At 54.2% G+C, this 230,686-nt stretch carries 204 protein-coding genes, 3 tRNA genes and 3 pseudogenes (2 of these 210 cut by a window edge); 107 read left to right on the top strand and 103 right to left on the bottom strand.

Annotated features, from left to right (window positions below; genetic code table 11):
• On the top strand, positions 1-647 hold the 3' portion of the coding sequence (locus KGP26_RS03370) for a class II histone deacetylase (protein WP_223665019.1). 466 nt of this gene lie to the left of the window's left edge; the window shows 647 of its 1,113 coding nt (coding positions 467-1,113); its start codon lies off the left edge, out of view; the stop codon is at positions 645-647.
• A 41-nt stretch (positions 648-688) separates the two neighbouring features.
• Here the strand turns inward: KGP26_RS03370 and mngB are convergent, their stop codons facing one another.
• Together mngB and mngA are read right to left on the bottom strand one after the other, a co-directional pair.
• Complete coding sequence (mngB, locus tag KGP26_RS03365) at positions 689-3,325, bottom strand: mannosylglycerate hydrolase (RefSeq protein WP_223665018.1); 2,637 nt, start codon at positions 3,323-3,325, stop codon at positions 689-691.
• A 37-nt stretch (positions 3,326-3,362) separates the two neighbouring features.
• Positions 3,363-5,288 (bottom strand): PTS 2-O-a-mannosyl-D-glycerate transporter subunit IIABC, encoded by a 1,926-nt coding sequence (mngA, locus tag KGP26_RS03360; RefSeq protein WP_223665017.1) that lies wholly within the window; start codon positions 5,286-5,288, stop codon positions 3,363-3,365.
• 234 nt (positions 5,289-5,522) lie between these two features.
• On the opposite strand from mngA, the gene KGP26_RS03355 reads away from it, so the two are divergent.
• The 3 genes from KGP26_RS03355 to nadS all read left to right on the top strand — a co-directional run bounded on the left by KGP26_RS03355 (position 5,523) and on the right by nadS (position 7,114).
• Entirely contained in the window at positions 5,523-6,239 is a 717-nt protein-coding gene (locus KGP26_RS03355; protein ID WP_223665016.1) for a GntR family transcriptional regulator, read from the top strand.
• A gap of 218 nt (positions 6,240-6,457) precedes the next feature.
• Complete coding sequence (locus tag KGP26_RS03350; RefSeq protein ID WP_039995466.1) at positions 6,458-6,781, top strand: type II toxin-antitoxin system RelE/ParE family toxin; 324 nt, start codon at positions 6,458-6,460, stop codon at positions 6,779-6,781.
• Positions 6,782-6,823: 42 nt separating this feature from the next.
• Entirely contained in the window at positions 6,824-7,114 is a 291-nt protein-coding gene (gene nadS, locus KGP26_RS03345) for a NadS family protein (protein WP_223665015.1), read from the top strand.
• A 52-nt stretch (positions 7,115-7,166) separates the two neighbouring features.
• Here nadS and KGP26_RS03340 read toward each other — a convergent pair whose 3' ends face one another.
• Both KGP26_RS03340 and KGP26_RS03335 read right to left on the bottom strand, forming a co-directional pair.
• Positions 7,167-8,087 (bottom strand): L,D-transpeptidase family protein, encoded by a 921-nt coding sequence (locus KGP26_RS03340; RefSeq protein ID WP_223665014.1) that lies wholly within the window; start codon positions 8,085-8,087, stop codon positions 7,167-7,169.
• A gap of 435 nt (positions 8,088-8,522) precedes the next feature.
• A pseudogene (locus tag KGP26_RS03335) lies at positions 8,523-8,880 on the bottom strand (helix-turn-helix domain-containing protein); the annotation flags it as partial.
• A 143-nt stretch (positions 8,881-9,023) separates the two neighbouring features.
• On the opposite strand from KGP26_RS03335, the gene KGP26_RS03330 reads away from it, so the two are divergent.
• From KGP26_RS03330 to KGP26_RS03315, 4 genes are all read left to right on the top strand, one after another.
• Positions 9,024-9,845: a helix-turn-helix domain-containing protein gene (locus KGP26_RS03330; protein WP_223665013.1), complete on the top strand. Its 822-nt coding sequence runs from the start codon at positions 9,024-9,026 to the stop codon at positions 9,843-9,845.
• 125 nt (positions 9,846-9,970) lie between these two features.
• Positions 9,971-10,732 carry a hypothetical protein gene (locus tag KGP26_RS03325; RefSeq protein ID WP_051363780.1) on the top strand — a complete coding sequence of 254 codons (762 nt, stop codon included), beginning with the start codon at positions 9,971-9,973 and terminating at the stop codon, positions 10,730-10,732.
• A complete protein-coding gene (locus KGP26_RS03320) occupies positions 10,713-11,441 on the top strand; it encodes an RES family NAD+ phosphorylase (protein ID WP_223665012.1) in 729 nt (242 codons plus the stop codon). Before KGP26_RS03325 ends, KGP26_RS03320 begins: the two co-directional genes overlap by 20 nt.
• A gap of 305 nt (positions 11,442-11,746) precedes the next feature.
• Positions 11,747-12,748, top strand: a complete 1,002-nt coding sequence (locus KGP26_RS03315; protein WP_371822171.1) for a PQQ-binding-like beta-propeller repeat protein — start codon at positions 11,747-11,749, stop codon at positions 12,746-12,748.
• A 320-nt stretch (positions 12,749-13,068) separates the two neighbouring features.
• Here the strand turns inward: KGP26_RS03315 and KGP26_RS03310 are convergent, their stop codons facing one another.
• Entirely contained in the window at positions 13,069-13,860 is a 792-nt protein-coding gene (locus tag KGP26_RS03310) for a nucleotidyltransferase domain-containing protein (protein WP_223665011.1), read from the bottom strand.
• A 4-nt stretch (positions 13,861-13,864) separates the two neighbouring features.
• Positions 13,865-15,088, bottom strand: coding sequence for an RtcB family protein (locus KGP26_RS03305; protein WP_179248431.1), 1,224 nt, complete (start codon positions 15,086-15,088; stop codon positions 13,865-13,867).
• Positions 15,089-15,277: 189 nt separating this feature from the next.
• Here KGP26_RS03305 and rtcR point away from each other — a divergent pair, with 189 nt between their 5' ends.
• Positions 15,278-16,855: an RNA repair transcriptional activator RtcR gene (gene rtcR / locus KGP26_RS03300; protein WP_223498853.1), complete on the top strand. Its 1,578-nt coding sequence runs from the start codon at positions 15,278-15,280 to the stop codon at positions 16,853-16,855.
• Positions 16,856-16,883: 28 nt separating this feature from the next.
• Here rtcR and KGP26_RS03295 read toward each other — a convergent pair whose 3' ends face one another.
• Complete coding sequence (locus tag KGP26_RS03295; RefSeq protein ID WP_037376596.1) at positions 16,884-17,366, bottom strand: hypothetical protein; 483 nt, start codon at positions 17,364-17,366, stop codon at positions 16,884-16,886.
• Between the two features lie 118 nt (positions 17,367-17,484).
• Here KGP26_RS03295 and idi point away from each other — a divergent pair, with 118 nt between their 5' ends.
• The 7 genes from idi (at position 17,485) to KGP26_RS03260 (ending at position 23,836) form a co-directional block, all read left to right on the top strand.
• A complete protein-coding gene (idi, locus tag KGP26_RS03290) occupies positions 17,485-18,039 on the top strand; it encodes an isopentenyl-diphosphate Delta-isomerase (protein ID WP_223665010.1) in 555 nt (184 codons plus the stop codon).
• Positions 18,040-18,239: 200 nt separating this feature from the next.
• Positions 18,240-20,393 (top strand): carbon starvation CstA family protein, encoded by a 2,154-nt coding sequence (locus tag KGP26_RS03285; protein WP_021807874.1) that lies wholly within the window; start codon positions 18,240-18,242, stop codon positions 20,391-20,393.
• Between the two features lie 69 nt (positions 20,394-20,462).
• Entirely contained in the window at positions 20,463-20,666 is a 204-nt protein-coding gene (locus KGP26_RS03280; protein ID WP_021179159.1) for a YbdD/YjiX family protein, read from the top strand.
• A gap of 23 nt (positions 20,667-20,689) precedes the next feature.
• Positions 20,690-21,646 (top strand): GTPase, encoded by a 957-nt coding sequence (yjiA, locus tag KGP26_RS03275; protein WP_223665009.1) that lies wholly within the window; start codon positions 20,690-20,692, stop codon positions 21,644-21,646.
• Between the two features lie 339 nt (positions 21,647-21,985).
• On the top strand, positions 21,986-22,249 hold the full coding sequence (locus KGP26_RS03270) for a CopG family ribbon-helix-helix protein (RefSeq protein WP_021179157.1): 264 nt from the start codon (positions 21,986-21,988) through the stop codon (positions 22,247-22,249).
• Entirely contained in the window at positions 22,249-22,533 is a 285-nt protein-coding gene (locus KGP26_RS03265; protein WP_039995465.1) for a type II toxin-antitoxin system mRNA interferase toxin, RelE/StbE family, read from the top strand. The genes KGP26_RS03270 and KGP26_RS03265 overlap by 1 nt, the downstream gene beginning before the upstream one ends.
• A gap of 73 nt (positions 22,534-22,606) precedes the next feature.
• On the top strand, positions 22,607-23,836 hold the full coding sequence (locus KGP26_RS03260) for a lysozyme inhibitor LprI family protein (RefSeq protein ID WP_223665008.1): 1,230 nt from the start codon (positions 22,607-22,609) through the stop codon (positions 23,834-23,836).
• A 49-nt stretch (positions 23,837-23,885) separates the two neighbouring features.
• Here the strand turns inward: KGP26_RS03260 and KGP26_RS03255 are convergent, their stop codons facing one another.
• The 3 genes from KGP26_RS03255 to KGP26_RS03245 are packed head-to-tail and all read right to left on the bottom strand — an operon-like array spanning position 23,886 to position 27,534.
• Positions 23,886-25,070: a M20 family metallopeptidase gene (locus KGP26_RS03255; RefSeq protein WP_021807871.1), complete on the bottom strand. Its 1,185-nt coding sequence runs from the start codon at positions 25,068-25,070 to the stop codon at positions 23,886-23,888.
• The gene (locus tag KGP26_RS03250) at positions 25,063-26,310 is read right to left on the bottom strand and encodes a Zn-dependent hydrolase (protein ID WP_059199610.1); all 1,248 of its coding nucleotides are present in this window, start codon (positions 26,308-26,310) and stop codon (positions 25,063-25,065) included. The genes KGP26_RS03255 and KGP26_RS03250 overlap by 8 nt, the downstream gene beginning before the upstream one ends.
• Before the next feature lie 3 nt (positions 26,311-26,313).
• Entirely contained in the window at positions 26,314-27,534 is a 1,221-nt protein-coding gene (locus tag KGP26_RS03245) for a hypothetical protein (protein ID WP_209524032.1), read from the bottom strand.
• 445 nt (positions 27,535-27,979) lie between these two features.
• Here KGP26_RS03245 and KGP26_RS03240 point away from each other — a divergent pair, with 445 nt between their 5' ends.
• Complete coding sequence (locus KGP26_RS03240) at positions 27,980-29,293, top strand: FAD-binding oxidoreductase (RefSeq protein ID WP_059199609.1); 1,314 nt, start codon at positions 27,980-27,982, stop codon at positions 29,291-29,293.
• 27 nt (positions 29,294-29,320) lie between these two features.
• On the opposite strand, the gene KGP26_RS03235 is transcribed toward KGP26_RS03240, so the two are convergent.
• The 6 genes from KGP26_RS03235 to KGP26_RS03210 all read right to left on the bottom strand — a co-directional run bounded on the left by KGP26_RS03235 (position 29,321) and on the right by KGP26_RS03210 (position 36,338).
• Positions 29,321-30,001: a hypothetical protein gene (locus KGP26_RS03235; RefSeq protein WP_021807866.1), complete on the bottom strand. Its 681-nt coding sequence runs from the start codon at positions 29,999-30,001 to the stop codon at positions 29,321-29,323.
• Positions 30,002-30,009: 8 nt separating this feature from the next.
• Complete coding sequence (locus KGP26_RS03230) at positions 30,010-31,599, bottom strand: hypothetical protein (protein ID WP_021807865.1); 1,590 nt, start codon at positions 31,597-31,599, stop codon at positions 30,010-30,012.
• Between the two features lie 14 nt (positions 31,600-31,613).
• On the bottom strand, positions 31,614-34,142 hold the full coding sequence (locus tag KGP26_RS03225) for a CS1-pili formation C-terminal domain-containing protein (protein ID WP_051363766.1): 2,529 nt from the start codon (positions 34,140-34,142) through the stop codon (positions 31,614-31,616).
• A gap of 69 nt (positions 34,143-34,211) precedes the next feature.
• Positions 34,212-34,895 carry a hypothetical protein gene (locus KGP26_RS03220; protein WP_223665621.1) on the bottom strand — a complete coding sequence of 228 codons (684 nt, stop codon included), beginning with the start codon at positions 34,893-34,895 and terminating at the stop codon, positions 34,212-34,214.
• Positions 34,896-34,960: 65 nt separating this feature from the next.
• Complete coding sequence (locus KGP26_RS03215; RefSeq protein ID WP_021807862.1) at positions 34,961-35,557, bottom strand: common pilus major fimbrillin subunit EcpA; 597 nt, start codon at positions 35,555-35,557, stop codon at positions 34,961-34,963.
• Between the two features lie 202 nt (positions 35,558-35,759).
• The gene (locus KGP26_RS03210; RefSeq protein WP_037376594.1) at positions 35,760-36,338 is read right to left on the bottom strand and encodes a LuxR C-terminal-related transcriptional regulator; all 579 of its coding nucleotides are present in this window, start codon (positions 36,336-36,338) and stop codon (positions 35,760-35,762) included.
• Positions 36,339-37,548: 1,210 nt separating this feature from the next.
• Between KGP26_RS03210 and KGP26_RS03205 the strand changes: the two genes are divergently transcribed.
• From KGP26_RS03205 to KGP26_RS03195, 3 genes are all read left to right on the top strand, one after another.
• A complete protein-coding gene (locus tag KGP26_RS03205) occupies positions 37,549-38,292 on the top strand; it encodes a LuxR family transcriptional regulator (RefSeq protein WP_223665007.1) in 744 nt (247 codons plus the stop codon).
• A gap of 138 nt (positions 38,293-38,430) precedes the next feature.
• A complete protein-coding gene (locus KGP26_RS03200) occupies positions 38,431-39,303 on the top strand; it encodes a phosphorothioated DNA-binding restriction endonuclease (protein ID WP_223498847.1) in 873 nt (290 codons plus the stop codon).
• 208 nt (positions 39,304-39,511) lie between these two features.
• Positions 39,512-41,383 carry a 3'-5' exonuclease gene (locus tag KGP26_RS03195; protein WP_223665006.1) on the top strand — a complete coding sequence of 624 codons (1,872 nt, stop codon included), beginning with the start codon at positions 39,512-39,514 and terminating at the stop codon, positions 41,381-41,383.
• A gap of 104 nt (positions 41,384-41,487) precedes the next feature.
• Here the strand turns inward: KGP26_RS03195 and KGP26_RS03190 are convergent, their stop codons facing one another.
• Genes KGP26_RS03190 through KGP26_RS03180 form a run of 3 tightly spaced genes read right to left on the bottom strand, consistent with a single transcriptional unit; the run spans position 41,488 to position 45,048 of the window.
• Positions 41,488-42,171 (bottom strand): response regulator transcription factor, encoded by a 684-nt coding sequence (locus KGP26_RS03190; RefSeq protein WP_021807859.1) that lies wholly within the window; start codon positions 42,169-42,171, stop codon positions 41,488-41,490.
• Positions 42,152-43,705: a sensor histidine kinase KdpD gene (locus KGP26_RS03185; RefSeq protein ID WP_223665005.1), complete on the bottom strand. Its 1,554-nt coding sequence runs from the start codon at positions 43,703-43,705 to the stop codon at positions 42,152-42,154. Before KGP26_RS03185 ends, KGP26_RS03190 begins: the two co-directional genes overlap by 20 nt.
• A gap of 11 nt (positions 43,706-43,716) precedes the next feature.
• Complete coding sequence (locus tag KGP26_RS03180; protein WP_223665004.1) at positions 43,717-45,048, bottom strand: VWA domain-containing protein; 1,332 nt, start codon at positions 45,046-45,048, stop codon at positions 43,717-43,719.
• A gap of 352 nt (positions 45,049-45,400) precedes the next feature.
• Here KGP26_RS03180 and KGP26_RS03175 point away from each other — a divergent pair, with 352 nt between their 5' ends.
• Positions 45,401-46,045 carry an acyl-homoserine-lactone synthase gene (locus KGP26_RS03175; RefSeq protein WP_223665003.1) on the top strand — a complete coding sequence of 215 codons (645 nt, stop codon included), beginning with the start codon at positions 45,401-45,403 and terminating at the stop codon, positions 46,043-46,045.
• On the opposite strand, the gene KGP26_RS03170 is transcribed toward KGP26_RS03175, so the two are convergent.
• Complete coding sequence (locus KGP26_RS03170) at positions 46,046-46,762, bottom strand: LuxR family transcriptional regulator (RefSeq protein ID WP_021179139.1); 717 nt, start codon at positions 46,760-46,762, stop codon at positions 46,046-46,048.
• A gap of 121 nt (positions 46,763-46,883) precedes the next feature.
• Positions 46,884-47,519: a carbonic anhydrase gene (locus KGP26_RS03165; protein WP_223665002.1), complete on the bottom strand. Its 636-nt coding sequence runs from the start codon at positions 47,517-47,519 to the stop codon at positions 46,884-46,886.
• 373 nt (positions 47,520-47,892) lie between these two features.
• Between KGP26_RS03165 and KGP26_RS03160 the strand changes: the two genes are divergently transcribed.
• Both KGP26_RS03160 and KGP26_RS03155 read left to right on the top strand, forming a co-directional pair.
• Complete coding sequence (locus KGP26_RS03160; RefSeq protein WP_021807854.1) at positions 47,893-48,405, top strand: helix-turn-helix domain-containing protein; 513 nt, start codon at positions 47,893-47,895, stop codon at positions 48,403-48,405.
• A gap of 2 nt (positions 48,406-48,407) precedes the next feature.
• Positions 48,408-49,679, top strand: a complete 1,272-nt coding sequence (locus KGP26_RS03155; RefSeq protein WP_059199595.1) for a type II toxin-antitoxin system HipA family toxin — start codon at positions 48,408-48,410, stop codon at positions 49,677-49,679.
• A 248-nt stretch (positions 49,680-49,927) separates the two neighbouring features.
• On the opposite strand, the gene KGP26_RS03150 is transcribed toward KGP26_RS03155, so the two are convergent.
• Positions 49,928-50,012 (bottom strand) — tRNA-Leu (locus KGP26_RS03150).
• Positions 50,013-50,544: 532 nt separating this feature from the next.
• Between KGP26_RS03150 and KGP26_RS03145 the strand changes: the two genes are divergently transcribed.
• From KGP26_RS03145 to KGP26_RS03040, 22 genes are all read left to right on the top strand, one after another.
• Positions 50,545-51,312: a DeoR/GlpR family DNA-binding transcription regulator gene (locus KGP26_RS03145; RefSeq protein WP_021807830.1), complete on the top strand. Its 768-nt coding sequence runs from the start codon at positions 50,545-50,547 to the stop codon at positions 51,310-51,312.
• A gap of 27 nt (positions 51,313-51,339) precedes the next feature.
• Positions 51,340-52,302, top strand: coding sequence for a D-erythronate dehydrogenase (denD, locus tag KGP26_RS03140; RefSeq protein WP_223665001.1), 963 nt, complete (start codon positions 51,340-51,342; stop codon positions 52,300-52,302).
• Positions 52,302-53,690, top strand: a complete 1,389-nt coding sequence (locus tag KGP26_RS03135) for a GntP family permease (RefSeq protein WP_223499601.1) — start codon at positions 52,302-52,304, stop codon at positions 53,688-53,690. The genes denD and KGP26_RS03135 overlap by 1 nt, the downstream gene beginning before the upstream one ends.
• Positions 53,691-53,976: 286 nt before the next feature.
• The gene (locus KGP26_RS03130; RefSeq protein WP_021179131.1) at positions 53,977-54,543 is read left to right on the top strand and encodes a TetR/AcrR family transcriptional regulator; all 567 of its coding nucleotides are present in this window, start codon (positions 53,977-53,979) and stop codon (positions 54,541-54,543) included.
• A 40-nt stretch (positions 54,544-54,583) separates the two neighbouring features.
• On the top strand, positions 54,584-55,378 hold the full coding sequence (locus tag KGP26_RS03125; RefSeq protein ID WP_223665000.1) for a winged helix-turn-helix domain-containing protein: 795 nt from the start codon (positions 54,584-54,586) through the stop codon (positions 55,376-55,378).
• A gap of 3 nt (positions 55,379-55,381) precedes the next feature.
• A complete protein-coding gene (locus KGP26_RS03120) occupies positions 55,382-55,903 on the top strand; it encodes a FidL-like protein (RefSeq protein ID WP_021807826.1) in 522 nt (173 codons plus the stop codon).
• Between the two features lie 577 nt (positions 55,904-56,480).
• Positions 56,481-56,759, top strand: a complete 279-nt coding sequence (locus KGP26_RS03115; RefSeq protein WP_004249182.1) for a BMC domain-containing protein — start codon at positions 56,481-56,483, stop codon at positions 56,757-56,759.
• Positions 56,760-56,783: 24 nt separating this feature from the next.
• Positions 56,784-57,068, top strand: a complete 285-nt coding sequence (locus KGP26_RS03110; RefSeq protein WP_021807825.1) for a BMC domain-containing protein — start codon at positions 56,784-56,786, stop codon at positions 57,066-57,068.
• Positions 57,069-57,082: 14 nt separating this feature from the next.
• Positions 57,083-57,361 (top strand): BMC domain-containing protein, encoded by a 279-nt coding sequence (locus tag KGP26_RS03105; RefSeq protein WP_021179127.1) that lies wholly within the window; start codon positions 57,083-57,085, stop codon positions 57,359-57,361.
• Between the two features lie 88 nt (positions 57,362-57,449).
• Positions 57,450-59,066: an acetaldehyde dehydrogenase (acetylating) gene (locus KGP26_RS03100; protein ID WP_094982212.1), complete on the top strand. Its 1,617-nt coding sequence runs from the start codon at positions 57,450-57,452 to the stop codon at positions 59,064-59,066.
• Between the two features lie 22 nt (positions 59,067-59,088).
• On the top strand, positions 59,089-59,346 hold the full coding sequence (locus KGP26_RS03095; RefSeq protein WP_021179125.1) for a EutN/CcmL family microcompartment protein: 258 nt from the start codon (positions 59,089-59,091) through the stop codon (positions 59,344-59,346).
• Positions 59,347-59,364: 18 nt separating this feature from the next.
• A complete protein-coding gene (locus KGP26_RS03090; RefSeq protein WP_223664999.1) occupies positions 59,365-60,519 on the top strand; it encodes a 1-propanol dehydrogenase PduQ in 1,155 nt (384 codons plus the stop codon).
• A 70-nt stretch (positions 60,520-60,589) separates the two neighbouring features.
• A complete protein-coding gene (gene cutC / locus KGP26_RS03085) occupies positions 60,590-64,009 on the top strand; it encodes a choline trimethylamine-lyase (RefSeq protein WP_223664998.1) in 3,420 nt (1,139 codons plus the stop codon).
• Between the two features lie 64 nt (positions 64,010-64,073).
• Positions 64,074-65,024: a choline TMA-lyase-activating enzyme gene (gene cutD, locus KGP26_RS03080; protein ID WP_021807820.1), complete on the top strand. Its 951-nt coding sequence runs from the start codon at positions 64,074-64,076 to the stop codon at positions 65,022-65,024.
• A gap of 10 nt (positions 65,025-65,034) precedes the next feature.
• Complete coding sequence (locus tag KGP26_RS03075; protein WP_223500809.1) at positions 65,035-65,469, top strand: BMC domain-containing protein; 435 nt, start codon at positions 65,035-65,037, stop codon at positions 65,467-65,469.
• Positions 65,470-65,504: 35 nt separating this feature from the next.
• Positions 65,505-66,140 carry a phosphate propanoyltransferase gene (locus tag KGP26_RS03070; RefSeq protein ID WP_094982215.1) on the top strand — a complete coding sequence of 212 codons (636 nt, stop codon included), beginning with the start codon at positions 65,505-65,507 and terminating at the stop codon, positions 66,138-66,140.
• A gap of 10 nt (positions 66,141-66,150) precedes the next feature.
• On the top strand, positions 66,151-66,819 hold the full coding sequence (locus KGP26_RS03065; RefSeq protein WP_223664997.1) for a hypothetical protein: 669 nt from the start codon (positions 66,151-66,153) through the stop codon (positions 66,817-66,819).
• A 54-nt stretch (positions 66,820-66,873) separates the two neighbouring features.
• Positions 66,874-67,233: a multidrug efflux SMR transporter gene (locus KGP26_RS03060; RefSeq protein ID WP_021179118.1), complete on the top strand. Its 360-nt coding sequence runs from the start codon at positions 66,874-66,876 to the stop codon at positions 67,231-67,233.
• An 11-nt stretch (positions 67,234-67,244) separates the two neighbouring features.
• The gene (locus tag KGP26_RS03055) at positions 67,245-67,574 is read left to right on the top strand and encodes a multidrug efflux SMR transporter (protein ID WP_021179117.1); all 330 of its coding nucleotides are present in this window, start codon (positions 67,245-67,247) and stop codon (positions 67,572-67,574) included.
• Between the two features lie 89 nt (positions 67,575-67,663).
• On the top strand, positions 67,664-67,909 hold the full coding sequence (locus KGP26_RS03050; RefSeq protein WP_218519922.1) for a type II toxin-antitoxin system CcdA family antitoxin: 246 nt from the start codon (positions 67,664-67,666) through the stop codon (positions 67,907-67,909).
• Positions 67,909-68,226 (top strand): CcdB family protein, encoded by a 318-nt coding sequence (locus KGP26_RS03045; protein ID WP_024486364.1) that lies wholly within the window; start codon positions 67,909-67,911, stop codon positions 68,224-68,226. Before KGP26_RS03050 ends, KGP26_RS03045 begins: the two co-directional genes overlap by 1 nt.
• A gap of 240 nt (positions 68,227-68,466) precedes the next feature.
• Positions 68,467-70,263, top strand: a complete 1,797-nt coding sequence (locus tag KGP26_RS03040; RefSeq protein WP_209554795.1) for a glycoside hydrolase family 28 protein — start codon at positions 68,467-68,469, stop codon at positions 70,261-70,263.
• 101 nt (positions 70,264-70,364) lie between these two features.
• Here the strand turns inward: KGP26_RS03040 and lptG are convergent, their stop codons facing one another.
• The gene (lptG, locus tag KGP26_RS03035; protein ID WP_021807815.1) at positions 70,365-71,435 is read right to left on the bottom strand and encodes an LPS export ABC transporter permease LptG; all 1,071 of its coding nucleotides are present in this window, start codon (positions 71,433-71,435) and stop codon (positions 70,365-70,367) included.
• On the bottom strand, positions 71,435-72,529 hold the full coding sequence (gene lptF / locus KGP26_RS03030; protein ID WP_065684324.1) for an LPS export ABC transporter permease LptF: 1,095 nt from the start codon (positions 72,527-72,529) through the stop codon (positions 71,435-71,437). Before lptF ends, lptG begins: the two co-directional genes overlap by 1 nt.
• A 280-nt stretch (positions 72,530-72,809) precedes the next feature.
• On the opposite strand from lptF, the gene pepA reads away from it, so the two are divergent.
• The 4 genes from pepA (at position 72,810) to KGP26_RS03010 (ending at position 78,418) form a co-directional block, all read left to right on the top strand.
• Positions 72,810-74,321: a leucyl aminopeptidase gene (gene pepA, locus KGP26_RS03025; protein WP_021179114.1), complete on the top strand. Its 1,512-nt coding sequence runs from the start codon at positions 72,810-72,812 to the stop codon at positions 74,319-74,321.
• An 81-nt stretch (positions 74,322-74,402) separates the two neighbouring features.
• Positions 74,403-74,852 (top strand): DNA polymerase III subunit chi, encoded by a 450-nt coding sequence (locus KGP26_RS03020; RefSeq protein ID WP_021179113.1) that lies wholly within the window; start codon positions 74,403-74,405, stop codon positions 74,850-74,852.
• 14 nt (positions 74,853-74,866) lie between these two features.
• Entirely contained in the window at positions 74,867-77,743 is a 2,877-nt protein-coding gene (locus KGP26_RS03015; protein WP_223664996.1) for a valine--tRNA ligase, read from the top strand.
• Positions 77,744-77,914: 171 nt separating this feature from the next.
• Complete coding sequence (locus KGP26_RS03010; RefSeq protein ID WP_223664995.1) at positions 77,915-78,418, top strand: GNAT family N-acetyltransferase; 504 nt, start codon at positions 77,915-77,917, stop codon at positions 78,416-78,418.
• Between the two features lie 231 nt (positions 78,419-78,649).
• Here the strand turns inward: KGP26_RS03010 and KGP26_RS03005 are convergent, their stop codons facing one another.
• Positions 78,650-79,804, bottom strand: coding sequence for an IS481 family transposase (locus KGP26_RS03005; protein WP_223664977.1), 1,155 nt, complete (start codon positions 79,802-79,804; stop codon positions 78,650-78,652).
• Positions 79,805-80,118: 314 nt separating this feature from the next.
• Between KGP26_RS03005 and KGP26_RS03000 the strand changes: the two genes are divergently transcribed.
• On the top strand, positions 80,119-81,726 hold the full coding sequence (locus KGP26_RS03000; protein ID WP_223664994.1) for a GMC family oxidoreductase: 1,608 nt from the start codon (positions 80,119-80,121) through the stop codon (positions 81,724-81,726).
• 5 nt (positions 81,727-81,731) lie between these two features.
• On the opposite strand, the gene miaE is transcribed toward KGP26_RS03000, so the two are convergent.
• Together miaE and rraB are read right to left on the bottom strand one after the other, a co-directional pair.
• Positions 81,732-82,493 carry a tRNA isopentenyl-2-thiomethyl-A-37 hydroxylase MiaE gene (gene miaE / locus KGP26_RS02995; RefSeq protein WP_223664993.1) on the bottom strand — a complete coding sequence of 254 codons (762 nt, stop codon included), beginning with the start codon at positions 82,491-82,493 and terminating at the stop codon, positions 81,732-81,734.
• Between the two features lie 44 nt (positions 82,494-82,537).
• Positions 82,538-82,963 (bottom strand): ribonuclease E inhibitor RraB, encoded by a 426-nt coding sequence (gene rraB / locus KGP26_RS02990; protein ID WP_039995461.1) that lies wholly within the window; start codon positions 82,961-82,963, stop codon positions 82,538-82,540.
• Positions 82,964-83,125: 162 nt separating this feature from the next.
• Between rraB and argF the strand changes: the two genes are divergently transcribed.
• From argF to ridA, 10 genes are all read left to right on the top strand, one after another.
• On the top strand, positions 83,126-84,145 hold the full coding sequence (gene argF, locus KGP26_RS02985) for an ornithine carbamoyltransferase (RefSeq protein WP_223664992.1): 1,020 nt from the start codon (positions 83,126-83,128) through the stop codon (positions 84,143-84,145).
• Between the two features lie 219 nt (positions 84,146-84,364).
• Entirely contained in the window at positions 84,365-85,933 is a 1,569-nt protein-coding gene (locus tag KGP26_RS02980; protein ID WP_223664991.1) for an ABC transporter substrate-binding protein, read from the top strand.
• 11 nt (positions 85,934-85,944) lie between these two features.
• Positions 85,945-86,997: an ABC transporter permease gene (locus KGP26_RS02975; RefSeq protein ID WP_223664990.1), complete on the top strand. Its 1,053-nt coding sequence runs from the start codon at positions 85,945-85,947 to the stop codon at positions 86,995-86,997.
• Positions 86,994-87,815: an ABC transporter permease gene (locus tag KGP26_RS02970; protein ID WP_371824932.1), complete on the top strand. Its 822-nt coding sequence runs from the start codon at positions 86,994-86,996 to the stop codon at positions 87,813-87,815. Before KGP26_RS02975 ends, KGP26_RS02970 begins: the two co-directional genes overlap by 4 nt.
• Positions 87,808-88,644, top strand: coding sequence for an ABC transporter ATP-binding protein (locus KGP26_RS02965; RefSeq protein ID WP_021807802.1), 837 nt, complete (start codon positions 87,808-87,810; stop codon positions 88,642-88,644). The genes KGP26_RS02970 and KGP26_RS02965 overlap by 8 nt, the downstream gene beginning before the upstream one ends.
• Complete coding sequence (locus tag KGP26_RS02960; protein ID WP_021807801.1) at positions 88,631-89,347, top strand: ABC transporter ATP-binding protein; 717 nt, start codon at positions 88,631-88,633, stop codon at positions 89,345-89,347. The genes KGP26_RS02965 and KGP26_RS02960 overlap by 14 nt, the downstream gene beginning before the upstream one ends.
• The gene (locus KGP26_RS02955; protein WP_223664989.1) at positions 89,340-89,618 is read left to right on the top strand and encodes a hypothetical protein; all 279 of its coding nucleotides are present in this window, start codon (positions 89,340-89,342) and stop codon (positions 89,616-89,618) included. Before KGP26_RS02960 ends, KGP26_RS02955 begins: the two co-directional genes overlap by 8 nt.
• Before the next feature lie 77 nt (positions 89,619-89,695).
• Entirely contained in the window at positions 89,696-90,631 is a 936-nt protein-coding gene (pyrB, locus tag KGP26_RS02950; RefSeq protein WP_218519928.1) for an aspartate carbamoyltransferase, read from the top strand.
• Positions 90,632-90,643: 12 nt separating this feature from the next.
• Positions 90,644-91,108, top strand: a complete 465-nt coding sequence (pyrI, locus tag KGP26_RS02945; RefSeq protein ID WP_021807800.1) for an aspartate carbamoyltransferase regulatory subunit — start codon at positions 90,644-90,646, stop codon at positions 91,106-91,108.
• 136 nt (positions 91,109-91,244) lie between these two features.
• Entirely contained in the window at positions 91,245-91,631 is a 387-nt protein-coding gene (gene ridA / locus KGP26_RS02940) for a 2-iminobutanoate/2-iminopropanoate deaminase (protein WP_021179099.1), read from the top strand.
• A gap of 405 nt (positions 91,632-92,036) precedes the next feature.
• On the opposite strand, the gene metC is transcribed toward ridA, so the two are convergent.
• The 3 genes from metC to mgtA all read right to left on the bottom strand — a co-directional run bounded on the left by metC (position 92,037) and on the right by mgtA (position 98,616).
• Entirely contained in the window at positions 92,037-93,224 is a 1,188-nt protein-coding gene (metC, locus tag KGP26_RS02935) for a cystathionine beta-lyase (RefSeq protein ID WP_021807798.1), read from the bottom strand.
• Positions 93,225-93,358: 134 nt separating this feature from the next.
• On the bottom strand, positions 93,359-95,752 hold the full coding sequence (locus tag KGP26_RS02930) for a beta-N-acetylhexosaminidase (protein WP_223664988.1): 2,394 nt from the start codon (positions 95,750-95,752) through the stop codon (positions 93,359-93,361).
• Between the two features lie 155 nt (positions 95,753-95,907).
• Positions 95,908-98,616 (bottom strand): magnesium-translocating P-type ATPase, encoded by a 2,709-nt coding sequence (gene mgtA, locus KGP26_RS02925; RefSeq protein ID WP_021807796.1) that lies wholly within the window; start codon positions 98,614-98,616, stop codon positions 95,908-95,910.
• Between the two features lie 412 nt (positions 98,617-99,028).
• Between mgtA and treR the strand changes: the two genes are divergently transcribed.
• The 4 genes from treR (at position 99,029) to KGP26_RS02905 (ending at position 105,790) form a co-directional block, all read left to right on the top strand.
• Complete coding sequence (gene treR, locus KGP26_RS02920; RefSeq protein WP_021807795.1) at positions 99,029-99,976, top strand: trehalose operon repressor TreR; 948 nt, start codon at positions 99,029-99,031, stop codon at positions 99,974-99,976.
• A 190-nt stretch (positions 99,977-100,166) separates the two neighbouring features.
• Positions 100,167-101,582, top strand: a complete 1,416-nt coding sequence (gene treB / locus KGP26_RS02915) for a PTS trehalose transporter subunit IIBC (protein ID WP_021179093.1) — start codon at positions 100,167-100,169, stop codon at positions 101,580-101,582.
• Between the two features lie 18 nt (positions 101,583-101,600).
• Positions 101,601-103,265: an alpha,alpha-phosphotrehalase gene (treC, locus tag KGP26_RS02910; RefSeq protein WP_209554800.1), complete on the top strand. Its 1,665-nt coding sequence runs from the start codon at positions 101,601-101,603 to the stop codon at positions 103,263-103,265.
• Between the two features lie 491 nt (positions 103,266-103,756).
• Positions 103,757-105,790 (top strand): glycoside hydrolase family 3 N-terminal domain-containing protein, encoded by a 2,034-nt coding sequence (locus KGP26_RS02905; protein ID WP_209524221.1) that lies wholly within the window; start codon positions 103,757-103,759, stop codon positions 105,788-105,790.
• 192 nt (positions 105,791-105,982) lie between these two features.
• Here KGP26_RS02905 and KGP26_RS02900 read toward each other — a convergent pair whose 3' ends face one another.
• Positions 105,983-106,507 carry an NAD(P)H-dependent oxidoreductase gene (locus KGP26_RS02900; RefSeq protein ID WP_179252830.1) on the bottom strand — a complete coding sequence of 175 codons (525 nt, stop codon included), beginning with the start codon at positions 106,505-106,507 and terminating at the stop codon, positions 105,983-105,985.
• Positions 106,508-106,611: 104 nt separating this feature from the next.
• On the opposite strand from KGP26_RS02900, the gene KGP26_RS02895 reads away from it, so the two are divergent.
• The 4 genes from KGP26_RS02895 (at position 106,612) to nrdG (ending at position 112,214) form a co-directional block, all read left to right on the top strand.
• Complete coding sequence (locus KGP26_RS02895; RefSeq protein ID WP_218519932.1) at positions 106,612-107,499, top strand: LysR family transcriptional regulator; 888 nt, start codon at positions 106,612-106,614, stop codon at positions 107,497-107,499.
• A gap of 311 nt (positions 107,500-107,810) precedes the next feature.
• Positions 107,811-109,949: an anaerobic ribonucleoside-triphosphate reductase gene (gene nrdD, locus KGP26_RS02890; protein ID WP_094982231.1), complete on the top strand. Its 2,139-nt coding sequence runs from the start codon at positions 107,811-107,813 to the stop codon at positions 109,947-109,949.
• Between the two features lie 296 nt (positions 109,950-110,245).
• Positions 110,246-111,400, top strand: a complete 1,155-nt coding sequence (locus KGP26_RS02885; protein ID WP_166733846.1) for an IS481 family transposase — start codon at positions 110,246-110,248, stop codon at positions 111,398-111,400.
• A 349-nt stretch (positions 111,401-111,749) separates the two neighbouring features.
• The gene (gene nrdG, locus KGP26_RS02880; protein ID WP_021807485.1) at positions 111,750-112,214 is read left to right on the top strand and encodes an anaerobic ribonucleoside-triphosphate reductase-activating protein; all 465 of its coding nucleotides are present in this window, start codon (positions 111,750-111,752) and stop codon (positions 112,212-112,214) included.
• Between the two features lie 5 nt (positions 112,215-112,219).
• On the opposite strand, the pseudogene KGP26_RS02875 reads toward nrdG, so the two are convergent.
• Positions 112,220-112,501, bottom strand: a pseudogene (locus KGP26_RS02875) (resolvase); the annotation flags it as partial.
• Between the two features lie 462 nt (positions 112,502-112,963).
• Here KGP26_RS02875 and KGP26_RS02870 point away from each other — a divergent pair.
• Entirely contained in the window at positions 112,964-113,671 is a 708-nt protein-coding gene (locus tag KGP26_RS02870) for a hypothetical protein (RefSeq protein ID WP_094981867.1), read from the top strand.
• 255 nt (positions 113,672-113,926) lie between these two features.
• Here the strand turns inward: KGP26_RS02870 and KGP26_RS02865 are convergent, their stop codons facing one another.
• From KGP26_RS02865 to KGP26_RS02855, 3 genes are all read right to left on the bottom strand, one after another.
• The gene (locus tag KGP26_RS02865; protein WP_094981869.1) at positions 113,927-114,403 is read right to left on the bottom strand and encodes an Hcp family type VI secretion system effector; all 477 of its coding nucleotides are present in this window, start codon (positions 114,401-114,403) and stop codon (positions 113,927-113,929) included.
• Between the two features lie 136 nt (positions 114,404-114,539).
• Positions 114,540-114,746: a type II toxin-antitoxin system RelE/ParE family toxin gene (locus KGP26_RS02860; protein WP_094981870.1), complete on the bottom strand. Its 207-nt coding sequence runs from the start codon at positions 114,744-114,746 to the stop codon at positions 114,540-114,542.
• 8 nt (positions 114,747-114,754) lie between these two features.
• Complete coding sequence (locus KGP26_RS02855) at positions 114,755-115,042, bottom strand: type II toxin-antitoxin system RelB/DinJ family antitoxin (RefSeq protein ID WP_021179086.1); 288 nt, start codon at positions 115,040-115,042, stop codon at positions 114,755-114,757.
• Positions 115,043-115,331: 289 nt separating this feature from the next.
• Here KGP26_RS02855 and phnF point away from each other — a divergent pair, with 289 nt between their 5' ends.
• From phnF to phnP, 10 genes are read left to right on the top strand one after another with little or no spacing between them, the layout of a single operon-like run.
• On the top strand, positions 115,332-116,060 hold the full coding sequence (phnF, locus tag KGP26_RS02850) for a phosphonate metabolism transcriptional regulator PhnF (RefSeq protein ID WP_021807487.1): 729 nt from the start codon (positions 115,332-115,334) through the stop codon (positions 116,058-116,060).
• A complete protein-coding gene (phnG, locus tag KGP26_RS02845) occupies positions 116,061-116,504 on the top strand; it encodes a phosphonate C-P lyase system protein PhnG (protein ID WP_059199561.1) in 444 nt (147 codons plus the stop codon).
• A 3-nt stretch (positions 116,505-116,507) separates the two neighbouring features.
• Positions 116,508-117,089, top strand: a complete 582-nt coding sequence (gene phnH / locus KGP26_RS02840) for a phosphonate C-P lyase system protein PhnH (RefSeq protein ID WP_223664987.1) — start codon at positions 116,508-116,510, stop codon at positions 117,087-117,089.
• Positions 117,089-118,174, top strand: a complete 1,086-nt coding sequence (locus tag KGP26_RS02835; RefSeq protein WP_094981873.1) for a carbon-phosphorus lyase complex subunit PhnI — start codon at positions 117,089-117,091, stop codon at positions 118,172-118,174. Before phnH ends, KGP26_RS02835 begins: the two co-directional genes overlap by 1 nt.
• On the top strand, positions 118,167-119,018 hold the full coding sequence (locus tag KGP26_RS02830; RefSeq protein WP_021179081.1) for an alpha-D-ribose 1-methylphosphonate 5-phosphate C-P-lyase PhnJ: 852 nt from the start codon (positions 118,167-118,169) through the stop codon (positions 119,016-119,018). Before KGP26_RS02835 ends, KGP26_RS02830 begins: the two co-directional genes overlap by 8 nt.
• Complete coding sequence (gene phnK, locus KGP26_RS02825) at positions 119,018-119,806, top strand: phosphonate C-P lyase system protein PhnK (protein ID WP_024483394.1); 789 nt, start codon at positions 119,018-119,020, stop codon at positions 119,804-119,806. Before KGP26_RS02830 ends, phnK begins: the two co-directional genes overlap by 1 nt.
• 13 nt (positions 119,807-119,819) lie before the next feature.
• On the top strand, positions 119,820-120,524 hold the full coding sequence (gene phnL, locus KGP26_RS02820) for a phosphonate C-P lyase system protein PhnL (RefSeq protein ID WP_223664986.1): 705 nt from the start codon (positions 119,820-119,822) through the stop codon (positions 120,522-120,524).
• Complete coding sequence (gene phnM, locus KGP26_RS02815; RefSeq protein WP_021807494.1) at positions 120,521-121,657, top strand: alpha-D-ribose 1-methylphosphonate 5-triphosphate diphosphatase; 1,137 nt, start codon at positions 120,521-120,523, stop codon at positions 121,655-121,657. The genes phnL and phnM overlap by 4 nt, the downstream gene beginning before the upstream one ends.
• The gene (gene phnN, locus KGP26_RS02810; RefSeq protein ID WP_218519937.1) at positions 121,657-122,211 is read left to right on the top strand and encodes a ribose 1,5-bisphosphokinase; all 555 of its coding nucleotides are present in this window, start codon (positions 121,657-121,659) and stop codon (positions 122,209-122,211) included. The genes phnM and phnN overlap by 1 nt, the downstream gene beginning before the upstream one ends.
• A 17-nt stretch (positions 122,212-122,228) precedes the next feature.
• Positions 122,229-122,978 (top strand): phosphonate metabolism protein PhnP, encoded by a 750-nt coding sequence (gene phnP, locus KGP26_RS02805; protein ID WP_059199557.1) that lies wholly within the window; start codon positions 122,229-122,231, stop codon positions 122,976-122,978.
• Here phnP and KGP26_RS02800 read toward each other — a convergent pair.
• The 3 genes from KGP26_RS02800 to KGP26_RS02790 all read right to left on the bottom strand — a co-directional run bounded on the left by KGP26_RS02800 (position 122,973) and on the right by KGP26_RS02790 (position 125,193).
• Positions 122,973-123,608: an NAD(P)H-binding protein gene (locus KGP26_RS02800; protein WP_223498788.1), complete on the bottom strand. Its 636-nt coding sequence runs from the start codon at positions 123,606-123,608 to the stop codon at positions 122,973-122,975. The genes phnP and KGP26_RS02800 overlap by 6 nt on opposite strands.
• Positions 123,609-123,675: 67 nt before the next feature.
• Positions 123,676-124,731, bottom strand: a complete 1,056-nt coding sequence (locus KGP26_RS02795) for a DUF1176 domain-containing protein (RefSeq protein WP_223664985.1) — start codon at positions 124,729-124,731, stop codon at positions 123,676-123,678.
• A 30-nt stretch (positions 124,732-124,761) separates the two neighbouring features.
• On the bottom strand, positions 124,762-125,193 hold the full coding sequence (locus KGP26_RS02790) for a YhbP family protein (protein ID WP_021807499.1): 432 nt from the start codon (positions 125,191-125,193) through the stop codon (positions 124,762-124,764).
• A gap of 429 nt (positions 125,194-125,622) precedes the next feature.
• Here KGP26_RS02790 and speFL point away from each other — a divergent pair, with 429 nt between their 5' ends.
• The 3 genes from speFL to potE all read left to right on the top strand — a co-directional run bounded on the left by speFL (position 125,623) and on the right by potE (position 129,609).
• Positions 125,623-125,727, top strand: a complete 105-nt coding sequence (gene speFL, locus KGP26_RS02785; RefSeq protein ID WP_112363015.1) for a leader peptide SpeFL — start codon at positions 125,623-125,625, stop codon at positions 125,725-125,727.
• 286 nt (positions 125,728-126,013) lie between these two features.
• A complete protein-coding gene (gene speF / locus KGP26_RS02780) occupies positions 126,014-128,176 on the top strand; it encodes an ornithine decarboxylase SpeF (protein ID WP_209529914.1) in 2,163 nt (720 codons plus the stop codon).
• A 116-nt stretch (positions 128,177-128,292) separates the two neighbouring features.
• Positions 128,293-129,609: a putrescine-ornithine antiporter gene (gene potE, locus KGP26_RS02775; RefSeq protein WP_021807501.1), complete on the top strand. Its 1,317-nt coding sequence runs from the start codon at positions 128,293-128,295 to the stop codon at positions 129,607-129,609.
• Between the two features lie 75 nt (positions 129,610-129,684).
• Here potE and KGP26_RS02770 read toward each other — a convergent pair whose 3' ends face one another.
• On the bottom strand, positions 129,685-131,115 hold the full coding sequence (locus KGP26_RS02770; RefSeq protein ID WP_223664984.1) for a 6-phospho-beta-glucosidase: 1,431 nt from the start codon (positions 131,113-131,115) through the stop codon (positions 129,685-129,687).
• 37 nt (positions 131,116-131,152) lie between these two features.
• Entirely contained in the window at positions 131,153-132,592 is a 1,440-nt protein-coding gene (gene ascF / locus KGP26_RS02765) for a PTS cellobiose/arbutin/salicin transporter subunit IIBC (RefSeq protein ID WP_179249616.1), read from the bottom strand.
• A 198-nt stretch (positions 132,593-132,790) separates the two neighbouring features.
• On the opposite strand from ascF, the gene KGP26_RS02760 reads away from it, so the two are divergent.
• Both KGP26_RS02760 and KGP26_RS02755 read left to right on the top strand, forming a co-directional pair.
• Positions 132,791-133,810: a LacI family DNA-binding transcriptional regulator gene (locus KGP26_RS02760; protein ID WP_037376528.1), complete on the top strand. Its 1,020-nt coding sequence runs from the start codon at positions 132,791-132,793 to the stop codon at positions 133,808-133,810.
• 26 nt (positions 133,811-133,836) lie between these two features.
• Complete coding sequence (locus KGP26_RS02755) at positions 133,837-134,133, top strand: GIY-YIG nuclease family protein (protein ID WP_024529059.1); 297 nt, start codon at positions 133,837-133,839, stop codon at positions 134,131-134,133.
• Here KGP26_RS02755 and KGP26_RS02750 read toward each other — a convergent pair.
• Positions 134,120-134,623, bottom strand: coding sequence for a GNAT family N-acetyltransferase (locus KGP26_RS02750; RefSeq protein ID WP_024483382.1), 504 nt, complete (start codon positions 134,621-134,623; stop codon positions 134,120-134,122). The two genes, KGP26_RS02755 and KGP26_RS02750, sit on opposite strands and share 14 nt — an antisense overlap.
• Entirely contained in the window at positions 134,617-135,138 is a 522-nt protein-coding gene (locus KGP26_RS02745) for an SCP2 domain-containing protein (protein WP_024483381.1), read from the bottom strand. The genes KGP26_RS02750 and KGP26_RS02745 overlap by 7 nt, the downstream gene beginning before the upstream one ends.
• A 288-nt stretch (positions 135,139-135,426) precedes the next feature.
• Between KGP26_RS02745 and KGP26_RS02740 the strand changes: the two genes are divergently transcribed.
• Positions 135,427-136,422: a peptidase U32 family protein gene (locus KGP26_RS02740; RefSeq protein WP_021807507.1), complete on the top strand. Its 996-nt coding sequence runs from the start codon at positions 135,427-135,429 to the stop codon at positions 136,420-136,422.
• A gap of 8 nt (positions 136,423-136,430) precedes the next feature.
• On the top strand, positions 136,431-137,309 hold the full coding sequence (locus tag KGP26_RS02735; protein WP_223664983.1) for a U32 family peptidase: 879 nt from the start codon (positions 136,431-136,433) through the stop codon (positions 137,307-137,309).
• Between the two features lie 35 nt (positions 137,310-137,344).
• Here KGP26_RS02735 and KGP26_RS02730 read toward each other — a convergent pair whose 3' ends face one another.
• The 3 genes from KGP26_RS02730 to KGP26_RS02720 are packed head-to-tail and all read right to left on the bottom strand — an operon-like array spanning position 137,345 to position 140,591.
• Entirely contained in the window at positions 137,345-138,487 is a 1,143-nt protein-coding gene (locus tag KGP26_RS02730) for an ABC transporter permease (RefSeq protein WP_021807509.1), read from the bottom strand.
• Positions 138,484-139,638, bottom strand: coding sequence for an ABC transporter permease (locus KGP26_RS02725; RefSeq protein ID WP_021807510.1), 1,155 nt, complete (start codon positions 139,636-139,638; stop codon positions 138,484-138,486). Before KGP26_RS02725 ends, KGP26_RS02730 begins: the two co-directional genes overlap by 4 nt.
• Positions 139,620-140,591: an HlyD family secretion protein gene (locus KGP26_RS02720; protein WP_021179061.1), complete on the bottom strand. Its 972-nt coding sequence runs from the start codon at positions 140,589-140,591 to the stop codon at positions 139,620-139,622. The genes KGP26_RS02725 and KGP26_RS02720 overlap by 19 nt, the downstream gene beginning before the upstream one ends.
• 203 nt (positions 140,592-140,794) lie before the next feature.
• Here KGP26_RS02720 and KGP26_RS02715 point away from each other — a divergent pair, with 203 nt between their 5' ends.
• Positions 140,795-141,820: an LLM class flavin-dependent oxidoreductase gene (locus KGP26_RS02715; RefSeq protein WP_059199546.1), complete on the top strand. Its 1,026-nt coding sequence runs from the start codon at positions 140,795-140,797 to the stop codon at positions 141,818-141,820.
• A 34-nt stretch (positions 141,821-141,854) separates the two neighbouring features.
• Here the strand turns inward: KGP26_RS02715 and yedF are convergent, their stop codons facing one another.
• The 19 genes from yedF to rlmE all read right to left on the bottom strand — a co-directional run bounded on the left by yedF (position 141,855) and on the right by rlmE (position 161,500).
• Positions 141,855-142,094, bottom strand: a complete 240-nt coding sequence (yedF, locus tag KGP26_RS02710; protein ID WP_021179059.1) for a sulfurtransferase-like selenium metabolism protein YedF — start codon at positions 142,092-142,094, stop codon at positions 141,855-141,857.
• Positions 142,091-143,305, bottom strand: a complete 1,215-nt coding sequence (gene yedE / locus KGP26_RS02705) for a selenium metabolism membrane protein YedE/FdhT (RefSeq protein ID WP_021807513.1) — start codon at positions 143,303-143,305, stop codon at positions 142,091-142,093. The genes yedF and yedE overlap by 4 nt, the downstream gene beginning before the upstream one ends.
• Positions 143,306-143,444: 139 nt before the next feature.
• Complete coding sequence (locus KGP26_RS02700; RefSeq protein ID WP_024483375.1) at positions 143,445-145,403, bottom strand: DEAD/DEAH family ATP-dependent RNA helicase; 1,959 nt, start codon at positions 145,401-145,403, stop codon at positions 143,445-143,447.
• Positions 145,393-145,467: a protein YrbN gene (gene yrbN, locus KGP26_RS30370; RefSeq protein WP_223499600.1), complete on the bottom strand. Its 75-nt coding sequence runs from the start codon at positions 145,465-145,467 to the stop codon at positions 145,393-145,395. Before yrbN ends, KGP26_RS02700 begins: the two co-directional genes overlap by 11 nt.
• A 123-nt stretch (positions 145,468-145,590) precedes the next feature.
• Positions 145,591-146,475 carry a lipoprotein NlpI gene (gene nlpI, locus KGP26_RS02690; RefSeq protein ID WP_021179056.1) on the bottom strand — a complete coding sequence of 295 codons (885 nt, stop codon included), beginning with the start codon at positions 146,473-146,475 and terminating at the stop codon, positions 145,591-145,593.
• A 129-nt stretch (positions 146,476-146,604) separates the two neighbouring features.
• Positions 146,605-148,725, bottom strand: coding sequence for a polyribonucleotide nucleotidyltransferase (gene pnp / locus KGP26_RS02685; RefSeq protein ID WP_021179055.1), 2,121 nt, complete (start codon positions 148,723-148,725; stop codon positions 146,605-146,607).
• Positions 148,726-148,965: 240 nt separating this feature from the next.
• Positions 148,966-149,235 (bottom strand): 30S ribosomal protein S15, encoded by a 270-nt coding sequence (rpsO, locus tag KGP26_RS02680; protein ID WP_010279698.1) that lies wholly within the window; start codon positions 149,233-149,235, stop codon positions 148,966-148,968.
• A gap of 115 nt (positions 149,236-149,350) precedes the next feature.
• Positions 149,351-150,295: a tRNA pseudouridine(55) synthase TruB gene (truB, locus tag KGP26_RS02675; protein WP_021807515.1), complete on the bottom strand. Its 945-nt coding sequence runs from the start codon at positions 150,293-150,295 to the stop codon at positions 149,351-149,353.
• Positions 150,295-150,705 (bottom strand): 30S ribosome-binding factor RbfA, encoded by a 411-nt coding sequence (rbfA, locus tag KGP26_RS02670; protein ID WP_021179053.1) that lies wholly within the window; start codon positions 150,703-150,705, stop codon positions 150,295-150,297. The genes truB and rbfA overlap by 1 nt, the downstream gene beginning before the upstream one ends.
• A gap of 70 nt (positions 150,706-150,775) precedes the next feature.
• Positions 150,776-153,463, bottom strand: a complete 2,688-nt coding sequence (gene infB, locus KGP26_RS02665; protein WP_021807516.1) for a translation initiation factor IF-2 — start codon at positions 153,461-153,463, stop codon at positions 150,776-150,778.
• 23 nt (positions 153,464-153,486) lie between these two features.
• The gene (nusA, locus tag KGP26_RS02660) at positions 153,487-154,995 is read right to left on the bottom strand and encodes a transcription termination factor NusA (protein ID WP_021179051.1); all 1,509 of its coding nucleotides are present in this window, start codon (positions 154,993-154,995) and stop codon (positions 153,487-153,489) included.
• A gap of 21 nt (positions 154,996-155,016) precedes the next feature.
• The gene (gene rimP / locus KGP26_RS02655) at positions 155,017-155,469 is read right to left on the bottom strand and encodes a ribosome maturation factor RimP (protein WP_024529072.1); all 453 of its coding nucleotides are present in this window, start codon (positions 155,467-155,469) and stop codon (positions 155,017-155,019) included.
• A 217-nt stretch (positions 155,470-155,686) separates the two neighbouring features.
• Positions 155,687-155,763 (bottom strand) — tRNA-Met (locus KGP26_RS02650).
• Between the two features lie 60 nt (positions 155,764-155,823).
• Positions 155,824-155,910, bottom strand: a tRNA-Leu gene (locus KGP26_RS02645).
• A gap of 69 nt (positions 155,911-155,979) precedes the next feature.
• Entirely contained in the window at positions 155,980-156,315 is a 336-nt protein-coding gene (gene secG / locus KGP26_RS02640) for a preprotein translocase subunit SecG (RefSeq protein WP_024483369.1), read from the bottom strand.
• 249 nt (positions 156,316-156,564) lie between these two features.
• Complete coding sequence (glmM, locus tag KGP26_RS02635) at positions 156,565-157,902, bottom strand: phosphoglucosamine mutase (RefSeq protein ID WP_094981883.1); 1,338 nt, start codon at positions 157,900-157,902, stop codon at positions 156,565-156,567.
• Between the two features lie 7 nt (positions 157,903-157,909).
• On the bottom strand, positions 157,910-158,743 hold the full coding sequence (gene folP / locus KGP26_RS02630; protein ID WP_059199543.1) for a dihydropteroate synthase: 834 nt from the start codon (positions 158,741-158,743) through the stop codon (positions 157,910-157,912).
• A 139-nt stretch (positions 158,744-158,882) separates the two neighbouring features.
• The gene (gene ftsH, locus KGP26_RS02625; RefSeq protein WP_037376529.1) at positions 158,883-160,814 is read right to left on the bottom strand and encodes an ATP-dependent zinc metalloprotease FtsH; all 1,932 of its coding nucleotides are present in this window, start codon (positions 160,812-160,814) and stop codon (positions 158,883-158,885) included.
• 56 nt (positions 160,815-160,870) lie between these two features.
• Positions 160,871-161,500, bottom strand: coding sequence for a 23S rRNA (uridine(2552)-2'-O)-methyltransferase RlmE (gene rlmE / locus KGP26_RS02620; RefSeq protein ID WP_021179046.1), 630 nt, complete (start codon positions 161,498-161,500; stop codon positions 160,871-160,873).
• A gap of 143 nt (positions 161,501-161,643) precedes the next feature.
• Here rlmE and yhbY point away from each other — a divergent pair, with 143 nt between their 5' ends.
• Positions 161,644-161,937 (top strand): ribosome assembly RNA-binding protein YhbY, encoded by a 294-nt coding sequence (gene yhbY / locus KGP26_RS02615; protein WP_021179045.1) that lies wholly within the window; start codon positions 161,644-161,646, stop codon positions 161,935-161,937.
• 115 nt (positions 161,938-162,052) lie between these two features.
• On the opposite strand, the gene greA is transcribed toward yhbY, so the two are convergent.
• The gene (greA, locus tag KGP26_RS02610; RefSeq protein ID WP_021807521.1) at positions 162,053-162,529 is read right to left on the bottom strand and encodes a transcription elongation factor GreA; all 477 of its coding nucleotides are present in this window, start codon (positions 162,527-162,529) and stop codon (positions 162,053-162,055) included.
• Between the two features lie 304 nt (positions 162,530-162,833).
• On the opposite strand from greA, the gene dacB reads away from it, so the two are divergent.
• The 3 genes from dacB to pmrB are packed head-to-tail and all read left to right on the top strand — an operon-like array spanning position 162,834 to position 166,002.
• Positions 162,834-164,267, top strand: coding sequence for a serine-type D-Ala-D-Ala carboxypeptidase (gene dacB / locus KGP26_RS02605; protein WP_021807522.1), 1,434 nt, complete (start codon positions 162,834-162,836; stop codon positions 164,265-164,267).
• An 11-nt stretch (positions 164,268-164,278) separates the two neighbouring features.
• A complete protein-coding gene (gene pmrA, locus KGP26_RS02600; protein WP_021179042.1) occupies positions 164,279-164,941 on the top strand; it encodes a two-component system response regulator PmrA in 663 nt (220 codons plus the stop codon).
• Entirely contained in the window at positions 164,938-166,002 is a 1,065-nt protein-coding gene (pmrB, locus tag KGP26_RS02595; protein ID WP_223498763.1) for a two-component system sensor histidine kinase PmrB, read from the top strand. The genes pmrA and pmrB overlap by 4 nt, the downstream gene beginning before the upstream one ends.
• An 88-nt stretch (positions 166,003-166,090) precedes the next feature.
• Here pmrB and cgtA read toward each other — a convergent pair whose 3' ends face one another.
• The 4 genes from cgtA to rplU all read right to left on the bottom strand — a co-directional run bounded on the left by cgtA (position 166,091) and on the right by rplU (position 168,945).
• Entirely contained in the window at positions 166,091-167,263 is a 1,173-nt protein-coding gene (cgtA, locus tag KGP26_RS02590; RefSeq protein ID WP_021179040.1) for an Obg family GTPase CgtA, read from the bottom strand.
• A gap of 16 nt (positions 167,264-167,279) precedes the next feature.
• Entirely contained in the window at positions 167,280-168,251 is a 972-nt protein-coding gene (locus KGP26_RS02585; protein ID WP_186530502.1) for a DMT family transporter, read from the bottom strand.
• Between the two features lie 107 nt (positions 168,252-168,358).
• Positions 168,359-168,616, bottom strand: a complete 258-nt coding sequence (gene rpmA, locus KGP26_RS02580; protein ID WP_004933559.1) for a 50S ribosomal protein L27 — start codon at positions 168,614-168,616, stop codon at positions 168,359-168,361.
• 17 nt (positions 168,617-168,633) lie between these two features.
• Positions 168,634-168,945, bottom strand: coding sequence for a 50S ribosomal protein L21 (gene rplU, locus KGP26_RS02575; RefSeq protein ID WP_004955927.1), 312 nt, complete (start codon positions 168,943-168,945; stop codon positions 168,634-168,636).
• 269 nt (positions 168,946-169,214) lie between these two features.
• Here rplU and ispB point away from each other — a divergent pair, with 269 nt between their 5' ends.
• A complete protein-coding gene (gene ispB, locus KGP26_RS02570) occupies positions 169,215-170,186 on the top strand; it encodes an octaprenyl diphosphate synthase (RefSeq protein WP_223664982.1) in 972 nt (323 codons plus the stop codon).
• 44 nt (positions 170,187-170,230) lie between these two features.
• On the opposite strand, the gene KGP26_RS02565 is transcribed toward ispB, so the two are convergent.
• On the bottom strand, positions 170,231-170,605 hold the full coding sequence (locus KGP26_RS02565; protein WP_223664981.1) for a DNA-binding protein: 375 nt from the start codon (positions 170,603-170,605) through the stop codon (positions 170,231-170,233).
• A 242-nt stretch (positions 170,606-170,847) separates the two neighbouring features.
• Positions 170,848-171,204 carry a DNA-binding protein gene (locus KGP26_RS02560; protein WP_037376544.1) on the bottom strand — a complete coding sequence of 119 codons (357 nt, stop codon included), beginning with the start codon at positions 171,202-171,204 and terminating at the stop codon, positions 170,848-170,850.
• A 181-nt stretch (positions 171,205-171,385) separates the two neighbouring features.
• Here KGP26_RS02560 and KGP26_RS02555 point away from each other — a divergent pair, with 181 nt between their 5' ends.
• Positions 171,386-171,646: a helix-turn-helix transcriptional regulator gene (locus KGP26_RS02555; protein WP_071783710.1), complete on the top strand. Its 261-nt coding sequence runs from the start codon at positions 171,386-171,388 to the stop codon at positions 171,644-171,646.
• Between the two features lie 62 nt (positions 171,647-171,708).
• On the opposite strand, the gene mdh is transcribed toward KGP26_RS02555, so the two are convergent.
• Positions 171,709-172,647, bottom strand: a complete 939-nt coding sequence (mdh, locus tag KGP26_RS02550; protein ID WP_021179035.1) for a malate dehydrogenase — start codon at positions 172,645-172,647, stop codon at positions 171,709-171,711.
• A 465-nt stretch (positions 172,648-173,112) separates the two neighbouring features.
• Between mdh and argR the strand changes: the two genes are divergently transcribed.
• The 3 genes from argR to yhcN (KGP26_RS02535) all read left to right on the top strand — a co-directional run bounded on the left by argR (position 173,113) and on the right by yhcN (KGP26_RS02535) (position 174,647).
• Positions 173,113-173,583, top strand: coding sequence for a transcriptional regulator ArgR (gene argR / locus KGP26_RS02545; protein WP_021179033.1), 471 nt, complete (start codon positions 173,113-173,115; stop codon positions 173,581-173,583).
• A gap of 403 nt (positions 173,584-173,986) precedes the next feature.
• Positions 173,987-174,250 (top strand): peroxide/acid stress response protein YhcN, encoded by a 264-nt coding sequence (gene yhcN / locus KGP26_RS02540; protein WP_021807531.1) that lies wholly within the window; start codon positions 173,987-173,989, stop codon positions 174,248-174,250.
• A gap of 133 nt (positions 174,251-174,383) precedes the next feature.
• On the top strand, positions 174,384-174,647 hold the full coding sequence (yhcN, locus tag KGP26_RS02535; protein WP_021179031.1) for a peroxide/acid stress response protein YhcN: 264 nt from the start codon (positions 174,384-174,386) through the stop codon (positions 174,645-174,647).
• 212 nt (positions 174,648-174,859) lie between these two features.
• Here yhcN (KGP26_RS02535) and mpl read toward each other — a convergent pair whose 3' ends face one another.
• Positions 174,860-176,239, bottom strand: a complete 1,380-nt coding sequence (gene mpl, locus KGP26_RS02530) for a UDP-N-acetylmuramate:L-alanyl-gamma-D-glutamyl-meso-diaminopimelate ligase (RefSeq protein ID WP_024483358.1) — start codon at positions 176,237-176,239, stop codon at positions 174,860-174,862.
• A gap of 170 nt (positions 176,240-176,409) precedes the next feature.
• On the opposite strand from mpl, the gene fbp reads away from it, so the two are divergent.
• Positions 176,410-177,414, top strand: a complete 1,005-nt coding sequence (fbp, locus tag KGP26_RS02525; RefSeq protein ID WP_021179030.1) for a class 1 fructose-bisphosphatase — start codon at positions 176,410-176,412, stop codon at positions 177,412-177,414.
• A 35-nt stretch (positions 177,415-177,449) separates the two neighbouring features.
• Here fbp and KGP26_RS02520 read toward each other — a convergent pair whose 3' ends face one another.
• Entirely contained in the window at positions 177,450-179,003 is a 1,554-nt protein-coding gene (locus KGP26_RS02520) for a methyl-accepting chemotaxis protein (RefSeq protein ID WP_059199539.1), read from the bottom strand.
• A gap of 258 nt (positions 179,004-179,261) precedes the next feature.
• On the opposite strand from KGP26_RS02520, the gene ppa reads away from it, so the two are divergent.
• On the top strand, positions 179,262-179,789 hold the full coding sequence (gene ppa, locus KGP26_RS02515) for an inorganic diphosphatase (RefSeq protein ID WP_021179028.1): 528 nt from the start codon (positions 179,262-179,264) through the stop codon (positions 179,787-179,789).
• 50 nt (positions 179,790-179,839) lie between these two features.
• Here ppa and KGP26_RS02510 read toward each other — a convergent pair whose 3' ends face one another.
• From KGP26_RS02510 to KGP26_RS02500, 3 genes are read right to left on the bottom strand one after another with little or no spacing between them, the layout of a single operon-like run.
• Positions 179,840-180,190, bottom strand: coding sequence for a gamma-glutamylcyclotransferase (locus tag KGP26_RS02510; protein ID WP_024483355.1), 351 nt, complete (start codon positions 180,188-180,190; stop codon positions 179,840-179,842).
• A gap of 2 nt (positions 180,191-180,192) precedes the next feature.
• A complete protein-coding gene (locus KGP26_RS02505) occupies positions 180,193-184,017 on the bottom strand; it encodes a translocation/assembly module TamB domain-containing protein (protein WP_223664980.1) in 3,825 nt (1,274 codons plus the stop codon).
• Complete coding sequence (locus tag KGP26_RS02500) at positions 184,014-185,750, bottom strand: autotransporter assembly complex family protein (RefSeq protein ID WP_223664979.1); 1,737 nt, start codon at positions 185,748-185,750, stop codon at positions 184,014-184,016. Before KGP26_RS02500 ends, KGP26_RS02505 begins: the two co-directional genes overlap by 4 nt.
• Before the next feature lie 284 nt (positions 185,751-186,034).
• Between KGP26_RS02500 and msrA the strand changes: the two genes are divergently transcribed.
• Complete coding sequence (gene msrA, locus KGP26_RS02495) at positions 186,035-186,673, top strand: peptide-methionine (S)-S-oxide reductase MsrA (protein WP_094981894.1); 639 nt, start codon at positions 186,035-186,037, stop codon at positions 186,671-186,673.
• 175 nt (positions 186,674-186,848) lie between these two features.
• The gene (locus tag KGP26_RS02490) at positions 186,849-188,180 is read left to right on the top strand and encodes a hemolysin family protein (RefSeq protein ID WP_021179023.1); all 1,332 of its coding nucleotides are present in this window, start codon (positions 186,849-186,851) and stop codon (positions 188,178-188,180) included.
• Between the two features lie 65 nt (positions 188,181-188,245).
• Here KGP26_RS02490 and KGP26_RS02485 read toward each other — a convergent pair whose 3' ends face one another.
• Positions 188,246-188,452 (bottom strand): DUF1107 domain-containing protein, encoded by a 207-nt coding sequence (locus KGP26_RS02485; protein ID WP_021179022.1) that lies wholly within the window; start codon positions 188,450-188,452, stop codon positions 188,246-188,248.
• 330 nt (positions 188,453-188,782) lie between these two features.
• On the opposite strand from KGP26_RS02485, the gene KGP26_RS02480 reads away from it, so the two are divergent.
• A complete protein-coding gene (locus KGP26_RS02480) occupies positions 188,783-189,334 on the top strand; it encodes a YtfJ family protein (protein WP_223500777.1) in 552 nt (183 codons plus the stop codon).
• Positions 189,335-189,375: 41 nt separating this feature from the next.
• On the opposite strand, the gene cysQ is transcribed toward KGP26_RS02480, so the two are convergent.
• Complete coding sequence (gene cysQ / locus KGP26_RS02475; RefSeq protein WP_021807539.1) at positions 189,376-190,116, bottom strand: 3'(2'),5'-bisphosphate nucleotidase CysQ; 741 nt, start codon at positions 190,114-190,116, stop codon at positions 189,376-189,378.
• Between the two features lie 254 nt (positions 190,117-190,370).
• Between cysQ and KGP26_RS02470 the strand changes: the two genes are divergently transcribed.
• Together KGP26_RS02470 and KGP26_RS02465 are read left to right on the top strand one after the other, a co-directional pair.
• Positions 190,371-192,323 (top strand): bifunctional 2',3'-cyclic-nucleotide 2'-phosphodiesterase/3'-nucleotidase, encoded by a 1,953-nt coding sequence (locus KGP26_RS02470; RefSeq protein WP_223664978.1) that lies wholly within the window; start codon positions 190,371-190,373, stop codon positions 192,321-192,323.
• Between the two features lie 136 nt (positions 192,324-192,459).
• On the top strand, positions 192,460-193,290 hold the full coding sequence (locus KGP26_RS02465; RefSeq protein ID WP_037376531.1) for a hypothetical protein: 831 nt from the start codon (positions 192,460-192,462) through the stop codon (positions 193,288-193,290).
• A gap of 261 nt (positions 193,291-193,551) precedes the next feature.
• On the opposite strand, the gene KGP26_RS02460 is transcribed toward KGP26_RS02465, so the two are convergent.
• Complete coding sequence (locus KGP26_RS02460) at positions 193,552-194,031, bottom strand: Hcp family type VI secretion system effector (protein WP_071784892.1); 480 nt, start codon at positions 194,029-194,031, stop codon at positions 193,552-193,554.
• A 328-nt stretch (positions 194,032-194,359) separates the two neighbouring features.
• Here KGP26_RS02460 and ytfE point away from each other — a divergent pair, with 328 nt between their 5' ends.
• Positions 194,360-195,025, top strand: a complete 666-nt coding sequence (ytfE, locus tag KGP26_RS02455) for an iron-sulfur cluster repair protein YtfE (RefSeq protein ID WP_209523763.1) — start codon at positions 194,360-194,362, stop codon at positions 195,023-195,025.
• A 76-nt stretch (positions 195,026-195,101) separates the two neighbouring features.
• On the opposite strand, the gene KGP26_RS02450 is transcribed toward ytfE, so the two are convergent.
• Positions 195,102-196,256 (bottom strand): IS481 family transposase, encoded by a 1,155-nt coding sequence (locus KGP26_RS02450; RefSeq protein WP_223664977.1) that lies wholly within the window; start codon positions 196,254-196,256, stop codon positions 195,102-195,104.
• Positions 196,257-196,363: 107 nt separating this feature from the next.
• Positions 196,364-196,984: a peptidylprolyl isomerase gene (locus KGP26_RS02445; protein ID WP_021179017.1), complete on the bottom strand. Its 621-nt coding sequence runs from the start codon at positions 196,982-196,984 to the stop codon at positions 196,364-196,366.
• Positions 196,985-197,324: 340 nt separating this feature from the next.
• On the opposite strand from KGP26_RS02445, the gene KGP26_RS02440 reads away from it, so the two are divergent.
• A complete protein-coding gene (locus tag KGP26_RS02440; protein ID WP_037376533.1) occupies positions 197,325-197,993 on the top strand; it encodes an OapA family protein in 669 nt (222 codons plus the stop codon).
• Here the strand turns inward: KGP26_RS02440 and KGP26_RS02435 are convergent.
• The 5 genes from KGP26_RS02435 to rpsF all read right to left on the bottom strand — a co-directional run bounded on the left by KGP26_RS02435 (position 197,990) and on the right by rpsF (position 199,908).
• Positions 197,990-198,349 (bottom strand): DUF488 domain-containing protein, encoded by a 360-nt coding sequence (locus KGP26_RS02435; RefSeq protein WP_021807544.1) that lies wholly within the window; start codon positions 198,347-198,349, stop codon positions 197,990-197,992. The two genes, KGP26_RS02440 and KGP26_RS02435, sit on opposite strands and share 4 nt — an antisense overlap.
• A gap of 110 nt (positions 198,350-198,459) precedes the next feature.
• On the bottom strand, positions 198,460-198,912 hold the full coding sequence (gene rplI, locus KGP26_RS02430; RefSeq protein ID WP_004933629.1) for a 50S ribosomal protein L9: 453 nt from the start codon (positions 198,910-198,912) through the stop codon (positions 198,460-198,462).
• Between the two features lie 39 nt (positions 198,913-198,951).
• Entirely contained in the window at positions 198,952-199,179 is a 228-nt protein-coding gene (gene rpsR / locus KGP26_RS02425; RefSeq protein WP_000135199.1) for a 30S ribosomal protein S18, read from the bottom strand.
• Between the two features lie 4 nt (positions 199,180-199,183).
• On the bottom strand, positions 199,184-199,501 hold the full coding sequence (gene priB / locus KGP26_RS02420) for a primosomal replication protein N (protein ID WP_065684090.1): 318 nt from the start codon (positions 199,499-199,501) through the stop codon (positions 199,184-199,186).
• Positions 199,502-199,509: 8 nt separating this feature from the next.
• Positions 199,510-199,908, bottom strand: a complete 399-nt coding sequence (gene rpsF, locus KGP26_RS02415; RefSeq protein WP_004933634.1) for a 30S ribosomal protein S6 — start codon at positions 199,906-199,908, stop codon at positions 199,510-199,512.
• Positions 199,909-200,388: 480 nt separating this feature from the next.
• Here rpsF and KGP26_RS02410 point away from each other — a divergent pair, with 480 nt between their 5' ends.
• Entirely contained in the window at positions 200,389-200,733 is a 345-nt protein-coding gene (locus KGP26_RS02410) for a type I toxin-antitoxin system SymE family toxin (protein ID WP_223664976.1), read from the top strand.
• Between the two features lie 37 nt (positions 200,734-200,770).
• On the opposite strand, the gene KGP26_RS02405 is transcribed toward KGP26_RS02410, so the two are convergent.
• The 6 genes and pseudogenes from KGP26_RS02405 to yjfP form a co-directional block, all read right to left on the bottom strand.
• On the bottom strand, positions 200,771-201,166 hold the full coding sequence (locus KGP26_RS02405) for a hypothetical protein (protein ID WP_223664975.1): 396 nt from the start codon (positions 201,164-201,166) through the stop codon (positions 200,771-200,773).
• 38 nt (positions 201,167-201,204) lie between these two features.
• Positions 201,205-202,086: pseudogene (locus KGP26_RS02400) on the bottom strand (DUF6862 domain-containing protein); the annotation flags it as partial.
• Positions 202,087-202,578: 492 nt separating this feature from the next.
• Positions 202,579-203,067: a hypothetical protein gene (locus KGP26_RS02395; protein WP_223664973.1), complete on the bottom strand. Its 489-nt coding sequence runs from the start codon at positions 203,065-203,067 to the stop codon at positions 202,579-202,581.
• Positions 203,064-214,055 (bottom strand): hemagglutinin repeat-containing protein, encoded by a 10,992-nt coding sequence (locus KGP26_RS02390; protein ID WP_223664972.1) that lies wholly within the window; start codon positions 214,053-214,055, stop codon positions 203,064-203,066. The genes KGP26_RS02395 and KGP26_RS02390 overlap by 4 nt, the downstream gene beginning before the upstream one ends.
• Positions 214,056-214,117: 62 nt before the next feature.
• On the bottom strand, positions 214,118-215,758 hold the full coding sequence (locus tag KGP26_RS02385; RefSeq protein WP_223664971.1) for a ShlB/FhaC/HecB family hemolysin secretion/activation protein: 1,641 nt from the start codon (positions 215,756-215,758) through the stop codon (positions 214,118-214,120).
• Positions 215,759-215,971: 213 nt separating this feature from the next.
• Positions 215,972-216,724: an esterase gene (gene yjfP, locus KGP26_RS02380; RefSeq protein ID WP_059199526.1), complete on the bottom strand. Its 753-nt coding sequence runs from the start codon at positions 216,722-216,724 to the stop codon at positions 215,972-215,974.
• Between the two features lie 100 nt (positions 216,725-216,824).
• Here yjfP and bsmA point away from each other — a divergent pair, with 100 nt between their 5' ends.
• Positions 216,825-217,133, top strand: a complete 309-nt coding sequence (gene bsmA, locus KGP26_RS02375; protein WP_179253459.1) for a biofilm peroxide resistance protein BsmA — start codon at positions 216,825-216,827, stop codon at positions 217,131-217,133.
• A 66-nt stretch (positions 217,134-217,199) separates the two neighbouring features.
• On the opposite strand, the gene KGP26_RS02370 is transcribed toward bsmA, so the two are convergent.
• The 10 genes from KGP26_RS02370 to hflX all read right to left on the bottom strand — a co-directional run.
• Positions 217,200-219,731 carry a filamentous hemagglutinin N-terminal domain-containing protein gene (locus KGP26_RS02370; protein WP_223664970.1) on the bottom strand — a complete coding sequence of 844 codons (2,532 nt, stop codon included), beginning with the start codon at positions 219,729-219,731 and terminating at the stop codon, positions 217,200-217,202.
• Positions 219,732-220,124: 393 nt separating this feature from the next.
• Complete coding sequence (locus KGP26_RS02365; RefSeq protein ID WP_021807550.1) at positions 220,125-221,753, bottom strand: isovaleryl-CoA dehydrogenase; 1,629 nt, start codon at positions 221,751-221,753, stop codon at positions 220,125-220,127.
• Between the two features lie 123 nt (positions 221,754-221,876).
• A complete protein-coding gene (gene rlmB, locus KGP26_RS02360; RefSeq protein ID WP_021179009.1) occupies positions 221,877-222,608 on the bottom strand; it encodes a 23S rRNA (guanosine(2251)-2'-O)-methyltransferase RlmB in 732 nt (243 codons plus the stop codon).
• Positions 222,609-222,667: 59 nt separating this feature from the next.
• Entirely contained in the window at positions 222,668-225,187 is a 2,520-nt protein-coding gene (rnr, locus tag KGP26_RS02355) for a ribonuclease R (RefSeq protein ID WP_094982807.1), read from the bottom strand.
• Between the two features lie 59 nt (positions 225,188-225,246).
• On the bottom strand, positions 225,247-225,672 hold the full coding sequence (nsrR, locus tag KGP26_RS02350) for a nitric oxide-sensing transcriptional repressor NsrR (RefSeq protein ID WP_024483339.1): 426 nt from the start codon (positions 225,670-225,672) through the stop codon (positions 225,247-225,249).
• A gap of 219 nt (positions 225,673-225,891) precedes the next feature.
• Positions 225,892-227,190 carry an adenylosuccinate synthase gene (locus KGP26_RS02345; RefSeq protein WP_024483338.1) on the bottom strand — a complete coding sequence of 433 codons (1,299 nt, stop codon included), beginning with the start codon at positions 227,188-227,190 and terminating at the stop codon, positions 225,892-225,894.
• Between the two features lie 97 nt (positions 227,191-227,287).
• Complete coding sequence (locus tag KGP26_RS02340; protein ID WP_021179005.1) at positions 227,288-227,488, bottom strand: DUF2065 domain-containing protein; 201 nt, start codon at positions 227,486-227,488, stop codon at positions 227,288-227,290.
• A 106-nt stretch (positions 227,489-227,594) separates the two neighbouring features.
• Positions 227,595-228,605 carry a protease modulator HflC gene (gene hflC / locus KGP26_RS02335; RefSeq protein ID WP_021807553.1) on the bottom strand — a complete coding sequence of 337 codons (1,011 nt, stop codon included), beginning with the start codon at positions 228,603-228,605 and terminating at the stop codon, positions 227,595-227,597.
• Positions 228,606-228,608: 3 nt separating this feature from the next.
• The gene (gene hflK / locus KGP26_RS02330; protein ID WP_059199522.1) at positions 228,609-229,877 is read right to left on the bottom strand and encodes an FtsH protease activity modulator HflK; all 1,269 of its coding nucleotides are present in this window, start codon (positions 229,875-229,877) and stop codon (positions 228,609-228,611) included.
• 92 nt (positions 229,878-229,969) lie between these two features.
• Positions 229,970-230,686: the 3' portion of a ribosome rescue GTPase HflX gene (gene hflX / locus KGP26_RS02325; protein ID WP_021807555.1), read on the bottom strand. It continues 564 nt past the right edge of the window; 717 of the gene's 1,281 nt are visible here — the last part of the coding sequence; its start codon lies beyond the right edge, outside the window; it ends in the stop codon at positions 229,970-229,972.

Here is a 230,686-nt window from a genome sequence, read left to right as displayed (position 1 = left end):
TGGCTAATATTCCTATTGCCATCGAACGCGCCAAAGACCGTTTCGGGCTAGGCAAGGTGGCGGTGATCGACTGGGACGTGCACCACGGCAACGGCACCCAGCATATTTATTGGCATCGCGACGATGTGCTGACCATCTCGTTGCATCAAGACGGCTGTTTCCCGGCGGGCTACGCTGGCGAACAAGATCGCGGTGAAGGGGCCGGGGCAGGTTACAACATCAATATTCCGCTGCTGGCCGGGGCTGGTGACGACGGTTATCAATATGCCATGCAACAGATCGTCATTCCGGCACTGGAGCAGTTCGAGCCGGAGATGATCATCATCGCCTGCGGTTACGACGCTAACGCCATCGATCCGCTGGCACGGATGCAGTTACACAGCGACAGCTTCCGCGCTATGACCGCCCAGGTGCAAAGCGCTGCGGACAGGCTCTGTGGTGGCAAGCTGGTGATGGTGCATGAAGGGGGTTATGCCGAAGCCTATGTGCCGTTCTGCGGACTGGCGGTAATGGAAGAGTTGAGCGGCATACGCACCGAGGTGCAGGACCCAATGCTGGCATTCATTCAGCAACAGCAACCCCGCGAGGCCTTCAACCAGTTCCAGCGCGCTGCTATTGACCAGCTAGCACGCCAATTCGGTTTATAGTTACATTCAGAGGCGTGGCAATCCACGCCTCTGGCTGTTAGCTAGCGAATAAAGCGGAAGGTTTTCGACTGGCAAGGCGCCAAGGTAGTGAAATCACCTTTAGCCACATCCTGCTGTGGCAGCGGATGCTCGTCCATCCCGGTTTCCAACCATTCCTTGACTGGCTCTGCCAACGTTAACTTTCCGCCGATCGACACCTGTTCCGAAGGGTTATATACGCGGATAATCAAAGCATCGGCATCCTCGGCTTTCTTCAATACACTCAACACCGGGCCTGACTCAGGCATCGAAAGCAGGCTAAAGTGCAACGGCGTGCGGAAGTTTGCCAGATTGAGCTTCATCGCATCAAACGGGATCTTGTTGTAACAGCGCACCGGTGTGACGTACGCCCGCGCCTGCTGCATCACGCCCGCCCGGTGTGGATCTCCTGCAAAACCGAACAGGCTGAACCGGCAATGCAATTTGCCACGCATCTGGGAATCAGGCGTTGGCAGTTTGATGCCGGAAGGGCGACCCGGCCGCAATAGCAATTCCTCTTTACCCAGCACGCCTACCGAGCGGAACAGCGTCAGGGCAAAGGTATCGCGGCGCTCACCCACAATCTCGAACTCGCGCAGCCCCTCGGTAAACAACGCCAACCCATGCAGATCGTCATGCAGGGCGGCAAAATTCATCAGTTGCCACACTGGGATCGGCGCTTCTTTCCAGCCCTCTTGCTGCCAAACGGCCATCGCCGGATCGTCCACCGGACGAGTAATGCAGCCAAACTGGTTATCCGCCAGCACGCTTTCACTGGCGAACGGCGTTGGGATCAACACCCGTACGCGGTGATCGTCGGCCTGGTTATCCAGCCACATCTCAATATCGATCCGGCGGCTGTTGTGGGCTAACGTCACTTGGCACAGCACATCCAGATAACCGTCACTACGGCGCTCCGCCCGCTGTTGCAGGTTGGCTGGCAATGCCATACGCAGTTCCAGTGTGGCGATACTCTGCCAAGCCTCATGTTTGATGGAGGTAGCCACTGCGCTTTGCGTGGAATAGATCAACCACTCTTCACGGGAAGGCGAATAGTCATACTCATCGCCATCGTCGGAGCCATCCTCCAGTTGCAGCACCTGCTGATAGAGATAGCCGCTTTGTTTATCGCTAATATCCAACGTACCGTTGGCATTCAGGGCAATGCGGTAATACTCGTTTTCCAACAGTTCTGCCGGTTGCGAGGCAGCTTGGCGTTGCTGGCCTAACTGGTTGGCATGAATATGCAGGGTGCAATATCCCATCGCGGGCAATGGCTGACAGAGTTGAATGTCGTATTCCATAAAGGGATCGTAGTTGCCGTAATGCACAATCTGGCGATCTACCAGTCCAGGATCGATCTCCCGCGCGGCGCGGATAAAATACTCCACCGGCTGGCCCTGTTCGTCCACCAGCGAGAACTGCTGGGCACGAATACGAATGGTGGTGTTGATCACCTCTTCACGCGGGTAAGGCAGCAGGTTGAAGAACGTCAGTTTGTCGGCATCTGCGTGCTGTACCGGCATATTGTCGACGATCTTGCGCATATAGAAGCGCACCAGGTTTTCCGCCATGTCGTCCGCCAGAATAAAGCGCGTCATGATCTCCTGATGTACCTTGTCGCTACAGCAACAGCCGATGCTGTCATGGGCGTGGTTTTTCAGGATCTCTTTCCACATTTTCTCCAACAGGCCGTGATGGTATTCAAAACCCAGCGACCAGGCGATCGCCGCCAACGGCTCGAGGATATTAACGATTTTGTTCTCGATCTCGGCGTGGGCGATCTTGATGTCCATGCGGGTAGACGAGATGGTGCGGTGCACGCGCATGTATTTGCCGTCGTTAAACTCCCCCTTCAGCGTCGCCAAACGTTCACGACTGGCCTCAATCCGTTCGAAGACCTCTTCAAAGCGGCTCATGACAAACTCGCGCTGCGGGTAAATCTCGCGCAGTTTGGCCATCACCTGGAAGATATTCTGTTGCAGCGGCATCTGATCGTGGCCGTTCGGCAACAGGATATCCTTGGTAACCGAGGCGTTTTCCAGCACGGTGAAATAGCTGTCCAGCCGTTTGCGCAGCCCGGCTTCATCTTCGGGCAGGTATTTACCAATGGCGTAACCCAGCGGCAGCACCTGTGCCGCAACTTCGCTGCCGTCGTTGCTTTGCCACAGGAACTCGGTCTTGTCGGTGCCGTGGCGCTCGGAGCAGCCGCGCCAGAACATGGCGCGCGTGATACCAAACCCGTTGAAAATATGCGGTAACTGCGAAGACATGCTGAAAGAGTCCGGCAGATAGCCGATCTTCATCGGTTCGCCAAAGGACAGGCAGTCGCGCATGCCATACATCAGGTTACGAACGATCGATTCCCCTGACACCACCATGGTATCGGTTTGGGTATACCACGGGCCAACGATCAGCTTGCCAGCCTGCACCAACGCTTTCACCCGCTCGTGGTTTTCTGGTTTGATGGCGAAGTAGTCTTCCAGCACCGCCGTTTGCCCATCCAGTACATAGAAGCGATACTCGGGATCGGTTTCCAGCCGGGTCAGGATCTCTTCCATGTTGTTGATCAGCAGGATGCGTGACTCCTCGGTGGTGAAATACCACTCACGATCCCAATGCATATGCGGTGTAATGTGAACACGTGATACAGCTTTCATAATCAATTCCTAAATAAGACAGCTAATTCGTCTGGAATTACTGCGGCTGAACGAGGGTGTATTTGCCCTGCTTCATCGCCTGACGGCGCCAAAGGATCAGCACCAATGTTGAGATCGCCGTGCCAAGCAGCGCCGCCCCCAGCCAAACGGCTGCCGACAGCAAGCCACCGAGGCCATTATCGTGCAGCAGGAACAGCGAGAAGATCCCCGCGCCCGGCGTCGACAGGCCAATCCCCATCCCACCAACGATCGCACCGGTCACCAGCGATCCCACCAGGAAGGAACCGATCACCCGCACAGGATCTTCAATTGCCATCGGGATTGCCCCTTCGGTAATGCCTGCCAGGCCAAGCAACCAGGTCGATTTACCGGTTTCAATCTCGAACTGTTGGAACAGCCGTGGGGCCAGCAACGTTGAAGCGGTAACCGTAAAGGCCGAGACCATTTTGACCGCGCCAAAGATCGCATAAGGGCCGAACACACCGTTGGCCATCGCACCCAGGCAGAACGCATAGGCTGCCTTGTTCACCGGGCCGCCGAGGTCGAAAGAACACATAAAACCGAGGATCGCTCCCAGCACCAACGCGTTGGTACCAGACAGGCCGTTAAGCCAGGCGGTCAGGCTGTTGTTCAACCAGGCCACCGGCTCGCCGATCACAAACAGCATCAAGCTGCCCGCTACCAGCGTGCCAATCACCGGGTAGAGATAAAACGTCAGGAAACCGTTGAAGTTGGGGCTGAGGCGCACATGGTTTTTCACCCAGCGCATCAGATAGCCGGCGATCAGGCCGCCCACAATACCGCCAAGGAAGCCGGAACCAATCATGTTTGCCGCCAGCCCGGCCGCAAAACCTGGGCCAAGGGCCGGTTTATCCGCCAGCGAATATGCCGTGTAGGCCGCCAATACCGGCACCATCAAGATACCTAGCATGCCACCACCCAGCTTGCGGTACATCCACAGCCAAGAGTTCTCTTGATCGAACAGATGCTGCAGACCAAAGATTTGCGCCAGCAGTACCGAAACGGCCAACACCGTGCCACCCGCCACAATCAGCGGCACTGCAAAAGAGATCCCGCTGAGTAATGCCTGTTTGAGTTCGGTCTTCACGCTATTTTTCTGCACCGGCGCTTCGCTTTGCTGCACCCGCTCAGCACCGTTAGCGGATTGGCCCACAGCCAATGCCTGCTGCAAAATGCGTTCGGCGTGTTTGATTGGCTCGGCGACCGGCGTTTCGATACGGGGGATACCGTTGAAGCGCTCCACTTCTTTAATCGCGACTTCGGCGGCGAACACGCAGGCCGTCGCACTATTTAGCTGTTCCGCCGTCAGGCGGCCCTCGATCCCGTTGGCCCCTTGTTTCTCCACATACACGTTGATGCCGAGCTTACGCCCCGCCTTCTCAAGATATTCCGCCGCCATATAGGTATGGGCGATACCGGCCGGGCAAGCGGTGACGCACACCACCGTAGGCCGCGAATCATCCTGCGGTTTGGGGGCAGATTCCGGCGTCCCTCCTGCCAACAGGGCCAACAACTGTTCCGGAGTGCTGGCCTGTAACACTGCCGCGCGGATATCGTCATCCACCAGCGCCGTTGTCAGGCTGGTCAGTAATTGCATATGCGTGGTACCGGCCTGCGCCTGCGGGATCGCCAGCAGGAAGATCAGGTTGACGCTTTCCGGCCCATCAATCCCTTCCCACTCCAACGGCGTGTTCAGCGTGGCAGCGGCAAATGCGGCTTCCTTTACCGCATCGCTTTTACCATGGGGCACCGCCAGCCCTTCACCCAGCGCGGTAGGGCCTTGCGCTTCCCGGGCAAAGACCTCGCGTAGAAAAGCCGCTTTGTCGTGTAATTTGCCTTGCGCATCTAGTTGGTCGGCAAGCAGATGAATGGCCTGATCGCGCCCCGCAAAGGCTACTTGCAGGTTTATCAGGCTGGGGTGGGTCAGGCTGCTCAGGTCCATCTTAATCCTCACGCTGAAGCCAGGGCGGCTCCGTCAATAAACAGGCGGCGATCATACCAACACAATCCACACCAATTTGTGATCAATTTCAAATCAACGTCATTTTTGTATTAAATTTGTATTAATTCAACTTAAAAACAACTTAACGAGAAATAGCGTTATTGGTTTGTTTATCCCTGGCCTAAGGCTAGAATGCGGGCAGCAGATCCAACAACCAGCCGGGGACACTCAAGCGTGAGCAAAAAGCCTATTTATCGCCAGATTGCGGATACCCTGCGCCAACAGGTTGCGGATGGTGAACTGAAACCCGGCGACGCGTTACCGACCGAGGCTTTACTGCGCGAGGAGTACAACGTCAGCCGGGTAACGGTGCGCCAGGCGTTGAAATTGCTGACCGAAGAGCAGGTGATTGAGAGCATTCAGGGCAGTGGCTGGTACGTCAAAGAGGAAAAGGTCAATTACGATATCTATCAGCTCACCAGCTTTTATGAAAAGTTGGCGGATCGCAACGTGGAAACCCACAGCGACGTGCTGATCTTTGAAGTCGCCAAGGCCAGCCCAACCATCGCCGAAGCATTGCACCTGACCACTGAAGACAAAGTGTATTACGTCAAACGGGTGCGCTATATCAAGCAAAAACCGGTCACGCTGGAAGAGACCTGGATGCCGTTGGCGCTGTTCCCCGACCTCGGTTACGAAGTGATGCAGAAATCCAAATATCACTACATCGAACAGGTTAAAAAGCGGGTGATTGACCGCAGCGAGCAGGAGATCATCCCGGTAATGCCAAGCGAAGAGGTGGTGAAGGCGTTAGGGATCGATCCGCAGAAACCGATCCTGGAGAAGGTCTCCACCGGTTTTCTCAACGACGGCACGGTGTTTGAGTTCAGCCGCAACTTCTTTAAAAGCGAAGATTACAAGTTCACCCTGGTGGCCAAGAGAACACGCTGAGTTTTTCCCATAAAAAAAGACGCCCGCAGGCGTCTTCTGAAACTGCAGACATTCCCCACCAAACTCACAAGGGGGCCCGTACGGCCCCCCTACAAACTCCACAATATTGTCAAACTGAGATTGCCGCAGGCGTCTGTGCAATTTTTCTGTACAATAAACCATCAGAACTTGATTGTCGTACTATGTACGAGTATTGTGAATGATATGGAGGCGTCGTAATGGAATACTTTGAGTTCATCGAAACCCCAGTTTTTAGCAGGCAACGCGAAACCCTATTAGACGATGATAGCTTTCGTGAACTACAAACCCACCTGTTAAAATATCACTCAGACGGCGATACTATAAGTAAAACAGGCGGTTGTAAAAAAATCCGATGGAACCGTCCAGGCATGGGGAAACAAGGTGGTGTAAGAGTTATCTATTACGTTATCACCCGCAGCGGCAAGCTTTACCTACTGATTGTTTATCCTAAAAACGCCAAAGACGACTTAACCGAATCCGAGAAAGCGATACTTAAAGCGTTAACGGATAAACTGAATTAAACGGTGCCGCACAAGGTATAGCACTTGCTTAGAGGTTGCACAGTGGACAAAGAACTTTTTAACGATCTGGTCGAAAGCATGGAACAGATGGTCGCGATTGAAAAAGGCGAAATGCAGCCTGCTCGTGTCCATCGCCATCATATCCCCAACGTGAAATCACTACGCGAAGCCAGCGGCATGAAGCAGGAAGAGTTTGCGCAGGCGGTTGGAGTTAGTCCTTCCCTAGTGCAAAGTTGGGAACAAAATCGCCGAATACCCTCCGGCTCTTCACTCAAAATCTTGCTGATGATTGAGCGCCACCCCACCATTATTAACGATCTACTCGCCCTCTAAATTCCATAAAAAAAGACGCCCGAGAGCGTCTTTTTTATCGCAATAGCAAAAATCAGTTCACTTTAACCGGCATACCGGAACGTGCCTTGATGGCCGCGTCCACGACGCTCTGGTCAACGGCTGGATCCATCAGCACTTTGCCAACCGGCGCGGTGATGGTGATTGGCACTGGCTCTTTCGACTTCAGCTCATCTTCGTTGGCAGACAGCGGGTTGTGCACTTCCAGATAACGTGAACCGTCTGGCTCTACGGAAACCTTCACCGGCTCGTTGATGAACTGCACGCGAGTACCTACCGGTACGCTGTCGAACAGGTATTTGATGTCGTCAGCACGCAGACGCACACAGCCGTGGCTCACGCGCAGGCCGATACCGAAGTTGGCGTTGGTTCCATGGACCGCATACAGACGGCCAACATAAAGGGCGTACAGACCCATAGGGTTATCAGGGCCCGCCGGGAATACCGCTGGCAGGATTTCACCATCGGCGGCGTACTCTTCGCGCATTTTAGCGGTTGGCGTCCAGGTTGGGCCCGCTTTCTTGCGTTGTACGGTGGTGACCCAGTTCAGCGGCGTATCTTTACCCAACTGGCCGATACCAATCGGCAGCACCACGACGGTCTTGGTGCCTTTCGGATAGTAGTACAGACGCATTTCTGCGCTGTTGATGATGATGCCTTCACGCGGGGCGTCTGGCAGGATCAACTGTTGTGGGATGGTCAGCGTGCTACCCGGCAGCGGCAGGAACGGGTCAACACCAGGGTTAGCCTCCAGCATGTTGCTCAAGCCCATCTGGTATTGAGCCGCAAAGCTCTCCAGCGGCAGTTTGCTGTCTGCAGGCACGGTGATCTGAATATTTTCCCCAACCAGACGGCTGTCTTTGGCGGGCAAAGGGTATACAACGGCGAAGGCAGCCTGGCTGAATGCAACCAGAGCGGTAAACAGGGTTAATAACGCGCGAATGCTCATTTTCATCTTCGTAGTAAAGTGGTGGCCGCACTGGCTAAAAATGGTATGTGTTCTGCCCGGCCTGGTTTGACCGGATGCGCATTATATGTGCACTTGCCGCCAAGATGGAAACATTACTCGCGCCGATACCTCACTTTTTTGTAGCCGGATATGGGGAAAAGTGTTCTTTTGGTAAATTCCTGCCTTAGCGTAGCCCATTTCCCCCTCGCCATGGTGGATCGAGATAAGATATTTACAGCCGATTGCCGCCGTTGAAACCTCTGCTGACAATGCCTGATGTCGCCTTTCAGGCTATACGCGGTGACGGATAATCCCTGCTGGAGCAGCGGCTGTTGCGAGTACCCACTTGCCCCAGCGTACAGCTCCCCTGCTGCACGTGCCCCCCTGATTTCATCGGCGGCAGCGCAATCATCTCCACCTCTGGCGTTGGCTCATTGGTCATATGCAACGGCGGTTGCAAACCCTCACCAGGCCAGTCCAGATTGCGGCGATAGGCCGCTGGCGGCACACCAAACTGCTTTTTAAAACTCCGGGTGAAGGTCTGCTGGGAATCGAACTGGTATTTATCTGCGATACAGGCAACCGTGGTGCTGGTCAGGCGCAGTTCACGCGCCGCCGCCGTCAGCCTTCTGCGCCGGACATAGCTCCCCAACATTTCACCGGTGAAGTGTTTAAACATCCGTTGCAGGTGCCATTTGGAATAGCCAGATTTGGCCGCGATGCTACCCACCGTCAAGAGCTGATCCAGGTTTTGCTCAATCCAGGCCAGAAGTTGACTGATGACATTTTCCTGGTGCATAGCCTCTCCTTTTGCGTTATCGGTCATGAGCGCGTTACCACAAAACACGCCAGTGGCGCTTACTCTATCGGCGTTGGCGCTAGACCACATTGCACAATCAAGACATAATATTGCTCAAACACGCCAATGTGATAATTGTTCTCATGAAAGCCACTTGCCAGCATCCCAGACCCGATATCGATAACGTGCCACGCGCCATCTTCGCGGTTCAGGCATCAAGCGTGCAGAAAGACTGGGAATGCATCCATCATCGCCACCGCAAGGCGCAATTGATTTACACGGTGCGCGGCATGATCCGCTGCGAAGTGGAAAATGGCCTGTGGCTGGTGCCGCCACAGTGCGCGCTATGGATGCCCAGTAACGTCAGCCACAACGCGCGGGCCACCAGCCAAAGTGAATGCTATTGCCTGTTCGTTGAGCAGGACGCCATCCCTGATTTGCCGCAAAACTGCTGTACCCTGACAGTGTCCCCTTTGCTGCGAGAGCTGCTGCTGCAGGCCAGCCAGTTCGATATTCTCTACCCGGAAGAGGGCCCGGAAGGCCGCATTGCGCAGGTTTTGTTGGATCAACTGGCCGCCGCGCCGCTGGAGAACCTGCACCTGCCGGTGTCCAATGATGCACGCATCCGCCAACTGACCGAACAACTGCTGGCCAACCCCGCCGATAAATCCACTCTGGGCCAGTGGGCACAACGCATTGGCATGAGCGAGCGTTCACTCAGTCGCACGCTGCAACAGCAGATGGGCATGAGCTTTGGCCACTGGCGGCGGCAATTACATGTGATGCTGGCTCTGCAACGCTTAACCCAAGGTGAAAGCGTCCAGACCGTGGCGTTAGATCTCGGCTACGAGAGTGCCAGTGGCTTTGTCACCATGTTCCGTAAAGCAGTAGGTAAGCCCCCTGCCCGTTATCTGGCCGAAAAAGCTGCTGCAGATCAGGCTGTTGCTGGTGCGATTAGGCTGTGAGTTCGTTCTTCGACTGAACATGTTGCCTGCATCTGTTCTGGTCAATTCTCACACAACCTGCTATAACTGAGGATAGTTTGGTTAGAATGGTTAAAACGGTTAGCTTTAGCTAACGGGAGAAGAGAATGCTGGCCCGAGAAATCGACATCAACAGAGATGGCCTCAGGATCAGGGAAGATGGGCTGCAGATGGTCATCAGTAAAAGGAAAATGAAGGCGCAGAAGCCTTTCTTTCAGCTGAAAGTTGATATAGACAACTCAACGTCTCTCGGCGTGGTCGAAGAGCACCTGAAAATCATGTTGCAAACTCTCCGCCAGGTTAGAGAAGCTGAAAACGATCATGGCGACATATGCCACATCGACGAAACACGTTTTGAAGCCATGTTTCATAGCCTGGAGCAACAGATCAATCCAGATGACACTGCCCGGATAATTCTTCCGCGGGATACGCAAAAGCCCGTCAACCACAGCGGGCTGGTTGATATCTCCAAGGTGGAGCGCGGGCGTGAGCATATCCTGGCGGCCAGTGAATGGCTCACGGCAGAGCAGATTTCCCATCTGGCAGGCTTTGCTACCGAGAACCCCTCGGCCCAGCCAAGCAAATGGAAAAGCCATAACCGCATATTTTCATTGAAGAAAGGGGCAACACAACTCTTTCCCCGTTATGCGCTGGATGATAACTATCGCCCTCTCCCCGTTATGGCAGTGTTACTCGCCAGCTTTAAAAACCTGAAACACGGCTGGGGGCTTGCCCAGTGGTTCGCGACGTCAAACGCCCTGCTGGCTGGCCGCCGTCCCATGGAGATGTTGCAATCATATCCGGCCAATGTGATTGCGGCGGCGGAATATGAAGCGAAAAGGATCGCCGATGGGGCAGAACAAAATTAAACAGAAGGGTGAGCCCAAAAAGGAAGAATTTGGTTCACCCATTTTTCTTGGCCGCAAGATTACTGCCCCTGGTAAGACTCTGCGGGTAAGAATCGAAGTCATCCCCAAAGGCACGGTGTTACATCGCTGCCATGATGCGCAGTACCCCGGTGACAGTTTTAATCCCGGCAGAATATTGCTTCCCCATGAGTATGGAGCCCGCTTCAGCCCTATCTGGGATGCGGCCTTGGATCTGATCCCCACCATGTACCTGGCCAGCAGTTGCGAAGCCGCAATCGCGGAATCGGTTTTTCACGATGTGGTCGCCACCGGCAAAACGGAATTTTTCGACTTACGCCCATTTACCAATATGCACTACATCCAGTTGCAACTAGAGCGGGATCTTAACGTCGTCAGTTGCCGAGCACAGGACTGCATCTATATGGGCATCGATCGTGACGAATTGATCGGCAGTTCCCAGCTCGAATACTCACAAACCCGAGCCTGGTCGCAGGCTATTTATCAACAGCATCATAACGTTGACGGAATGAAGTGGTACTCAAAAAGAGATGACGATCATTTCGCCTTGGTCCTGTTTGGCGGCCAACGGGTCATGGCTAGTGAACTCTCAATAGTCGAACCCTCAAGCCGTCTTCTCAGCCATAAAACCCTTGGCCAAATTATCCAAAAGACCGCCGAGCGTCTGGGCCTGATCCTGACCGAAGAGTAGACACTGGCTGGATATTCTCCTCTCTCTGATTTCCCTAAACGTGACAGTTATCGCCCCAAGCAACAAAAGTGCTCCCCTTCCGTAAGAATAATGATTATCATTCACAAATATAGTGAGCCGCATGCAATGACATGACCGGCCAGATTTTGCTTTCGATTCAATGTTGAGCCCGATTTAGCCGCCGAGCAGCAGCCCGGTGGTGACCTGTATTTTGATGAAATGGAGCTTTTATGAACGCTATGATGACCACCAGCCGTAAGTTTGGCGGACGTGCGGTTTACCCTCTGTTACTGCTCAGCAGCCTGATGTTTTCCACCTCTGTGCTGGCACAGACAGAAACGGAACTGCTGCGTAAGCCGGTAGGTAAAGGCGCTTACGAGATGGTGTACAGCCAGGGCGAGAATGCGCTGTATCTGGCAACTTCACAGAGCCGCAAGCTGGATAAGGGCGGCATCGTCTATCGCCTCGACCCACAAACGCTGGATATCACGCAGATCATTCATAACGATATCAAACCGTTCGGTGCCGCCATCAATACCAAGACCGACACTCTCTATTTTGGTAACACCACCAGTAACTCGCTGACCGCGATCGACGGCAAAACCGGCGAAGTGAAAGGCCGCCTGGTGCTGGATGCGCGTAAACGCTCTGATACCGTGAAACCATTAGCCCCACGTGAGCTGGTGGCAGACGCGACCACGGACACCGTCTATATCACCGGCCTGGGCGAATCCAGCGTGGTTTGGGTTGTGGATGGCAAGGATCTGACCCTGCGCACCACCATCACCGAAACCGGTAAATACGGTACCGGTCTGGCGCTGGATGCAGCGGCAAGCCGCCTGTATGTGACCAATGCCGATGGCGAGTTGGTGACTATCGATACCAAAACCAACAAGGTGCTGTCACGTAAGAAGCTGGATGAGTCTAAGGAACACTTCTTCCTGAATATCAGCCTGGATCCGGCAAACCATCGTGCGTTTATTACCGACTCCAAACAGCCACAGGTGCTGGTTGTTGATACCAACAACGGCAACATTCTGCAGAAGATCGACGTGCCGGAATCTCTGGCCGTGCTGTTTAATCCAGCGCGTAATGAAGTCTACGTCACTCATCGTAAAGAAGGCACCGTGAGCGTGATCGACGCCAAGAGCTACAAGCTGTTGGAAACCATCAAGACGCCAACGCATCCAAACAGCCTGGCACTGTCACCAGATGGTAAGACGCTGTATGTGAGCGTGAAACAGGCTTCAAGCCGTGAAAAAGAAGCGACCGATCCGGATGATGTGATCCGCATTGCGTTGAAATAACAGCGTTATTCTCCCTCACCCTAACCCTCTCCCCAAGGAGAGGGAATCGAACGTGCAACGGTTTACGCCAGCGTTTGAAAGCCACAGCGCTGGGGTGGGAAGAATAGTCTCAACCTGGCTTTTTACCCTTTGGCTCCCGCTTCTCTCCCGCTAATGTCAATCCACGTCAAAATCCGCAGACTCCCGAGACTACAGACATTTATTCATCGGCTCGCCAGCATATTGCTAAACGGACATATCATGCAGCACCCTTACGGTCGAACATGAGCGGTCCCTACTAACATTTGCATAACCGGGGAGCCTTCCTTCTCCCCGGTTGATTACCCCATCACCGTGCGATAAAGCAGTTCATCCAGCGATTGGTCGCTGCGGGCCGGGCTGTCGGGCAAGGCTTCCTGCCGGGCATCCGCCGTCAGTTCCTGAGCGATAAACGCGTGGATCCTTTCTCTACGCGGGCCGTAGTCTGCCTCACCTGCGCGCCGTTTCGCCGCCAGTAATTCATGGATTTCCTCCAACAACAGCGGATCCGCCACCGTGCCAGCCAACAGTTGGTCAAAACGCATCGGTGGCACGCCCTTGCCCGCTTCTATCCAGCGCACCGCCAGCAACGGGCGCAGCACGTAGAAGTATTTCTTCAGCCGTACCTGCTCCCCCTGCAAATAGCCACGGAAGTTTTTCCTGGCCATCGACAGGTAGTGCCAACGCGCCCGCTGCGCGGAGAACCACTCCGGCACCACATCACGTAACGCCGCGACGCTCTCAGGGGCTTCCTGATACACCACCGGTGAATCCAGCCACTCGATCAGCGTCGGGTTAGCCCGTTTCAGCAAGCCAAGCGCCTTGCGCCATTCCCAGCCACAGACATCCAGCTCATGATCGATTGGCAGCTCTATCACATCCCTCTGCGCTTCTACCCGCAGATACCATTCTGGTGGATGAACATACAAAAAGCGCACGTCGTAATCGCTGTCCGGCGAGGCAAAGCCCCAGCCGCGACTCCCAGACTCGCAGGCATAAAGCACCCGCACGTCGTAACGTTTTTCTACCTCACCCAACGCTTGCCGGACTCTTTCCCGCATGGCGCTGTCCACGCCGTTTAATTGCTGTTCCATCACGTTATCCTTTTACACACACCACCTGCCGCAGGGTATGGACGATTTCCACCAGTGAAGACTGTGCCGCCATCACCGCATCGATATCTTTATAAGCCATTGGGATCTCATCGATCACCTCGCTGTCCTTACGGCATTCCACATGTTCGGTGGCCCGGATCTGATCGGCCACGGTGAAGCGTTTTTTCGCCGCCGTACGGCTCATGGTGCGGCCAGCGCCATGGCTGCAAGAGCAGAAGCTCTCTTCGTTCCCCAATCCGCGCACGATGAAGCTTTTCGCCCCCATTGAACCGGGGATGATCCCCATCTGCCCTTTCTGCGCAGACACGGCACCTTTACGCGTCACCAACACCGGCTCACCAAAGTGCGTCTCACGTTGCACATAGTTATGGTGGCAGTTCACGGCCTCTTGCTGAGTGGTGAACGGTTTAGTCACGATACGCGACAGCGCTGCCAGCACGTGTTCCATCATCACTTCCCGGTTATGACGAGCAAAATCCTGCGCCCAACCCACGGCTTCCATATAGTCATCAAAATGCTGGCTGCCTTCCTCGAAATAGGCCAGATTACGATCCGGCAGGTTAGCGATATGCTGTTGCATATCCTGCTGCGCCAACGCAATAAACAATGAGCCGATGGCATTCCCCACGCCACGGGAACCGCTATGCAGCATCACCCACACCTGCTGCGTTTCATCCAGGCAAACCTCGATAAAGTGGTTACCCGTTCCCAACGTTCCCAAATGCTGATAGTTGTTGGTTTTCAGCAACTGCGGATATTTGTCGGTCAAACGCTTGAAGCGCGGCAGCAACGTGGCCCAATGCTGATCGACCGTTTGCGGTGGAGTTTCCCAGGCCCCTTTATCTCTTCTGGAACGGGTCGAGGTGCGGCCATGCGGTACCGCCTGTTCGATGGCGCTACGCAGCCCGGCCAGGCTATCCGGCAGGTCGGACGCCACCAGCGAAGTACGCACCGCAATCATGCCGCAACCAATATCCACGCCAACGGCCGCCGGAATAATTGCGCCACGGGTAGGGATCACGCTACCAATGGTGGAGCCTTTACCCAAATGCACATCCGGCATCACCGCCAGATGTTTAAAAATAAACGGCATTTTGGCCGTATTCAGCAACTGCTCACGCGCTTCTGGCTCTACGGGCACGCCCTGTGTCCACATTTTGATCGGTGCGCTGTTAACCGGTGCCATCAACTCATAATTATTCTTCATTCTTTAGTCATCCTTTTTCTTTTGACGTAGTGGATATAGCGAAAGGCGTGCCAACTCGGTCAAAAACACGCATTAAAATCACAATATATTGATATTTAACCAATAAATAATTAATCAAAGATAACTGGCGATGATGCCAACAAGTCGTTATTTTATCTTGCAGGATAGTAATTTATCGCAAGGGATAATATGAAGCGCAGAGTTGTGATCGGCGTGCTGGGCACCACGCTGGATAAACGTGGCAAACGGGAAAACCGCTGGAACAAGTGGCGGCCAACGGTGGGGCTGTGCCAGCAGCCAGACTTGCCGATCGATCGCCTGGAGCTGCTACATCAGCCACGCGATAAAGGTATGGCGCAGCAGGTGGCGGAAGATATCGTGGCAGTTTCGCCAGCCACTCAGGTGGTATTACAGGAAGTAGCACTCAAAGATCCCTGGGATTTGGAAGAGGTGTACAGCGCCTTTCTGGATTTCGCCAGCCGCTATCCGTTTGATACCGAGAACGAAGACTATCTGGTGCATATCACTACCGGCACCCACGTGGTTCAGATCTGCTGGTTCCTGCTGACCGAGGCACGCTACCTGCCTGCTCAACTGCTGCAAACCGCTCCCGGTGAAAAAGCCGATCGCCCGTCCCCGCAAGGGATCTACTCGGTAATCGATCTGGATCTCAGCCGCTATACCGCCCTCACCAGTCGATTCCTGCATGAGCAACAGCGCTCGGTGTCGTTCCTCAAAGCCGGTATTGAAACGCGCAACGCTACCTTTAACACGCTGATCGACCAGATTGAACGCGTGGCCCTGCGCTCCAATGCGCCCATGTTGCTCACCGGCCCCACCGGAGCCGGGAAGTCCTTTTTGGCCGAGCGTATCTACCAACTGCGGCACTCGCGCCATCTGGTGAAAGGCCGTTTTGTCGCAGTGAACTGTGCCACCCTGCGCGGCGATAACGCCATGTCGACCCTGTTCGGCCATGTGAAAGGGGCGTTCACCGGTGCGTTGCAGGCACGGGCTGGTCTACTGCGTGAAGCCGACGGCGGTGTGCTGTTCCTTGATGAGATCGCCGAGTTGGGATTAGACGAACAGGCGATGTTATTGAAAGCCATCGAGGAAAAAACCTTCTTCCCGTTTGGTGCCGATAAAGAAGCCAGCAGCGACTTTCAACTGATTGCCGGTACTCACCGCGATATGCGCGACTGGATAGCCCAAGGCCGTTTCCGTGAGGATTTATATGCCCGTATCAATATGTGGACCTTCCCACTGCCGGGCCTGGCTGAGCGCCGCGAAGATATCGAGCCGAACATCGATTACGAGTTACAGCGCTTTGCCCGCAGCAACCAGACGCAGGTCCGTTTCGATAAAGACGCCAGACAGCGTTACCTGGCTTTTGCCCGTTCCCCGCAGGCAGCTTGGCGCGGAAACTTCCGCGAACTGGGATCTTCCATCGCCCGCATGGCCACGTTGGCGGAGCAGGGGCGTATCAACCAGCCGTTAGTCGATGAGGAAATCGCCCGGCTAAAATCCCATTGGCAGGGATATAGCACTGCGCAATTACCTGTCGAGCTGGCCGATATCGATTTATTTGAGCAAAGCCAGTTGGAGACAGTGCTTAAAGTGTGCCGAACCTCCCCGTCACTTTCCGAAGCAGGTAGACAGCTGTTTGCCGTCTCGCGCCAGCAGAAAAAGCAGCCCAACGATGCCGACCGGTTGCGTAAGTACCTGGCGCGCTTTGGATTAAGCTGGGACGAGCTGCGAAATAGCGGTTGAAAGAGTGCCGCATGCAGCGCCTGTTTAACTATTTCAGCCCCAGATACGCCTTTGCCACCGCCATATCATTGAAGGTGATATCAACCGCAATAGGCGGTTGCCCTTTGCGATAGAGGAAAGCTCCCCAACCGCCCTCATCTTCCGAGTCCGGCTGTGGTTTTTGGCTATCGAAGATCATCCGTTGGTCTTTACCCAACGTAAAGATCAGATAGCGTTTGTCGGTGCTCACCACCTTCACATGTAGCGCTTCAAAACTTTGGGTGATCTCGCTGGCATAATAAGACCAGTCGTCCATGGCGGTAGAGTAATCCATCGCCTGTTCCGAGTTTTCATCGGCAAACGTTTTAAGCTCAGGCTGGATCAGCACCAGCTCCGTTTGCTGCATTGCAAACGCATCCTGTGCGAGCGTTGGGTCATAGGGGCTATAAAGCGTAACCGGGGCAGCAAATGCCATGGCGCTACTTACCGCCAGCACCAGGGCCGAAAGGATACCGAAATTCCGTTTTCTCACGTTCACTCCTGAATGTTCCATCAACCCTCATCGAAACAGAGAGATTATCCCAATATTTGATAGTCGCCCAGTTTTGCCTATAGTAGCAGTCGTACATCGCGATTAAATTGGAATTTTCATGACCCAGCAGCATGTCGTTTTACTTGATGAACAAGGTCAACCCACCGGCGTGATGGAAAAATATGCGGCCCACCAGCGACAAACGCCCCTGCATCTGGCTTTCTCCTCCTGGATCTTCAACCCGCAGGGCGAGTTGCTGATCACCCGCCGAGCGCTGAGCAAAAAAGCCTGGCCCGGCGTTTGGACTAACTCGGTCTGTGGCCATCCGCAGTGGCAGGAGAGCACCGAACACGCCATCGAGCAACGCTGTTTGTATGAAGTGGGCCTGAGCGTGGAACAGATCACCGCCATCGACCCCGATTTCCGCTACTGCGAGACAGACGCCTCCGGCATTATGGAAAACGAAATCTGCCCGGTTTACGCGGCATTGGCTAAGGATGCTGTTGCAGCCAGAGCAGATGAAGTGATGGACTTCCACTGGGTTGATTTACGCGCTTTGCTCTCTGCGGTAACGGTAACCCCCTGGGCCTTCAGCCCTTGGATGGGTCAGCAGTTGGCGAATGCCAAAACGGAGCAAAACCTGATCGCCTTCGCCACTCGCACTTCCGCCTAAACCACTCACCCCGCCATTCCAACCGTTCACCAGCGTATAAAACCGCTGGCTGAAATTCAGATGTCTTTCCCTATCCAGCCTGGCAATGATGAGCTGTTCCTAAACCTGACCCTTACCAGGGGAAGACGCTACAGCTAAATGTCCGACATCTAAGAATCGGATTTATCACTCAATTTTTGCAGATAGGATAAGGATACCTCATGAAACGCGAGGGGATTTTAAAACACCTCCCATGGATGCTGCTGGGGATACTCGGGGCTTCCTGCCTGGGTGTCATCGCATTGCGCCGTGGTGAAAGCATTAGTGCACTGTGGATCATCGTTGCTTCGGTAGCGGTCTACCTGGTGGCTTATCGTTACTACAGCCTCTACATCGCCACCAAGGTGATGCAGTTGGATCCCACCCGCGCCACACCGGCGGTGGTGAACAATGACGGTCTTAACTACGTCCCGACTAATAAAAACGTGCTGTTCGGCCACCACTTTGCGGCGATCGCCGGTGCGGGCCCGCTGGTTGGCCCAGTGCTGGCGGCACAGGTCGGTTATCTGCCCGGTACGCTGTGGCTGCTAGGCGGCGTGGTGTTGGCAGGGGCGGTACAGGACTTTATGGTGCTGTTTATCTCCTCACGCCGTAACGGCGCCTCATTGGGCGAGATCATCAAAAAGGAAATGGGTCCAATCCCTGGCACCATCGCGCTGTTTGGCTGCTTCCTGATCATGATCATCATCCTGGCGGTGCTGGCGCTGATCGTGGTGAAAGCCTTGGCCGAAAGCCCATGGGGCGTGTTCACCGTCTGCTCCACCGTGCCAATCGCGCTGTTTATGGGCGTGTATATGCGCTTCCTGCGCCCTGGCAAGGTGGGTGAAGTGTCGATCATCGGTATCGTGCTGTTGATCGCCTCCATCTGGTTCGGCGGAGTGATTGCCCACGACCCATACTGGGGCCCGGCGCTGACCTTTAAAGACACCACCATCACCTATACGCTGATTGGTTATGCCTTCGTTTCTGCCCTGCTGCCGGTATGGCTGATCCTGGCTCCTCGTGACTATCTGGCCACCTTCCTGAAAATCGGCGTGATCGTCGGGCTGGCGATCGGTATCGTGATCCTCAACCCAGAGCTGAAAATGCCTGCGGTTACGCAGTTTGTTGACGGTACCGGTCCGGTCTGGAAAGGCACCCTGTTCCCGTTCCTGTTTATTACCATTGCCTGTGGTGCCGTTTCTGGCTTCCACGCGCTGATCGCTTCAGGTACCACACCGAAACTGCTGGCCAATGAAATGGACTCTCGCTTTATCGGTTATGGTGCCATGCTGATGGAATCCTTCGTTGCCATCATGGCGCTGGTTGCGGCTTCTATCATCGAGCCTGGCCTGTATTTCGCCATGAACACCCCACCGGCGGCTCTGGGCATCACCATGCCAGACCTGCACCGTCTGGGTACCGAAGATGCGCCGATGATCATGGCCTCACTGCGTGATGTTTCCGCGCATGCTGCCGCAACCGTCAGCTCCTGGGGCTTTGTGATTACCCCAGAGCAGATCCTGCAAACGGCCAAAGACATCGGCGAACCTTCGGTACTGAACCGTGCCGGTGGCGCGCCAACTCTGGCTGTCGGTATCGCTCACGTGTTCCATCAGGTCATCCCTGGCGCGAACATGGGCTTCTGGTATCACTTCGGTATTCTGTTCGAAGCGCTGTTCATCCTGACCGCTCTGGATGCAGGTACCCGTTCTGGTCGCTTTATGCTGCAAGACCTGTTGGGTAACTTCGTGCCGTTCCTGAAGAAAACCGATTCGCTGGTGGCCGGTATTGCCGGTACCGCAGGCTGCGTTGGCTTGTGGGGTTACCTGCTGTATCAAGGCGTGGTCGATCCGTTGGGCGGCGTCAAGAGCCTGTGGCCGCTGTTCGGTATCTCCAACCAGATGCTGGCTGCCGTAGCGCTGGTCCTGGCCACCGTGGTATTGATCAAGATGAAGCGCACCAAGTACATCTGGGTAACCGTGATCCCAGCCGTTTGGCTGCTGATCTGCACCACCTACGCGATTTGCCTGAAGCTGTTCAGCGACAATCCGCAGCTGGAAGGCTTCTTCTACCAGGCCAGCCTGTACAGAGACAAAATCGCCGAGGGCGGTGCTGAACTGACCGCACAGCAGGTTGCCAACATGAACCATATCGTGGTGAACAACTACACCAACGCCGGTTTGAGCATCCTGTTCCTGCTGGTGGTGTATAGCATCATCTTCTTCGGTATTAAAACCGCCATGGCGGCGCACAAAAACCCGAAACGTACCGATCAGGAAACGCCATACGTGCCGGTTCCTGAGGGTGGCGTCAAAGTTTCGTCGCACCACTGATGGTGATTTGATGGATACCCTGCATAATGATAATACGTTATGTAGGGTATTTTTCTTTGGAGTAAACCCATGTTCGGAAACCTCGGCCAGGCGGGTAAATATCTCGGGCAGGCAGCACGCATGTTAGTGGGCGTGCCTGACTACGATACCTACGTCCAGCATATGAAAGACAACCATCCGGACAAGCCGGTGATGACCTATAAAGAATTTTTCCGCGAACGCCAGGATGCCCGCTACGGTGGCGATGGCAAAGGCGGTATGCGCTGTTGCTAGTTAAGTAAGTACAAGGACCAGGCATGAAACCCATTGCAGTCACCATCCTGACGGGCTTTTTGGGCGCGGGCAAAACCACCCTGCTGCGCCACATTCTGAATGAAAACCACGGTTACAAGATTGCCGTCATCGAGAATGAATTCGGTGAGGTGCCGATCGATAACGCGCTGATTGGTGACCGCGCCAGCCGCATCACTACCCTCAGCAACGGTTGTATCTGTTGCAGTAAATCCAACGAGTTGGCAGACGCGCTGCTGGATCTGTTGGACGGCGTCGAGCAGGGGCAACTGGAATTCGACCGGCTGATTATTGAATGCACCGGCATGGCCGATCCCGGCCCGATCACCCAGACCTTCTTCTCGCACGACGTCATCGGCCAACGCTTCCTGCTGGACGGCATTATCACGCTGGTGGATGCGGTACATGCCGATCAACAGTTGAACCAGTTCACTATCTCGCAGGCCCAGGTGGGCTATGCCGACCGTATTCTGCTGACCAAAACCGATGTGGTACCGGATAACGAAGCGCTGATCCAACGTTTACAGCTGATGAACGCCCGCGCGCCGGTCTATAAGGTGACGCACGGTGATGTCGATCTCGGCGTGCTGTTTGATATCGAAGGCTTTGTGCTTAACGATAAGCTCAACCTGGCAACCCCCGTTTTCCGCCGCATTCCGCAAGCGCAAAATAATATCCAGTCAATCGTGGTGTATCACGACCAGCCGCTGGAGCTGATGCAGATTTCCGAGGTGATGGAAGGCTTATTATTGAAGTTCGCCGATAACCTGCTGCGCTACAAGGGGATTTTGTCGATCAAAGACGAACCGCGCCGCCTGCTGTTTCAGGGTGTGCAACGGCTGTATAACGCCGACTGGGACCGTGAATGGCTGCCAGAAGAAGAGTGCAAAAGCACGATGGTGTTTATCGGCATCGATTTGCCGGAAGACGAAATCCGCGCGAGGTTTGCAGCGCTGGGTTGAACGTTGGGGGCGATGTTGGTTGTTAAAGCTGCCAAGTCGCCTTGCTTCCATAGAGCTATTACATAGATACAATGAAACCACTGCCAATCTATTGTAGATAAGTAATAAAATCGAGTAAGGATAGAGCAGAGACTTTACGCTAGCCCTCATAATCTGCAAGTCTCTGCCGCATTTTGCGATCACAATTCCAACCAATGGAACAACTTCTTGTAAATCCATCCAGTCTGTTTTTTGCGCGGATCTATTGCGGTATTGTCTCCCCAATGAAAGCGCCCTGTCATTTTCTTCAAGGCAATAAAAAGGTATATACTTAGTTAGTACCTTGATGAGGATTTATCTATGAGTAAACAGGCCGTTTTTACCATGAAGCTTGAAGCCGAACTACGCGATACTTTTATGGCTGCCGCCGAGGCGGAGCATCGCCCAGCATCACAAGTTGTTCGTGAGCTTATGCGACAATATATTGAACGCCATGAGTATCGCCATTTTTTGGAAGAAAAAGTCAATGCAGCCCGTCAATCTATAGCGAACGGGGAGAGTGTTGAACATGAAGATGCCAAGGCTATTTTTGCAGCGCGAAGGGCAAAAGTTAAGGGTAACTAGTGAGAGTTCATTGGACGAAACAGGCGCTTGATGACAGCCAACAGATATGGGATTACCTTGTCGAAAAAAATCCCGATGCAGCCATCAAGATGGACGAACTGTTTGAAGCCACAGCCGAACGCCTCGCAGCATTTCCTTTCATGGGGCATGAAGGGGAAGTTGTTGGAACACGTGAAGTTTTTCCACATCAAAATTATCGCTTAGTGTACGAAATTCAGTCAAATACAGTTTGGATAGTCGCTTTGGTTCATACATCTCTGCTTTGGCCTAGAACAACTCCATAGGTGTTAGAAAACACAGGCGATAAGCTAAAAATAGTGACTGGGCGAACCAATAAACAACCAAAAGGAATTCAGCATGATCGCCAGGCTTCAACGCGCTAACTCTCTCCGTGATACAACATTGGCCAGCCATGCTTTATCGCGCTTATTGCTCTGCCTATGCCTGGCGTTCGGGGCCAACACGGCGGTGCAAGCCGCTTCTTTCGATTGTGAGAAAGCCACCAGTGATATCGAACATAGCATCTGCAATAGCCCAGACCTTAGCAGTCTCGACAGCCAACTGACCGAAAATTACCGGTTAGCAATGGCAAGCCTACCAGGGGATCAGGCCGACGCGTTACGCACCGAGCAACGTAGCTGGTTGAAGCAGCGGGATGCCTGCAACGCTCAAGAAAGCTGCCTGAGCGATTTATTTAGCCAACGCGCCGCCCAGTTGCAGAACACCGCCAAGCAGGCCGCTTCGGCGCTAGATAACATCATCGCCAGCATTCCGGCAGACCCGGTTACGGCGGCACAGCAGTTGCAGCTTTATCGCGGCCCGCTGGCCTCCGCCTGGCTGATTTACCTGCATCAGTTTGCGCCCACCAGCAAGGTCACGGATGCCGAGGTAGAAACCAGGCATCAAAGCGCGATCAAGGCGATGAACGATGACACATTCTCCCAGTCAGTGTTACGTGATATCGAGAACGATCCCAAGACCGGCCATGATGTCGCTGTTTTAACGCTCTTACGCATGACCATTGAGCGAGCCGGCTACGAAAACGCCGATGGCCGCCCCTATGCGCACTGTTTTATCTTCAAGCAGCAGGGCGCAGCGGCTTATGAAGCCTTTGGGGCGTTATATGGATCATCTCGTGATTCACAGGCTCCCATTTGCTCGCCGCAGGGCGATCTGTTTGAACGACCGGCCTGGCAGCAACTTACCAAGTCAATAGAACCGATGATTGGCAAGGCCAGTGAGAATTCCGGTACCATCCGCTTTGCCAGCTATGCCGATTGGGCCATGTTCCGCCTGCGCGCCACCGTCTCCCCCGAGGATTTCCTCAAGCCAAGTCAGAACACGCCAGCCACGGGCGATCCTGCACAGATAATCCGCAGTTGGTCAGATGATAAGGTTTGGCCGAAAGAACAACGCGAGCAACTGCTTGTCGCCATTGAACCGGCGCGTCTGGCGACCATGGGCTGGTTGCAAACCGAGAAACATTTCTCGGCCAGCGATGCGGCTAAAGCTGCCGATGCGATAGTGAACACCTGGCTCAGTGACAGAATGGACTTTATCGGCGAGATGAGCGGGCCGGAGGACTGACTGATAAATGCGGTGAGGGGGATCTCACCGCACGCAATTTTGCCCAGGCTTAAAACGCATCCTGCTGCAAGTAGCTCCAAGCATACTGCGCATACAGCTCCGCGCCGGTCGCCATCACGTCTTCGTCGATATTGAAGCAGCCGTGGTGGTGCGCCCAGTCGGTGCCTTTCTCCGGGTTGCCGCAGCCCAACAGGGCAAAGCAGCCGGGGATATTTTCAATAAAGAAGCTGAAATCCTCACCGCCGGTCGTCGGTTTCTCGGCAAACAACACCTCGTCGCCGAAGGCCGAGCGCACTACCGATTGTGCCAGCAACGCGCTGCGTTCCTCGTTGATCACCGGCAAGGTGCCGTAAGTGTATTCCACCTGTGCGGTCGCGCCATAAATGGCCGCGGTATGCTCTGCGTAACGTTCAATCGCCGCCTTGATACGCTCACGTGCCTCGACGTTAAAGCAGCGCACCGTGCCGTCCAGCACCGCATTTTCAGCAATCACGTTAAACCGGGTGCCGACTTCCATTTTGCCGATGGTCACGACTGCCGACTCTAACGGCGAAGTTTCACGGGAAACGATCGCCTGCACGTTCATCACGAAGGCCGAAGCAACGACCGCTGCATCCACACAGGCTTCTGGCATTGAGCCGTGGCCGCCGCGCCCTTTGAACTTCACCTTCAGCAAATCCGCAGAAGCAAAAGTAGAGCCGACATTACAAGACACCTTGCCCGATGGGCTGGTGGTCCAGATATGCATACCAAATGCGTTATCCACGCCCTCGATCGCGCCCTGCTTCACCATTTCACGCGCGCCTTGAGCAATCTCTTCGGCAGGTTGGAAAATCAGCCGCACGTTGCCACGCAGGCTTTCACGGTTTTCATACAAGGCTTTCGCCGCCGTCAGTAGCATGGCGGTGTGGGCATCGTGCCCACAGGCGTGCATTTTCCCGTCGGTTTGCGATTTATAACTTAATGAGTCGTTGAGTTCCTGTACCGGCAACGCATCCATATCTGCGCGTAGGGCCACGGTCTTGCCAGGCTGCCCACCGGTAATCTCGGCAATCACGCCCGTTGGCGTCGTCAGACGATAAGGAATACCAATCTCCTCCAGCGCTTGCGCCACCTTCTGGGTGGTACGCACCTCTTCCCAAGGCAGTTCCGGATGAGCATGCAGATCGCGACGGAACGCAATCATCGCCTCCACGTGGGCTTTAATGGATTGCGCGATAGCTTGATTAGTCATAACTGCTTGCCTCTGTGATCTCTTTTACCGTTTGAAAAATAACGTCGATGCCTTTCTGAATTTGCTCATAGTCGGTCCACTCGTCGGGGTGGTGGCTCAGGCCGTCCTTGCTGGGAACAAACACCAGCCCCACGTCGGTGATACCGGCAAAAATCATCGCATCATGTCCGGCTCCGCTGACCATAGTCCGGTGGCTCAGGCCCAGCGCTTCACTGTGTTTTTGCAGCTGGCTGTGGATACCGCTGTGCAGACGCGTCGGCTCTACCAGCAACGGTTGTTCAATCTGGCAGGCGATCCCCGCCCCGGCCTGCTGTTGGATACAGGCTTTGGTTTGCTCAACCACCTGTTGCAGCTTATCCAAGCGCTTAGAACGGATATCGACGGTGAAAATCACCTTGCTCGGTATCACGTTCGCCCCGTTAGGGAACACCTGAATTTTCCCCGTGGTGGCGACCGTTTCATCACCGGCCTCGCGGGCAAAATCGCCAACGCGAGAGATCACCTGGCTGGCAGCCACTAGCGCATCATGGCGGCGATCCATCGGCGTGGTGCCCGCATGCCCGGCCTTACCGGTGATGGTGACAACCAACTGAGTGATACCGACGATCACGTCTACCAGACCAACGTCTAACCCTTCCTGTTCCAGCACCGGCCCTTGCTCAATATGCAGCTCGATAAACGCCTTGAGGGTTTGCGGCTCCCGCACCACGCTGGCCACCCGATCCGCATCAAAACCGACTTGCGCCATGCACTGTGCCGCCGATTGCCCCTGGCTATCGCGCAGACGATGCAGCTCTTCAGCATCCACCTTACCTGCAATCGCACAGGAAGCCAGCAGGCCACGGCCAAAGCTGGCCCCTTCCTCTTCCACCAGCGCCACCACTTCTAGCGGGTAACGCGGCAATAACCGATGTTCTTGGAACAGCTTGGCCACTTCCAACCCCATCACCACTCCGGCAGGGCCGTCGAAAGCGCCACCGTTGGGCACAGAATCAAAGTGGGAGCCGATCATCACGCTCGGCAATGCCGGGTCCTGCGCCTGGCTCTTACCAAAGATATTGCCGATGGCGTCCTCACGTACGCTGAGGCCCGCTGCCTCCATCTGCGCCTTGATATAAGCCCGCGCCTGTTGGCCTTGTGGGCTGTAACTCATACGCGTCGTGCCTTCGCCCGGCGTAGCCGTAAACTCGGCCAGTTGTTCCAGATGCTGCTGAATACGCAGCTGATTTGCATAGCTCATGACTTATCCTGCGATTGGGGTGATGTAACCGACCATAACGCCTGCCAGCACCACGGAAACCATCGTCACGGAAATAAATCCGCCGACCAGCATCGGTGCCAACATGTGGTGCGTCAGGATCTCACGCTCTTTTTCGTCTTTGGTCAGCGCCGTTATCGCTTCGTTGGTGATGATGTAATCCGCCGGGAAGCCATACATCGCCGTCAGGGAGATCGCGAAAGCCATCTCCATGCTGACGCCAAGGAATTTACCCACGATCCACGAGACGACAAACATGCCCACCACCGCCACGCCGATCAGCACAAGCATCGGGAATACCAGCCGCAGCAGCATTTCCGGGGTTGCTCTGTTCAGGGTGTCAAAGATAAACAGCATCAGCCCCATCACCGCAAACCCGAAGCCGTTGGCCTTCTGCAACGGTTGTTTTTCCAGGAAACCGATCGTGGCGGCCACTACGCCAAACAGCAAACACAGCACGAACGGGCTGATGGTGACCACCGGGGCCAGCAGGTCTGATACCAGATAAGCCAGGTAGCCTACCAGCGCCAGACGCAGAAACTTGAAGTAGCTGGTATTGTAATGAGCCGGGATCAGGCCAAACATACGCGGCATTTTTTCTTCCGCGCTGACCGTGGTTGGCATTTTATCGGCTGGCAGTAGTGCGGCAGATTCGTGCCATTCGCCATTGCGATATTTTTGCAGCACGCGTTTGCCTTCCCGCTGCAGCATGATGGCGGTTAACGGATAACCGGCAAACCCCTGCATTACGTAGATCAGGATAGCGAATACCGAGAGATCAACCAGGCCCGCGCTGGCAGCCCCCTTAGACATGATCAACGCCGAAACGATGCCGCCAACCAATGGGGGAATGGTCACGATGGCGGTGTTCATATCAAACATCAGCATGCAGGTCGCAAACACGGCGGCGATAATGCCAGCAATCCCCGACAGCGAGATCACAATGGTTTTCCATTGCCGCATCAGCTCAGGTACCGAGAGCAGCGTCCCCATGTTAGTGATCAGCAGATACATCAGCATCACCGCTACCGCCGGTGTGATACCGGCCAGGCTGACGATATCCTTCGGGAAAAACGTCCAGTAGCCGAACAGGAACAACACCGCGCAGACAAATACAGAAGGGATCCAGGCTTTAGTACGCACGGATACCGCATCTCCCAGGTATAAAATCACCATTACAATCAAAAGCGCTAACATCTGTGACATAGAATATTTCCGTTCTTATATTTTTTAGAAGTCCGTTTAGGATAGTCAAATCCACTAAGTTACAATAATAATTCAGTTAACAACTCTACCTTGCTGGGCGGAAATGACCGATTTTCAGAAGAAAACCTCAAGAAATGGGGCATTCTCACCAATTCCGATACTAAACAGCTATGGCAGGGGAATAAAGGAAAAAATCAGAAATAAATCTGCTGAGTGATTTTAATTTCTGCCATAGAGGATCCCCAGGCCGCTCTCTCCACCCCATTGGCAAACTACAGCAATCCAATGAGGTGTCTCAATGCTTAACGGTTGCTTATAAATAACTGACCGTCAATAAATTGGGGTGAATCAGCAACGGCTGAATCTGCTGGTTCAGCCTGGCTAAATGTTTTATAACCCTATTTAGTGACCTTGAGTGGCAAACATTTTGAAAAGGACCTTGAGTTTGAAATATGCATCGGTACCGTTAAATCAAAACCAAAATGGTTGGTTAAAACCCGATCTGCGCCCCACCGTTTACCCAACGCTGATCGGCGATACCGAGGCCGACTGGGTGGTCGTGGGCTGCGGCTTTGCCGGGATTTCCTTCGCCAGACGGCTGGCCAATCAAGATCCTAAATTGAAGATCCTCATCGTTGATTCGGCCTGCGCGGCTGAGAGTTCTTCGGCTAGAAATTCAGGGTTTATTATCGGATTACCCCATAATATTGGCAGCTCGACGGCAGAGTTGAAAAAAGCCCAGTCGTATCGCTCTTTATTACAAGAAGGGATCAATCAATTAACCCAGCAAATTGAGCAACAGGGGATCGAATGCGAATGGGAGAATGCCGGAAAATATCACTGCCAGGTTGATGCGACTAATCAGCGGGTGCTCAAAGAATATACCGATAATCTCGATACCATGAACGAACCCTATCAAATAATGGATAAGGAGGCGCTGTATCGAAAATTGGGTACTCGTTTTTACAATAAGGGCATCTATACCCCAAGCTCGATCCTGGTTAATCCTGCCAGCCTGATCGTCGGCCTGGCAAATAATCTGCCGGACAACGTGACGATGTATAACCATACCCCGGTGATGGCGATCCAGCACGGTAGCGTGACGCAGGTGGTTACCCCCTTTGGCACGATTAAAACAGCCAACGTGATGTTAGCCACCAACGCCCTCTCCAGGGAACTGGCTCCGGTTACCAGCCAGCAGGCGGCAATGGCTACTTTCGCCAGCATCACCGCACCATTAACCGCAGAGCAACGCCAAAAGCTGCCAACCATGAACAGTTGGGGGCTGACACCGGTCAACGCGATCGCTGGAGCAACGGTGCGCTATACCCAGGATCATCGTTTCCTGATCCGCCAACATGTGACGCCAGCCTTGAACGGCCGGATCACCGCTGCACAGACCTATCAAGCGACCCTGTTGCATCAGCAGATTTTCAACAAGATATACCCGCAGCTGAGGGATGTGCCGCTGACAAGTACCTGGTCTGGCACCATCAGCGTCACCCGTAATGGCGCGCCGGTTTGGGGCGAGTTGAAGAAAGGCATTTATACCGCCGGGGGCTGTAACGGCGCAGGCGTGTCCAAGCAAACCATTGCCGGGACGTTATTGGCGGACTATGCGCTAGGGATCGACCATCCGCTGATTGGCGCGATGCAGGAACTCGGTAAGGCAAACTACCTGCCGCCTTCGCCAGTGCTGGATATTGCGATTGGCGTTTCTTTGATGAAAGAGCGCTACCTGGGGCGCAAGGAAGTCTAGCTTTGGTGGTGAACTGGGGTGGGGATCCTATCCCTGCCCCTGCTCGAAACACTGCTCCCCAAGACGCTGATACTTGTTGAACCCGATAATAAACTTGCGATTCTGCCCACGCAGATCGGCACCACGATAGCTTTCCCCCGGCAACAGATTGAACACCTTGGCGGTGTCATCCTGCCCGTCGCAGCCCTGATGGATCATCACGCGGAAATAGGTATTGCCGGTGTTTTTCAACACCCCGGCCAGCGGATCATAGTGATAAGTGAAACGCATCTTGCGCGGGCGAATTACCATGATGGTATCTAGCGCCATGGTCGGGGATACCAGCGGTGTCTTGTCTCCCCCCTGCATCTCCATCAAGTTGGCCGGGATCTCCTGGATCACTATGCGATAATAGCGCTCGCGCTCGTCCGCCGGGCCGCGATAGAAGATCTTGAAATATTCCCACGCTCCCGGCTCCAGTATTTTGCGCAGTGGGGTATAGAGCAGTTCGCCCTGTTCTAGGGGCTGAGGTTGTTCATCAACCCCCGGTTTGGCAATCCGATAGGCAGCGATCACATACAGATTGGTCTCTTTGGTGTTGTTAACAAACTGGCGCGAGAAGAAGGTGCGATCGCTCTCCAGAGTAAATACTCCGGACGAGAGGTAAATCGCCTGCGCCGGAAACGCCAACATCAGCCCCGCTAGCCACCACCCTAGTCTTATCGTCATTTTCGATCCTATTGGATATCAGGGCCGGTCCAGACCGCTCTGACCCTTACCTCACCGGTGGCGCTGACAATCCCCATCCAATCCCGCCCATCCAGGGTCCACATTGAATTACCCTCATTCATCGGGAAGCTGAGAGACAACTCGGTGCGATAAAAGCTGCCATCGTTTTGTGAAGGAACCGGCCAGGCGGTTCTTACCCAACGAGCCGCATTCAGGCTGATAGGTGCATCATCACAGCTGGCACGCGTGCGGACAACTTGCCCGACGTTGTCGGTATAAGCCAGATAGGCCGAGAACGGCACCCTAAGCTTACCGTCGGTAGAGGAAAAGACGCAGTACGGGCGCCCATTGACCTGCCCTGCCGGACCGTAAACCTGCGCGGTAATGCTATCAGCCTGTCTTGGGCCAGAGGTAGTCACAATATAGTCGAACACGATCGGCGGTTCTGTGCTGCCGACTTTGCCTTCACGCTTGGGATTAAGCACCAGGTCTTTGGAGATAATGCTAATCCCATAATCGCGCGGGATCAGCAAGATAGTGTTCGAAGGCGAGAATTCGTAATATCCGGACTGCGGTGCCACCGTACTGGTAAACAGGAAAGTGAAGAAATCCTGGCTGTGGCTCAGATCAACACCCCGATCGATCAGGTTCTTCAGGAAGGTCTGCGATAAAAAGACATAAATACCGCCGCTACCGGCTTTGATCAAATTCGCCGCGTTGGTCGTGGCGCTGTAGTTCACCCAACCACTGGCACCATCGGCACTCAGGCGAATGGTATTTGCCGCAGGCGTAAACCCAAGCGCAGCAGTGTTGAGCTTCATGTTCATGCGCATCGGCGAAAGGGTACTCCCCTGCATCTGATAAGACACCAGCTTACAGATCGCGCCACTCAGTGAGCCAATGTAGCCCACAGAGCAGAACTGAGAACCCGTTCCCATCACCGGATTGCCATTGCTGTCGATAAAAATTTCCTGCAGTGCGTTGGTAGATTCCAACTGCAAATTACCCGCTTTGGTGATGGTGAACTCATGGCTGGTCTGTGAACCGCCTACGCTGACGCAGCTTTGCCCTGCTGCAGGGTTGTAGTCCGTGCGGGTAGAGCAGAAACGGTATTTATAAATTTCCGTCGAGCCTACCGACACATTTTTAAAATACTCATAAGCCGAATCAGAGAAAATACCACGCCCATAACGCGCTTCACCGCTGCTGGTGTTAACCGCCACGTGATAAACGCCATTATCACCAATATAGCCCGGCAGATAACCGTTCGAGGGGCAACCGCTACCATTATTCATACAGCGGTTACCGATAAATGGCCGAGCGATGGGAGAATCCTCCAGCCAGATATCGGCGAACGAATTGGTCTGGATCAGCCCGGTATAGCCCATATAGCCCAAACTGCGTTGGTCGCCTGACGCATATTTGGTAAACGCGTTGGCCCCGCTGAAACGGGGATCGGTGCTCTGTGGCGTGATGAAGTACTCTCCATCCACCTGATTTTCGATAAAGAAATAACTGTTGCTCACGTTGGCCGCCTGGCTAGAGAAGGCAGCCAGCATCAGTACCCCAACCAACTGGCAAATATTACGCAGTTTCATGTCACACCCTTTGCTCATCGTTGTGCCAGTATGGTCTGCACGTTGCACACCACATCGCCGACCCACTTCACGCCCTTGGCCTTGGCCAAATCCAGATCGACTTCGCAAATACCATTATCTGGCATGGTCAATGACACGCTCGGGTAGCGTTTATCAACGTCCATCTGGAAGGCGCCCGTCGCATCCGTAATGGTTTTACCGATGTGGTTACGCACAGCGGCATTGGCGATCGCCCGGCCATTTTCCATGGTCATACGGCCGAACACCGTCACTAACTGTTTCACTTCCGGCTCATAAACGGCGACGTTGCCCGGATACAGCGTGACATTGCGAGTGCGCCCCTTAACGATGTCAAAGCTGTCCATCGAGTTTTTATCGTTCATCAGTTCAACCTTGTAGCTCGAGTACGGCGGCAACGGGATAAAGTTATTCTTACCGCTCAGCGGATAGCTGCGGCCATCGATCTGAGCCGACAGCACCGCATCGTCGATGAAGCCGGTTTTTACCAACACCCCAGATTTCTCCTGAATACCGCTGGCGGCGAAGTTCTTATCGCTGTAGGCCACTGCACCGCGCGCAGTCAGGTTGCCATTGAGGCGATTGTTGTCAGGCCGTGAGAGCGACAAGGTCCCCGCGCTGTATTTGGTATCGAAGGCAGCATAGCCAGAGGCCGAATAAGCACTGTCACCGTTGTGCTTATCCTTGACCAGCTTGGCCAGGTTGAAACCGGCAGAGGTAAACGCCGAGTCATCGAAGCTCTTGTTGCCGGCCAGGTTGGCCCGCACGTTGCCATTGTTGGAAGACACACCGGTGCTTAACCAGGCGGCCAGCGGCAAAGAGAAGTCCAACGAGATATAGCGCTGGTTGGTGCTATTGGACTGGAAATCATAGCGATAACGCTGGATACCGGCGCGTAGATTGACCGTGCCATAACGCCCGGAGAATAGTGACGTGGAGTATTCCAGGTTGTTAGAGGTACTACGTTCGCGCTTATCTACCGTGCGGCTAAGCGTAAGCTGCCCACCACGTTCAAAGAACCGGCTCAGGCTAAGGGTTCCGCCATAGGAATAGCTGTCCGACTCATAGACCGGCAACTCCTTACCGATATGGCTCTTCTCCCGGTTGGCCCACACGCTGCCGAAGCCTTTCGGTAGCATAAGGCTGGCGCTTAAAATATTGCGGTAACGCCCGCCCTGCGACAGCAACCCCTGCCAGCCCAAGCTCGCGAACTGGTTCACGTTGAGGTTGATCGAAGTTTCATTCACCACCTTCTTGTCGAAGGTATAGGTCGAGGTTTGCACTGCCAGGCCAAATATCGCCGGGACCGAGGCGATCTTGAGAATTTCCGGGATCGACATGGCCGCCGACGCCCCTGCCAGATAGGTTTCGTTGGTGGTGCTGCCATTGGTGCGGTTATTGCGGCTGTCGTAATTAACATATCCGCCATAGAGCTGCCAGTTAAGTTCTTGCGCCACGCCATTATTGCCAGAGAAGGCTTTGTTGATCGTCTGGCGCATACGCGAATGGGTTTTGCCGTCGATCACCACATCGACATCAACGTCATAAATCCCATACGGCAGACGGCTGGTATCAACCTCAAAGCTGCCCATCGGGAAATTCTGGATGTTCAACAGACGCCCCTGCCGGTAGATATGGACTTCACCCGCGCTAGGTAAGAATACGGTAATTGGCGTTAGCGAATATTGGGTATTCTGGATCTGGGTAGCGGACTTATTGCCATAGGTGACGCCGTACACCTTGCTGGAGTTAAGTGCCGATAGGTTCCCCAACGATTGCAGGTTCCAGGTGTCAACCAAGCCAAATGCCAGACGGCGTCCGCTCATGTCCCGTTCATACATGGCGCGGTAAAGCTGAGAATCCTGCTGGGACTCCCCAATACCGTAAAACGAGCCGTTCACATTGAAATGATGCTCCGCAAAGCCGAAGGTGTTATCCAGGGTCAGATAGTTATTCGAGGTGTTCTCGCCCTTTTTTAACTGCGAGCGGTAAACACCGAGATCGTAATTTAGCACCGAACTGAAATGCGGCACCGAAGAGAGTCCCAGAAGACTCGTCCGTGGGATAATTGCGGTCCCCAAGCTTTTTTCACTCACGTCCAGCGTCAGTACAAATGAACGGATATTCAGGTTCAAATCGGCATCGGACGAAACGGCAATATGGGTATTTTGATCAAAGAAACGATCTTTCAGACCACGGATCAATGTCTGGGTCGTCTCGGCCAACGTTGCCCCTTCAGACTCTTCCGCCAGCGTAATTTCTCTTATCATCAGGCGGTCTTTTTCCAGCACCACCAGCGCATCCGCTACCTTTTGTTTTTCTTGTTGGTTGCCACCTTTGTAACGTAGCAATACAGGAATGGTCATACCTTCGGTCAGCGCCTGACCAAATACCCCCGGGATAAGATAATTTCCTAAACGAACATCCTGTAGGTTTCTGGCGTTAGCCTGCATAGACATCAGAGCCGCAGCAATACACAACGCTACGGCCTTGGTTCTTGTCCTTAAGATGAAATTATTACCCATTTGCTTCCCCAAATAGCCTCCTAACCCACACCTGGAAAACATTTACGATGCAGGTAATGAGTAAAGAGGCTATTTCACGTTGATATAATCTTCGTTGTGCCAAATGCCAACGCTGAGTTTTTGATTATTGATATCAACAAATTTCAAATGCACGCCTAATCCCGGCATAACGTAATAACGCTCACGGCACCCTTTAGTTTTCTCTTCACTGGTCTGTGGCTGCTTACAGGGACCAAATGCCACCACGCGGAAAGAGCTGTTTCCGGTGTTATAAGCAACACCATCTCGGTATTGATAATCGAACTTATCCTTCCGTGGTGTGACGACCATAATGGTGCTTATGGTTGCCGAGGTGGTTGCCGAAGCGGATTTTTTGGTCTTTGACAGCCCCTCTTCGGTAACCGGATTATCATTCCAGATTAAACGGTAATAACGCTCTTTATCGTCCTTAGGCCCGTAATAGAAAACGCGGAAAACATCTTTCCCCTTGCCGGGCAATATCAGGTTGGATGGCGTGGCCATTATTTCCTGCTTGCTCTCCATTGGGATCACTTTGCCACCTTCCATCGGGGAGGAAATACGCTCGACCCTCAGGCTGACCAGACGGGCATCATCCACGGTATTAATCACCTCCTTGGCGATAACGCTCTGCTCAGGGGAAATGATTGATGTAATCGCGCCAACGTTAATTGCACCGGCGTGAGTACAATAAAATAGTGCTGAGCACATCAGCGTAGGAAACCATCTGTTCATCATGTATTCCATAAGGATCGGGGCTATTCACCCCAATCCTGACTACGTTAAGACAACAAAATCACTTACAGGGTGGTGAAAGTACCGTCCCAAGTTGCTGTGAATTCAACGTTTACGTTGCCATCCCAGTAACCATCGGTCAGGTCTTTGAACGCAGTATCAGCACCGGCAACGGTCGCTTTCGCGATATCAAAGGCGAACACGCCCTGAGTGCTGGTACGGTTAGCACCGGCATAAGCACTTTCCATAGCCAGAGCAGACAGGCCAGCGCTGATGCCTGCTGAAGTATCGATCATCACCATATCGCTGCTTTCAGACAGTGCTTTGCCGTTCCACTTAACGCCAACGGTCAGCGCAGAGTCATCGCTTGCGCGGTTCAGGGTGTTGGAGATGATTTTAGAGGTCAGTTTGAAATCACTCGCGCCAGACTGGCCAGCGATGGTGATATCGAACGCGCCGTCTTGAGAGTTAAAACGCTCCAGACCTTCTGCGTAATTAAAGGTCAGTGACTTTATCGGGGTAACAACCAGCATGCTGCTGGTATCTTTAATGGCTTTTGCATCCCAAGACGCTGTCGCGTTCGCAGTACGAGTGTCCGCATTAGCCAGATTAATTGTTCCCAACGCTGAAGCTGCAATCAAAGCCAGAGCTAACTTCTTCATAAAATTTCTTCCTTTATTTATATCAATTAATTTCCCGCCAATATTTACTGGCGTGGCACAATAAATGCGACACAAGGGCGCATTCGAAAACTAAAATTTTCGAAAAGGTCCTACGGCAATTAAACAACGAAATATCTGCGATATAAAATCACCGCATATTTCATTTAATTTTTATAGCCCTATGATAATAGGTAGTTATAGTTTATCTGACAGAGTGATAGGCCTGAGTGAAAATATCATTCATTTTAGTCAACCCCATCTTGCCTAAAATATTATGGCGTAGGGCATAAACCGTTTTAGGACTAAGCCGCAACCTGTTGGCGAGATCGCCCACGGTGACACCATGTATCAGAGTACGTAATAAACATATCTCACGCGAAGACAGCCTGACTTGCGATGTTGAAGAAACCCGCTCCCCGGCAATAACATGATCGATTTTAGCAAAAATGTCACTGGACTCGCCCGTTCTCTGGATCACAGAATCAACCTGCCGAAACATGCTCTTATAATAATTGGCCAAGGGCAACAGGTAACTATCGGTGACCAGCACAATGCGATTACAAGCAGAATACATTAGCCAGTCCTGCTCCAGAAAAAGGCGCAGGTTAGCTAATTGAAAGTCAACAAATACGACTTTGAGTTGCTCCGGGGAAGTATTAACTGAATTACAGTAACCTACGATGCCTTCACGGAAATACTTATTGGTATCTGGCCAGGTTAAAGGTCTTTTTGATGGAGAACCGGCCTGCGGCAGGCACCCAAAATCCAATATATTTAGCATAAGGATCCCTTCCTTTCTTTACTATATTACCAACTCCATTACGCCGTTGGATGAGCAGAATACCATTTAGCAAAACTAAGTTATTTCTTAATTTTCAAAACAATATTAATGGCTAAAAACAATTATTCAAAATCGGTTAAAACGATCGCGAATGGCTTTATTCATCGATAATACCTATCAAGTTGTTATTATTCATTATGAAAACTCCTAGGATTAAGAGTATATATTTTAGTTTAAAAAGTTAATTAGGAAGCTCATAGTCAACTAAGAATATTCTTTATACACCCACACTTTATAAATAAGCTTTTTCTTAAAAAATGCTGGTACAGCAGTAGATAAAGGGTATTAGCGGACGAATAACGCACAAGGATGATCAAGAACATTTCCATAAAAGTAACACTATAACGTGTTGCTTAGCTCGCGAATCAGAATAGTCTCACCCCCTCCCGTTTAACAGACACGACAGTGCAACATAATGGCAACGAAATGAGCATTTAATGAGCGATTTAAGGGTCTTTATTTGTGATTAAAATCACTTTTTTCATTGAAAAAAATCCGTTTTATCTCATGAGAGCCCGTCTGAGAGCGGTTTTAAGGCCGCCAACCCGATGCTGAGACCTCACTTTTTAGCTATCGGTGAAGATCAAGCTTGGATCCCCATGGCAACTATCTATTGATCAACGCAATGATATCAACAGCCCGATTAGCGGCTTATAGCAGTCTGCAAACAGCAATAACGCGGACTCGAGATGCATATATTGAGGTCCTACAAGAGTTTTTCGTTAGAAAAACAGGCTCATAACTGATCAAATAATGATCAAATAATAGTGGATGACCAATGCAGCCCTGAGTAACTACCTCAGATAATGCCAAGAGTGAGGAGCAAGAATATCAATACAGATACCGGGCTGCTGCAATGATCAACGTAAGGCAATACTAATCCTAGACCGAATAATGGTGATAGACAGCCAAAATCCGGCACAGAGCACTTGCCTCAACCAAGAAGATGGCTTTAAGATAATGGCAGTAAAAATTTCCCTGGTGTTGGCCAATGTGGCAACCTGACCCAACGAGGTCAGGTTTTTTTTTGCTATTTTATCGAAAATAACGGGAAAGCCAGTATATTATCTGGCGTTCAACAACGGCTAGATTAAATTATTACCCCACAAGTTATGTTAGTAGCGTTATTATTTCATATTGAGGTAATTTGATGTCTACATTTTTCTGTGCTAGCCAAGATGAAAAAAACGCTTTTAAAAACCATCTGGATAAACAAATAGCGGAATTTGGCGATTTCAAATACGCCCATTTGATACTTAACAAGAAAGACTTTATGGAGACATTGATAACCTCCAGTTATCCAAGCCAATGGATTGATATCTATAAAGAAAGGAACTACCAATGCATCGATCCCGTGGTACTCTCCGCCCTGCAGAGAGTCTCTCCATTTCCTTGGGATGAAAGTACACCAATAAACCCAAGGCTAAAGCCCTCAGATATATTCAGCCATGCAAAGAACTATAATATTACCACTGGCTATACCTTTGTATTGCATGACCACGATCATAATCTGGCGATGCTGACGCTGACGCTGACGCTTAATGACAGTAAATCCATCGATATAGAGGGCCAAATTCACCCTAACAAAGCCCGTTTACAGATGCTGTTGGCTAACGTTCACGAAAGGTTCGCCACCCGCCTCCAGGAAACCGCACGAAATAATCGCGATAACTCCAGCGAAGAGAAAGCCCCCCTGACAACGCGGGAGAACGAAGTGCTCTATTGGGCCAGCATGGGTAAAACCTATCAGGAAATTGCCATTATTTTAGACGTGAAGGTCCGTACGGTAAAATTCCATATTGGCAATATTGTGAAAAAGATGGGCGTGACTAATGCCAAACATGCCATCAGGCTGGGGGCAGAGTGGCAGCTTGTCAAACCGATCACGCGTTGAAATCAAGACTCCCGCTGACCTTGTAAGAAAGCCAGTAAGGTAGGGAGTGAGTGGCTGATGCTTGCCTAGAAGCTATTGAATCCCTTTCGTTTTGCGAGCATGATCGCAATCACTTTCGCCGCCCGCCAGGATGCACCGATGAAAACCAGCCAGGAACTGCAAACCGCCATATCTAATCTGACCTTATGGCGCAAAGGCGATCAACGTGCACCACATAAGCCACTATTGCTGCTGTATGTGCTCTCCCAATATCAGCAAGGGCACGAGCGGCTGTTCAATTACGGCGAAGAAATCCACGGCCCCTTGCTGGCATTACTCAATAGCTTCGGCCCACAACGGCGTGACCATTACCCCACCATGCCGTTTTGGCGTTTACGCGGCGACGGATTCTGGGAATTACAGAATGCAGAGCTTTGCAGCCCGCAGAAAGGCAGCAAAGAGCCACCTAAGCGGGAAATTATCGAACATGGCGTTAGCGGCGGCTTCGACAAAGAAAGTTATCAGCTGCTACGCAGCCAACCCGCTCTGATAGACAAGCTTGCACAGCAAATTCTCTGTGAGCATTTCCCTGACAGCGTTCAGGAGCTGATAGCCAACCGCCTGGACTTTCAGCTTGATGGAATACGTAAAGCACGCGACCCAGCATTCCGGCAAACGATATTGCGTGCCTATAACTACCAATGCGCGGTGTGTGGCTACAACCTGCAACACGACACTACGCCCGTTGGCTTGGAGGCCGCGCATATCAAATGGAAGCAACACGGCGGCCCCTGCACCGTGACCAACGGATTAGCGCTGTGCTCATTGCACCACTCCGCATTCGATATGGGAGCCATCGGGCTTGATGACAGCATGAAACTGCTGGTTTCTGCAGGCGTGAACGGTACCCATATGATCGAGCAATTGTTCTGGGACTTTGCTGGGAAGACGATTCGGTTGCCAAAGATCGCCGACCATTATCCTTTGGATAAGTTTGTGGAGTGGCATCGGGGGCAGGTGTTTAAGGGATGAGACACAAGCCAATGATTTTATATTAAAATCATAAACTTAAAAGCAACACCCTCACTGCAATTGGAAATTGATACTGAAGAAATACTTATGTGTGATAAAGTAATTGCCAACGATATCACAGACATGATGCAAGATTCTTATTAGAATGCTGCTCAATTCGATACCGTTCAAAAAATGGAATGGCAAATTATTAAGGATGAAACGATAAGTGGCGATAATAATACCTACGATTAATAGTTGCAGCGGGAAAATAACTGCAGGGGAAAAGCGCCTGGCTCGCATTTTTGAAAGTAATCTAAGCGATGACGCAATATGTTGGTACGATATCCCAACAGGGGAGGCCCATCGCCACCCAGACTTCATAGTTTTCTCTCCCGAAATTGGTATATTCTTCATTGAGGTGAAGGATTGGTTTGCCAGCAGAATAAAATCCATTTGTAAAAGTCATTTGGTTTATGAAAGCCAAGACGGATCCATAACGCACCAGAACCCGATTGAACAGGTCCGCCGCTATGCGTTTGAAACCACCAATAGTCTAAAAAAAGACCCTCAACTAATACAAGAAAAAGAAAGATACAAGGGTAACTTTTGCTTGCCTTATGGATATGGTGTTTATCTCAGTAATATAACCCGCAAGCAATTTAATCAACTATTTCCTGATGAGACATCAAAAAGCGTTCTGCCTTCAGAGTTGGTCATATGTAAAGATGAACTGACAGAGTTCATGAGTGCAGAGAAAATAACCGCCAGATTAAAAAAATTAATACCTCATTACTTTCCGTTTAGCGTCACCTCAGAGCAAATAAATCGTATTCGCTGGATACTATACCCAGAAATACGCATAGGAAATGCGTCTCAAAATTCAACCGACGAGACTGATACCACATATAAATTATCGACACCGAACATTATGAAAATAATGGATACCCAACAAGAGTTGCTAGCTCGCAGCTTGGGGGAAGGACATCGAGTTATCCATGGTGTTGCAGGCTCTGGGAAAACATTAATTCTACTTTATCGATGCCAACATCTGCTAAAAAATAGTAATGTCTGCCAAAAGCCAATACTTGTCATCTGCTACAACATTACTCTAGCAAGAAAGCTTTCAGCCTTAATTCGTAGCCAATTACCAAATGCCAACGTTAAGGTTATTCACTTCCATTCATGGTGCGTTCGACAGGTAAAATTTCATAATGTCCCGGTTAAAGAAAAGTTCGAGTTCCCAAAAAATTATGAAGTAGCATTAAAAGAAGGATTCCAAAGCGGAAAAATACCTTCTGAGCAGTACAGCGCGGTGCTTATTGATGAAGGACATGACTTCGATTCAGAATGGCTGAAAATTTTATCCAAGATGACAGCCCAAGATACTAACTCACTACTTTTCCTCTATGACGATACGCAGTCTATTTATAAGAAACGGAATGCACTGAGTTTCTCTTTGGCCAGCGTTGGCATTCAAGCTCAAGGTCGTACATCAATATTAAAACTTAATTATCGTAATACTCAACAGATCCTCCATTTCGCTAGCGGCATTGCATTTAACTATCTAAATGCCCATTGCTCTGAAGAATTTTATTATGATAAGCCCGATGCAGGTGGCGACATTGGCCCTTACCCCATTGTCAAAAAGCTTAAAACTCACGAAGATGAAGTAAACTATGTCGCTCAATGGTTAACCAAAGAGCATAAGAATGGTATCGCATGGCATGATATGGCTATCTTGTGCCCTTCAACAAAATGCCTTCCTGACAATATTGTGAAGGTACTAGAAAATAATTCCATACCTTTTAACCTTATCATTAAATCTAATGACAAGAAGAAATACGATCCTCTTGAGAATAAAGTTTGCATTATGCCCTTACCTAGCAGTAAAGGACTAGAATTCCATTCAGTTGCCGTTATTGATAGTTGTAATTCATCTAGTAAAGAAGATGACTTAAGTGATGACATTAAAAAACTTTATGTTGGTTTCACCCGTGCAACACGCCACCTGCTGGTGACTTTCAATAGGGATAATAAGCTCAGTGAACATATTATTTCAACGTATGAAAAGATGACAGACCAGCACTTGGTAAGTTAGCTGGTTCTGAATGGCCGCATTGGTTGGAGGTGCGAGATTAAAAAGAGGCTAAAGGGCAAAAATACCAAGGGCTGGTACAGCCTACTGCTCCCTGTGCCCCATCCTCACCCCAAATACCGATACCCCATCCCATGCACGGTGCGGATCAGCAACGGACTATTCGCATCGAGCTCAATGGTCTTGCGCAGCTTGGAGATATGCTGATCCAGCGTGCGGCTGTTAGGCAGGAAATCATAGCCCCAGGCAGCATCGAACAGCATCTCGCGCGTGACAACCTTATTCTTGTGCTGATAGAGGCACTCCAGGATTTTCACCTCGCGCAGTGAAAGCTCCAACCTCGCCGTCTGGCGCAGAGCGCACAGCTCATTGGGGTACACGGTTAAATCACCAAAGCAAAAGCTGGCATCTGGCTGCGCGGTCTTGCTACGCAGGCAACGCCGGGCGATGGTCTTGATCCTGGCGCGGATCTCGTGAATGCCAAACGGCTTGCTGATGTAATCATCTGCTCCCAGCTCCAACCCGACCACCCGGTCGATCTCTTCATCCTTGGCAGATAGAAAGATAATCGGGATCTGCTCATCCTGTTTGCGGATCTCTCGGCATACCGCGTATCCATCCAGCTCCGGCATCATGATATCGAGGATGATAAAATCCGGTTTTTCCTGCTGATACATCTCCAGCGCCACTTTGCCATTCTCTGCGGCGATCAGGGTGTAGCCCTCGCGGGAAAGCGCTTCGACCAATCCCTGGCGAATGTTCGTATCGTCTTCAACGACCAGTATTTTCATTGTGACTCCCTGTGGTGATTACACTTGCCGTTATTTTACGCGCCAGCCGCAAGGTGAAGCGCACCCCAGGCGACTGCGGAGCAACCAGGATCTCCCCGCCCAGGCTATGCGCCAACTGCTGGGCAATCGTCAGGCCAATGCCGGTGCCTGATACGCCCTCGGTAATACCTGACTTCACCCGGTAAAAGGGCAGGAAAATCATCCTGAGCTCTTTCTCGGCGATACCGTCACCATAATCCCGCACGTGGATATCCACATTGTCCGCACTGCACTCCACCTGCACATCGACCTGTTTCCCGGCCGTGGCATACTTTTCCGCATTGCTCAGCAGGTTATTGATAATCTGCGTCAGGCGATCGATATCACTCTGCACCACCACGCTTTCGCATAATGAGAGGGAAATCGTCATCCCCTTGGCCTGATATGACGGAGTGAAAGTCTGAGTAATCTTCGCCAGCAGCGGGTTGAGGTCAATGGGCTGAATGTGCAGCTTCGGCTCGCGGGTAAAACTCAGAATGTTCTGGATCAGGCGCGATAGGCGCTGGCTCTCACCGATTATCACGTCCAGGTAACGCAGTCCTTCATTGTGCTGTTCATCCAGCTCTTCTTTCAGCAACTCTGCATACAGCGTGATATTAGTCAGCGGCGTTTTCAGCTCGTGGGACACCTGACTGACAAAACCCACCTGCTGGCGCGCCAGCCGTGCCGTCTGGGTGTATTCCCGGTAGAGGCGGAAAATGATCAAGCCCATGATGGCCAGCATTAGCAGGATAAACGCCCCGCCCCACAGGTAGACCGCCGTAGTACTGGCCGCTTTGCCGTAATAGCTCACCTGCCAGCCGGTAAGCGGATAAGGCAGGCTCTGTTCGGCCAACGGCTGCAGGTTTCCCAGTTCGACGTAAGGATTGCTTTGGTACAGCAGGCGTCCGTTCTCTACCAGCACCAGCGTGTCTTTGCCAAAATCGAAGTTAACCGCATTGATCACGTCCGATAGCAGTTTGATATAAGGAACCCGAAATCCGATGGTCTCGCCGCCGATAGTGCGCCAGTAGATCAACAGCGGCTCCTGCACCTCGCCGGTGATATACCAGCCGGATTGTGGGATAGCCATTTCGCTTTTTACGTTGTGGCCATACAGCAAGGAAGGATCGTTCACCAGCGGTGTAATGGCCTGAACCCAGGCGAGTTCTTTTTGGCTCAGCGGGCCGTTTTCGTTGGGGTACAACAACCGATTTTTCTGCAGGACAAACACGCCATCAATGTCGTGATCCTTCTCGACCAGCTCCTTGAGCGCCTGTTCGTTGGGCTGAATGTAGTCGGTGATCGCGTCCAGCCGCGTCGCTTTCTGCCGCAGAATATCCATAACGCTGTCGCTGGCTTGCGTAACGCGCGTTTGTGCCATGGTCTGGGATTGGTAATGGCGTAGCAACACTTCGTGCTCAAGGGTGCGCACTCCCAGATAGGCGATCAGGCTGAAGACCGCCACGGTGATGATGATGAAAACCGTCAAACTTCTGGAAGTACGCTGGCTCATTAGGCTCCCTGCTACTGGTTCTTCTGGGTTTTGATGTTGTAGTTCTGTTCTTTCACGGCCTTACGGGTCGATTCCTTGCTGTCGCTCTCCATTTTACCCATCAGGTCTTTGTTCTTCTGCGCGCTGGCTTCGGCTTTTTGTCTGGCTGGCGCGGCGCTGACAGGCAAACTTTCCAAGGCTGCCACGTTAGCGCTAAATACCTGTTTGGCTTCTTCCATTTTGCCTGCATCCATCAGCTCTACCGCGCGCTCATTTTCAATTGCCGCCTTCTGAATGGCCGAGTCCACCAGCACCTCATCAACCTGAGCGGCACTCACGTCCTTAGCGGATTGGCTATAACGCACCGCCACCTTCTCATTGAAGGTATCCACCTGTTTGGTGCTCAGGTTGGCGTAACGCACATTCACATCGGCCAGCGGTTTGCTCTGGGCGTTGCTGCCCTTGGCCGGGATCACCTCCAGCAGAACATATTTTTCCTGATTGGAATACAGCTGGTTCAGTTTTACGGTGACCGTATTGCCACTGATGCTGCCATCTCGCCCCAACAGACGAACCGGTGTGACGTTGTCGGCAGTTTTGATCACTACCACCACGTCCTGCGCCACCACGGACATCGCATCGTTAAACTCGTGGGCGAAGGTCTTTTCCAGATCGCTGGATTGCTCAACAAAGGCATGGTTGCCATCGCTATAGCCAGCAATGGTGGTCATCAGATCTTCGTTATAACCATCACCAATGCCGATAGTGGTAATAGCAATGCCTTTCTTGGCCGCCAGTTTGGCCAGCTCGGCCAGCTCACTGTTGGAGGTTGGCCCAACGTTAGCCTGCCCGTCGGAAAGCAGAACAATTCGGTTAACCTGCTCTTTATCCAGATGCTTGCTCACCTGATCGATACCCTTGCTCACCCCGGCAAACAGCGCCGTCATCCCACGCGGTTCAATACTTTTGTTAATTTTATTAATCAGTTCTTTGGTATCTTTGACCTTGGTCGCCGGGATCACCACCTCAACCCCGGAGTCATAGGCAACGACCGAAAGCGTGTCATTACCGTTGAGCATGTTAACAGCGGCGATCGCCGCCTTTCTGGCGTTTTCGATACGATCGCCACTCATTGAGGTGGAGCGGTCGATGACCAACGCCAGATTAATCGGGCTGCGTTTTTCCTGCGGCAGCGGATAGCCCACCAACGAGATTTTCAGGTAGTTTTTATCTTGGGTATTTTCCAACACCACTGGCGAGGCAACTTCAGACTTTACGACGACCTTGGGGGCAGCCGGAGCGGCACTGGCACTCCATGGCAACACCGACAGGGTGAATAACGCAAAAATACATTTCAGATCCATGGTGAAGCTCCTTGTCAAAAGAATCGAATCCATTCTTGCCCGTCTCGGCCAGCGAGTTGTCTGTTATCTGTATAAAGTTGTAAAAAATGGGTAAAAGTTACCGTTGCTGCGTTCGCGATGCTTGCCGCTCCCTCGGGTTCGCACGTGGTAAGAAACATATCACTTTTAAGCCCAGAGTGTCGCCTAAAACGCCCCACCCAACACCGGCTAAAAACCCGTTTATTCCTATAATAAGGTTAGCGTAAATCTATTAAAAAGCATTATCATTCCTTTGTACCGGCATGCTCTTAATGAAACTTCACTGATGTTACCGGATGAACTTATCTCTATATATTCATTCACAGGTGACATTATGTTTAATATTTACAGCGTTAACTATGCTTCAATGAGCAATGAGAAATCTGAAGATCTCTTTATGTTAAGAAAAAATACTTTTAAAGACAGACTGCAATGGGCAGTCGACTGTTCTGACGGCAAGGAGGTCGATCAGTTTGATAATGACAAGACCAATTATATTTTCGGCGTGGAGAACGGCATGATTATATGCGGAACCAGGATGATAGACATGAAATACCAAAATATGTTGAACAGTACATTCTCCTCATTCTTTAACAATATCAACATTCCAGAAGGCAACTACATTGAATCCACGCGTTTCTTCGTGGATAAAGAAAGAACCCACTCGCTGTTAGGCCGTAAGTTTCCTGTCACTATGGCTTTGTTTCTCTCACTGATTAACTACGCGCGGCAACATCACTATGATGGCATTCTTGCCGTCGCCAGCCATCCGATGATGCACATCATCAGAACCTCCGGCTGGAATGTCACCGTGTTGGAAACCGGTGTTTCCGAGAAAGATGAGCCGGTCTATCTGTTGCTCGGCCATGTCGACTCTGAGAGCCAGAGGAAGCTAAAAGCCAAGATATTCAGCAAGTACAGCACAGCGGACGAAACCAGGCTGAACGACTGGCCGCTGGCGGCTGAGCCTTCTTTGTAATCAACTAACCGGTTTAATCAGTTGAAGTTCCACACCTAGACGTATTGCATGCCGGGCATTTGCGACTCCAAGCTTTTTGACGATGTTGGACATATGAAACTTGACCGTACGCGTAGTGATCCCCAGGATCATCCCCGTTTCCTGATAGGTTTTGCCCACGCTGGCCCAGTAGAGGATTTCGTTTTCCCGTTCGGTAAATTGGGCGCTTTTTTCCGAGCGAGAGGCGTTTTTTTCTGACAGCGAATTCAGGGTTAGATATATCTCATGCACTGACGCCAGTAAAACAGAGATGTCACCTTTATTCTTGATCAGCGTTTGGGTTAATTCCGCTCTGGTTTCAGGGGCAAGAATAAAAGATAACGTGACCAGGTTATTATTATAATCATGCAATACAAACGTATAGCCGTTATTCAGCCCAAATTTCCTGGCCCGCTCGAAGAGTTCGGAAAAATGAAACCCTCCCCCCGTCATCAAATTTTCATCCCAGGAAAAAGGCGTTAGCCGGTTGAGCGCAGTGATCACCACCGGATCGGTATACTGTAAACCGTTGGCTTTATAATGCTCTACCCACTCACCAGGATAGTTGGTTACCCCAAAGATGCAGGACATATCTTTTTTCGATAACACCACATATGCCCAGATAAATTCCCCGAGATCGTTTAATGTCGCTTCGAGGTGCGTTTTTATAATGTTACTGATATGTTCTTCGTTTTCCATTAACGACCTACCCCCGATTGCTTAAATAATTTCCACCTGGCGAATATAGCAGATAAGGACGCCAGGCAGAAGGCTCCTGGTTTTCTGCCCAGGAGCGGTCCCACTCATAGTCAAGCATCTGTTATTCGAAGTACACCTCGGGGTTATCCGCCAGAGAAATGAAATTCTTGGTATTTTTATCCAGCGTGCGGATCTCGCCACTTTCGATGTCGTACACCCAGCCGTGCAGGCGTAGTGCGTTGTCGCGCAGCCCAACGGCAACGGACGGGTGAGTCTTAATATTATTTAGCTGGGCTATCACGTTCTCTTCAACCATAGCGTTAAGTTTGTCGATTTCGCTATTCCAGGTTTTCTTCTCTACCACCGCTTTGGCCGCGTCCGCATAGTGTAGCCAGTGAGCAACAGCAGGCATCGGGTCAAGGCACTGGCAAGAAGCGATAGCCTTCATGGCGCCGCAGTTCGAGTGGCCGCAAATCACGATATCAGTAACGCCTAGCGCCACAACCGCGTATTCGATGGTCGCCGACACCCCACCCGGCTCCGGGCCAAAGGAAGGGACGATGTTGCCTGCGTTACGGATAACGAAAAGCTGCCCCGGATCTTGCTGGGTTACCAGCTCGGGTACCAGGCGGCTGTCAGAACACGAAATAAAAAGCGCTTTAGGATTCTGGCTGGAGGCAAGGCTGCGAAAGAGCTCCTTACGCTGCGGGAAAATCTCTTTCTGGAAACTGAGGAAACCTTCAATAATATGTTGCATAGCACACTCTCTAGATCTGTAGTCTCGACAGTATGATAATCCTTGCTGGCTAAGCTGGAAAGCGGGCCAAACCTTAAGCTAGACATCCCAGAGGTTCAGCGGGGTGCTTTTAGTACGAGTTGACTATCTGCAAGGAACATAAGAGCCCAGGTAACACAGACGTTGCATAAATGGACGATACAGATACGGGGCAGTGAATACGTACAAATCCCCTTCCCTCCTTCGAAGCAGTTTCAAAAGTGCTAATATTCTGGCGTTTTAAACCATTTTTAGTAAAAATATTAGTATCACACGTCATCCCCTTGCTGCTTCATGTCGAAATTATGCTAATATTATGGCGTAACCTGTACTAAAAAGATAAAATATTGACATTATGGCGAAAAAAACAGCACCATTACTTCCTACAACTAACCAATTGCTGACTGATTTTGGTGAGCGGCTGAAACTTGCGCGTCTTCGGCGCAAACTAACGGCCAAACAGGTGGCAGAACGGGCAGGTATGTCGCCAATGACACTGCGTTCGCTTGAGGCTGGGGGAGCAGGCGTTACTATAGGTGCATATTTATCTGTCATGCAGGTGTTAGGGCTTGAAAACGATCTGAATCAGTTGGCCGCCGAAGATCAACTAGGTCGCCAACTTCAGGATTCCCGGCTGATAAAGAACGACATCGTTTTCACTTCCAAGGCAAAACCAAGTAAAGCCCCGGCAGACAAAAAACCGCGCCCTGAGGTTGCCTACAGGTACGAAAGATCAGACAAACAGGCAGCTGCAACAACAAAAGCTGGCTCCGTAGCAAACAATACGGCCCGCAAAACGACAGGCACAACGTCGGCCGATCTGGTTGCTCTGCTAAAACCATTGAAGAAGTCAATCAAAGGGAGCTAACGATGGCGATGATTGGGGTATATGCAGACTGGGATGGAATGCACGGGCCAAAGCGAGTTGGCTTCCTGCATAGCCGACAAACTCGTACGCGAGAGTTATTTGAATTTCAGTATGACCCTCTAGCATTGGCCGATCCCGACCTCAATCGTTTGCAACTTGATCCAGAAATTCTTTTATTCGAAGGTGCCCAGTACCCCACTCACCCACGGGATAAATTCGGCATATTTGGCGACTCCAGTCCCGATCGCTGGGGCCGAATACTGATGAAGCGTCGCCTTGAACGGGATATTCGTGCCGGCATCCAAACTGAAGGAACCAGGCTATACGAATCAAATTATCTCTTGGGTGTACATGATCTTTATCGAGTAGGGGCCCTACGCTACAAGCTTAATGATGAAGGTGAATTTCTTGATAACCGAGCTGACGAAGCGGCTCCTCCCTTTACCGAAATTCACGCTTTAGAAAGGGCAAGCCGCGCACTAGAAGATGATCCAGACAATACATCCCTACAGGGTCAGGAATGGCTGCGGATGCTCATTGCTCCGGGTGGTTCTCTAGGTGGCGCAAGGCCCAAAGCAAGTGTCGTGGACAAGCATGGCCATCTCTATATCGCAAAATTTCCCAGCACCAAAGATGATTACGATGTTGGCGGCTGGGAGATGGTGGCCAATGCTCTCGCCGTGGGTTGTGGGCTGAACGTCGCAACAGCTGAAGCGCATAAATATGCCAGCGATTACCACTGCTTTATGGTCCGTCGGTTCGACCGTACAGGATCCGGCCAGCGCCTTCATTTTGCTTCTGCCATGACAATGACCAGACATCAAGATGGTGATGATGCCTCTACAGGTGTCAGTTATCTTGAACTTGCAGACGTCCTGATAAGACATGGCGCACAAACAAAAACCGACCTGCAAGAACTCTGGTCAAGGATTGTTTTCAATATTCTTGTCTCTAACACCGATGATCACCTACGCAATCATGGTTTCATTTTGGTCCCTGGTAAAGGCTGGCGGCTTTCTGAAGCCTACGATATGAACCCCGTTCCCTGGTCTGACGGCCTAAAGCTTAATATCACCGAAGCAGATAATGCACTAGATCTCGAACTGGCACGTGAAGTCGCTGAATATTTCCGTTTGAGCTTGACGCAGGCCGATGAAATTATTGAAAACTTTATGGGGATCGTGGCTCAATGGAGGACAATTGCTGATGGTTTGGGACTATCTCTTCGGGAGCAGGAAAGAATGTCTGAAGCATTTAGAGTTGCGAATGGATAACCCTAGCAAACATACGACACCTAGCCTACTGTTCTACTAGAGTACTGAGCACTGGTTAGCAATGAAATCACTGAGTATTTCCGTTCAATCAATCCGGTGGCAAAGCAAATTGCAGACGTTCGTACGTAAACCCCAAGTTGATGTTGATTGAATCAGGTTGTCTGAAAAACCTCAAGAAGCCTTGCGAATACTGAATTTCAGGCACAAAAAAAGCCGCTCGAAGGCGACTTGATTTGCGTACTGACTAATGGTGCCGAAGGCCGGACTCGAACCGGCACGTATCTCTACGGTTGATTTTGAATCAACTGCGTCTACCGATTTCGCCACTTCGGCACTGAAGTAGTATGCGGAAAACGTGGGCATTATACCTTCCCACTTGCCTCGCGCAACACTTATCAAGCATTCAACGAGTTGAATGTTGAAAAAAACGTCACCCGTCGATTTTTTCGGCTTACTCTGCTTATTTATTACCCTGGGCTTACCCAGTCAACGCGGCTAGAAGGTGTTGGAACAGTGGTGCAGGGCTCAAGCTATTAACGGGCGCAGCATGCAGCGCTCCTACGTTTTGCACCCGTTGAAGTTTGTCAGCATGCTGTCCGAGCCCGGCAATCCCCTCACCACCATCCTGCACTTTTTTGTTACACCTCACACTTTTCATCACAACCTTCTGTGACTCCCATTTTCGAGAAATAAAATCACAAAATATTGAATATAAATAATTTTATACCAATAAACGCGACAACTCCCCACCCACCCTTCTGTGACAACCCTCGTTTATTTGTTAAATCCAATGATTGAATATTAATAACATAACAAAAAATAACAGCCACCCAGCGGCACCATCGCTACCGACCAGGAGTTGAGCATGATCCCATCGGAACGCCGCGATTTTATCTATCGCTATGTACATGAGTATCAGTTGGTCACCATCGTGGCCCTGGCCGAGTTGATGAGCGTTTCACATATGACCGTCAGGCGCGACATCCATCAACTGGAAGAAGAAGGCAAGGTGATCAGCGTCAGTGGCGGTGTGCGCCTGAGTGACGCGCTACGCCAGGAGCTGGCCTACAAAGAGAAGGCCCAACTGCATCACCGGCAGAAGCGAGCAATCGGCAAATATGCCGCCGGGTTGGTCGAAGATGGCCAAGTGGTCTATCTGGACGCGGGCACAACCAGCTTCGAGATCGCCCGCCAACTCGCCGAACGCTTCAACCTGACCGTAGTCACCAACGATTTTTCCATTATCCAGCACCTGATGAATCGCCCCCAGCTCAACCTGTTTCACACCGGTGGGCGGGTCGATCAGCGCAACTATTCCTGCGTCGGCAGCTGCGCCGCCATGCTATTGCGCACTTTGAATATCGACGTGGCCTTTATCAGCACCAGTTCCTGGGATCTGGAACATGGTCTATCTACCCCACACGAGGAGAAAGTGCTGGTGAAACAGGCGCTGCTGGACGTGGCCCGGCGCAAGGTACTGGTCTCCGACAGCAGTAAATACGGCAAGTACGGCATGTTTCGCGTCTGCTCGCTGGCGGCGCTCGACGACATCATCTGCGATGCTGCCCTGCCGCCAGAAACGCAGCAACAACTCCAAGAGCGTGGCGTGCGGCTGCACAGCATCAACCTCTGATAACACCCCCTACAAAGGAATATAACCATGAAGGTCATCATTACTGGCGGAGCAGGTTTTTTGGGGCAACGCTTGGCAGCCGCGCTGCTGCAAGACAATACGCTACCTTTTGACGAACTGGTGCTGGCAGATATCCAACAACCTAACGCCCCGCTAGCCGATCCGCGAGTTCGCTGCCTGGCGCTCGATCTCACTCAACACGATGCCGCCGATCGGCTGATCGACAACGATTGCAGCGTGCTCTATCACCTGGCCGCCATCGTCAGCAGCCATGCGGAAAGCGATTTCGATCTCGGGATGCAGGTGAACTTTGACGCCACTCGCAAACTGTTGGAAGCCGCGCGCCGCAATGCCCCGGCAATGAAGTTTATCTTCACCAGCTCGCTGGCGGTGTTTGGCGGCCAGCTTCCGGCCACCGTCACCGATGAGTGCGCCGTGCAGCCACAATCCTCCTACGGTGCACAAAAGGCTCTGTGTGAACTGTTGATCAATGATTACGTCCGCAAAGGATTTGTCGATGCGCGGGTGCTGCGTCTGCCCACCATCAGCGTGCGCCCCGGCAAGCCGAATAAGGCAGCGTCCTCCTTTGCCAGCGGCATCATCCGTGAACCACTGCACGGGGAGACTTCGGTATGCCCGGTCTCCCCAGAGTTGACGCTATGGCTGTCCAGCCCTGGCACCGTGGTACGCAACTTTATCCATGCCGCCACGTTGCCTACCGCGCAGTTCGGCACCTCACGCATCGTCAACCTGCCCGGCATCAGCGTCACAGTAGAGCAGATGCTAGCCGCACTGGAAGAGGTGGCCGGTGAGCAGGCTAGTGCCAAGGTGAACTTTGTGCCGGACGAAGCCATCAATCGCATTGTCGCCAGTTGGCCGGGCAACTTCGATATACAACGTGCATTGGCGTTGGGGTTCCGTGCCGATGAAAACTTCCAGCAGATCATCCGCGCCTTTATGCGTGATGAGATGCCACAGGCCGGGAGCTGATTATGGCACTTTATACTCCCATCATTGGTTTGGCGGTGGCCGTGTTCGTACTGGTGTGGCTGGTATTACGCACGCGGGTTCACGCATTGATCGCCATGCTGGCAGCAGCCTCTATCGCCGGGATCAGCGGCGGGTTGAGCGCCATGCAGACGGTAGATACCATCTCCAAAGGGTTTGGCAGCACGCTCGGCAGTATCGGGATTGTTATTGGCCTGGGGGTGATGATGGGCCGCGTGCTGGAAGTTTCCGGCGCGGCGGAGCAGATCGCCTTCAGCTTTATCAAGTGGCTGGGTAAAAAGCGCGAAGAGTGGGCGTTGGCGATCACCGGCTATATCGTCAGCATCCCGATTTTTGTCGATTCGGCCTTCGTCATCCTTTATCCGTTGGTCAAGGCACTGGCCAAGAAGGGTAAACGCAATCTTCTGACACTCGGCGTAGCCTTGGCGGGTGGCCTGATCATTACCCATCACGCAGTTCCACCAACACCGGGTCCATTAGGGGTGGCGGGGATTTTCGGCGTGGATATCGGCGCTATGATGCTGGCCGGGCTGGTGTTAGCCATTCCCTGCGTGATCGGCATTGTGATCTATGCGCGCTGGCTCGGCACCTATTACCCGGATTTTACACCAGAAGACCAGGAAGATGAGCCGGACGACCTACGGGCCGCCCACCAGCGCTATCTGGCTGAGAAAGAAGCCAAGGTGCTGCCGAGCTTAACGCTATCGCTGCTGCCAATCATCGCCCCCATCGTGCTGATCTTTATCAATGCGGTGAACACTATGCTGGCCAAGGCTGAAGGAATGTCCTGGCTGGGGGAAAGCCTGTGGGGACAAGCCTTTGCCTTCCTCGGCGCACCGGTGATTGCGTTGGCCATCAGCGTCCTGCTGGCGGTTTACACCCTGATGCCCAAGGTCGACAAGCACGAGACGCTGGAGCGGCTGGAGGAAGGCTTGCAGGCCGCCGGGATTATCTTGCTGGTGACCGGTGCCGGTGGCGCGCTAGGGGCGGTATTACGTGAAAGTGGCACCGGCACCTTGCTGGCGCAGCACGTCGCCAATCTGCCGCTGTCCCCGGTATTGATCCCATTCTTTATCGCTACGCTGGTGCGCTTGATACAGGGGTCGGGCACCGTTGCCATGATCACCGCAGCGTCTATCTCAGCTCCTATTGTTAGCCAGTTGCCCGGCGTCAATATGCTCGCTGCCGCGCAGGCCGCCACCATGGGCGCGCTGTTCTTCAGCTACTTTAACGACAGCATGTTCTGGGTCGTCAACCGGATGATGGGGATTAAGGACGTGAAGCAGCAGATGATGGTCTGGTCAGTACCCACCACCCTAGCCTGGGCGATCAGTCTGGTCGGTGTCCTGATACTGGATTGGTTGTTGTAAACGCCCCTCACCCCAACCCTCTCCCACCGTAAGAACCAAGACACTATCAACACTTGTATGGGGGAGAGGGAGCTTGTTCGGAGCAGCCGTCAGTTGCCGCTTTATACCTTTGGGTATCCCGCCATTAAGCCTGACGCCTCGATTAAGCTAGTAAAATCTTTCCTAATTGATTGATAAATAAAATAGTTTGACCTACTTAGCATTATTCAAGATTGGTCTGACCTTTAGGGGAAGCAGATTGACCTCGATCAAAAATGACATACCGGCTGGTCGGTATGATCGCCGCATGAATACCCACGTGCATCGCAAAAAAGACCCGGAACGGCTGCAAGAGCAGCTGCTGGAAGCCGCTAGTATCATCGCAGCCAAAGATGGGATTGCCGCGCTGTCGTTAAACGCCGTCGCCAAACAGGCTGGGGTCAGCAAGGGCGGGCTGCTACACCACTTTCCCGGCAGGCAGGAGCTAATCCACGCGCTGTTTATTCGCCTGCTGGCCGTGATGGATCGCGGCATTATGGCGCTAATGGCCGAGGACGATAACCCACGCGGGCGCTTCTCCCGGGCCTATCTGATGTACCTGGCAGGTATCAGTGAAAGCGACACCAGCCGTCAATTGGCCCTGCTGTCGCTGGCTATGCCGCATGAAATGGTGTTGCGTAAATGCTGGCGGGACTGGGTGCTGCAACATCTGGCCAACGCCGATGAACTGGATCGCAGCTACGTAGGTAACTTGGTGCGCTATGGTGCAGACGGCCTATGGCTTTCTGAACTCACGGAAGGAGTCACTATGACGCCGGAAGAGCGGCTTGCATTGGTGACGAGGCTGGCGGCAATGACCTTCGAGGAGCTTTAACCTCCGCGGTTCGCGGGCAGCCAATCACCCAGGGGCGATAATGAAATACAAAATTAATGCCTTTCTTATTTATGACGCCACCGAAGGCTCGCTAAAGCTGGACGACGGCGGCAAGTCAGATAGCCAGCTCACCATCACTGCCAACGCCCTGCTGTTCTTCATGATCCAGCATCCTGGCGTGATCAGCCGCGATACGGTGATGCAGCGAGTGTGGGACGACAACGGGCTGATGTCCTCCAACAGCAACCTGAATCAGTACCTGAGTATCCTGCGCAAAGCCTTCCGCCGTTATGGCATTGAGAACGTGATCGTCACCGTGGCCCGGGGCCGGCTGGAAATCAACCCAGAGCTGACGATCGAGGTAATCGATGACTCCTTGATGCATCCGGTGATACATGCCAGCGAACATGAATCCTCTGCCGAGATGGCTCCAGAATCAACGCCGGTAGCGGCGGTCATCACCAGCAACGATCGCTACTGGGGTTATGCCGGGGCGATGATATCCCTGCTAGCCATCGCGCTGATCGGCTGGTCGTGGAGTAACAACGGCAGCCTGACCCCTCTCACCTTCACCCCCGTCGCGCAGGACCCCATTGAGGTGTTATCCACCGACACCATGATAAATCCAAGAATGCGCGACAATTACCTGAAAAACTTTATTGCCGTCAAAGAAAAAAAGAACATCAAGTATGATAAAGACGAACGTTTTCTGTTCTTTTATGGTGATAAGCTGCAATCCAACGGTTTAGGTCGGACGTTTCTCGCACACTGTGCCAAACATCAAGATAATACATTCAGCTACTGCGATAGCTATTTTTATTATTCATGGAAATAAATTATGAAAACAATCGGCTGGGGGAGAAGGCTGTTTGCCGTCTCTATCATATTGCTACTGGTCTCACTATTTATCACCGTTAAGCAGAATGTTATCCGGCGCGATGATATTTTAAACTGCTCAACCAAAGCCATTATGCATTTTGAAGACACCGTCACTGAATCCGTTAACGTCAATATTCACTTTAACTTTAATGCCAAAGGTAAAGGCACGATCGTGGTGGAAGGATATTCAGACTCCGAGGCAGGCTGGCTTTATTTGCAACGCTACGTACAGTTTGATTATACCAGCAAGCGCGTTTCCCCCGGTGCCCGCTATTATCAGATCAACCGTTGGGTTTCCAGCAAGTCCTCTATCGATCAATCACCCGATGTGATCTTTGATTACTTTATGCGGGAAATGTCAGACAGCCACGACGGCCTGCAATTGGCAATGGGGAAAATCAATGCCGACACCGTGCTGCTCAGTTCGATCAACTCCCCATTGTTTATCTGCGCGTTAAAACCCGGCAGCCAGTTAGAGTAACGCCCGTTCCCCAGCAAAGCTGTTCCCCCTTGTCATAAGCCTCTGGCCTGCCTCTCATTATCCAAAAAACCGCCCCTGATAGTCATAATGCCTGTCGGTTATTCGACGATCGCTATTTCCCCCACCGCCAATCCTCGCCCCAAAAAGGAGAGGGAGCCAGTACGGTGATATCAGTAACAACGGCGGTCAATATGTAGCACGTGAAGCTACTCAAATAGCCACGGCAAAAACCTGCGCTACTCCACAGTCTGCAAGCCCCTCCGCTACCTAAAAAACCCATTTGAACACCATAGATTTAACATTATTTTCCGCCCTTAAGTGAATGCCAAAACCCGCCATTTCTTGCCAGGGAGCAGAACTATTCTCGGGCTGATTATCAGAGTAAACAGATAAACAGGGGATAAATAGAGGCTTATTATCAGAACAAAAAACTAAATAGATATCGATTAATGAATTTATATTTTGAATAACCGCCGGAGGGGTATAGTGCCCTTAGCCGTCGGAAACCTTGATCCCCTCATGGCCGAACGGCACAGCAGATGACAACTCATAAACCGGCTTTGTGGAGGAAACAACAATGGGTGATGCATTAGGCTTAATCGAAACCAAAGGGTTGGTGGCCTGTATTGAAGCGGCGGATGCCATGTGCAAGGCGGCCAACGTCGAACTGATCGGCTATGAAAACGTCGGTTCCGGCCTGGTCACCGCCATGGTGAAAGGTGACGTCGGTGCGGTAAAAGCCGCCGTCGATTCCGGCGTGGAATCCGCACAACGCGTGGGTGAAGTAGTGACTTCACTGGTTATCGCCCGCCCACACAACGACATCAACAAAATCGTGATTAAGCACAAAGCGTAAACAGCGCATCAAGGAGAACGGATCATGGGTGACGCATTAGGATTGATTGAAACCAAAGGGCTGGTGGCCTGTATTGAAGCCGCCGATGCGATGTGCAAAGCGGCCAACGTGGAGCTGATCGGCTATGAGAACGTCGGTTCCGGCCTGGTTACCGCGATGGTGAAAGGCGACGTGGGCGCGGTCAAGGCGGCGGTGGATTCCGGTATCGAATCGGCCAAACGCGTGGGTGAAGTGGTTACCTCACTGGTCATTGCCCGCCCGCATAACGATATCCAGAAAATCATCTCGCAGTACAAAATCACCGAATAACAAGGAATTCACTGATGAAAGATGCACTCGGATTGATCGAAACCAAAGGGTTGGTGCCTGCCATCGAAGCCGCCGATGCCATGTGTAAGGCCGCCAATATTGAGCTGATTGGCTATGAAAACGTCGGCTCCGGCCTGGTCACCGTGATGGTGAAAGGCGACGTGGGTGCCGTTAACGCAGCGGTGGAATCCGGTATTGAAGCTGCCAGCCGAATTGGCGAAGTGATTTCATCCCGGGTTATTGCACGCCCACATAATGATATTGAGAAAATTGCCTCACAGCATAAGGCGTAATTCAGCCTGATCACCGGCGGTGGCAGATAAGTACTCTACCCGATTGCAGCAAGTAAAAAATTAAACTCCTATTCAGGGGAATAGACTAATGACCACATTAGATCCGGATTTACAATCCATTCAGCAGGCTCGCACGCTGATTAAAAATGCCAAACAGGCACAATTGCTGTTTGCCAAATATTCACAGGAAAAGATCGACGGCATTATTAAACATATTGCCAGCGAAGCGGCCAGGCATGCCGAAGAATTGGCGAAGATGGCCCATGAAGAAACCGGCTTCGGCAATTGGCAAGACAAGGTGTTAAAAAACATTTTCGCCTCTGAAAAAGTTTTTGAGCATATTAAGGATTTAAAAACCGTCGGTATTATTCGTGACGACCAGCAGAATAAAGTGATGGACGTGGGCGTCCCGTTAGGGGTTATTACTGCCCTGGTGCCGTCGACCAACCCAACCTCAACTATTTTCTATAAAACGCTGATCGCGCTGAAGGCCGGGAACGCCATTATTTTCTCCCCGCACCCTAATGCGCGCCAGTGCAGCCAGCGGGCGATTGAAATCGTCAAGCAGGCTGCGCTTCAGGCCGGTGCCCCAGCAGGTATCGTTGACGGCCTGACCCAGCTGACGCTGGAAGCCACCAAAGCTCTGATGCACAGCAAAGACGTCGCGCTGATCCTGGCTACTGGCGGCGAAGGCATGGTTCGTGCGGCCTATAGCTCCGGCACGCCAACCATCAGCGGTGGCCCAGGCAACGGCCCGGCGTTTATCGAACGCAGCGCCAATATCCAGCAGGCGGTGAAAGACATCATCACCAGCAAGACCTTCGATAATGGCGTGATCTGCGCCTCTGAGCAGTCGATCATCGTGGAAAAGTGCATCTATCAGGATGTACACCGCGAGTTGCTGGCTCAGGGCTGCTACTTCATGAACGACGATGAATCTGCCCGCCTGGCCAATATCCTGTTACGCCCGAACGGCATGATTAATCCTGAAGTGGTGGGCAAAACCGCTATCTACCTCAGCGAACGCGCCGGGTTCTGCGTACCTGCGACCACCAGAGTGCTGATTTCATTGCAAAACAGCGTCTCGCGTAAAAACCCTTACGCCCGTGAAAAACTCTGCCCGGTGCTGGGGCTGTACATCGAAGAAGACTGGATGAGCGCCTGTGACCGCGTGGTGGAGTTGCTCACCAACGAAGGCCTGGGGCATACGCTGGTCATCCACACCCAGAACCAGCAGGTGATCCGCGAGTTTGCGCTGCAAAAACCGGTGCACCGCATCCTGATCAATACGCCCGCCGCGCTTGGAGGCATTGGCGCAACCACGAATCTTATACCTGCGTTAACGCTCGGTTGCGGTGCCGTTGGTGGCGGCTCCAGCTCGGACAACGTCGGCCCGATGAACCTGCTGAACGTACGTAAAGTCGGCTATGGCGTTCGTAGCATCGAGGATCTGCGCCAACCACAACCCGCAGCTCAGCCGTGCAGCGCGCCAATCAACCATAGCACCAGCATCTTCGACGATAACCGCTTTGCAGCGCCAACGGCGGCGGTAACCCCGCAGGCCGCACCGGCACCGCTGTATGCCCAGGGCGACGATCGTTTCGGGGCGGTCACCCGCGCAGTGGTTAACGCCGCAGCCAATGACATCACCGAAGAAAGCGTCGAACGGATCATTACTGAAGTGCTTGGACGCCTGTCCCGGTAACACATCAAACAAGGGTGAAAACATGATCCTCGCAAAGGTAACCGGCCATGTGGTGGCCACACAGAAAAGTGACGAACTACGCGGCAGTAACCTGCTGCTGGTCACGGCGCTGGGTGACGACCTGGAAGCCATCAAAGATCGCACCTACGTTGCCGTCGATAGCGTCGGTGCCGGTGAAAACGATCTGGTGTTGGTGGAAGAGTATTTCGCACTGAGTAAAGACCGCTACAAGGCCATGTCGATCGTTGCCATTGTCGAGAAGGTTCACCGGGAGCGTTAAGAGTAAGAGGAAGTAGGCATGAATGAGTTTCTGATTAAGCCAAAAATCCATTTCGGTGAGGATGCGCTGCTCGCGCTGAGCAGCTTGCCTGGACGCTCGGCGTTTTTGGTCACCGATCAGGCGATGGTGAAGTTTGGCTTGGCCGAGCGGGTAACCAGCCTGCTCCAACAGCAACAAATCCGCTGCCGTCAGTATGACGAGGTGGCCTCAGACCCGGATATTTCCGCCATCGTCAGCGGCATGAAGCTGATGGATGACGACTACCCGGATCTGGTGATTGCCTTGGGCGGCGGCTCGGTCATCGATGCCGCCAAGGCGGTGATGTATGCGCTGTGGCATTGCCGTAAAGACAGCGGCCGTAGCAAGCCTTGTTTTGTCGCCATCCCCACCACCAGCGGCACCGGTTCCGAAGTCACCAGCTTCTCGGTGATCAAGTCCCGCAGCCAAAAGCTGGTGTTGGTGGACGAGTTCATGCTGCCCGACATCGCCATCCTCGATCCTCAGCTAGTGAAGTCGGTGCCGGCCAGTATTACCGCCGATACCGGGATGGATGTGCTGTGCCACGCCCTGGAGGCCTATGTCTCCCGCAAGGCCAGCGACTTCAGCGATGCGATGGCCGAAAAAGTGGTGCAGATGGTATTCGGCCACCTGCTGACCTGCTACCAACAGGGCAACAACCTGCCAGCGCGGGAAAAAATGCACAACGCTTCATGCATGGCCGGGATGGCGTTCACCAACGCATCGTTGGGCATTACCCACAGCCTGGCGCACGCCCTCGGCGGCATGTTTGGTATCCCGCATGGCCGAGCCAATGCGCTGCTGATGACCTCGGTGGTCGCCTTCAATGCCGACGTTGACGGCAACTGCGACACCCCGGCCGCGCACAAATATGCCGCTCTGGCGCGCCTGTTGGGGCTGCCAAGCACCTCGGTACGCGATGGCGTCAATAGCCTGCTGGTGGCGATCGAAACGCTGAAACAGGAAATGCAGCTACCGGCCAATCTGCAAGCCGCAGGGGTGGAGGAACACCGCTTCCAGGTTTGCCTTGGCGAACTGGCCACGCAGGCGTTGCACGACAGTTGCACGCCAACCAACCCGCGCGACGTTAACGCGGCAGATTTGGAGAAACTGTACCGCCTCGCCTACAGCGGCGGCCCGGTACAGCTTCAATAACGCACTCATTACAGTCAACGGATTTTGCCAATTTGTGTGAAAGCCGCAGGACATCAGGAGAGATTTGAACATGGCCCATTATTCACTGACGCCACGCGTAAAACTGCTGGCAGAAAGACTCTTATCCCAAAACAGCACCATCAGCACCGAACGTGCCGCCATTCTGGAAACGCTGGGTGGCGATGTGGCCGGCATGCCGCAGTTGGTCAAGAATGCCAAGCTGTTCAATGAGCTGGTCAAGCAACTGCCCGGCTACATCGGCCCCGATGAGCTGATCATCGGCAGCCAATCCTCCACACCGCGCGCCGCCGTGTTCCACAGCGAAAGCGAACTGCGCAGTCCTTCGGCCTTCACCGCCTTTGGCCAGACCTCACCGGACTATCTGGCGGTGATCACCAAAGGGCTGTTCGCCATCGAGGCCGAAATGGAAGACCGTGCCAGAAGCATCGGCAGCGCTGTCAGCCGTTCCGGGCTGGACGAGGTCAACCAATGCCGCGCCATGATCTACGCCTGCAATGCAGCGATGCATCTGGCGCAGAAACTGGCCAGCAAAGCGGAAAACATGGCTGCGGTAGAAAACCATCCGTACCGCAAGGCGGAGCTGCAGGAAGCGGCTGCCATGCTGAAAAAAGTCCCGGCTTACGGGGCCAGCAGCTTTAAAGAGGCTTGCCAGTCGTTCTACTTCTTCCAGTTGGCGCTGCATCTGGAAAACGGCAGCTACGCGGTTTATCCAGGCGGCTTCGACAAGCTGCTGTACAGCTTCTATCAACAAGACATCACCCGTGGCGTACTAACGCCGGAGCAGGCTTATGAAATCGTTGAGTGCCTGTGGCTGAAACTGTGCGAGCTTTCCGAAGTGCGCGCACCACGTGAGCTGGATGGCTATCCGATGTTTGACGCCATGCTGCACGGCGTGCGCCTCGACGACCCGGCATTGGTGATCAACGATCTGTCCGCTATGTTGCTGGCAGCCCGTAGCAACCTGATGACGCTCAACAGCAACCTGCAGGTAAAACTGTTTGCTGGCCAGGCGGGTGATCGCCCGCAGTACAGCGCGCCATCGGCCCCGTTCGTGGCAGCCTCGGCGCAAGACGTGGCAACGCACAAACTGATGGAAGGGCTGACGCCGCGCCTGCAACGCCTGCGTGACAACTACCTCGATGCTCGCCCTAGCGTCTCTATCTATCGCGCCATCACCTTTACCGAGATGGCAAAAAACAACCCGGGTCTGCCAACCATTCTGCTGCGCGCCAAGTCTTTCCGTGCCGCCTGTGAAACCGCGCCGATCCTGATCCAGCAAGATGAGCTGATCGTCGGCCATCCGTGCGGCAAACCGCGTGCCGGGGCGTTCTCACCGGATATCGCCTGGCGCTGGGTGCGTGACGAACTGGACACCATGGGCACCCGTCCGCAGGATCCATTTATTATCTCCGAGGCCGACAAGAAGACGATCCGTGAAGAGATCGTGCCATTCTGGGAAGGCCGTTCGCTCGATGAGATCTGTGAAGCACAGTACCGCGAAGCGGGCGTTTGGGCCTTCAGCGGCGAAACCTTTGTCAGCGATCTTTCCTACCACCAGATTAACGGCGGCGGCGACACCTGCCCAGGCTACGACATCCTGCTGTTCACCAAAGGGATGAACGGCATCAAGGCCGATGCCCAGCAGCACCTCGCGGCGCTGAGCATGGAAAACCCGGCGGATATCGACAAGATCTACTTCTACAAAGCGGCCATTGAAACCTGTGACGGCGTGGTGGCCTACGCCAAGCGCATCGCAGACAAGGCCCGTGAACTGGCAGCCGTTGAGCAAGATCCGACACGCCGTGCGGAACTGCTGACCATCGCAGAAACCAACGAGAACGTCCCTGCCAACCCACCGAAGACCCTGCAAGAAGCGCTGCAAAGCATCTGGACGGTGGAGTCGCTGTTTGAAGTGGAAGAGAACCAGACCGGGCTGTCGCTGGGCCGTCTGGATCAGTATTGCTACCCGATGTATCAGGCCGATATCGAATCTGGCCGCCTGACGCAGGAACAGGCGCTGGAATTACTGGAAGCCTTCATCATCAAGTGTGCCGAACTGATGTGGATGTCCAGCGAACTGGGCGCCAAGTACTTCGCCGGTTACCAGCCGTTTATCAACCTGACCATCGGCGGGCAGAAACGCAGCGGTGGCGATGCCTGTAACGACCTGACCTATCTGATCATGGACGCCGTACGCTTTGTCAAAGTGTACCAGCCGTCGCTGGCCTGCCGTATCCATAACCAGTCACCGCAGAAGTACATGGAGAAGATCGTCGACGTGGTGAAAGCGGGTATGGGCTTCCCGGCCTGCCACTTTGATGATTCGCACATCAAGATGATGCTGCGCAAGGGCTTCGACTTTGAAGACGCGCGCGACTACTGCCTGATGGGTTGTGTAGAGCCGCAAAAATCCGGCCGCATCTATCAGTGGACCTCCACCGGCTATACCCAATGGCCGATTGCCATCGAGTTCGTGCTCAACCGTGGCCGCATGGTGCTGTTCGACAGCTATCAAGGCTTGGATACCGGTGAGCTGAGCACCCTGAAAACCTACGAAGAGTTCGACAATGCGGTGAAGGCGCAGATCGCGCACATCGTCAAACTGTCGGCTATCGGTACCGTCATCAGCCAGCGTGTGCACCGCGACGTGGCGCCCAAACCGCTGATGTCGCTGTTGGTGGAAGGCTGTATGGAACAGGGTAAAGACGTGGCCGCCGGTGGCGCGGTGATCAACCACGGCCCAGGGCTGATCTTCTCCGGTCTGGCGACCTATGTCGACTCCATGGCCGCGATCCGCAAGCTGGTGTATCAGGATGGCAAATACACCCTGGAGCAGATCCGTGACGCGCTGCTGGCCAACTTTGAAGGCTTTGAACAGCTGCGCCGCGACTGTCTGAATGCGCCGAAGTACGGCAATGACGATGACACGGTCGATCAGTACGCGCTGGACATCACCGAGTGGACCGAGCGCGAGTGCCGCAAGTACAAGATGCTCTACTCCACGCTGAGCCACGGCACCCTGTCGATTTCCAACAACACGCCGATCGGTGAACTGACCGCCGCAACGCCAAACGGCCGCTTGGCCTGGATGCCACTCTCCGACGGGATCAGCCCGACGCAGGGCGCGGACAAGCAGGGCCCAACTGCCATCATCAAGTCCGTCAGCAAGATGAACGTGGAAACCATGAACATCGGCATGGTGCACAACTTCAAGTTCCTCAAAGGGCTGCTCGATACCCCGGAAGGCAAGAACGGGCTGATCACCCTGCTGCGTACCGCGTCCATTCTGGGCAACGGCCAGATGCAGTTCAGCTACGTGGATAACGAAGTGCTGAAACAGGCGCAGGTGGAACCAGAAAAATATCGCGACCTGATCGTCCGCGTAGCCGGTTACAGCGCCTACTTCGTCGAGCTATGCAAAGAAGTTCAGGACGAGATCATAAGCCGTACGGTCATTGAGAAGTTCTGACCTTAGCCTTGGATAAGACAGGGACGTCTTATCCCATCAGCCTTCGAAGAAAGGGGAAAATAGTATGGATAACACGCTGGAGAAAAAGGGCCGGATATTCAATATCCAGAAATACTCGATCTATGACGGAGACGGTATTCGCACCCTGATTTTTTTCAAAGGTTGTAACATCCTCTGCGCCTGGTGCGCCAACCCCGAGGGGCTCACCAGCAATTTCCAGGTGATGTATTCACATGATTTGTGCGTTGACTGTGGGCAATGTGTTGATGTCTGCCCGGTGGGGATCCATTCCCAGCGCCAAAACGCACAAGGCGATCTCAAGCACCACCTCGATCGCAACATAGACTGCATCGGTTGCCGCAAATGCGAAGAAGTCTGCATCTCCGGCGCGCTGGACATCATGGGCAAGGACGTCACGGTGCAGGAGTTGATGGATATCATCCTGCAGGACGTCGATTTCTATCATGCCTCTGGCGGTGGCGTCACCCTGGGCGGTGGCGAGCTGAGCCTGCAAACCGACTTTGCAGCCGCGCTGCTGACCGAATGCAAAAAACAGATGATCAACACCGCCATCGAAACCAATGGCACCACCACTTTAGCCAATTATGAAAAGCTGGCGACCTGCACCGATATGTTCCTGTTCGATATCAAGCATATCGATAGCGCACGGCATAAAGCGTTGTTTGGCGTCGGCAACGAGGGCGTAAAAAGAAACCTGGAGCGCCTGGTGGAACTGGGCAGCCATATCGTGGTGCGCATGCCTTTGGTACGCGGCTATAACGATTCTTACGATGCCATCACCGGTGCCATTGACTATGTCATGGCCCTGGCACGCAAAGGCAATATCAGCCGCATCGACGTTTTACCTTATCACCAACTGGGTAAAAACAAATACCAGCGGCTCGACATGATCTATCCGGTCAAAGACGACCCAAGCTACAGCAATGAAGAACTGGACCAACTGGCGGCTTTTTTCCAGCGCTTTGACTTTGATATCCGCCTGGTAAGGCACTAAGGAGATGGAGATGAACTTAAGCCTGGGAGTGATTGAAACCTATGGCCTGACCGCCGCGATCCACGCGGCCGATGCAGCCTGTAAATCCGCTGCGGTAACGGTGCTGGGATACAAGAAGATTGGTTCCGGCCTGGTTAGCGTGTTCTTTGCCGGGGAAATCAGCGCGGTGAAAACCGCCATCGACAACGGTGTGGCAGTGATCAAACAACCGGCGTTTATCAAAGGCCAGTTGGTGATTGCCCGCCCGGAAAAACAGGTTATCGCGCTGCTGACAGGGCTGAAAGGCAAGGAGCTTACGCCGCCAGCGGCCAAAGTACAGCAAGAAACGCCTGCGCCAGTAGCAGAAGTGGCCGCCCCGCAGGCAGAGGCCGCAGCGCCGGTAGTCGAAGCCCCTGTTGCCGACAACAAACCCGCACGCACCGGCGGCAAGAAAGAGTCTAAATAACCGTACAGCTTCTGAGATCGGGTAGGAATAACAGTATGTTTAATGAGTCGTTACTGGAAAGGATCCGCCATAACCTGGCAGAGAACTATGCTTCTCCCACCGGCATCGCCATCCCGGTTGGGGTCTCTAACCGGCATGTCCATCTGTCGCAGCAGGATATTGAAAAGCTGTTTGGTGCGGGCTATCGGCTAACGCCATGCAAAGAGCTACGCCAGCCTGGGCAGTTCGCCGCGAAAGAGTGCGTGATGATCGTCGGCCCAAAAGGCTCGCTCTCCAAGGTGCGGGTGCTGGGGCCTGCGCGCGAATGTACTCAGTTGGAAATCTCCAAGGCGGACTGCTTTACCCTGGGGCTGAAGGCTCCGGTACGCGAATCCGGCAATCTGAACGCCTCCGGTGACGCCATGCTGGCTGGCCCGGCGGGCTACGTTTCGCTGCATTCACAGGTGATTTGTGCCCAGCGCCATATCCATATGAACCCGCAGGATGCCGCCAGGTTGGGCGTGCAGAACGGGCAGAAGGTGCGGGTGAAAGCGGCAGGCGTGCGTGGGCTGATCTTTGACGAAGTCATCGTGCGGATCAAAGCCAGTTTTGCTCTGGAACTGCACATTGATACCGATGAAGCCAACGCCGCCGGGCTGGCTTCCGGTGACAACGTGGTTATCGTTCCCTAAGGCGGCAAATATGATGCAGCGTGAAATCATCGATAAGTTGGTCAGTGAAGTGCTCTCACGGATGCGGCCACGGGCGTTGGTGTTGTTAACCGCAGCGGATGGTTACCACGAAATTATCCGCGCGCGCTTGCAGCACTGCCAGGCGTTCTCGCCGGTGATCCTGTTTAGCGATAATGCCCGGCAGTTTCACGCAGAAACAGATTGGAGCCAACTAGGGCCAATCACTTCGCTGGCGGAAATCAGTCAAACCGGCGCGTTGGATAATATTGCGCGAGTATTAATCCCTTTTCTCGATTTCGCGACGGCGGCAGAAGTGGCCAATGGTTTATTACAGTCTGATGCTGCCCGGTTTATTCATCTGGCTCGAATGAGCGGCAGGCCAATTATGGCGCTGGATTATAACTGCAACCCGAACAGCGAATTAAATCAGCTGAAAGGCCTGAGCCGCGCAGGGGAAAACGCCCCTCAGGCAGATTATCTGCCAAAGCTGGCGGCACAACGCATTGAGCTCTGTACGTTGGATCGGATGCTATCGGCCCAGCCCGCAGCCACGGAGCCTTTGGCAGCGCCGCCACAAGCCTACGTAACGCTTAGCGAACTCAAGCGGCTCAATGGTCGTTCACCACCGGGAGCCAAGCTGACCGATTTGGCATTGGAATATAGCCGAGGGAAAAAATAACCAAGCTTCAAAATTTCACTTTATATCAATAATTATTAATCAGGAGCGAACTCTATGTCTACCAAGGCAAAAGCATGGGTATGGATGTTATTGGTCATCTTCTCCGAGACCTCGGCCACCTCAACCTTAAAAATGTTTGATAACAGCGAAGGTACCACCAAGACGTTATTACTCGGCTTGATCGTCGTGTTGTACTGCGTTTGTTATTACTCGTTATCCAACGCGGTGAAATACATTCCTGTCGGCCTGGCTTACGCCACCTGGTCAGGCACCGGGATTCTACTGGTCTCAAGCCTGGGCATGCTGTTTTACGGCCAGCACCCTGATATGCCAGCCATTATCGGCATGATCGTGATTGCCAGCGGCATCGTGATCATGAACCTCTTTTCCAAAATGGGCTCCTCCGAAGAATAAGGGTATCAACTATGTTTAACATTGGCTTCTTGTGGCTGGCACTGTCGATTGGTTCAGAAATCACCGGGACCTCGATGATCAAAAAAACCAACAACTTTAAAAAGCTGGGGCCTTCGGTGCTGGTGATTAGCGCTTACTGCCTGTGCTATTTTGCCCTGACCAAGGCGATGGGGTTTATCCCGGTGGGCGTCGCCTACTCGTTGTGGTGCGGCTTTGGCATCGTCGGGGTGACCTTCGTTTCCATGCTGCTCTACAAGCAGAAACCGGATCTCCCTGCCATCTTCGCCATGGCGCTGATCATCGGCGGTGGCGTCATTATGAATATCTTCTCGCAGATGTAAGATCTCAGCCTCCTACAGCGCAGCGGCAACGTTGCGCTTTTTTTTTGATGCGCTATAGTTATGCGCATAAATTATGCTCAGGAGGTGCCATGGGAACCGTTTCAGTAATAAAAAAGCGCAATACTAACGTGTACTTAAGTGTCGACCTGATCGAAAAGGCTAAAGCATTAGACCTAAACTTATCGGCTACACTAAACCACGCATTAGAACTCGCAGTGAAGAAGGGGCAACGTGAACGTTGGTTAGCGGAAAATCGTGCTGGTCTTGAAGCATTGAATGGCTTCGTTGAGGAGAACGGCCTTTTTTCTGATGATGCTGACTTTGGTGTCCTGTAATGAAACAATTTTCTGTTTATAAAAATCAATCTAAAAACAAAAAAGCCTATCCTTTCTTTATCGTTGTTCAGTCCGATTTACTCGATCACCTTAGCACTCGTTTGGTCATGCCCTTGGCTTTAAAGCATGCAACAAACTCACAGGTCAAAGCACTGACTCCTGTTTTGTCTGTGGATCAACAAGATTACGTGATCCTTACTAGTTTACTGACGACTACGGATGTCAAAAATCTTAATGCAGATTGCCTAGTTACCAATGCAGCCCATCTGCGTGATGAGCTGGTTGCGGCCATCGACCTGTTAGTTTTGGGCATTTGAAAAACTGCCCCACTGACTATGAACAAATTGGGCCTGTTCAACAAAGAGGTGGAAGCAACCGTTATTTCTGTTTAGCAACAGGCCTGAAAGCAACGCCCCAAGATCGGCGGCATGCTGAATAGAGGTATATGCAGGCTAATGATTTGATACCGCATAATCCTGTCATGTAACAGTTGCGGCAACGTATTTTGCAAGACAATATCTAATTTCGGAACGCTGTTTCATTATTAGGGATAAATCATGCAAAGAAATATCAAGTCATTATCAGCTATGGCGATTTTTCTGCTGGCCCTGACGGGTTGTGATAACTCGGATGGTAGTATCGCCTCTCCTGTTGAGCCAGTTAAACCCGTTGTTCCCCCTGAAACTGAGAAACCTGTCGCTGACCGCAGTGGTGCCTGGCCAGCCTCAGCCCTTAACGATCCCGAATTGGCCGGGAAAGAACCAGTAATACCTGAAGTCTGCCAAACACTCTCAGCCGAACTGAACCAGAATGCCAAAGGGCTACTGGATGAAGCCATTGATGCTGACGTGAATAATTCCCAACCCGATACCCAACGTATTCAAGCCGCGATCGACGCCTGCAACACCGGTGCCGTTAAACTGGTCGCTGGCAGTAACGAAGAGAATGCGTTCTTGAGCGGCCCACTTACGCTAAAAAGTGGCGTCACGCTCTGGGTAGATCAAGGGATCACCCTGTTTGCCTCACGTAGCCCGGTGGATTACCAGATTGCCGGTAAGAATAACTGCGGCGAAACCGCCAGTGCCGATAATGGCTGTAACGCATTGATTACCGCCACCGATGCGATAAACAGCGGCGTGATTGGTGAAGGTATTATCGACGGACGAGGGGGAGCAGTGCTCACCAGCGGAAAATATGCCGATATCCTGACCTGGTGGGATGTAGGCGCATTAACCAAAACCGTTTCCGGCGCCAATCAGAACAACCCGCGGCTAATTCAGGTCACCAACAAGAATTCCGCCAAGCCGACCAGCCAGAACTTCACGCTGTATAAGATCACCTTACAGAATGCACCCAAATTCCACTTTGTCCCCAGTGGGGTCAATGGAGTGGTCGTCTGGGGCGTGAAGGTGTTAACGCCTTCACTGGCCTATACGGTTCCAGGCTATGATTGCCCGAAAGGGACAACCCCTGCGACATCGGGTTCCCCTAACTATACCCGAGCAAGCACCTGCTTTACCCCGGATACGACCAAGAACACCGACGCGATCGATCCTGGCCAATCGCAGAATGTCCTGATTGCCTATAACCACATCAGTACCGGTGATGACGGTATTGCCATCAAAGCCCATAGCAGCAATGCCTGTGTCCCACCGATTGCCGAAAAGTATGCAGGGCAGTTGCCTATTTACACCGTCAGCAACGTCAAAATTCTGCATAACCGCCTCTACTTCACCCATGGCATGTCAATCGGCAGTGAAACCGACTGCGCGGTCAAAGACGTGGAGATTCGGGATATGAGCATTGACGGCCATGATGCTGACTTTGCCGTCGGCGTGCGTATCAAAACCGATATGAGCGTTGGAGGAGAGGTGAGGAACATCAACTATGATGGCATTTGCATCCGCCGCGCTCAGGAAGCGCTGACCATAGATACCTATTACAGCAAAAAAACCGGCCAGGCCTACCCCGATATTCAAGATGTCACCATCAAGAATTACCACTATGTGGATACGCCAGACTCCATTTATAACGGAGATAACGTTCGGGTCACCTTACGCGGCTTCAGCTCTGATGGCCAGGATCTGCCATTAAGAAATATTGTGCTCGATAACACCGTGTTTGACAGCTCACCACAGTTGGCTAGCAAAGCCTCGGCAACAATCCCTGCCGCACCTTCTTATGCCCAGATCCTGATGGGACCTGGCCCGGTATCCCTGGCGGATCTGCTGTTGGAGGCTGCGAACAACGGTGCCGCAGAGTTTGAAGTGCTGGATAACCGTAATGGATCCGAAGAGCCTTACGATTGCCGCGAAGCCTTTGCACTGTTCCCTTCTAGCGCCTCTGCACTCTAAGCGAAAAACGGGCAGGATCTCTCCCCCCCGTCTTTCCTCTGCTCCGGTGACTAACACATCGCGGCTTTGATTTGCATACAGGCCCAGTCTATTGGGCCTGACTATTTCCGCTTCAGCAGCAAAACAAGGCTGATCAACAGGAACAGCAAGCTTGGCAACAGGGCACCCAGAATTGGCGGCATGCTGTACACCATGCTCAGCGGGCCGAAGATCTGATCCAGCACGTAGAACAGGAAGCCGAAGCTGATACCGATCACCACTCGCACGCCCATCGGCACGCTACGCAGTGGGCCAAAGATAAACGACAGCGCCATCAGCATCATCACCGCCACCGACAGCGGCGAGAAGATCTTGCTCCACATATTCAGCTGGTAACGGCTGGCCTCCTGGCCACTCTGCTTGAGGTATTTCACATAGTTGTGCAAGCCGCTGATGGAAAGCGAATCCGGATCCAACGCCACCACGCCCAGCTTGTCCGGGGTCAGGTTGGTTTTCCACACTCCGGTCAGCGTCTGGGTACTGGTGACCTGATTCGGATTGGTCAGATCGGAAGTATCCACCTGCGAAAGCTGCCACGCGCCGTCTTCAAAATCTGCGGTACCGGCATAGCGAACCGTCTCTAACCGGCGCTGATCGTTGAAGTGGTAAATGTTGACGCCAGCCAGCTCTTTTTCACCCGCCACCCGTTCGATGTAGATAAAGTCGTTGCCGTCCTTCGCCCACAGGCCGCTCTTGGTAGAGAGCAGCGAGCCACCGTACATCTGCTGCGCACGGTAGTTACGCGCCATCTGTTCGCCCTGCGGTGCCACCCATTCGCCGATTGCCATCGTCAGCAAGACCAGCGGAATAGCGGTTTTCATCACCGACCCAGCAATCTGCAGCCGAGTGAAGCCAGAAGCTTGCATCACCACCAGTTCGCTACGCGTAGCCAGGGTGCCCAAGCCGAGCAATGCCCCTAGCAGCGCCGCCATCGGGAAGAAGATCTCAATATCCTTTGGCACGCTGAGCAGGGTATAGACCCCCGCGCCCAGCGCCGAGTATTCACCCTGCCCGACTTTACGCAGCTGATCGACAAACTTGATGATGCCGGAAAGCGAAACCAGCATGAACAGCGTCATCATGATGGTGTTGAAAATCGTTTTACCGATATAACGGTCCAGTACACCAAACATCAGGCCGCTCCTCTCAGGCGTGCACGCAGTTTGCGCATCGGCACGGTATCCCACAGGTTAAGTGCCAGAGCAATCGCGAAGTACGCCAGGTTCACCAGCCACATCCACACCAGCGGATCCAGCTTGCCCTTACCGGCATTGGAACGCAGCGAGGTCTGCAGCAGGAAGAAGATCAGATACAGCAGCATCGCTGGCAACATGCTCAGCACACGGCCTTGGCGCGGGTTGACCACGCTAAGCGGCACCACCAGCAGCGCCATCAGCACCACGGAAACCACCAGCGTCAGACGCCAATGGAATTCGGCGCGCGCATCCGGTTCATTCGATTCCCACAGCGTGCGCATCGACATCTGCTCGGACTGGGTATTATCGATAGTGACCGACTGATGGCCGATAACCGCTTTATAGTCGTTGAAGTCGGTAATGCGGAAATCACGCAGCAATGCGGTGCCTTCAAACCGGGTGCCTTTGTCCAGCGTGACAACCTGCGAGCCATCGCGGCCCTGATTGATCATTCCATGCTCGGCCACCACCACCGAAGGGCGTTGGTTACCGTTCGGGCGCAGCTGCGCCAGGAACACGTCGTTGAAGGTGTTGCCCTTTACGCTGCCGACAAACAGCACAGCGTTACCATCCTGTGAGGGCTGGAACTGCCCTTCAGCCAGCCCGGCAATGCTGGGGTTGGCTTTGGCTTCGGCAATCACTTCGTCCTGATGGCTGGCCGCCCATGGCCCGACCCAGAAGACGTTTACCGCAGCCACCGCCGAGGTAAAGATCGCCAACACCATCGCGGCAATGATCAGGGTCCGTTTCCCCAGACCGCAGGCGTGCATAACGGTGATTTCGCTTTCGGTATACAACCGTCCAAGCGTCATCAAGAGGCCAAGAAACAGGCTTAAGGGCAAGATTAGCTGCGCCATCTTCGGCACACCCAATGCAAGCAGGGATAAGACTAAATTTGTCGGGATATTGCCGTCGACCGCATCACCTAACACCCTGACCAGGTTCTGACAAAAGAAGATCAGAAGCAGGATAAACAGGATGGCAATTTGGCTCTTCAGCGTTTCCCGTACCAGATATCTAATGATGATCACGCTTATTACGCCTGTGAAAACTTGTCTTTTTGCAGGAAAATCGATAGTTTCATCGCTAATCCGCCATTTTTTCTCATCATGTGGCAACCTTCACAGCTAAAATAGTATTAGAACATCAAGCTGTTTGGCCTTCCTATAGGAACAGACCTATAGTAGCCAAAACAGAACGTTTACGCCGTTCAGGTTAACCTAGTTAGTTAACTCAATGACGGAAGATCTTGGCGGAGCAGATCATTCTAGCCGTAGCTTTCGTCGTTGTCTTTAAGATTCAGGAGAGTGCATGGAGTTCAGTGTAAAAAGCGGTAGCCCGGAAAAACAGCGCAGCGCCTGTATTGTAGTAGGTGTTTTCGAACCACGCCGCCTGTCACCTATCGCAGAACAGCTCGACAAAATCAGTGATGGTTATATCAGCGCACTACTGCGCCGGGGCGAACTGGAAGGCAAAGTCGGGCAGACGTTACTGCTGCACCATGTGCCGAACATTCTCTCCGAACGCATCCTGCTGATTGGCTGTGGCAAAGAGCGCGAGCTCGATGAACGCCAGTACAAGCAGGTGATCCAGAAAACCATCAATACCCTTAACGACACCGGTTCCATGGAGGCCGTCTGCTTCCTGACCGAGCTGCACGTCAAAGGCCGCAATACTTACTGGAAGGTGCGCCAGGCGGTAGAAACTGCCAAAGAAACGCTCTACACCTTCGATCAGTTGAAGAGCAACAAGGTGGAGCCACGTCGCCCGCTGCGTAAAATGGTGTTCAACGTGCCAACCCGCCGCGAACTGACCAGCGGTGAACGCGCCATCCAGCACGGCCTGGCCGTGGCTTCCGGCATCAAGGCCGCCAAAGATCTCGGCAATATGCCACCAAACATCTGTAATGCCGGTTATCTGGCCTCACAGGCACGTCAGTTGGCCGATGCCTTCAGCACCCACATCACCACCCGCGTCATCGGCGAACAGCAGATGAAAGAGCTGGGGATGAACGCCTATCTGGCGGTCGGTGCCGGTTCGCAAAATGAATCGCTGATGTCGGTGATGGAATATAAGGGAAATCCTAACCCGGACGCTAAGCCGATCGTGCTGGTAGGTAAAGGGTTGACCTTCGATTCCGGCGGCATCTCGATCAAACCGGCCGACGGCATGGACGAGATGAAATACGACATGTGCGGTGCGGCAACCGTATACGGCGTCATGCGTGTGGTGGCAGAGCTCAATCTGCCACTCAACGTGATTGGCGTGCTGGCTGGCTGTGAAAACATGCCGGGCGGACGTGCCTATCGCCCAGGCGATGTGCTGACCACCATGTCGGGCCAGACGGTAGAAGTGCTGAACACCGACGCCGAAGGCCGCCTGGTGCTGTGCGATACCCTCACCTACGTGGAACGTTTCGAGCCAGAGCTGGTGATTGATATCGCCACTCTGACCGGTGCCTGCGTGATCGCACTGGGCCACCACATCACCGGCCTGATGTCGAACCACAACCCGCTGGCTCACGAGCTGATCGGCGCTTCCGAGCAATCGGGTGACCGTGCGTGGCGCTTGCCGATGGCCGACGAGTATTACGAGCAGTTGGATTCCAACTTTGCGGATATGGCCAACATCGGCGGCCGCCCAGGTGGTGCCATCACCGCCGCGTGCTTCCTTTCACGCTTTACCCGCAAGTACAGCTGGGCGCACCTGGACATCGCCGGTACCGCCTGGCGCTCCGGCAAGGCCAAAGGGGCCACTGGCCGCCCGGTAGCCCTGCTGGCGCAGTTCCTGCTCAATCGTGCTGGTCTAAACGGCGACGATTAAATCCGCGCGGTAATTCAGGTATAATCACCGAGGGCACAGCACGCTGTGCCCTTACATTTTTTGGCCACGGTGAATTGAATCATGAAACAGGCAACGTTCTACCTTCTTGAACACGCAGAACCCGCTGGTGCGCTCAGTGCACACGAGGCTGTGGCCTGTGCCGTTGCCGCCGAAAGATGGCGCGCTGGCAAGCGGGTGCTGATCGCCTGTGAAAGCCAGGAGCAGGCCCAGCGGCTGGACGAAGCCCTGTGGCAACGTGAGCCACACCAATTTGTACCGCACAACCTGGCAGGCGAAGGGCCAAACTTTGGCGCCCCGGTCGAGCTGTGCTGGCCAGGTAAACGCGGCAATGCCCCGCGCGATCTGCTGATCGCCCTGCTGCCGCAGTTTGCAGATTTTGCTACTGCTTTCCATGAAGTGGTAGACTTCGTCCCTTACGAAGACACCTTGAAACAGTTGGCGCGCGAACGTTACAAAGCCTATCGCAGCGTCGGCTTCCATTTGACCACGGCCACGCCGCCAACTAACTGAACCTTGAAATAAAAATGGAAAAGACCAACACCGATCTCGATACCGCCTATGACCCAACCCAGATCGAACAGAAGCTGTACGATCACTGGGAAAGCCAGGGCTATTTCAAACCGAATGGCGATACCAGCCAGGAAAGTTTCTGCATCATGATCCCGCCGCCGAACGTTACCGGCAGCCTGCATATGGGCCACGCGTTCCAGCAGACCATCATGGACACCATGACCCGCTACCAGCGCATGCAGGGTAAAAATACCCTGTGGCAAGCCGGTACCGACCATGCCGGTATCGCGACCCAGATGGTGGTTGAGCGCAAGATCGCTGCAGAAGAAAATAAAACTCGCCATGATTATGGCCGCGACGCGTTTATCGACAAAATCTGGCAGTGGAAGGACGAGTCCGGCGGCACCATCACCCGCCAGATGCGCCGTCTGGGCAACTCCGTGGATTGGGAGCGCGAGCGCTTCACCATGGATGAAGGCCTGTCCAACGCGGTGAAAGAAGTGTTTGTCCGCCTGTACAAAGAAGACCTGATCTACCGTGGCAAACGCCTGGTGAACTGGGATCCAAAACTGCGCACCGCCATCTCCGATCTGGAAGTGGAAAACCGCGAGTCCAAAGGTTCCATGTGGCACCTGCGCTATCCGCTGGCCGATGGGGCAAAAACGGCGGAAGGCAAAGACTACCTGGTGGTTGCCACCACCCGTCCGGAAACCGTGCTGGGTGATACCGGCGTAGCGGTAAACCCGGAAGATCCACGCTACAAGGATCTGATTGGCAAAGAGATCATTCTGCCATTGGTGGGCCGCCGCATCCGCATCGTGGGTGACGAGCACGCCGATATGGAGAAAGGCACCGGCTGCGTGAAAATCACCCCGGCGCACGACTTCAACGACTATGAGGTGGGTAAGCGTCACGGCCTGCCGATGATCAACATCCTGAGCTTCGACGGTGACATCCTCGAAGTGGCCGAGGTGTTCGATACCCTGGGCGAAGCCAGCACCGCCTACAGCGGTGAGCTGCCAGAGCAGTTCCGTGGCCTGGAGCGCTTTGCTGCGCGTAAAGCCGTGGTTGCCGCCTTTGACGAACTCGGCATGCTGGAAGAAATCAAACCTCACGATCTGACCGTGCCTTACGGCGACCGTGGCGGCGTGGTTATCGAGCCAATGCTGACCGACCAATGGTACGTGCGTACCGCGCCGCTGGCGAAAGTCGCGGTGGAAGCGGTTGAGCAAGGTGAGATCCAGTTCGTGCCCAAGCAGTACGAAAACATGTACTTCAGCTGGATGCGCGATATCCAGGACTGGTGTATCTCCCGTCAGCTGTGGTGGGGCCACCGCATCCCGGCCTGGTACGACGCCGAAGGCAAAGTGTACGTTGGCCGCACCGAAGAAGAAGTGCGCCGCGAAAACAACCTGGGTGCCGACGTGGCACTGAACCAGGACGAAGACGTGCTGGATACCTGGTTCTCCTCCGGCCTGTGGACCTTCTCGACCCTGGGTTGGCCAGAGCAGACCCCGGATCTGAAGACCTTCCACCCGACCAGCGTGCTGGTCAGCGGCTTCGACATCATCTTCTTCTGGATTGCCCGCATGATCATGCTGACCATGCACTTCGTCAAAGATGAAAACGGCAAACCGCAGGTTCCGTTCAAGACCGTGTACATGACCGGCCTGATCCGCGACGACGAAGGGCAGAAGATGTCCAAGTCGAAGGGTAACGTCATCGATCCGCTGGATATGGTTGACGGTATCTCGCTGGAAGACCTGCTGGAGAAACGTACCGGCAACATGATGCAGCCGCAGCTGGCAGAGAAAATCCGCAAGCGCACCGAGAAGCAGTTCCCGAACGGCATCGAACCGCACGGCACCGACGCCCTGCGCTTCACCCTGGCAGCACTGGCCTCTACTGGCCGTGACATCAACTGGGACATGAAGCGCCTGGAAGGCTACCGCAACTTCTGTAACAAGCTATGGAACGCCAGCCGCTTTGTACTGATGAACACCGAAGCGCACGACTGCGGCTTCAACGGTGGCGAAATGCAGCTCTCCTTGGCCGACCGCTGGATCCTGGCCGAATTCAACCGCACGGTGAAAGCCTACCGTGAGGCGCTGGACACCTATCGCTTCGATATTGCGGCGGGCATCCTGTACGAATTCACCTGGAACCAGTTCTGCGACTGGTATCTGGAATTGACCAAACCGGTCGTGATCAACGGCAGCGAAGCGGAACAGCGTGGCACACGTAATACGCTGATCACCGTGCTGGAAGCGTTGCTGCGCCTGGCGCACCCAATCATTCCATTTATCACCGAAACCATCTGGCAGCGCGTCAAGCCTCTGACCGGTGAAACCGCAGACACCATCATGCTGCAGCCGTTCCCGGCCTTCGACGCCGCGCTGGAAGACCAGCAGGCATTGAACGATCTGGAATGGATCAAGCAGGCGATCATCGCGGTGCGTAACATCCGCGCCGAGATGAACATCGCGCCAAGCAAACAGCTGGAAGTGCTGCTGCGTAACGCCAATGGTGATGCCCAACGCCGCGTACAGGAAAACCAGAGCTTTATCGAACGCCTGGCACGCCTGAGCTCTATCACCCTGCTGCCTGCAGGCGAGAAAGGCCCGGTTTCGGTCACCAAGCTGGTAGACGGTGCCGAACTGCTGATCCCGATGGCTGGCTTTATCGACAAGGATGCGGAAATCGCGCGCCTGTCGAAAGAGATGGGCAAGCTGGATGGTGAGATTGCGTCTATTGAAGGTAAGCTGTCCAACGAAGGCTTTGTGGCTCGCGCACCGGAAGCGGTAGTGGCCAAAGAGCGTGAGCGTCTGGCAGCCTGCAAAGAAGGCAAGCTGAAGCTACAGGAACAGCAGGCGACTATCGCCGCGCTGTAATCTGCGAGCTACCGATCAAAAACAGCGGGTGATTTTTCCCCGCTGTTTTTTTATCGGCATTGCCAAGGGCCAGGCTTAAGTGTTATTACAAAGTATTATTGATGCGGTGCATTCCGTAATAACAACGAAATTCCGGGGCCCTTCAGGTTCCCTTTGATGGTGAGTAAAAACATGACAACAGCTACCCCAGTGCGTCTTCTGGTACGCCCAATCACGGCCGAGGACAACGCCGCGATTGCTCACGTCATTCGCGAAGTCTCCGCCGAGCATGGCCTGACGGCGGATAAGGGTTATACCGTTTCCGATCCCAATCTGGACGCCTTGTTCCAACTCTATAGCCAACCGCGCAGTGCCTACTGGGTGGTGGAGATAGACGGTCAGATTGCCGGTGGGGGTGGCGTTGCGCCGCTGCAGGGCGGTGAGATCGACGTTTGCGAATTACAGAAAATGTATTTCCTGCCGGTGCTGCGTGGCAAAGGTTTGGCAAAACGCCTGGCGCTGCAGGCGCTGGAGTTTGCCCGCCAACAGGGATTCGGCCGTTGTTATCTGGAAACCACCGCCACGTTGCAGCAGGCGATCGGTCTGTATGAGCATCTTGGTTTTGAGCATATCGACTGTGCCATGGGCAATACCGGCCACGGTGACTGCGAAGTCACCATGCTGAAAGCGCTTTAACATTAGCGATCTACATACCCCTCACCCTAACCCTCTCCCACAGGGAGAGGGGACCGAATGTGCCACGATTTGCTCCTTCGCCTGACTGTAACTTCGTATCAACACCCTCTGCTTCCATAGTCACAGTTCTACACTGCCCCTATTCACAACTCCGGGCTAGCTCCCTCTCCTTGGGGAGTGTACAGACCGGGGACATGGTAGACAGGTGTTCAAGGACATGGTGAACACTTTTTAACATCCTTTACCCATGATGATCGACCTATTTCTCAGGTCGATCATCCCCACTTTCGTGCTGTACCACCATACCTCGTAGTAGCCCTCTCTCTCACTTGCCTTCAGCCCGACATATTCACCGATAAAGGCCTTGCCCACTTTCAGGCTCATCCCTTTCAGGCTCAGTTTTCCACTGATATCCACTTTCCTGACCAAGACCCCCTCGTCATACTCGGCTGCCGCCGGATTGCCATTGTACTGTCGCGATGAAGGCTGATAATGGGACGCCGGTACCGCCATTGACAGCGCTTCGTGTGGGCGTTCCAGGTTGTAGGTATCTCGCCAGGCGTCGAACACCTCCTGCAACTGCGCGGCATGGGTAAACCACCGTCCCTGCAGGAGCTCTGCCTTCAGGCTGCGGTGGAAGCGCTCCAGCTTACCCTGAGTCTGAGGATGATAAGGCCGAGAGTGACCCACCCGGATACCCTGACGCATCAGCCACAGTTCCAGCGCGGTCCAACTGCCCGTCGTGTCGCCCCAGGGGGCACCATTATCCATGGTCATTCTCTCCGGCAAGCCATAACGTTCGAACACCGCTATCAACTGAGACTGCACGGTGACTCGTCGTTCGTCTGGGCAGTGCGCCAGACAGAGCGAGAAGCGCGAATGGTCATCCAGCAAGGTCAGCGGATGACAACGCCCTTCGGCGAAGGGGAAGTGGCCTTTAAAGTCCATCTGCCAGAGTCGGTTCGGGGCGTCATGTTCAAAGCGTCCGACGGTGGGCGCTGGTGACGGACCGCCCGGTAGCAGGTCATGGTGGCGCATGAGGTTATGCACGGTGCTGGCGGCCGGTAACGTATGCCCCTGCATCTCGAGCCACCGCTTGAGCTTGCGTGCGCCCCACATCGGATGGGCCTGGTGTGCAGCGCGGAGGTATTGGACAACGATATCGGGTGTTCTGGAAGGAGAATGGTGTGGCACTCGAGAACGTTCGTTCAGACCGGCGCGCCCATCAGAGTGCCAGCGATGTAACCACTTGTATGCGGTAGCAGGCGCTATGCCGAACTGACGGCATAGCGCACGGATATTAGCGCCTTCTTGCGAGGCGAAAAGCACAAACTCGGTACGTAATGACATGGCAGATCTCTCATCCCACGGCATAAGCAACTCCACTCAGAAGTACTCATACCTATGTTGTAAGTGTCTACCATGTCCCCGAACAAGTGTTCATGATGTCCCCGGTCTGTACAGAGAGAGGGTTGGGGTGAGGGAGAGAGCACATCACTCACAAATAAAATTATTAATATCTACATCATTCGAAAAATTACACGGTAATTCTATATTTCAACCAGTTAAATTGATTCTACATGCTTAAATGTAAATTTATTGTGATATTCATTAATAAATTAACGATCGCAAATTGACCTACTATTCTGCTGAGTTACTCTGCCATGACAGTCTCTAACCATCACGCACAGGGAACGGTCATGTCAGAAAATAACTTCGATTACATCATTGTTGGCGCAGGCTCGGCGGGTTGCGTGTTGGCAGCCCAGCTCATCCGCCGTACCCAGGCCCGTATCCTGCTGCTGGAAGCCGGCGGCGACGACAATAATCTGTTTATCAAAATGCCCGCTGGGGTCGCCAAGATCATCGCCAAGAAAAGCTGGCCGTATGAAACCGAACCAGAGCCGCACGCCAATAATCGCCGCATGCAGATCGCCCAGGGCAAGGTGCTGGGCGGCAGCAGCTCGGTAAACGGTATGATCTATCTGCGCGGCCAACCGCAGGATTACGACGACTGGGCGCATCAATATGGCTGTACCGGCTGGAGCTATCAGGACGTGCTGCCCTACTTCAAACGCGCCGAAGCCAATGAAAGCCTGGCGGATGAGTATCACGGCAACGAAGGGCTGCTACCGGTCAGCGAGAACCGCTACCGCCATCCGCTCAGCATGGCGTTTATCCGCGCGGGCCAGGAGTTGGATCTGCCCTACCGCAACGACTTTAATGGTGAAAATCAGCACGGCGTAGGTTTCTACCAGACCACCACCCACAATGGCGAACGCGCCAGCACCTCCCGCACCTATCTGCAAGCCGTGCGCGATAACTCGCGGCTAGTGGTGAAACTCAACGCGCTGGTGCATCGCGTCACCTTCGAAAACAACGTGGCAACTGGAGTGGTCTACAGCCTGAACGGTGGCAATGAGATCGTCGCCCACGCCAGCCAGGAAGTGATCCTCAGCGCCGGGGCGGTTGGCTCACCGAAGATCCTGATGCTGTCCGGCATCGGCCCGCGCGAACATCTGGAGCAGTTAGGCATTACGCCGCTGGCCGATCTGCCGGTGGGCAAAAACTTCCACGATCACCTACATATGTCGATTAACGTCAGTACCCGTGAACCTGTCAGCCTGTTCGGTGCCGATCGGGGCTTGCAGGCGCTGCGCCACGGTGCAGAGTGGTTGGCGTTTCGCAGCGGTGTGTTGACCTCTAACGTACTGGAGGGGGCCGCCTTTGCAGACTCCCTGGGTAATGGCAGGCCAGACGTGCAGGTACATTTCCTGCCGATTCTGGACAGTTGGGACGACGTGCCCGGCGAACCGCTACCGGCGATCCACGGCATGTCGCTCAAGGTCGGTTATCTGCAACCCAAAGCGCGCGGCCAGGTGCAGTTACGCAGCCGTAACCCTGCCGATCCGGTCAAGCTACAGGCCAACTACCTTGGTCATCCAGACGATCTGGCAGGCAGCATTCGCGCGGTGAAATTTGGCCTGCGCTTCCTGGAAACCGCCTCTCTCAAGCCGCTGATTAAAGATCTGCTGATGCCACAACCGGCGTGGGTGAACGATGAGGCGCAGATGGAGGAGTTTGTGCGTAACTTCTGCAAGACGGTCTATCACCCAGTGGGTAGTTGCCGTATGGGGAAAAATACGGATGACTCGGTGACCGACTTGCAGCTACGAGTGCATGGCTTTAAGCACCTGCGGGTGGTCGACTGTTCGGTGATGCCGCAGGTCACCAGCGGCAACACCAATGCCCCAACTATTATGCTGGCCGAAAAGGCAGTGGATTTGATATTAGGGGAAACGCTGTAATTCCCTCACGCCACCGGCACGCCGCTGTGGAAGCGGAACTCGGTGTCCGGTGAGCGGATCAGTTCCGCCTCCAACTGGCCAAAAAACGCTACGCGTTCGCTAATATCGCCGCCGGCAATCTGCTCTGCCAGCGTCAGGTAATCCTGATAATGGCGGGCTTCGGAACGCAGCAGCGAGACGTAAAACCGGTTCAGCTCATCGTCCAGGAACGGGGCCAGCTTGGCGAAGCGTTCGCAGGAGCGGGCCTCGATATACGCGCCGCAAATCAGTTTATCGATCAGGGTAGCCGGATCGTGGGTGCGCACCTCGCGGATCATGCTTTTGGCATAGCGGCTGGCGGTGATCTTTCTATAAGGGATCTTCCGGGCCTGCATGATCTCCAACACCTGCGAGAAGTGATGCAGCTCCTCTTTGATCAGCAGCACCATCTTGTCGACCAGATCCTGGCCATAGGCCGAGCCATTCTTCGGCAGGATCTTCCTGGTAAACGCGCTCTGACGGAACAGCTCTTCTGGTACTTCCTGCGCCTCGTGCACAAACGCCTCATAGGGCCTCAGCAGCGCCAACAGGGCATCGCCACTCTCTTTGTCTGCCACATAGCGGCGGATCAGCCACATGCCGGTCTGCGCCGCTTTCAGCTCGCATACCAGGTGGTCGGTCAGCAACAGTGGCAGGTTTTCCGGGCGACGGGCCGCTTCGATCCAGCCATCCGGGGTTTCGCAGTGCAGGAAGTTTAAAATCGGGGATAACAGTGATTGGTATTTCATCGGGTTCTATCAGGGGCCAGCTTGCACCAGCCCACAGGATTTAATTAATGACGTTTGCCGTCGTCGTCTTCATCGATAAAGTCGCCGTCTTCTTCGTCGTCGCCTTCTTCACCGTTCGGATCTTCATAGTAGGTGCCCCAACCGTCGTAATTGACACCGCATTTTTCTGCCAGTGCCACCAGTTGTTCTACCTGGCTGTCGATCAGCTCGGCATTCAGCGCAACTTCGCTGATCACGTCACAGCACATCACCATGGAGCCATCTTCCACTTCCAGCTCTTCGGCATCGGTCACTTCGTAGCCCAACTTGAAGGCTTCCACGGCGGCCTGCTCCAAAACGTCAAACTTTTCGGCAGAGAAATGGTGCTCGATGGTGTAGAGCGCATCCGGATCGCTGCCGTCTTCCAGCAGTTCTTCGATGATCAGGCGGGTCTCTTCACGTTGTTCTTCCAGCAATTCGCGGTTTGCCATGCCTCTATCCTCAATAAAATGGGCTTCGTTACTTCTATTTTCACACACCGCTGTCACCGCTGCCACGATAAACGTGAAAGATTTCTGCCTTGGGGTTGAAATTGAATATTCATACATATAAAGTGAATTTAAATTCAATCAAAACGATAGGGATTTACGGAGATGAGCCAGATGAACCCGTTCTACAGTCGTCACTTTTTGAGATTAATGGATTTTACCCCCAGTGAGATCCAGTCCTTGTTGCAGTTGGCCGCCAATTTGAAGCAGGCCAAGAAGCAAGGCCAGGAAACCCGCCATCTGCAAGGCAAGAACATTGCGCTCATCTTCGAAAAAGACTCCACCCGTACCCGATGCTCTTTCGAAGTTGCCGCATTCGATCAGGGCGCTCAGGTGACCTACCTTGGCCCAAGCGGCAGCCAGATCGGCCATAAAGAGTCGATGAAAGACACCGCCCGCGTGCTGGGCCGGATGTACGACGGTATTCAATATCGCGGTTTTGGTCAGTGCCTGGTGGAAACCTTGGCAGAACACGCTGGCGTACCAGTCTGGAATGGCCTGACCAATGAGTTCCACCCCACCCAGCTGCTGGCAGATTTGCTCACCGTGCGTGAACACCTGCCGGGGAAAGCGTTGAGCGAGGTGAAATTCGCCTACATTGGCGATGCACGTAACAATATGGGCAATACCCTGTTGGAAGCCGCCGCGCTGGTGGGCATGGATCTGCGGTTGGTCGCGCCAAAAGCCTGTTGGCCGCAAGCCGAGCTAGTTGCTGAATGCCAGGCGCTGGCACAGCAGACCGGTGGCAAAATCACCCTGACGGAAGATATTGCCGAAGGCGTGCAAGGTGCCGATTTCCTGTATACCGACGTTTGGGTCTCGATGGGAGAAGCTAAAGAAGTCTGGCAGGAGCGGATTGCCCTGCTCAGACCGTATCAGGTGAATATGGCAATGGTGAAACTGACCGGCAACCCGCAGGTGAAGTTCCTGCACTGCCTGCCAGCATTCCATGACGATCAAACCACGTTGGGTAGACAGATGGCCGAGCAGTATGACATGCACGGCGGTATGGAAGTGACCAACGAGGTGTTCGAGTCGGAGCACAGCATCGTGTTCGATCAGGCAGAGAACCGCCTGCACACCATTAAGGCCGTGATGGTCGCCACGCTGAGCAAAACCCTGTAAATCGCCCTTCCCAAAAACCCTTCTTAATGAAGGGTTTTTCTGGTTAATCCCCCCTTCTGGCTCTATAGTCTTTTTCGTCATATCAAATAACTTCTTGGCCTTTGCCTGTTTTTTACCAACGTTCTACCGTGGCATTCTGGCGGCGGAAATGCCGTAAAAAACAATGAGAACAACCTCCTCTCCGTTCTGGTTTACCGGTACATTCAAGGGAAAACGTCTATGAAAGCCAAAGTCTTGCCGCTGTTTATTCTTGCCGCCCTCTCCACCACTGCACTGGCCGCCACGCCGCCGAATACGCTGGTGGTGGTGCAATCACTGGATGATATCGTCAGCCTGGATCCGGCGGAGGCCAATGAGCTCTCCAGCATCCAGACCGTGCCCAGCCTCTATCAGCGTCTGGTGCAGGCCGATCGTGATAATCCGGCCAAGGTGATCCCGGTGCTGGCTGAAAGCTGGAAGGATGATGCCGCCGCCAAGACCCTGACGGTCAAGCTGCGCCCACAGGCAGCGTTTTCCTCCGGTAACCCGCTGACCGCCGACGACGTGATTTTCTCTTATACCCGCGCAGTGAAGATGAACAAGTCACCAGCATTTATCCTCAACGTGCTCGGCTGGCAGCCAGACAATATCGAAAAGCAGCTGAAGAAGATTGACGACCATACCGTGCAACTGAGCTGGACGGCAGACGTCAGCCCGGCGGTGGCCCTGAATATCCTCTCGACGCCGATCGCCTCAATCGTCGACAGCAAAGCCGTGCAGCCTAACGTGAAGAGTGACGATTTCGGCAACGCCTGGTTGAAGATGCACTCTGCGGGCAGCGGCCCGTTCAAGATGCGGGTTTACCAGCCGCACCAGGCGATCGTGCTGGATGCCAACCCAACTTCACCGGGCGATAAGCCACTGCTAAGCAACATCATTATCAAAAACGTGCCAGACCCAAGCGCGCGCCGCCTGCTGATCCAGCAAGGGGATGCCGACGTGGCGCGTGAACTCGGCCCGGATCAAACCGCCGCGCTGAAAAGCCAGGCGGGTGTGAAGGTGCTGGAAATCCCTTCCGCCGAGCAGAACTATCTGGTGTTCAACACCGGAAATACCGCCAACCCGCTGCTGAAAAATCCGGCCTTCTGGGAAGCAGCCCGCTATCTGGTAGATTATCAGGGCATCACCAAGGATCTGCTGAAAGGACAATACTTCGTCCATCAAAGCTTCCTGCCGGTCGGCCTACCGGGAGCGCTGGAAGATAACCCGTTCAGCTTCGATCCGGCCAAGGCCAGGGCGATCCTGGAAAAAGCTGGCATCACCAACGCCAGCCTGACGCTGGACGTGGAAAACAAACCGCCGTTCATCACCATCGCCCAGTCGCTACAGGCCAGCTTTGCCCAGGGTGGCGTGAAGCTCGATCTGTTGCCAGCAGCCGGTAGCCAGGTCTATGCCCGCGTACGCGCCAAGCAGCATCAGGCAGCGATCCGCCTGTGGATCCCGGATTACTTCGATGCGCACTCCAACGCCAGCGCCTTCGCCTATAACGATGGCAAAAGCAGCACGGTGGCCGGGCTGAACAGCTGGCAGATCCCTGAGTTGAGCAAACAAACGCTGGCAGCCGTCGCAGAAGCCGAGCCGGCCAAACGCACCGCGCTGTATACCGCCATGCAGCAGGAATTGCAGCGTAGCTCGCCGTATGTGTTTATCGATCAGGCCAAAACGCAGGTGGTGCTGCGCGATAACGTCAAAGGCTATCAACAGGGCCTGAATGCGGATATGGTCTATTACGATCGCGTTAGCAAATAATCAGGATTGCCATGTCGGTAGCAATAAAATCCACGCTGGGAAGCAATGCCCGGCGTCGTCTTTGGGGATTGGCGCAGGGGCTGCTCACGCTGGCGCTGACCCTGTTCGGCCTGTTGTTGATCACCTTCTTACTGTCTGCGCTGTCGCCAGTAGATCGCGTGTTGCAGATCGTCGGCGATCACGCCAGCGCTGCCACCTATGAGCAGGTAAAACAGCAGCTTGGCCTGGATCGCGCTTTGCCGGTGCAGTTCTGGCACTATCTGGAGCGGCTGGCCCATGGCGATCTCGGCACCGCCAGCGCCACCGGCCAGCCAGTGTTGCAGGATCTGCTGCATGCCTTCCCGGCCACGCTGGAACTGGCCACACTCTCGTTGGTGATTGGTGCCCCGCTCGGCGTGCTTGCTGGCATCTTGTGTGCGCGTTTTGCCGGCAGCAAGCTGGATATCGGCGTGCGCTTTATTACCCTGCTCGGCAACTCGGTACCCATCTTCTGGCTGGGGCTGCTGATGCTGTTGCTGTTCTACGCCAAGCTACAGTGGAGCGCCGGGCCGGGGCGGTTGGACGATATCTACCAATACACCGTGGAGGCCAAAACCGGCTTCGCGCTGATTGATACCTGGCTTTCCGGCGATGCGGGGGCCGTGCGCAATGCGTTGGCACATCTGGTGCTGCCGGTCTGCCTGCTGGCCTATTATTCGTTGGCCAGCATTACCCGCCTGACCCGTTCCGCCTGCCTGAGCGAACTAAATAAAGAGTACATCACCCTGGCACGCGCCAAAGGGGCCAGCGAGATGCGCATCATGTTTCGCCACGTGCTGCCCAACATCAGCGGCACCCTGCTGACGGTAATCGCTCTTGCCTATACCAGCATGCTGGAGGGCGCGGTTCTGACCGAAACCGTGTTCTCCTGGCCGGGCATTGGCCGCTATCTGACCACCGCGCTGTTTGCCGGGGACACCACCGCCATCATGGGTGGTACGCTGCTGATCGGCCTGTGCTTTGTGATTATCAACAATTTCACTGACCTGCTGGTGCGCCTGCTTGATCCGAGGGCGCGCCAATGACTATGACGCTACTTAAACGTTCGCCCTCCGCCACCTGCGGAGCCACCATTCTGCTGGTACTGGTGCTGATAGCGCTGTTCGCACCTTGGTTGGCACCGGTCGATCCCAACTGGCAAAACGCCGCCAACCGCCTATTACCGCCGGGAGCGGGCCATTGGCTCGGCACCGACAGCTATGGCCGCGACGTCCTTTCCCGCCTGATCTACGGCACCCGACCAACCCTTGGGCTAGTGCTGTTGGTCACGGCCATCACCCTGCCGCTCGGCCTGCTGATTGGCGTGCTATCCGGCTATTACGGCGGCTGGCTGGAGCGCGTGCTGATGCGTTTTACCGACGTGGTGATGTCGATGCCACGACTGATCCTGGCCTTCGCCTTTGTGGCGATGCTCGGCCCTGGGCTGGTCAACGGTGCGTTGGCGTTGGCGCTCACCACCTGGCCCGCCTATGCTCGCCAGGCCAGAGCCGAGATCCAACTGCTGCGTAAAAGTGACTACCTGGCCGCCGCCGAGATGATGGGTATTCAGGGCCCGCGCCTGCTGTGGGGCCATATTCTGCCCATGTGCCTGCCCTCTGCCGTCGTTCGCCTGGCTTTGGATCTGGCGGGGATTATTCTGGCCGCTGCCGGTCTGGGGTTCCTGGGGCTGGGTGCACGACCGCCGATGGCGGAATGGGGATCGATGGTAGCCGACGGGATGCAAGTGATCTTCGATCAGTGGTGGATCGCCGCGATCCCTGGCTGTGCGATCCTGATCAGCAGCCTGGCGTTTAACCTGCTGGGCGACGGCCTGCGCGACTTACTGGATCCGCATCATGACTGAACCACTGCTGACAGCACAGAACCTGAGTATCGAATTTAACGGCCACAAGGTAGTGGATAACCTTTCTTTCAGCATTGGCCGGGAGAAAGTGGCGCTGGTGGGGGAATCCGGCTCTGGCAAATCCATGACCGCCCGCGCCCTGATGGGGCTGGTGCGTAAACCGGGCATCGTCACCGCCGATAAGCTGCACTATCGTGAGACCGATTTATTGAAGCTTCAGCCACGCCAATGGAACGAGGTACGCGGCGCCAAAATTGCCATGGTGCTGCAAGATCCGCGCTACGCATTGAATCCGGTGCGCAGTATCGGGAAGCAGATCGAAGAATCCCTGGTGCTGCATAACGCACTAACCCGGGCCGATCGCCATGAGCGGGTGCTGAACTCACTGGCCGCCGTCGGCTTACCGGAGAGCCTTTATCACAGCTACCCCGGCCAGCTTTCCGGCGGCATGGGGCAACGTGCCATGTTGGCGATTGCGCTGGTCAACGATCCGCAACTGCTGATTGCCGATGAGCCAACCTCGGCGCTGGATGCCAGATTGCGTAATCAGATCCTCGATCTGATCGTCGAACAAACCACGCGGCGTAACATGGGGCTGTTGCTGATCAGCCACGATCTGCCGCTGGTGGCCGAGCGCTGCGACCGGGTATTGGTGATGTATCAGGGCAAGCTGGTGGATCAGGGGATCGCGGCCAACCTGCCACTAGCCACTCATCCTTACACTCGCACGCTGTGGGCCTGCCGCCCCAATGCCAGCACCTACGGCCAGGATCTGCCGGTGCTGGATCGCAGCATCGATTTTACCCGGAGCGAACATGGCGCTGATTGAAATTGAAAATTTGCAGGTCAGCTTCCCACAGGGCAACGGCCATAAGATCGCTGTGGAGTCGGTCAGTTTTGGCGTTGAGGCGGGGGAAACCTTCAGCCTGATTGGGGCTTCAGGCTGCGGCAAATCTACCGTGCTGCGCGTGCTGGCCGGTTTGCAACGTGAATGGCGCGGAGAAGTTCGCTTGCTCGGCCAGCCTCTGCAACCACAACAACGCTTCACCGGCCAATTACGCCGCGACGTGCAGATGGTGTTTCAAGATCCTTACGCTTCGCTGCACCCGCAGCATCAGATTGCCCGTACGCTGGGTGAACCGTTGAAGATCCATGGTGAGAAACACATTACGGCGCGGATTGACGAAGCCTTGCGGCAGGTAGGGCTGAGCGCGGCCACGGCACAGCGTTATCCCCACCAGCTTTCCGGTGGCCAGCGCCAGCGCGTTGCTATCGCCCGTGCCTTGCTGCTGCGGCCTAAGCTTCTGCTGTTGGATGAGCCCACCTCGGCGCTGGATATGTCAGTACAGGCTGAGATCCTCAACCTGCTCAACCATCTCAAACGCGAGCATGGCATGACCTATCTGCTGGTCAGTCACGACGGCGACGTGATAGCCCATATGTCCGAACGCGCCGCCCTGATGGAAAACGGCCACATCGTGCAGCATTACGACCGGGCTGCCTTACAGGCCGGTGAGCATATGCATGATTAAGCGCTACCGGCAACATGGTCAAACAACCAGACACCAAGTTCTACTCGCAGCGGTAATCATCAAGCCAATCGATTGCGAAATCGCAAAAAGTGGTGTTTTTACCCTTGCAGAGAAAAAAAGCGCGAGTATAATGCGCGACAATTTGCCAGGAGAAAGCATGAAAAACGAGCTTTGTTTTGTTCGCCACACTCGACAAGACCGCCAGCCAATCGGCGGGCAACTGCCGTTATTTCCCCTGTTGCATGAACCATCATTTAAAGCCCCTCGTTGAGGGGCTTTTTTTTGTCCAAAGCATTGCTATTACATTGAAAAGCCCCGCGTCAAGGGCAAGAGTCGAGGAGAGTGAACATGGCCAATCCGCTGTATCGCAAGAACATCATCTCTATTAACGATCTCAGCCGTGAAGATCTGGAGCTGGTGCTCAGCACCGCCGCCAGCCTGAAAGCTTACCCGCAGCCGGAGCTGCTCAAACACCTGGTGATCGCCAGTTGCTTCTTTGAAGCGTCTACGCGTACCCGCCTGTCGTTTGAGACCGCCATCCAGCGCCTGGGGGCTTCGGTGGTCGGCTTCTCCGACAGCAGCAACACCTCCCTCGGCAAAAAGGGCGAAACGCTGGCCGATACCATCTCGGTGATCAGCACCTACGTTGATGCCATTGTGATGCGTCATCCGCAGGAAGGCGCTTCCCGTCTGGCCGCTGAATTCTCTGGCGGGATCCCGGTGTTGAATGCCGGTGACGGCTCGAACCAGCACCCAACCCAAACGCTGCTGGATCTGTTCACCATCCAGGAAACCCAGGGCCGCCTGAGCAATATCAATATCGCCATGGTCGGCGACCTGAAATATGGCCGCACCGTGCATTCACTCACCCAGGCGCTGGCAAAATATGAAGGGAACCACTTCTTCTTCATCGCGCCAGACGCCCTGGCAATGCCGAGCTATATCCTGAAGATGCTGGACGAAAAAGGCATCTCCTACAGCCGCCACAACAGCATTGAAGAAGTGGTGCCGGAACTGGATATTCTGTATATGACCCGCGTGCAGAAAGAGCGCCTGGATCCTTCCGAATACGCCAACGTGAAGGCGCAGTTCATCCTGCGTGCGTCTGACTTGGCCGGAGCCCGGGACAACATGAAGGTGCTGCATCCGCTGCCGCGCATCGACGAGATTGCCATTGAGGTGGACAAGACACCGTATGCCCACTATTTCCAACAGGCAGGCAACGGTATTTACGCCCGTCAGGCGCTGTTGGCACTGGTTTTAAACGCAGAATTGGCTCTTTAAGGGGGAACCGTCATGACTCACGATAACAAACTCCAGGTTGAAGCGATCAAGTGCGGCACGGTAATCGACCATATTCCGGCGCAAATCGGCTTTAAGCTGCTCTCGCTGTTCAAACTGACCGCCACCGATCAGCGCATCACCATCGGCCTGAACCTGCCCTCCAAAGAGCTGGGCCGCAAGGATTTGATCAAGATCGAGAACACCTTCCTGACCGAGCAGCAGGCCAACCAGCTGGCGATGTACGCGCCCAAGGCTACGGTCAACCGTATCGATAACTATGAAGTGGTGCGCAAGCTGACGCTCAGCCTGCCGGATCATATCGACGGCGTACTGACCTGCCCGAACAGCAACTGCATCAGCCGTAGCGAGCCGGTGGCCTCCAGTTTCAGCGTCAAATCCCATGCTGGGGAAGTGCACCTGAAGTGCCGTTACTGCGAGAAAGAGTTCGATCATCAGGTGGTGTTACAGACGGACTAAAATTGGGGGGTGGCGCTGTCAATCTGGCGGGCACCCTTTATAATGGTGCGTCGTAGGGGCGCTGCATGCTGCGTCCATGTGAGTTTACGGCGGGCCGACTCGCCGTTTGAACAACAACAGGATATCAGGAGAAAAAATGTCACGTAATATCAGCACTGAACTCGCGCCAGCCGCCATTGGTCCTTACGTGCAGGGCGTTGACCTGGGCAGCATGATCATCACCTCCGGCCAGATCCCGGTCGATCCGAAAACCGGTGCCGTACCCGATGACGTTGCCGCTCAGGCGCGCCAGTCATTGGCCAACGTGAAGGCGATCGTGGAAGCCGCAGGCCTGAAAGTGGGCGACATCGTTAAAACTACCGTTTTCGTCAAAGACCTCAACGACTTCGCTACCGTTAACGCGGCCTATGAAGCGTTCTTCACCGAGCACAACGCCTCGTTCCCAGCGCGTTCTTGCGTTGAAGTGGCACGTTTGCCAAAAGACGTGAAAATCGAGATCGAAGCCATCGCCGTTCGCCGTTAATCGGCAACCCGGTACGATCGAATGCGGCCAGCCTTTGCTGGCCGTTTGTTTTTTCATCATCATCAATCTGAAACATTCATCCGCAAAATCACTCTCGTTCAAAACCACGGGTTAGATGGGTTCTACAAGCTCGTCAAATGTTCTGGTTTGACCAAGGTGCGTTCTCCCTCACCCCAACCCTCTCCCCAAGGAGAGGGAGCCAGTTCAGTGCTGTTGTCAGGTGTAGGAGTCAATCTGTGACATGTTCCGTCCCCCTTCCTAAAGTTAGGGAGCCAGATCGGTCTTGTAGTCGAGTGCGGGAGTAAAATTGTGGTTCGTTCAGCGCTGTCGCTATCGTCGGGCACAAAGTCCAATCTGTGGCACGTTAGGTCCCCTCTCCCTGTGGGAGAGGGTTAGGGTGAGGGGTCACTTCAGACGCGCAAAGCCCGCTTCCAGATCGGCGATCAGGTCGTCAATATTCTCAAAACCAATATGAACACGCACTAATGTGCCGCTAAAGTCCACCTTGGCTGCCGGGCGGATCTCGTTCAATTCTTCCGGCTGGTTGGCCAGGATCAGCGATTCAAACCCGCCCCACGAATAGGCCATGCTGAAATGCTCAAAATGGTCCAGATAGTGGGCAACCTGCTCATTGGTCAGCCGTGCTTTCAGCACAAAAGAGAATAACCCGCAGCTACCGCTGAAATCCCGCTGGAAGAATTCATGCCCTTTACAAGAAGGCAGCGCCGGATGGTTGACCCGCTCCACCTCTGGCCGCGCCGCCAACCATTCGGCAATGGCGATACTGCTGATCTCATGCTGCTTGAGGCGCACACCCAGCGTTCTCAGGCCACGGCTACCGTTATAGGCGGTATCCGCGTCGGCCATTTGCCCCATCAGGTAGGAGTTTTCACGCAGTTGGTCCCAGCAACGAGCGTTCGACACGGCGGTACCCAACATGGCGTCGGAATGGCCAATGATGTATTTGGTTCCGGCCTGAATAGAGATATCCACGCCAAAATCCAGCGCCTTGAACAGAATGCCCGCCGCCCAGGTGTTATCAATCATGATGACGATATCTGGGTTCACGGCCCGAGCAGCCTTCACCATCGCCGGAACGTCCTGAACTTCCATGGTAATAGAGCTAGGAGATTCAAGGAACAGCACTTTGGTATTGGGCTGGATCAACTCGGCAATCCCGGCACCGATCAGCGGGTCATAATAGGTGGTTGCCACGCCCAGCTTGCTCAGGATCTTGTTGCAGAAATCCTGCGTCGGCTCATAGGCGGCTCCGGTCATCAGGATATGATCGCCACTGGCAACAAACGCCAGGATAGCATTAGTGACAGCCGCCGCCCCACAAGGGTAAAGCGAGCAGCCTACCCCGCCTTCCAGCTCGGCCATCGCGTCCTGGAATGAGAAATGCGTCAGGGTGCCGCGACGCCCGTAGAATAGCTCACCTTTAGCACGGTTGGCGGTGGCAAACTTTTTGGCCTTCACCGTATCAAAGGTTAAGGAAGAGGCGCGTTGGATCACCGGGTTGACCGATCCTTGGGTGAATCGAGGCTTACGGCCAGCGGTGACCAGGGCGGTTTCTATTTTTTTAGCTGTCATAATCTGCCTGCTATTTATCGTCAATCAATAAAGTAGAGCGATATCCTTCACCTTTCAAGCTGAAGCTTGATAACGATAAAGCTCTCACCAAGGAAAGCAACGGGGACGGCAATAGCGGCCATCCCCTGTCAGGATTATTGCACCTTTACGGCGCGCAACAGCGTTTCCAGCGGGTACACCGCCGCAATCACCACTTCATCCCGGATCTGTGCTGCCGCACCCAACTGTTGCTGAGCCTGTTCCGCCTCGTCTTTACTCAAAGGCTTCCCTTGCTGATAGCGTTCCAACAGCATCAAGCCCAGATCGGCCAACGCGCTGACATCCTGTACCACCGGTGCCAAATCCTTCATCACCACGTTACCGGCTATCACCTGCTTCACCGGTGCACCGTTACGTTGCCAGCGTTGCAGACGTTCACGGATCGCCTCCGCCGCTGCCCGATGGTTCTTGTCTTTGAGCAACAACGCCACCTGCTGATCGAGATCGCGTACCGCCGCACTTTCCGGTGGGATGGCATCGGCAAAGCGGTTCAGCGGCTCAAATTGATGGTAATTACCTGCCTTGAACTTCAGGTGCTGACGGGTGTAATACTGCCCCGGCTCCACCGCTTCGGCCAAGACCTGCAATGGGGTGATATCGACGCTGTTAGCTAAGCGGGTAAACTCGCGCGCCGTTTCAGCGTGCTGTTGCAGGCCAACAGACACCACCGACCAGGCATCTATCGCCGCCAGGCGTTGGTACATATTGTCCTCGTTGGTCACATCCTTGGCCGACCACATACGTTCCGCTACGGCAAAGGTTCTTGGCCACAGCTTGAGATCGAGCACCGGTGCGCGGATGTTTTCCGCCCAGAAGGCGGCTTCGCCCCCCAGAATATTGGCCTGATGCTGCTCATCCGGCACCACCGGCATCACGCCCGCCGGGATCGCCGTCAATTTACTGCCGCTGGTTGGGTAGCGCACGTTGCCCACCAGCGTGTAACCGCTCAATTGGTCCTGCTGCAAAGTAAATACCGGACGTGTGTCACCCATCCAGGTATCAATGCGGAAGGTCACCTGTTCTGGCGTACGCCACTCGATATCCCGTACAGCACGGCGCGATTTGTCTTTGAAATCGATAAAGCCACGCCATCCCTGCTTGCCTTCGATCAGCGTGAAGGTGCCTTCCACCGGGCTCCCCTTGAAACGCGGCATGCTGAACTGCCAGCTCTGCGCCTGCTCCCCCGCCTGCACGTTGGTATCTACCCCCAGCGGCTGCGGCAAAATTTCATTGCGATAGTGGTAGGCGGTGCTGTGCGGCTGATCGAGATAGAAACCGGTGGAGAGAATGCCTTGATAGCCATCCTGGGCGCTGGCCCCTAGCGAATCTGGCCCACGCCAGGATTGGATCACGATGGTGCGCGGCAAGGTCGGATGGTAAATCTCATCCCAACCCACCATGCGGCGCTGATGCTTTTCGAGGATCTTTTCCAGCTTCTGGTTGAAGAAAGCCTGCAGCGCATGGGCATCCGCCAGCTGGTTCTGCTGCATAAACGCCTGGATGGTTTTGGACTCTTTCCACTGGGTGGCATCCACCTCATCCCCACCGATATGCAAGTAAGGATCGGGGAAGATCGCCACCAATTCGCCGATGATGCTGTCGACAAACTGATAAACCTGGTCGTTCGAAGGATCGAGCGTGGGCTTGTGGACACCCCAGTGGCGTTCCATCTGATACGGCCCCAGCGCGCTGAGCAGCTCTGGGTAGGCAACGGCAATGGTAGAAGCATGGCCCGGAAGATCGATTTCTGGCACCACCCGGATACCCCGCGCCGTGGCATAGGCGACTACCTGCTGCATCTGTTCACGGGTGTAGAAATGACCGTCACTGGCCAGTTGCTGTAGCTTTGGATAGTGCTCGGAAGCAAAGCGCCAGCCCTGATCGTCGGTTAGATGCCAGTGGAATACGTTGAGTTTAGCGGCCGCCATGCCATCAAGCTGGCGCAGAATATCCTCGACCGGCAGGAAATGGCGCGCCGAATCCAGCAGCACGCCGCGCCAAGGGAAACGCGGGACGTCGGTAATAAACACCTGCGGCATGAAAGTGTTTTCACCGTCGGTCTGCACCAGTTGCAGCAGCGTTTCCATGCCGCGTAGCGCACCGAAGCGAGTGTTGGCCGTCAGCGTCGCGCCCTGCGATGTCACCTTGAGCTGGTAGCTCTCATCGCTATCCGGTAACGGCTGGGCTGCAACCTGGTGTTTGATGATGATGTTGATCGTTGCCGCCTGGTTTTTCTCGCCCTGTGGGGCCAACGTCCAACCGGTTTGCCGTTCCAGGCGATCGCGCCAGCGAGCCTGCGCTTCGCTCAAGTCATCGCCCTGAACGTTGAACGATAAGCGGTAATCCAGCACCAGCTTGCCTTGCGGCTGAGCTAACTCAACCTGCTGCGGCCAGGGCATCAGCGGCAGATCGCCAGCCGGTTTAGCCAGCGCATTAAGGGAAAATAACAGCGAAGAAGCCAGTAGCGTATAACTGAAGGGTTTGTGCATCGGAAATTCCTCAGAGGAAAAATCAATCTAGCCAAGGAAGTAGATAAAGACCGAGCCGGAGGGAGATGTCCAACCGCAGGGGCAAAACGGTGCGATGGATCACAAATTGATTTGGTGGTGAGGAGATTTCCCTCCTCACCTCACCACCAGCAAAATTACTGCCAGCCATACCGGCGGACAAACCAGCCTTTCACGCACTGGGTCAGCACCATGTAACCCGCCAGGATCAGCACCAGCCAAGGGAAATAGCTCAGCGGCAACGCCTGCAGCTGCAGGAAGCCCGCCAGCGGCGAGAAGGTCAGGCCGATACCGACTGCGATCACCGCCAACGTCATCACGCACAGCGGCCAGGATGGGCGGCTCTGGATAAACGGAATTTTGCGCGTACGGATCATATGGACGATCAGCGTCTGCGACAGCAGTCCTTCCACAAACCAGCCGGACTGGAACAGCGTCTGCATTTCCGGCGTATTGGCCTGGAACACGTACCACATCAGGGCAAAGGTCAGCACGTCAAAGATCGAGCTGATCGGCCCAAAGAACACCATAAAGCGCCCCAGATCGCCAGAGTTCCAACGCTGTGGCTTGGTGATCTGATCGTCATCGACGTTATCGAACGGGATGGCAATCTGCGAAATATCGTACAGCAGGTTCTGGATCAACAGATGCAGCGGCAACATCGGCAGGAAGGGTAAAAAGGCGCTGGCGATCAGCACGCTGAAGACGTTACCGAAGTTGGAGCTGGCAGTCATCTTGATGTATTTCAGCATGTTGGCAAAGGTGCGGCGGCCTTCGATCACCCCCTGCTCCAGCACCATCAGGCTTTTTTCCAACAGGATGATATCTGCCGCTTCCTTGGCGATATCCACTGCAGAATCTACCGAAATACCGATATCCGCTGCACGCAGTGCCGGGGCATCGTTGATACCGTCACCCATAAAGCCCACCACGTGGCCCTGCTTACGCAGCAGTTGGACGATGCGCTCTTTGTGCAGCGGCGTCAGCTTGGCAAACACCGTGGTACGCGCCGCCGCGGCGACCAGCGTGGCGTCATCCATCAGTTCGATCTCGCTGCCACGCAGGATATGCTCCGCATCCAGCCCCACGTCCTTACACACCTTGGCGGCGACCAGTTCGTTGTCGCCGGTGAGGATTTTGACGGTTACACCATTCTTTTTCAGCGCAGCCAACGCCGGTGCGGTGCTCTCCTTCGGCGGATCGAGGAAGGCGATATAGCCTTCGAGGATCAGATCCGATTCATCCGCCACGCCATACTCATGATCCGTCGCTGGCAGGATCTTGTTGGCCACCGCCACCACGCGCAGCCCTTGCTGGTTCAGCTCGTCGGTAACACGGCGGATACGCGCCAGCAGCGCTTCACTGAGCGGGATCACTTCATCTCCCTGCCGCACGTGGCTACAGATCGACAGCATCTCTTCCAGTGCGCCCTTACAGATTAGCTCGTGGTATTGCGCCTCTTTGGCAACGACTACCGACATGCGGCGACGTTCGAAATCGAACGGGATCTCGTCCACTTTGCGGTAATGCTGCAACGCGTCCGGCTGCTGGCTTTCGTCGGCACAGGTCAGCACCGCCACATCCAGCAGGTTTTTCAGCCCGGTCTGGTAGAAGCTATTCAGCCAGGCGTAGCGCAGCACCCGCTCGCTGTTAGCACCAAACACGTCGGTATGGCGCTCCAGCACAATTTTGTCCTGAGTCAGCGTGCCGGTTTTATCGGTGCACAGTATATCCATCGCGCCAAAGTTCTGGATCGCGTCCAGACGTTTGACGATCACCTTCTGGCGCGACAGCTTGACCGCCCCTTTCGCCAAAGTAGAGGTGACGATCATCGGCAGCATTTCCGGCGTCAGCCCCACGGCCACCGAGAGCGCAAACAGCGCCGCTTCCCACCAGTCGCCTTTGGTAAAGCCGTTAATCAGCAGCACGATCGGCGTCATCACCAGCATGAAGCGGATCAACAGCCAGCTTACTTTGCTGATACCGGCCTGGAAGGCGTTGGGCTGCTCATCCTGGCTGGTCACCCGCTGTGCCAACTGGCCGAAGTAGGTTTCGCTGCCGGTGCCGATCACCATGGCCAGCGCGGTACCGCTAACGACGTTGGTGCCCATGAAGCACAGGTTTTGGCACTCCAACGGATCGCTCACCTGGCTACGGGGATCTGCCACTTTTTCTACCGGCAGTGACTCACCGGTCAACGCTGCCTGGCTGATAAACAGATCCTTGGCAGACAACAACCGCAGATCCGCCGGGATCATATCCCCAGCCGATAGCTTGATGATATCGCCCGGCACCAACTGTGAGATCGGCAGTTCGCTATGCTCGCTTTTACCGGTATGCGCATCGCTGCGGTACACCGTTGCGGTGTTGCTGACCATAGCCTTCAGCGCGTCCGCCGCCTTGTTGGAGCGGGCTTCCTGGATAAAATGCAGTAACGTGGAGATCAGCACCATCAGCCCAATCACCAGCGCGGCAATCAGATCTTCGGTGGCGTAGGAAATCAGCCCCAGTACGGTCAGCAGCAGATTGAACGGGTTGCTGTAGCAGTGCCACAAATGCTTCCACCAACTTTCAGCAAGCTGGTTTTCGATGGTGTTGCTACCAAACTGGCCGCGGGCGGTTTCTGCTTCCTGCTCGGTGATGCCTTCCGGGTGGCTGTTGAAACGCTCATACAGTTGCATCGCGCTGGCGGCGGCACATTCCAGACGTTGTTGCGCCAAACCGGCAGGCAACTCTTGCGCCGATCCACTGACGCTTTCCAACAGCGCATCACGCCGCACCAGACGGCGTGGCAAATTGCGGCTGAGCAGACCCAGCAGCCGACGGGGGATTTGTTTTAATTTCATCGTTCGCACCTCATTGCCCAGCGCCTCACGGCAGTGGGTGAACGGCGGATCGGCTCGCTGGCTTGATTTTCGGACGCGCCAAAAATCCTCCGCCGGAGCAGATCACTGATTTTCAATCACAACAGAGGCGAACTATCGAACAAGTGCCGCTGCTTACCTAAACCGGTAAAACAGCAACGCAGAGCGGAGAGGTTTTACCGGGGAACCGAATGAGTAGTGTCGGGGCTCGGATCAGGATCCATTCAGGGATTTACCTCAGGTCAAAGAAAAAGTGGGAACGGCAAAGGCGGCCATTCCGTTTTGCAACACTATGGGCTGCGCACCAAGATCCGCGCGTTAAAATGCGCTATGGTAGCGAGCATAAGTGGGATGTTGTAAGTTTAAGCCTCATAACCTAAACGATAAGTAAACCATGCAAAACCGGCTGACAATCAAGGATATCGCCCGCCTGAGCGGGGTAGGCAAGTCTACCGTCTCACGCGTGATGAATAACGAAGGCAGCGTAAGCCCGCAAACCCGTGAACGGGTGGAGGCGGTGATCCGCAGCCAGGGGTTTACCCCATCAAAATCGGCGCGAGCCATGCGCGGCCAGAGCGACAAAGTGGTCGCCATTATCGTTTCCCGTCTGGATTCCCCTTCGGAAAATCAGGCCGTGCGCACCATGCTGCCGCTGCTGTATCAGCAGGGCTTCGATCCGATCGTGATGGAAAGCCAGTTTGAAACCCGGCTGGTAGAGGAGCACCTCAACGTACTGCGCCAGCGCAACGTCGATGGCGTGATCCTGTTCGGCTTTACCGGCCTGACCGCTGACATGCTCAAACCATGGCAGGAAAAGATGGTGGTAGTCGCCCGCGAATATCCGGGGATCTCCTCCGTTTGTTATGACGATGAAGGAGCCGTGAAACTGCTGATGCAGCGCTTACGCAAGCAGGGTCATAGCCATATCAGCTACCTTGGCGTACAGGAGTCCGATGCCACCACCGGGATGCGTCGTCATCAGGCCTATCTGGATACCTGTCGCGAACAGAAGATCTCACCGGTCGTGGCGCTGGGAGAACTGAGCTATCAGAGCGGCTTCCAACAGGCCGCCAACGTGATTGAACCGCAAACCACCGCGCTGGTGTGCGCCTCCGATACCATCGCGCTAGGTGCGATGAAGTACCTGCAACAGCAACAGATTACGCCGATCCAGGTGTGCGCCATCGGTAACACTCCGATGCTCAACTTCTTGTTCCCAGAGACATTTTCCGTTGAATTAGGTTATGGCACCGCTGGGCAGCAGGCGGCCCTTCAACTGCTGGGCCAGTTGAGTGGTGAACTGAGCATCCGCCAAATCATTATCCCCTGCAAACTTGCCTGACAACGGGCGCACCATGCGGCGCCCCCTTCGTATCGTAGCCAGCATTCGTTGTGACGCTACCTGAGGCTTTCTTGTTCGTTTTGTGATCCTTACCGCAAGTTGGGAACGTTCCCATTTAATAACCACGGCCAAGTGACTAAGCTTAAAAACATCAATACCTCTGAGCCTCACTGATAACAAAGGTGCCATAATGAGCAAAGTTCAGCAGCAGGACATCGATCGCCTGATCGTGCTGGTGGGTGGCCGCGAGAATATCGCCACCGTCAGCCACTGCATTACCCGCCTGCGTTTCGTCCTTAACGATCCCGCCAAGGCCAAGCCGAAAGAGATTGAGCAGTTGCGCATGGTCAAAGGCTGCTTCACCAACGCCGGGCAGTTCCAGGTGGTGATCGGCCCCGAAGTCGGTGATTACTATCAGGCGTTAATCGCTGCCACCGGCATCAACGAAGCCGATAAAGAACAGGCCAAGCTGGCCGCCCGCCAGAATATGACCTGGTTTGAACGTGGCATCTCCCACTTCGCCGAGATCTTCTTCCCGCTGCTGCCAGCCCTGATCAGCGGCGGTTTGATCCTGGGTTTCCGCAACGTGATCGGCGATATCCCGATGTCCGGCGGCCAAACGCTGGCCCAGATGCACCCCGCCTGGAAAACCATTTACGACTTCCTGTGGCTATTGGGCGAGGCCATCTTTATGTTCCTGCCGGTGGCCATCTGTTGGTCAACGGTGAAGAAGATGGGCGGTACCCCGGTGCTCGGCATCGTGATGGGGATCACCCTGGTCTCCCCGCAGTTGATGAACTCCTACCTGCTCGGCCAGCAAGTGCCGGAAGTGTGGAACTTTGGCTGGTTCACCATTGAGAAAGTGGGCTATCAGGCGCAGGTGATCCCGTCGATCCTCGCCGGTATGGCGCTGGGCTGGATCGAAACCCGTCTGAAAAAGATCGTGCCGGATTATCTGTATCTGGTGGTGGTGCCGGTGGTTTCTCTGCTGCTGGCCGTGTTCTTGGCACACACGCTGATCGGTCCGTTTGGCCGCATGATCGGTGATGGCGTAGCCTGGGCGGTGAAGTGGGTGATGACCGGTAGTTTTGCCCCAATCGGCGCGGCACTGTTTGGCTTCCTGTATGCACCGTTGGTGATCACCGGGGTGCATCAGACCACGCTGGCCATCGATATGCAGATGATCCAAAGCATGGGCGGCACGCCAGTCTGGCCACTGATTGCCCTGTCCAATATCGCGCAAGCCTCGGCGGTGCTGGGCATCATCATCGTCAGCCGCAAGGCCAACGAACGTGAAATTTCCGTACCGGCCGCCATCTCCGCCTACCTCGGCGTGACCGAGCCGGCTATGTACGGTATCAACCTGAAATATCGCTTCCCTATGCTGTGCGCGATGATCGGCTCCGCCTTCGCAGGCTTGATTTGTGGCCTGACCGGCGTGATGGCCAACGGCATCGGCGTGGGCGGCCTGCCGGGCATCCTGTCTATCCAACCGCAGTTCTGGCTGATCTACTCCGTAGCTATCCTGGTGGCCGTAGTGATCCCGCTGCTGTTGACCATGATGGTTTACAAACGCAAAGCGAGCCGCGGCGAGTTACCGGTTTAAACTGAAAGGTATTTTTTTATGAGCAATATCATCCCTTGGTGGCAGAACGGCGTTATTTATCAAATCTATCCGAAGAGCTTCCAGGACAGCACCGGTAACGGCTATGGCGATCTGGCTGGGGTGACACAACGGCTGGACTACTTGCAGGAACTGGGCGTCGATGCCATTTGGCTGACGCCGGTCTATGTCTCGCCCCAGGTCGATAATGGCTACGACGTCGCCGATTACTGCGCCATCGATCCGGCCTACGGCACCATGGCCGACTTCGAACACCTGGTGGCGCAGGCCCATCAGCGCAAGATCCGCATCGTAATGGATATGGTGTTTAACCACACCTCCACCGAGCATCCGTGGTTTAAGGCCGCGCAGGATCCTGCCAGCCCGCTACGCCAGTTCTACATCTGGCGCGATGGCGAAGGTGATGCCTTGCCCAACAACTGGCGTTCCAAATTTGGTGGTAGCGCCTGGCAATGGCATGCCGACAGCGGCCAATATTACCTGCACCTGTTTGCTACCGAGCAGGCCGACCTGAACTGGGAGCACCCGCCGGTACGCGAAGAGCTGAAAAAGGTGTGCCAGTTCTGGGCAGATAAAGGCGTGGACGGGCTGCGTCTTGACGTAATCAACCTGGTGTCCAAACAGCAGGACTTCCCAAGCGATAGCCAAGGCGATGGCCGCCGTTTCTACACCGACGGCCCGCGCATTCACGAGTTTTTGCAAGAGATGAGCCGCGACGTGTTTCAGCCACGCGGCCTGATGACCGTGGGCGAGATGTCTTCAACCTCGCTGGAGCATTGCCAACAGTATGCGGCGCAAAGCGGTGCCGAGCTGTCGATGACCTTCAACTTCCACCATCTGAAAGTAGACTATGCCAACGGGCAGAAGTGGACGCTGGCCGCGCCGGATTACGTCGAGTTGAAGCAGATTTTCCACCACTGGCAGCAAGGCATGCATAACCGCGCCTGGAACGCGCTGTTCTGGTGTAATCACGACCAGCCGCGCATCGTTTCGCGCTTTGGCGACGAGGGCGAACTGCGAGTCACCGCAGCCAAGATGCTGGCAATGGTGCTGCACGGTATGCAGGGCACGCCGTATATCTATCAGGGTGAAGAGATCGGCATGACCAATCCGGGCTTCCAGCAAATCGAAAGCTATCGCGATGTGGAAAGCCTGAATATGTACGCCGAACTGCTGGCTCAGGGAAGAAACCAAGACGAACTGTTGGCTATTCTGGCCAGCAAATCACGGGACAATGGTCGTACGCCGATGCAGTGGGACGCAACAGCCCACGCTGGCTTCACCACCGGTACACCTTGGATTGCCTGTGCAGAGAACTACCCGCAGATTAATGCCACGGCAGCATTGGCCGATCGGGATTCGGTGTTTTACGCTTATCGCCATCTGATCGCCCTGCGCAAGCAGTATCCGCTGCTGACTCACGGTGACTATCAGGATCTGGCCCCGGCTCACCCGGCATTGTGGTGTTATCAACGGAGTTGGAATGGGCAACGGTTGCTGGTCGTTGCGAACCTGAGCCACGAACCTTTGGCATGGGATGCCGCCGGCGTTGAGTTTTCTGAACTGTGGCGACCGCTGATTAGCAACTATATGGATGCTGCCGAGCAGCCACGGGCCGGAGTTTTGCGGCCTTTCGAAGCAAGTTGGTGGCTGCTGGAGTCCTGATGGGTCACCGGGAGTTGTTTGCTACAACCAATACATAATCTTTTTAAAAATCATGATTTTGTATGGCTTGAACAATGAAATTGGCGCTGAGAACACTTCCTCTGTGACTCAGCGCCAGGCAGAGGCCAAAAGGCAGCGGATCTAACCGCAACGCCCTGCCATTGAATCATATATTAAACACGTAGTACCTGACCTTTATTATTCCCCGTATAAATAAGTCACCCGGCACAATTACACTTAACTCACCTATATTTCTTCCCAAATCATTATTACGCTATTTCAGGCGTAAAAAGATCTGCATCCAAGATTAAAATGTGAAGGATATCCCAAATTGCAAATAGATTTATTTCACGCTGTAAAAAAAACATGCAATAATAGGTTAAAACCAGATTAAAAACATAACTAAATAATAAATATAACTATTTTAATTAAACCACCAGACTGATTTTTCCCATCGGCCTTTTTACCTCTCGTGAAATGGAGCACTCTTTATGACCATCAAAAGGAAGTCGATATTTATAGTCAGTGGTTTATTCGCCGCCGGATTGACCGGCTGTGACAATAATGACACCCAGATTACTCCGAGTAATCAGGCGGAGCTGGAGAGCAGAAATATTCCCACGCTTACCGTCGATGGGCTGAAATTTAAAGATCTGAATAAAAACGGCCAGCTAGACCCTTATGAAGACTGGCGTCTTGATAGCGCCACCCGCGCCCGCGATCTGACCGCCCGCATGAACGTGGAAGAAAAAGCCGGTGCCATGATGCATGGTACCATTGGCCTCGATGGTGCTGGCCGCGTCGATATCAGCGCCGCCGAAGAAGATGTGAACCAACGCTTCGTCAACACCTTCATTACCCGCATGGCGGGCGATCCACAGCATATTTCCGCCGATAACAATGCGCTGCAGGAAATGGCCGAGAAGTCTCGCCTCGGTATTCCAGTGACCATCAGTACCGACCCACGCAACCACTTCGTTAACGATCCGAATGCCACCAGCGTCGCGGCAGGCAGTTTCTCACAATGGCCAGAGCCGCTCGGCCTGGCGGCAATCGATGATACGGCACTGTCCAAAACCTTTGGTGATATCGCCCGTCAGGAGTATCGGGCCGTTGGGATCCATATGGCGTTATCACCGCAGGCCGACCTTGCCACCGAACCGCGCTGGGGCCGCATCAACGGTACCTTCGGCGAGGATAACCAGCTCGCCAAACGCCAGGTGCAAGCCTATATCGAAGGCTTCCAGCATGGTGACAAAGGCCTGACCCAAGACAGCGTCATCACCGTAGTAAAACACTTTGCCGGTGGCGGTCCACAGCTTGGCGGGTTGGATCCGCACAATATCTTTGGCAAAGAGCAGGTCTATCCGGGCGATAATCTGGAATACCACCTTGTACCGTTCGAAGGGGCATTTGCCGCCAATGTGGCCTCGGTGATGCCCTATTACGGCCAACCGATCAACCTGTGGTACAAGGATCAGCTGATTGAAGAAGTAGGCTTTGGCTTTAACAAGCAGGTGTTGACCGAGATGCTGCGTGGCCGCTTTGGCTTTACCGGCGTAGTGCTGAGTGACTGGGGCATCCTGGAAAGCTGCGAAGGTAAATGCGCCACCGGCATCAGCGATGCCGACATCGCCGCCGGAGTCTCGCCTTGGGCTGCCGGGATCGGCATGTCGTGGGGCGTTGAGAATCTCACCCGCCAGGAACGCGTAGTGAAAGCGGTGGAAGCCGGTATCGATCAGTTCGGCGGTACCAGCGATCCTAGCGATCTGATAGAAGCCATCAATCAGCAACAGCTGCCGATCGCCGCCATCGACGCTTCCGTCACACGTATTTTGCAGCAGAAGTTTGAGCTGGGGTTGTTTGAGAAACCTTACGTGGACGAAGCCAAAGCGGTGAAAATCGTCGGTAACGCCGAATTCCAACAGCAAGGGGATGACGCACAGCGCCGTGCGCAGATCCTGTTGCAGAATAATAATTCCCTGCTGCCATTGGCGCTGAGCGGCAAAAAGGTGTTCCTGCATAACGTCAACGCTACCGTGGCGGCACGCTATGGGCTGGAAGTCGTCGCTACGCCGGAAGAGGCGGAGATCGCCATCCTGCGAGTCGATACGCCGCATCAGAACGATCCGCACTACCCGTTTGGCGTTTCGGTCAACTTTGGTCAGCTGGGCTTTGACGATGCCGAAACCGTGGTGCTGGATCAGAAAGCTGGCACTTACAGCGGCAGTGAAGACTATAGACTGATCAAACAGGTGAAGGCGCTCAACCTGCCAACGGTGATTTCCGTTTACCTCGATCGTCCGGCGATCCTGACCAACATCGTGGATAAAACCGACGTACTGCTGGCCAACTTTGGCGCATCCGATGAGGCGGTGCTGGATGTGATCACCGGCAAGAGCAAGGCACAGGGTAAGTTACCGTTTGAGCTGCCATCCAGCTGGCAGGCGGTGCTGGATCAGAAAGAGGACGTGGCGCACGATTCTGTCGATCCTCTGTTCCCAATCGGCGCGGGTATTCTGTAATACGGCCCTCACCCCAACCCTCTCCCAAAGGGAGAGGGAGCTGATAGCCCCTGCTCGTTTGGTAGTAAAGCGATAACCTCAGCAAACACGCTCGATCGGTCCCCTCCCACAGGGAGACGGGTTATCAAACAGTTGCCACACTTAACACCGAGCAGCAAACTTCGGTGTTAAGTGTTCAGGATGTCCCCGAACTCAAAAACTTTTCACCAGCTTCACTACGTCCGCCGCTTCCTCTGCCAGCTTCTCATCGCTCATATCAAATACGCCCTGCACCAGGTGCGGCGGCAAATAATCCATGCCGGTCAGATTGGCGACGGCGTTAAACGGCCGCAGCAGGTCGGCTACCGGATAGCGGTTATAGCCCGCCGGTGAATAGGCCTGCGCGTTGCCCCCGGTGCTGACCACCAGTTGCAAAGGCTTACCCTGCAGTTGGGTGCCTTCGCTGCCATAGGCGAAACCGTGGGTTAATACCGCATCCTGCCATTCGCTGAGGATCGCCGGTGAGCTGTACCAATAAAACGGAAACAGCATCACTACCACATCGTGCGCTTGCAGCAGTTCCTGCTCGCGGGCCACATCAATCTGGTAGTCCGGGTAAACGCGCATCAATTCATGCACGGTGACGTTAGGTAAAGGACGCAGCGCCTCGATCAGCGCCTTATTGATGCGGGATTCGTCGGGGTAACGGTGGGCGGTCAACACTAAAATACGCGACATGGGGAAATCCTTGTTTATCGAAAGTAAGCCATTTTTTCATTTCCTCCGTTTCCGGTGTAGTCTGTAAACAGTCACATTAACTTCAACCTAAAGTATCAACCACTATGTCGCTGCCAATTGACGTGCACCGCCTGTTACCGGCGTTTCTCAGCGCCGCTCAGACAGAGAACTTCTCCGCTGCTGCACGCCAGCTGGGCGTGACGCCAGCGGCGATCAGCAAGAATATCCGCGTGCTGGAAGAGAAGCTGGCGCTGCGGCTGTTCCAACGTAACACCCACAGCGTGGTGCTGACTGACGAAGGCAAAGCCCTGTTGCAACAGGTGGCACCGCTATGGCAAGCGCTGACCGCCACGTTAGAGCTGGCTGGGGGCACACAACTCCCTCCCGCCGGTAGCGTGCGCGTCAGCATGATCCCAGGCTTTGGCCGCCAGGTACTGATGCCGCTGATCCCTGAGTTTTTACAACGCTACCCGATGATCGATCTGGATCTGTCACTGGATGCCCGGGTGGTGAATCTCGTTGGTGAAGGCTTTGATGTGGGCATCGGCAGCCAGGTCGATCCCGATAGCCGGCTGGTAGCACGACCGCTCTACGCGATGCAGATGCTCTTGGTCGCTGCCCCCGGTTACCTTGCCCAACATGGCACACCGCAGGTGCCGGCAGATCTGCTGCAACATAGCTGCCTGCTGCACCGCAATCCGGCCACCGGGCGTAATGTAAAGTGGCCTCTGGCACACAAAACGCTGGATTTGCATGGCCGCCTGACGGCCAGCAGCCCGGAGATGTTGCTAGATTCCGCGCTGGCCGGGCTGGGCATTGCTTGCCTGTCGCGCTGGTATGTGGAACAGCACTTTGCCCAGGGAACATTGCTACCGGTGCTGCCAGATCACTGGCCTAAACCCACGCAAATCTGGCTCTACTACGCCTCTGCAGATTTGCCGCCACGGGTGCGTGTCTGGGTCGATTTTTTACTGGCGCATTTTCGCCGCTAACCGGCATGATGCGATCGCAATCACGCTTTAACGATCTTTCGGATAATCGGCATTTTCCATTCAAGCCGCTGATAGCAAGGGTTACAAATATTCCTGTAACGGGTAGCTGTACAGCGTTCAAACTGCTCCCCCCATTCTTTGACCCACGTCAAAAAAAGCGGCACCACACCCATATATAGTGCCCATAGATATTCAACCACCTATATGTAGTAGTTATCCACAATATCATCCACACCCTCCGCAGCCCTTGCGCCCTGCGGTTTTGCCCTGTGGATAAGCCGACGCTCCCCCATGGGGACAGGAGTTACAACGTGAAACCAGTAGTGATTAAACGGGACGGTTGCCAGGTATCTTTTGACGAGATGCTGATCAAGCAGGCCATCGAGCGGGCCGCTTTGGCCGCTGAAGTTGTCGATGCCGACTACTGTGCTACCGTCGCCCGCGTGGTCGCTCAACAGATGGAAAACCGACCGCGAGTCGATATCCACGAAATCCAGCAGGCGGTAGAAAACCAGCTGATGTCTGGCCCGTATAAGCAACTGGCACGTACCTACATCGAATATCGCCACGATCGTGACGTCTCGCGTGAGCTGCGCGGGCGGCTGAACCAGGAAATTCGTGGTCTGGTGGAACAAAGCAACGTTGCGCTGCTCAATGAGAACGCCAATAAAGACAGCAAGGTGATCCCTACCCAGCGCGATCTGCTGGCCGGTATCGTCGCCAAGCACTACGCCAAACAGCATATCCTACCGCGCGATGTGGTGCTGGCGCATGAGCGCGGCGAAATCCACTATCACGATCTCGACTACTCACCGTTCTTCCCGATGTTCAACTGTATGCTGATCGATCTGAAAGGCATGCTGACCAACGGCTTCAAGATGGGTAACGCCGAGATCGAGCCGCCGAAGTCGATCTCCACCGCCACCGCCGTGACCGCGCAGATCATCGCTCAGGTTGCCAGCCATATTTATGGCGGCACCACCATCAACCGCATCGATGAGATCCTGGCCCCCTTCGTTACCGAGAGCTTCCACAAGCATCAGCAGGTAGCGCTGCAGTGGCAGATCCCAGACGTGGCAGGCTATGCGATGACCCGCACCGAGAAAGAGTGTTACGACGCCTTCCAGTCACTGGAATATGAAGTCAACACTCTACATACCGCCAACGGCCAGACGCCGTTTGTCACCTTCGGTTTCGGTTTGGGCACCAGTTGGGAATCGCGCATGATCCAGCAGTCGATCCTGAAAAATCGTATCGCCGGGCTGGGTAAAAATCGTAAAACCGCCGTGTTCCCGAAACTGGTCTTCGCTATCCGCGACGGCCTGAACCACAAGTTTGGTGACGCCAACTACGACATCAAACAGCTGGCGCTTGAATGTGCCAGCAAACGCATGTATCCGGACATCCTCAATTACGATCAGGTGGTCAAGGTCACCGGTTCGTTTAAAACGCCGATGGGTTGCCGCAGTTTCCTCGGCACCTATGAAGAAAACGGCGAGCAAATTCACGATGGCCGCAACAATATCGGCGTGATCAGCCTGAACCTGCCACGTATTGCTCTGGAAGCCCAGGGTAACGAAGACCGCTTCTGGCAGTTGCTGGATGAGCGCCTGCTGCTGGCCAAGAAAGCCCTGATGACCCGCATTGCCCGCCTGGAAGGCATCAAGGCCCGCGTGGCACCGATCCTGTATATGGAAGGAGCCTGCGGCGTGCGGTTGAAAGCCGACGACAATATCGCGGAGATCTTCAAGAACGGCCGCGCCTCGATTTCGCTGGGCTACATCGGCGTGCATGAAACCATCAACGCGCTGTTTGGCGCAGAAAAACACGTGTACGACGACGAGCAACTGCGCGCCAAAGCCATTGCCATCGTTGAGCGCTTGAAAAACGCCACCGAAAGCTGGAAAGAAGAAACCGGCTACGGCTTCAGCCTGTACAGCACGCCAAGTGAGAACCTGTGCGATCGCTTCTGCCGCCTCGATACCAGCGAGTTTGGCGTGGTCGCCGGGGTGACTGACAAGGGTTATTACACCAACAGTTTCCACCTCGACGTGGAGAAAAAGGTTAATCCGTACGACAAGCTGGACTTCGAGGCGCCATACCCACCTTTGGCCAACGGCGGTTTTATCTGTTACGGCGAATACCCGAACCTGCAGCACAACCTGAAGGCGCTGGAAGACGTGTGGGATTACAGCTACACCCGCGTGCCTTATTACGGCACCAACACGCCGATCGATGAGTGCTACGAGTGTGGCTACACCGGTGAGTTCTCCTGTACCAGCAAGGGCTTCACCTGCCCGAAATGTGGCAACCATGACTCGGCAAAAGTGTCGGTGACCCGCCGCGTATGTGGCTATCTGGGCAGCCCGGATGCCCGGCCGTTCAACGCCGGTAAGCAGGAAGAAGTGAAACGCCGGGTGAAACATCTGGGCAATGGGCAGATCGGCTAATTTCAGCCAGCGGCCCCTCACCCTAACCCTCTCCCACAGGGAGAGGGGACCGAATGTGCCACATCTTAACGACGGCATTCGTCCTCAACATAGCTTCTGGGCACAACATCGGGTCAGCTCCCTCTTACTAAAGGAGAGGCTTGAGATGAGAGGATGGGGCCAAATACGTCACGGGTGACTTCCATACCTGACTGCCGCACCGTACCTGCTCCTTCTCCCTGTACAGACCGGGGACATCATGAACACTTGTTCGGGGACATGGTAGACACTTACAACATAGGTATGAGTACTTCTGAGTGGAGTTGCTTATGCCGTGGGATGAGAGATCTGCCATGTCATTACGTACCGAGTTTGTGCTTTTCGCCTCGCAAGAAGGCGCTAATATCCGCGCGCTATGCCGTCAGTTCGGCATAGCGCCTGCTACCGCATACAAGTGGTTACATCGCTGGCACTCTGATGGGCGCGCCGGTCTGAACGAACGTTCTCGAGTGCCACACCATTCCCCCAGCAGAACCTCTGACACCGTTGTCCAACATCTCCGCGCTGCACACCTGGCCCATCCGATGTGGGGCGCACGCAAGCTCAAGCGGTGGCTCGAGATGCAGGGGCATACGTTACCGGCCGCCAGCACCGTGCATAACCTCATGCGCCGCCATGACCTGCTACCGGGCGGTCCGTCACCGGCGCCCACCGTCGGACGCTTTGAACATGACGCCCCGAACCGACTCTGGCAGATGGACTTTAAAGGCCACTTCCCCTTCGCCGAAGGGCGTTGTCATCCGCTGACCTTGCTGGATGACCATTCGCGCTTCTCGCTCTGTCTGGCGCACTGCCCGGACGAGCGACGTGTCACCGTGCAGTCACAGTTGATAGCGGTGTTCGAACGTTATGGCTTGCCGGAGAGAATGACCATGGATAATGGTGCCCCCTGGGGCGACACGACGGGCAGTTGGACCGCGCTGGAACTGTGGCTGATGCGTCAGGGTATCCGGGTGGGTCACTCTCGGCCTTATCATCCTCAGACTCAGGGTAAGCTGGAGCGCTTCCACCGCAGCCTGAAGGCAGAGCTCCTGCAGGGACGGTGGTTTACCCATGCCGCGCAGTTGCAGGAGGTGTTCGACGCCTGGCGAGATACCTACAACCTGGAACGCCCACACGAAGCCCTGTCAATGGCGGTGCCAGCGTCCCGTTATCAGCCTTCATCGCGACAGTACAATGGCAATCCGGCGGCAGCCGAGTATGACGAGGGGGTCCTGGTCAGGAAAGTGGATGTCAGTGGAAAACTGAGCCTGAAAGGGATGGGTCTGAAAGTGGGCAAGGCCTTTATCGGTGAATATGTCGGGCTGAAGGAAAGTGAGAGAGAGGGCTACTACGAGATATGGTGGTACAGCACGAAAGTGGGGATGATCGACCTGAGAAATAGGTCGATCATCATGGGTAAAGGATGTTAAAAAGTGTTCACCATGTCCTTGAACACCTGTCTACCATGTCCCCGGTCTGTACACTCCCACAGAGAGGGGGACAGAAAGTGCCACAACTTAATTACTGCACTCGCCCTTGGTAACAAGTGAGAGGATGGGGCCATATACGTCACAGGTGACTTCCATACCTGACTGCCGCACCGTACCTGCTCCTTCTCCCACAGAGAGGGGGACAGAAAGTGTCACAACTTAATTACTGCACTCGCCCTTGGTAACAATGTTGCAGAGTAACTTCTGCACCTGAGCACAACGCCGGACCAGCTCCCTCTCCCTATGGGAGAGGGTTGGGGTGAGGGGCCATATAAAAGAACGCAACACTATGAATTTTCACCAGTATTATCCTATCGACGTGGTCAACGGCCCCGGCACCCGCTGCACGCTGTTTGTCGCAGGCTGCGTGCACCAATGCCCCGGTTGCTATAACAAAAGCACCTGGCGGCTGAACTCTGGCCTGCCGTTTACCCAGCAGATGGAAGATCAGGTCATAGCCGATCTCAACGACACGCGTATTCCACGCCAAGGGTTGTCGCTGTCCGGTGGTGATCCGCTGCACCCGGCCAACGTCGCCGCCGTATTGCAGTTGGTCAAGCGAGTGCATGCCGAATGCCCCGGCAAAGATATCTGGCTGTGGACCGGCTATAAGCTGGATGAACTGGATAGCGAGCAGATGCAGATCGTCGATCGGATTAACGTGTTGATAGACGGCAAGTTTGTGCAGGATTTAAAAGACCCGGCGCTGATCTGGCGCGGCAGCGCTAATCAGGTGGTGCATAAGCTGCGTTAGTTTGTCCGTCCGGGTTTCCAACTGGCTTCAATTTGACGCTGTTTCCGTGTCCTAATAGCCACAACCTGCTGCGGGTATTTTCGCGATGGCTCCAGTTCAAAATCCCCTGGTCTTAGTGCAAGTGCTTCATTCAATCTTGCGCCGGTGTTCCATAGAGTATCAAAGAACATGCGCCGAGTTAGATCGTCAAAGTAGCTCAGCAATACGGCCACCTCTGGAGCTAGTAGATATTTCGGTAATCCTGCGCCCAGCTGTGCGGCGTGATCACGCATCGATCGGTCGGTATCAAGCAGCAGGTATCCCAGTCCCTGGGAGGTGTCGCTACATGAATTCTGTAAAAGTTCGCGCAGCGGGCCACCTGCACAAAACGGGAAAGGGAAGAAGACGGCCAGCCCGATACACTACATATTGTGCGCAGGTCAGCTGCGGTCAAAACCAGATATTAATTTTTGGGGATAGTCAGGAACGAAATGATCAACAAAGGATGTGAGCAAGTAAGCCGTACAAGGCGATATTTTGAGGCAGACAAAGAGCCTCAATTTAGAGGGCTAAATTTTGGGTTTGCCAATGACATATAAATTATTGATGAATTCAAACTAAAAAATACATCATGTGAATGAAAATTTCGAACTTACCCATGGATATCAAACTATAACCTCATTTTTTCATAAGGCTAGCTTTGAGGAATGCATTAGAGATATAATGTTTCTCTAGTAGCAAATGCCGTATAAATAAAAGGAGCTTGTTAAATGGACTATAGTTACTTTCTTAGACAACACATGCAGGCTGAAAGAAAAATGGCATTATCTCTTGATAAAGGTGTTGAGGGTGTCTATGAGAAAGCAATTGATACAACCGAGGCAATATATGATGGGTTTGAAAGGATTTCTTGGCGAACATCATGTTTCATAGATAAATATGAAGATGTTTGTCAAGAAATCCAAATAGAAGATGAACGTTATTTTTATGGTATTCTGGAGTTATTTGGAAAGAGAGATATACTTCTGCATATGCTGATTTTATATGTTGAATTTGTTTTAGATGATGAGGATAGAACCCAAAGAGAAGCTAAATCAAGAACAAGAGGGACAAGTAAATTATTTGCTGCGTTTACTTCTGGAGTGCTAACTAAGAAAGCTATTGCTTATACAATAGGTAAGTCTTTATCTGGATCGCCTGAGATTTTAGCCTCAATCAGGAAACAAACATATAAGAAAGGGCCATGGGCTTTAACGGGTGTTGCATTGTATGGGCAAGTTCAAAGGGCTGCTATGGCCGCAAGAAAACTAAGAACGCTTGAACCTCGCTATTATAACATACTATATAATAATAGAATTGAGATGCTATATATATATGTAGATCCAATTATAACGGCGTTAATAATGAAGCTTAAAGGTAAACATAACGCTACGCTTGAAGAAAAAATTGAAATTTTAGAAGGGGTAATTGGCTTATGATTATCGAAATATTAGAAATAATAAAAATCATGATTAGTTTTGTTTTAAAATACGTCAAACTAATTATATTTACTATATTTTTTAATTTCCTTCCAACTGCTGTCGTTGTTTTATTGTATTTGCTGTATTTGGCATTTATACCAGAATATAGTGGGAGGTTATTAATAATATCAATTGTTGTAGTCTTCTATTTATCTTGGAAGTATATCCCAGATAAGTATACATAAAAAGGCCGTTTTAAACGGCCTTCAATAACTAGAATACGCGCTCATCCCATATGCTGTATCCTGACGTGCCAGCCACATGAGTCCAGTCAATACTTTTATATGCTATGGATATGATTTCATAAGGCTGAACATCACTCTGTAATAGTGAGTTTGGACAGTGCTGACTAATGCTAACAATATATGCATCCTTTAACTTTATAGTGTAAAATTTTTCAATCCTTCCAGTTGAATCTATTCGGTGCATATAAATTATAATTTGAAGCCTTTCATTTCCATCTAATGCAACCCCTAAAAGAGGCGATGACTTGTCAATAGGCTTGTTTATTACAATCGGATGATGACAGACGTTTTGATCTCTTGTAAGGTCATGATCAAAAGAATAGATAAAAGCTTGGTCTTCATGCCCTTTTTGACTCCTATTCCCAATGGATGGTACTGATGAACAACCTGCGGAAATATGCCCTTGCTTTTCACCTTGAATATCTGCATAAATAGTTGTGGCCATTTAAATCTCCATTTTAATTAAGCGATTTAAAAAAATCGAAGTTCCAGAGTAACAATCCACTCTGTGTATAATACTAGAAAGCCCAACAGTATACTTAGAGATTTACAAATGGATTTCATGAATGAAAGCTTTTTAATTATATATTTTTATTATTGAATAATTGTGCGCTAACAAAGCTTGCTAAGCTTGTGAGCCTGCCCATTTCTGGGTTTTCTAGCAGAGACTCAACGGCAAGTTCAATCTCATCATCAACTTGTTCCGCGGCCAATGAATTGAGTGGATAAAGAAATTCAAAAATGCGTTCCCGATCTTGCAACGCAACGTCGTCCCATTCGATGCGCATAATAATCCTTATTTGGTTGCGTATTTCGCCCTGACTTTGGCTTTAAAGTCGCTCATTCTCTCCTCAGCTTGCCGCTGGGTAAGATAAACAGCCTCTCCTTCATGCAAACGGGCAAAGGCTGCATCAACCTTATCTTTCAACCAGTTTTCGTGTTCTTCAGCAGCACGTTGATCGTCCGCCATTTGTTGCGCTAAACGCCGACAGGCTTCACTTAAGGTCGTCCCTTTCGCTTCAGCAGCTTTCTGTGCCAACAGTTTAGTTTCATTTTCAATGCGAAACTGGATACGGCTTTCCATCTTCAAAACTCCTACATACTCCGTATTCAACATCCATAAACGTTAGCACGTTTGTGACAACAAAATAAGCCTCATTGGTGTTTTTTCACTCAAGCCAGCATCCACTCTTTACATCAATCTAAGCCATCATCTCCCTGTCCCAAATTGTTCATCAGTTCGCCACCTGCGCGTCACCTGATTGTCATCTGCCCCCGGCAACATTAGCCCAACTTTGTTACCGAGTGCCGATCATGAATGCTATCGCCGCTTTTTCGCTTTCTCCCCCAACCGAAGTGCCGAGGTATTGGCTATGACGCACTTATCTAGACATCCGACCAGTTACCCTACCCGATATCAACAGATTGCCGCCCAACTGGAGCAGGAACTGTGCAGCCAATACCGTTGCGGAGATTATCTACCTTCAGAACAACAGCTTGCCGAACGTTTTGAGGTCAATCGCCACACGCTGCGCCGCGCCGTAGACGAGCTGGTAGAGCGCGGTTGGCTGCAGCGCCGCCACGGCATCGGCATTCTGGTATTGCTACGCCCGTATAACTATCCGCTGCACGCCAACACCCGCTTCAGCCAGAACCTGTTCGAGCAGGGCAGTCACCCCACCAGTGAGCGCTTACTCGCTGTTTTACGCCCGTGTAATGGGCATATCGCCAGCGCGCTCAGCCGTGAAGAGGGGGAAACGATTATCCACTTACGCACCCTGCGCCGGGTGAATGGCGTTCCCCTTAGCGTGATCGACCACTATCTGCCCGATCTGGACTGGTGGCCCGCCTTACAACAGTTCCACAGCGGCTCGCTGCATGAGTTTATCCAACAACAGATCCACCAGCCGCTGACCCGCCGCCAGACCCGCATCAGCGCACGGCGTGCCCAGGCCAAAGAGAGCCGCCTGCTGGAGATAGCAACCCATGCCCCTTTGCTATGCGTGCGCACCCTAAACACCTGTATCGGCAGCGATTTGGTGGCGGAATACTCCGTCAGCCTGGCGCGCGCCGACATGATCGAACTGACGATGGAGCACTGAATGCAATCCTTACAGCAGAGACAACGCTGGATGTCGGTCCTGGCGCATAGCCAACCCGCCCAGTTGCGCAGCCACTGGCAGGCGCTGAACCTCAACCCAAGCTACCAGCGCCTGCGCGCCCCTGAGATTGGCCTGACACAGCTGCTAGGGCGGATGGGAGCGACCGGCCGCCGCTTTGTACTGGGCGACATGACCGTCACCCGTGCCGTGGTGCAGTTGGAAAACGGTGGCCAGGGCTACAGCTACGTTACCGGACGTGACAAGGATCATGCCGAACTCTGTGCGCTGATCGACGCTTTGCTACAACAACCCGCCAACCATGAATTGCTACAGCTTCAGCTGATTGAACCCCTGGCCGCACTGCAGCAGGAGCAGCGCCAACTGCGCGCCCGTGCCGTAGCAGCCAGCCGGGTAGACTTCTTTACGCTGGTACGAGGGGATTAAGCCATGACGTTACTAGCCGGTTTTGACCAGCCGATTGAGCAATCTCAGTCTGCTTTCCGTTTGATTTTAAAGGCGTTGAGTGAGCCTGGCGTGATTGTTGAACTGCCAAATTGTCCGGCATGGGGTGCGCTGAACGCCGCCAGCACTGCCGTGATACTGACGCTGGCAGATCAGGAAACCCCGCTCCAGCTCTGTGCCGACCTTAAAAGTGAGCAAGTGCTAACTAACATCCGTTTTCATACCGGTGCTCCGCTGGCGACCCGGCAGGAAGATATCCATCTGGCGGTATGGGATGACCAATTACGGCCTGCCGAGCTGAGCGCATTACCCCACGGCAATGAAGTCTCACCAGAGTTCGGTGCCACGCTGGTGGTACAGGTTACCGCATTGGCAGGCAGCCACACACTGCGCCTTTCCGGCCCCGGTATTGAAAAACAACGGGAAATTACCCCGCCGTTGCCAGTTGCGCTACGGGCTTATCTACTCGAACGGCCTCAGCGCTTCCCGCTGGGTCTGGACATTATCTTGACCTGCGGTGAGCGGCTGATGGCGCTGCCAAGAACCACCCGCGTGGAGGAGTGCTGATGTACGTTGCGGTGAAAGGGGGCGAAAAGGCCATCGAGGCTGCCCATCAACTACAGGAAAATCTACGCCGGGGTGACGAAGCTGTCCCAGCACTTAGCGCGGAGCAAATCGGTGAACAGCTTGGCTTGGCGGTTGACCGGGTGATGACGGAGGGCGGTATTTACGATCGCCAACTGGCCGCGTTAGCGATAAAACAGGCCAGTGGCGACCTGGTAGAGGCTATTTTCCTGCTGCGTGCCTATCGCACTACTCTGCCGCGCCTGGCCGTCAGCGAACCGCTAGCTAGCGAGAACATGCGGTTGGAGCGGCGTATCTCAGCGGTTTACAAAGACTTGCCCGGTGGCCAGGTGCTTGGCCCGACCTACGACTATACCCACCGCCTGCTGGATTTTGCGCTGTTGGCCAACGGTGAAACACCTCCGGCACCACAGGCCGATGAGCCACTACCAGAGAACTGCGCCCACGTGTTCGACCTTCTCAACCAGCAACGGCTGGCGCTGGCAGAAGAGGATGACGGCAGCACTCCGGACGATATTACCCGCAACCCGCCGGTTTACCCCTGCTCCCGCTCGGCGCGCTTACAGCAGCTAGTGCGTGGCGATGAGGGCTTTCTGCTGGCATTAAGCTATTCCACCCAACGCGGCTATGGCCGTAACCATCCGTTCGCCGGAGAGATCCGCAGCGGTTACGTTACTGTCGAAATCGTGCCGGAAGAGTTGGGTTTCGCCGTCGATATCGGCGAGATCCTGCTGACCGAATGCGAGATGGTGAACGGCTTTGTCGACCCGCAGGACCGGCCACCGCACTTTACCCGTGGCTATGGGCTGGTATTTGGCCGCTCGGAACGTAAAGCCATGGCGATGGCGCTGGTGGATCGCGCCCTGCAAACCGCCGAGTACGGCGAGGACGTGGCAGGCCCGGCGCAGGACGAAGAGTTTGTGCTGGCGCACGCCGATAACGTGGAGGCCGCCGGTTTTGTCTCCCACCTCAAGCTGCCGCACTACGTCGATTTCCAGGCCGAACTGGAGCTGCTCAAACGCCTGCAGCAGGAATTTGCCGCCCTTCAGGAGACCCGCCATGAGTGAAGTATTGACCGGCTATAACCTCGGTTATCTGGATGAACAAACCAAGCGTATGATCCGCCGCGCCATCCTCAAAGCGGTGGCGATCCCCGGCTATCAGGTGCCGTTTGGTGGCCGTGAGATGCCGATGCCTTATGGCTGGGGCACCGGCGGCATTCAGATCACTGCCAGCATCATTGGCCGCGCCGACGTGCTGAAGGTCATCGATCAGGGCGCAGACGACACCACCAACGCGGTCTCCATCCGCCGCTTCTTCCAGCGAGTAGCCGGTGTTGCTACCACTGAGCGCACGCCAGAGGCCACGCTGATCCAGACCCGTCACCGTATTCCGGAAACGCCATTGCAGGCGGATCAAATCCTGATTTATCAGGTGCCCATCCCGGAGCCGCTGCGCTTTATCGAACCGCGCGAGACCGAAACGCGCAAGATGCACGCGCTGGAAGAGTACGGCGTGATGCAGGTGAAGCTGTATGAAGATATCGCCCGCTACGGCCATATCGCCACCACCTATGCCTATCCGGTGAAGGTTAACGATCGCTATGTGATGGACCCATCACCGATCCCTAAATTCGATAATCCGAAGATGCACATGATGCCCGCGTTGCAACTGTTCGGCGCCGGGCGTGAAAAACGCATCTACGCCCTGCCGCCGTTTACCAAGGTGGAAAGCCTGGACTTTGACGACCATCCGTTCAGCGTACAGCAGTGGGAAGAACCTTGCGCCCTGTGCGGCTCGCGCCACAGCTATCTGGATGAGGTGGTGCTCGACGACCAGGGCAACCGGATGTTCGTCTGCTCAGACACCGATTTCTGCCAGCAACAACTCAACCAAGAGGTACCGCACTGATGACTTCCGCTCCATTGAGTGCCACGCCGTTGCTGACGGTCGACAACCTCACCCACCTTTACGCGCCGGGCAAGGGTTTCAGCAACGTGTCATTCGATATCTATCCTGGTGAAGTACTGGGCATCGTCGGCGAATCCGGCTCGGGTAAAACCACGTTGCTCAAGTCGATCTCCGCCCGGCTGGCCCCACAACAGGGGCAGATCCTCTACCGCCCACAACCGGGGCAACAACAGGATCTGTACGCCATGGCAGAAAGCGATCGCCGCCGCCTGCTGCGCACCGACTGGGGCGTGGTCCATCAGCATCCGCTCGACGGTCTGCGGCCACAGGTGTCTGCCGGTGGCAACATCGGTGAGCGCCTGATGGCTATCGGCCAGCGTCATTACGGTGATATTCGCCAGCAGGCTAAACAATGGCTGGAAGACGTGGAGATCCCGGTTTCTCGTCTGGATGACCTGCCCACCACCTTCTCCGGCGGTATGCAGCAGCGTTTGCAGATCGCCCGCAATCTGGTGACCCACCCCAAGCTGGTGTTTATGGATGAGCCGACCGGCGGGCTGGACGTTTCCGTGCAGGCGCGCCTGCTGGATCTGCTGCGCAATCTGGTGGTGGAAATGCAGCTGGCGGCGGTGATCGTCACCCACGATTTGGGAGTAGCACGTCTGCTGGCCCACCGTTTGCTGGTGATGAAGGAAGGTGAAGTGGTGGAAAGCGGTCTGACCGATCGGGTGCTGGACGACCCGCACCATCCGTACACCCAACTGCTGGTCTCTTCGGTTCTGTCGTAACGTAGGTGAGATAATGACAATTAAAATCCGGGTTGAACACCTGAGCAAAACCTTTGTCCTGCACCAACAACACGGCACCCGCCTGCCGGTGTTGCAGGATGCCAACCTGACCGTCAGCAGCGGCGAATGCGTGGTGCTGCACGGCCACTCGGGCAGTGGGAAATCCACCCTGCTGCGCTCGCTGTATGCCAACTATCTGCCAGACAGCGGCAAGATCTGGATCCATCACCAAAACGACTGGCTGGAGCTGGTTCAGGCCGAGGCTCGTCAGATCCTGGCGGTGCGCCGCCACACCATCGGCTGGGTCAGCCAGTTTCTACGGGTGATACCCCGCATCAGCGCGCTGGAAGTGGTGATGCAGCCGTTGCTGGAATCCGGCGTTGAGCGTAGCGAATGCCGTGAACGTGCCGAAGCCCTACTTAACCAGCTCAACGTGCCGCAGCGCCTATGGCAGTTGGCCCCTTCGACCTTTTCCGGTGGTGAGCAACAGCGGGTGAATATCGCCCGTGGCTTTATCAAGGATTACCCCATTCTGCTGCTGGACGAGCCGACCGCCTCCCTCGACAGCCGCAATAGCGCGGCGGTGGTGAACCTGATCGAACAGGCCAAACAGCGTGGCGCAGCCATCGTCGGTATTTTCCACGACGCAGGCACCCGTCAGCAGGTGGCAAACCGTTTACATACCATGCAGGCCCCACAGGTTCTGGAGACGCCATGATTATCAATAACGTCAAGCTGGTGCTGGAACACCAGATCGTTGCAGGTTCACTGGAAATGACCGATGGCGTGATCCGCAGCTTTGCCGATACCCCAAGCCAGTTACCGCAGGCGTTGGATGGCGAAGGCGGCTGGTTATTGCCGGGGCTTATTGAGCTGCATACCGACAATCTGGACAAGTTTTTCACCCCGCGCCCCAACGTGGACTGGCCAGCGCATTCGGCCATGAGCAGCCACGACGCGCTGATGGTCGCCAACGGCATCACCACGGTGCTGGATGCGGTGGCGATCGGTGACGTGCGCGACGGCGGGCACCGGCTGGAAAACCTGCAAAAAATGATCGACGCGGTGATCTACAGCCAGCGAGCCGGAGTGAACCGGGCCGAACACCGGTTGCACCTGCGCTGCGAGTTACCCCATAGCAGTACCCTGCCGCTGTTCGAACAGTTGATGGATAAACCGGGCGTGTCTTTGGTGTCGCTGATGGACCATTCGCCGGGCCAGCGCCAGTTCGCCTCTCGGGAGAAATATCGTGAATACTACCAGGGCAAATATCACCTCAATGACCAGCAGATGAGCGAGTTCGAGATAGAGCAGATGAGCCTGTCCGAACGCTGGGCCACACCGAACCGCGAGGCGATCGCCGCTCACTGCCGGGCGCGTAATATCGCCCTGGCCAGCCACGACGATGCCACCGCCGATCACGTCAGCGAATCCAGTGCGCTGGGCAGCGTGATTGCCGAATTCCCGACCACCGAAGCGGCAGCCCGGGCCTCACATCAGCAAGGTTTGCAGGTGCTGATGGGCGCACCGAATATCGTGCGCGGGGGTTCACACTCCGGCAATGTGGCGGCTCATCATCTGGCGGCCCTTGGCGTGCTCGATATTCTCTCTTCCGATTATTACCCCGCCAGCCTGTTGGATGCGGCGTTTCGTCTGGCAAACGACGATCGCAACGCTTTCAGCCTGCCGCAGGCGGTACAGTTGATCACCCGCAACCCGGCACGGGCGTTAGGTTTGCAGGATCGTGGCCTGATCGCTGAGGGGCTGCGCGCAGATCTGGTATTGGCCAGGCCGCACGGCGAGCATATCTACGTGCAAAACGTCTGGCGTCAGGGCAAACAGGTGTTCTGATGGCTTATCTCATCTATCTGATGGGCCCGTCTGGGGCAGGCAAGGACAGCCTGCTCGAGCGGCTGCGGGCAGCCACCGGTGCCGGGCCGCTGGTGGCGCACCGTTACATCACCCGCCCGGCCAATGCTGGCTGCGAGAACCATATCGCCCTGAGCGAACAGGAGTTTCTGCGCCGCCGTGCCAAGGGGTTATTCGCCCTGGACTGGCAGGCGCATGAGCACCGATACGCCTTTGGTATTGAGGTCGATCTGTGGCTATTGCAAGGGATCGACGTGGTGGTCAACGGATCCCGCGCTCATTTGCCACAGGCGCTGCAACGCTATGGCGCTCAACTGTTGCCGGTCTGTCTGCAGGTTTCCCCGACGGTGCTGCGCCAAAGGTTGGAACAACGCGGGCGGGAGAACGCGATACAGATCGAGCAACGGCTGGCGCGGGCGGCCGACTATCAGCAGACTCTGCCGGTTGGCTGCCACCTGCTGGATAACAACGGCGATCTCGGACATACCCTCGACGCACTGCTGGCCTTAACCACCGGGCAGCCTGCAATGCAGTAAGAAAAGAGGAAACCAACATGCAACTGACATTTCTTGGTACCGGCGGCGCTCAGCAGGTGCCCGCCTTTGGCTGCGAATGCCTAGTGTGCCAACGGGCGCGGCGTGAACCAGCATTTCGGCGGCGAGCGTGCAGCGCGATGATCACATTTCAAGGGGAAACAACGTTACTGGATGCGGGATTGAGCTCATTGGAAAGGCGTTTTGCGGCGGGGGAAATTCAACGTTTTTTACTGACACATTACCACATGGATCACGTTCAGGGGTTATTTCCTTTGCGCTGGGGGTGCGGAAATGCGATCCCCGTCTATGGCCCAGCCGATGAGCAAGGCTGTGACGACCTGTTCAAACACCCCGGTATTCTGGCGTTCCAACCCCCGTTGCCCCCCTTTGAAACGGTTAAACTAGGCGGGCTGCACATCACGCCATTACCGTTGATCCATTCCAAACTCACCCACGGCTATCTGATCCAGGCCGCAGGCAAAGCCCTGGCCTATCTGACCGACACCGTCGGCCTGCCGCCAGAAACCACACGCTACCTGCAACAGGTCACTCTCGATTTACTGGTGTTGGATTGCAGCCTGCCGCCGCAGCCACAGACACCGCGTAATCACAACGATCTGCCCCGCGCGCAGGAGATCCAGCAACGCTTGCAGCCGCGGCGTACGCTGCTGACGCACATCAGCCATCACCTCGATTTGTGGTTGATGACCAACGAACTGCCGCCAGGCATGGAGCTGGCATTCGATAATCTGTGCGTTGAGCTATAAACGGTGCGAGCAGTGCAACTGGTCGGATTCTAAAATCTTGACGCCGCTGCCAGGGCTGAAGGCCTGTGTCAGCAGCGTTTGCGCCACATCTTTGGCAGCAACGCCCTTCCATTTGCCAGGCAGCAGGCCGAACAACGGTTGACTGAGCCGTTCCAGCAAACGCGGTTCAGCACGGGAACCGAACAACATTGAAGGACGTACCAACGTCAGGCGCGGCCAGTTCTGCTCACGCAGCGCCTGCTCCATCTGCCCTTTGGTGCGGTTGTACAGAAATAAGGATTTCGAGTTGGCCCCAATTGCGCTCACCACCAGGCAATGCTGCGCGCCGAGGCGCTGCCCGGTAAGGGCCGTTTCAACCACCAACTGATAGTCGACATGGCGGAATGCCTCTGCGCTCCCGGCCTGACTGCGCGTGGTGCCCAGGCAGCAGAATACCTCATCCACCGGCTGTGCCAGTTGCGTCAACAACTCGTGCAGATCGCCCCCGACCGGATTGTGCAATTTGGCGTGTGGTGGCAACGCCTTACGCGTGGGAGCAATGACCGAAGTGACCTGCCTATCTGCCAACAACAGACGCAGCAGTTCACTTCCCACCAGCCCGCTGGCGCCTGTGATCAGTACCCGTGCCATATGTTTTCCTCCTCACCCTCTGTTTGCCCAAGGCACAGAACCGCCCGTGGAGACTCTCTAGTTCTTTTTACTGCGCCGCTTTCACCTCGGCGACGTACGTCGGTAAATCCCAGGTTCCGCCCGCATGGATTAAACGGCACAGGCCTGTGGTGGCCTCGTTGCTTTGACGGAACGCCGTGCCATCCCATACCCAACTGGCAGTGGCCCAGCAATCACCCAATCCACGCCCCTTTTGCCCCATTGAGATTATCCCTTCATCATAGCCAGAGCCGGAATTGGTCACCAATACCGGGGCCTGCTTCAGGGCACTGTCGATCACCCAATAACCGTAACCTTCGTTATAGGCCGCCCGCCAACACACGGCGGTGATCAGGGCATGCCCATTACCGAGCGGGGTCAGCGTGATGCCATCCTCGCTTGCGCCATCGTTATCCTCTGGGGACTGCATGCGGTCGCAATCATCCGGTTGCAGCGTCGCCAGCAGTTTAGGTGTCAGCGCGGCGATCTCGGGTGCCGTAAGCGGGCGCTCTTCCGCCTTGGGCACCTTCACTGCCTGGATCACCGGGGCAGGAATGGCTGCTGGCACGCTGCTTTCCGGCTTGTCGCCTTTTTTAGTCAAAGCTCCGGGCGTGCCGATACGCCCCTGCACATCATCCATCTTCAATAAGGTGGCCGAAGCCCCCTCGCCTGACAACACGAAAGGTGCGGGGCCGCCTTTAAATTCAGCCGTGCCGCTGCCTTTGATTGCGCCGATCAGTGCCAGAGTCTGGCTTGCTGACAGGTTCCAGTTTCCTTCCTTGGTCGGTTTGAGCCCACCAGCCGACTTGCCGTTGATCCACAGCGTCAGCTTTGCCACCGCGGCTGAATCACCCTCTTCGTAGTCCGCCAAGGTCACTTCCCCCGTTGGGACAGTGCCAGGGCCAGCAATGCGCGTGATCAGCACCGAACCGTTCGAAGCGTTTGGCTCATCTTCATTAGCGTAGCCCGCCGCACGACAGGTATTGGTGTTGTCACAGGCCAATTCCCAGTTCTTATGGCTAAAGGGAACTCCGCTGTCTTGCGCCATCGCCGGGGAAACCAATGCCGCCAATAACGATAAAGCAGCTATCTCGGTGTTTTTCATGCCATCGGTCCTTAATATTCAGCTCGATTATCAACGTGCCCAGTGCAGCTTTTTGCCAAAGCCCAGGGTGTTATCGGTCATCTTCACTTCCTGCAACGCGATCTGCCAAATAGGCGCTTTCATCACCTTGGCCACCGGGAAGCGTTTGCAGTAACGCGTTCGGGCCAGTTCAGCCTCGTCCCCGGCCAACAGCGTGATTTCCCCCGCGTATTGTACCCCTTTGATCAGCGCAACGGTCTTGGGCTGCGGCGCAATAGTGCCCACAATCCGGTTGTTGCGTTGCATCAGTTCGCCATGGCGAGTGTGCGGTTCGGTCATCAGCCATAGCGCCATGCGCTCGGCATCGAATACGTAAAAGCAGTTGGCGCACCACATCGCCGTGCCATCACCGGCACAAAGCGTGAGCACATGCTGCTTACTGAGAAAACGGATAATGTGCAGCCGATCTTCGATCTGATCCAACGTAAGTTCTCCTTATCACCTCCGCCATCTTACCTGCAGATTTGAAGACAGTCACAATTAGCGACAAATTATGCTCAACATAAAACTAGCATATTAATTAGCAATTCATGCATCTTTATGCAAGATAAGCCTGACTACAGTAATAACAAATAAAAAACATCCTAGCTTTATTTCTGCTATTACCCGCTTTTATTGAGGGTGATTTACAGGAGCTTGGTTAGCCTAAACCAAATTTATCCAGTCCGTTGGTTCCATTTGTAGCAATTACTTCACATATACCCTCACGGTAGATTTCATAGCTATTCACTCCGGTGCATAGAAAATGAATAGTTAAGTATAAATCGCATGATTAACGTGATCTGCATCACTTTATTTCCGTATTTAGGGGATAAAATAGCGCCAAGTCCGAAACCCATAGGTAGATGGAAAATGGAAAACAACAACAGAAAGATGGCTCATATCCGACGAACTACACATATTATGATGATGGCTCACCGCAGCTGCTTTAGCTTTGCCTTTTTTAACTTCAGATAAACTCCCTCCTCTGCGTTCTTATTACGTCTTGCAGCCAGACCTATGCCAACGATCATTCCCTGCGCCTGATGGCGATGGTATCGCTTTGTTTTGCTTAAAAACAGAGTGGATCCGGCATAATTGCAACCTCGTTTAAGAACCCAAAAAATTTCGTCAAAATAAACTCGTAACCTAATTATGTTTTATGAACATGATTACGCTCACGCATACCTTTATTTTAACGAAAATATTTTCTGGCAAAGACCTTATTTGCCGGCGGGATATTTTCGCCTGAAGAATGACAAAAATGAACAAACTAAAAATTGCAGCGAACCCAAAAACTCTCTCTTGCTTTGAAACCACGCGTGAAATTAGCGATGTGCACCACAGCGACTTTAATGACGTAGCCGCCATCGTGCTTTCCGTGGAAGACGTACAGCAAGGCCTGGTGGCACAGTTGGAAGAAACCGGTTTACACATTCCGATCTTTGTCGCCGTCTGCTGTGAAGAAGAACTGGATAACGCCGTATTACCGGCGCTGAACGGCGTATTTGAACTCTGTGGCAAAAACACTCAGTTCTACGGCAAGCAACTGGAAGCCGCAGCGGTAAAATATGAAAGCGAGCTGCTACCACCGTTCTTTAATACCCTGACCCAATATGTAGAGATGGGTAACGCCACCTTCGCCTGCCCAGGACATCAGGGCGGTGAGTTCTTCCGCAAACACCCCGCAGGCCGCCAGTTCTTTGATTTCTATGGTGAAACGCTGTTCCGCTCCGATATGTGCAACGCCGACGTTAAGCTGGGCGATCTGCTGATCCACGAAGGCGCGCCTTGCGATGCACAAAAACACGCCGCCAAGGTGTTCAACGCCGATAAAACCTATTTCGTGCTGAACGGGACTTCGGCTTCCAATAAAGTGGTAACCAACGCCCTGCTGAGCCGTGGCGATCTGGTCCTGTTCGACCGTAACAACCATAAGTCCAACCACCATGGCGCGCTGATCCAGGCCGGGGCAACGCCGGTATATCTGGAAACGGCACGTAACCCGTTCGGCTTTATCGGCGGCATCGATGCTCACTGCTTTGAAGAAGGCTATCTGCGCCAGCAAATCCGCGAGACCGCACCGGAACGCGCCAACGACGCGCGGCCATTCCGCCTGGCGATTATCCAACTGGGGACTTACGACGGCACGATCTATAACGCTCGCCAGGTCGTCGACAAAATTGGCCACCTGTGTGATTACATCCTGTTTGACTCTGCCTGGGTCGGCTATGAGCAGTTCATCCCAATGATGAAAGACTGCTCGCCGCTGCTGCTGGAACTGAACGAAAACGATCCGGGGATCATCGTTACCCAGTCGGTACATAAACAGCAGGCCGGTTTCTCACAGACCTCGCAGATCCATAAAAAAGACAGGCACATCAAAGGGCAAGATCGTTACTGCAACCATAAGCGTTTCAATAACGCCTTTATGCTGCACGCGTCCACCAGCCCGTTCTACCCGCTGTTTGCCGCCCTGGATGTGAACGCCAAAATGCACGAAGGCAAGAGCGGCCAGCGCCTGTGGAAAGAGTGTGTACGCATCGGCATTGAATCACGCAAAATGCTGTTGGACACCTGCACCATGATCAAACCTTTTGTCCCAGAGCAAATCGACGGTAAACCTTGGCAGTCCTACAGCACCGAAGCCATGGCCAACGATCTGCGCTTCTTCAACTTTATCCCTGGCGAAAAATGGCATGCCTTCGAGGGTTATGAGGAATCACAATACTTTGTGGATCCCTGCAAGCTGCTGTTGACCACGCCGGGCATCGATACCGCCAGCGGCGAATACAGCAGCTTTGGTATCCCGGCGACCATTCTGGCTAACTACCTGCGTGAAAACGGTATTGTGCCGGAGAAATGTGACCTGAACTCTATCCTGTTCCTGCTCACCCCGGCGGAAGATATCGCCAAAATGCAGCATCTGGTGGCGCTGATTGCCCGCTTCGAAAAACACGTCGAACAAGACTCCTTGCTGAGTGAAGTCCTGCCAACCGTGTACAAGAACAACGAAAAACGTTACCAGAACTACACCCTGCGCCAGCTGTGCCAAGAGATGCACGATCTGTACGTCAGCTACAACGTGAAAGAATTGCAGAAGGAAATGTTCCGTAAAAGCCATTTCCCACGCGTCGCCATGGATCCACAAACCGCCAATACCGAATTCGTACGTGGCAAGGTGGAACTGGTTTCTCTCGCTAAAGCCGAAGGCCGCATTGCCGCAGAAGGTGCGTTGCCTTACCCACCGGGCGTGCTGTGCGTAGTCCCAGGTGAAATCTGGGGGGGATCTGCTCAACGCTATTTCCTGGCGTTGGAAGAAGGGATTAATTTATTACCCGGATTTGCTCCAGAATTACAAGGCGTTTATATCCAGCAGGATGAAGATGGCTGGAACCGGGCTTACGGTTATGTCATGAAAGCATAATTAACTCCAGGGAGGCGGCATATTTTTGCCGCCAGACATACAGAGATATTCCTCGAATTTCAAGCGGAATGGATATGGCTGGAAAAAATTCGAGAAATATAAGAGCGAGAATGATCATGAGCAAATCAAATAATAAGATGGGGGTTGTGCAATTAACGATCCTGACAGCGGTCAATATGATGGGATCCGGCATAATTATGCTGCCAACCAAGCTGGCCGAAGTGGGGACGATTTCTATCGTTTCCTGGCTGGTGACCGCCGTAGGCTCGATGGCCCTGGCCTATGCGTTTGCCAAATGCGGCATGTTCAGCCGTAAATCCGGCGGGATGGGCGGCTATGCCGAGTATGCCTTCGGTAAATCCGGCAACTTTATGGCCAACTACACGTACGGCGTTTCGCTGCTGATCGCCAATATTGCCATCGCCATTTCTGCCGTGGGTTATGGCACCGAACTGTTCGGCGTTGCCCTGACACCATTGGGCATCTGTATAGCCACTATCGCCGTGCTGTGGCTGGCTACGGTTGCCAACTTTGGTGGCGCACGCATCACCGGGCAGATCAGCGGGATCACCGTCTGGGGGGTGATTATCCCGGTGGTCGGCATCTCGATTATCGGTTGGTATTGGTTCAGCGGTACCGCTTATCTAGCCGCCTGGAACCCGCATGCAGTGCCTACCTTTGAAGCCATCGGGTCTTCTATCTCGATGACTCTGTGGGCCTTCCTGGGTCTTGAATCTGCCTGCGCCAATACCGACGTGGTAGAAAACCCGGAACGTAACGTGCCTATCGCCGTACTCGGGGGCACATTGGGTGCCGCAGTGATCTACATTGTTTCCACCAACGTGATCGCCGGTATCGTGCCGAATATGGAACTGGCTAACTCCACCGCTCCGTTTGGCCTGGCGTTCTCACATATGTTCAACCCAACGGTCGGTAAAATCATCATGGCATTGATGATCATGTCCTGCGTGGGTTCGCTGCTGGGCTGGCAGTTCACTATCGCGCAGGTATTCAAATCCTCTGCCGACAGCGGCTTCTTCCCGAAAATTTTCTCTAAAGTCAGTAAATCTGATGCGCCAGTGAAAGGCATGCTGACCATCGTGATTATTCAGAGCGTGATGTCGCTGATGACCATCAGCCCGTCGCTGAATAAGCAGTTTAACGTGCTGGTTAACCTGGCCGTAGTGACCAATATTATTCCGTATATCCTGTCGATGGCCGCGCTGATTATTATCCAGAAAGTAGCCAAAGTACCGGAGAACAAGGCGCGTATTGCCAACGTGATTGCCGTGATTGGGGCGCTGTATAGCTTCTATGCGCTTTATAGTTCCGGTGAAGAGGCGATGATGTGGGGCGCTATTGCTACCTTCTTCGGCTGGACGTTGTATGGGTTGGTTTCACCTCGCTTTGAGATGACTGAGAAGAAGGTATGAGTTTTGATTACAAAGGGCGCTGCATGCAGCGCCCATAAAGTTGATGTCTAAATGGGCACTTCGGTGCCCATTTTGCTAACTCAAATCCGCCCCATTGCTGGCAATCACCTTCTTATACCAGTAAAAGGATTTCTTTCTGGTTCTGGCCAAGGTGCCATTGCCCTGATCATCGCGGTCCACATAGACAAAACCATAGCGCTTACTCATTTCCCCGGTAGAAGCAGAAACCAAATCGATGCAGCCCCAGGAGGTATAACCCATCACCGGAATACCATCCTCGATAGCGTCCGCCATGGCTTTGATATGCTCACGCAAATAACTGATGCGGTATTCGTCGTCGATCTCGCCCTGCGGGTTGATTTCGTCCTTCGCTCCCAGCCCGTTCTCCACCAGGAACAGCGGCTTCTGGTAACGGTCATACATCATGTTCATGGTGATGCGCAGGCCCAACGGATCGATACCCCAGCCCCACTCACTGGCTTGGATATGCGGGTTTTTCAGCGATTTGACGATATTGGCCGCGCTGCTGTTATGCTCGTTCATATCAGCCGAAGCGCAGCGGGAGGCGTAATAGCTAAAGGAGACAAAGTCGACGCTGTTTTTCAGGATCTCACTGTCGCCTGGCTCCATTGTTATAGTGATACCCTTTTCCTTAAATAGGCGCTTGGTGTATGACGGGTAAGCGCCGCGAGCCTGAACGTCGATGAAGAACAGGTTCTCGCGGTCTTTCTCTAACGCAGCCCAAACGTCTTCGGGTTTACAGGACCACGGGTAGAAATTGCCCCCAGCCAGCATGCAGCCAACCTGATTGTGCGGGTTAACCTCATGGGCGATTTTGGTCGCTAACGCGCTGGCCAACAGTTCATGATGCGCAGCCTGATATTTCACCTGCTCCTGATTATCGCCTGGCTCGAACACCAGCCCCGCGCCGGAGAACGGGCTATGCAGCAGGATATTGATTTCATTAAACGTCAGCCAGTATTTCACCAGCCCGTCAAAGACCTCAAAACAGGTACGGGCATAGTGGGTGAAGAACTCCACCATTTTCCGATTGCGCCAAGAACCGTATTCCCGCACCAGATGCATCGGCACATCAAAGTGGCATAGCGTGACCAGCGGTTCGATGCCGTGCTTTTTGCATTCGGTAAACACGTCACGGTAGAAAGCGATCCCTTCCGCGTTCGGCACCCTTTCATCCCCGTTAGGGAAAATGCGGCTCCAGGCGATCGAAGTACGGAATACGCTGAATCCCATCTCTGCCATCAGGGCAATGTCATCTTTATAGCGATGATAAAAATCTATGCCGACATGGCTAGGGTAGAACTCGTCTTCACGCAGCTCAAAGCGTTTTTCCTGGCCCAGCTTTACCGCCAGCCGATCTTTGCCATGAGGGATCATATCCACCGTGGTCAGCCCTTTGCCGCCCTCAAGATAAGCGCCTTCGGCCTGGTTAGCCGCTAGTGCACCACCCCATAAAAAGTCTGCGGGGAAAACAGATGCTGGCATAAGATACCTCTTCTCAAATATGCATTTTTACAACAGGTTATACGGATAACGCGGGCGCCGATTTGGCTTTTTCGCTTTCCACCTCTTCAGTCACCGGGATATCTTCAAAGCCCAGCAACAGCGTGAGGATAAAGGAAAGCACCACCGCCAAAATCATCACGCCAAACACCCAGACAATGGTCATTGGGTTGGCCGGATCAAAGAACTGCACGCTGGTAAATAGACCCGGAGAGGCCATCGAGTGGCTCGCCAACCCGGCAATTCCGGCCACGCCGCCGCAGACAAAACCACTGATCAGCGCTGCGATAAGCGGGCGCTTCAAGCGTATTGCCACCCCGTAGAGCGCGGGTTCGGAAATCCCGGCCACAATCGCCGATGCCGCAGCGGCCAGCGCCGTCTGACGCAGCTCCGGGTTTTTGGTCCGCCAGGCTACCGCCAACGATGAACCGCCCAGCGAGAGGTTGGCACCAATTTCAGAGGGCATCACCATGCCTTCTTTGCCGGTTTCCGCGATGGTTTGAATGATGGTTGGCGTAAATACGCGGTGCATCCCGGTCATCACCAGCAGCGGCCATAGCCCGCCCATAATCGCTACGGATAACCACCCCAGATAGCTGTGAATGGTGTACACCAGCGCGGAAATGCCGCTACCAATCCAGATGCCCAGTGGGCCAATCAATAGGATGGCGATTGGCGCAGAGATCAGCACGATCAGCATCGGTTTGAGGAAGTTTTTCGTCACGGCTGGCGTGATGCGATCTACCCATCTTTCAATGTAGGAGAGCAACCAGGTCATGAACAACGCCGGGATCACCGTGTAGGTGTATTTTACCGCCGTGACCGGTATGCCCATAAATTCAACCTGTTGGCCCTGCGCGGCTTTCGCCATCAGATCGATAAATGCGGGATGAACCAGTACCCCGGCAATGGCGATCGCCAGCGACATATTGGTTTTGAATTTCACCGCTGCGGAAGCGGCAACCATCACCGGCAGGAAGAAGAACGCCCCGTCGCCAATGACGTTGAGGATAATCAGCGTCGAGGAGCCTTTGCCGAACACGCCGGTCATATCGAGGATCATGGCGAGCAGTTTCACCATCGAGCCGCCGATAATGGCCGGGATCAGCGGTGACATGGTGCCAATCAGCGCGTCCAGGATCCCCGCACCAATACGTTTGAGAGTGATCTTGTTCTTTTCCGGCGCAGGTGGCTGGACTACCGACCCTTCGGGCAACAGTTTCAACACCTCGGCATAGGCCTGTGAAACGGTGTTGCCAATGATCACCTGGCACTGATTTTCGCTTCTTACCACGCCCAGTACGCCGCCAATTGCCTTCAGCCTGGCGGCATCAACAAGGGTGTCGTCGTTGAGCACAAAGCGTAAACGCGTCATGCAATGAGTCACCGCCGCGACGTTACTCGCTCCCCCAACTGCATCCACTATCGATCTTGATACTGCCGCATAATTCTTAGACATGAGGACAACTCTCATAGATAGGTAACCGGTTTCACACAAGAGTGTTGATATTTAGATTGCAGATCAACCTATAAATTTTTTTATTGTCTATTTTGTGATTGTGATCGACATGAATGGGTTCGAGAAGCTGCAAGGGCTCTGCTCTAATGCGGCGGAATGTGTAGAATGGGGATAATTGTTAAAAGCCGGGAAAACCCTATGTCTACCATGCAGGAAGTGGCAAAAAAGGCAGGCGTCTCAAAAGCCACTGTTTCACGCGTTCTTTCCGGCAAAGGGTACGTCAGCGAAGCCACCAAAGATCAGGTGTTTAAAGCCATCGAAGAGGCGGGTTATCGTCCTAATCTGCTGGCGAGAAATCTGGCCACCAATAAATCCCAGTGCATTGGTCTGGTGGTCACCAACACCCTCTATAACGGCAGTTATTTCAGTGAAATACTTTCCCAGGCGGCGCAAAAGCTGGAGGACAACGGCCGCCAGTTGATCCTGGTGGACGGTAAACACAGTGCCGCAGAAGAGCAAGAGGCGATCCGATTCCTGCTCGATTTACGCTGCGACGCCATCATCATCTACCCGCGTTTCTTAACCATCGAAGCGATGGACGACATCATCGAGCAACACAAGCAACCTATCATGGTGGTTAACCGCAGGCTGAGAAAACACCAAAGCCACTGCATCTGCTGCGACCACAAAGGGGCCAGTTTTAAGGCAACAAAATACCTGATTGAGCAGGGCCACAGGAATATCGCCTTTATTACCGGTTCACTGGATTCGCCAACGGCGATTGAGCGACTATCCGGCCATAAAGAAGCCTTAAATCAATACGATATCGAACCGGATGATAAGCTCATCATCAAAGGAAAGTGGACGCCAGCCAGCGGTGCGGCGGCGATGGAGTCCTTGCTCAAGGAGAAAATCACCTTTAGCGCGGTACTCTCCAGCAACGATGATATGGCCGTTGGTGCCATCAAGAAATTGAACGAGGCGGGCATTGCCGTGCCCAATGACGTCTCGGTTATCGGCTTCGATAATATTCCAACGGCTCCCTATCTCTCCCCCGCGTTATCCAGCGTTAAAGACCCGGTGAGCGATATGATGAGCGAAGTGATCGACCGGCTGATCGCTATGCTCGACGGCGGCTATCTGTCGAAGGACAACGTTTTTACTTCTGAGCTGCTGGTTAGGGATTCTGTAGCCGTTGGGCCTTTTTGGCATAAGTAACTCTTTGAACCATTACGCAGGCCGTTATGACTGAAACAACCTGGCATCTCTATATGCTGCGAATGCCAAGCGGGATGCTGTACACCGGTATCACGACAGACGTCGCCCGGCGAGCGGCGCAGCATCAGGCCGGTAAAGGAGCCAAAGCCCTACGTGGCAAAGGGGAGCTGGAACTGGTTTTTCACTGCCAGGTGGGGGATCGCTCAATGGCTTTGCGGCTGGAGTATCGGGTGAAACAGTTGAGCAAAAAACAAAAAGAGGAGCTGATAGTGAATCCGCCCCTCTCATTGGAATACCTGCTACCGGTAGTTAAAAGCGACTAAAGGGCGCCGAATACTCCACCAGCCCATTCACACCGCTCAGTGCATCTTCCGCCAACGGATAAACCTGGAATGCGGCTTCCGTTCCTGGCCAGCGGCAATGCAGATCGAACTGGGCAGCCGTTTTAAAGCCGAAGCGCCCGTAGTAAGCCGGTTCGCCCAGCACCACCACGGCGGCATAGCCGAACTCATTCAGCGCATCCAACCCTTCGTAAACCAGCTTTTCGGCCAGCCCTTGACGACGCAGGCTTTCCTCTACCGCCAACGGCGCAAGGCCAACCCATTGGCGATCCTCGCCCGCAACGTCAACTGGGCTGAATGCAGCATAACCTACCACGCCACCCTCTTCGTCGGTGGCAACAATGCCCAGCGTCAACAACCCGTCTTCACGTAGTTGTTGCACCAGTTCGGCTTCGTCATCACGGCCAAAGGCGTTACGCAGCAGCGCATCAATACCTGCGGCATCCACCGGAATTTCAACGCGGATCAGCATGGCTGCGGCACACGGGAAGTTTGCGCCGTGCCCTCCTGCAAACCGGCTTCCACAAAGTCCGCTAACCGCAGCAGCCCAACGCGTAACGGCGTAGGCATCGCATCCAGATCGATAGCGTCCATCAGATTTTTTACATACAGGCCCAATTCGGTATCTCCTTCAATCTGCAACCGACGCTGGAAAAACAGCGTGTCGGGATCTTGCTTACGTGCCGCAATCAAGATCAGATCGTTGGCTTCGCCGCTGAAGCTGACGTCCGCCTCAGCCTGTTGGCTCACCACCAGCCTATCGTTTTCTACCGTCATAAACCATTGCAGTGCCAGATCGCGCACTTCAATCTTCAGCCAGCGCGATTCGAGAAACTCCAGATCCCCCTCAGCCAGCGCCTGACGGAACTGCCAGCTCAGCACCTGTTGCAAAACCTGACGCTGCAGAGCAAACGGCGTGAATTTTAACGGTACGCGCAACAGCGACGGCCCTTGACGCACAATGCGTGCTCGTAGTTTTTCCAACACTGTTATTCACTCCTTTCTACTCAGTCTGAGGTTATTTTGCCACATTGCGGCTACGCGTAACCGGTCTATATCAACAAATGGTGCAATTAACGCTCATCTTTCCCTACAGATTTCAAGTTACCGCTTGAATATCAATACGCCAGAAGCTGCCTCAAATCAAAGCTTGTTAACCTCGGGTTCACTAAAATTGTCTCCCCTTTTACATCATTGCCAGGCGAATCAATGGCCCGGCAACGTTTATCACAGCATATACCTGGCCAGGTATATGGCTGGGATCAGGATAGATCTATGGAGCTGCTTTGCCCCGCTGGCAACCTGCCGGCCTTGAAAGCCGCGGTAGATAATGGCGCAGACGCCGTTTACATCGGCCTGAAAGACGATACCAATGCGCGCCACTTTGCCGGGCTGAACTTTACCGAGAAGAAGCTGCAGGAAGCGGCTGACTATGTGCACCGGCATGGCCGCAAGCTGCATATCGCCATCAACACCTTTGCTCACCCCGATGGCTACGCACGCTGGCAGAGAGCCGTGGATATGGCCGCCCAGTTGGGTGCCGACGCGCTGATCCTGGCTGATTTGGCAATGCTGGAGTACGCAGCGGAACGTTATCCGCAGGTGGAGCGCCATGTTTCGGTGCAAGCCTCTGCGACCAATGAAGAAGCCATCCGTTTTTATCAACGCCACTTTGATGTGGCCCGCGTGGTGCTGCCTCGTGTGCTGTCGATGCACCAAGTGAAGCAATTATCACGCACCAGCCCAGTACCGTTGGAAGTGTTCGCCTTTGGCAGCCTGTGCATCATGGCCGAAGGGCGGTGTTACCTCTCCTCTTATCTGACCGGGGAATCGCCTAACACCGTGGGCGCCTGCTCACCTGCCCGCTTTGTACGCTGGCAACAAACACCGCAGGGGATGGAATCGCGCCTGAATGACGTACTGATCGACCGTTATCAGGACGGCGAAAACGCCGGTTACCCAACGCTGTGCAAAGGCCGCTATCTGGTGGATAACGTGCTCTATCACCCGCTGGAAGAGCCCACCAGCCTGAATACGCTGGAGCTGCTGCCAGAGCTACTGGCCGCCAATATTGCCTCGGTGAAGATTGAAGGCCGCCAACGCAGCCCTGCCTATGTCAGCCAGGTTGCGCGCGTCTGGCGCCAGGCCATAGATCGCTGTATGGCCAACCCGGCTGGCTATACAGCCGACGCAGCCTGGATGGAAACGCTCGGCGCAATGTCCGAAGGCACCCAGACCACGCTTGGCGCGTACCACCGCAAATGGCAGTAGGAGAAACCATGAAATATGCATTAGGCCCGGTGCTCTACTACTGGCCAAACAGCGAGATAGAATCCTTCTATCAGCAGGCGATAAGCAGCAGCGCCGATATTATCTATCTTGGCGAGAGCGTCTGCACCAAACGGCGTGAAATGAAAGTAGGTGACTGGCTGGCGCTGGCGCAGGAGATCGCCAAATCGGGTAAGCAGGTGGTGATCTCTACCTTGGCTTTGCTACAGGCACCCTCAGAGCTGAATGAGCTGAAGCGTTATGTGGAGAACGGCGAATTCCTGATCGAAGCCAACGATCTTGGTACGGTGAATATGGCCGCCGATCGCGGTTTGCCGTTTGTCGCCGGGCATGCCCTCAATTGCTACAACGCCTACACTCTGCGCCTGCTGCACAAGCAGGGCATGATGCGCTGGTGCATGCCGGTAGAGCTTTCACGCGACTGGCTGGTCAATTTATTGCAGCAATGTGATGAGTTAGGGTTCCGCCAGGGGTTTGAAGTGGAAGTGTTAAGTTACGGGCACTTGCCACTGGCCTATTCGGCGCGCTGTTTTACTGCACGCTCGGAAAACCGGGGCAAGGATGAATGCGAAACCTGCTGCATCAAATATCCGCAGGGGCGCATCGTCAATTCTCAAGAGAACCAACAGGTGTTTGTGCTCAACGGTATTCAGACCATGAGTGGCTACTGCTACAACCTGGGCAACGAACTGACCAGCATGCAGGGGTTGGTGGATATTGTACGCCTGTCGCCACAGGGCGTAGAAACACTGGCGATGCTCGACAGCTTCCGAGCTAATGAGCAAGGTCAGCAGCCGCTGACGTTAACCGACCATACCGAATGCAACGGTTACTGGCGGCGCGTAGCCGGGTTGGAGCTGGTGCAGTAATAACTCATGGGGCCAGCATTCTGGCCCCATGGTTATCAGGAAGCCCGACGTTTACGAAATAGATTGCGCAGCCCCACGCGGTTACGCACGGCTCCAACGCCAATACCAATCAGCGTATAAATCGCCCCCAATAGCAGCAGCATGGCCACGTCCCCGCCGACATCACGCAGCGATAGCCCCATCTGATTCACGCCAGCAATGGCTTTGGTCGCCCAGGTTGAAGGGATCATCGATGAAATCGCCCTGACCCACTGCGGCATCGCTTGCAGCGGCCAGATGGTGCCAGAAAGGTAAAACACCGGGGTGGTGATAAACGACAGCGTCAGGTAGATCATTTCCACGCTGCGCAAGCATTCGGTTACCAGCTTGCCTAGCCCAAGCACCGCAAGCAGGAACGGGAAGGTCAGCAGCAAGATCTCGGGGATCGTCGCAGTCTGTCGATAGCCCAAAACCCAGGGCCACAGCACAAATAACACAATCGACAGGAACAGCCAGATCGGCAACAGGGCCGATAGCCCCCCCAGATAAACAGGAAGCGACGGTTTGCCGCCCGGCGTTCCTTTCAACACAATGCTGACGCGCACGCAGGCAATCAACAGCGAGTGCTGCAATAACATCACTAACAACCCTGGGAAGATAATCGCCGCAAAACTGATACCGGGGTTGAATACGTCCAGCGTTTGGCTCTGGATCGGCATCATGATCACCTGAGCCTGCCGTTCGCTGAACCCACTTCGCATCAACAGTGAGGTGTTGTACTGGCCGAGCAACTGCTGGTAAGCCGCCACCACGTCCTGCTGGATCTGGCCGTTTGCCAGCCGGTTGGTGGCATCACCGAACACCGGGATCTCAATGTTTTTGCCATTGAGGATCTTCTTCTCCAGATCCACCGGCATGATGATCACTGCAAACAGTTTGCGCCAACCCAGATCGCGTTTTGCCTCGTCCAGGCTGTCGTAAGTTTGGATGGCGATCTTCGGGGTGGCATCCAACTGGCGGATAAGCTGGCGGCTGGCGGTGCTGTGATCCTGATCGATCACTGCCACCGGTAGATCCCACACCGTGCGGTTGGCATAAACCGTGCTCATGATGCACAACGACAGGATCAACATTAGCCACATCGGCCGTTCCAACATGCTCGTCAATACTTTGCGGAAGGTGAGCCAATAGCTTTTCATCCCACCGTCTCCTCTTTTGCCAGCCGCTTCAGCAGCCGGTTACGCACCAACAGTGCGGTCACCAACGGGTAGACAATCAGCAGCGCACATACGCTGAGGATGGCGCTGGCGGGCACCTGACGCAGGAAGACGTCGAACATGGCGTACAGTGCGTGGGTAAGAGGCTCGATATTGGAGATGATGCGTGCGGGTAGCGGCATGGAAAGCTCGGGTACTGCCATGCCAGAGAAAGTCAGTGCAATACTCACCAACATGCCAATCAGGGTGTAGGCGGTAATGGCGCTGCCGGTAAAGGTGTACAGCAACAGGCCGATGCTTTGTGCCGCCATCACGTAGAAGAAGCCAATCATCAGCATAAACAGCGGGTTGCCGCTGACGCGAGCGTCAAAAATGCCCACCAGCGCAGCAATCTCAACCATCAGCAAAGTGGTAAAGCACAGGGTGTAAGGGGCCAGTTTCCCCAGCAGGGCCAGGCTAAAGGGCTTGGCTTTCAGCAAGGACTTACTGCGCGCCATCACGTAAATCATGCAGGTAACCACAAACAGCTGCAGCATATGAATGGTAGCGGCAAACTGCTGATAATAGATATAGCTGCCACTGGCATTGAACAGGCTGCCGTAGTTGAGGGTGACATCCGCCAGCGGCGGCAGCGACTTGCCCATGGCCCCGGCAATGATCGAGCGGTAATTGGCGTTGGCCTCGGCCATCAGGCCGCTGAAATCTTGAGTAGAATACAGCCCGGCACCGTAAAACAGCGCGTTGTAATACAGCACCACGCTCGGCTGATTGCCCGCCAGCGCGTCCGCCTCAAAATCGGCCGGGATAGACAGCAAAGCATAATCCTGCGCGCTACGCAGACGGCGCAACGACTCATCAAGACCGCCGTCATAGGCTTGCACATGGGCATGAGAACCCGCATCCAGCTTGCGGATCAGATTTTTGGATAGCGGGCTGTGATCGTTATCCACCACCGAGACCGGCAGATCGAGCAAGGTCCCTTCCGAGAAGTTACTGCTGATCAGGCCAAACAGGATCAACGGGAAGATCCATCCCAGCCAGTGCACCACCGGCCGGCGAAAAGCGATGCGGCACTCGTTGCTGAACGCGTGGCTGAAGCAGCGCCAACCTGCCCTTACTCTTTCCATTGCCATAAGGTGCTCATCCCTGGGCGCAGGCCATCTATCGGCTGCGACGGATACAAACGAACTTCAAAGGTTTTCAGATCAAAGTCACCGGTGGCTCGCGTGGCACGCTTGGTAGCGTAATCCCCCAACGGGGCGATATAGCGCACTTCTGCCTCGATCGTTTGGTCTTTCAACGCTGGGACGCGCAACTGGACCTTATCCCCCTTGCGGACATGCGCCAGAATATCTTCCCGCAGGTTAAACACGAAATAGGCATCCGGTACGCGGATCAACGTCATCAACGGGCTGGAGGCGTTGAGCAGCTCACCGACTTCAGCCGGGATCGGCCCCACTTCGCCATCAACCGGAGCTTTAACCAGTAGATCGTCGGTCTGGGCCTGAATTTCTAGCAGGTCTTGCTCGGAGGCCCGCAGGGCTGCTTCATATTTCTGCCGCAGTTCAATGCGATCGCCATTGATGCCTTCGTCCAAATTGGCTTTGGCGGCCTGCACCTGTTGATAGGCGGTATCACGCGCACGGCGTGAGCTGTCCAATTCAGATTTGGATACATAACCTTTGCTGGCAACGCTCAGGTTACGGTCGTAATCGTGTTGGGCATTCTGGTATTGCGCCTCGGCCTGTGCCAGATTGGCCCGCAGGTTACGGATGCTTTCTTCACGGGTGCCATGCAGCGATTGGTCCAACTGCGCTTGGGCCTCATCCCGCGAAGCCTGCGCCGAACGTAGCTGGGCCATCAGTTCCGGGCTTTCCAGCCGCAGCAGCAGTTGCCCGGTTTTCACATCGTCCCCGCGCTCTACCAGGCGCTCGATCACCCGGCCCTTGGCTTTGGAAGCGACGATCACTTCGGGGGCATCCACTTCGCCCTGCAACAACAAATCCTGATTATGCGCGCGGAATAGCACCGCCATGGCGATAGCTATCCCCATCAGCAGCAGGGTAAACAGCGTCTTCTTCTTCATTACTTCAGCCCCTTGAACATCAGCGTGCAAACAAAAACCATCATAGCTGTAAAAAAACCATTATTCTCATAAGGATATTGCGAGCACATATATCCCCTTTTATAACCGTATTTTCGATTATGCTTTTAACACAAAAAGCATAATCGCTTTTTTAGTTGCAGATCCCTGCAATCGCCCTTTAAGCGATCAACCTAATAAGCACAATGGACGATGAAATGACTGAACACACACGGGTACCGCTTTCGGTACTGGATTTATCCCCGATCCCTCAGGGAGCCAAGGCACGCGATGCGTTTCACTGCTCGCTGGATTTGGCGCAACATGCCGAAAAGTGGGGCTATCAGCGCTACTGGCTAGCGGAACACCACAATATGACCGGCATCGGCAGTGCCGCGACGTCGGTATTACTGGGTTATTTAGCCTCCGGTACGCAGAGCATTCGCCTCGGTTCAGGTGGCGTGATGTTGCCAAACCATGCGCCGCTGGTGATCGCCGAACAGTTCGGCACCTTGGAATCTCTCTATCCTGGGCGTATCGATCTGGGGCTTGGCCGGGCACCGGGTACCGACCAACGCACCATGATGGCGCTGCGTCGCCACCTCTCTGGCGAGGTAGATAACTTCCCGCGTGACGTGCAGGAACTGCAACATTACTTTGGCGAAGTACAGCCGGGGCAAGCAGTGCAGGCCGTACCGGGCCAAGGGTTACATGTGCCAATCTGGCTGTTGGGTTCCAGCCTGTACAGTGCGCAGTTGGCGGCACAGCTCGGCTTGCCGTTTGCCTTCGCCTCGCACTTTGCGCCAGATATGCTGTTCCAGGCACTGAATGTGTACCGTGAGAACTTTACGCCGTCTGAGCAATGCCAGCAGCCGCACGCGATGGTGTGTGTCAACGTGGTCGCCGCAGACAGCGATCAAAACGCCCGTTTCCTGTTCACTTCCATGCAGCAGCAGTTTATCAACCTGCGCCGTGGCTCACCAGGCCCACTGCCACCGCCGGTCGATAATATCCACGCGCTGTGGACAGCAGGCGAGCAGTATGGCGTCGATCAGGCACTGCGCATGTCGATCGTCGGTAGCGAAAGCACCATCCGCCATGGCCTGCAAAGCCTGCTGCGTGAAACCGGTGCGGATGAGATCATGGTTAACGGCCAGATTTTCGATCATCAGGCGCGTTTACGGTCGTTTGAGATTGTTGCCGGGGTGAAAGGCGACTTAGTGAAGGGATGAATGATAAGGGCACCGTAATGGTGCCCTTGTTCGATTAACGCTGGATGAGGTAACGAATGGTTGGCCCATCCTGCTGAATATCCAGCACCTTGTAGCCGTGGTTACGGGCATCGAGTGGAATATTATTGATTGACTGCGGGCAGTCGCTGATCACTTCCAGTATTTCGCCCGGTTTCAACTGCGGCATAGCCTCTAACGTAGCCACCGCCGGATAAGGACAAGGCTCTCCCACCATATCCAACCGGTAATCCGGCACGATCTCGGTCTGTTTCATGCTTCACTCCTTAAATTCACCACCTGCGCATCTGGCTTGGCGCGGAAAAAGCGTTTCTCCCACCACAGCATCGCGGCAAAGGCTATGGCCAGCAGCAGATAGGTCACCAGCAGGCCGCCGATCGGCCCGAAGGTATCCAGCAGGTTAATCTTGTCGTAGTTGGTCGCCAGGGCTGGCGCCAGATCGTCCCAGTAGTAGGCTAACAGCGTGGCGCCGATAATGTTGCCCAACCCCACCCACCAGTAATGGACCTGGCCTTCTACCGCACGATACATCCAGCCGGTTTCGCAGCCGCCCGCCAGCACAATACCGAAGCCAAACAGCAGGCCGCCCAGTACCGCATTGGGCCCGGCCCACATGATCTTCGGCGAGACGCCCAATTGCACATAGCTGAAGATGCCGATGGCGCTGACCGCCATGCCGATAATAATCGCTTTGGCCATATGCGTACGGCCAGTGATCCACAGATCGCGGAACGCTGAGGTAAAGCAGATCTGTGCCCGTTCAATCAGCAGACCAAAACCGATACCAAACAGCATGGCAATGCCGAGTTTCGGCGCATCAAATAACGTCCATAATGACCAAGCCACCGTGAGGCAGAAAATCACCATTCCCAAACGGAAACGGCGGCGTGCCTGCTCAGGTTTTTGCGTCAACGGTGAGGCCGCTTTCACTCTTTGCAGCTTGACCGGAATACGGAACATCGGCAGCAAGGTGAATTTGGCACCGAAGTAAGAACCCGCCGCCGTTGCCAGCGCAAAAAACCAGGCATGCAGCGAGAACTGTGGAATACCGGTAAAGAAGGCCGCCAGGTTACACCCCATCGCCAAACGCGCACCAAAACCGGCGATGATGCCGCCAAGCAACGCCTGTGCAATGCGGATGCGGTGCTGTGGCATGCGTAATTTGATGTTGTTGGCCCACAGCGCGGCTGCGATACAACCCGCAAACATACCGATTATCATGCGCCCATCGATACGATCGAGTGGTGTGCCCTGTAGGCCGATCACCTTAAAGTAGCCCCACTGCTCGGGGTGGAAACCCAACCACTGCAAGATATGGCCGCCCCAGCGGGTAAATTCACCGGTGACCGCCCAGAAGGTGCCGGTCATGCCGAAATAATAGGTCGAGAGGATCCCGGCTGCGATCACCGCCGGTAAAGGCGCCCAAAAGCGCACCAGGTATTGAGATTTGAATTGTTGCCAGTTCACGGCAGCTCCTGTGCATCCGTAAGATAAACCTTGCGAATGATACGCCCTTTAGCGGTATTAACTGAGATGCCAGGCAAAAAAAAACCAGTCCGAAGACTGGTTTCTTAATTTGATTAACCGTATACGGTCAAATCAACGGTTATGCATCACCGAAACGGCGACGTGGTGCGGCAGGAGCTGCTGCATCGTCACGGCGTGGTGCTGGCTTGTCACGGTTGAAGTTACCGCCACGGCGTTCGCCACCGGCAGCATTACCGCCTTCACGACGCTCACCGAAAGAACGGCGTGGTGCTGGTGCACCTTCGCGACGCTCGCCGTTGAATGGACGGGCACCGCCACGGCGCTCACCACCGTTACCACCGGCAGGACGCTCACGACGTTCATGCGGCTGTGCATCGCCCAGCAGTTGCATGTTCATCGGCTTGTTCAGAATGCGGGTGCGAGTGAAGTGATTCAGGATCTCGCCCGGCATGCCTTTTGGCAGCTCGATGGTGGAGTGGGAAGCAAACAGCTTGATGTTACCGATGTAACGGCTGCTGATGTCACCTTCGTTAGCGATCGCGCCAACGATATGACGAACTTCCACGCCGTCATCACGGCCAACTTCAATGCGGTACAGCTGCATTTCACCCACGTCACGGCGTTCGCGACGTGGACGCTCAGCGCCACCATCACGGCTGTCTGGACGTGCATCACGACGACGGTCGTTGCTACGCTCGCCACCGCGATCATCACGGTCGTTGAACTCACGACGTTGACGCGGTTTGAACACTGGATCGGGTGGCAGGATCAGAGGGCGCTCGCCCTGTGCCATTTTCAGCAGTGCAGCGGCCAACGTTTCCATATCCAGATCTTCACCCGGTTGCAGCTTAGCCAGCAGCGCACGGTACATATCCAGATCGCTGCTTTCCAGCTGCTGCTGAACTTTAGCGGCAAACTTGGCCAGGCGGCGCTCACCCAGCAGATCTGCGTTTGGCAGCTCGACTTCAGGGATGGTCAGCTTCATGGTGCGTTCGATGTTGCGCAGCAGGCGGCGTTCGCGGTTTTCTACGAACAGCAGCGCGCGGCCAGCACGGCCCGCACGACCGGTACGGCCGATACGGTGAACGTAAGACTCTGAATCCATAGGGATATCATAGTTTACTACCAGGCTGATACGCTCAACGTCCAGACCACGAGCGGCAACGTCGGTGGCGATTAAAATATCCAGACGGCCACTTTTCAGACGCTCCAGGGTCTGCTCACGCAGCGCCTGGTTCATATCACCGTTCAGTGCGGCGCTGTTGTAACCGCTGCGCTCCAGCGCTTCAGCCACTTCCAGGGTCGCATTTTTGGTACGTACGAAGATGATCGCCGCGTCAAAATCTTCCGCTTCCAGGAAACGCACCAGCGCTTCGTTTTTACGCATGCCCTGCACGGTCCAGTAGCTCTGGCTGATGTCTGGACGAGTAGTGATGCTGGACTGAATGCGCACTTCCTGTGGATCTTTCATGAAGCGACGGGTAATACGACGGATCGCTTCCGGCATGGTCGCAGAGAACAGCGCGGTCTGATGTTCAGCCGGGATCTCCGCCATGATGGTTTCTACGTCTTCGATAAAGCCCATGCGCAGCATTTCGTCGGCTTCGTCCAGAACCAGGCCTTTCAGGCCAGAAAGGTTCAGGGTGCCACGTTTCAGGTGATCCAGCAGACGGCCTGGGGTCCCTACTACGATTTGCGGGCCCTGGCGCAGAGCGCGCAGCTGCACGTCATAACGTTGGCCACCGTACAGGGCCACCACGTTAACACCATGCATGTGCTTGGAGAAATCGGTCATGGCTTCAGCTACCTGAACCGCCAGTTCGCGGGTTGGAGCCAGTACCAGGATTTGTGGTGCTTTCAGGGCTGCATCGAGGTTGTGCAGCAGGGGCAGCGAGAACGCCGCAGTTTTACCACTACCGGTCTGCGCCATGCCCAGCACGTCGCGACCGTTCAACAGGTGAGGAATACACTCAGCCTGGATCGGTGATGGTTTTTCGTAGCCCAGATCGGTCAGGGCAGCAATGATCGGAGCAGACAGCCCCAGGTCAGCAAAAGAGGTTTCAAGCTCAGTAGTCATGTACACGTGCCTCATTAATAATGGCAGCCAGTCTACATAACTCGTCGAGAAAATTTTCAGTCATTTTCATTGAAAAGTGTGAACCGGCTCAAATTAGATTATAAAACAGACAAAAAAGCCCTCGCCCGTTAAGGCGATTACTTTGGTCAAAAAACCAATGTAAATCAGGCTGATAAGTGTCCGTCAGCTATTGCTGGTCCGATTCCGATAGGTCGTCTTGTTCTTGGCCCAACAGCGCCAATTCCAACAATGCATAGCGGTGCTCAACAAAGTTATGAACGTTGTTAGCCACCGTCAGTTTGAACAGCGCCGAAGCGGTGTCCTTGTCCCCCAGACTTAGGTAGTGCTTACCTAAATAGAAGTCAGTTTCACTGAGATGCTCAGCGAGCGAAGTGTTATCCGTTGCATCTGCCTTGAGGCGTTCCATCAGCGTTTTTTCGCTGATTTTGCCCAGGTAGAATTCGACAATATTCCATCCCCATTGCCCTCTGTCCGATTTGTCATAACGCTGCTGGAGCGATACGGTAGCCATCTTGGGATCGATTTCTCTCTCCACCAGATAAAGCCACAGCGAACGGAAGGGATCGTTTGGGTCGTCTTGATAAAACGCCTGCAGATCATCCTGCGCCAACGGGAAGCGGCCGCCATAATACAGTGCGATGCCCCGGTTTAAACGCGCGTAATTGTAAGTTGGATCAAGCTCTAGTACAGAATCAAACGCTTCATAGGCAGCATCAAAATTGCCTGCCTGCGTTAAGTAAATGCCCAGGTAGTTGAAAACTTCTGGCATATCAGGACGTATCGCTAGCGCTTGTGAAAAATCATTGCGCGCTAGAGCACGTAAACCAAGGCTATCATACAGCACACCGCGCTCATATAAAAGCTGTGCTCGCTCATCGTCCGTTAATGCCCGGCTGGCAAGGATTTGTTCCATGCGCGCCAGGATCACTTCCTGCTGCAGCGTAGGCTGCAACGGAATAGCCAGAACTTCGTCTTTACGCCAATCATGGTTGCTGCATCCTGCCAGCAATAGTGCTGTCGCAACGTAACACCAGCGCAAGAAAGGCTTCATTTCCCACTCCCGAAGACAAACATTGGATGAACGTCCTGTCCTCCGCTTGCTAATACGCGAGTATCCTACCCACGCGATAAGGACAGCCCCCAACCCTAACGGCAGGGAGCTGTAAAACTGCTGATACAGTTATTCTGCTTCTGGTGCAGGAGCCGCAGCGGATTCTGGCGCTGTAGCTTCTTTGATGCTCAGACGCACACGGCCCTGGCGATCAACTTCCATTACCTTAACCGGGACTTCCTGACCCATCTGCAGATAGTCGGTCACTTTCTCAACGCGCTTGTCAGCGATTTGAGAGATGTGCACCAGGCCTTCTTTACCGCCGCCGATGGCCACGAAGGCACCAAAATCAACGATACGGGTCACTTTACCCTGATACACACGGCCAACTTCGATCTCAGCGGTGATCTCTTCGATGCGGCGGATAGCGAACTTCGCTTTGTCGCCGTCGGTTGCAGCAATCTTCACTGTACCGTCATCTTCAATTTCGATGGTGGTGCCAGTTTCTTCGGTCAACGCACGGATGACTGAGCCACCTTTACCGATCACATCTTTGATCTTGTCTGGATTGATCTTGATGGTGTGAATACGCGGTGCAAACTCAGAGATATCGCCACGCGGCGTGCTGATAGCCTGTTCCATCACGCCCAGAATGTGCAGACGCGCACCCTTGGCCTGGTTCAGAGCCACCTGCATGATTTCGCGGGTGATACCTTCAATTTTAATGTCCATCTGCAGCGCGGTGATACCCTCGCGGCTACCGGCCACTTTGAAGTCCATGTCGCCCAGGTGATCTTCGTCACCCAGAATATCAGACAGTACGACAAAGTTTTCTTCTTCTTTCACCAGGCCCATTGCGATACCCGCAACGGCGGCCTTGATTGGCACACCTGCGTCCATCAGTGCCAGAGAAGCACCACAAACGGAAGCCATTGAAGAAGAACCGTTGGATTCGGTGATTTCAGACACCACACGTACGGTGTACGGGAAATCTTCTGGTTTAGGCATCATAGCTAAAACGCCACGTTTTGCCAGACGACCATGGCCGATTTCACGACGCTTCGGTGAACCTACCATGCCGGTTTCACCAACAGAGTACGGAGGGAAGTTGTAGTGGAACAGGAAGCTGTCGGTTTTCTCGCCCATCAGCTCGTCGATGTTCTGTGCGTCACGCGCGGTACCCAGAGTGGCGGTAACCAGCGCCTGAGTTTCACCACGGGTGAACAGTGCGGAACCGTGGGTACGTGGCAGAACGCCAGTGCGCACGTCCAGACCACGGATCATGTCTTTCTCACGGCCATCGATACGCGGCTCGCCACGCAGCACACGGCTACGTACGACGTTTTTCTCAACGGTGCCGAGGATGTCCTGAATTTCAGACGCGTCCAGAGTTTCGTCTTGCGCCAGCAGAGTTTCCACTACGCTGTCTTTGATCGCATCAACCTGAGCGTAACGCTCTTGTTTTTCGGTGATGTGGTAAGCATCGCCCAGACGGCTTTCAGCCAGCTCAGCTACGCGCGCATGCAGCGCTTCGTTAACTGCAGGTGCCTGCCAATCCCACTTCGGCTTGCCAGCTTCGGCAACCAGAGCGTTAATGTTTTCGATAACGATTTGCTGTTGGTCATGGCCAAACACGACTGCGCCCAGCATCTGATCTTCGCTCAGCACGTCAGCTTCGGATTCCACCATCAGTACTGCACCAGCGGTACCGGCAACCACCAGGTCCAGACGGCTTTCTTTCAGCTCATCGGTAGTTGGGTTCAGTACGTACTGATCGTTGATGTAACCCACGCGTGCAGCACCGATTGGGCCATTGAACGGAATACCGGACAGGCTCAGGGCAGCAGAGGCACCGATCATCGCTACGATGTCTGGGTTCACCTGTGGGTTCACGGAAACCACGGTAGCGATCACTTGCACTTCGTTCAGGAAGCTATCTGGGAACAGTGGGCGGATCGGACGGTCGATCAGACGGGAAGTCAGGGTTTCGCCTTCGCTCGGGCGGCCTTCACGACGGAAGAAGCTACCCGGGATACGGCCAGCAGCGTAGGTACGCTCCTGATAGTTCACGGTCAGAGGGAAGAAGCTCTGGCCTGGTTTGGCTTTCTTCTGGCCTACTACGGTGACGAATACTGCAGTGTCATCCATGCTCACCATCACGGCGGCAGTGGCTTGACGTGCCATCATACCGGTCTCAAGCGTCACGGTGTGTTGGCCATACTGGAATTTGCGAATAATCGGAGTCAGCAAAATTTAATCCTTAATTGGGGGCGCGCAATCGTTCTTCGACTCGACACGCCTGTGGTTCACTGACCTTCTCACTACATCCTCGCGACTAATGACAATCCTTATCTCTCATGAGATAAAGCCTCTCATTAGCCGCGCGAACCTCTGTAACGGAAGATCCTCAGTAATACATTAACCTGATTTGCTTATGCTTCCTAGAAGAAAGGGGCCACATTTGGCCCCTTTCTCCTGAAACTTGCTCGATTAGCGACGCAGACCCAGACGCTCGATCAGGCTGGTGTAACGTGCTACATCTTTACGCTTCAGGTAGTCCAGCAGCTTACGACGCTGAGAAACCATACGCAGCAGACCACGACGGCTGTGGTGATCTTTTTTGTGCTCTGAGAAGTGGCCTTGCAGATGGTTGATCTGCGCAGTCAACAGGGCAACCTGAACTTCGGTAGAACCGCTGTCGTTAGTACCACGACCGAAGTCAGCTACGATTTTAGCTTTAGCTTCAACACTTAGAGACATTGTCATACTCCAGAATTATAGATAATAAATACAGGCGCCGATCTCTAATTCAGCAACCCAATGCATAAGCTGCGCCATTCTACTCTTAGCGCAGGGCGATCGCAAGGCGGGCAGGTCAGTCGAAATATTCGACAACCAGGCGGCGCGGCGCGACTCGGCCATCATCGGCAATCTCACCAATGCCGATAAATTTACGTTCTTCGCCTTCGGTAATGCGCACCAGACCCGAGGCCGGGGCCCCTGCGGCCTGCACCGGCTGCCCCTGTTTGACGTAACCCGCTACCGCTGGCAGCAGGTTCACCTCAGGGAAGTCTTCAGCCGGGCTATCCATCGGCATCAGCAACGGATCGAGCAGTTCGCTCGGCGCGATACTCTGCTCCTGTGCCTGCTCCACTAACGCGTTCAGCTGTTCCAGCGTGACCATACGGGCGATCGGATACTTCGCCACTTGCAGGCGGCGCAGATAAATCACGTGTGCGCCACAGCCCAGCAACTCACCGAGGTCATCCGTGATAGTGCGGATGTAGGTGCCTTTTGAGCAGTGAATTTCCAGCTCAAGCTCATCCCCTTCCCAGCGGATAAACTGCAACTCATACACGGTGATGCTGCGTGCTTCACGCGGAACTTCGATACCCTGGCGAGCATATTCATACAGCTTTTTGCCCTGGTATTTCAGTGCGGAATACATCGAAGGCACCTGCTGGATGTTACCCCTGAAGGTGTCCAGCGCGGTATCGAGCTGCGCTTGGGTGAAGTTTACCGGGCGCTCCTGCACGATCTGACCATCGGCATCCGAGGTGTCCGTGCGCTGGCCCAAACGGGCAATCACGCGGTAACGCTTGTCGGAATCGAGCAGATATTGGGAGAATTTGGTGGCCTCACCCAGACAGATTGGCAGCATACCGGTCGCCAGTGGATCGAGCGCGCCGGTGTGGCCCGCGCGGTTGGCATTGTAGATACGCTTTACTTTTTGCAGGGCATCGTTAGACGACAGGCCCTGCGGTTTGTCCAGCAGCAGTACACCGTGAATGTCACGGCCGCGACGGCGAGGGCGACTCATTAAGCCTCCTCTTCATCGCCTGATGCATTGCGACGTTCGGCATCGTTCTTCACTACGTTGGTCACCAGGTTGGACATACGCATGCCTTCAACCAGTGAGTTGTCGTAGGAGAAGGTCAGTTCCGGCACTACGCGCAGGCGCATCGCTTTGCCCAGCAGCGTACGGATATAGCCAGAGGCATCCTGCAACGCTTTAATGCCGTTGGTCACCAGATCCGGATCGTGGTTTTCGGTCAGCACGTTCAGGAAAGTGACGTAAACTTTGGCGTAAGCCAGATCGCGAGACACTTCAACACCTGAAACGGTAGCCATGCCGACACGCGGATCTTTGACTTCACGCTGCAAGATCATCGCAATCTCTTTTTGCATTTCTTGTGCCACGCGTTGACCGCGGCTGAATTCTTTTGCCATTTGGAAACCCTCCAGACAAATCGGGGGGCACAAGGCCCCCCTAAAAACAGATTTAAGCGTTTTTCGAGGCTTAAGCGATAGTACGCTGGATCTCGATGATTTCGAACACTTCGATCATGTCGCCAACGCGCACGTCGTTGTAGTTCTTAACGCCGATACCACATTCCATACCGTTACGGACTTCGTTAACGTCATCTTTGAAGCGGCGCAGGGATTCCAGCTCGCCTTCATAGATAACCACGTTGTCACGCAGCACGCGGATTGGGTTGTGACGCTTGATGTTGCCTTCGGTCACCATACAGCCGGCAACAGCGCCGAACTTAGGTGATTTGAACACATCACGTACTTCAGCCAGACCGATGATCTGCTGTTTGTACTCAGGCGCCAACATACCGCTCATCGCCTGCTTCACTTCGTCGATCAGGTTATAGATCACGGAGTAGTAACGCAGATCCAGGCTTTCTGACTCAATCACGCGGCGGGCAGAAGCATCCGCACGCACGTTGAAGCCCAGGATGATGGCATTGGATGCCGCAGCCAGGGTCGCGTCGGTTTCGGTGATACCACCTACGCCAGAACCCACAATCTTCACCTTCACTTCGTCGGTGGAGAGTTTCTGCAGTGAATCGGAAATCGCTTCACAGGTACCCTGTACGTCGGTTTTCAGCACGATGTTCAGTTCAGAAACTTCACCTTCGGTCATGTTCGCGAACATGTTCTCCAGTTTAGATTTCTGCTGGCGAGCCAGTTTGACTTCGCGGAACTTGCCTTGACGGTACAGCGCAACTTCACGCGCTTTCTTCTCGTCACGCACTACGGTCGCTTCGTCACCCGCAGCAGGAACGCTGGACAGGCCCAGGATCTCAACTGGGATAGAAGGACCCGCAGAGGTCACTTCACGGCCCAATTCGTCACGCATCGCACGAACACGGCCATACTCGAAGCCACACAGGACGATATCGCCCTTGTTCAGCGTCCCTTCCTGTACCAGTACGGTAGCCACTGGGCCACGGCCTTTATCCAGGAAGGATTCGATTACCACACCGCTCGCCATGCCGCTACGAACCGCTTTCAGTTCGAGAACTTCGGCCTGCAGCAGGATAGCGTTCAACAGTTCGTCGATACCGGTACCGGCTTTCGCAGATACGTGGACGAACTGAGCTTCACCGCCCCACTCTTCTGGCATAACGCCATACTGAGACAGCTCTTGCTTAACGCGATCTGGATCGGCTTCTGGCTTGTCAATTTTGTTAACCGCAACCACCAATGGCACTTTAGCCGCCTGAGCATGCTGAATGGCTTCGATGGTTTGTGGCATCACGCCGTCGTCTGCTGCTACTACCAGAACCACGATATCGGTCGCCTGAGCACCACGAGCACGCATTGAGGTAAACGCTGCGTGACCTGGGGTATCCAGGAAGGTGATCATGCCGTTTTCGGTTTCTACGTGGTAAGCACCGATGTGCTGGGTAATACCACCGGCTTCGCCAACTGCCACCTTGGTGGAGCGGATGTAGTCGAGCAGAGAGGTTTTACCATGGTCAACGTGGCCCATGATGGTCACGACTGGTGCACGAGACTCGGCACCTGCGCCGGTGTCACGGTCGCTCATCAGCGCTTCTTCCAGCTCGTTCTCACGACGCAGGATAACTTTGTGGCCCATCTCTTCGGCAACCAGCTGTGCGGTTTCCTGGTCGATGACCTGGTTGATGGTGGCCATGGCGCCCAGCTTCATCATCGCTTTGATGACCTGAGACCCTTTTACCGCCATCTTGTTAGCCAGTTCGGCAACGGTGATGGTCTCGCCAATCACCACGTCACGGTTCACTACCTGAGCTGGCTTGTTAAAGCCCTGCTGCAGGGTGCTTGGCTTACGCTTGCCTTTACCGCCACGGGTCATGGTGCGAGCTTCTTCGCGGTCTGCTTTAGACTCGGAGAGCTTGTTGCCTTTCTTCTGTTTGGTCGCTTTGCCACCGCGAGTACGGCTACGGCGCTCGCCTTCAACTTTGGCGTCGTTTTCGTCTTCGGCAGCACGAGCGTGCTCGGAGGTGGTTACGTGGTAGTCGGCTGTTTCAACCGCAGCACTTGCTGCTTCGGCTTCGGCCCACTTCTCACCGTTTTCTTCGGCCATACGGCGCGCTTCTTCCGCTACGCGTTTGGCGTCTTCTTCCACCTTGCGGCGTACTTCTTCTTCCGCTTTACGTTTCAGTTCGGCGGCTTCGGCTTCACGGCGTGCTTTTTCTGCCTGAGCTGGCTTGGTCATTTCGTCGGTATGTTGATTGGTCACTTTTTCTTTTTCCGCTGAATTACGCTTAGCAATCTCCGCGGCCTCACGTTTGGCTTGCTCTTCGGCTGCGCGCTTAGCTTCTGCTTCGCGTTTCGCTAGCTCTTCCGCTTCGCGCCTTGCCTGCTCTTCCGCTTCACGCTGTGCCTGCTCAGCCGCTTCAGCCTGTTGGGCTTCCTGCGGATCGCGATTTACATAAGTGCGTTTCTTGCGGACCTCAATTTGCACCGATTTACTCTTACCGCCGGTGCTCGGAATATTCAAGGTGCTGCGCGTTTTGCGCTGCAACGTGAGTTTGCTTGGCGCACTACCGTGTTCACGGTTCAGGTGCGCCAATAAGGTTTCTTTCTCATGCTGTGTCACAGAGTCGGTCTCAGACTTGTTGATCCCTGCATCAGCAAACTGCTGTACCAGGCGATCAACCGGTGTCTGTATCTCTGCTGCCAGCGATTTTACGGTTACATCTGTCGTCATGCTGTTCCTTCCTGCTACAGTTATTACGCGTTGTCGCCAAACCAACAGATATTACGTGCGGCCATAATCAGCTCGCCGGCTTGCTCATCGCTAAGCCCTTCAATATCAGCCAGATCGTCAACACCCTGCTCGGCAAGATCTTCCAGCGTACAAACCCCACGCGCGGCCAGTTTAAAGGCCATGCTGCGCTCAAGACCTGGAAGGTTGAGCAAATCATCAGCAGGTTTTTGGTCGCCCAGGCTTTCTTCCTGTGCCAGGGCCAGCGTGGTCAATGCAGCTTTGGCGCGATCGCGCAACGCTTCAACCATATCTTCATCCAGACCGTCGATTTCCAGCAGCTCTTTGATTGGCACGTAAGCCAGTTCTTCCAGCGTAGAGAAGCCTTCTTCGACCAGAACGGTGGCGAAATCTTCGTCGATATCAAGATACTTGGTGAAGGTATCAATGGCGGCATGAGCCTCGGCCTGATGCTTGGCCTGCAGATCGTCCGCCGTCATCACGTTCAGTTCCCAGCGATCATCATCACGATGCTGTTTCAACAGTTGGGAAGCTAAACGCACGTTTTGGCCATTACGGCCGATCGCCTGTGCCAGGTTGCTGGCTTCAACGGCGATATCCATCGTGCACCGATCTTCATCCACCACGATCGAGGCAACATCTGCCGGGGCCATGGCGTTAATGACGAACTGTGCAGGGTTATCATCCCACAGGATGATATCAATACGTTCCCCGCCAAGCTCGCTCGAAACGGCCTGGACGCGGGCACCGCGCATACCGACACAGGCACCGACCGGGTCGATACGCTTGTCGTTGGTTTTCACGGCAATTTTTGCACGGGAGCCAGGATCGCGGGCTGCCGCTTTAATCTCAATCACTTCTTCGCCAATTTCCGGCACTTCGATGCGGAACAGCTCTTTGAGCATATCCGGGCTGGAACGGCTGACGAACAGTTGCGCACCGCGCGCTTCCGGACGTACTGCGTACAGTACACCGCGGATACGGTCACCTGGGCGGAAGTTTTCCCGTGGTAGCATGTCTTCACGGCCAATGACCGCTTCGGCGTTGCTACCCAGATCCAGCGCAATGCTGTCACGGTTAACTTTTTTCACCACGCCGGTGACGATCTCACCTTCGTGTTGGCGGAAGGCGTCAACCACCATCGCACGCTCGGCTTCACGCACTTTCTGTACGATAACCTGCTTAGCGGTCTGAGTGGTGATACGGTCGAAGGTCACAGATTCGATCTGATCTTCGATATAACCGCCCAGTTCTATGGACGGATCTTCATACTGTGCAGCTTCCAGCGTGATCTCACGCGTTGGCTGGGTCACTTCATCAACGGCAACCCAACGGCGGAAGGTATCGAAATCGCCAGTCTTACGGTCAATGCTGACACGGACCTCGATTTCCTGCTCATATTTTTTCTTGGTGGCGGTGGCTAAAGCGGTTTCCAGGGCTTCGAAAATCTTCTCACGTGGTAGGGATTTTTCATTGGAAACTGCTTCAACAACAGCCAGAATCTCTTTGTTCATCCTAGTTGCCTCATCCAAACTTTAAAAGTGGGGTACCAGGTTCGCTTTCTGAATATTGCTCAGCGCGAACACTTCATCTTTCCCATCCACAGTAACCGTGATCATCTCGCCTTCTACAGACTTGATGATGCCCTGCCATTTGCGGCGGTTTTGTATCGCCATACGCAGAACAACGCTGACTTCTTCACCGAGAAAACGTTGATAGTGTTCCGCGGTGAACATAGGGCGCTCAAGGCCAGGAGAGGAAACTTCCAGGTTGTAAGCGACCGTAATCGGATCTTCGACGTCCAGCACAGCGCTGACCTGGTGGCTGACATCAGCGCAATCATCAACATTGATTCCGTTGTCACTATCAATATAGATGCGTAGTGTCGATTGGCGCGCCCGAATAAATTCGATGCCTACGAGCTCAAAGCCCAACGCCTCTACCGGTGCGGAAAGCATCTCTGTTAATTTTTGCTCTAATGTGGACAAGCCCACCCCCAAGACATAAAAAAAGGGCCTAATAGCCCAGTGATTCTGTTGCCAAATAACAAAAAACCCCGAAAATTCGGGGCTTTATGCAACTGGACCCTGTTTGCCGCAAAGCGGCTTCGGTGCAACTTTCTAGCAAGTGTCATTTTCAAATGTTGATCGAGAAAAGCGGAATTCAATCGAAAAGTGTATTTGAAAATAGACACTTAAAGGAAAGTGGTTGCGGGGGCCGGATTTGAACCGACGACCTTCGGGTTATGAGCCCGACGAGCTACCAGGCTGCTCCACCCCGCGTCCGAAAACGTGGCAAATATTACGCTGATAATTGCAAAAACGCAAGTTATCTCTGGGATTTGGTACCGAGGATGGGACTCGAACCCACAAGCCCGTTAGGGCACTACCACCTCAAGGTAGCGTGTCTACCAATTCCACCACCTCGGTACTGATTTTTACTGCTAACGGCTGTTTCTATTGAGGTCGAAAACAACCGTGTTCAAACTTTTCAGCGGCTTATTGCGGGATATCACTGACCGGTTTAGCGGGTGCTGCCGGAGTGCTGGTCTGCTCAGTTTGCGCTGGCTGACCCAGGTTTTCCCACTCGCTGCCTTTCTTGCCCTGATTGGTGCTCAGGTTGCCCAGGATCAGACTGATGACGAAGAACAGCGTCGCCAGAACAGCCGTCATGCGGGTCATAAAGTTGCCTGAACCGGTCGATCCGAAGAACGTGCCAGAAGCACCTGCTCCGAATGAGGCTCCCATATCAGCGCCTTTACCTTGCTGTAGCATGATCAGAGCGACTAGCCCGATCGATATCAGCAAGAAAATTACCAGAAGAGCTTCGTACATAGTGGTACCTGTATCCTTGCGGGTTCACCGCGTGCCAAATGCATCTCACCCCAGATGCTTCCAAACTAAAGAAGGCGTGGCGTGTCACTAAAACAGCCCACTGAAGCGGGTGTGAATACTAACCAAAGCCATCAAAGCGCGCAAGGGCAATTTGCAACCGCCGATGCGTTTGAGGAAAAAAACAGCAAAAGCAGGGCTAATCGGGAAATTACGCAGGCACTGACAGCGTACCTGCGTAAAAACAGCGTGTTAACCTGCCAGCTTGACCGCATCGGCGATACGGTGCGCCAGCGCGATTACCTGCTGTTCATCTTCACCTTCCACCATCACGCGGATCAGTGGCTCAGTGCCCGATTTACGCAGCAGCACGCGGCCACGGCCGGCCAACTCGGCTTCGACCTGCTCAGCGACCTTCAACACCGCCTCTGACTCCAGCGGGTTATGCTCACCGACAAAGCGCACGTTGACCAGGACCTGTGGCAGTAACTTCATGCCGCTGCACAGGTCGTGCAGGCTCATGTTATTACGCACGATCGCCGTCAACACTTGCAGGCCTGCGACGATACCGTCCCCGGTGGTGGTTTTGTCCAGCAGGATCACGTGGCCGGAGTTTTCCGCCCCAATGCGCCAGCCCAGCTCTTGCAGTTTTTCCAGTACGTAGCGGTCACCCACCTTGGCACGGGCAAACGGGATGCCGAGCTGTTTCAGTGCCAGCTCCAGGCCCATGTTGCTCATCAGGGTGCCCACGGCACCGCCGCGCAGCTGCCCTTGGCGCAGGCCTTCACGAGCGATGATGTAGAGGATCTGATCGCCGTCGACCTTGTTACCCAGGTGATCCACCATCATCACGCGATCGCCATCGCCATCAAAGGCCAGGCCAACGTGTGCCTGTTCTTCCAGCACGCGCGCCTGCAGTTGACGTACATCGGTAGCGCCACACTCTTCGTTGATGTTCATGCCATTCGGCTCACAGCCGATAGCGATCACCGTGGCACCCAACTCACGCAAAACGCTTGGGGCAATGTGATAGGTAGCTCCGTTGGCGCAGTCCACCACGATCTTCAGCCCGTTCAGGCTCAGTTCGCTCGGGAAGGTGCCTTTACAGAATTCGATATAGCGCCCTGCGGCATCGACAATGCGGCTGGCTTTACCCAACTCGGCAGATTCGACGCAGGTCAGTGGTTTTTCCATTTCCGCTTCGATGGCCTCTTCCACATCGTCTGGCAGTTTGGCGCCATCGATGGAGAAGAACTTGATGCCGTTATCGTAAAACGGGTTATGCGAGGCAGAAATTACGATCCCGGCTTCCGCACGGAAAGTTCTGGTCAGATAAGCCACCGCAGGGGTTGGCATCGGGCCGGTAAACGAAGCAGACAGCCCCGCAGCCGCCAGCCCAGCTTCCAGCGCCGACTCCAGCATATAGCCAGAGATCCGGGTGTCTTTGCCGATGATGATCTTACGCGAACCGTGACGCGCCAATACCTTGCCAGCCGCCCAGCCGAGCTTAAGAACGAATTCTGGGGTAATTGGACTGTCGCCGACTTTGCCACGAATACCGTCGGTACCAAAATATTTGCGTTCGCTCATGTTTCTACTATCCCTTAGCTGAAAGTGTTGCCTCGACGACACGCATCGCCTCGACGGTTTCTTTGACATCATGCACTCTGACTATCTGCGCCCCCTGCATCGCGGCAATCACCGCACAGGCCACGCTGCCGATAACCCGCTGTTCGGGTGGGACATTCAATAGCTGCCCAATCATCGATTTACGCGACATCCCCACCAACAGTGGCAAGCCAAAGTGATGAAATTCCGCCAATCGGGCCAGAAGCTGATAATTATGCGTTAGATTCTTACCGAAACCGAAGCCTGGGTCGAGTAACAATTTCTGTTTTGCTATGCCGCCTGCAATACAGCGGTCGATATGCTGCTGGAAAAAGGCGTTGACGTCCGCCATCAGGTCATCGTAATGCGGTGCCTGTTGCATGGTACGCGGCTCGCCTTGCATATGCATCAGGCAGACTGGTAGACCGCTTTCAGCGGCTGCCTGCAGCGCACCAGGCTCCTGCAACGAGCGAACGTCGTTGATCAGATGCGCACCGGCTTTAGCGGATTCGCGGATCACACCGGCTTTTGAGGTATCCACCGAGATAAAAATCTCAAACCGCTGCGCCAAGGCTTCCACTACCGGCACAACGCGCTCAATCTCTTCCTCTTCACTGACCTCGGCAGCACCCGGGCGCGTGGACTCGCCTCCCACATCGATCATCGTTGCACCCGCCGAAATCAGCGCATGCGCATGCAGCAGAGCATCATTCAGCGAATTATGCCGCCCGCCGTCAGAGAAGGAGTCCGGGGTAACGTTGAGGATCCCCATCACCCGAGGATGGTTGAGATCGAGGATTTGGTCGCGCACGGTTAACTGCATGATTAATCTACCTTGGAGTCAATACAACTGTGTAGCCTGGAGTGGATCCCGCCCCTCTCATCCAAGGAGAGGCAGCAATTTTCAGCCAGCAATAAAAAACCCCGGCTGGCCGGGGTTTTATTTTACGCTACAGCCGATGTTACTTGTCGAGCTGTTCAGACATGGTGTTGCCTGGGTTTGGCGTACGCGGCTCATCTACCGGCGTTGGCGCTTGTGGTTTGCCACCGTTGTCAGAGTTGTTGCTTTTCGCCACGTCGTCCCAACCGGCTGGCGGACGCACATCTTTACGGTTCATCAGGTCGTCGATCTGCGGTGCATCGATGGTTTCATATTTCATCAGTGCATCTTTCATCGAATGCAGGATGTCCATGTTTTCCATCAGCAACGAACGAGCGCGAATGTAGTTGCGCTCAATCAGGGATTTGACTTCCTGGTCGATGATACGCGCGGTTTCGTCCGACATGTGTTTCGCCTTGGCCACGGAACGGCCCAGGAACACCTCGCCCTCTTCTTCCGCATACAGCAATGGCCCCAGCTTCTCAGAGAAGCCCCATTGGGTCACCATGTTGCGGGCGATAGAGGTAGCAACTTTAATGTCGTTCGATGCACCTGTAGAGACTTTTTCCGGCCCGTAAATAATTTCTTCTGCCAGACGGCCACCGTACAGGGTAGAGATTTGGCTTTCCAGCTTCTGACGGCTGGCGCTGATCGCATCCCCTTCCGGCAGGAAGAAGGTCACGCCGAGCGCACGGCCACGAGGAATAATCGTGACTTTATGCACCGGGTCATGCTCAGGAACCAGGCGGCCAATGATGGCGTGGCCCGCTTCGTGATAGGCGGTCGATTCTTTCTGTGCTTCCGTCATCACCATGGAGCGACGTTCCGCCCCCATCATGATCTTGTCTTTGGCCTTTTCGAACTCCACCATCGACACCACGCGCTTGTTGCCACGTGCTGCGAACAGAGCCGCTTCGTTGACCAGGTTGGCCAAGTCCGCACCGGAGAAGCCCGGAGTACCACGTGCAAGCACAGAAGCATCAACATCTGGCGCCAACGGCACACGACGTGAGTGCACTTTCAGGATTTGCTCACGACCACGTACGTCTGGCAGCCCAACCACCACTTGGCGGTCAAAACGGCCTGGACGCAGTAACGCAGGGTCCAGTACGTCAGGACGGTTGGTTGCAGCGATGACGATAATGCCTTCGTTGCCTTCAAAGCCGTCCATCTCAACCAGCATCTGGTTCAGCGTTTGCTCACGTTCATCGTGACCGCCGCCCAGACCTGCACCACGTTGGCGACCTACGGCGTCGATTTCATCGATAAAGATGATGCACGGTGCCGCTTTCTTGGCCTGTTCGAACATGTCGCGGACGCGGGATGCACCCACACCGACGAACATTTCGACGAAGTCAGAACCGGAAATGGTGAAGAACGGGACTTTTGCCTCGCCGGCAATCGCTTTCGCCAGCAGGGTTTTACCGGTACCCGGAGGGCCAACCATCAGCACGCCTTTCGGGATCTTACCGCCCAGCTTCTGGAAACGGCTCGGTTCGCGCAGGTAGTCTACCAGCTCACTCACTTCTTCTTTTGCTTCGTCACAGCCTGCAACGTCGGCAAAAGTGGTTTTAATCTGGTCTTCCGTCAGCATACGGGCCTTGCTCTTGCCGAAGGACATCGCGCCCTTTCCGCCGCCGCCCTGCATTTGCCGCATGAAGAAGATCCAGACCCCAATCAACAGCAGCATTGGGAACCAGGAAATAAAGATGGAAGCCAGCAAACTTGGCTCTTCCGGTGGCTCACCAACAACTTTGACGTTTTTGGTTAACAACGTATCCAGTAGCTTCGGATCGTTGACCGGAATGTAAGTGGTGTATTTGTTGCTGTCTTTACGGACAACGTTGATTTCACGCCCATTAATGCGCGCTTCACGGATCTGATCTTGGGTCAGTTCGGTCATGAAGGTAGAGTAATCTACCCTTCGGCCATTAGACTCGCTGGGCCCAAAGCTCTGGAATACCGACATCAAAACGACCGCGATGACTAGCCAGAGAATTAGGTTTTTCGCCATGTCACTCAAGGGATTAACCTCATATTACAACTGTGTTAACAAACAGCGTTAGGGTACTACAGTTTCCGCCCTGTCGCTACAATGTACACTTCACGCGAACGTGCGCGAGAAGCGTCTGGCTTACGAATCTTAACCTTCGTAAACAGGGAGCGAATTTCCCGTAGGTACTCGTCAAAACCATCTCCCTGGAACACCTTCACCAGGAAACTACCGCCTGGTGCGAGAACATCACGACACATTTCCAGTGCTAATTCCACCAGATACATCGATTTTGGGATATCGACCGCCGGGGTGCCGCTCATATTCGGGGCCATGTCAGACATGACTACCTGAACCTTACTATCACCTACACGTTCCAACAGTGCCTTGAGGACCAGTTCATCACGAAAATCGCCCTGAAGGAAATCGACGCCAACGATAGGATCCATTGGCAAAATATCACAGGCAATGATACGCCCGTTACCACCAATCTGGGTTACCACATATTGCGACCAACCGCCCGGCGCAGCCCCCAAATCAACGACCGTCATACCCGGTTTGAACAGTTTGTCACTTTGCTGTATTTCATCAAGTTTAAACCAGGCGCGCGAGCGCAGCCCTTTTTTCTGCGCTTGCAGTACATATTTATCGCTAAAGTGTTCTTGGAGCCAGCGACTGGAACTGGCCGAACGCTTTTTATTTGCCATCGAGTATTCCAACTATCCTAAAAAGAGTCTCATGCCAGGTTCGCTTCTCACGTAAACTCAATTCGGTGCAGACCGATTTGGTGATACACATGAGATGGCGGTAGAATGTACCGTTTTCAATCCCAACTTAAGCAAAAAAGACAATGAATCTGAATAATAAACAAAAACAACACCTGAAAGGCCTGGCACATCCGTTAAAACCGGTGGTCATGCTGGGTAATAACGGTCTCACCGAAGGGGTGTTGGCTGAAATTGAGCTGGCTCTGGAGCATCACGAGCTGATCAAAGTAAAAATTGCAGCTGAAGATCGCGAAACCAAAACCCTGATCGCCGACGCTATTGTGCGTGAAACGGGTGCCAGCAATGTGCAAGTGATCGGCAGTACGCTTATTCTTTACCGCCCGTCGAAAGAGCGCAAGATCACTTTGCCGCGCTAATCCGTAATCTGTTTGCTGAGACGGTGCCATGCGCCGGGCTCAGATAAAAGGCCGCTTGCGGCCTTTTTCCTTTCTTTACAAAACCCTGCTGAACTTTTAACCAACTCGGGCGAAATTAAAGATATTCTACTTTCAGGATTTCGTATTCTACATCACCACCCGGGGTTTTGATGACAACAACATCATCCTGCTCTTTGCCAATCAGGCCACGAGCCATCGGTGAGTTGACAGAAATAAGATTTTTCTTAAAGTCTGCTTCATCATCACCCACGATGCGGTAAGTCACCTGATCTTCGGTATCCAGGTTCATCACCGAGACGGTTGCGCCAAAAATCACGCGGCCAGTCTGAGGCATTTTGGTGATGTCGATCACCTGCGCATTGGACAGTTTGGCCTCGATTTCCTGGATACGCCCTTCACAGAAACCCTGCTGTTCACGAGCGGCATGGTACTCGGCGTTTTCTTTCAGGTCACCGTGTTCGCGTGCGGTGGCGATGTCGGCAATGATTTTCGGGCGACGCACACCTTTCAAATATTCTAGTTCTTCACGCAGCTGTTCTGCGCCAAACAAGGTCATCGGGATCTGTTTCATCGTTAAATACCTCTAAATCTATCCTGTTCAAATATACCCGTGGTGTTGCAAGCTAACCGCAGCTCGACATCCCCAGGGCATTAGCGTCATCCTGACGTGTTCGTATGAAATTACGGCAGACGTTGCGCCTTCCGTCTCCAGGCGATAAACAAAAGAAACCGAGCTCGGAGGTTTGCTCCAAGTCAGCGTCGATTTTGCATTTTGATACGCATTTTAGCCTAGAGTTCCTTAAGGGTCATCGTTTACTTTATCCCTTGATGCACCGTAGTATGACAGCACGTTATCCAGCTGTTACCCCGAGATTATGCGTTTTTCACGAATTGTCAGTGTTTTGGCCTGCGCATTTGCTGTTAATGCCCATGCGGCCCCGGTTGAAGATTACACCCAATATTTGCCTGATGGGGCGAACCTGGCCCTGATAGTTCAGAAGATTGGCGCGACCACGCCAACCATCGACTATCACTCACAGCAAATGGCACTCCCGGCCAGCACCCAGAAGGTGCTTACCGCGCTGGCGGCTTTGTTGCAGCTAGGGCCGGACTATCGCTTCACCACGACACTGGAAAGTCAGGGCAACATCACGGATGGCGTGTTGCGTGGCAACCTTATCGCCCGTTTCAGCGGAGATCCCACCTTCAAGCGGCAGAATCTGCGCAATATGGTGGCGGAACTGAAAAAACAGGGAGTGCGCGAAATCAGCGGCGATGTGCTGGTCGATACCTCGGTATTTGCCAGCCATGACAAAGCGCCCGGCTGGCCCTGGAACGATATGACCCAATGTTTCAGCGCCCCGCCAGCGGCAGCGATTGTCGATCGCAACTGTTTCTCGGTTTCCCTTTATAGCGCCCCTAACCCCGGTGAGATGGCGTTTATTCGCGTAGCCTCATTCTACCCGGTCAATATGTTCAGCCAGGTAAGAACGCTGGCGAAAGGCTCTCCGGATGCCCAATATTGTGAACTGGATGTGGTGCCGGGCGAATTGAACCGCTTTACACTGACCGGATGCCTGACCCAGCGCAGTGAACCGCTGCCGTTGGCATTCGCCATTCAAGACGGAGCCAGCTATGCCGGTGCCATCCTGAAAGATGAGCTGGTCAAGTCAGGGATCCAGATTGGCGGCCATTTGAAACGCCAAACCCAGCCAGGCATGACGGGCACGGTGATTGCCCAGACGCAGTCTGCACCGTTGCATGACTTGCTGAAAATCATGCTGAAGAAGTCGGACAACATGATTGCCGATACCGTGTTTCGCACTATCGGCCATGAACGCTTTGGCGTACCGGGCACCTGGCGCGCGGGGGCAGATGCAGTACGCCAGGTTCTGCGCCAGAAGGCAGGGGTAGATCTGGGTAACAGCATCGTGGTGGACGGCTCTGGCCTGTCGCGCCACAACCTGCTGGCGCCCGCAACCATGATGCAGGCGTTACAATATATTGCTCAGCACGACAGCGAGCTCAACTTTATCTCGATGTTGCCGCTGTCCGGTTATGACGGCACGCTGCGCTATCGCGGTGGCCTGCACGAAGCCGGGGTCGACGGTAAGGTTTCTGCCAAAACCGGGGCGCTGCAAGGGGTCTATAACCTGGCAGGCTTTATCACCACGGCCAGCGGTCAGCGCCTTGCCTTCGTTCAATATCTATCAGGTTACGCAGTACCGCCAGAAGATCAGAAACAGCGCCGAGCGCCGCTGGTGCGGTTCGAAAGCCGGCTGTATCGGGATATCTATCAGAACAATTGAGGCCCAAGGGCATGAAGCTACTGATTGTTGAGGATGATGAGTTATTGCAGCAAGGCGTGGCGTTGGCAATGTCCAACGAAGGCTACGCCTGCGATTGTGCGGCCAGTGCTGCGCAGGCCAATAGCCTGATCGTCACCAGCCAGTACAGTATGGTGATCCTCGACCTCGGCCTGCCAGATATCGACGGTGCCACCCTGCTGCGGCAGTGGCGGCGTCAGCACATCAGCATCCCGGTGTTGATCCTCACCGCACGCGACGCGTTGCAAGACCGTGTCGATGGCCTGGACGCCGGTGCCGATGACTATCTGGTCAAACCCTTTGCGCTAATTGAGCTGCAAGCCCGGGTCCGGGCGTTGATCCGCCGCTATCAGGGCCACAGCGATAACCTGCTGCAACAGGACGATCTGACACTCAACCTGTCCAGCCAGCAGGTGTATCTGCAACAGCAGGCGATAGACGTCACGCCGAAAGAGTTTGCCATTCTGTCGCGTCTGATGATGCGGGCCGGGCAAACCGTCAACCGTGAGCTGTTGCAACAGGATCTCTATACCTGGAACGACGATCTGGGCTCGAATACCCTCGAAGTCCATATGCACAACTTGCGCCGTAAACTGGGCAAAGATCGTATCCGTACCGTTCGTGGCATCGGTTACCGACTGGAGCCAGCATCTTGATCAGCATGCGCCGTCGTTTGCTGCTGATGTTGGCCCTGATCCTGCTGGTCACCCAGCTCATCAGCGCGTTTTGGTTATGGCACGAAAGCCAGGAGCAAATCAGTTTCCTGGTAGATGAAACCCTGTCGGCCAAAGTCCGCAACGAACGGGTCGATACCGAGATTGCCGAGGCGATCGCTTCCCTGCTAGCCCCTTCGCTGATCATGATGGTGGTGACCCTGCTGGCCTCCTTCTGGGCCATCAGCTGGATTATCCGGCCGCTGAATCAACTGCAGGAAAAGCTGGAGAAACGTTCGGCAGATAATCTTACGCCGTTGCCGATAACCAGCGACAGTCTGGAGATGGTGGCGGTCACCAAGGCATTGAATCAGCTATTTTCGCGCCTTGATCATACCATCCAGCAAGAGCGGCTGTTCACTGCCGATGCTGCCCACGAATTACGCACGCCGCTGGCGGGGATCCGGCTGCATCTGGAACTGATGGAGCAACAGGGGGTTGCGGGCAGTAAACAGTTGATCGCCCGCATTGACCAACTGATGCACGTGGTTGAGCAATTGCTGATGCTATCGCGCGCCGGGCAGGATTTCGCCAGCGGCCATTACCAGCAGTTTGACTGGGTGGCCAACGTTATCAAGCCGCTGCAGGGTGAGCTGGAGGAGCTTGCCGCTCTACGCGGGCAAAATATTGTCTGGCGACTGCCAGCCAGTGCCCCGACCCATGGCGATCCGGTGCTGCTACGCCTGATGCTGCGTAATCTGGTTGAAAATGCGCACCGCTATGGCCCCGAGAAGAGTGTCATTCGTGTTCAGCTCACCCCCGAGAATAATGGGCAACGTTTACAGGTGCTCGACGAGGGACCGGGTATCAAGCAAGAAATGGCGGGAGAGTTGACTCAGGCCTTCCGCCGGATGGATCAGCGTTATGGCGGCAGCGGGCTAGGATTGAATATCGTGATCCGTATCGTACAACTGCACCGCGGCTGTCTACGTCTGGAAAACCGCACCGATGCCAGCGGCCTGGATGCACAGTGCTGGTTACCCGATAATATTTTGAATCACTAGCGTCGCATCATCGATTGAGGTTTCAGCAACCGCAACAAACAACAAGGGCCCGGTTCATCGAACCGAGCCCTTACTTTATTACGCAGAATTACTTCTGGTAGACGATTTCGACGCCTTCGTCGTCATCTTCATCCCAATCATCATCCCAATCGTCATCCGCTTCAGCTTCCACTTCAGCGATTTGCTCACGGTGGTAATCATCCCACATGAACTCGACTTTTTCTGGCGCGCTTTCTTCGATCGCCATGGCTTTAGGTTGCGTATTGATGAAGTTCATCACGTCCCAGCACAGCGCATTAACGCCTTCGCGGTTCGCAGCGGAGATCATGTAGTACTTACCTTCCCAACCCATGCCTTCTACGATCGCCTTGGCGCGCTCGGCGGCTTCTTCCTCGTCCAGCAGGTCAACTTTGTTGAACACCAGCCAGCGTGGCTTGTGCGACAGATTCTCGCTGTACTGGTTGAGCTCGTTGATGATGACCTTGGCATTCTCTACCGGATCGGACTCGTCGATCGGCGCAATGTCCACCAGGTGCAGCAACACGCGGCAACGCTCCAGGTGTTTCAGGAAACGGATCCCCAGGCCAGCACCTTCATGTGCGCCTTCGATCAGGCCAGGAATGTCCGCCACCACGAAGCTTTGTTCATGGTCCATACGTACCACGCCCAGGCTCGGCACCAGCGTGGTGAACGGGTAGTCCGCCACTTTTGGCTTGGCAGCAGAAACCGCGCGAATGAAGGTCGACTTACCGGCGTTCGGCAGGCCCAACATGCCCACATCCGCCAGCAGCAGCAGCTCCAACAGGATATCGCGCATCTCGCCTTTGGTACCCAGCGTTTTTTGGCGCGGGGCACGGTTTACCGAGGATTTGAAACGGGTGTTGCCCAGGCCGTGCCAACCGCCCTTAGCCACCATCAGACGTTGCTGATGACGGGTCATATCACCGAGGATCTCACCGGTGCCCTGATCCTGCACACGGGTACCGACCGGTACCTTGATTTCAACGTCTTTACCGCGTTTACCGGTACAGTCACGGCTCTGACCATTCTGGCCACGTTCGGCCCGGAAAGATTTTTCAAAGCGGTAATCGATCAGGGTATTCAGGTTTTCGTCTGCCACCAGGTAAACGTCACCGCCGTCACCGCCGTCACCGCCATCTGGCCCACCGTTCGGGATGTATTTTTCGCGGCGGAAGCTGACGCAACCATTACCGCCATCACCTGCCACGACCAGGATCGCTGCTTCATCTACAAACTTCATTTACCGTCTCCGTAACTCATTCACCGGGCCGCTTCAAAGAAGCAACCAGGTTGGTTTCTGCCCGTCGCGGCCACCAACGGTGACCAATTGCGGAAAACATGGCGCCTGCAACCACCACAAAAGCACCTACATAGCCAACGACATTCAATGCCGGGGCGGTAAATACCTGTGGCCAGGCCAGCGCCAATAAATCTGAAAACAGCAGGGTAAACAGGGGAGTCAGCGTGATTAACGCACTCACCTGGGCCGCCTGCCAGCGCGCCATCGCTTCCGCCAGCGCACCATAACCAATCAGCGTGTTAGCACCACAGAACAGCAGACAGGCCAATTGCCAGCCGCTGAGCTGGAAAATCACCGCTGGCTTCGCAAGCGGGAATAACGCGATCGCACATAAAGCGTACAACAAGACCAGGATCTGCGGTGAGGCCAATCGACGCAGTAATACTTTCTGCGCCACGCCATAGGTCACCCAAACCATGGCTGCACACACGCCCAACAACACACCGAGCGTGTAGTCTGTGAACTGAGTGAAGATCTCGATCAGGCTGACGTTGAAAAACAGCATCAGCCCGCAGATCAGCATCAGAGCGCCAATCACCTGAGTGATACGCATCCTTTCTTTCAGGATCAATACGCTGGCGAACATCATGCCCACCGGCGAGAGTTGGCCGATAACCTGCGAGGCCGTCGGACTCAAATATTGCAGCGAAGAGCTGAAGAAGACAAAGTTGCCCAACAACCCGGCAGTGGCGATCGCCAGCAACAGCAACCAGCGGGGTTGACGGAACATTTTCACCGGAGGTAAGCGCCCGCGCACTGCCAGGATCATCCCCAGGCCGATGGCGGCAATCGTAAAGCGATACCAGACGATGGTAAACGGCTCCATCACTTCCAGCACTTCTTTCATTGCGATAGGCAGTGCGCCCCAGCAAACCGCTGTGGTGACCGCCAGAAAAATACCAACGCCAGCCTGCTGTTTTTTTTCCATCTTCTCACTGTCTGTGCGTTGTGCCGCAAGGCACAAGCAATCTATAAATGTAAAAAGCCCCGCAACGAATTGCGGGGCTTAACATCTATTTCGTAAGGCTCGAAAAATTATTCAGCTTCGATGCTGATAAATTTACGATTGCTCGGGCCTTTAACTTCGAATTTGACTTTACCGTCTTTCAAAGCAAACAGAGTGTGGTCTTTGCCGCAACCCACGTTGGTACCAGCGTGGAATTTGGTGCCGCGCTGACGAACGATGATGCTGCCTGCCAGTACTGCTTCGCCGCCAAAGCGTTTTACGCCCAGACGTTTAGCTTCTGAATCGCGACCGTTACGAGTCGAGCCGCCAGCCTTTTTGTGTGCCATTAATCCGCTCTCCTAACTTAAGCGCTGATGCCGGTGATTTTAACATCAGTGAACCACTGACGGTGACCTTGCTGCTTACGATAGTGCTTACGACGACGAAACTTAACAATCTTGATCTTTTCGCCACGACCGTGAGCAACCACTTCAGCTTTGATCTTACCGCCATCGACGAAAGGAACGCCGATTTTGATATCTTCGCCATTAGCGATCATCAGAATCTGGTCAAACTCAACCGCTTCACCAGTTGCGATGTCCAGCTTTTCCAAGCGAACGGTCTGACCTTCGCTTACTCGGTGTTGTTTACCACCACTTTGGAAAACCGCGTACATATAAAACTCCGCTTTCCGCGTGCCCAACTGTTCAGTACAGAGCGCGCTATAAATATTCACAATAGGGCGCGAATTCTACGCAATAATCCCGCATATGACAAGAGCAGATTAGGGCCAGAAGGTGAAAAAAGAAGAAAAAAAACACAGTTTCTCTCACAACGTTTATCTGGGCCGATTTTCAAGTACAATCAACAGGACAGTTACCGCCATGTACCGATGTGAGCAGCGTTCTCATCGCGGTCAACAGAAACACAGCTGAAAAAAATACAATGAACCTAGAACAAATTACTGAGTTAACCGCGCAAGATATGGCGGCCGTGAACGCAACAATTCTCGAACAGTTGAATTCCGATGTCACGCTCATCAATCAACTTGGCTATTACATTATCAGCGGTGGCGGTAAGCGCATTCGCCCAATGATCGCCGTTCTGGCGGCACGGGCCTTGCACTATCAAGGCGATAAACACATTGCCGTCGCTGCTCTGATAGAGTTCATCCATACCGCTACCCTGTTGCATGATGACGTGGTGGATGAGTCCGACATGCGCCGTGGCAAGGCGACCGCCAACGCGGCGTTTGGCAATGCCGCCAGCGTGTTGGTGGGTGATTTCATTTATACGCGTGCTTTCCAGATGATGACCAGCCTGGAATCTCTGCGCGTGCTGGCAGTGATGTCCGAAGCGGTCAACGTAATCGCCGAAGGTGAAGTGCTGCAGTTGATGAACGTCAACGATCCGAATATCAGTGAAGAAAACTATATGCGGGTCATCTACAGCAAAACCGCTCGTCTGTTTGAAGCGGCAGCCCAATCATCAGCCATCCTCTCCGAGGCTAACCCGGCCGAAGAGCAGGCGCTGCAAGACTATGGCCGCTATCTTGGCACCGCATTCCAACTGATCGACGATCTGCTGGACTACAGTGCAGACGGCGTGACCCTGGGTAAAAATACCGGCGATGACTTGAACGAGGGCAAGCCGACGCTGCCGTTGTTGCATGCGATGCATAATGGCAATGCCGAGCAGTCTACGATGATCCGTGGCGCGATTGAACAGGGGAATGGCCGCCATCTGCTGGAGCCGGTTCTGGCTACCATGCAGGAGTGTGGTTCACTCACCTATACACGTCAGCGCGCAGAAGAAGAAGCGGACAAGGCGATCGCCGCATTGCAGATTTTGCCCGACTCGCCTTATCGAACCGCACTGGAAGGATTAGCGCATCTGGCGGTTCAACGAGACTTTTAGGAAATTTAAGTTTCTTAATATTCAAATAGGCCTGCAATGCGGGCCTATTTATTTGCCTTGCTAATGAGATCCAGTAGCCCCGCAGCCCCATTCTCCGCCAGAAAACTCAATAAAACCGCGTATTCGTCAGGTTTCATACCTGCCAGATAGCTCTGCAAACGTACCCAAGGATCCCCATCACAGGAGACGGTATAAGCCGCCGATTCCTCTGCGGCAAGGAGATACCGCTGGGGATACAAATCGTTTTGAGTCGAGAGGGGCAGGCTGCTGATATGATACTCCTTGGTCACCCCCTGCTTGCCAAAACGCCGCTGCCATCGCCAGTTTTGCTCACGTGCCCGCTTATTGATCCCTTGCGGGGAGCTGCCCAATTCACCCTTCTCTTTCAGTTCGTTGGCGGTAAACCACTCCTTGTCCATTCCCCCTCCTTGATCACGGCGTTACCCCTAACTGACTTATCAGACCTTCCAGTTGCATGAACCACTAATGCCAATAAGTTAGTTATAACATTAACCAGGCCACTGCCAATAACCAAAAAATTGGCGAAATACTCAAGAAATACTTACTAAACAAGGAGAGGGAAACACAGAGGCGACGCAGAAAGGAGCCTGGTGGGAGCAGCATGCGGCCCCCTTACTAAGTGCACATCGGCCGAGGAGATTTACTGTTTGTTCTTTTCAGCAATCCAGGCCAGCAGGCTATCCATACCTTCACGCATCAAAAACGCCATCACTTGGCCACGCTCACTGTCTGAAAGCTGGTAATAGTATTCGACCCACACCGCCAGCGGGTCCTGACGCCCGGCCTCATAGATCGCAGGCTCTTCGCGCAATACCAGCAGGTTTTTGACGCCGGTAGGCAAGCTGTTGATATGGTATTCCAGCGCCTTGCCTTGTACGCCTTTGCGGCGACGGCTGAGCCAATTTTCGCGCCGGGCCATTAGGTTGATTCCCTGTGTAGAGGACGGTAATCCTGCGATGCCTATCAGCTCCTTGGCAGCAAACCACTCGTTTTTCATAGCCATGATCTCGGGACAATAGTGTGGCAAGACAAATTTTTCAGAAACCATAAGGTATTTTTGGGAAACTTGGTGGTATTCTAGTTTCTGAATAAACGCTTCACGTTGTTCAAACGATTAATACTGACCTGTTAGTTATACCACTAACAGAACTTTCTCTAATCAAAAAAGGAATGAAAATATGAATTCACGGGACCCAGATTGGCATCCAGCAGACGTCATCGCGGCTTTGAAGAAGAGAGGTACCACTCTGGCAGCGGTTTCTCGGGGGGCAGGGCTAAGTTCATCGACGTTGGCCAACGCGTTGTCACGTCCTTGGCCCAAGGGAGAGTGGTTGATTGCTGATGCACTGAACGTACATCCGGCAGAGATCTGGCCGAGCAGGTATTTTGATCCGCTTACCCATCATCTGCGAGATCGGAAAAGTCGAATCAAATCATGATAAACATAAGAAAGCCGCCGGATTCGGCCCGGCGGCTTATCAAAACATCACATACTGAGGGATCAGTTGTTGATAAACTTCTCACCCAGTTCGATATCTTTGTGCAGCACGTCCAGCATTTCGCTCAGCGCTTTTTGCTCGAAGGCACTCAGGGTACCGATATCTTTACGCTCTTCGATACCGTTTTTACCCAGTAGCAGCGGCTGTGCAAAGAAGCGGGCATATTTGCCATCCCCTTCAACATAGGCGCATTCCACTACACCTTTCTCACCGCTCAGCGCACGCACCAGAGACAGACCAAAACGTGCAGCAGCCTGGCCCATAGACAGGGTTGCAGAACCGCCACCGGCTTTGGCTTCAACCACTTCGGTACCCGCATTCTGGATACGTTTGGTCAAATCAGCCACTTCCTGATCGCTAAAGCTTACGCCAGGGATCTGCGACAGCAGAGGCAGGATGGTCACGCCTGAGTGGCCGCCAATCACCGGTACGTTCAGTTCTTCCGGTTGTTTGCCTTTCAGTTCCGCGACGAAGGTGTTGGAACGGATGATATCCAGCGATGTGATGCCAAACAGTTTGTTTTTGTCATACACACCCGCTTTCTTCAACACTTCTGCCGCAATGGCTACCGTGGTATTCACCGGGTTGGTGATGATACCGATGCAGGCTTTCGGGCAGGTTTTGGCCACTTGCTCAATCAGGTTGCGTACGATGCCAGCGTTTACGTTGAACAGATCGGAACGATCCATCCCTGGTTTACGCGCAACGCCAGCAGAAATCAGCACCACGTCCGCACCGTGCAGCGCAGGGGTTGCATCTTCGCCACTGAAGCCTTTGATTTTAACTGCGGTTGGGATGTGGCTTAAGTCAACGGCAACGCCTGGGGTAACAGGGGCAATGTCGTAGAGGGAGAGTTCAGAACCTGAAGGAAGCTGGGTCTTGAGTAGAAGGGCGAGGGCCTGGCCGATACCGCCAGCAGCACCGAGAACTGCAACTTTCATCCTATACTCCTTTATTGTCTTAAATATAAAAGCGCCGTGAATTCTTTGGTCACGGACCTTAATTTATCACGCCTTTAAAAACAACCTCTTAACAGTCGGTTTTAGATCTGGCGCAATAAAATGGCCGATGTTGCGAGCATTTTAAAGTAAATAGCTTATGCATTAAGGGCATAGCGCACACTAATCGAAAATAGTGCCAAGCTTTTCACGATCGCGTTAACCGGCGGTTACATTACACCCTTACGTAACATCAGAACAACATCATTTTAATAACATTTTCGTTACCGGAGAGCTGACTCGCTTCCCGCACCGAAAGGGCATATTCATGAGCATCGGATTTTGTTAAAATCGCGCTCTTGCCTTTCTGTCTGGGCATTTTTGATTTTCCAGACGGCCCCCATGTTGCATAAAAATGCATTTATATGCATAATAATCAGCTCTATTACCAACATTCCACGGTGCAAAATGCGTAATCCCGCAAAGCAGGAAGATCTGATCAAGGCGTTTAAGGCGTTATTGAAAGAAGAAAAATTCAGTTCTCAAGGCGAGATCGTTTTGGCGCTGCAAGAAGAAGGCTTCGAGAACATTAACCAGTCCAAGGTATCACGCATGCTGACCAAGTTCGGGGCGGTACGCACGCGTAATGCAAAAATGGAGATGGTGTACTGCCTCCCGGCTGAACTCGGTGTCCCTACCACCACCAGCCCGCTCAAGAATCTGGTGCTGGACGTGGACCATAACGATGCGGTGGTGGTGATCCATACCAGCCCAGGTGCAGCGCAGCTGATTGCCCGCCTGTTGGACTCACTGGGCAAATCCGAAGGGATCCTGGGCACCATTGCCGGTGACGATACGATTTTTGTCACTCCGGCCAGCTCCTTTACCGCACGTCAACTGTTTGAAGCCATTCTCTCCTTGTTCGAACAGGAACTTTGATGCATTCAGCACAGCCTGCGGCTTTCCGTCGCGGGCGGTGCACCCTTTATTAACCCCTCGTTTACTTCTCCAGCGCTGCCTACCACGTTTAAAACTGCCAATAAGCCGACCTGCAGCACATTTCAATGACATTTCTTGGTGACTAGTGATAGTGACTGGAAGCTTCCGCACTTTTAGTCAAAAGCACTTAGCTCATTGAAATTACATAAATTTAACATCAGAAGTGCATTTTATCGCCGTTTTTTATTCCATTAGGTTATTAAAAGTAACAGCCACCCCAATAAAGTTTCACTAGAAACTGTTAGTCAGCTATTAATTTTTGCCGTTACTAGATGTATACTCATTTTCGTGACGTAAATCACAGTTCATTGGAACTGATAAAAGAATACGAAGAGGATAAATCATGAAAATTAAAACTACTGTAGCGACAATTAGCCTGCTGTCCATGCTGTCTTTCGGTGCATTCGCAGCACAATCCATTGATGCTTCGCAGGCTGAAAAGCTGCAGTCTGCCGGTACCATCACCGTGAGCGGCGTCGGTGCAGCACCTTCTGATATCCGTCAGGCACTGTCTGCCAAAGCCGATGCTCAAGGCGCGACCGCTTACCGCGTGATCGAAGCTCGTAATGAAGGCAACTACCACGCTACCGCCGAGATTTACAAATAAGTACAAGATGTTATCTGAGCATTGCACGACAACTCTCTGGTAAAAAACCAAGTAGATAACCGCCTTCAAGTATAAAAAACGCTGTAAAGCCCTTCCAGGCCGTTATCTCTGAACGATTAAGGATCCAAGTACCATGAACATGAAAACTACTCTCGTTGCACTTAGCCTGCTGTCTGCCGTTTCTTTCGGTGCTTCTGCGGCTAACCTGGTCACTGATGCCCAAGCCAGCAATCTGCAGTCTGTCGGCACCATCACCGCTAGCGGCGTGGGTGGCGCACCTTCTGATATCCGTCAGGCGCTGTCTGATAAAGCGGACCAGCAAGGGGCCAAAGCCTACCGTGTGATCGAAGCCTATGAAAATGGCAACTGGCACGCAACGGCTGAAATCTACAAGTAAAAATCCAAGGTCGCGCTTACTGAACTGACTACCCTCGTCACTGCCACTGCCGAGTTCTCAGGTAAACGCCAGTATCTTGGAAATTATCGTCGTCCTATCCGACGAACCCCATTGCCCTCGCTCGCGAGGGCTTTTTTATGGGGGCAAAAAAGGCCGCATCAGCGGCCTCATAGTGGTAGGGTCGCCGCATGCGGCGCCCGTTTAACTAAACGTCAGTAGGTTTCTTTCGGTTCGGCCTTGTTAGCCAGCCCTGCCAGCAGTTTGTCATGAATGCCGCCAAACCCGCCGTTGCTCATCACCAGAATATGGTCACCCGGCTGCGCGGTTTTCACAATCATCTCCACCAACGTATCCAGATCGGCACTCCAGTGCGCGGGCTGAACGCAAGCTTCTGCAACTTCCGCTACCTGCCACGGGATGTGGTGAGGCTGGAACAGGAACACTTCGTCGGCACGGCCCAGTGAGGGGGCCAGATCGTTTTTGCTGATCCCCATTTTCATGGTGTTTGAGCGCGGCTCCAGCACGGCCAGGATGCGTGCGGTGCCGCCCACTTTGCCACGCAGCGCCGCCAAGGTAGCCAGAATGGCGGTCGGATGATGGGCAAAGTCGTCATACACCGTGACACCATTGGCTTCACCACGCAATTCCAGACGGCGGCGGGCATTGATAAAGTCTCCCAGCGCGCGGCAGGCATCGGCTGGCTGTACACCAACATGGCGGGTAGCGGCGATCGCCATCAGGCCGTTATGCATGTTGTGTTCGCCCACCAGTGCCCAGTTAACCTCGCCCACCTTCTCGCCGTTGAGGAACACTTCGTAATGGCTGGCATCCGTCGTCAGTTTGTGTGCACGCCACGCGCCCCCTTCCCCGACCCATTCCTGTTCGCTCCAGCATCCCATTGCCATCACCTGTTTCAGATGGGTGTCGTTTTCCGGCAGGATAATCTTGCCTTGGCCCGGCACCAGGCGCACCAGGTGGTGGAACTGTTTCTGGATGGCTTTCAGATCGTCAAAAATATCGGCGTGATCGAACTCGAGGTTGTTCATGATCAACGTGCGCGGGCAGTAATGAACGAACTTGGAGCGTTTGTCGAAGAAGGCACAGTCATACTCATCGGCTTCTATGACAAAGAACGGGCTGCCGCCAAGACGGGCCGAGACATCAAAATTGCCCGGTACGCCGCCGATCACAAAGCCCGGCTGATAGCCGCAGGCTTCCAGGATCCAAGTCGCCATCCCGGCGGTGGTGGTTTTACCGTGTGTTCCCGCTACCGCCAGTACCCAGCGATCGCGCAGGACATAATCATGCAGCCACTGAGGGCCAGACATGTAAGGAATGCTCTGTTCCAGCACCGCTTCTACGCAAGGATTACCACGGCTCATGGCATTGCCGATAATTACCAGATCAGGAGCCGGATCCAACTGGGCAGGATCGTAACCCTGGATCAGATCGATCCCCTGCTTTTCCAGTAAGGTACTCATCGGAGGATAGACGTTGGCATCTGAACCGGTCACCTCATGCCCCAGTGAACGAGCCAACATGGCTAGCCCACCCATAAAGGTGCCGCAGATCCCAAGAATATGTATGCGCATTAGGTTTCTCATTTTAGTGCATCGATTTACTGCCTATTCTAGCGCTCAGAATCGCTCAGAAGAAATGGATTTGCCTATGAATCGCAAGTTGCTTTGGGCTACACTGCTGACGAAAACGTTGGCGGTATGTTAACAAGCCGCTATCCATCCGTAGATTCAGGGATTGTGTCATGAAAACGTTAGGCGAATTTATCGTCGAGAAACAACACGACTTCTCTCACGCCACCGGTGAGCTGACCTCATTACTTTCTGCCATCAAACTGGGTGCCAAGATCATTCACCGTGATATCAACAAGGCGGGTTTAGTTGATATCTTGGGGACTAATGGCATTTCCAACGTTCAGGGCGAAGTTCAGATGAAGCTGGACCTGTTCGCGAACGAAAAGCTGAAAGCAGCTTTGAAGGCTCGTGGTGAAGTTGCAGGCATCGCTTCGGAAGAAGAAGACGAGATCGTGATTTTCGACGGCGAGCGAGCTGAGAATGGCAAGTATGTGGTGCTAATGGATCCGTTGGACGGCTCGTCCAACATTGATGTGAACGTCTCTGTCGGGACGATCTTCTCTATCTATCGCCGCATCACCCCGATTGGCACGCCAGTCACCGAAGAAGATTTCCTGCAGCCTGGCCATGCCCAGGTAGCGGCCGGTTATGTGGTTTATGGCTCCTCCACCATGCTGGTATACACCACCGGTTATGGCGTACATGCCTTCACCTACGATCCGTCTCTGGGGGTGTTCTGCCTCTCCCACGAGAAAGTGCGCTTCCCGGAAAAAGCCAATATGTATTCCATCAACGAAGGTAACTACATCAAGTTCCCGCTCGGAGTGAAGAAATACATCAAATACTGCCAAGAGCAGGATGAAGCCACCCAGCGCCCTTATACCTCACGCTATATCGGTTCACTGGTTGCCGATTTCCACCGTAACCTGCTCAAAGGCGGCATCTATATCTACCCAAGCACCGCCAGCCACCCACAGGGCAAGCTGCGTCTGCTGTATGAATGCAACCCGATGGCGTTCCTGGCTGAACAGGCCGGGGGGAAAGCCAGCGATGGCAAAAACCGCATTCTGGATATCGTGCCGCAACAACTGCACCAGCGTGCGCCATTCTTCGTCGGAACCAAATCGATGGTAGAAGACGCCGAACGCTTTATTGCTGAGTTCCCGGACCAGTAACGAGTTAAAAGGGGGCGGCATGCCGCCCCTTCACATCACAGTTTGAACACAGCCATACTCTGTGCCAATAGCTGCGCCTGCTCTTCCAAAGAGCGCGTTGCCGCCGCAGACTCTTCCACCAGCGCCGCATTCTGCTGTGCCACCTGATCCATTTGCACTACCGCCAGGTTGACCTGCTCGATACCACTGCTTTGTTCGCGAGTGGCCGCCGAGATTTCACGCATCAGCGCCGTGACGCGCCCCACTTCCCCGGTTATTCCGTTCATGGTCTTCGCCGCCGTAGCCGCCATCTGTTCACCTTCCCGCACGCGGTGTTGTGAAACCTCGATCAGCCCTTTGATCTCTTTGGCCGATTGCGCACTGCGTTGGGCCAGGCTGCGTACCTCACCGGCCACCACGGCAAAACCACGGCCTTGCTCACCGGCGCGTGCTGCCTCTACCGCCGCGTTGAGCGCCAGGATATTGGTCTGGAAGGAGATACCATCCATCACGCTGATGATGTCGGCGATGCGTCGTGAGCTGTCGGTAATGGCCTGCATCTTGCTCATCACCTGGCTGACCACGTCACTGCCCTGTTCGGCAATATCGGAGACGCTCAGTGCCAACTGGTTGGCCTGTTCGCAGTTTTCAGCATTCATTTTCACCGTAGAGGTCAACTGCTCCATACTGGCGGCGGTTTGCTCCAGCGAAGCGGCCGACTCCTCCGTACGCTGCGCCAGATGAACGTTACCCGCAGCCAACTCGCGGGAGCCGGTATCGATCTGGCTGCTGGCATCGCGGACTTTACTGACCGACATCACCAGCGATTGCTGCATACGCTGCATGGCGTGCACCAAGCGCCCCATTTCGGTATCACCTTCACCGCTAATTTCGTGGGTCAGATCCCCTGCGGCGATATGCTCCAATTGGACGATCGACTCATCTAACGGGCGCAGCAAGATCACACGCATAGCAAACCAGGCCAGCACCGCCAGTAACACGCTGAGCAGCCCAGCCGCAACGATCAGGATAATCTTGGTGCTGGCATTTCTTTCTGCCTCATGCGCATGCTGCTGGCCAATCTCCATGGCAAACGCGCGGAACTCACTGAGGTCGGCTTCAAAAGCAATGCTCAGCTTAGAGATATGATTTTCTTGAATGGCGTAATAGTCATCCAACTTCCCCGCCTTTATCGCCGCCGCCATGGGCGCAATGCCTTGTTCCAGATAGGCTCGATAGCTCGCCTGCATGCGCATTGAGAATTGACGACCCCGTTCGGTCACCGTGCCCACGTCGACAAAGCGCGCCATTTCCTTTTTCGACTGTTCCAGATAGCCATAAATGCGCCCCACCGAGGCGTCAGCAACCTCAATCTGACCAATCTCGCGCTGGCGTACTGCAAGCGAGGCAGCCGTTCTGGCCCGTAGCGCCAGGTTGGAGCTGTTGGCCAACGAACCCAGTTCTTCCCCCAGGATCTGGTTCAGAGTCTGTAGCGAACGTGTTCCGTCGTTAATGGCTTTAACCCCGATGATGCTGACAACAATCAACAGCAACGTCATCAGGCTCAACAGGGCAATCAGCCCGGCCTTAACGGTGATCTTCTTTAACATGAGTGTTTCCCGGCTTTAGAAAAAAGTAGCTTCAGATGTAGAGGAGGCAAGAAGGCAGGGCCAGCTAGCAGATGGACCGTTATTATTTGAGGAAGTTATCGGCAGCCGGGGAGTAAACTTCAATCAATAGAGGATTAATCTGGAAAAGTTGCTGTTACAGACCAGGCAGCATCTCAATGATGAAAAGGGCGGGAAATCACAAAAGACTCCGCTATAATAGCCGCCACTCCATTTCTGGTTTGATTAAAGGAAACCGACATGAGCTTGAACCTGGTCCCTGCTGGCAAAGACCTGCCAGAAGACATCTACGTAGTTATCGAAATCCCGGCTAACGCCGATCCAATCAAATACGAAATCGACAAGGAAACCGGCTCGCTGTTCGTTGACCGTTTCATGTCCACAGCGATGTTCTACCCGTGCAACTACGGTTACATCAACCACACTCTGTCACTGGACGGTGACCCGGTAGACGTGTTGGTGCCAACCCCATACCCACTGCAACCAGGCTCAGTGATCCGCTGCCGCCCAGTTGGCGTGCTGAAAATGACCGACGAAGCCGGTGAAGACGCAAAACTGATTGCCGTACCGCACAGCAAACTGACCAAAGAGTACGATCACATCAAAGATGTGAACGACCTGCCAGAACTGCTGAAAGCGCAGATCAGCCACTTCTTTGAACACTACAAAGATCTGGAAAAAGGCAAATGGGTGAAAGTGGAAGGTTGGGCAGACGCTGCCGCAGCCAAAGCTGAGATCGTTGCCTCTTTCGAGCGCGCCAAGAAGTAATTCTCGCCCGAACTGATAAAAAAACACCGCCCAGATGAGCGGTGTTTTTTTTACTGCTTTTCGTCAAGACGCTTCAGCCAGTCACCGCTTTCAATCCGCGGGAAACCGTCCACACTGTGTCTATACAGGTAGATCCACGCACTGCCATAAGGCGTGCGGATCAGCTCGCGCTTGTAGTCTTTGGTATTGCTTTTCAACTCGTCCAGCTCGGCCAGAATCGATGAGTTAATACGATACACTTCGCAGTGTACCGTGCCCTCTCCAGGGATCGCCGCCGGGTAGTGCCCCAGATTATAAAGCTGGTAGCCTTCTAACTCATGTTCACCCAACCATTGGGCGTTGGTCATCCAATGGCTGTTTCCCTGTTTGCGTCGTAAACTGCCGTAGACAATTATTCGCATAGCTAAAACTCAAACTGATAGAGCACATCCAGTGCCTGGTCGAGACCAGACACCGCTTCCAGATACAACCTAGGCATCAGGCGGTATCGCAACGTCAGCGTGGCCAATGAGTCGAAGATCCCCACCCCATATTTTACTTGTAAGCCAGGGAGGACATAGCCGCTCACCACTACCTGAGAGCTGTCGCCAACTCCCTCGGTATCAAGGGCCAGATTACTTACGCCAAACGCCTCGCCGATTTTACCCACAAGTTGACCACTTTGTGCAACCCCCATACCAATTAACATTGAGGTCATGGCGTTGCCATCGGCACCGCCAGCCCCTAATCCCTGGCCGCGCAGCAGGTAGGACAGAGCTTCTTGCTGAGACTTGGCCGGATCGGAGAACACTTCCAGCCTTGGTGCATCGGCCATGCCGGTCACGCGAACACCTGCGACCACGTCATCTTCCGTCGCATCCGGATTACGGATCGCTTCGATATTCAGCAACGGTTGATCCGGTGGCCCAGAGAAGATCAGTTGGCCTTTGCGCACGAGCAGATCCTGACCATAAGCATGGAAACGCCCCGATGGAATATTAATCTGGCCATGCACCCCCAGACCATTCTGGTCCTGTGCCACACGCAGATCGCCACGCAGTCTGGCTTTAAGGCCGAACGCATCCAGACGCACGTCGTTACCCACGCGGATCGTCAGATTGCTGTTGATTGGGATCCCTGCCGTCGCCGGTTGGATCGGCTTGAGCTGGTTATTCAACATCACTTCATCAGGAGAAACACCGACAGCGCTTTCCGGTAGCTCTTGCACCGTGATACGAGCCCAAGGGATATCTACGCTACCGTTGAGTGAGAACAGCTGCGGCGTGGCTTCAAACACCACATCCGGTGAAACATCAATACGGACCATTGGCGGCAGGGTCACCCGCAACCGATCGCCCTTGGCTGCAATACGTGCACGCCAGGCATTGATATCCCGCCAGTCGGCATCCCCAGACAGATTGAGCTGCCCATGCGTGGTCGCCAGCAATCCTTCCAGGGTCGAGGTCATCCCGTTGAAGTTCAGCGCCAGGCGGCCTTCGGTCATATCAAACGGCATCCAGTGGCCAACGATCGCCACCTTATCCAACGCCAGACGGCCAAATACCAGCGGGTTCTGCGCGTTGCCGCCTAATTGCAGGTTGGCATTCAACATCCCCGCGGCTTTCTCGCCCTGCGTCAGTATTGGGTTAAGCAGCGCCAGCGACACATTGGTGATATTGACGTTGCCGCTGATGGTACGGCGTACCTGCGGATCGGCGATCTGAACGTTACCGTTAAACTGGCCGTTATTGGTCAGCTTGATCAGCCAGTCTGCCTGTGCCCGTCCATTGTTCAGGCCCGCATTCAGGTTTAGCGTGTCAAAGGCGATCGGCAATGCGGCACCCTGCACCTGCTGCACCACTTTCACCCCCTTGCCCACCAGGGAAACCTTCGCCTGTGGCAATGCGCCACCCGGTTGCCAACTCACGTCAGCTCGGCCAGTAAAGACCCCGTTCATGGCGGTATCCGGCCCCAGGAACGGTTTGATCATTGCCAGGTCAAAGCGGTTGAGTACTACGCTAGCCTGGCCGCTGGCCCCTGCCTCGATGGTTCTAGGTACGCACAGCTCGGCATTCGGGTTCACCCAGCAATGCGGTCCTACGCTGATCTTCTGTTGCGTATTCAGGTAATCCAACGCGATGGCACGGCTAAGACGCCATTCACCCACCGGTGTATCAAAACGAGTGTTGTTCAGGTTGCCTCGCCAGCGCTGTTGCTGACGATCAAAGCTACCCTCCAGGGCCAATTGCCCGGAAACCGGCTTACCGTCGATATTCACTTGCAGCCGATGTTGGCGCTCGCTGCCTTTGGCATCCAACGTCAACAGATTGACCTGCAGCGCATCCTGTTTGAGCTGTTCAACCCGTACCGCCAGTTGCCCCTGGATCTGATCGCTGGAACGGACATCGCCGTTGACCTTCACCCGATTGATGTGCAGCGCCTGCCATTGCAAGCCCGTCGCGGTCAGATCTGCCAACAGCTGCGGTGCCTGCAAATTCCCACGCAGCTTCAACTGCCCGCGGACATTACCTGCAAGCCCCGGTAAAGCACCGTCGAGATGCGCTGCATCAACATTGGCATCCAGCACCCAGCTTTTCTCATCCAACTGGCCTTTAACGTTGAGCGTATTGCGCCCTAACGCCAGATCGATACCCGGGATCGTCCACTGCCCGGCCGCATTGCCACGTAAAGAGCCCCGCGCTGATACCTTGTTTTGTTTCACATTGCCGTCGAGCTGCAACACTGGCACCTGTAATTGCCAACTGCCGCCGTGCAGGCTGCCACGGGTGGTGATTTTCCCTTCCAAGCGCGCTGGCCATTCCGGCCATTGCTTGGCGGTATTAATGCCCGACAGCGTCAGTTGCGACGTCCAGCTGATCGCTTTGCTCCAGTCCACCAGCGCCGTCAGATCGGTATTCCCCTCCAGCGCAACCAACCGCAGGCGCTCGAGTCTGAACTGTTCAAGATTGCCTTTACCATCCAGCTGTAGCACTGCCGGTGGCAGATCCTGGCCTTTGAAATTGGCGCGGGTAGAGAGCGCATAATCCGCGGCCTTGCCGTTAAAGCGCAGGCGGAAATCATTAACCTGATACTGTGCCTCGCCGGTCAGCGGCCATTTCAGCTGTTTGCTTTGCAGCGTCAGCGCCAAGGGTAAACCCGCCTCTGCCAACTGGGTTTGCACATCCAGCTGCGCACCAACGGGGCCCGACAGGTTAAGCGCGACTTTCAGCTCTTCACGCAGCCCACCAGACACATTCAGCTTCACCTTCTCGCCTTTCAGCGGATCGATATTCAGCGTGCTGTTGGCCACCATTTCCACTGGCCAATTGCCGGTCAGCGTTGCCTGCCCTTTGGCGAAAAGCATGCCCTGCGGCGATCTCACGTCAAAGCGATCCAGCTGAATATGCTGATCTTTGGTGCTGGCCTGCAGCTGCAAGCGGGTGATCGACACCTCAGTGTCCCCGGTCAGATGTAGCTGCTCGCCGTTGATTTCCTCAACGGTAATATCAAGCGGTAGACGAATTTCTGGCAGATCCGGCAGCAGCGGTTTGGCAAACAGCGCCTTCAGGGTTTCGCCCAACGGTTTCTCTTCCACTGGCGGTGGCACCAATGCTGGCACAACTGGCGTTTTCTCTGCCAACTTGTCCGCCACTTTCTCCGCAGTTGGCTGCAGCGCCTCCGGTAAAGGGTTGACCGGCGTTTTTGGCAAGGCGACCAGCAAAGCGCGAACCGTAGTTGGCATCAACGTCAACGCACGTTCTTGCCACTGTGCGCCAGTGCTGAATTCCCCCAGCGAGATCGCCGTGTCGTCCACGGTAACCTTGACGTTATTCAACGCCAGCTTACGCAGGGTAATGGGATAAGGCGTGCTGAGATCGCCGATCGGTTCGCTGCTTTCCTCAACCGGTGCAGAAGGCGCCATTTCGGCGGTTTTCACCACCACATCAACATCCTGAGCGGTCAGCGCATTGACGCACAATGAACTGCGTTTCAAACAGGAGAGATCGAGCGAGAGATGGAACTGCCCGGCGTTAACGGCCACACCTGGCATCTGATACTTCACGCCTTTCAGGGTCAGATCGCGCCAGCCACCGCTGACCGCCGCAATTTCCAACCCGGGAACCCAGCGAGCCGCGCCGTTGATCACCATATGCAAGCCGGTCGTGGTGCCAAGCAGAAACGCCAACGTGCCGATCAGCAGCAACAGTAGGATCAAAAATCCCAGACAAATCTTTTTTATCAGGCTCATAGTTCAGGCCCCAAACCGATATAAAACTGTAGGCCGTGGGTTTCTTGATCCCCAACCGGCGCGGCGATATCCAGTTTCACCGGTCCTACCGGCGATTGCCAGCGCACGCCAACACCCGCACCGGTCTTGAAATTGCTGTCTGTGAATTTATTGACCGCCTGCCCGGAATCCACAAACATCGCCCCCCACCAGCGGCCAGTGACGTTATATTGGTACTCCAGCGACCCCGTCACCATTTTAGAGGCACCTGTCAGCTTGCCATCATCTCCACGCGGGGAAATACCCTGGAATTTATAACCACGGATACTGCGATCGCCACCGGCGAAGAAGCGCAAATCCGGCGGCACTTTGTCAAAATCGTTGGTTTCGATCCAGCCAACCTGGCCACGGATCACAAAGCGGTTTTTCTCCCCCAAGCTACGGATCCAGACGTTTTGTGCCTGCAATAGCGCAAAGTCCACCCCGGAGCCCCAGGTAGTATCCGACACGTCGATGGAATAGCGCTGGCTGTCGCCCCACACGGGCATTAGGCCTCCCCGTGAACGAGTTCGATTCACGGTCACCCCAGGATAAAGCAGCATGGTGGTATTGGTGACGGAACCCTGGGTAAAGTGGTCCAGACGCCAACTGAGGTTCACCGCATGCTGCCAGCCGCTGGAGAGATCCCAGTTACGCGAAGCCACGACCTTGGTACTGTCAGATTGAGTGTCGTTCAGATCGGTACGTTTGAAACCGCCCTGTAACAGGTAATACTGTTCTAGTGGGTTGCGTAGCAATGGGATTCTATAGGTCAGATCCAGCTGCTGCTGCGGCTGAGAGATACTGGCGGCGGTTACCAGGCTGTGGCCGCGATCGTTAAGCCAGGGTTTTCTCCAGGTTCCTAGCACACGTGGACCAATGTCGGTAGAAAAACCACCGCCTAGCTCCACGATATTGCTGCTACGCGGCGTCAACACCGCATCTAGCGGCAGGATCTTGCTCTCTTTGGAGTCGGTAAAGTCTGGGGACACCACCACAGAGTTGAACCAGTTGGTGGCGGATAAACGGCGGTTCAGCTCGGCAAGATCGTTCGAACTGTAATAATCACCCTGATGGAAGGGAAGCAGATTTTGCAAATAGTCCTCGCGGATTTGCGAGCCCTTGAAAATCACTTTGCCGAAGTGATAACGCTCACCACTGTCGAAATCAATGTCCCAGAACGCCTTATGCAACTCTTCCGCCACGCCAAGCTGGCTCTTGAGCATTTGAGCGTCAAAATAGCCTTTACGCAGCGCAAGGTTGGTCAGCGAACTTTTAAAACTGTCGAACTGCCCATGGTTGAGGATCTCACCTATCGTTGGCCGATCGGTTCGGACTAGATTCAGGTAATCTTCGTCGGTTCTGGCCCCGCCTTGCAGTTGGATATCCACACCTGCAATACGCACCGGCTCACCCGGATCGACCTTGGCGATCAATACCGGCCGCGAAAGCTTCGGGTTATCATCAAAGGTGAATTCAATCGTAGGCTGATAATAGCCCAACGGCCGCAGCCCCAGGCGGATGGCAGCGTCCACCCGAGCGCGAAAACGCCCCTCGGCATTGACCTCTTCCGGCGTGATCGCTGAAAGGCGCACACGAACGTTGCGCTCCAAATCCCCACTCAGGCCGTCAACCTGCAGCCGCACATTCGCCGCTAAAACCGACGGCATAACGAATAGCGCACATAACACGCAAAGGACACGATATCGTGGCACTGGTGCTCCTTAATTGATTTTTCTGTCCTGTCAGTACCTTTGCTCTGGTGCTGGGGCAGCGCTATCAGACTGCCCCCCTTACCTTTAGATCCCGGACGTTGCCCATACGGCATCAACCGTTACCGAAAACAAGACGCATTCTTAGCTTTTGGCGCTCAAAATACTGCGTTAAGCTGATACATATTCCTTAGATAGGGCTTATTGTGGGCAAAGAAGCGGCCAGTTACAACTGACACGCGTTCCTATTAGGCTAATTCTTATTATGGCAACAGGAGTCAAACGTGGTGCAATCTTTTGATAAGTCTCAAAACATCGATAAGGCGAGTGCGCTTCCTGGCCGTACTACGCCGATGCCCGTCGCTACGCTTAACGAGGTGACCGGCCATTCCATGACCTTCGTGCCCGAGGGGATGGCAACGGCCATCTTTGGCATGGGCTGTTTTTGGGGCGTTGAACGCCTGTTTTGGCAGCAGCCGGGGATTTATAGCACTGCCGCAGGCTATAGCGGTGGCTATACGCCAAATCCAACCTATCGCGAGGTATGCAGCGGCCAGACTGGTCATGCCGAAGTGGTACGCGTAGTGTTTGACCCGCAGGTCATCAGCTACCGCAAGCTGTTACAGGTATTCTGGGAAAACCACGATCCTGCACAGGGCATGCGTCAGGGCGGAGATATCGGCACCCAATACCGCTCTGCTATTTACTATCTGGATGCAGAGCAACAGGCCGAAGCGGAGCAAAGCCTGCAAGCTTTCCAGCAGGCAATGGATAAAGCGGGCGATCAGCGCACCATCACCACCGAAATCGCACCGGCACTGCCTTTCTACTATGCAGAAGATGATCACCAGCAATACCTGCATAAGAATCCGGGCGGCTATTGTGGCCTGGGCGGCATTGGGGTGTGTCTGCCTCCACAGGGTTAAGCTGTTAATTTTTAACCACTGGCGGCCCTCACGGGGCAACTGCTATACTGTGTTGGGCCGCGTTTGCGGCCCGCTTTTGTGGGCACGTGATATAACGGCCCTTGGATCCACCTTTTTTTACGGTATTACCCCTCCGAAAGATCGCCGACATCCCGTCGGTACGAATGGATAGACTATGTTAAACAGTATTTTACTGATTCTTTTTCTGATCGCAGTGAGTGCGTTTTTCTCGCTTTCAGAAATCTCTCTGGCCGCGTCACGCAAGATCAAACTCAAACTGATGGCTGACGAAGGCAACATCAATGCCGCCAGAGTCCTTAAGCTGCAGGAAACCCCGGGTATTTTCTTTACCGTGGTGCAAATCGGCCTCAACGCCGTGGCCATCCTCGGTGGTATCGTCGGCGATGCAGCCTTCTCCCCCAGTTTCAAATTGATTTTCGACCGTTTCCTGTCACCCGAAATTTCCGAGCAGGTAAGCTTTATGTGCTCGTTCGTGATGGTGACCAGCATGTTCATCCTGTTCGCGGATTTAACCCCGAAGCGCATCGGTATGATTGCACCAGAGACGGTTGCCGTCCGGATCATCAACCCGATGCGTTTCTCGATCATGCTGTTCCGCCCGCTGGTCTGGTTCTTCAACGGCATGGCCAACCTGATTTTCCGCATGTTCAAGCTGCCGATGATGCGTAAAGACGACATCACCTCCGAAGATATTTACGCGGTGGTGGAAGCCGGCGCGCTAGCCGGGGTACTGCGCAAACAGGAACATGAGCTGATTGAAAACGTTTTCGAGTTGGAATCGCGCACCGTGCCCTCGTCGATGACGTCCCGCGAAAGCGTGATTTACTTCGACCTGCGGGAAAGTGAAGACAGTATTAAAGAAAAGATCTCCACTCATCCGCATTCCAAGTTCCTGGTGTGCGACGGTCATATCGATCAGGTCGTTGGCTATGTTGACTCCAAAGACCTGCTGAACCGCGTTTTGGGCAACCAGAGCCTGGTACTGAGCAGCGGCGTGCAGATCCGCTCGGCGCTGATCGTGCCAGATACCTTGACCCTGTCAGAAGCGCTGGAAAGCTTTAAAACCGCCGGTGAAGACTTTGCGGTGATCCTCAATGAATATGCTTTGGTGGTCGGGATTATTACACTGAACGATGTCATGACCACGCTGATGGGTGACCTGGTAGGCCAAGGTCAGGAAGAGCAGATCGTGACGCGTGATGAGAACTCGTGGCTGATTGAAGGCGGGACGCCAATCGAAGACGTGATGCGTGTACTGCATATCGATGAGTTCCCACAGGCTGGCAACTATGAAACCATCGGCGGTTTCATGATGTACATGCTGCGCAAAATCCCGAAACGTACCGACTTTGTGAAATATGCCGGCTACAAGTTTGAAGTGGTCGATATCGACAGCTACAAAATTGATCAGCTATTGGTAACAAGGCTGGTCGACAAACCGATCACGGTGCTACCAAAAGCCCCGGACGAAACACCTCAGGCATAAACATTAGCGGCCCCTTCGGGGGCCGCAATTATTTTTACTTTGCAGGGTACTCCATAAATCGCGCTTTATCCCATCTCTGCCTGTAGTAACAACACCTGCCGGTTGACCTCTGACATCACGTTGAAGTGGCGCTTGTCACGAACCTTCGGCAACAGGATTTTCCCCTTGTCGAATTCGAACGCCCCCACATCCTTGATGTACAGCCGCCCCCGGAACAGGGTTTTTACATACGTAGCCACTTTCAGTGGGTTATAACGCTGGAAGATTCTCATAGTTGTTACTCTCCTCCCGTTGGATCCATGCGCTCAGCGAGCGGCCAAAGTGGCCACCTCGACATTCGGAGCGCAACTTGATTGCTTTCTAGTAGACTGAGTAAAGACCATTTTGTTCAACTCCGCCTGGATTTCTATCCTGGATTTACACTTACTGACAGAATTGTGTATACCTATTTATAACCTTTGCAGTATATCCATTCAAAAACCGCGTGATTGCCCCCAGAAGGAAAAACTGCGATCCGGTTAACAGGACAGACCTCGGATGAGCACCTATGCTTTAATCACCTTGAGTCATATTGAGACTTATTTCCCTCTGCAGGAGAACGCATGAAAAATTGCATGCTGATAATATCGCTGCTGTTGGCCCCGATGTTGGCCTCTGCTCACAACCTTCAACTCCACCAACGCGTGGCACCGATCGGCGTCAGCGATAAAGGCGAGTTGGACTATGTTGATAATAAGTTTAGCTACAAAGGTTGGAATAGCGCGCAGCTCGGTGGAAAAGTGCGAGTGGTGCAGCATATTGCTGGCCGCACTTCGGCCAAAGAACTCAACGATCCGCTGATTGAAGCCATCAAGACCGCCAAGCTACCGCACGATCGTTACCAAACGACGACCATCGTCAATACCGACGATGCCATCATCGGTACCGCCATCTTTGTGCGTAACAGTATTGAAGACAGCAAGAAAGAGTTCCCTTGGTCGCAGTTTATTGTCGACAGTAATGGCAACGTCAAAAAAGCTTGGGACCTGCAACCAAAAGGCTCGGCAATTGTGGTGCTCGATAAAGAAGGCAACATCCAGTTTGCCAAAGATGGCGCACTGACGCCGCAAGAGGTGCAGCAGGTGATGGAGATGCTGCACCAGTTGCTGAAATAGCGCTTAAACGGCGTCCCGCACGGCAATGAGCGGGGCGCGGCCTAAAACAGAGAAACCCTAAAGCCAGGGTTCAGGAAAGACTCACGCGGGGTATATAACAGCGGCTTGCCCTGCCAATCGTGGATCTGAGCCCCGGCCGCTACCGCTACCGCGTGCCCTGCCGCCGTATCCCAGATATTGGTTGGCCCAAACCGTGGGTAAAGCTGCGCCCGCCCTTCCGCCACCAGGCAAAACTTCAGTGATGAGCCTACCGAGATGGTTTGATGTTCGCCCAACTGTTGCAGGTAATCCTGTAACTCCTCATCGCTATGAGAGCGGCTGACCACCACCAACGGTAGCTCGGCATTACTCACGCTAATCTCACGACGCCGGCCCCCTTCTTCCTTCCAGGCCTTGCCGCGTTCGGCCAGATACAGCACGTCCATCGCCGGGGCATAGACCACGCCCATTACCGCCTCACCCTCTTCGATCAACGCGATATTGACCGTGAACTCACCGTTACGGTTTAAAAACTCTTTGGTACCGTCCAGCGGGTCGACCAGCCAGTAACGCGTCCAGTTGCGGCGGATTTCCCAGGCAGGAGGGTCTTCCTCTGACAGCAGTGGGATCTCCGGCGTCAGTGCCGCCAGACCGCGTTTGATGATATGGTGTGCGGCCAAATCGGCGGCGGTCACCGGTGAATCATCTTTTTTCTGTGCCACATCAAGCGGTTGTTCACCATGATATACCGCCATGATCGCCGTACCCGCCTCGCGGGACAGCTGGCAAATCTGCTCCAACATAGTGCACCTCAGACATTCAGTTGCGTGGGACATTTCCCCTTTCTATAGCTTGCAGCCTAGTTTTTTTTGGGCGGAATATCCATCTCAACTCGCTAAGCTGCGGTATTTATTCAAGTCTTCTCCGTCACAACTTTGCATATCTGTCCGTTACATTCGGCCAATTTATGCCAGACTTCACAGTTTGCTGAGAGAGGTAGTGGTAATTACATACCCCCTTGAGATGCCCCTCGAAGAATAATCCAATGGAGATAACCATGATCAAGCGCCCTTTGGGACTATCTGCCCTGGCCCTGCTGGTCTGCGCCTCAACGCAGGCAGCCACGGTTGACCTGCGCGTGCTGGAAACCAGCGACCTGCACGGCAATATGATGGACTTCGACTATTACAAGGATAAGCCCACCGATAAATTCGGCCTGGTGCGTACCGCCAGCCTGATCCAACACGCTCGCCAGCAGGTGACCAACAGCGTACTGGTCGATAACGGTGACATCATCCAGGGCAGCCCAATGGCTGACTATATGGCTGCCAAGGGCTTGAAACCCGGCGACATGCACCCCGTCTACAAGGCGATGAATACCCTGGATTATGTGGTGGGCAATATCGGTAATCACGAGTTCAACTACGGGCTCGACTATCTGAAGAATGCCCTGGCGGGGGCCAAATTCCCCTACGTCAACGCCAACGTTATTGATGCCACCACGCAAAAACCGTTGTTCACTCCCTACATTATTGTCGATACCCCGGTAAAAGACCGTGATGGCAAAGCTCATACTTTACGTATCGGCTATATCGGCTTTGTGCCGCCGCAGATCCTGGTGTGGGACAAAGCCAACCTGCAGGGGAAAGTGACCGTAAACGACATCACTGAGACCGCCAAACGCTACGTACCGGAAATGCGCAAACAAGGTGCCGATCTGGTCGTCGCGATCCCCCACTCTGGCCTTTCCAGCGATCCCTATAAGGCCATGGCGGAAAACTCGGTGTACTACCTCAGCCAGGTTCCAGGCATCGATGCCATCATGTTCGGCCATGCGCACGCGGTGTTCCCCAGCAAGGATTTCGCCAATATCAAAGGCGCGGATATCGATAAAGGCCTGCTGAACGGCGTACCTGCGGTGATGCCCGGCCAATGGGGCGATCATCTCGGCATCGTGGATCTGCAATTGAATAACGATGAGGGAAATTGGAAGGTTACCGCAGCGAAGGCGCAAGCCAGGCCGGTTTATGACAAAGAGAACAAGCGTTCGTTGGCAGCGGAAGATCCCGCGCTGGTCAAGGTGTTAGAGGAAGATCATAAGGGAACGCGTGAGTTCGTCAGCAAGCCTATCGGCAAGTCCGACGGCAATATGTACAGCTATCTGGCCCTGATCCAGGACGATCCTACCGTGCAGATCGTCAACAATGCGCAAAGAGCCTACGTTGAGCGTTATATTCAAGGCGATCCGGATCTGGCCGATCTGCCGGTATTGGCCGCTGCTGCACCGTTCAAAGTAGGCGGCCGCAAGAACGATCCCGCCAGCTTTGTCGAGGTGGAAAAAGGCCAGCTCACCTTCCGCAATGCCGCCGATCTCTATCTCTACCCGAATACCTTGGTGGTGGTCAAAGCCAGCGGTAAGGAAGTGAAAGAGTGGCTGGAATGCTCCGCCGGGCAGTTCAACCAAATTGACGTTAACAGTAGCAAACCGCAGGGGCTGATCAATTGGGACGGTTTCCGCACCTATAATTTTGACGTGATCGACGGCGTCAATTATCAAATCGACGTCAGCCAACCGGCACGTTACGACGGAGAGTGTACGCTGATCAATGATCAGGCGGAGCGTATCAAGCAGCTGACCTTCAAGGGCAAGCCGATCGATCCTGACGCCCAGTTCCTGGTGGCGACCAACAATTACCGCGCCTACGGCGGCAAGTTTGCCGGAACGGGCGATAAGCATATCGCCTTTGCTTCACCAGATGAGAACCGCGCGGTATTGGCGGCCTACATCAGCGAAGAAACCCAGAAGCACGGCGCGGTGCATCCACAGGCGGACAATAACTGGCGTTTGGCCAGCTTCCACAGCCCACAGCCGTTGGATATCCGCTTTGAGACCTCCCCTAGCGAGAAGGCTGCCGCGTTTATTAAAGATAACGCGCAGTATCCGATGAAGTCTGTAGGTAACGACAGCATCGGCTTTGAGCTGTATAAGATCGACCTACAAGCAAAATAATTGTGCGTTAGGCGCGTTACGGCGCGCCGTTACCATTTTATGCCTCAATACAGGGCTGACGAGTAGAAAATTTAACAACAATCTGGCTACATGGGATTTTGCTTGATAGTATGCCTATACAGCCGGAAACATAGGAATGAGCTTTTGGCAGGACGATGAGGATTACCCAATGGTTAACCTGCTTGGTAACTATATAGGGATTAAAAAGGAATTTATTGACATGATTTATAGCAAACAATCCGCAGATGCCGTATTAGAAAGATATTTTGATGCGTTTGTCAAAAAGTCATCGACCGTGATTATTGATACAGTTGAAACTATGGGGTTAGGTGCTGAGAGAACGTTTATGACCGTTGCACCTGAGCTTGTGCCTGAACTAACAATGTTTCCCCAGTATAACCGGGTCATTAAAAGTCATTTATCAGCCAACCGAGATCTCATTCTTGTAGAAAATAAAAGAATGGTTATGGCAATAATGATGCTGTCAAGGGATCCACTCACGATCTCAGAGATGATAAAAGTAACCATACATACGATTTTCATATCAATGCCAGCGGAATTACAAGATAGAGTTATTGAAAAACTACCTAGCTTAATTGCTCCGAAAGGATCTTCGCTTGTCGCTAACACAGCAACAAAAATGGCAACAAAAATAGCGCTAACAGAAGCGATAATACGTATCGTCTCATATACGATATCCTCAGACCCTGATGTGTTAAAACAAGCCGGAAGAATAACCACTATCACCCTCACAGCCTTTCAAATCTATGCCATAGTAGAAAAGGCATCAAGGTCTGCACGAAAATTGAGACGTGAGAACACTGCTATTTACAATCAATTATACCAGATGAAAATAGAGATGCTTTATTTCTTAATCGAGAAAAAAGTGGATACACTCATCAATGCTGTCAAGGAGAAGTCAGCCGATGATGTAATCCAAGCGTTGAGTGAAATTTTACAACAATGAGGACTCTATGAAGCTCTTAATTAGTATACTGGCAGGGTGGTCATTTATTGCCTTAGCTCTCTTGTTTTTCGCATTCTTCATATTCCTATCTTGGCAAGTACCTGAGTCCTTTATGATGTACATTGTGTATGGTGGCTTCTTTTTATCATTTTACTTATCCTATCTTTTGCAGGACTATTTGAAGAAAAAATTTAAACGCTAATTCCCATTATATCGCCTGTTCATTGCATCTTGAATGCACGGGCGATATAATGGACCACATCAATAAACTCTATCGTCCCATATACTATAACCCGAGGTTCCAGCTATTTTATGTTGACATGAGATTGATTCATATCTAAGTGATATTTTCTCAAATGGCATTGCACCCTGATTATTAACAACATGTGGAAAGCTAGGGCTAATATCTATTATTGTGGCTTTGCTTAGCTTCATTTCATAAAACACTTCCAATGCACCAGATTGATTCAGTCGGTATATTGAAAAAACAGGAGTCAATATTTCATTATTTGATACAGCCATAAGCAACAATGGCGATGATTTATCAATAGGCTTGATAAATTCTATAGGGTGATGAGTACAGTGTTGCTCTCTTGTAATGGCACCGTTTAATGATAACACTTGGATTTCGTCTTCATGACCACTCTGATGGCGATTCCCAATTGAATCAAAAGAACTACACCCGGCAGAAATCAAGCCTTGTGTGCTTCCTGCTAAACTTAAATAAGTATTAAAGCTCATAAAAATATCCTTATCGTCTTAGTGGCATAGCTACAGGTTTTCATGGTATATCTATTTTCACCGGAGGAAAAGTAAAATACCTTCTCAAAGTTAGAGGTAATTATATCGACTCATTCGCGAGCTCACTCTTAAATCTCTGCGCTTCTTCTGACGATTCGAATGCCACAATCACGATTTTATCCTCATCGAGCCTTATGCTTACCATACTCATTCATGGTTGTCAGTTCGCCCATCACAACACTGTTCTACCCCTTTTTAACCATGGCGCGCCCTTTAAATTGCATTTAAAATGCATGTTATAGTTTTCTTCCTTTAAAGGGGCATCATCATGGATTACCGTAACCAATCCCTAGGCGCACTCGCCATTGCAATCCCACGTGCCAGCAAGCTGTTCCGCGACTACGATCTGGACTTCTGCTGCGGGGGTAAACAAACCCTGGAGCGCGCTGCCAGCCGCAAAGAACTGGATCTGGATAAGTTGGAAAGTGAGCTGGTCGCGCTGGCGGCAGACCCCGTGGATACCCGCGATTGGCGTCTGGCTCCGCTGGCTGAGATCATCGATTACATCCTGCCGCGCTTCCACCAGCGCCATCGTGAACAGCTGTCAGAACTGGTATTGATGGCGGAAAAGGTTGAACGCGTCCACGGCGACAAGCCCACCTGCCCACGTGGGCTGGCCAAGCAGCTAAACCTGATCCGGCTCGATCTGGAAAATCACATGATGAAGGAGGAACAGATCCTGTTTCCGCTGATTAAACAGGGCATGGGGCAACAGGCGGCAGGGCCGATTTCGGTGATGGAGCATGAACATGATGAGGCTGGCGAACAGTTGGAAGTGGTGAAATTCCTCACCAACAACGTCACGCCACCGGAAGGGGCCTGCAATACCTGGCAGGCGCTGTATAACGGTATCAATACGTTTATCAGCGATCTGATGGAGCATATCCATCTGGAGAACAACCTGCTGTTCCCACGCGCACTGAGCGGCAAATAGCCCCCTCACCCGAACCCTCTCCCTGTACAGACCGGGGACATGGTAGACAGGTGTTCAAGGACATGGTGAACACTTTTTAACATCCTTTACCCATGATGATCGACCTATTTCTCAGGTCGATCATCCCCACTTTCGTGCTGTACCACCATACCTCGTAGTAGCCCTCTCTCTCACTTGCCTTCAGCCCGACATATTCACCGATAAAGGCCTTGCCCACTTTCAGGCTCATCCCTTTCAGGCTCAGTTTTCCACTGATATCCACTTTCCTGACCAAGACCCCCTCGTCATACTCGGCTGCCGCCGGATTGCCATTGTACTGTCGCGATGAAGGCTGATAATGGGACGCCGGTACCGCCATTGACAGCGCTTCGTGTGGACGCTCCAGGTTGTAGGTATCTCGCCAGGCGTCGAACACCTCCTGCAACTGCGCGGCATGGGTAAACCACCGTCCCTGCAGGAGCTCTGCCTTCAGGCTGCGGTGGAAGCGCTCCAGCTTACCCTGAGTCTGAGGATGATAAGGCCGAGAGTGACCCACCCGGATACCCTGACGCATCAGCCACAGTTCCAGCGCGGTCCAACTGCCCGTCGTGTCGCCCCAGGGTGCCCCGTTATCCATGGTCATTCTCTCCGGCAAGCCATAACGTTCGAACACCGCTATCAACTGAGACTGCACGGTGACTCGTCGTTCGTCTGGGCAGTGCGCCAGACAGAGCGAGAAGCGCGAATGGTCATCCAGCAAGGTCAGCGGATGACAACGCCCTTCGGCGAAGGGGAAGTGGCCTTTAAAGTCCATCTGCCAGAGTCGGTTCGGGGCGTCATGTTCAAAGCGTCCGACGGTGGGCGCTGGTGACGGACCGCCCGGTAGCAGGTCATGGTGGCGCATGAGGTTATGCACGGTGCTGGCGGCCGGTAACGTATGCCCCTGCATCTCGAGCCACCGCTTGAGCTTGCGTGCGCCCCACATCGGATGGGCCTGGTGTGCAGCGCGGAGGTATTGGACAACGATATCGGGTGTTCTGGAAGGAGAATGGTGTGGCACTCGAGAACGTTCGTTCAGACCGGCGCGCCCATCAGAGTGCCAGCGATGTAACCACTTGTATGCGGTAGCAGGCGCTATGCCGAACTGACGGCATAGCGCACGGATATTAGCGCCTTCTTGCGAGGCGAAAAGCACAAACTCGGTACGTAATGACATGGCAGATCTCTCATCCCACGGCATAAGCAACTCCACTCAGAAGTACTCATACCTATGTTGTAAGTGTCTACCATGTCCCCGAACAAGTGTTCATGATGTCCCCGGTCTGTACACTCCCAAAGGGAGAGGGAACATAACGCGGATTACAGAATTTCGAGCAACTCAACGTCAAACACCAGCGCGCTGAATGGCGGGATGGATGCGCCTGCACCACGCTCGCCATAGGCCAGGTTGTGAGGGATATACAGCTGCCACTTGGAGCCAACCGGCATCAGCGTCAGGGCTTCGATCCAGCCAGGGATCACACCGCTGACCGGGAACTCGGCAGGTTGACCACGTTCAACGGAGCTATCGAACACATCACCGTTGATCAGGCGGCCGGTGTAATGCACGCGCACGCGATCCTGACGAGATGGGATTGGGCCATTGCCCTGCTCCAGCACGGAGAACTGCAGGCCAGACTCGGTCAGCGTCACTTCATCACGCTTGGCGTTATCTTCCAGGAACTTCTGGCCTTCAACGGCCATCGCCTGCTGGCGCTCAAGGCGTACAGCATCCGCACGTTCGTGGATTTCGCGCAGCGCACGATGAACCACATCTACCGGAACCGCCGGGGCATTCCCTTCCAGCGCGTCACGCAGGCCAGCCAGCAGAGCTTCTGGTTGTAAACCTTGCAGGCCGGACTCTTGCAGTTGCTGACCGACCTGTAAACCAATCCCGTAACTTGCTTGCGCTTCAACGCTATCAAAAGAAGGGGTTGTCATGGGGTTTTCCTTTAGTCTGTAAAAAGTCGAAAGCGCAGCATAACAGCGCGGCAAAGCCGGGTAAAATCTTGTGTGGAGAATGATGACTTTTGTCGTAGAAAAAGAAACAATAACCTGCTGTTAACGTTTGGTGTCATTATTCTCTCGGCTACCAATCGTTTCAAACAGTTAGCGATTAGTCCCAGTACGGCTCAAGGCCGACACCGAAGTGGCGCAGTACAGAGACTATTCGGCCCTCAAGGTGCACAAGTGCACTGTGGTTTGAAACCATAGGGTATACTGGGGTCAGCGATACACTTTTTGTAAAGTGACAAATTTACGCAGTTGAAGAGAGGTCACCATGGGCAGAATCGCGCCCAGGAGAAGGAAAACCACCCGTGTCTACCAGCCATTGCTGCGCACCTGGCTGAACCTGAGCCAACGCCTGAAGCCTGGCCCGGCACCGGAAACGCCAGCAACCACCGATGAGCCGGACTCACCACCGCCACAACAAAGCGGTAAGGGTCAAAGGCTCAAAGCATTGCTGCTGAAAGTATGGCACCTGCCGGACAGCCTCCACTGGATGGAACCGCTGCCCTATTTTCACCGCCGTTGGGTAATTATTTTTGGTGCTATCCTGCTGCTGTCGCTGCTTTGGCCGTATTCCGACGATAACGCGCGCCCGTTCCCGGTCACCAGCCAGGAAAACCAGATCCCTTTGCAGGCTCAATTGCAAAACGATAGTCAGCAAACGGCAGGCGAAAGTGATAACTGGCAGCGTTATCAGATCCAGGCTGGCCAAACTCTGGCGCAGCTGTTCCGTGACAACAACCTGCCGGTGAACGAGGTGTTTGCCATGGCGCGGGTTGAGGGGAACGATAAGCCGCTCAGCAATCTGAAGGCCGGGCAAGAAGTGCGTATCGAACGTAATGCTAACGGCGTGATCACCGCGCTCTCCGTCACCACCGTGGATAACAGTGAAGCCCTGTTCCGCCGCCAGAGCGATGGCAGCTACCTGCGCGTTCGCTAATCTTTAAGCTGATCCAGCAGAAAATCACGCAGTACAACCCCCTGGTTGTGCTGTGTGTCCTTGCTGCCATACAGCAGGGTCAACGGCTCACCTTGCTTTAACAACGCCACCAGCGGCTGCCAGGCCTCATTGGCGACCAGTTGTTGGCGATAAAGCGCAACAAACTCATCCCACTGGTCGGTATGCTGATGAAACCACTGGCGTAACGCCGTATCCGGTGCCACCTGCTTAAGCCAGATGACGCCCTGCAATCTCTCCTTACTCACACCGCGCGGCCATAGCCGGTCGGTCAGATAGCAGTGCTCCGGTGCCGGGCCGCTGAAATCGTAGACTCGCTGTAAGATAATTTCTGCCATTTTCGCCTCTCCTTGCCAACAGATGGCCTCAGAGTAGCGCGTTTTACCCGGCGCTGAAAAGCAAAACGCCAGCACTAGGCTGGCGTTTTAACTTGGTGTACTAAAGCCGATTAAGCTTCAGCAACCACAACTACATTCAGCTGTGCGAACACGTCGCTGTGTACCTGGAAGTGCACTTCGTGCTCACCAGTGGTACGCAGAACGCCGTTCGGCAGACGAACTTCGCTCTTGGCAACTTCAACGCCTGCCGCAGTCACTGCGTCAGCGATGTCGCGGGTGCCGATAGAGCCGAACAGTTTACCTTCGTCGCCTGATTTAGACGCGATGGTGACTGAACCCAGTTCGTTGATCTTGGTTGCGCGAGCTTCAGCAGCAGCCAGAACGTCAGCCAGTTTGGCTTCCAGTTCAGCACGGCGTGCTTCGAAGAACTCTACGTTTTTCTTGGTAGCAGGAACAGCTTTGCCCTGTGGTACCAGGAAGTTACGGGCATAACCCGCTTTAACGTTAACCTGATCACCCAGGCTGCCCAGGTTTGCTACTTTATCAAGCAGAATAACTTGCATTACCTTATCCTCTCAAAGTCGTTAATGGACAGTGGCCGATTACTGATGACGATCAGTGTACGGCAACAAAGACAGGTAGCGCGCGCGCTTGATAGCACGGGCCAGCTGGCGCTGATATTTTGCACGAGTACCGGTGATACGGCTCGGGACAATTTTACCACTTTCAGTGATGTAGTTTTTCAGCGTAGCGATGTCTTTATAGTCAATCTCTTGAACGCCTTCCGCGGTGAAACGGCAGAACTTGCGACGACGGAAATAACGTGCCATTTGGCTAGTCTCCAGAATCTATCAATTCAATCTGCTCGGCATGCAGGACCAATTTGTTCAGCCCGTTGCGCCCTTGATGGCAGCTAACGAAGCCTTGAACGGTAACCTGACTGCCGACCGTTAATCTTTGAGTTAAAGCTTGTGACTGTTGTCCGCTGACAACCACGGGCATTCGGCACCATGCTTGCCTGCTGAATCCGGCTTCCATCTGCGACGATCGGTGCTCAAGCACAAACTGGCAGTGGGGTATCCCGGAAGGACTCACTTTTCGCACCGGCGTCTTGCACACTGTGCCAGACAACACCAGACGATTAGCCGTCACGACAGCAATTACTCTTCAGAATCCCCAGCATCTGCATCATCTGCGGTTTCGTTAGCGAAGTCTTCGCGGCGATCGCCACGACGTTCGTCTTTCGCTTTAACCATCGGAGATGCTTCAGTTACCGCGTGCTTAACGCGCATAACCATGCTACGGATAACGGCGTCGTTGAAGCGGAAGTTAGTTTCCAGCTCATCGATCGCTTCCTGCGGAGCTTCAACGTTCAGCAGAACGTAGTGGGCTTTGTGCAGTTTATTGATCGGGTAAGCCAGTTGACGGCGGCCCCAGTCTTCCAGACGGTGAATCTGACCTTGCGCGTTAGTGATGGTAGCACTGTAACGCTCGATCATGCCCGGAACCTGTTCGCTTTGGTCAGGATGGACCATAAAAACGATTTCGTAATGACGCATCGAATTGCTCCTTACGGATTATTCAGCCTCCTGTCAGGGTCAACCGCGGCCCATGGAAGCAAGGAACGTGTGTATGTGTGCGGCTGAAAAATGACGCGTAATCATACCGGCGCAAGGGGGGGAACTCAAGGACTGAGTAGGATTTATTGAGGTTTATGCGTAAGGCCGCGAGAAATAGCACGATTTGCTGGCAGAGAAAGCGATGTATGCCGATCCATAGGTTTTAAAAATCCTGCAACAAAATCATCAGCCCATGGGAAATCGTTATCATTTTTTGAATAAGGTCATCCCCCTTTTTTTGGTAATGGCTCCAAAATAGTGTTGTACCCAGCACAACGCACGTTCTCTGACCGGGATCAGCCACCACCACGGCCTGACCCAGCGCCAGATGCTGGAACGGCTGCTCATCGAACCCGATGAGGCCCTGTGCAAGCACCTCGAGGGCGACGACTTCCGGCGCTATATCGACAAGGGGGCAGCATGAACATCACCTTCACACCCCAACCGGTCCCAGAGTTGACGATCAGCGGCAACACACTGGCCGGGCTGGGGTTTACCCCCGGCACACCATTACAGCTCACGCTCCGGCCCGATGGCCTGTGGATCACCCCCGTCACCGATGCGGCCACCTGGAACGCACTGTGCGAAGCCAGCCAGCAGCGGCAGGATTTAGGGGCGGATTGGGTACGGCAGAACGGCGTGCTGATCATCGGTGGAGACTGGATCGCCGAGTCCGGGATCATCAACGTGGCACAACTGGAGATCACCGCCGCACCAGGAGTGATCCGGTTGCAACGGCGGGAAGTTGAGGGATTTAGGGCTTAGATGCAAGAACCCCGGCCAACTGGCCGGGGTTACTGTTTTAATTCAGAAGATCCATCGATACATTGCCTGTATCGAAGAACTCTTTAAAGATCCTGACAACAAGATCGAAGTCTTTTGTAAGCTGACGCTCAGGCCAGTGATTACCAAGGATAATGATACTATCTCCTGATGATGACGTATTATCCCATATGGATCTTACATCACCTCCAGACTCATCATATTCCAGCAAAGTAACTAGATAAAAACCATTCTCTGCCTCAACACTGAGTCTCTCTGGCCCGGTATCAGGAGCATTAATAATCCTGATATTTACGCTACCGCTGCTATTCTTCAGAACATTTAAAAAATCGAGCACATCAGACCACAAAGGGGATTCATTTCTGACATATTCCTCACCAGAACATAAACGAGAAAGCTCATATTTTATTATCATTTTGCAGGTCCCTTATTTCCTATTTTTTTCATACCCTGCTACCAGAATAGAACGTTACCTGTTGATTCTTCATAAATTGTCAGTGATTTAAGCCCTGCTTTTTCTGCCATGACCTTTAAATCACTCAAGCAATAGTTGCAGACTTCTTTCCCTGCTACGCTCATTGCCATTTCGCGCCCTTGAGTCATTCCCTTATCATAAGCCTGCTGGATCACTCCCACTTCCGCATGGGCTGTTCCCATGTTTCCATTAGGATAATTTTTATCCGGGCGCTTATCTATCTTAGCCTGCACAACATCATTGATGAGAGTCGGTTTATTAAAATCGGCTAACTGTGAAGGCCTTGCTCCCTGGTTAGTATCACTGAATTTATTACCATCAACATTACCTTTCGCAACGACCTTCACATTCGCATCTACAATCTTGCCAAGTTGCTTCGCCGCTGCCGCCCCAAGTATCGGGGTAACCGAAGCAATAATAATATCGGCTCCCTGCTTCAACTCGGTGTAATCTTTGGCTGTTGCGTAATCAACCCCTTTAGTTGTCATAAAGAAGTTGATCATTGCGTCTTGGATCTGCTGCTGATTCTGCGCATCAACACTGGTGATATTCAGCAGGTTCACTATCTGGCCGTAAGCATCAGCGTATTGCTGGCTCACCTTCGAGTTATACGGCCCGGTTTCATACTCACCCTTGGCCGCGATAACCTCCAGTCTCGCCGCACCACAGGCCGCACTGGCTGCCGCACCATTTCCGCAGGCCTCGATCACCTTCTTGTCGCTGGCTATATCCTTTTCACGCAGTTCATTAATCGTCTGCTGGGCCTGCTCACGCTCTGCCGGATCTTTGCTGTTCTGGAGTTTCTGCTTCGCTAACTCAAGCTTCGTCTTTTCTTCCACGCTCAGGAAGTTATTCTCCACAACAACTTCATCCAGTGCGGAGTCAGCCAGTGAACAACATTTTTCCTAGTACACTCAGTAGCTTACGACCACTTTCTCCCTGTGCATTCTGGCCCAGGCAACTTTTTCCCAGACGCGCTTTTTCAGCCCGTTACGCCATTTTCCCCAACGCTGTTAAAGAGCAACCAACGCCCCATCATAACAGCGCTTTTCGTCTCTGCCATTACCGCTTTCGGGGTTTTGTGACGGTGGCCGGGCAGTGGGCAGCGTCTTTTGGCTGCCCACTGCCTGGACGCCTGCCGGGTGTGGGCTGGCGAGGCCCGCTAGCGACGGAACGCAGGACGATTTTCGGCGCTATGTCGATAGGGGGGCAGCATGAACCGACCAGCTTCCCGCTACCGTAACTGACCATCAAGGACCGATGGCTGGAGCCGCTCGGATTCACTACCGGGCAGAAGAGGCATAACTGGCTGACGTATAAAGTAAAATCCCGCCACTGAGGGCGGGTTTTTTCTAATTATTCAGTGAGTAAGCTTTTGAAAAATCATTGTACGTTTCATGAAGATGATAAAATTTTGCATCAGGATCATCTTTCAGTTCTTCATATCTTTCCATTAGCTTTTTGAATAAACCTTCTGGTACAGGATAAGGGTCTGTCTCATTTTTTGCACAGTAAAAATAGAACAGCGCCTTTTCAAGCTCAGGGATACTTACATTTTCAGTTTCATTTAGAAGATAATTAAATGCAAATGACCATTCACTACCAGATAAAAGCAAGTCATTAAGGCAAATTGCCTTAAAAAAATCACTGTCAACATTCTTTGTCTTCAGTGTCTTTTTACACATATCTTCAGCCAATCCAATATCTATAGAAAAAAGAGCATTAAGGTAGTCAACCACCTCACTAACAGGATCTTCAAAAGATTCAATATCAGCACAACCATTCATTAAATAGTTGTTTATACCTTTTGTTAAAGCTTCTTTACTCTTATTGCTTATCATTTGAATGCCCCCGTTTTAACAGTAGCTAATCTCTTTGAGCCATCGGGTAGAATTTTCCACGTTGCATAAATTCTGACATTTCCACCTGGACCAGAGACTACAATAGATGTCTCTCTATTAGATGGTGTAACACTGCTTGTAGAATTCAATAAGTTGTCCATAATCATGGCATTGTTCTTTGCATTATCTGCAATTCCCGCATCATTCAAAACTCTTGCCATCTCTTGAGATCTTTCAACATTATGAATTTGATCATTGAGCTTGTTAAGCTTCTCTCTCGCACCAGGTGTTTTAGCAAACTCTTTCTGATTACCAATCTGCAAATCCTTTAATTCATTATATTCTTTCTTCAATGATTCCAAATCACCAGAAGCTTTGCCACGCATATATAATTCAATCTTATCGACAGGTATTTTCGCATCACCTTTTACAGCAGTGATGTGATTTTTCCCATTAGCATCTGGAAGTGAACTAACCTCAAAACTATTAGACAACCGCTGTTTACCAGCCAGAGCTTCTATCTTACTGGCCGCAGCAGAACCTATTACTGGTGCCATCGAAGCCGCTACAATCTTCATCCCATCGTAAGTAGAGACGTATTGTTCTGCCGTCGCCTTATCTACGCCAAGTTGCACCATGGCATAGTTCACCATCGCATCCTTCACCTGTTGCTGATTCTGCGCGTCAATACTGGTGATATTCAGCAGGTTTACTATCTGGCCATAAGCATCAGAGTACATATCACTGACTTTATTATTGTACTGCCCAGTTTCGTACTCACCTTTGGCCGCGATAACCTCCAGTCTCGCCGCACCACAGGCCGCACTGGCTGCAGCACCATTGCCGCAAGCTTCGATCACTTTCTTGTCGCTGGCGATATCCTTTTCACGCAGTTCATTGATCTTCTGCTGGGCCTGCTCACGCTCTGCCGGATCGTTGCTGTTCTGGAGTTTCTGCTTCGCTAACTCAAGCTCGGTCTTCTCTTGAACGCTCAGATAGTTATTCTCCACCGCATTTTTGCCCGTTTGGGCGGCAGTTACCGCACCCGCAGTATCGCCTGTAGACAGGCCACCTGCAAGTCCTGCCGCCAGTTGGCTCAATGCACTCACCTGTTGCCTCTCGCTTTCACTCAACTGGTCTAGCTTCTTGTCCGGGAACAGCTGGCCTGCGATAAATCGCGCCGCCAGTTCCGCCCCGCCAGCACCCAACCCACCAGCTACCGCCGATTGGTGGTTAAGTTGTGCGGTCACCGCACCCAGTACCGCATGTGCCATCGCATTGGCCGCGACATCCACCTTGCCGGTCAGCGGATTGGTGGTCAGTTTCTTGATTTCCGTCGCCAGATACGGTGACACGCCACTGGCCAGCGCCCCGGCCAGGTTGTTACCTGCCAGTGCCGTCAGCGCCCCCGTCACCGCCTGTGCCGCTTTCTGCAGGTCGCTGCCGGTGCCGTACTGTTTCATGGCATTGTCATACGCCCGCTGCATCACGTCCGCGTCGCTGACCGGTTTGCCTTTCGCATCAATCTCCAACTGCTCTCGGGCCTGCGCCAGTGCAGCCGGATCTTTCTGCGCCTTCAACCCGGCGATGTCTCCTTGAGTGCGGATAACATCCATCGCCTGACCGCCAATTTCCCCGATAAGCTGTGCCTGCTTGAGCCGGTTCTGTTCCTTCTCTTTATCAAAGATCGGACTGATGCTGCCGTCGTTGGCATGGTCGGTATCTCGATTCAGCTCCGCCACATCCTGCTGTTGCTTGTCTGTATCCCGGACTATCAGCGTACCTTCACTGACGCCGGCTTTTGTCGTGCCCTCGGCATGCCCGCTATTGTTGGCACCCGACAGCATGCCACCGGCCATGTTAGTCAGCAGGTCCTTGCCCACCGGTCCGCCGGTGCTGAGGCTGCCACCGCTGTGCTCGGCCGAGTAATCGGCCTGATTGTGGATATCACTCCAGCCCAGGGTGCCGGTATCGAGACGGTTTTTCTCCTTGTCCGCCGTGCTTGCGATAACAGCACCATCGAGCTGGGTATGCTCCTGGACCTTGACGTCATACCCGCCTTTGCCCGCAAACAGCCCGGTCTGCTCCTTCACCGAGTCGAAGTTGCTGTGCAGTTTGTCCTGACTGGCGCTCACGTTGGCCGAACCGGTCATCGAACCGAAGGTGAAGCTGCCGCCCGCACTGACGTTCTGCTGTTTGGCGTCATAACGGTCGCTGTCCTGTTGGCTGGTGAGCGTCAGGTCACGGCCTACATCAACAGTGATTTTTTCCCCGCTCGCCTGTGCACCTTTCAATGTGGTATCCCGGCCGCTGCTCAGGCTGAGATGGTTGCCTGCATCCAGCGTGGTTTCAGTATGGGTCAGGCCGTTGCCATTTTCATGTCCCTTGCCGGTATTGACCCCGGCCGAGACGCTGATACCGTAACCGCCCGAACCGACACCAATACCCACGCCGACGTTACCGCCTTTGCTGCTGTTCTTGCCAACGGTACTTTCGGTGTTCTGCGCAGACTGCAGGGTAATGTCCCGCGCTGCATCAAGCGACAAATCTTTGCCCGCTTTCAGCTGGCTGCCAGCAATGGTGATGTCGCCACTTTGCGCAGTATTGTTCTTACCGGTCGCGGTTATCGACAGGTTTTGCCCGGCGTTGAGCGAGCTACCCTGCGACTGACGACTGTCGGTGCGGGTTTCGCTCTTCGACGACTGGCTGCCATAGGAGGCACTGATGCCCACTGTGTTGGTAGCGCCTTGCGCGGCTTTTGGGTCATCTGCACTCAAACCTGCAGCAGCGTTTTTCGCCTCCGCCGAGGCGGTCAGGGCATTATCCCGCTCCCAGGCCTGCGCGGCCTGCACACCGGACAGCGCCGCCTTGGTGTTTTGCAGGGCATTGAGGCGCCCATCGCCTTCTTTCCTCGCCTGCTGTGCCGAGCTGACGGCGGTGTTGAGTGCGCTGCCCACGCTGCCCGACAGCGCCACACTCAGACCGCTCTGCTTCTGCTCGTAGGTCTCCGTGCGGGTGCGCTGGTCGTAGCCGGGGTCGATGGTCACGCTGTCACCGGTCAGGTTCAGGTCCTTGCCTGCAACGAGGTCGGCACCGCCAATATGCAACTGGTTGCCCGCCGTGATAGTGACGTTGCCCTGGCTGCTGCCGACGGTACTGACGCTCTGGCTTTGGGTAGTGGCTTTCTCGTCGATTTCATGTTTGCTCGACTGCTTGCCTATCGTAAAGCCGATGCCACCACTGCCCAGCAGGCCGCTTTTTTTCTTCTCTTCCAGCAGATAGTGGGACTCGGTTTCGGTGGCTGCACCTATATCGACGTTATGGCCGGCCTGCAGGGTCACGTCCCGGTCGGCGGCAATGGCCGACCCGGTTACCGTCAGGTCATTGCCTGCAGTGACGCTGACGCTGTCCCCACTGAGCAGGGTACCTTTCTCACGCGTGAGGCGGTCGTCGGTCACGGTGTGGTTGCTGCTCTTGTTCAGGAAGCCTTTTTTCTCCGAACGTTCTTCACTGTAGCGCGACTCTCGCTCGGTAGCCGTATTGAGGGTCACATCGTTTTTTGCCTGGAGCGCGATGCCACCCTGTTCGCTGTGCAGGGTGCTACCGGTGACCGTCACGTCCCCCTCACGCCCAATGACCGTCACACCTTGCTGACCACTGAAGGTGCTGCCCGTACTGATTTCACGTTCAGTTACCTCTTCGCGGTGGCTACGGGTCTTACCCTGCTGTTTGTCTTCGCTGTCCTGGTCGAGCGTGTGGGTACGTGCGTCCTTAATGGTCACGTCCTGCGCGCTGACGCCAATACGGCCTTCGGAGCTGTCTACCTGCGCACCTTCGGCCAACAGGCGATTACCCGCCACCAGAGTCACGCCCTGGTCGCCGCCGAGGGTGCTGAGCGTCAGGCGATCCTCCTGGCGGTCGTTGCTGACCGATGAGGTACGGCTGTTGGCGTCCAGGTGAGAGGTGTTGGTGGTAGTCTCGGCCCTGATGTTGATATCGCCTCCGGCCTGCACACGGGTGTTGCCGGAAGCCTTGGCCTGGCTGCCCACGAGCGTGACGTCCCGCCCGGCATTGAGCGTGAGGTTGCCTCCAGCGTTAAGCTCACTACCCTGTGCTTGCTGCCATTCCCCGCTAACGTGCGCCATCCGCTCGCCGGCCTCTTCCATGCCACCGCGGGTACGGTTACCCAGAGAGCCCGAGATAACCTCAAGGTCGGCAGTATGACTGCTTTTCGCGGCAGTGATGGTCAGGTCATTGCGTGCGCTCAGGCTGAGAGCGTCCGTGGCATCGAGTTTCGCCCCTGTGAGCGTAATATCTGTACCACTGAGACGGATGTCGTCGGCACTCATCGTCGCCTGGCGCAGCGCATCCTGCAGATTGGTGCTCAGGGTCAGGCGGTCGGCCTGCACATCAATGCTGCCAGCCTTGATATCGCCGCCCTGATGCAGGAACTGCCCGGCGTCGACCGACAAGGCCTTGTCGGCAAACAGGTTGCCGGCATTGACGATACTGCCCGCCGAGAGTTGCAGGTCGCCACCGCCAATCACCGCGCCATCACCGGTCAGGCGCAGCGTGGTCTGTGCCAGGTATACCTTCGGTACCCACACCGTTTGTGGGCCGTCGGCGGTATCGACCGTTTCGCTGACCAGCCAAACGATATCCTGTTGCAACGCGGCAATCTGCTCAGGAGTCAAAGCCACGCCCGGCACCAGGTGGAAGTCCTGTGCAACTTTAGTGCCGTTGTTCATCAGTTGCTGATACTGCGTCATCGCATCCCACCCTTTGACGGACGGTTTGCCAGTAAGCGCCAGCACCTGCTCGCGCACCAGGCGCTGCTCGTAAAAACCGTCTCCCAGGCGCTTATGGGCTTGCGCGGGGTCATACCCTACGCGCTCGAGCATATAGTCGCTGCTGATAAAGTTGTCGCGGCGGGTAAAGCGCTCATCGGTCACTACCAGGAACGGGCTGCCAGCCGCCGTGTGCTGGCTGAACAGGCCGTTATTGGGAATGGTGGTGGCCACATTCCCCAGATGTTGCAGAGCCGTCAACGCCAGCTCCGACGGCAACAGTGGGCGTCCCAGCGGTGAGGTCGACGTGGTGCCAGGTTGCGTCATCTGTCCGCCCGGTGCCAGCGTCATGTCGCCGTCAGGTCGGGCTGCCCCCTCCACCACGAAGGCCAGCGGGTTGCGCTCCAGTTCGGCGCGTTCGGCATCCACGGCGTTTAATGCCGCCTCGAGCTGGCTGACTTGCGCCTGATTGACCGTGGTGTTGGTGATGTTGGCTCCGTTGATGGTGACCGTGCCGTTGCCGGTGATAACACCGTCAACGGTAGTCAGAGCCGTGGTCTCGTCTCGGTTGAATGTCGGATACCAATGGGACTCATCCCTGTCGTAGTGGTCAACGATGAACTCCTGGCGCCGCTCATTGACCGAATAGCCCCGGTTGTCCACACTACCACCGCCGTCCTGCGTCAGGTTACCGTTGGTCGTGATGACGCTGGCGTCATTGAGCAACAATCCAGTGATACGCAACACCATATTGCCGCCCGCTAGAATACGAGCCCCAACGCCTTCGGAGATCAGTTTGTCTGCGGTCACCGTGCCGGTCACCGTGCGCTCACGCAGATTGTTGTAGTCACTCACAAACGGAGCCGAGGCAATATCCAGAAACTTCTCAGGATCCCACACAACGGCTTGCCCGATATCATGCTCCCGGCGGAAAGAGTTTTGATAAGGGGTTGGGATAACGTCCTGGTTCCACCCCCGTACGTCGTAAAACGTCATGGCATAGCTACCATCGGCGTTAGGTTTGAGCGCCAGATAGTTGACCCACAGGTTGGTCAGTTGCCCGGTATGGTCTTTCACTCGTACTTCCGCCCGCTTGGCAGCCGCGTCAATGTTCAGCAATGTACCGTACGGATTGCTCTCAGCGGCCGCCTCATCACGGAAGGTCAGTTGTTGAGTATTCGGTGCCATAGTGCTGACATCGGTATTGACGTCTTCACCGTAAGAGCGCCAGTAATAGTTGTAGCGGTGCCATTTGTAGTCGCTCTTCTCGGCGTCGCGCTCAATCACCAGCCCTTCGCGCAGGTTGTTCAGACGACGGGCCTCGACCGTGGCGTCGCCGTCCGCCTCAATAAAGCTTGCCCGGTTCTCAATCAGGTCATCACTGTACAGTGACAGGCGGTCGCCGCTGTAGAGCAGCGCACCATCCCGGTTGGTCAGGCGCTCACCGGTCTGCAGTATCAGGCTCTGGGTTGCCGCCATCACCGCTGACTGCCCGTGGTTGTCGATAACGCGTCCGCGCACGGTGATATCATCCCCCATCAGCGCAGCAGCATTATCCAAGGTGTCGACGTTGAGTGTCATGACGTCCGCTTCAATACGCCCGGTGTTTTGCAACGCGCCGGTCGTCAATTGCAGCGTTTTGCCTGCAAGGGTGGCCGGGTTGGTGATGCTGGCCGCATTGAGAATAAGATTGCCTGGCAGCAGCCAGTCCACCAGATTGCTAAAGACGCCGCTCAGGGAGAACGTCACCGTGCCGTTGCTGCTGACCGTTTCACCTGCATTGCGGGTGTAGTCCTGCTGCGCGGACAGCGTCAGCGCCTGCAACCCCAGCAGGGTACCGTTCTGGTTGTCCAGAGTGTGTGTATTCAGGGTCAAGGCGCCGGCACTCTCCAGTCGCCCGCCCTGATTGAGCAATGCCAGCGGCGAGTCGGTGGGGGAGCGCCCGGTGTTGATGTCGATATTGCCGTTAGCCAGGATACGCCCCTGGCGGTTATCCAATGTGGTGACATCCGTGAAGGTAAGGGAGTCCGCACTTTGCAACCGGCCGGCCGTGTTATCGATGTTGCGGGCGGTGATGCTGGTACGGGCAGTGCCCAGTATCAGGCCGCCATCGCGATTGTTCAGGTGGTCAGTCTGTACGTCAAGCTCCGCCTGGCTGCTAAGCGTGCCTTGGCCGCTGTTGTCGAGCGCACCGGCCTTGAGTGTCATCCCCTGGGTCGCCACCAGTTGCCCGCCCTGGTTGTTCACCTGCACAGCATCAAGCGTGAGCGCTGCGCCGCTGTGCACCTTGCCCTGCTGGTTGTTGAGCGTGTCGATACGGTAGACACCCGAGCCCTGACTGATGAGCGTACCCTCGGCATTATCCAGCTGCGCGGTGGTCATCGTGATGCCACCGAGGCTGCTGAACACGCCCTGACGGTTATCGATACCGGCCGCTGACACCTGCTGCCCGCCATTGCTGCGCACTGCGCCGCCGGCATTATTCAACAGGCCAAGAATGTGCAGTGCCATCTGTTGCTGGCCGTCTATCGTCCCGCCAGCATTGTTCAGCGTTTGTGCGTTAAGCGTCAGCGCGTCACCGCCCTGTATTTTCCCACCACGGTTATCCAGCCCGCCATTCAGGTCTAGCCGCAATTGCTTTTGACTATACAACTGACCAGCCTGGGTATTATCTAAACTGAGGGCGGCGATATTCAGTGACTCACCGGCCAGCCACTGGCCGCTGGCGCTATTTATGTGACCAGCGCGCGCACCGTCGTCGGCACCCTGAGCAACCAGTTGCCCCTGCGTCGAGACCTTGCCATTGCTATTATCGATACCCTGTTTGATGCGCAGTACCAGGTTTTGAGCCGACTGCAGTGTCCCCCAGGCGTTACCCAGCCAGTCTGCCGCAAGCGTCATCGCCTGCTGGCTTTGCACGCTGCCTTCCGCGTTGTCAAAACCGCCGCTGACGGCCTGCCAGCCGCCCTGACTCCCCATCCAGCCCTGCGCATTGGAAATATCCTGCGCCTGCAAACGCTGAGACAGCCTGCTGAAAATACGGCCCTGACTGTTATCCAGTTTGCCGGTGAATTGCATGTCCAGGCTGTCAAGCCCATTAATGGTACCCTGGGTATTTCGCAGGCTGGCGGCACGTACCTGTGTGCGACCATTGCCGGTCAAGGTACCGTTTTGGTTGTCCCAGCTCCCCGACAGATTCAGAGAAAGCGCCTGCCCAGCAAGCACCACACCCGATACGCGGTTGGTCAGTTGCCCGCCCTGCAGAGACAAGGCACCACCGCTTTGCAGCGCCCCGCCGTCGTTGTCAAACAGGCTGGCAGCACCGCCCTTGATGTTGAGAGCCTGTTGAGCAGTCAGCTTGCCAGTTCGGTTGAGAATATCGCCCGCAGCGTCAAGGCGAAGGTCACCGCCGGACTGCAGCCGACCACCGGTATTGTCGAGGGTATGCGCGGTAGCGGTCACCTGATGGCCACCTTGGGTAGTACCACCGCGGTTGTCCCAGTCACCGTCGGTATACACGGAGAGGGTGTTTCCTGCTTCCAACCAGCCTGCCGTGTTGACCAGTCCCTGTTGCGCTGTCAGGCCCAGGTTTTGTCGGGCAACCACTTTCCCCTGAGCGTTATCCATCTGCTGTGCCGTCAGCGTAAGCGACTCGCCGCTGATTTCACCCTCGCGGTTACCCAAGCCTTCCGCGCTGGTCAGGGTCAACTGTTGCCCCCCCAGTATCTTGCCAGCCTCGTTGTTTACATCCCGCGCCGCCAGGGTCGTTTGCCCCTTCCCTTGCACCGTACCACGACGGTTATTCAGTACGCCTGTGGTGCGCACCGTCAGTGCCTCACCGGCACCCAGCAGACCCTGCGTATTATCCAGCCCCTGACGGGCATTCAGGTCAAGCCGCTGCTGGCCAATGACCTTGCCCTGCGTGTTGTCGAGACGGTCAGTATTCACTGTCAGCACCGCGGCGCTGATTTCGCCGCCGCGGTTGGTGGTGTTGCCCGTAGCATTCAGGGCTAACTGCTGACCGGATAGCAGTTTGCCATCGTCGTTGTTGACGGCGTTCGCCGTTGCTGTGACCGATGTTTCGCCTTGCGCCGTGCCGCCACGGTTATCCCAGTCGCCAGTACGCACATCCAGCGCCTTGCCAGCCCCGATAAGGCCACGCTGGTTGTCCAACCGGCTTGCCGTCAGGTTGAGGTTGTCCTGGCTGATGACCTGCCCCTGCACATTATCCAACTGCTGCACCGCCAGTCGCACGTTGCCAGCGTTCAGGGTACCTGACCGATTATTCAGGTCACCGCCCGCCTCAAGCGTCAGGGCCTGGCCAGCCAGCAGGTTACCCCCGGCATTGGTGACCGACCCGCCAGCATGAATCGCCAATCCTGCCTGGGTTTTTACCGTGCCACCCTGATTGTCGAAACGGCCAGCATCAAGCCTAAGGTCGCCATTACTGCCTACCATCCCCCCGGCATTGTCGAGCAGGCCGCCAACCCGCCAGTGTTGCGCCACGTTATCGAGCGCCACCAGGCGACCGCGCTGATTGGCAAGCTGGCCCGCCGTCAGCGCCAGGCGCTGTGCCTCAATGGCACCGTCGCGGTTATCAAGCTCACCTGTCAACGTGAAGCGGCTCTCGCCGCTACCGGTCTGTGACCAGGTAGCCTGCTGATTGAACAGGTTACCGGCATCGACCTCCCATCGCCCGGCCTTGACCTGCGCCTGCTGCGCATCCACATCACCGCCCGTGTTCACGACAAGCTCGCCGCTGTCGACGGTCGACTGACGCAGTGCCACACCCCCTTCCTGGGCTCTCAGCGTGGCCCGGCCAGCTGCCACCTTCGCACCACTGATATCCACCCGGCGTCCGGTCGCGCTGACGTCCTTTTTGCTCAGCAAGCTGCCGTTGGCACGAATGTCACCCTGGCTGTCAAGGTGCAGACTGGCGTCACGCACAACCTGGCTGTTGACATCGCTGCCCGCCAGCAGGTGGCCGCTGCTCTGTATGCCGCGCGCGGCACTCAGGCGCACATCCCCGGCCGCCGCCAGGGTGCCGGATTGCGCCAACACCCCCTCTCGACTCTGTACGGTAAGCTGACCGCCGCTGTGCAATTTGCCGTGCGTCTCGATGTCGCCTTTCGCCGCCAGGCTGATATCGCCACCAGCCTGTGTGGAGGCGTCTTGTGCATCAGACTGCCAACTGAGCCGGCCTTCACTGCTCACGGTCAGCGTCTTGCCAGCCTGTACCTGTCCGTTTTGGTTGCGCACACCGACGCCAGCCTCGGTCCCTATCATACGGATACTGCCGCTGTACATGCCGCCCATCTGGCCCATATCGATGGCAAGCACTGGTTTGGCGCTGCCGTCATCCTCAAGCGGCGTCACTGTTTTACCGTCCGCACTCACGCGATTGCGGCCGGCCACCACCGTCACCCCTTCTTTGGCCCAGACTCCAGCGTTGACTTCCACCGCGCGCGCCAGAATATCAACGTATTCGGTATCATGACGGGCATCGCCGTTGAGTCCGCCACCGTCTATACGCACCACGCCGCGCTCAACTTGGTAGCCCGCCACACTGCCATCGGCATTCAGCTGTGCCTTGCCAGTGGTCAGCGTCATACGTCCGGCATTGATGGTGCCGCAGCCATCGCACACAATCCCGGCCGGGTTGGCCACAATCACCTGTGCCTTGCCGCCAGCCACTTCCATAAAGCCCCGCAGCTGACTGGGGTTATTGCTATTGACTTCGTTCAGGATGACACGAGCCGGTGCCGCATTGGGATTGAGGTTAGGGTTGCCCTGGATCATCCCGGCCATTTGGGTCGACGTCATCACGGCCGAATTGTTGAGGATGGCACCTTTGGCATCGATGTCGAACTGCTGATACTGATTATGCGAGACCCCGGCCTGATTGGGCGCGGTGATATTGACCTGGGGTAACCCGTTCTGGGTGGCAATGACCTCCGGTCGTTGGGAAGGGGGAGCCCCACCGTCCGCCACAATACCCCCGGCAATCACCGGCCCGGCAAACATTGCCAGCCCTAGCAGCCACACGGCACGACGGACGGTCACCCATACACGGTTCCCGTCCGTTATCCCCGAGCCGCAACGCTGTCCTGGCTCGGTACTGCAACTGCGGGCCAGTTCGGACACCACCCGCAGTTCCCCGTGGGTGCGGCTGAAGATAAGGCGATAGCAATGTTTGTTCATGGGTCACGTCCGTGTATTCAGGTCAGTATCAGTAAAGCGGTCAGTCTGGCGACAGTTGATATTCAGATTTCCAGGTTCACGCTGAAACCCGCGGTGGCTCCCGAAGTGTGGAACCCCGCAGGCTTGTAAAGCGGCATACCGGCAAACAGGTCATAGCTGAATCGTCCCCACAGTGCGCCGCGTACACCGAGCGCACTGCCCGCCAACTGATGGCCAACCAGGTGGCGGGTACTCGGCCCGTCTACCCGACCGTAGTCGGCGGCCAGGTACAGCTCGTGCCCGCGAGAAAAGACATTCCAGGCGATTTCGTTACGCCAGAGCAAGCCTTTTTCGCCAGACAGCATTTGTTCGCCGTCAAAGCCGCGCACCGTGTAACGCCCGGCGATGGCCATCCGCTCCTGCGGCGTCAGCGCGTTCGCGCTCCACTGGCCCCGCACGCTGGTATAAACCCGCCAGGGTTGCTCGCCCCAGGTGAACGGCTGGTTGATGCCCAGATCGCCGAGCAGCATGCCGGTTCGCGCACTGCCCTCATGACGGGACTCTTCCGGGGCCGGCAGGGCATTGAACGCGCCGGTACCGCGACGCCAGTTGATATTGGCATCCAACGTGGTGGTACCGAAGTAGCTGCGCTGATTTAGCCCCACCTCCCAGCCGGCAGTGCGCCGTTTTTGCGACACGATATCAATGCCGTCCACGGCGTTGGTGGAGTGCTTACGGTAGCCGCGCAGGTTGAGCGTGGTCTTGTGCGACTGGTCACGGTACAACAAGCGGGAGACGGTCAACTGGATATTGTCGCTCTTGCCACTGTAACTCAGCACCTCGTTGGCATTGGGGATATTCTGATGGTAGGTGTAGTCGTTGTAGTTGGCCGAAAAAGCCCAGTATCCCACCGGGAAAAAGTAGTTCAAGGTATGTGAACGGTTGCCGAACGGTCCGTGCTGAAACAGATCCTTGCCGATGTTGGCATAGAACAGGTCATTCTGCGCAAAGGGGGCATCTAGGGCCAGGGTGGCCGAACCGAGATAACGCCCGGTACTTTTTGAACCGCTGTCATCCAAACCCAGACTGAGGCGCACCGGTCGCCCCTCGTGCCAGTTGATCTGCAGGTCACTGGTGGCTTCCTGCGCACCGGGCACGATTTTAATGTCGGCAACGGCGCTGGGGACTCGCCTGAAGTTTTCCAACCCCTGCTCGATATCGCGCAGATTAAGAATATCCCCGCGTGAGGCAGGGATGGCATTCCACAGCCGTCCACGCCAGGAGACCGGTTCATCAAAACGGATCTCGCCAATACGCCCGGGTTGCAGCGTGAGCGTCAGTACGCCCTGGGTCAGATCCTGCTCCTGTGCCATCACCCGCGTCGTGACGTAGCCCTTGGCCAGCAGGGCGTTTTGCACCTTGTTGATGGCGAGCACGATACCCTGGCCGCCCAGGCAGCGGCCTTTGGCATCCGCAGCGGCATCCAGCGCCCACTGGAAGCGCTCGGTCGACTCCCCAACCAGAGTTAGCCGGTTGATGGTGAAACAGGGGCGTTCATCAGTGGGGTAATCGGGCAGCGCAACCTCGGGACGAGAAAGACGCGCGTCGGCCTGCGGGGCATTTTGGCTTTGCAGGGCGCGTTCACGCTCCTGCTGTCGCTGCTGTTCGCGGGCATCAAGGGCGGAAGCCGCCTTTTCGGGGGCATCGGATGATGTGGCAGCCATAATCGGAAAAGCGCCGACTAACAAAAAACCGGCGAAAACAGGCGCTACTGCTTTTAACAGACACCCGTGCGGGAGAAAAGTCTTTTTCATGAAAATCCATTTTCAGAAAGTAAAAAAAATGTAACTTTTGGAACATTATCCACTCAAAAGCTCAAACGCAAGCAAATTTTATAACATTAACAGCCATACCTTGCCCCCTCCCTCGGGGGCTTTTTACAGTGAATCCTGGAAGAAAGCGGCGGTAGCGTTCAACGCGCCAGGAGTAATGCGATGGCGTACTTCCGCTTCAGTGAGGTAGGTCAACCTCCGATCCAGGCCGCGCTGACGTAACTCACCGGCCAAGCGCTCACTCTCCAACGCTGGCACCACATCATCGGTTTCACCATGCCATAACAGCAGTGGCCGCCCAGCAAAACTCTCCCAATGCTGTTCAACCTCATAAGAGGCCAAGGGCGCAAGGCGTGCCTTGAGCGCGGACGGATCCAGCGGCTGGCCCTGCGCATCCAATGGCGGATACAGCGTCTGCGCCAGCGAGGTAAAGTAGCCCGACCCCATCAGGCTGGCGGCCGCTTTCACCCAAGGATAACGGGTAAAGGCCCCCAAAGTGGTCATGCCCCCCATCGAAGCGCCCGCCACGCCAATGCGATCCCCGGCAATTAGCCCACGCTGCTCAAAGTGCGTTTTGAGCGCGGGTAACTCATCGACGTTACTTTTGAGGATTTCCCAGAAATGCGCCAGCCGCCGTGCTTCATCACCATCAAACCGCTCACCGTGCATCGCACAATCGGGCAGCACCACCCGGAAACCGACCTTGGCCAGCGCATAGGCAAAATAGGCGTACACCTCTTTCGATGAGGTATAACCGTGATAGAAAAAGATCGTAGGTAACGGCTGCTCGTAGCACCCGGCCGGTACCGCATGGATCACCGCAATGTCACTCACCCGCTCATCATGGATCTCGATCATGTATTCCCCCTGTGGCTAATCTTCACTATGATGGCAAAAATCGGCCCGAAACCTTAGTTCAACCCATTCTACTCTATGCTAAATAGTAATGAGGCCAGCCATGACTCTTTCTCGTCCCTTGATCACCCTATTACTGTTTAGCTTGCTGTCTGGATGCAGCGTATTTAAAACCACGCCCAAGCCCCCGCCGCCGCCTACCACTCAGGCACAGGAGATCACTCGAGCCCAAACCACCGAGTTGGAGAAGATGGGAACGATCAGCGCACTGGTGCATGGCAGCCCGATGAACGTGGAAGCCGAGATCCAGCGCAAAGCTAACGCCAGCGGGGCACGCTATTACATGATCATCATGAACAGCGAAACCATCGTGCCTGGCCAGTGGTATTCACAGGCGATACTTTATCGGTAGCGCTGGCTCTGAGAGATAAGTAAAAACGGGTGCCTGAATAGGCACCCGTAGAAGAGATTTTCGCGATTACTCTTTGATTACCGGCCCAGTGACATCACCGTTATTGGTGTATCTGCCCGTCAGGTTCAGTTTCACACCTTCCAGGCCGCCGATCACCGCGCCACGCCGGTTAGTAAGATTCTGGCTGTTGATCGTGGTGATCTTGTCGGACCATAATTGACCGCTGTTGGTCAATGCCCCATTGACGCGAATACCCAGCCCTTCTTTACCATGGACCAAGCCGCTGTTGGTAAAGGCTGAAGTCACTTCTACGCTACTGCTACCTGTAGAAGATATCGTGCCATTGCCGTTATCCAGGCGGTTAGCCAGCAGTGACAGAGAAGCCACACTTGAAAGGGTGCCGCGGTTGTTATCCACGTTGCCAGCATACTGCATGTTCAAGTTGCCGCCGCTGGCAGCAATCAGACCCCGACTGTTATACACCCGGTTACCGGCCATGCTCAGATCGCCCATGCTGATAATGCCCCCCTGAGTATCTTCCGGCATATCGATATGCACGCCCATCACTCGACCAAAATTCTCACCATTACGGTTATAGAGAGTCACCGCCTTTATTTCTGCCGTCTTATCGGCAAAAATCAGACCTTCGTCATTGCGCAATGTGTCGGTATGCACATGAACTTCCTGCCCCGCCAACAAGCCCGCATTGTTGTTGACCGTGCTGGCGTACACCTCTGTGCTACCCAGCGCGCTACGGATCACGCCATAGTTGTTATTAAGGGCATTGTTGACGCGAACGTCATTGCCCTTGTCCAGGGTTAACCCACCCGTGCGGTTATCCAGGCTGTTTGCTCGCAGCACCAGCTTACCCTCACCGCTAACACTGCCATCCCGGTTGTCCATGGCGTTGATATTGGCGAGCTGGATATCCCCCATTGCAGAGATCTGCCCACTCTCGTTGAGCAGGTTACTACCGTTGGTGTTTACGTTCAGCATCTTGGTCGCTTGCAGACTACCGGTTCTATTGGTCAGTAGCCCACTGTTGATTTCCAACGCCCCAGCCGACTCAATCAAGCCGTTAGTGTTATTGAGCGCGGCTTTGTTTGTCGTCAGCTTAAAATCGTCACCCGCGCTCATTTTGCCGTTAGCGCTATTGTTCAACGTACTGCTGGTAGACAGATTGACATGATGTTGAGCCGCTATTTCGCCGCCACGGTTATCAAGCGTGCCGCCAACGGTCATCGACAGATCGGACAACGAAGAGCCAAAGGCAAAAATCTGCCCATTACGGTTATCCAGCGCACCGCTGATGATAGTGGAGTTACCACTGGTGGTGATCAGGCCATTGTTATTGTTCAACTGACCCGTTTTCAGGGTCATACCCAAGGTGCTGTAAATGCCGGTATCGTTATTGCGGCCAGTATTGGTCAGCAACTGCCCATGGGTATCGATAGTGACCTGTGAACTGGATTGCACCCTACCGTTGGTATTGTTCAATTGCCCACTATTGATGCTCACAGAGCCGATAGCGGCTATGTTGCCGTTGGTATTGGTAAGGCGATTTTTATGAGTATCGATAGTGATACCGCCGTTCCCTCCGGTGATTTTCCCCCTGGTATTATTAATAGTGCCTGCGGTGTTCAGTTTGTTGGCGTGTGCGGCGGATAGGGTCCCTGAACGGTTATCCAGCACACCATTAACGTCCATCACCAGGTCTGAGGTGGAAGCCGCGATGGTACCGGCATTACGAACGCCCACTCCGCTTTCTGTCCCCACCAGGGTGATCTTGCCGGCATACATCCCCCCCAAAGCAGCAACGTCAATCCCGACACCAGGTCTGCCCAGCGCCGAGGCCAGCGCAGTCGCCTGGGTATTGTCCGCATTGACGTTATTACGGCCAGTGGTCACTTTCAAATCCTTGGCCCAGACACCGGCATTAATCGCCACCGAGCGGGCAATCAGATCGGTATAATTACTGTCGCCGCTGTTCAGGCCATTGCCATTAATAACAATGCTGCCCTTCTCCGTTTTATATCCCTGTATGGCACCATCGACAATCTGGGCACTACCGGTGGTCAGCGTTGCTCTGCCAGCATTAATAAACCCGCATCCGCTACAGGTAATACCTGCCGGGTTGGCAATAATGACCTGAGCCTGCTGGCCTGCAACCTCCACCATGCCATTTAACACGCTGGCCCGATTAGAGTTGACCTCATTAAGGATCACCGAGGCTGCCCCACCGCTTAAATTCGCATTACCCGCAAGACTCCCCGCCAGTTGGCTATTCGCCCCGTCGACGCTGTTATTCAGCACAACGCCGTTTTTATCAACATTGAACTGGTTGAAGATATTATGTGAAACACCCCCTTTACCCGCAGCGTTGATATTCACCACGGTCGAACCATTCGCCCCGGCATTAACCGCAGGGCTAGAGGCCTGCCCGGCATCGGCAACGATTGCCGCATTAGCCACGGAAACGCAGCCAAAAGCCAGCAGCCCGGCAAAGTAGAGTGGCGAAAGGGTCATCCGCAAAGATGAATTGCTCTTTTCTTTACGTGCCGATAAATCGGTTGTGGATGAATGATAACTATATGTCATGCTGTTAATTCCTTTTAAAAAATAGGAAAGCCAGTGGATTGACCTGAACAAGCCGCCATAAAAAAGACTTTCCCAAATAAATAATTAGCGCAGATTGGCACTCACGAGCCGTGCTTAATCTCCATTACATTAAAAATGTAACATACAACCCGTTACCCACTCAGCCAATTAGTTAAGCAGAACCCAAAAAAGGGTATATCCCATGCATTAACGAGAATCATCCTTAAAATTACAGCAGAATACATCTTGGGCGCTCACACGAAATTAATATCACGCGGGATATTTCTATAATTAATCACTCGAGCTGAAATCAGGCAGGAAATTATACATCCAATGCCATCAGCCTATTATCTGATGGCATTTCCCTCTAGACTATAAGCGACGAGTTCCTGTTTATCCCCCCATAGCCCGCTGGAGCAGCGTATCGCACACCTCAACAGGCAGCACTCTATCTCCACGATAATCCAGCGTTAAGTGACACCAGGCTTCTCCAATGGGCGGGCTGGCATGCTGCAGCAGTTGGGCGGCACAACACAGATCGAATAACTGCTGGGTTAACAAGCGCCCCATTTCTTCACGCGGCTGGCGCATACGCTGTTGCCATTGCCGCCAGGCGCGATCGAACAACCGGTTCTGCCCGCGTACCGGTAGCAACTCCTGTTGCAGCAACTCCAACGCACCAGGCAACTTATGCAGGCTGCGCATCACATCCAGGCACATGATGTTGCCCGAGCCTTCCCAAATGCTGTTTACCGGTGCTTCTCGATACAGACGCGGCAGCTCGCTGTCTTCGCAATAGCCGATCCCTCCCAGCACCTCCATGGCTTCCCCGATAAATGCCGCGCCTTGATGACAGATACTGTATTTTGCCGCCGGGGTCAGTAAGCGGCTGTAGACCACTTCGCCTTCATCCCCCCGGCTTTCCCAGGCTCGCGCCAAACGGAGCAGCAAAGCGATATGCCCCTCAAGCCGTAATGCCATACGGGCCAACACCTGCCGCATCAACGGCTGTTCAATAAGACATTTACCAAACGCCTGCCGTTGCAGAGCATGGTACAGCGCCACCGAAAGGCCGCGGCGCATCAGCCCATGGCTACCCAAAGCGCAATCGAAGCGGGTCATCCCCCCCATCTTGAGGATTTGCCTGACACCATCCCCTTCATCGCCCAATAACCAGGCCGTTGCGTCCTGAAACTCGGCTTCGCTACTGGCATTGGAACGGTTACCCAGCTTGTCTTTAAGCCGCTCCAGACGGATGGCGTTACGGGTACCGTCTGGCAGGAGCCGGGGCAGGAAGAAACAGGAAAGCCCTCCCTCCGCCTGTGCCAATACAAGATGCGCATCGCTTTGCGGCACCGAAAAGAACCATTTATGGCCCACCAGGCGATAGGCCTCTCCATTGCCTCGACTAGCGAGCGGTACGGCGGTGGTGGTATTACTCAGCACGTCCGAGCCACCCTGCTTTTCCGTCATCCCCATACCGATCAACAGCCCGCGCTTTTGTGCACCAGGCAGCAGATGAGGATCATAACGATCGGAAAGTAACGGGGATAACCAGGATTGATACTCTTTTGGCAGGGAACGCTGTAGCAGTGGGATAGCACCAAAGGTCATGGTGATTGGGCAGAGCGTACCGGCCTCCACCTGAGCATGCAACACAAAGCGGGCGGCACGGGCCACCAAGGAGCCAATACGGGCATCTTCCTGCCACGGCAGGTTATGCACCCGGTTAGCGACCAACCCCTGCATCAGGATGTGCCAGGCTGGATGAAAGCGCACGTCGTCCAGGCGTTGCCCGGTGGCGTCATAGCGCAGCAACTCCGGTGGGTTGGTATTGGCCAGCCGCCCCAACTCCAGTGACTCCTGTGTGCCTAACTGTTGCCCAAGCGAGGCCAAAACATCGCTATCCCAACCCGCCAACTCGCGCTGCAACGCTTCACGCAGCGGCGTATCGGACAGGAAAAGGTTGCTGTTCCCCAAGGGCTTGGGTTGGTTAAAGACGGTATGCGTAGTCCAGACCATGAGCTTGCTCCCTGATTAACGCTTCAGGGGTAATTATGGTCATTAGCCGGATTTCTGCCGCTGGCGGGATCACAAGATAGGAGATTAGAGGTAGGGGTGACAGGTTTCACCCCTATTAAATCATCAGCTGCGCTGACGCACCGCTTCAAACAGACAGACACCGGTCGCTACCGAGACGTTCAACGAGGAAACCGTACCGGCCATCGGAATGCTGATCAGTTCGTCGCAATGTTCACGGGTCAAACGACGCATACCTTCACCTTCCGCGCCCATCACCAGCGCCATCGGGCCGGTCATTTTGCTTTGATACAGCGTGTGGTCGGCTTCACCCGCCGTGCCCACGATCCAGATATTCATCTCTTGCAGCAAACGCAGGGTACGAGCCAGGTTGGTGACGGTGATCAGTGGGACGTTCTCGGCCGCACCACAGGCCACTTTCTTCGCCGTTGCGTTCAGTTGAGCTGAGCGATCGCGTGGGACGATCACCGCATGGACACCGGCAGCATCGGCACTACGCAGACAAGCCCCCAGGTTATGGGGATCGGTAACGCCATCCAGCACCAGCAGGAATGGTGTTTCAACGCTTTCCAGCAGCCCAGGCAGATCGTTCTCCTGATATTTCCGCCCTTCACGCACCCGCGCAATAATGCCCTGGTGGACGGCCCCTTCGACCTTCTCATCCAGCCATTGGCGGTTAGCCACCTGGATCACAATACCGGTCGCTTCCAGCTCGGCAATCAAAGGCTGCAAGCGACGATCGTCACGCCCCTTGAGAATAAACACTTCCAGGAAACGTTGTGGATCGTTGTCTAGCAGGGCTTTGACAGCGTGAATACCGTAGATAATTTCGCTCATGATGCTCTTTTAACTGTGCGGCCGGGGGTGCCCGGCCGGGGATAATAACGTGCGGCAGGTTAACCCTGCTCGGCACCTTTCTTCTTGCTGGCACGCTTGGCTTTGGTCGCGGCCGCTATCTTTTTGGTTTTGTCAGACGCTTTTTTGGCTTTCGCCTTCGGATCGGTTTTCGCTTTCGCCTTCGGGTCTGGCTTCACCTTGTCTGCGGGTTTGGCCTTGGCCCCCTCTTTTTTACGGAAGGCGCTGTCTGGCTCAAAGTTGGCAGGCGTCTTGCCGCCACGGCGTTTACGTTGAGCCTGACTACGGCCCGCTCCGGCACCGTCGCGCAGCGTACGCTGGCCGCCATTCTTGGCACGTTCGCGCTCGGTTTTGCCTTCACCACGCGGTTTGCGGGTACTGGAAACCAGGGCGAAGTCGATCTTGCGTTCGTCCATATGCACGGCCTCAACGCGGATCTCCACCGTATCCCCCAGGCGATAGACCATGCCGGAAGATTCGCCGATCAGACGCTGGCCGATATTATCGTAGCGATAGTAATCGTTATCCAGCGTAGACACGTGTACCAGACCATCGATAAACAGATCGCTCAGGCGGACGAAGAAACCAAAGCCGGTGACGCTGGCAATAACGCCGCTAAACACTTCACCGACGTGATCCTGCATAAAGTCGCACTTCAGCCAGTCCGCCACGTTACGCGTAGCTTCATCGGCACGGCGCTCGGTCATCGAGCAGTGCATACCCAGTTGCAGCATCTCTTCCAGATCGCTGTGCCAGCCTCCGGTTGGCGTCCAACGCTCTTTCTGATCACCTTGCTCTTTCGCCAGCACGTACTTGATGGCGCGATGCAACGACAGGTCCGGATAACGACGGATCGGCGAAGTAAAGTGGCCATAAGAGGCCAACGCCAGGCCGAAGTGACCACGGTTTTCCGGATCGTAGATCGCCTGTTTCATCGAACGCAGTAGCATGGTTTGCAGCATTTCGCGGTCCGGGCGTTCCGATACTTCGTCCATCAAAGTGGCGTAATCTTTTGGCTGCGGCTTCAGGCCTCCACCCAGGGTCAGGCCCAGTTCGCTCAACACGCTGCGCAATGCGGAAATGTGATCGTCGCTTGGGCGATCGTGCACGCGGAACAGCGCAGGTTCGTTATGCTTCTCAACAAAGCGCGCCGCCGCAACGTTCGCCATGATCATGCACTCTTCGATCAGTTTGTGCGCGTCATTACGTACCGTTGGCTCTACGCGCTCAATACGGCGCTCGGCGTTGAAGATAAACTTGGCTTCTTCGGTTTCGAAGGCAATACCACCGCGTTCGGCACGAGCCTGATCCAGCACTTTATACAGCGCATGCAGCTCCTGCAGGTGTTTGACCAACGGATGATACTGCTCGCGCAGCTCCTGATCGCCCTGCAAGATATGCCAGACCTTGGTGTAGGTTAAGCGCGCATGGGAGCTCATTACCGCTTCGTAGAATTTAAACGAAGACAGACGGCCCGATGCGGAGATCGTCATCTCACTCACCATACACAGGCGGTCGACCTGCGGGTTGAGCGAGCACAGGCCGTTGGAAAGCACTTCCGGCAGCATTGGTACCACTTCCGACGGGAAGTAGACTGAGGTGCCACGGCTACGGGCTTCGTCATCCAACGCCGTGCGAGGGCGCACATAGTAGCTGACATCTGCAATCGCGACCCACAGGCGCCAGCCGCCACCGCGTTTCTTCTCGCAGTACACGGCATCATCGAAATCGCGGGCATCTTCGCCATCAATGGTGACCAGCGGCAGGTGACGCAGATCCACACGCCCTTTCTTGGCGGCCTCCGGCACCTGCTCACTGAGGTCGGCAACCTGCTTCTCCACCTGAGGTGGCCAGGTATGCGGGATCTCATGGGTACGCAATGCGATATCCACCGCCATGCTGGTGCCCATTTTATCGCCCAGGATCTCGACGATTTTGCCCACGGCTTTGGTGCGGCGCGTTGGGCGCTGGGTCAGCTCGACCACCACCATAAAGCCCATCCGCGCTCCGCTGACCGAGTCGGCAGGGATCAGAATATCGAAGCTCAGGCGGCCGTCATCCGGCACCACGAAGCCAGTACCGGCATCGGTGAAGTAGCGACCAACAATCTGGCTGGTTTTAGGCACCAGGACGCGCACGATACGCGCTTCGCGGCGGCCTTTGCGGTCTTCGCCCAGCGGTTGAGCCAACACCACATCACCGTGGATGGCCATTTTCATTTGCTCGGCGGAGAGATAAAGGTCGTCTTTACGCCCTTCAACCCGCAAGAAGCCGAAGCCATCGCGGTGGCCGATCACCGTGCCACGCAGCAGGTCCAGACGTTCCGGCAGGGCATAGCACTGGCGGCGGGTAAAGACCAACTGGCCATCACGCTCCATCGCACGCAGGCGACGGCGCAGGGCTTCCAGCGCTTCTTCGCCGGATAAGTTCAGTTCATTGCCCAACTCTTCGCGGCTGGCTGGCGTTTCACGTTTCGCCAAATGGGCCAGAATAAATTCGCGGCTAGGAATTGGGGATTCATATTTTTCTGCTTCTCGTTCCAGGAATGGATCTTGTGACATTGAGGTTCCTCCGTTGTCATCAGCAGGGTGTCGCTGAGCCTTGTCTTCTCAGTAACGCTTTATTCGACAAGCAAAAGCTTGTAGAGCGGTGAATTGTCTTCGACCATGTCGGCCAATGTGTGACTATCCAGCTCCTCAAGGAAATTCTTTACCGCCTGCTGGAGCACTTGCTTCAAACGGCAGGCTGGGGTGATATGACAAAAATCGCTGCTGCAGTTAACCAACGAAAGCGGCTCCAGCGCCCGCACCACGTCGCCAATACGGATGCTTTCAGCCGGTTTACCCAAGCGTATACCGCCGTTTTTACCCCGCACGGCGGTGACAAAGCCTTCACGGCTCAGCTGATTGATAATTTTTACCATATGGTTACGGGAAACCCCGTACACCTCCGTAACTTCAGAGATGCTGGTCATTTTGTCCGCAGGCAATGATGCCATGTAGATCAATGCCCGTAGGCCATAGTCAGTAAAACTTGTTAACTGCACGTTTACCTCTGGGTATCTGCCGATTTTCGGCGATTTTCTTTACTATCTTATTGGATGATAAACCAGCCGGAGAGTTCGCAGCTAATTATTTAGCGCATAGGTGACTCTCAACCGGAGCAACGAAGGGATTTTGTGAGGTGAAAACGCCATCGGGGAGGATACATGAGGCAAACAAACCGGGACTTGGCCCGGTTTGTTTGATGACAGTAGGTAAACAGATTATGCGTCGAACGGATCGCGCAGGATCATGGTTTCGCTACGGTCTGGGCCAGTAGAGATGATATCTACCGGTACATCAGTCAGCTCTTCGATGCGTTTGATGTAGTTCAGCGCTGCCTGTGGCAGTTTGCTGTAGTCTTTCACACCAAACGTCGTTTCGCTCCAGCCCGGCATGGTTTCGTAGATTGGCTCGATACCTTCCCAACCTTCAGCAGCCAGCGGCGTGGTGGTCATTTCGCGGCCGTCCGGCATGCGATAACCCACACAGATCTTCACTTCTTTCAGGCCGTCCAGCACGTCCAGCTTGGTCAGGCAGAAGCCAGACAGGGAGTTGATCTGCACGGCACGGCGAACGGCAACCGCATCCAGCCAGCCGGTACGACGGCGACGGCCAGTGGTAGCACCAAACTCATTACCCTGTTTGCACAGGTATTCGCCGGTTTCGTCGAACAGTTCGGTTGGGAACGGACCTGCACCTACACGGGTAGAATAGGCTTTCACGATGCCCAGCACGTAGTCCACGTAACGTGGGCCAATGCCAGAACCGGTTGCTACGCCACCCGCGGTGGTGTTGGAAGAAGTCACGTACGGATAAGTACCGTGGTCGATATCCAGCAGCGTACCCTGTGCACCTTCGAACATGATCAGATCGCCACGCTTGCGCGCACCGTCCAGCAGTTCGGAGACGTCTACTACCATCCCGGTCAGGATATCGGCAATCGACAGCACATAATCAAGGGTGGTCTGGTAATCGACGGCTTCTACTTTGTAGTAGTTAACCAGTTGGAAGTTATGGTAATCGATGATGTCTTTCAGCTTGGTCGCGAAGGTAGCTTTATCGAACAGGTCACCCACGCGCAGACCGCGACGGGCAACTTTGTCTTCGTAAGCCGGGCCGATACCACGGCCGGTGGTGCCGATGGCTTTGGCACCACGCGCTTTCTCACGCGCATTATCCAGAGCGACGTGATAAGGCAGGATCAGCGGGCAGGCTTCAGACAGTAACAGACGTTCGCGTACCGGGATGCCGCGCGCTTCGAGTTCACCCATTTCCTTCATCAACGCGTCTGGGGCCAGAACCACACCGTTGCCGATGACGCTGGTCACGTTTTCACGCAGGATACCTGAAGGAATTAAATGAAGAACGGTTTTTTCACCGTTGATAACCAGAGTGTGGCCAGCGTTATGGCCACCTTGGTAGCGCACAACATATTGAGCCCGTTCAGTCAGCAGGTCTACGACCTTACCCTTACCTTCGTCACCCCATTGGGTGCCCAGTACGACGACGTTCTTACCCATTTTAAAATCACCAGGTTGCTTAAAAATGGATTCTACCACCCTAATTCTTCAGTTTCAGCACTTTTAGCATACGATTGCGTACTTTTTCGGCTAAACTTTAAACCCCCGTGTGTGCACGCAACATGTAGTAGATCACACAGCCTGCAACCACTAATCCCCCACCAAAACGCCGCAGCGTAGCATCGGGTAGTTGCGACATTGTCTGAACCATTTTACGCCAAGCCTGTGGGAACAACATCGGCCCCAGCCCTTCCAGCACCAAAACCAACCCAAGCGCCAGCCAGATTGTCGAATTCATCCTTCCCCCAAAAAAAGAAAGGCCCGCGTTTAAACGGGCCTTGGTTCTACCCCTGCTGTTTCAAACCATGGCCTGAAAGCTATCGGGGATCGCCATCATGCTGACGTTATCTGTTGCGCGTAGCAACCGGCGACTTCATGTAGCGGAAGAAATCGCTGTCCGGGCTCAGCACCAACACGTCCTGGTTGCCAGGGCCGAAGCTGGTTTCATAAGCACGCAGGCTACGGATGAAAGCATAGAAATCCGGATCCTGACTAAAGGCATCAGCAAACAGTTTAGCTGCTTCCGCATCGCCCGCACCGCGGGTGATACGCGCCTGACGCTCGGCTTCCGCGATGGTACGGGTCACTTCGTAGTCGGCGGTGGCTTTGAGCTTCTCAGCCTCTTCCTTACCTTGTGAACGGTGACGACGGGCTACCGCCTCACGCTCTGCACGCATACGCTGGAAGATCGCATCGGACACTTCCGCAGGCAGGTTGATCTGCTTGATACGCACGTCCACCACTTCAATACCCAGTGCCGCCATGCTGTTCGGGTTAACCGCTGGCTGTTTGCCATTGGTTTCACGCTCAACACGGGCTGCAGCAGAAGCAATAGCGTCATCGGCTTCGGTAGCGGCGGCTTCTTCGCCGTCACCCACGGTACCGGTGTTCAACGCATCACGCACGTCTGCCATCAGACGGCCACGGGAGTCGGTCACGATATCACGCACGTCCAAACGGCCAATCTCGGAACGCAGACGGTCGTTGAACTTGCGTTTCAGCAGCAGTTCCGCCTGAGAAACGTCACCACCACCGGTGGCCAGGTAGTAGCGGCTGAAATCACTGATACGCCATTTCAGATAGGAGTCGACGATCAGGTCTTTCTTCTCGCTGGTCACGAAGCGATCGGCCTGGTTGTCCATGGTCTGGATACGAGCATCCAGCATTTTCACGGTTTCAATAAACGGGATCTTGAAGTGCAGACCCGGTGCATAAACCAGCGGTTTGTTTTCGCTGTCGCGCAGGACTTTACTGAAACGCAGCACAATGCCGCGCTCGCCTTCCTGAACCACAAACATTGAGGCGTAAAGGGCTACCAACACCACCGCGAGGATAACTATGAAAGACTTACGCATTGATTATTCTCTCCCTACGCGTGTGTTGTCGCTACGCTGCGCATTAGCCCGGCGTTGGTCCATGATGGAACCACTGCTGGAACTGCTGGTGCTCGCCTCCGATGAAGGAGCCGAGGCTGGCGCAGGGGCGAGAAGGTTCTGCCCGGCATCTTTGCTGCCTTCGGTAGCCGACTTACCGGCACCGCGCAGCATCTGATCCAGTGGCAGCACCATCAGATTGTTATTGCCTTTATTGTCTGCCACCAACACCTTACGGGTGTGGCTCAGCACTTTTTCCATGGTTTCGAGGTACAGACGCTCACGGGTAATTTCCGGTGCGGCTTTGTACTCCGGCAACAGCTTGGCGAAACGAGCAACCTCACCCTGGGCTTCCAGAACGGTCTGGGCCTGGTAGGCGCGCGCATTTTCCAGCAGGCGCTGTGCAGCACCGTTGGCACGCGGCTGGACTTCGTTGGCGTAAGCTTCTGCTTCACGAATGGATTGCTGCTCGTTCTCACGTGCGGCGATCGCATCATCAAACGCGGCTTTCACCTCTTCCGGCGGACGTGCAGCCTGGAAGTTGACGTCCAGCAGAGTGATACCCATTTTGTACGGACGGATGGTATCTTCCAGTACACGCTGAGTGTCGCTACGGACGATGGTACGGCCTTCGGTCAGGATCTTGTCCATGGTGTATTTACCGATAACACCACGCAATGCGCTGTCTGTCGCCTGTCTCAGGCTGTCGTTGGCATCGGTTACGCTGAACAGATAGGCTGCCGGATCGGAAACGCGGTACTGCACGTTCATCTCGACACGCACCACGTTCTCATCGGAAGTCAGCATCACACCGGACGCGGACAGGTCACGGACCGACTCCACGTTAACCGGGCGAACCTGATCGATAAACGTCGGTTTCCAGTTCAGACCTGGCTGCACCAGATGGCTAAATTTACCAAAGCGAGTGACTACACCACGCTCGGCTTCTTTGATGGTATAGAAACCGCTGGCGGCCCAGATCACCACCACCGCAACCGCAGCGATGCCGACAATCTTGCCACTGAAGCCCGGCCCGATTGAACCCGTGCCACCGCCGTTATTGCCGTTGGAGCCTTTGCCACCGCCGGTCAGGCTGCTCAATTTCTTGCTCAGCTTGCGGAAGATATCGTCTAAATCCGGTGGCCCTTGATCGCGACCGCCTTTATTGTTACCGCCAGAGTTGCCGCCATTATTATTGCTGCTCCCCCACGGGTCGCGGTCCTGTCCGTTATTACCGGGCTGATTCCACGCCATGTTTTAGCTCCATTATTCTGTGATTGGGTACTTCAGGCTAATGCTTAGCCCACTCTTCTATTGAGCGGGCACACAAATGTAACAGGATATGATCATACGATAAAGTTAATCAGTTCCTGTTCCTGCTTGCAGAGGCGACGCCACTCCACGATCGGCATACGCACCACCACGCCGATACTGCCGTCCTCTTCATTCCACTCTTTTTCGATCGCCTGAAGCTGGTAGAAACGGCTACGAAGACGGCCTGCCTGTGGCGGTAAGCGCAGCTCAAAATGCGCGATTTCCCCCGATAAGCGCTCCGTCAACGCCTGAAATAGCAACGGGATACCTTCACCGCTGGCGGCGGACAGCCACACTCGGATCGGTAAATTTTCCTCGTTGCGATCGATACGCGGGACAAAATCATCCAGCATATCTATTTTGTTCATCACTAACAGTGTAGGGATCTCATCCGACTCAATCTCTGCCAACACGGAGTTCACCGCTTCAATGTTTTCATCCACCCGGGTATCCGCAGCGTCGATCACATGTAACAACAGAGAGGCCTGGCGCGTCTCTTGCAGTGTCGCTTTGAACGCGGCAACAAGATCGTGCGGCAAGTGCCGGATAAAGCCTACGGTATCCGCCAACACGGTATCGCCTACGTCCGCCACGTCAATACGCCGCAGGGTAGGATCCAGGGTGGCAAATAGCTGGTCCGCCACATACACTCCGGCAGACGTAATTCGGTTAAACAGGGTTGATTTGCCTGCGTTGGTGTAACCCACCAGCGATACGGTTGGCACATCGGCACGGGTACGCGCTCGTCG

Source organism: Serratia sp. JSRIV002 (assembly GCF_019968725.1).
Classification (GTDB): Bacteria; Pseudomonadota; Gammaproteobacteria; order Enterobacterales; family Enterobacteriaceae; genus Chania; species Chania fonticola_B.
The sequence above is the reverse complement of the archived record's forward strand: the minus strand, read 5'-3'. Positions and strand labels throughout refer to the sequence as shown.

Bases quoted from the DNA above. Each gene is read 5' to 3' on its own strand.
- mngB (WP_223665018.1), bottom strand. From the start codon at position 3,325: ATGAAAGCTGTATCACGTGTTCACATTACACCGCATATGCATTGGGAT.
- mngA (WP_223665017.1), bottom strand. From the start codon at position 5,288: ATGGACCTGAGCAGCCTGACCCACCCCAGCCTGATAAACCTGCAAGTA.
- KGP26_RS03350 (WP_039995466.1), top strand. From the start codon at position 6,458: ATGGAATACTTTGAGTTCATCGAAACCCCAGTTTTTAGCAGGCAACGC.
- KGP26_RS03340 (WP_223665014.1), bottom strand. From the start codon at position 8,087: ATGAAAATGAGCATTCGCGCGTTATTAACCCTGTTTACCGCTCTGGTT.
- KGP26_RS03330 (WP_223665013.1), top strand. From the start codon at position 9,024: ATGAAAGCCACTTGCCAGCATCCCAGACCCGATATCGATAACGTGCCA.
- KGP26_RS03325 (WP_051363780.1), top strand. From the start codon at position 9,971: ATGCTGGCCCGAGAAATCGACATCAACAGAGATGGCCTCAGGATCAGG.
- KGP26_RS03320 (WP_223665012.1), top strand. From the start codon at position 10,713: ATGGGGCAGAACAAAATTAAACAGAAGGGTGAGCCCAAAAAGGAAGAA.
- KGP26_RS03315 (WP_371822171.1), top strand. From the start codon at position 11,747: ATGTTTTCCACCTCTGTGCTGGCACAGACAGAAACGGAACTGCTGCGT.
- KGP26_RS03310 (WP_223665011.1), bottom strand. From the start codon at position 13,860: ATGGAACAGCAATTAAACGGCGTGGACAGCGCCATGCGGGAAAGAGTC.
- KGP26_RS03305 (WP_179248431.1), bottom strand. From the start codon at position 15,088: ATGAAGAATAATTATGAGTTGATGGCACCGGTTAACAGCGCACCGATC.
- rtcR (WP_223498853.1), top strand. From the start codon at position 15,278: ATGAAGCGCAGAGTTGTGATCGGCGTGCTGGGCACCACGCTGGATAAA.
- idi (WP_223665010.1), top strand. From the start codon at position 17,485: ATGACCCAGCAGCATGTCGTTTTACTTGATGAACAAGGTCAACCCACC.
- KGP26_RS03285 (WP_021807874.1), top strand. From the start codon at position 18,240: ATGAAACGCGAGGGGATTTTAAAACACCTCCCATGGATGCTGCTGGGG.
- KGP26_RS03280 (WP_021179159.1), top strand. From the start codon at position 20,463: ATGTTCGGAAACCTCGGCCAGGCGGGTAAATATCTCGGGCAGGCAGCA.
- yjiA (WP_223665009.1), top strand. From the start codon at position 20,690: ATGAAACCCATTGCAGTCACCATCCTGACGGGCTTTTTGGGCGCGGGC.
- KGP26_RS03270 (WP_021179157.1), top strand. From the start codon at position 21,986: ATGAGTAAACAGGCCGTTTTTACCATGAAGCTTGAAGCCGAACTACGC.
- KGP26_RS03260 (WP_223665008.1), top strand. From the start codon at position 22,607: ATGATCGCCAGGCTTCAACGCGCTAACTCTCTCCGTGATACAACATTG.
- KGP26_RS03255 (WP_021807871.1), bottom strand. From the start codon at position 25,070: ATGACTAATCAAGCTATCGCGCAATCCATTAAAGCCCACGTGGAGGCG.
- KGP26_RS03250 (WP_059199610.1), bottom strand. From the start codon at position 26,310: ATGAGCTATGCAAATCAGCTGCGTATTCAGCAGCATCTGGAACAACTG.
- KGP26_RS03245 (WP_209524032.1), bottom strand. From the start codon at position 27,534: ATGTCACAGATGTTAGCGCTTTTGATTGTAATGGTGATTTTATACCTG.
- KGP26_RS03235 (WP_021807866.1), bottom strand. From the start codon at position 30,001: ATGACGATAAGACTAGGGTGGTGGCTAGCGGGGCTGATGTTGGCGTTT.
- KGP26_RS03230 (WP_021807865.1), bottom strand. From the start codon at position 31,599: ATGAAACTGCGTAATATTTGCCAGTTGGTTGGGGTACTGATGCTGGCT.
- KGP26_RS03225 (WP_051363766.1), bottom strand. From the start codon at position 34,142: ATGGGTAATAATTTCATCTTAAGGACAAGAACCAAGGCCGTAGCGTTG.
- KGP26_RS03220 (WP_223665621.1), bottom strand. From the start codon at position 34,895: ATGAACAGATGGTTTCCTACGCTGATGTGCTCAGCACTATTTTATTGT.
- KGP26_RS03215 (WP_021807862.1), bottom strand. From the start codon at position 35,557: ATGAAGAAGTTAGCTCTGGCTTTGATTGCAGCTTCAGCGTTGGGAACA.
- KGP26_RS03210 (WP_037376594.1), bottom strand. From the start codon at position 36,338: ATGCTAAATATATTGGATTTTGGGTGCCTGCCGCAGGCCGGTTCTCCA.
- KGP26_RS03205 (WP_223665007.1), top strand. From the start codon at position 37,549: ATGTCTACATTTTTCTGTGCTAGCCAAGATGAAAAAAACGCTTTTAAA.
- KGP26_RS03200 (WP_223498847.1), top strand. From the start codon at position 38,431: ATGAAAACCAGCCAGGAACTGCAAACCGCCATATCTAATCTGACCTTA.
- KGP26_RS03190 (WP_021807859.1), bottom strand. From the start codon at position 42,171: ATGAAAATACTGGTCGTTGAAGACGATACGAACATTCGCCAGGGATTG.
- KGP26_RS03185 (WP_223665005.1), bottom strand. From the start codon at position 43,705: ATGAGCCAGCGTACTTCCAGAAGTTTGACGGTTTTCATCATCATCACC.
- KGP26_RS03180 (WP_223665004.1), bottom strand. From the start codon at position 45,048: ATGGATCTGAAATGTATTTTTGCGTTATTCACCCTGTCGGTGTTGCCA.
- KGP26_RS03175 (WP_223665003.1), top strand. From the start codon at position 45,401: ATGTTTAATATTTACAGCGTTAACTATGCTTCAATGAGCAATGAGAAA.
- KGP26_RS03170 (WP_021179139.1), bottom strand. From the start codon at position 46,762: ATGGAAAACGAAGAACATATCAGTAACATTATAAAAACGCACCTCGAA.
- KGP26_RS03165 (WP_223665002.1), bottom strand. From the start codon at position 47,519: ATGCAACATATTATTGAAGGTTTCCTCAGTTTCCAGAAAGAGATTTTC.
- KGP26_RS03160 (WP_021807854.1), top strand. From the start codon at position 47,893: ATGGCGAAAAAAACAGCACCATTACTTCCTACAACTAACCAATTGCTG.
- KGP26_RS03155 (WP_059199595.1), top strand. From the start codon at position 48,408: ATGGCGATGATTGGGGTATATGCAGACTGGGATGGAATGCACGGGCCA.
- KGP26_RS03145 (WP_021807830.1), top strand. From the start codon at position 50,545: ATGATCCCATCGGAACGCCGCGATTTTATCTATCGCTATGTACATGAG.
- denD (WP_223665001.1), top strand. From the start codon at position 51,340: ATGAAGGTCATCATTACTGGCGGAGCAGGTTTTTTGGGGCAACGCTTG.
- KGP26_RS03130 (WP_021179131.1), top strand. From the start codon at position 53,977: ATGAATACCCACGTGCATCGCAAAAAAGACCCGGAACGGCTGCAAGAG.
- KGP26_RS03125 (WP_223665000.1), top strand. From the start codon at position 54,584: ATGAAATACAAAATTAATGCCTTTCTTATTTATGACGCCACCGAAGGC.
- KGP26_RS03120 (WP_021807826.1), top strand. From the start codon at position 55,382: ATGAAAACAATCGGCTGGGGGAGAAGGCTGTTTGCCGTCTCTATCATA.
- KGP26_RS03115 (WP_004249182.1), top strand. From the start codon at position 56,481: ATGGGTGATGCATTAGGCTTAATCGAAACCAAAGGGTTGGTGGCCTGT.
- KGP26_RS03110 (WP_021807825.1), top strand. From the start codon at position 56,784: ATGGGTGACGCATTAGGATTGATTGAAACCAAAGGGCTGGTGGCCTGT.
- KGP26_RS03105 (WP_021179127.1), top strand. From the start codon at position 57,083: ATGAAAGATGCACTCGGATTGATCGAAACCAAAGGGTTGGTGCCTGCC.
- KGP26_RS03100 (WP_094982212.1), top strand. From the start codon at position 57,450: ATGACCACATTAGATCCGGATTTACAATCCATTCAGCAGGCTCGCACG.
- KGP26_RS03095 (WP_021179125.1), top strand. From the start codon at position 59,089: ATGATCCTCGCAAAGGTAACCGGCCATGTGGTGGCCACACAGAAAAGT.
- KGP26_RS03090 (WP_223664999.1), top strand. From the start codon at position 59,365: ATGAATGAGTTTCTGATTAAGCCAAAAATCCATTTCGGTGAGGATGCG.
- cutC (WP_223664998.1), top strand. From the start codon at position 60,590: ATGGCCCATTATTCACTGACGCCACGCGTAAAACTGCTGGCAGAAAGA.
- cutD (WP_021807820.1), top strand. From the start codon at position 64,074: ATGGATAACACGCTGGAGAAAAAGGGCCGGATATTCAATATCCAGAAA.
- KGP26_RS03075 (WP_223500809.1), top strand. From the start codon at position 65,035: ATGAACTTAAGCCTGGGAGTGATTGAAACCTATGGCCTGACCGCCGCG.
- KGP26_RS03070 (WP_094982215.1), top strand. From the start codon at position 65,505: ATGTTTAATGAGTCGTTACTGGAAAGGATCCGCCATAACCTGGCAGAG.
- KGP26_RS03065 (WP_223664997.1), top strand. From the start codon at position 66,151: ATGATGCAGCGTGAAATCATCGATAAGTTGGTCAGTGAAGTGCTCTCA.
- KGP26_RS03060 (WP_021179118.1), top strand. From the start codon at position 66,874: ATGTCTACCAAGGCAAAAGCATGGGTATGGATGTTATTGGTCATCTTC.
- KGP26_RS03055 (WP_021179117.1), top strand. From the start codon at position 67,245: ATGTTTAACATTGGCTTCTTGTGGCTGGCACTGTCGATTGGTTCAGAA.
- KGP26_RS03050 (WP_218519922.1), top strand. From the start codon at position 67,664: ATGGGAACCGTTTCAGTAATAAAAAAGCGCAATACTAACGTGTACTTA.
- KGP26_RS03045 (WP_024486364.1), top strand. From the start codon at position 67,909: ATGAAACAATTTTCTGTTTATAAAAATCAATCTAAAAACAAAAAAGCC.
- KGP26_RS03040 (WP_209554795.1), top strand. From the start codon at position 68,467: ATGCAAAGAAATATCAAGTCATTATCAGCTATGGCGATTTTTCTGCTG.
- lptG (WP_021807815.1), bottom strand. From the start codon at position 71,435: ATGTTTGGTGTACTGGACCGTTATATCGGTAAAACGATTTTCAACACC.
- pepA (WP_021179114.1), top strand. From the start codon at position 72,810: ATGGAGTTCAGTGTAAAAAGCGGTAGCCCGGAAAAACAGCGCAGCGCC.
- KGP26_RS03020 (WP_021179113.1), top strand. From the start codon at position 74,403: ATGAAACAGGCAACGTTCTACCTTCTTGAACACGCAGAACCCGCTGGT.
- KGP26_RS03015 (WP_223664996.1), top strand. From the start codon at position 74,867: ATGGAAAAGACCAACACCGATCTCGATACCGCCTATGACCCAACCCAG.
- KGP26_RS03010 (WP_223664995.1), top strand. From the start codon at position 77,915: ATGACAACAGCTACCCCAGTGCGTCTTCTGGTACGCCCAATCACGGCC.
- KGP26_RS03000 (WP_223664994.1), top strand. From the start codon at position 80,119: ATGTCAGAAAATAACTTCGATTACATCATTGTTGGCGCAGGCTCGGCG.
- miaE (WP_223664993.1), bottom strand. From the start codon at position 82,493: ATGAAATACCAATCACTGTTATCCCCGATTTTAAACTTCCTGCACTGC.
- rraB (WP_039995461.1), bottom strand. From the start codon at position 82,963: ATGGCAAACCGCGAATTGCTGGAAGAACAACGTGAAGAGACCCGCCTG.
- argF (WP_223664992.1), top strand. From the start codon at position 83,126: ATGAGCCAGATGAACCCGTTCTACAGTCGTCACTTTTTGAGATTAATG.
- KGP26_RS02980 (WP_223664991.1), top strand. From the start codon at position 84,365: ATGAAAGCCAAAGTCTTGCCGCTGTTTATTCTTGCCGCCCTCTCCACC.
- KGP26_RS02975 (WP_223664990.1), top strand. From the start codon at position 85,945: ATGTCGGTAGCAATAAAATCCACGCTGGGAAGCAATGCCCGGCGTCGT.
- KGP26_RS02970 (WP_371824932.1), top strand. From the start codon at position 86,994: ATGACTATGACGCTACTTAAACGTTCGCCCTCCGCCACCTGCGGAGCC.
- KGP26_RS02965 (WP_021807802.1), top strand. From the start codon at position 87,808: ATGACTGAACCACTGCTGACAGCACAGAACCTGAGTATCGAATTTAAC.
- KGP26_RS02960 (WP_021807801.1), top strand. From the start codon at position 88,631: ATGGCGCTGATTGAAATTGAAAATTTGCAGGTCAGCTTCCCACAGGGC.
- KGP26_RS02955 (WP_223664989.1), top strand. From the start codon at position 89,340: ATGATTAAGCGCTACCGGCAACATGGTCAAACAACCAGACACCAAGTT.
- pyrB (WP_218519928.1), top strand. From the start codon at position 89,696: ATGGCCAATCCGCTGTATCGCAAGAACATCATCTCTATTAACGATCTC.
- pyrI (WP_021807800.1), top strand. From the start codon at position 90,644: ATGACTCACGATAACAAACTCCAGGTTGAAGCGATCAAGTGCGGCACG.
- ridA (WP_021179099.1), top strand. From the start codon at position 91,245: ATGTCACGTAATATCAGCACTGAACTCGCGCCAGCCGCCATTGGTCCT.
- metC (WP_021807798.1), bottom strand. From the start codon at position 93,224: ATGACAGCTAAAAAAATAGAAACCGCCCTGGTCACCGCTGGCCGTAAG.
- KGP26_RS02930 (WP_223664988.1), bottom strand. From the start codon at position 95,752: ATGCACAAACCCTTCAGTTATACGCTACTGGCTTCTTCGCTGTTATTT.
- mgtA (WP_021807796.1), bottom strand. From the start codon at position 98,616: ATGAAATTAAAACAAATCCCCCGTCGGCTGCTGGGTCTGCTCAGCCGC.
- treR (WP_021807795.1), top strand. From the start codon at position 99,029: ATGCAAAACCGGCTGACAATCAAGGATATCGCCCGCCTGAGCGGGGTA.
- treB (WP_021179093.1), top strand. From the start codon at position 100,167: ATGAGCAAAGTTCAGCAGCAGGACATCGATCGCCTGATCGTGCTGGTG.
- treC (WP_209554800.1), top strand. From the start codon at position 101,601: ATGAGCAATATCATCCCTTGGTGGCAGAACGGCGTTATTTATCAAATC.
- KGP26_RS02905 (WP_209524221.1), top strand. From the start codon at position 103,757: ATGACCATCAAAAGGAAGTCGATATTTATAGTCAGTGGTTTATTCGCC.
- KGP26_RS02900 (WP_179252830.1), bottom strand. From the start codon at position 106,507: ATGTCGCGTATTTTAGTGTTGACCGCCCACCGTTACCCCGACGAATCC.
- KGP26_RS02895 (WP_218519932.1), top strand. From the start codon at position 106,612: ATGTCGCTGCCAATTGACGTGCACCGCCTGTTACCGGCGTTTCTCAGC.
- nrdG (WP_021807485.1), top strand. From the start codon at position 111,750: ATGAATTTTCACCAGTATTATCCTATCGACGTGGTCAACGGCCCCGGC.
- KGP26_RS02870 (WP_094981867.1), top strand. From the start codon at position 112,964: ATGGACTATAGTTACTTTCTTAGACAACACATGCAGGCTGAAAGAAAA.
- KGP26_RS02865 (WP_094981869.1), bottom strand. From the start codon at position 114,403: ATGGCCACAACTATTTATGCAGATATTCAAGGTGAAAAGCAAGGGCAT.
- KGP26_RS02860 (WP_094981870.1), bottom strand. From the start codon at position 114,746: ATGCGCATCGAATGGGACGACGTTGCGTTGCAAGATCGGGAACGCATT.
- KGP26_RS02855 (WP_021179086.1), bottom strand. From the start codon at position 115,042: ATGGAAAGCCGTATCCAGTTTCGCATTGAAAATGAAACTAAACTGTTG.
- phnF (WP_021807487.1), top strand. From the start codon at position 115,332: ATGACGCACTTATCTAGACATCCGACCAGTTACCCTACCCGATATCAA.
- phnG (WP_059199561.1), top strand. From the start codon at position 116,061: ATGCAATCCTTACAGCAGAGACAACGCTGGATGTCGGTCCTGGCGCAT.
- phnH (WP_223664987.1), top strand. From the start codon at position 116,508: ATGACGTTACTAGCCGGTTTTGACCAGCCGATTGAGCAATCTCAGTCT.
- KGP26_RS02835 (WP_094981873.1), top strand. From the start codon at position 117,089: ATGTACGTTGCGGTGAAAGGGGGCGAAAAGGCCATCGAGGCTGCCCAT.
- KGP26_RS02830 (WP_021179081.1), top strand. From the start codon at position 118,167: ATGAGTGAAGTATTGACCGGCTATAACCTCGGTTATCTGGATGAACAA.
- phnK (WP_024483394.1), top strand. From the start codon at position 119,018: ATGACTTCCGCTCCATTGAGTGCCACGCCGTTGCTGACGGTCGACAAC.
- phnL (WP_223664986.1), top strand. From the start codon at position 119,820: ATGACAATTAAAATCCGGGTTGAACACCTGAGCAAAACCTTTGTCCTG.
- phnM (WP_021807494.1), top strand. From the start codon at position 120,521: ATGATTATCAATAACGTCAAGCTGGTGCTGGAACACCAGATCGTTGCA.
- phnN (WP_218519937.1), top strand. From the start codon at position 121,657: ATGGCTTATCTCATCTATCTGATGGGCCCGTCTGGGGCAGGCAAGGAC.
- phnP (WP_059199557.1), top strand. From the start codon at position 122,229: ATGCAACTGACATTTCTTGGTACCGGCGGCGCTCAGCAGGTGCCCGCC.
- KGP26_RS02800 (WP_223498788.1), bottom strand. From the start codon at position 123,608: ATGGCACGGGTACTGATCACAGGCGCCAGCGGGCTGGTGGGAAGTGAA.
- KGP26_RS02795 (WP_223664985.1), bottom strand. From the start codon at position 124,731: ATGAAAAACACCGAGATAGCTGCTTTATCGTTATTGGCGGCATTGGTT.
- speFL (WP_112363015.1), top strand. From the start codon at position 125,623: ATGGAAAACAACAACAGAAAGATGGCTCATATCCGACGAACTACACAT.
- speF (WP_209529914.1), top strand. From the start codon at position 126,014: ATGAACAAACTAAAAATTGCAGCGAACCCAAAAACTCTCTCTTGCTTT.
- potE (WP_021807501.1), top strand. From the start codon at position 128,293: ATGAGCAAATCAAATAATAAGATGGGGGTTGTGCAATTAACGATCCTG.
- KGP26_RS02770 (WP_223664984.1), bottom strand. From the start codon at position 131,115: ATGCCAGCATCTGTTTTCCCCGCAGACTTTTTATGGGGTGGTGCACTA.
- ascF (WP_179249616.1), bottom strand. From the start codon at position 132,592: ATGTCTAAGAATTATGCGGCAGTATCAAGATCGATAGTGGATGCAGTT.
- KGP26_RS02760 (WP_037376528.1), top strand. From the start codon at position 132,791: ATGTCTACCATGCAGGAAGTGGCAAAAAAGGCAGGCGTCTCAAAAGCC.
- KGP26_RS02755 (WP_024529059.1), top strand. From the start codon at position 133,837: ATGACTGAAACAACCTGGCATCTCTATATGCTGCGAATGCCAAGCGGG.
- KGP26_RS02750 (WP_024483382.1), bottom strand. From the start codon at position 134,623: ATGCTGATCCGCGTTGAAATTCCGGTGGATGCCGCAGGTATTGATGCG.
- KGP26_RS02740 (WP_021807507.1), top strand. From the start codon at position 135,427: ATGGAGCTGCTTTGCCCCGCTGGCAACCTGCCGGCCTTGAAAGCCGCG.
- KGP26_RS02735 (WP_223664983.1), top strand. From the start codon at position 136,431: ATGAAATATGCATTAGGCCCGGTGCTCTACTACTGGCCAAACAGCGAG.
- KGP26_RS02730 (WP_021807509.1), bottom strand. From the start codon at position 138,487: ATGAAAAGCTATTGGCTCACCTTCCGCAAAGTATTGACGAGCATGTTG.
- KGP26_RS02725 (WP_021807510.1), bottom strand. From the start codon at position 139,638: ATGGCAATGGAAAGAGTAAGGGCAGGTTGGCGCTGCTTCAGCCACGCG.
- KGP26_RS02720 (WP_021179061.1), bottom strand. From the start codon at position 140,591: ATGAAGAAGAAGACGCTGTTTACCCTGCTGCTGATGGGGATAGCTATC.
- KGP26_RS02715 (WP_059199546.1), top strand. From the start codon at position 140,795: ATGGACGATGAAATGACTGAACACACACGGGTACCGCTTTCGGTACTG.
- yedF (WP_021179059.1), bottom strand. From the start codon at position 142,094: ATGAAACAGACCGAGATCGTGCCGGATTACCGGTTGGATATGGTGGGA.
- KGP26_RS02700 (WP_024483375.1), bottom strand. From the start codon at position 145,403: ATGACTACTGAGCTTGAAACCTCTTTTGCTGACCTGGGGCTGTCTGCT.
- nlpI (WP_021179056.1), bottom strand. From the start codon at position 146,475: ATGAAGCCTTTCTTGCGCTGGTGTTACGTTGCGACAGCACTATTGCTG.
- rpsO (WP_010279698.1), bottom strand. From the start codon at position 149,235: ATGTCTCTAAGTGTTGAAGCTAAAGCTAAAATCGTAGCTGACTTCGGT.
- truB (WP_021807515.1), bottom strand. From the start codon at position 150,295: ATGAGTCGCCCTCGCCGTCGCGGCCGTGACATTCACGGTGTACTGCTG.
- rbfA (WP_021179053.1), bottom strand. From the start codon at position 150,705: ATGGCAAAAGAATTCAGCCGCGGTCAACGCGTGGCACAAGAAATGCAA.
- infB (WP_021807516.1), bottom strand. From the start codon at position 153,463: ATGACGACAGATGTAACCGTAAAATCGCTGGCAGCAGAGATACAGACA.
- nusA (WP_021179051.1), bottom strand. From the start codon at position 154,995: ATGAACAAAGAGATTCTGGCTGTTGTTGAAGCAGTTTCCAATGAAAAA.
- secG (WP_024483369.1), bottom strand. From the start codon at position 156,315: ATGTACGAAGCTCTTCTGGTAATTTTCTTGCTGATATCGATCGGGCTA.
- glmM (WP_094981883.1), bottom strand. From the start codon at position 157,902: ATGAGCGAACGCAAATATTTTGGTACCGACGGTATTCGTGGCAAAGTC.
- folP (WP_059199543.1), bottom strand. From the start codon at position 158,743: ATGCAGTTAACCGTGCGCGACCAAATCCTCGATCTCAACCATCCTCGG.
- ftsH (WP_037376529.1), bottom strand. From the start codon at position 160,814: ATGGCGAAAAACCTAATTCTCTGGCTAGTCATCGCGGTCGTTTTGATG.
- rlmE (WP_021179046.1), bottom strand. From the start codon at position 161,500: ATGGCAAATAAAAAGCGTTCGGCCAGTTCCAGTCGCTGGCTCCAAGAA.
- yhbY (WP_021179045.1), top strand. From the start codon at position 161,644: ATGAATCTGAATAATAAACAAAAACAACACCTGAAAGGCCTGGCACAT.
- greA (WP_021807521.1), bottom strand. From the start codon at position 162,529: ATGAAACAGATCCCGATGACCTTGTTTGGCGCAGAACAGCTGCGTGAA.
- dacB (WP_021807522.1), top strand. From the start codon at position 162,834: ATGCGTTTTTCACGAATTGTCAGTGTTTTGGCCTGCGCATTTGCTGTT.
- pmrA (WP_021179042.1), top strand. From the start codon at position 164,279: ATGAAGCTACTGATTGTTGAGGATGATGAGTTATTGCAGCAAGGCGTG.
- cgtA (WP_021179040.1), bottom strand. From the start codon at position 167,263: ATGAAGTTTGTAGATGAAGCAGCGATCCTGGTCGTGGCAGGTGATGGC.
- KGP26_RS02585 (WP_186530502.1), bottom strand. From the start codon at position 168,251: ATGGAAAAAAAACAGCAGGCTGGCGTTGGTATTTTTCTGGCGGTCACC.
- rpmA (WP_004933559.1), bottom strand. From the start codon at position 168,616: ATGGCACACAAAAAGGCTGGCGGCTCGACTCGTAACGGTCGCGATTCA.
- rplU (WP_004955927.1), bottom strand. From the start codon at position 168,945: ATGTACGCGGTTTTCCAAAGTGGTGGTAAACAACACCGAGTAAGCGAA.
- ispB (WP_223664982.1), top strand. From the start codon at position 169,215: ATGAACCTAGAACAAATTACTGAGTTAACCGCGCAAGATATGGCGGCC.
- KGP26_RS02565 (WP_223664981.1), bottom strand. From the start codon at position 170,605: ATGGACAAGGAGTGGTTTACCGCCAACGAACTGAAAGAGAAGGGTGAA.
- KGP26_RS02560 (WP_037376544.1), bottom strand. From the start codon at position 171,204: ATGAAAAACGAGTGGTTTGCTGCCAAGGAGCTGATAGGCATCGCAGGA.
- KGP26_RS02555 (WP_071783710.1), top strand. From the start codon at position 171,386: ATGAATTCACGGGACCCAGATTGGCATCCAGCAGACGTCATCGCGGCT.
- mdh (WP_021179035.1), bottom strand. From the start codon at position 172,647: ATGAAAGTTGCAGTTCTCGGTGCTGCTGGCGGTATCGGCCAGGCCCTC.
- argR (WP_021179033.1), top strand. From the start codon at position 173,113: ATGCGTAATCCCGCAAAGCAGGAAGATCTGATCAAGGCGTTTAAGGCG.
- yhcN (WP_021807531.1), top strand. From the start codon at position 173,987: ATGAAAATTAAAACTACTGTAGCGACAATTAGCCTGCTGTCCATGCTG.
- yhcN (WP_021179031.1), top strand. From the start codon at position 174,384: ATGAACATGAAAACTACTCTCGTTGCACTTAGCCTGCTGTCTGCCGTT.
- mpl (WP_024483358.1), bottom strand. From the start codon at position 176,239: ATGCGCATACATATTCTTGGGATCTGCGGCACCTTTATGGGTGGGCTA.
- fbp (WP_021179030.1), top strand. From the start codon at position 176,410: ATGAAAACGTTAGGCGAATTTATCGTCGAGAAACAACACGACTTCTCT.
- KGP26_RS02520 (WP_059199539.1), bottom strand. From the start codon at position 179,003: ATGTTAAAGAAGATCACCGTTAAGGCCGGGCTGATTGCCCTGTTGAGC.
- ppa (WP_021179028.1), top strand. From the start codon at position 179,262: ATGAGCTTGAACCTGGTCCCTGCTGGCAAAGACCTGCCAGAAGACATC.
- KGP26_RS02510 (WP_024483355.1), bottom strand. From the start codon at position 180,190: ATGCGAATAATTGTCTACGGCAGTTTACGACGCAAACAGGGAAACAGC.
- KGP26_RS02505 (WP_223664980.1), bottom strand. From the start codon at position 184,017: ATGAGCCTGATAAAAAAGATTTGTCTGGGATTTTTGATCCTACTGTTG.
- KGP26_RS02490 (WP_021179023.1), top strand. From the start codon at position 186,849: ATGTTAAACAGTATTTTACTGATTCTTTTTCTGATCGCAGTGAGTGCG.
- KGP26_RS02485 (WP_021179022.1), bottom strand. From the start codon at position 188,452: ATGAGAATCTTCCAGCGTTATAACCCACTGAAAGTGGCTACGTATGTA.
- KGP26_RS02480 (WP_223500777.1), top strand. From the start codon at position 188,783: ATGAAAAATTGCATGCTGATAATATCGCTGCTGTTGGCCCCGATGTTG.
- cysQ (WP_021807539.1), bottom strand. From the start codon at position 190,116: ATGTTGGAGCAGATTTGCCAGCTGTCCCGCGAGGCGGGTACGGCGATC.
- KGP26_RS02470 (WP_223664978.1), top strand. From the start codon at position 190,371: ATGATCAAGCGCCCTTTGGGACTATCTGCCCTGGCCCTGCTGGTCTGC.
- KGP26_RS02465 (WP_037376531.1), top strand. From the start codon at position 192,460: ATGAGCTTTTGGCAGGACGATGAGGATTACCCAATGGTTAACCTGCTT.
- KGP26_RS02460 (WP_071784892.1), bottom strand. From the start codon at position 194,031: ATGAGCTTTAATACTTATTTAAGTTTAGCAGGAAGCACACAAGGCTTG.
- ytfE (WP_209523763.1), top strand. From the start codon at position 194,360: ATGGATTACCGTAACCAATCCCTAGGCGCACTCGCCATTGCAATCCCA.
- KGP26_RS02445 (WP_021179017.1), bottom strand. From the start codon at position 196,984: ATGACAACCCCTTCTTTTGATAGCGTTGAAGCGCAAGCAAGTTACGGG.
- KGP26_RS02440 (WP_037376533.1), top strand. From the start codon at position 197,325: ATGGGCAGAATCGCGCCCAGGAGAAGGAAAACCACCCGTGTCTACCAG.
- KGP26_RS02435 (WP_021807544.1), bottom strand. From the start codon at position 198,349: ATGGCAGAAATTATCTTACAGCGAGTCTACGATTTCAGCGGCCCGGCA.
- rplI (WP_004933629.1), bottom strand. From the start codon at position 198,912: ATGCAAGTTATTCTGCTTGATAAAGTAGCAAACCTGGGCAGCCTGGGT.
- rpsR (WP_000135199.1), bottom strand. From the start codon at position 199,179: ATGGCACGTTATTTCCGTCGTCGCAAGTTCTGCCGTTTCACCGCGGAA.
- rpsF (WP_004933634.1), bottom strand. From the start codon at position 199,908: ATGCGTCATTACGAAATCGTTTTTATGGTCCATCCTGACCAAAGCGAA.
- KGP26_RS02410 (WP_223664976.1), top strand. From the start codon at position 200,389: ATGAACATCACCTTCACACCCCAACCGGTCCCAGAGTTGACGATCAGC.
- KGP26_RS02405 (WP_223664975.1), bottom strand. From the start codon at position 201,166: ATGATAATAAAATATGAGCTTTCTCGTTTATGTTCTGGTGAGGAATAT.
- KGP26_RS02395 (WP_223664973.1), bottom strand. From the start codon at position 203,067: ATGATAAGCAATAAGAGTAAAGAAGCTTTAACAAAAGGTATAAACAAC.
- KGP26_RS02390 (WP_223664972.1), bottom strand. From the start codon at position 214,055: ATGAACAAACATTGCTATCGCCTTATCTTCAGCCGCACCCACGGGGAA.
- KGP26_RS02385 (WP_223664971.1), bottom strand. From the start codon at position 215,758: ATGGCTGCCACATCATCCGATGCCCCCGAAAAGGCGGCTTCCGCCCTT.
- yjfP (WP_059199526.1), bottom strand. From the start codon at position 216,724: ATGATCGAGATCCATGATGAGCGGGTGAGTGACATTGCGGTGATCCAT.
- bsmA (WP_179253459.1), top strand. From the start codon at position 216,825: ATGACTCTTTCTCGTCCCTTGATCACCCTATTACTGTTTAGCTTGCTG.
- KGP26_RS02370 (WP_223664970.1), bottom strand. From the start codon at position 219,731: ATGACATATAGTTATCATTCATCCACAACCGATTTATCGGCACGTAAA.
- KGP26_RS02365 (WP_021807550.1), bottom strand. From the start codon at position 221,753: ATGGTCTGGACTACGCATACCGTCTTTAACCAACCCAAGCCCTTGGGG.
- rlmB (WP_021179009.1), bottom strand. From the start codon at position 222,608: ATGAGCGAAATTATCTACGGTATTCACGCTGTCAAAGCCCTGCTAGAC.
- rnr (WP_094982807.1), bottom strand. From the start codon at position 225,187: ATGTCACAAGATCCATTCCTGGAACGAGAAGCAGAAAAATATGAATCC.
- KGP26_RS02345 (WP_024483338.1), bottom strand. From the start codon at position 227,190: ATGGGTAAGAACGTCGTCGTACTGGGCACCCAATGGGGTGACGAAGGT.
- KGP26_RS02340 (WP_021179005.1), bottom strand. From the start codon at position 227,488: ATGAATTCGACAATCTGGCTGGCGCTTGGGTTGGTTTTGGTGCTGGAA.
- hflC (WP_021807553.1), bottom strand. From the start codon at position 228,605: ATGCGTAAGTCTTTCATAGTTATCCTCGCGGTGGTGTTGGTAGCCCTT.
- hflK (WP_059199522.1), bottom strand. From the start codon at position 229,877: ATGGCGTGGAATCAGCCCGGTAATAACGGACAGGACCGCGACCCGTGG.